Here is a 230,686-nt window from a genome sequence, read left to right on the forward strand (position 1 = left end):
AGAAACCACCGAGGGCAAGGTCATTGGGCGTCACCACGGCCTGATGTATCACACTATGGGACAGCGCCAAGGCCTGGGTATTGGCGGCCTTCAAGGTGCGAGTGACGACCCTTGGTACGTACTGGATAAGAACCTCGAGCGCAATGTGCTGATTGTCGGTCAAGGCAATGATCACCCTTGGTTGTTCTCCAGCGCGCTTGAATGCTCGAGCATCTATTGGGTCAATGAATTTAATATATCCACGCCACATCGCCTCACTGCCAAGGTTCGCTACCGTCAGCCGGACCAGGATTGCATTCTAGAGCTGGCAGAAGATGGTTACCTGATACGCTTTGACACTCCGCAACGTGCAGTAACCCCGGGGCAATCCGTGGTTCTTTATGACGGCGACGTCTGCCTTGGCGGTGGAGTCATCGAGGCGGCCATTCCCGCATTTAACAAGGACGCCGCATGACGAACGCCGAAGAACAGGTAGTCGCGCTAGGTGCGATTTTCGAGGCGGCCATTCAGGTCGACAAGCTGGCCCGTACCGGTCAGGTAAGCGAAGGTCCAGTTGGCTGCTTACTGGGGAGTATTCTGGAACGTTCCCCGGACGATGTGATGTCAATCTATGGCGGCTCACACCACAATATTCGCCAAGGCATCAAGGCATTGCAAGCCATGCTCCAACGCGATACTGCTGCCTTGCAACGGGACGCATTGCGCTACAGCATGAATCTGCTGACCCTTGAACGGCAGCTGAGCAAGCGTGATGACATGCTCAGCGTGCTTGGTCAACGGATCGAGCAGGCTGGCTCTCAGGTCGAGCATTTTGGCGTACAGCACGATAACGTCGCAGCCTCGCTTGGTAGCATCTACCAAGATACCCTGAGCACGCTGAAGATGCGCATTCAGGTCCATGGTGACATGCGCTACCTGCAACAACCCGACACAGCTAACCGCATCCGTGCGCTGCTACTCGCGGGGATCCGCTCGGCCAGGCTTTGGCGTCAACTCGACGGCCATCGCTGGCAGTTGTTGATTTCAAGAAAGAAGCTACTGGACGCCACCGGGTCAATACTGAATGGTTAAAGTGGTTCGGCTCGACCATCCACGCAAAGGTGCGGTTTTTCTTGCCTGCTCGGCGCTGTTGTTTGCGCTGATGGGGATCTTGATACGCGAAGTATCCGTCACAGTAAATAATGAAAACGTGGTGTTCTTTCGCAATCTGCTTGGCGTGTTGTTCTTCCTCCCGATGATCCTGGCCAAGGGTTTCGGGCCCTTTCGAACGCAACATCTGGGCAGCCATTTTCTACGCACGTTTTTTGGCCTCGGCGCCATGTATTGTTTCTTCTACGCCATCGCCCACCTGCCGCTGGCAGATGCCATGCTGTTCACCTACGCTGCGCCCGTTTTTACGCCTCTGCTTGCCTGGTGGTGGCTGCGTGAATCGCTTACCTTGCGCATGATCTTCATGGTGTTGCTGGGCTTTGCTGGCGTGTTGTTGGTTGCCAAGCCGACCGACGCCCTGTTCGACCCAAATGCTCTTGCAGGAGTTGGTGCCAGTCTTCTTGCAGCTTGCGCCTTCGTTTCCATTCGTGCAATGAGTAACACCGAACCAGCCACCCGTATCGTATTTTATTTCGCTTTGTTTTCATCCCTTCTTTCGGCAATACCGCTGCTCTGGGCCTGGCAGCCACTGAATCGAACTCAGCTGGGTATGTTGATCGCCATCGGCCTCATTGCGACTGTCAGTCAGTTGCTCATGTCACGCGCTTACAGCCTGGCCCCACCAGGCAAGATCGGCCCACTAAGTTATCTTGCTATCGTTTTTTCTGGTGTTTTTGCCTGGTTTATCTGGGGCGAGATCCCAGGTTTATCGTCGTGGATAGGTGCTGGTCTAATATTCGCTTCGACAATGATCAGCATCATACTGCCCGGCCCGAAGGCCAAAACCACCTGATCTGGTGTATCATCTTGCGTCTTTACGCTCCCTCTTTTTTTGACGAGAAAACCTATGCAACTCTCCTCCCTGACCGCCGTGTCTCCGGTTGATGGCCGCTACGGCAGCAAAACAGCCAGCCTGCGTACTATTTTCAGCGAATATGGTCTGATCCGCTTTCGCGTTCAGGTCGAAGTGAAATGGTTGCAATGCCTGGCTGCGCATCCTCAGATCCCGGAGATCGGTCCGTTTTCAGATGAAGCCAATGCATTGCTAAATCGACTGGTAGATGACTTTCAACTCTCCTATGCCGAACGTATCAAGGAAATAGAGCGCACCACCAATCACGACGTCAAAGCCGTCGAGTACCTGCTCAAAGAACAAGTAGATAGCCTGCCCGAGCTCAAAGCAGTCAATGAGTTCATTCACTTCGCCTGCACATCCGAGGACATCAACAACCTGTCTCACGCACTGATGCTGCGAACCGGTCGCGATGATGTGATGTTGCCGATGATGCAACGTATTGCAGATGATATTCGCGCGTTGGCCGTTGCTCACGCCGACGTCCCTCTGCTTTCCCGCACACACGGTCAACCCGCCTCCCCCACCACAATGGGCAAGGAAATGGCCAACGTAGTGCACCGTCTGGAACGCCAGATCAAACAGATAGCTGCAATACCTCTACTGGGCAAGATCAATGGCGCCGTGGGTAACTACAACGCGCATCTGTCCGCTTACCCAGAGATTGATTGGGAAACCAATGCTAAGAACTTTGTGGAAGGCACTCTCGGCCTCGATTTCAATCCCTACACGACTCAGATTGAGCCCCACGATTACATTGCTGAGCTCTATGATGCCACCGCACGTTTCAATACTATTCTGATCGACTTCGACCGTGATATATGGGGTTATATTTCCCTGGGATATTTCAAGCAGAAAACGATTGCTGGAGAAATTGGTTCTTCGACCATGCCACATAAGGTCAATCCAATCGATTTCGAGAACTCCGAAGGCAATCTGGGAATTGCCAACGCAATCCTTCAACACCTTGCCAGCAAGCTCCCCGTTTCTCGCTGGCAGCGGGATCTAACGGATTCAACCGTGCTGCGTAACCTGGGTGTTGGCTTCGCTCATAGCTTGATTGCGTATGAATCAACTCTCAAGGGAATCAGTAAGTTAGAGCTCAATGCTCAACGCATTGCTGATGACTTGAATGCTACCTGGGAAGTTTTGGCTGAGCCGATTCAGACGGTAATGCGCCGCTACGCAGTACCCGATGCCTACGAAAAACTTAAGGAACTGACCCGCGGCAAGGGCATTACACCCCAGGCGTTGCTGGAATTCGTCGACACTCTGGAGATTCCGGAGCAAGCCAAGGCAGAGCTTAAAAAGCTTACCCCAGCAAACTATATTGGTAGCGCCATAGCTCAGGCCAAACGGGTCTGATGTATTTTTTCCAGCAACCCAAGGTGAACCTGCATGACACTGCCACAACCCGACGTACTGCTTGGAGGCATCAGTCCTGAGGTATTCCTGCGTGATTACTGGCAAAAGAAGCCCTTGCTGATTCGTCATGCTTTTCCTGACCTGGAAAATCCTCTTTCGCCTGACGAATTGGCCGGGCTGGCACTGGAAGAAGAAGTTGATTCACGCATCGTTTTGACCGAGGGAGCGACCCCTTGGGAGTTGCGTCGCGGCCCGTTCACCGAGGACGATTTCAAGGCATTGCCCGAGCGCAATTGGACGCTTCTGGTTCAGGCGGTCGACCAGTTTGTGCCGGAAGTCGCTGATCTAATGAAAGCGTTCAGCTTTCTGCCTTCTTGGCGGATTGACGACGTCATGATCAGCTACGCCGCACCCGGAGGTAGCGTCGGGCCACACTATGATAATTACGATGTATTCCTCCTGCAAAGTCATGGCAGACGTCGCTGGATGATCGGCCAGCATTGCGACGACCAGAGTCCCCTGCTCACGCATACTGATCTGCGCATCCTCAGCCATTTCGAGGAGCAGCAACAGTGGGTGCTCGAGCCAGGTGATATGCTCTACATCCCGCCAGGTGTGGCGCACCACGGCATAGCCGAAGACGAGTGTATGACCTGCTCAATTGGCTTCAGAGCGCCCAGCCACCAGGAAATTTTGCTACATTTTACCGACTTTCTAAGTCAGTACTTGGGAGATCATCAACGCTACAGTGATAGCGGCATATTGCCTGCGCCGCAACCTGCCGCAATCGATGATCAGAGTATCGAACGGCTGCAGAGCATCGTGCTCGAGCTGGTCCAGGACAAAACAGCACTGGCGACCTGGTTTGGTCGACATATGACTGAACCGCGCTACCCTGAACTTATTCAGCCCCAGGAGCTACTTCCCGGAACACTGCTCGACGAACTACGCAATGGCTATGGATTGATACGCAATGCCAGCACCCGTCTCGCCTACCGGCTGGAAAGTAAGGATAGTTTGCTGCTCTTCGCAAGCGGCGAGCATTGCGTCCTACCCTCTACCCTGCTGTCTTTAGTTCAACTAATCTGTAATCACGACTATATAGATAGTGAAGCGTTGCTTGCATGGCAACATGATGACGAGGCTTACACATTGCTGGAGCAACTGCTGGCCAAAGGAGACCTCCTGCTGGAGGGAGATGATGAATGAGATCACGATTCGCGTAGCCGACTGGCAAAGCACTGAGGCACTGCGGGATATACGCAGACATGTCTTCATCGATGAACAGAAGATCCCTGAAGCCCTGGAATGGGATAGCGATGATCCGGTCTCTACGCATTTCCTGATGACCAGCGGCGCTGAACACATTGGTACTGCGCGATTGCTCGCTGATGGCCATATCGGCCGAGTTGCTATCTTGCCCGCATGGCGCGGTCAAAAGCTGGGCCAGCAACTGATGCTTGAAATAATGCGGTACGCAGAGGTGCGTGGTATGGATACCCTCTTGCTGTCAGCACAGAGCTACGCGCTGGATTTCTACCACCGTCTGGGCTTTGAGATCTGCTCGGAGGAGTACCTCGAAGCCGGTATAGCGCATTTCGCTATGCGCCGAAGCATCGGGCCAGCCACGCTGACAGAATCAAGTGCCCTGCCACCGATCGAATTCGAGTCGCCTGGCAGTTTCAGTATTTATAACCCTGAAGTTCAACGTGTTCCTCACATTCAAATCCATGAGATGTCCTGGCAGTTAGGGCGGGAACCCGATCTGATCGAGGTCGATGAATCCCAGACAAACGAACATCTGTGCTGGATGCTTGATCAGGCACGACGAAGCGTATTGATTTATGGCGCGGATCAGGCCGTCTGGCTGTTCAATCGCCGAGAGGTCATCCTCAGCCTGGAACGACTCATCGCCCGCCAGCCAAAGGCTCGGATTCGCATACTGCTGCATGAGGCAAGTAAAGTATTCCTGCAAGGTCACAGCCTCCTGAATCTGAGGCATCGATTTCCCAGTTTACTGGACATTCGCAAACAGCATCCCGAACGCACTAAAGCGCCGCATGTGTATATGTTAGTCGATGACAGCGGCATCTTGATGCTGCCCAAATCGACCAGGCGCGAAGGCTTCACCCGCTATAACAGCCCGGATCAGGTTCGACGCTGGAGTGGCACTTTCGACGATCTATGGTCGAGCAGCCAGAGCGACACCGCCATGAGGAGATTTCTGCTATGAGAACTGCTTTTCTATCCAGGATATATCCGCTCTACCTTGCTTTTGCTCTCCTGATGACTGCACACGTACATGCTGCTCCCCAGACTGAAATATTCACTCTCGGCTACAGCATGGCAGACAGTATGATCCTGGCGATCAAACCCATGCTCCAGGAAGACGAGCGTGTATCGGCTTACGGCAATCAACTTATTGTGCGTGCTGAACCTGAACGAATAGAGGAAATACGCGCCTTGCTCGTGGATCTGGATCGCCAACCCGCCCAGTTGCGTATCAGCGTTGCCAACAGCGGCAGCACTACCAGTAGCGGGAGTGGCTTTGAGATAAACAGTCACATCGAAACGGCGGCCGGAGATATCGTCGTCGGTGATCCAAATGGCGGTAATCAGACGCGTATTATTCGCCACGAAACACGAGGCCAAAATGATGGCGTGCGGCGCATAACAGCAAGTGAAGGTTACCCAGTACTGATTCAGTCTGGCCAAAGCGTACCACTGACAAAAACCACGACCGATGCTTACGGCCGCATGATCGAGCAAACCCAATATCGCAATGTAACGCAGGGGTTCTACGCCACAGTAAGACTGAACGGCAACCAGGCCACTATCACCCTCAGTGCGAATAACGACCGCTTGAACCGTAACGACAATCGTATAATCGATATCCAGCAGGCCGATACTGTGGTCACTGGACTCGTCGGTGAATGGATCACTATCGGCGGCCTGGGTGATACCGAGCGCAACAATGATCGGGATATTGGTCGACGTCTTGCTACCCGCAGTCAGAACGAAGGTAGTATCCGGCTTATGGTTGAACGTCTCTAGCAGGCGCTGACATCCTCTCTTTAGTCGTGTAGTAGGTTGAAAAAATCACTACACGCGATTGACTTATTGGCAATCAAGTCGCATCATTGCGTCGCTCCCGCTAGCCAGGGAATCCTTAAGGATTCTCCAGACCATGATCCTTAACCATCGGATCGGTCAGTGTCTCAACAGCCCACAAGGCAGTTCGACGAGGTTGCGACTGGAACGAAGTTGTCCTGAGGGACGGGGAAGCGATTTAACGTCAGTCTGAATGATTGTAATTCCACTGCCCTGCCTTGCGGATACATCATTATCCCCAGGCAAATGCGACCACGCTCGCAGTTGCAGTATCAATCGTTCACCTGCTCACACTCCCCCCTCTCGGCTCTATTTCTTTCAGTCCAGTTCAGACACGCAGCGGTGCGCCGCCCATGCAAGACCTTAAGCATGTGGGTTTTGGGTGAAATATTCGTGCTCAACCAAACGCTAACTTTGAAGGATTGACCATGTCAGCTTATGAAAACGACATCAAGGCCGTTGCCGCGCTGAAAGAATCTGCCGGTAACAGCTGGAGCGCCATCAACCCAGAATCAGTGGCCCGCATGCGCGCCCAGAACCGCTTCAAGACCGGCCTGGACATCGCCAAGTACACTGCAGCGATCATGCGCAAAGACATGGCCGAATACGACGCCGATACTTCTGTGTACACGCAGTCGCTGGGTTGCTGGCACGGTTTCATCGGACAGCAGAAGCTGATCTCGATCAAGAAGCACCTGAAGACCACCAATAAGCGCTATCTCTACCTTTCTGGCTGGATGGTTGCCGCCCTGCGCTCCGATTTTGGCCCGCTGCCTGACCAGTCAATGCACGAAAAGACAGCTGTATCCGGTCTAATCGAAGAACTGTATACCTTCCTGCGTCAGGCTGATGCTCGCGAACTGGACCTCTTGTTCATGGACCTAGATGCCGCACGTGATGCAGGTGACAAATCCAAGCAAGCCGAAGTTCAGGCCAAGATCGACAATTTCGAAACACACGTTGTGCCAATCATCGCCGACATCGATGCCGGTTTCGGAAATCCCGAAGCAACGTATCTGCTTTCCAAGAAAATGATCGAAGCAGGTGCTTGCTGCATCCAGATTGAAAACCAGGTTTCCGACGAGAAGCAGTGCGGTCACCAGGACGGCAAGGTAACCGTACCCCACGAAGACTTTTTGGCCAAGATTAACGCCGTACGTTACGCGTTCCTTGAGTTGGGCGTTGACGACGGTGTTATCGTTGCTCGTACTGACTCGCTGGGTGCCGGCCTTACCAAGCAAATCGCTGTAACCAAGGCGCCAGGTGATCTGGGCGACCAATACAACTCCTTCCTGGACTGCGAAGAAGTGTCAGCTGCCGACATGAAGAACGGTGATGTTGTTCTGAACCGCGATGGTAAGCTGCTGCGTCCAAAGCGTCTGCCGAGTAACTTGTTCCAGTTCCGCGCTGATACCGGCGAAGACCGTGTAATTCTTGATTGCATCACGTCCTTGCAGAACGGAGCTGACTTGTTGTGGATTGAGACCGAAAAGCCCCACGTCGGCCAGATCGCAAAGATGGTCAATCGTATTCGCGAGGTCATTCCTTCCGCCAAGCTGGTTTACAACAACAGCCCATCCTTCAACTGGACTTTGAACTTCCGCCAGCAAGTCTTTGACATCATGGCTGAAGAAGGCAAGGACGTTTCTTCTTACGATCGAGCCAAGCTGATGAGCGTCGAGTATGATGAGACAGAGCTGGCTCAAGTTGCTGACGAGAAGATCCGTACATTCCAGGCAGACGCCTCGCGTGAAGCCGGCATCTTCCACCACCTTATCACCCTGCCGACTTACCACACCGCTGCGTTGTCTACCGACAACTTGGCAAAAGGGTATTTCGCCGAGCAAGGTATGCTGGCATACGTGAAAGGTGTTCAGCGCGAGGAACTGCGCCAGGGCATCGCCTGCGTCAAGCACCAGAATATGGCTGGCTCCGATCTTGGCGACAACCATAAAGAGTACTTCGCTGGCGAAGCGGCTCTGAAAGCAGGTGGCAAAGACAACACGATGAACCAGTTCGGCTGATAGCTGACTGTTGGGCCTCGGTCCAAATGCAATGAAAAGGCCACCTCAGGGGGGCCTTTTTTGTTGCTGCGTGCCCTCCTCAGTGTCTTAGATAAAGTAACTTGAGTACAATGCGCGCTTGTTTTGTACCAGCCCCCTGACGTTAAAGGTTCTAACCGCATGGCTCGCCTTAATCTGGAATTCCCCGATAATCAGTTTTACTTCACTACTCAGCTGACCGTACGCATAACCGATATAAATGCTGGCAAGCATCTCGCTAATGACTCAATGGTGTCCATGATCTCCGAGGCTCGTGCGCGCTTCCTCTATCAGTTCGGCATAGAAGAGGTCAGCGATATAGATACTGGCATTATCGTCACCGATCTAGCCACTACCTATAAGCGCGAAGCCTTTGCCAGGGATGCGCTGATCTTTGAAGTCGGAATGATGGATCTCAACAAGTACGGCGGAGACATTATTTTTCGGATAACCAAGGCCATTGGTGGAGAACTAGTCGCTCTGGCTAAGTCGGGATTTGTGTTTTATGACTTCACGACATCAAAAGTCAGCCCGATGCCTGACGATTTTCGCTTGCGTTTTCCTGGCGTCAATTACATCTGAGCCGTCATTACCAGAATTGCAACAGCCTATAATTCAGGCATAAAAAACCCGGCCTGAGCCGGGTTTTTTTACCAAAGAATCAGTTCTTAACGAACTTCAACTTGAGTTTCAACATCAGCTTCGACGCGACGGTTCATCTGACGACCAGCATCAGTTGCGTTGTCGGCGATCGGACGCTCTTCACCGTAGCCCATTGCATCGATACGTGAAGCATCAACACCTTCGTTAACTAGAGCTTGACGGACTGAAGCAGCGCGACGCTGAGACAAATCCTTGTTATAAGCATCAGAACCGACTGAGTCAGTGTGACCTTCAACGGTGGTAGTAACTGAAGGATAAGTCTTCATGAAATCGGCCAAGCTGTTGATGTCGTCACGATACTCTGGACGAATGCTTGCCTTGTCGAAGTCAAACTTGACATCCAACTCTACGCGTACATTCTGCATTTCAGGAGCAGGAGTGGGCGCAGGAGCAGGTGCTGGTGCAGGTGCCTGGGCAACAGGAGCAGGAGCAACAGCGCCGCCAAAGTTCAGACCCATGCCAACGCCAGCCATCCATTCGGTGTTGCTGGTATCAAAACCGTACATACCGTCAACGCCAGCTTTCACGTAAAAGTTATCGCTCAGGTAGTTTTTCACGCCAACACCGACCAGAGCCATAGTGGTACGGTCATCTGAACTGCCGCCCAAACCGTCCAGCTCCTGGTGACCGAAACCACCGGATACATAAGGACGAATGGCGCCTTCACCGAAGTGATAGATCGCTTCCAGAGTCATTAAGCGACCATCGATATCTTCGCCGGTCAGGTCAGATTCGAGACTATCGCGGTAAGTACCCAAGTTAACGTTCAACAAAACGTCATCGGTAAGGAAGGTACCAATCCCGCCGCCCACCAGAGTGCCGTCGCTCATATCACGGTAGCTATCTGTGAAGTAGCGCTTGGCAAACGCTTCAACTTCAACTGAACCCGCGCCTTGAGCCATGACTGGCATGGTGGAAGCAGCGATTACGGCACCAACAACGATACCCAGAGTGTTTTTCAATTTCATTATTAAATCCCCATCGATCCGTTTAGGACGTTAACTTACGTAAAACGCACGCCGCAGTTTAACATAAATATTCAAAAGCAAATAAATTTAAAATCTCAAAAAGGATTGTCAAGATGTGATCTGAGTTTTTCTAATGCCCTTTTATATCGCATCTTTGTTGCACTAAGACCCATGCGCATGATGTCTGCTATTTCCTGGAACTCCAGCTCCGCAACAAAACGCAATACAAGTATCTCTCGATCCACCTGATTTACATTCACCAAACAACGATCAAGACTGGCACTATCCGTGATTTGATCGGCTTCTAGCTCTCCGGTCTCCTCTTCCTGTGGGTCCAGACTTAATGCATCAAACAACCGTCGCTTACGCTTTTCCTTCCGGTACTGCGTGATACATTCGTTGTAGGTGATGCTATACAACCACGTTTTGAACTTTGCCTTTCCTTCAAACTGACGCAACCCGTGTAAAACTTTGAGCATGACCTCCTGACAAACGTCGTCAGCGTCCCGCTCGTTTCCCAGATACCGTGCACACACATTAAACAATGTGCGCTGGTAACGTCGCATCAGCTCTTCATAGGCAACAGTAGTATGAAAAAGTTCAATATTAGCTCGCTGCACCAGCTCCTCGTCTGAAAGCTCCAGCGGATTGTAACGTGCAGTGTAATTCTGACTAGTCAAAATACAAGTTCATCACTGTTGGAATATCAGTCGGAAAATTCAGCGTGAGACTCGCTCATCGAGCAGAGAGCGGTTCGATACGGACACCAGTTGACCCTGGTCGTCCATAACTTGAGTTTTAACCGTGCCAATCTCCTCAACTACCCCCTCCAGACCTTCCATACGGATACGGTCACCCACCTGGTAAAGTTCGCGCACATAAATTCCCGCTATAATCTGACCCACCACGGCCCGACTACCCAGCCCCAGGGCCAGGGCGGCTGCCAGTCCAAAGGAAACCAGAACGATTGCAATGACTGTATTTAGTAGCTGAGTCTCGATTTGCAGTTGACCAATAGCCAGCGACACCGTAATGATCAGTAGCAAGCCCTGAGCAAACCGACCCAGCCCACTGGCATAATCCACGCCAATCCCCTGTGCAGCGCCACGTACCACGCCGTTACTTAGATGGGAGAGCAATAAGCCAGCCAGAAGGATTAGTGCTGCGCCGAACACCTTGGGCAAATACAGGGTAAATGCATCGAGCGTAGATGAAACCCGGGCTAATCCAAGTGTTTCCGATGCGGACACCACGAACATTAAAACAATAAACCAATAAAGAATTTTGCCGACCAGTGACGAAACCGGTAAGACAATACCGATACGGCCCAATAATTTGGTGACACCTGCCCCGCTCATCAACCGATCCAGTCCCAGCCTTGCGAGTCCTTTACTGGTTAACGTGTCGACTATTTTCGCGACGATGAAACCCAACAGGACAATGAACAGTGCAGCTATCAGATTAGGAATAAAAGAAGCGATGTTATTCCATAATGTTGCCATGCTGGCCACGAAACTCTGGCCCCAGGTTTCAAATTGCATGCTGATTTCTCTAGTCAATAAAGGAATTAGACCGGCTGGCTTTGACTTGGTCTTCGCGGTTGACGGGCCGAGCGTGCCGTAAACCCCGGGCACCCCCTTCGGACACAACCCAGCCCCAGCGTGCAAAAAGGCTGATCAAATCAAGCAGTCCGCCTTGCAGGTGCGCTTTGTGCAGGACACGCTCCAGTCTGGCGTCGTCAACCTCAACGCCATCATCTGCTTGAGAGCCACGCATCAGGGCACGTAAACGACTTTCGATCGGATCTTCCATGGCGTTACTCCGGTTAGCGGTGTCTTAAACAGACGCATGAAAATGAAAATCAGTCACGCGCTCAAGACCCGCTCGCAATCCTTTCAGGCTGGCATCTGCAAGGCTTGTGGAGAAACGATGATGCCGTTGTTGTCGGCATACACATATTCACCTGGCCTAAAAGTGACACCGGCGAAAGTAACCGACACATTCAGGTCACCGATACCACGTTTGTCGGTTTTCATCGGGTGGCTGGCCAAAGCCTGAATACCTAAAGGCGTCTGCGCCAGCACATCCACATCGCGCACGCAGCCGTACACGATAATACCTTCCCAACCATTTTTTGCCGCTTTTTCCGCAAGCATGTCGCCCAGCAGTGCTCGACGCATGGAACCACCACCGTCTATCACCATGACCTTACCCCGACCATCAAGATCTACCTGCTCCTTGACCACCGAGTTGTCTTCAAAACATTTGACGGTAACTATCTGGCCGCCGAAGGAATCGTGACCTCCGAAATTACTGAACATAGGCTCCAACACCAGCACATCGGGATAGGCATCACACAAATCCGGGGTTACATAGTGCATTGCTGTACTCCTTCAGTCGGTATAAGTCTTGGCTATAGCTCAAATCTGATTCTCAGCGAGGAAGAACCAGGTATCCATCACTGAGTCGGGATTAAGCGACACGCTTTCGATTTTCTGGTCCATCAGCCAGCGCGCAAGATCAGGATGATCGGAAGGGCCCTGCCCACAGATACCAATATACTTGTTGGCTGCGATGCAGGCCGAAATTGCCATACTGAGAAGCTTTTTCACTGCTGCATTTCGCTCGTCGAACAGATGCGCAATGATGCCGGAGTCACGATCCAGGCCCAATGTCAGCTGGGTCAGATCGTTGGAGCCAATCGAGAAACCGTCAAAGTGCTCAAGAAACTCCTCGGCCAGCAAGGCGTTTGCTGGTAATTCGCACATCATGATCAGCCGCAGGCCGTTCTCGCCGCGTTTGAGCCCATTTTCAGCAAGCAGTTCAACTACTTGCTGAGCTTCGCCGACTGTCCTGACGAAAGGCACCATTATTTCGACGTTGGTTAGACCCATTTCGTCGCGCACACGCTTCATTGCCCGGCATTCAAGTTCAAAGCAATCGCGGAACGACTCGCTGATATATCGCGAAGCGCCACGGAAACCCAACATCGGATTCTCTTCTTCCGGCTCGTAGAGCCTCCCACCGATCAGGTTGGCGTATTCGTTGGACTTGAAATCGGACAGCCGGACAATGACCTTTTTCGGCCAGAACGCAGCAGCCAGCGTGCTGACACCCTCAACCAGTTTGTCTATATAAAAGCTGATCGGATCAGCGTAACCGGCAATGCGCTTCTCGACACTGTCTTTCACATCCGATGGCAAGCTAGCAAAATTCAACAACGCCTTGGGATGCACTCCGATCATACGGTTGATAATGAACTCGAGTCGCGCCAGACCCACACCCTCGTTTGGCAGGTTGGCAAAATCGAAAGCACGATCGGGATTTCCAACGTTCATCATGATCTTGAACGGAATCTCTGGCATCGCATCAACGCTGTTAGTGCGGATATCAAAGGACAACTGGCCTTCGTAAATCATCCCGGTATCGCCCTCGGCGCAAGAAACCGTTACTTGCTGGCCTTCTTGCAGCAGCGTGGTCGCGTTACCCGTTCCGACTACAGCCGGGATGCCCAGCTCGCGTGCAATGATCGCCGCGTGGCATGTGCGTCCACCGCGGTTAGTCACAATCGCACTGGCGCGCTTCATGACCGGCTCCCAATCAGGATCGGTCATATCTGACACCAGAACATCGCCCGGCTGAACCTTGTCCATTTCCGAAACATTGTGAATGATCCGTACCCGTCCTGCACCAATGCGTTGACCGATCGCACGACCCTCGACCAGAACGGTACCCTTCTCTTTCAGAAGATACCGCTCCATCACATTGACGTTATTCCTGCTTTTGACTGTCTCGGGGCGAGCCTGAACGATATACAGCTGACCATCGTCGCCGTCCTTGGCCCATTCGATATCCATCGGACGGCCATAGTGTTTCTCGATTGTCAGCGCCTGCGTCGACAGATTGGTTACTTCCTCGTCGCTCAGGCAAAAACGCGCACGCTCGGCCTTGTCGACGTCTACAGTCTGCACCGAGCGGCCGGCGCTGGCGTCTGCACCGTAGATCATCTTGATCGCTTTGCTGCCCAGATTCCGGCGCAGAATTGCAGGGCGCCCTGCCTCAAGAGTAGGTTTGTGAACGTAGAACTCGTCGGGATTGACCGCTCCCTGAACCACGGTTTCGCCCAGACCGTATGCTCCGGTAATAAACACAACGTCACGGAAACCGGATTCGGTATCCAGCGTGAACATGACACCGGCAGTCCCGGTCTCGGAGCGCACCATGCGTTGAATACCAGCAGAAAGCGCCACTAGTTTGTGGTCGAAGCCCTGGTGCACGCGATAGGAAATGGCACGATCATTGAACAGGGAGGCAAAGACTTCTTTCGCCGCGTGGATCACGTTGTCTACGCCACGGATATTCAGGAAAGTTTCCTGCTGACCGGCGAAGGATGCATCGGGTAGATCCTCAGCCGTTGCCGAAGAGCGCACTGCTACCGCGAGGTTGTCATTGTCACCTGCCAGTTCGGCAAAAGCGCCACGAATGGCCGCGTCAAGGGCGTCAGGGAAAGGAGCATCCATGACCCATTGACGAATCTGCGAACCTACCCGAGCAAGCTCATTGACGTCCTCAACGTCCAACGCATCAAGCGAGGCGTTGATGCGATCATTCAGACCACTTTGTTCCAGAAAGTCGCGATAGGCCTGTGCGGTGGTGGCAAAACCGCCAGGGACGGAGACGCCGGCGTGAGCCAGGTTGCTGATCATTTCGCCCAGGGAAGCGTTTTTGCCGCCAACCCGCTCAACATCGTCAACACCCAATTGCTCGAAGGACACTACGTACTCTAACAAGGTGATCTCTCCGTAAATTAATCATTTGGCAGCGCTATGGCGCTGGTATCTGGCCGGACTCTCGCAAATGCGCCACAATGCGGCTACCGAGTGAGGGGATGGCATTACCATCCTCCATACTCAGACACCTACATCTTAAGGCCTCGCGCATGAAACGCACCGCTTTTTTCATTTCTGATGGTACCGGTATCACCGCCGAAACGCTTGGCCAAAGCTTGCTTTCACAGTTTGAGAACGTCGAGTTCATCAAGCTGCTTCGACCCTATGTAGACACAGTCGAAAAAGCGCGAGACATGGTACAACAAATCGATGCAGCTGCCGAGCGAGACGGTATCCGCCCCATCATTTTTGATACCGTAGTCAATAGTGATATTCGCAACGAATTGGCTGCATCAAATGGGTATCTGATCGATATTTTTTCCACTTTTCTGGCGCCGCTTGAGCAGGAAATTGGTGATGGTTCATCCTACTCCGTGGGTAAATCCCACTCGATGCAGCACAGTGGTTTATACAAGGATCGGATCGATGCGGTGCACTATGCAATGGACAATGATGACGGTGCACGAACGGAACATTACGATCGTGCCGACATCATTCTTGTCGGTGTTTCCCGGTGCGGCAAGACCCCGACTTCACTCTATCTCGCTCTGCAATCGGGCATCCGCGCGGCCAACTACCCTTTGACGGAGGAGGACATGGAGCGCTTGCAACTGCCCGCACCCCTCAAGGCTCATAAGCACAAACTATTCGGCCTGACCATCGACCCTGACCGGCTGACCAGTATTCGACATGAGCGTCGTCCAAACAGTCGTTATGCCAGTTTTGGTCAATGCGAGTTCGAAGTTCGCGAAGTGGAAAGCCTGTTCCGCCGAGAGAACATTCCGTTCGTTAATACGACCACTTTTTCCATTGAGGAAATTTCCGCAAAAATTCTGGTGGAAATGGGTATTGAGCGGCGTCTTAAATAACTAGCGTTAGCCTAGGCATGCTGGCGTCGTCAATCGGGCTATATACTCGGTTACATTTCGTGAATCGCACATGCCGTCGGTATTATTGCGCGGCGTTAACCTTTCGCTGACAATCAACTATCAGGTCCGTACTGTTAAATTTTCTGGAGGCTCCATGCTACGATTTCGTATCTCGTTTCTGCTTAGCTGCATGACGCTGGGTTCCGTGGCTTACGCAGCTGACTCGGTTGCGATTGATGTCTACCGAGACCCCAATTGCGGCTGCTGCTCAGCCTGGATCGAGCATCTGAAGGAAAATGGTTTTGCGGTGACAGATCACCTGGAAAACAATATGAGTCAAGTCAAACAGCGTCTGGGCGTACCCGGCGAACTAGTTTCATGTCACACCGGCGTCATTGACGGTCGCTTTGTGGAAGGGCATGTGCCGGCTGCAGATATCTTGCGTATGCAACAAAGGCCCGGAATACTTGGACTTGCTGTACCGGGAATGCCTGCGGGTTCACCCGGCATGGAAATGGGCGATCGCGTCGATGCCTACAAGGTTGTTGCGGTAGAAAAAGAGGGTGCTCAAGTAACCTTCAGCAATTATCCCTGAGCGATCAACGCCCAAAACGGGCGAACTTGCTGCACGACGTCAATGACGCCGTGCTTGTTTCGGAGTGGATTGGTGGTGACTTTCGATGTCGCTTAACGGGCAAATGACATGTTTGTTACGCCCCGCATCCTTCGCCTGATAAAGACACAGATCTGCCTCATGCATCCAAGCCTCCACACTGGAGTGATGGTTAAGCATGCTGCCACCAATCGACACCGTAACCGAGCCTCCAGGGCTTTTTAATTGCTCAGCTACTCTTGACCTCAGCTGATTAGCCGCCGTTTCCAACCCCTCACGGGAGAGCTTTGGAAGTAACAACACAAATTCTTCCCCGCCCATACGAAAGAAGCGATCTGACTGTCTGCAGTTCTCACGGATAATACGGGTGAAATCGATCAGAATCTGATCGCCGGCCTTGTGTCCGTATCGATCGTTCACATCCTTGAAACGATCAAGGTCCAGTACAAGCAGCCCATAGCGGGTTTCATCTCGATGATGCTCAGCGAACGCAATATCCAGTTCAGTATCCATTGCACGACGATTACCTACCCTGGTAAGGGGATCCAGGGCGGCCAGTTCGATTAACTGTTCGCGCTGACGCCGGCCTCTATAAGCGAAAACGGCAGCAAAAAAACTGGCTATCAGGGAAGTAACGAAGAACGAGGTCATCTGGTAATGACTCTCGAAAACAACGTCCGGGTTCAAATATCCATAAATACAGATAATAAAGAGCGCGGACAGCGTTGCCATGGCACTTTGCAAAGGGGGAACAACAAAAAAATTAAACAATATCAGGGTATAAAACCAGAACAACCCATTAACGCCCAGCTTGATCGTTACTAGACAGGCCCCGGCTGAATACACAATCGCCAGAAACTGACCCGGCCGCAGGGTATTGCCGGTTCGCCATGCGTAAAGTACTGCCAGCGCGGTACTGCCGACCATGAAAGCGTCCACTATTCCGACCAGCAGACTACCTTCCAACAGACGATATACAATATAAGGTGAGATTCCAATGAGGGCGCAAAGCCCAACAAGAGTGATGATGGATAACTGAAAATCATCTTTCAGACGCATCCAGAGATTGTGCATAGGACTTTTGCCTGCATATTTTTATTGTGCAATTGGACCAAAGTCCCGGATTCGTTCGCAATGCGAACAGTACATCCAGACACACTCTGCTACAAGAGGCGCACGCGGAGCTTTTTTAATTGTCTCGGGGCGAGACGATCATCAAGGATTAGGCGAGGACTGATACTTGACCCCCTCACCGGTGACGTCACGATTTATCGGGTGCGCTTTTCGGCGGTATCCTTAATACGTTTAACCATCGCTTTCAGGCCATTTCCACGAGTCATGCTCAAATGCTTGAGCAGGTTCAGTTCGGCAAAGTAGTGCTCGATGTCAAAGTCCAGAATGTCCTGGGGTGTCTTTCCATTATAAGCAGCCAAAACCACGGCCAAAAGACCTTTGACAATGAATGCATCGCTGTCGGCATCGAAAAACAAACGCCCTTCGCGTTCGTCACTCAACAGCCACACCTGGCTCTGACAACCGCGCACGATATGTTCGTCGGTGCGCTGCGAGTCATCCAGAGGCGGTAGTTCCCGTCCAAGGTCGATAATGTATTTGTAGCGATCTTCCCAGGTGTCAAAGAATGACAGCGTATCAATGATGTCGCCACTCGTGACTTCAGTGCCAAACTGACTCATGCGATGCGTTTCCTCAAAAAAACATACCGGTGGCGAGTTGCGCTTCTTCGCTCATCATCTCACGGGACCATGGTGGATCGAATACCAGATCGACTTTCACAGTCTCGACATTGGGTACCCTGCGTACACGGTATTCCACGTCGCCGACCAAGACTGGACCCATGCCACAAGCGGGAGCAGTCAGGGTCATGCGAATATCCACCTGATGCTGTTCCGGATCGATGACCACTTCGTAGATCAGCCCCAGGTTAACCAGATCCACCGGTATTTCAGGATCGTAGACCGTGCGCAACGCTTCCCATACCTGCTCTTCACAGATGCGATCGTCGGTCGCCTGGGGGAAACTCAAGAGCTCCGGCTCAAGACCCAGGTTAGCGGCATCAGTGCCATCAACCCGAACCATTTGACCATTGTAAGTAACGGTATAATTGCCCCCCAGAGCCTGGGTGATGGTTACAAATGTATCTTTGGGAATAGTCAGCGGTGTGCCATCCGGAACCCTGCGCGCCGGGCAATCAGCCTGCGCAACCACCATACGTCTTTCCATGTCCAGATCTGCCTTAATTCACGCTGAAGCTTTCGCCGCAACCACACTCGTCGACGACATTGGGATTAATAAACCGGATCTGGCGATTAATACCTTCCTTGACCAGATCGATCTGCGTCCCACTAATAACAGACAGGCTCTCAATATCGACAAACAGCTCTATCTGATCATCTAGCTGAAAATGCAGGTCATTCTCGACACCCTTCTCGACCATATCGATCACGTATCTAAAACCGGTACAGCCACTTTTTTTGACACTAAGCCGCACTGCACGCCCGGGTTGAGTTTGCAGCTGGCTGCGGAAATGCTCCAGCGCAGCGGGTGTAACTGTCACCACCTGACTGACCGGATCAAAGGATTCAACGCTCATGCATGACTCCTATAAGAACTGTCTAACCTTGGCCAATGCGTCGAACAAACGATCAACGTCGGCGAAGGTATTGTAAATACTGAAGCTGGCACGCACGGTGCCAGGAATACCGAACTGATCCATTATCGGCTGGGCACAGTGATTGCCCGTGCGAACCGCCACTCCCTGTTGATCGAGCAACATGCCCACGTCGTGAGGGTGCGCACCATCAAGCAAGAAACTCATCACTGCCGTCTTGTTCTTCGCTGTGCCGACCAAACGCATGCCTGGTGTGTCCAGCGCTCTCTGCTGCGCATAGGCAAGCAAAGCATCTTCGTGAGCCGCCGCCGCTTGACGATCCAGACCCAGCACATAATCTACTGCGGCCCCCAGAGCGATAACGCTGGCAATGTCGGGAGTACCCGCTTCAAACTTGTACGGAAGCTGATTATATGTCGTACCGTCAAAGCTGACTGACTCGATCATCTCGCCGCCGCCTTGGTATGGATTCATGCTTTCAAGCAACTCCCGACGGCCATACAGCACACCCAGACCAGTCGGCCCAAACAGCTTGTGGGCGGAAAAGACATAAAAATCACAATCCATCGCCTGCACGTCTATTGCCCAGTGGCTGATCGCCTGTGCTCCATCCACCAGGCAAAGAGCACCGTTCTCGTGGGCTAACTGCACAATATCGGCAATCGGATTGATGCTGCCGAAGGCGTTGGATACGTGCCCGCACGCCACCATGCGCACACGCTCATCAAGCATATCGGCGAAGGCCTTCATATCGATGGTACCTGTGGGGTCCACCGGAATCGCTTCTACCGTGGCGCCGGTCTCGCTGGCAACCATCTGCCAAGGAACGATATTGGAATGGTGCTCCATAGCCGAAACCAGTATCCGATCCCCCTTTTGCAGGTTCGCCCTACCCCAGCTCGCGGCAACCAGATTGATGCTTTCGGTAGTACCACGTGTCCAGATAACCTGACACGCCTCAGGTGCATTGATAAATTGCGCTACTTTGTTGCGAGCCGCTTCAAATTTTTCAGTCGCACGCTCAGCCAATGCGTGGGCACCACGGTGCACGTTACTATTGTCCTGCTGGTAATAGTCAACAATGGCCTGAATAACAGCCTGGGGCTTTTGCGTGGTCGCCGCGTTATCCAGATAAACCAGTGGATGCCCGTTAACCTCCTGATGCAAGATCGGGAAGTCTGCCCGTACCTGTTCGACATCGAACATGGCAGTTGTTTTCAGTGCCGTATCAGTCATAGGCCAGTTGTCCTATTTTGCTGCTCTCGCGACCAAATAATTCGGCCAGGCGCGGACGCAGGAAGCGCTGTATTGCAGGTTCCGGCACCTCGTTCAGCAGTTCGTTAATAAAGCCGAAGCTGAGCATACTCATAGCCTCGGCTTGTGATACGCCGCGACTCTGTAAGTAGAACAATGAGGTCTCGTTCAACTGACTGATAGTCGCACCGTGAGCGCAGCGCACATCATCGGCATAGATTTCGAGCTCGGGTTTGGTATTGATCTCGGCAGTACGCGAGGTCAGCAGGTTCTTGTTACTCAGCTCTGCCAATGTTTTCTGGGCGTGGGGGTGAATATGAATGCGCCCATTGAATACCGCCTTGGATGAGTCTCCAACAATTCCGCGAAAGACTTCATTCGTCGTGCAATGGGGTACGCAATGTTCGACATTGGTGTGGTAGTCGATCAACTGCTTGTTGCGCGGCAGATAAACACCGTGCAACTCCAGGTGGGCTCCTTCGCCACGATGGTTCACTTGATAATCGATACGCTTGAGACGACTACCTTGGGCAATGGTGAAGCCATAGAAGCGCGCCGAGCGGTGCAGATCAACATGCACTCCGCCCACGTGCAGCAAGTCTTCCTGTTCGAGATTGATACGGTAATGCTGGATCTGGGCATTGTCGCCCACGACAACCTCGGTCAGGCAGTTAACGAAACCATTTTGCTCTACTTCGCTAGATACGTAGTGCTCAATCACTTCAGCCTGGCTGTTCTCTTCGAGCACAACCAACACCCGCTGGTTGCTGATGAGCGGCTTGTTGCCCGGGGTTGAGACATTGATGATATACACCGGTTTGGCCAACTTTTCGCCGCGCGGCACGTGGACCAGCAAACCATCGGCAGCCCAGGCATTACTTAAGGCTGCAAACAAATGCCGACCGGCATCTACCACTGCACCCAAATGTTCCTGAACCAGTGCTTGCTGATCGGCATCGACATCTGCAAAACGCACGATACCCTTGGGCAGCTCGCTGGACTCGGCAGCCAAAAACTGACCATTAACAAAGATAAGTCTGGTCGCATCGAGATCGTCGATCAGCTCTATATCATGCGTCCAATCAACGCCCTCGGAAGAACCCCAGGAACCTTTCGCAGCACTCTGCAGCGGGGTCAATGGTGTGTACTTCCAATGCTCGGTCTTGCGACCAGGCCAAGGAGCAGCAGACCAGCTATCCGCGCCCTTGCGGCGCAGAGTGCCTAGCCACTCCGGGCTATTTTGCTGGGCAGCTAGTTCAAGCGCCCTGTTCTGAAAATCCGTCATGGTTATCAGGCCACCTCTTCTTCAAGCCAGGCATAACCCTTGGCTTCGAGCTCCAGAGCCAAGCTCTTGTCACCGGATTTAACAATCTTACCGCCGGCCAGTACGTGGACATGGTCAGGCACGATGTAATCCAGCAGACGCTGGTAATGGGTCACTACGATAAAACTGCGTTTACCGTCGCGCAGGCTGTTCACGCCATCGGCTACCAACTGCAGGGCATCGATATCCAGCCCGGAGTCGGTTTCGTCAAGAATGCACAGATCAGGCGCAAGCAACATCATCTGCATCAGCTCATTGCGCTTTTTCTCGCCACCAGAAAAGCCCTCGTTAACGCCGCGCTTGAGAAAGCTGGCAGGCAAGTCAACGCGCTTGCTGGTTTCCCGCGCTAGCTTCATGAAGTCAATCGCCGAAAGCTCAGGCTGGCCAGCATGTTTACGGCGGGCGTCCAACGCGACTTTCAGAAATTCCATATTGCTGACCCCAGGAATTTCCACCGGGTACTGAAAAGCCAGAAAGAGCCCTTCGCGGGCACGCTCTTCAGTTCCCATTTCGAGCAGATCCCTGCCCTTGTATACAATAGAACCGGCGGTTGCCTCGTAGCCCGGGCGACCTGCCAGCACGTTGCCAAGTGTACTTTTGCCAGACCCATTAGGACCCATGATTGCATGCACCTCACCCGGCTTGATCTCGATATTCAGGCCCTTGAGGATATCTATTTGCTCAACTTTAGCGTGCAACCCTTTGACTGATAACATATTTAACACCCGATAACTGTGAGAAATTAATACATCTGAAGCAAGCTGAATGTCGGGATTAGCCCACCGAACCTTCCAAACTGACTTCAAGCAATTTGCCTGCCTCAACCGCGAACTCCATCGGCAATTCTTTGAACACTTCTCGGCAAAAGCCGTTGACGATCATCGAGATTGCCTTTTCGGCGTCCAGTCCACGTTGCTGGCAGAGAAACATCTGGTCATCACTGACTTTTGACGTGGTTGCCTCATGCTCAACTACTGCGGTCGGATTGCGACTCTCAATATAGGGAAAGGTGTGCGCACCGCAGCGATCGCCAATCAATAACGAATCACACTGCGTAAAGTTGCGCGCACCATCAGCGCCCGGGTTAAAGCGCACCAGACCGCGATATGAACTGTTGCTCTGCCCCGCGGAAATACCTTTGGCGATGATCGTGGACTTGGTGTTCTTGCCTATATGAATCATTTTGGTGCCGGTATCGGCCTGCTGGAAGTTGTTGGTCAGCGCAACTGAATAGAACTCACCTACACTATTGTCGCCCTTGAGAATGCAGCTGGGGTACTTCCAGGTGACCGCCGAACCCGTTTCGACCTGCGTCCAGGAAATCTTGGCGTTGGTATGACAGATACCGCGCTTGGTAACAAAATTGTAGATTCCACCCTTGCCTTCTGCGTTCCCCGGATACCAGTTCTGCACAGTCGAATACTTGATGGTGGCGTCATCCAGAGCAACCAGCTCAACGACTGCGGCATGCAACTGATTTTCGTCACGCATGGGTGCCGTGCAGCCTTCAAGGTAACTTACGTGGGAACCTTCTTCGGCAATAATCAATGTGCGTTCAAACTGCCCAGTATTCATCTCATTAATGCGGAAATAGGTGGACAACTCCATCGGGCAACGAACACCCTTTGGAATGTAGACAAATGAGCCATCGGAGAAAACAGCACAGTTCAGCGCCGCATAGTAGTTATCCTTCTGCGGAACCACACTACCTAAATACTTCTTGACCAGTTCAGGGCAGCGATGAACCGCTTCACTGATCGGGCAGAAAATCACACCCGCTTCTTCCAGCTTTGCGCGAAAGGTAGTTACCACGGAAACAGAATCGAATACCGCATCGACTGCCACACCCGCGAGCATCTCTTGTTCATGGAGTGGAATACCCAGTTTTTCGTAGGTAGCAATCAACTCAGGATCTACCTCCGCAAGGCTCTTGGGTTTGTCCGCCATGCTCTTGGGGGAAGAAAAGTAGGAAATCGACTGGAAATCAATCTCAGGGTAATGCACATGAGCCCACGTGGGCTCCTCCATCTCCTGCCAGGCTCGGAACGCTTTAAGGCGCCATTCAAGCAACCACTCGGGCTCGCCCTTGGTTTCGGAAATGAAGCGCACTACGCTTTCATTAAGGCCAGGAGGCAGAGTGTCGGATTCGATGCTGGAGTGAAATCCAGCGGCGTAATCTTGCTTGATAAGGCTTTCGACTTGTTCAGTCACGGTATCACCTCAGTCAGGCAACGGATGGTCTAAGCCATCGGTTGCTGCTTGTTTCAGGCAGCAGCGCCTTGGCCGATGATGGCGGGCACTGCATGAATCGGACGGTTCTGATGACCGTTTTAAATAATGCGTTCCAGTGTTGAGGTTTTATGCATCGCAGCACTGATACCACTACTCTGGTCTTGACGTACCCGCACACGCTGGATGTCATCACGCGACACCAGGTCAGCCAGGCTTATATCGCTAAGAAAATCGTGTAACCTTTCGCTCAAATCAGACCAAAGATGATGAGTCAGGCAAATTTCACCCTGCTGGCAGTCACCGCGGCCCAAGCAGCGTGTGGCATCCATGGAGTCGTTCACCGCTTCAACAATCTGAGCGACACTAATAGCTGTTGGGCCACCAGCGAGGCGATAGCCACCACCTGGGCCCCGTACGCTCTCAACCAACTGGCAGCGACGTAGCTTGGCGAAAAGCTGCTCCAAGTATGAAATGGAGACGCCTTGGCGCTGTGAAATATCTGCCAGCGTGATCGGCCCCTGATTCTCATGCAGAGCCAAATCAAGCATTGCAGTTACCGCGTAGCGGCCTTTCGTTGTCAGTCGCATTAGCAATTCCGAGCTGGTTGGACATGCGGTAACTATGCAATAGCCAAGCGTTTTAGTCAAGTATTAGCTGCCCTTGATAATGCCCGCAAGCCGGCCATTGCAGGGCTTTTTCCCCTCATTTAGAAGGTATGACTCGTGCGCCCATTGCCCGCCGCAACAGGCTCTAAACCGTAGATTCCCATTAGCAATATCAGAACAAACGATGTTCTGTCATCAGCGGCGAATTGATTACACACAAAGTGGCTGATGAATCAGGGCTGACAATGCTATGGTCGCTGTGACATTCAAAGCGCACCCAAACATGTATAGGAGTCCATCAATGAGTCACCACCACGAATTCTTCATTAACGGCAAGTGGGTCCAGCCCAAGGGCGACAGAACAATCGATGTTATTAACCCAGCTACCGAGCAAGTTGCCGCCACCATTGCCTTGGGTAACAAGGAAGATGTTGATCTGGCTGTGGAAGCCGCTCGCAATGCCTTTGTAACCTACTCCCAGACCACCCGTGAAGAGCGCATTGCGCTGCTCGAGAGAGTGATGGAAGTCTTCATGAAGCGTCTGCCGGACATCGCAGAGGCTATTTCTATTGAAATGGGCGCGCCAGCCAAGCTTGCCAAGACCGCTCAAGCCCCCTCGGGCATTGGCCATTTTTCAGCTGCACTGGACGCCCTCAAGGAATTCAAGTTCGAAGAAGAAATCGGCACCACACTCGTCGTCAAGGAACCTATTGGAGTTTGCGGCCTGATCACTCCATGGAACTGGCCAATGAACCAGATGACCTGCAAGGTCGCCCCTGCTCTGGCGACCGGTTGCACCATGGTACTCAAGCCCTCCGAAGTAGCACCGTTGTCGGCTTTGATTCTAGCCGAAGTGCTTGAAGAAGCGGGTGTTCCTGCCGGTGTTTTCAACTTGGTCAATGGCGACGGTCCAACGGTTGGCGCGGCCATGTCCGCACACCCTGGTATCGACATGATGTCCTTCACCGGATCCACTGCCGCTGGCCGTATGGTTATGAAATCAGGCGCTGACACCATCAAGCGCGTCGCACTGGAGTTGGGTGGCAAGTCCGCAAACATTCTGCTTGATGATGTGGATTTCGAGAAAATGGTCGGCCACGCGGTGATGTCCTGTATGAATAATACCGGGCAGTCCTGTAACGCGCCGACCCGTCTGCTGGTACCCAAAAGCCGAATGGACGAAGTGGCTGCTATTGCTAATGGCGTGGCTGCCACGGTCGTAGCTGGTGATCCGAATGCCAGCGATACAGTAATCGGTCCGGTTGCTTCCCAGGCCCAGTGGAACAAGATACAGAGCCTGATTAAAGATGGCATCGAGGAAGGCGCTAAGCTAGTCACCGGTGGACCAGACCGCCCCCAGGGACTTGACACAGGTTTCTACGTCAAGCCCACTGTGTTCAGCCATGTCACTAACGAAATGACCATTGCCCGCGAAGAGATCTTTGGACCGGTACTCTCGATCATCGCCTATGAAGATGAGGAAGACGCTGTGCGTATCGCCAACGATACGGTTTATGGTCTTTCGGGTTATGTATCCTCTGCCAGTCTCGATCGCGCGCGCAACGTCGCTCGCCGTATTCGTACCGGCATGGTGCACCTTAACGGCGCAGCCCTGGATAACAAGGCGCCGTTCGGTGGCTACAAGGAGTCGGGTATTGGCCGCGAGTGGGGCCACTATGGCTTCGACGATTTCTTGGAAGTCAAGTCGATCTTTGGTTACAACGTCGCGGCTAAGTAATAGAGCGGCCGGGTAATTCCGGCCCGTTTTATTACGCGCGAGACAAAAGCCAGCCTGTGCTGGCTTTTTTGTGCTCACTGTTCAAACTTTCCGATCTGCTAACTTATCTGGAATAAGGTGTTCCGGCACCCAGCGCAGAAAAACGCTCATACCGAACAACTCAACCAGCGACTGCATCACGATCACTACCGCAGCTGCGCTCCAGCCCCCCGGCAACGCCAGCGCCAAGGGCAGCATCACAAAGGAGTTACGGGTAGCCAGACTGAAAACCAAGGTCCGACCCGTGCGTGGAGACAAGTTCAGCGCTCTACTGAGCAATAGACCAACCCCTGCAGCCGCCACAAGATAGACAATAAATACAAGCAACACGGGCCATAGAATAACTATTTCACTGGTCACGATACCGACCTGTGAGGCCGCAATCAGAAAAACGACTATGGCCAAAAGAGGGATTGGAAACCAGGCCAAAAACGGAAAAATCGGTTTGACCGCGAGCTTCTTTAGCGCAACACGCTGCAGGATCCAGGCAAGGAGCAGCGGCAGGATAATCAACCCGAAAAAGGCTGGCAGTAATCGATCGGCGTAAGCAATTTCAACAAGCGTATCGCCGAGCAATAACCACAAATAAAAAGGGAGCAGGATTAACTGCATGAGCAGCAGTATCGGCGTTGCAGCAACTGCATGACCAGTATCACCCCTACCCAGAGAAGTAAAAGTAATAAACCAGTCAGTACAAGGAACCAGAAGGACCAGTAGCACCCCTAGTTGAATGGCTGGTGCGTCCGGGGTTATATGCAGCAAAAGCCAGACGACTGCCGGCATAAAAATGAAGTTGCCGACCACTAGCGCAGCGATGAATCGTGCATCAACAAACGCCAAGCGGATATTTACCAAGGGGATCTGAGTAAAGGTCGCAAAGAGCAGAACGCCAATTAAAAACCACAGCGCTGAGTCCCAATTAACCGTCCATAGCGGTGCGCTCCAACCAGCCACTAAACCGAGGACAATAGCTGACAGATAGATCCAGACTTGATAACGCTCGAGGGTGTCACGCATCGGAAGTCCTTGGTGCGCCAGGGAGATTAAAGTGCCCTGAACGTTTCCAATTATGCAGGAACGTTCAGATTTTTCCCCGGCGTCCAAAAAACGCAAAAGCGTTCTTTTACCCCAGCGACTTGATGGCTTCAATCATCTGCGCCATCACCTTCTGCGCATCGCCGTAGACCATCGAGGTGTTATCGGCATAGAAAAGCTCGTTCTCAACACCGGAGTACCCCTTACCCTGGCCCCGTTTGACCACATACGCGGTTTGCGCCATGTCCACGTTGAGGATCGGCATGCCGTAGATTGGGCTCGACTTGTTGGTGCGCGCTGCAGGGTTCACTACGTCGTTGGCTCCCAACACAATGGCAACATCAGCCTGGGCGAAGTCCTCGTTGATTTCTTCCAGATCGAAGATGATGTCGTAGGGTACACCTGCTTCAGCCAGCAGCACGTTCATGTGCCCCGGCATGCGTCCCGCTACCGGGTGAATTGCGAAACGGACATCGACGCCCTGCTTCTGCAATAGCTTCACGAACTCGTATAGTTTGTGCTGGGCTTGCGCCACGGCTAAACCATAACCGGGAACAATGATCACCTTGTTAGCATAATACATCGCGATAGCCGCATCGGATGCTTCAGCGGCCTTCATACTACCTTCGATTTCAGAATCTCCACCATCACCCGTCTCGCCAAACTGGCTAAAGATGACATTGGACACTGGCCGATTCATGGCTTTGGCCATCATCAGGGTGAGCAGCGTACCCGCGGATCCGACGACAGTACCGGCGATAATCATGGCCGGGTTCTGCAATACAAAGCCCTCGAATGCTACCGCCAAACCGGTGAAGGCGTTGTAGAGAGAAATCACTACCGGCATATCCGCTCCGCCGATCGGATTGGTCAGCATGACGCCCAGCACCAGTGAAACGACGAAGAAGATCGCCACAAGCGTGATGGACACTTCACCGGCCAACCCTGCGGTAGTAATCGCAGCACCCATGGCCAGCGCAAGGAAGAACAATGTGGCGTTGATGACTTGCTGGCCGGGTAGACGAATGGTTTTGTTGATGCGGCCATCGAGCTTGGCCCAGGCGATCATGGAACCCGAAAGCGCCACAGCACCAATAAGACCGCCGAGAACAGCAAGTATCGTTACCACTACGCCATGGGATTGGGCATTTCCCGAAAACAACTCGATTGCGGCGATTGCTGCCGCGGCACCACCACCCATGCCGTTGTACAGCGCAACCATTTGCGGCATATCAGTCATTGCTACTTTCTTGCCGCTATACCATGCCCAACCAATACCTATAACCAGTGCAATGATAACCAGCGACAAGTTGACCCAGACATGCGGCTGGGCTTTCTCATTGACGTCCAGCCCGTAAAGAAAAGCAACGGCGACTGCCAGAACCATACCCCAACCGGCAACCATGATACCGGACCGGGCAGTCACCGGGCTCGCCATGCGCTTGAGACCGTAAATGAACAACAGGGCCGCGATAAAATAGGCCGCTTCAATAATCAGCGTTGTATCCATGACCTATTCCTTGTCCGTCGAAGTGGTTTTGTCCGCGCGCTTGTCACTCATTTTGAACATTTGCAACATCCGTTCAGTCACAACGTAGCCTCCCGCGGCATTACCTGCACCGAGCAGCACACCGAAAAAGCCAATGACCTGTTCAAGCGGTGTAGAGGCATTCAGCAGAGCCCACATCGCACCCACGACAACGATGCCATGGATGAAGTTGGAGCCGGACATCAGCGGCGTGTGCAGAATAGCCGGCACACGACCAATGATTTCATAGCCGGTAAAGGCTGCCAGCATGAATATGTACAGGGCAACAAACCCGGTAATCGTGGTTGTAGCGTCCATGGTCACTCCCCAGGTGTTGTGTCGGCTGCCTTTTTGGCAGCTTCATTGATGATATCGCCGTCATGGGTCAATACCGCGCCGGCAAGAATCTCGTCATCCCAATCGATGCTGAGTTCGCCGTCCTTGACCATCAGGCCGATCAAGGCGAGCAGATTGCGTGAATACAGTTCGGAGGCGTGTTCGGCCAGGTGGCTAGGGATGTTCAGTGGAGCCACGATGGTTACCGGTCCGACTTCGACTGTGTCACCCGGCTCAGTAAGTGGCGTGTTACCGCCCCCTTCCGCAGCGAGATCGATAATAACTGAGCCGGGCTTCATGCCGAGAATCTGGGCTTCACTGATAATTTTCGGGCTAGGTCGGCCAGGAATCGAAGCCGTGGTGATGACCGCGTCGGCGTTCTGGATGTGCCGGGTGAGCACTTCATCTACCTTGTTCTGCTCTTCGGAGGTCAGTTCGCGGGCATAACCGCCCTCACCACTAGCCGATACACCGGTATCAACGAACTTGCCGCCTACCGACTCCACCTGTTCCTTCACTTCGGGCCGAACGTCGTAGCCTTCCACTATGGCACCAAGGCGCTTGGCGGTAGCCAGGGCTTGCAAGCCAGCAACACCGGCTCCCATTACAAGAATGCGCGCAGGGCGCAGCGAGCCTACGGCGGTCGTCATCATCGGCAAAATACGGTTTAGGTTGGTCGCCGCCAGCAAGGCCGCATAATAACCGGCCAGAGCGGCCTGGGATGACAACGCGTCCATCGCCTGAGCCCGCGTGATACGTGGCACCAACTCCATCGCGAAACAGGTGATTTTGTTGTCGCGCAGCGCGCGTACAATTGGCATTTCACGATGAGCGTAGACGAAACAACAAAGCACGGTGCCCGGCTTCATCTGTTCAATTTCGGCAAGCGTTGGAGGTTGGACGCGAAAGATCAAATCCACATCGGCAGGTGGCTCAGCGACGTTAACGCCTGCTTTTTCATAAGCCAGGTCCGGAATACGCGCAGCCCCACCGGCACCCGGTTGCATATTGATTGCAATCCCCAGCTTGAGGAGCTTTTCGGCCACCGCTGGAACCAGGGCGACGCGTTTTTCATGCAGCCGGGTTTCCCCGGGGACGAACAACTGAACAGACATGGCAGGTCCTTCGCAACAAAAGATGGCCTATCATAGACCATCGTCTGGGTTATTAGCGATAGGCTGCACTGTTGTGCGGCAGAGACTGTGCTCAAGCAGGCTGAAGTTCGAACTCTTTAGCGACCTGCTCCATAAGCACGGCGTTATTATGTTGCCAAGGATGAAAATCATTCCGATAAAAATCACGGTACGCAGGGATCAGGCGGGTAAAGAATCCCTGACGACCCCATAGCCAGAGCATACCCTTGCACCATACCGAAAGCGTCAGCTTGCCATCTTTTTTAAGCATATGCAGAGTGCCCTTGGTCACGTCCTTGAGGAAAAAGAAAGTGGCCTGACGCATGGCCCTGCGCAAAATCTTGCGGTCGCCGCAGACCTGCATGTAAACATCGAAAGCAACCGCCTTATGCTCGGTTTCCTCTAGAGCGTGCCAGCGCCATAGTTTTTGCATTTCCGGGCTCGCTTGAGCCAACCATTGCGGCTCGCTGAGCAAGGCGTTGGCCAGAATCGCAGTGAAATGCTCCATCGCTACTGTGCCAGCGAGCTGGCGCTCTGCAGAAAATTGTTTCTGAACGAAACGTATCCGCCGTTTGACTGGCATTTCCAAACGATCGATGTTGTACCCCAACGCCCGCAGGCGGTTGTTGTAATCAATGTGCTCACGGCTGTGATGCCCTTCCTGGCCGATAAAGCCACTAATTTGCTCGAGCAGCACTGGATCCTTTATCTGGGCCCGGAACGGCCTGACCGAGTCGATGAAATAGCGTTCACCATCAGGAAACAGGACGGACATTGCATTGAAAAAATGCGTTTTGAACGGATCATTGCTGTGCCAGTGCCGAGGCAGCGGATCCGGCAAACCAAAATCCATGCGGCGTGGACGAATCTTGAGGTCGACGGGTGTGAGGCTCATGACAACTCCTAATGCAAGCTGGGCAGAGTGCCCTTCATTTTTATGGATAAAAACAATATAGGCTGACATAGTGTCAAAAGACAGGTCGGATACAGCCATTTGTAGCTGTGTTTGTGGCAATAATCGAAGAAATTCAGGGCCAAAATGGCACTTTGCACCAACCCATCTAGGGTTAAAAAGTATGTCTTGCGAACCGACCGACCAAGGATGAGCTATGACCGCCATAATCGATTTTCTCAACACCATTTTCTGGGGTTAGATCATCATTTACAGACTGCTGGCCGTTGGCGTGTTCTTCACGATCCGGCTGGGCTTCCTGTAATTCGTCAATTTTGGTGAGATGATCCGGGCCATCAAGTGATCACGCGAAAGTGACTCATCCGGGACTTCTCCCTTCCAAGCGCTGGCAACCAGTCTGGCATCACGAGTAGGCACGGGTAATCTGGCGGGCTTCACGGCTCTGCGCCTGGCTGCTCTGGGCATGGTTGTCTGGGAATCCATACAGGCAGTATGGACTGTGTTCAATGTAGCTGACGCCTTGATGAGGCTTATGGCAACCATCAATCTGATAGCCATCGTGCTGCTGTCTGGCACTGTTGCGAAACTGACCAAAGACTATCTGGCGCAACGTGAACAAGGTCTCGTGCCTACGTTCAAGGCAAAAGACTTCCCTGAGATGCACGATATATGGTGATAGCTACTCACGATTAGAGCATTGTTACAGTGGTAAGGGAGTTGCAGCCAGACAGCTGCAACTGGAATCGGCTCAGTCCTTTATTCGCCAGGTAGTGTCGCCCTTTCCATCTTCAAGGACCACGCCCATAGCATTCAAAACATCGCGTATGCGATCTGACTCAGCCCAGTTCTTTTCTTCTCGAGCCTGGAGCCTTGACTTGATCAACATTTCCACTTCCGCCGCATCCACTTTGTCGCTGGCACCAGCCTGCAGAAAGATATCGGGGGCGAGTTGTAGTAGCCCGAGATTGTGCGCCAACTCACGTAAGCGCCCTGCCAAACCAGCAGCAGCCTGAACGTCACTGTTTTTGAGTCGATTGATCTCACGCACCATGTCAAACAGCACCGCACAGGCTTCTGGGGTATTGAAGTCATCATCCATGGCGGCGCCAAAACGCTCAACAAATTCATTACCGCCGGCGGCCGGAACATCCGGCAGACTCTTGAGCGCATGATAGAAACGCTCCAGTGCACCCTTGGCTTCCTTGAGGTTGTCTTCAGAGTAATTGATCGCGCTGCGGTACTGACAGGACACCAGCAGATAGCGCACTACTTCTGGATGGTACTTTTCCAGGACTTCACGAATAGTAAAGAAGTTGCCCAGCGACTTGGACATCTTTTCGCCATCGACACGCACCGCACCGGCGTGCATCCAGACCATTGCGTAGGGCTTCTCGTTGGCTGCTTCGCTTTGCGCTATTTCGTTCTCATGGTGAGGAAACACCAGATCCGGACCGCCACCATGAATATCAAAGGTGTCACCCAAGCAGCAATTGGACATGACCGAGCACTCGATATGCCAGCCCGGACGACCTTCACCCCAGGGCGAAGGCCAACTTGGTTCGCCGGGCTTCACGCCCTTCCAGAGGACAAAGTCCAGAGGATCCTGCTTGGCTTCGTCTACTTCTACCCGTGCGCCGACCCTCAGGTCAGCAATTTTTTTCCGTGACAGCTTGCCGTACCCGACAAACTTACCCACACGATAGTAAACATCGCCATTACCGGGTGCGTAGGCATAACCCTTGTTTATCAGCGTCTGGATCATCGCATGCATACCCGGCACGTAATCACTGGCACGCGGCTCCATGTCCGGCCGCAGAACGTTCAGGCGGGCTTCGTCTTCATGCATTGCAGCAATCATGCGAGTGGTCAGCGTTTGAAAAGACTCACCATTCTCGTTGGCGCGGCGGATGATTTTGTCGTCAATATCGGTAATATTGCGAACGTACGTGAGTTTGTAGCCGCGAAAGCGCAGCCAGCGCGCCACCACATCAAAGGCCACCATGACGCGTGCGTGACCGATGTGGCAATAGTCATATACGGTCATGCCGCATACGTAAAGGCGCACATGGTTGTCTTCCAAAGGCTTTAACGGCGCCTTGGTCTTGGTCAACGTGTTGTAGATCGACAGCCCCATCATTGCCCCCAGGAGTCGCGCAAGGTCACGGTGCGATTAAACACCAGATGTCCCGGACGTGAATCGGTATTGTCTACACAGAAATAGCCTTCGCGTTCAAATTGGAAGCGCTCCTCCCCAATAGCCGAAGCCAGCGACGGCTCTGCACGGCATCCACTGAGCACAACCAAAGATTCTGGGTTGATGTTTTCCAGAAAAGTGCCGCCCTCATCGCTCTTGTCCGGATTAGGCGCCCGGAACAGGCGATCATACAGGCGCACCTCGCACTCCAGACTTTGCTCAGCAGGCACCCAGTGGACCACGCCTTTGACCTTGCGGCCTTCAGGATTCTTGCCTAAGGTCTCCGGGTCGTAGGAACACAGTAACTCGGTGATATTGCCCTCTGCGTCGGTTACTGCTTCATCGGCGCGAATCACGTAACTACCACGCAGACGAACTTCACCACCGGGCACAAGGCGTTTGTAACCCTTTGGCGGATCGATCATGTAATCATCCTGGTCGATATAGATTTCGCGGTTAAACGGCAATTCGCGAGTGCCCATATCCGCTTTAGGATGGCGCGGCAGGTGAAGCTGTTCGATCTGTTTTTCCGGGTAATTAGTAATGGTGACCTTCAGCGGGCGCAACACGCACATGGCTCGTGGCGCGTTAGCGTCAAGGTCATCACGAATACAGAATTCCAGCACACCCATGTCGACCACTGCATCAGAACGGGTAACTCCGATCCGCTCGCAGAAGTCACGAATCGATCCCGGCGTGAAGCCACGACGACGAAACGCACTCAAGGTTGACATACGCGGGTCATTCCAACCATTTACATGGCCTTCATCGACAAGTTGTTTGAGCTTGCGTTTGCTGGTGACCGTGTAGTTAAGGTTGAGGCGTGCAAATTCATACTGACGAGGCGCCGCCTGGACCGGCAGATTCTCCAGAAACCATTCGTACAACGGACGATGGTCCTCGAACTCTAGGGTACAGATAGAGTGGGTAACACCTTCGATCGCGTCAGACTGACCGTGAGTAAAGTCATAGCTGGGATACACACACCACTTGTCACCTGTCTGGTGATGATGCGCGTGACGAATACGGTAGAGAATCGGATCGCGCAGATTCATGTTAGGCGCTGCCATGTCGATCTTCGCTCTCAGGGCTTTTGCGCTATCCTGGAACTCTCCCGCGGTCATGCGTACGAATAGATCTAGGTTTTCCTCGACTCTGCGGTCGCGGAACGGGCTGTTCTTGCCTGCTTCAGTGAGATTGCCACGATACTCGCGAGCCTGCTCCGGCGTCAGATCACATACGTAAGCCTTGCCGGCGCGGATGAGCTCTATTGCCCATGCGTGCAACTGGTCGAAATAGTCCGACGCATAACGCACATTACCCTGCCACTGGAAACCCAACCATTCGACATCATGCTTGATGGCATCAATGTATTCCTGCTCTTCCTTGGCGGGATTTGTATCGTCGAACCTAAGGTGACAGTCGCCGCCGAATTCAGCTGCCAGGCCGAAATTCAGGCAGATCGATTTGGCATGACCAATATGCAGATAGCCGTTAGGCTCGGGTGGAAAGCGGGTGACGATCCTGTCATGTTTGCCGCTCTCCAGGTCGGCGCGTACCAGCTGGCGCAGAAAGTGTGCGGGTGCGGTGGTTTCCGATTTATTCATAGGGTTTGCAAGACTCGATACGGGTGAGGCCAACGGGGCGTCACGGATTTTGGCTAGGCCATGTCGGTCAAAACCCTTATCATACCGCAAAGTGTCAAGCGCCTGAACGCAGTATGCGTATCGACGTACGGCAATACTTAAATCAAGCCCGAGGACAGAGCACATGGTCAAGCTGCATACCAACTACGGCGTTATCACTTTGGAGCTGTTCGCAGACAAGGCGCCGCAAACGGTCGAGAACTTCAAGCAATATGTCCGCGATGGCCATTACGACAACACCATTTTTCATCGTGTCATTCCCAACTTTATGGTCCAGGGTGGCGGCTTTGAGCCCGGCATGAAGCAAAAAGACACCCGCGCGACGATCAAGAACGAAGCTAATAATGGCGTCAGCAACGGCGTTGGCACCGTTGCCATGGCGCGCACCATGGAACCGCATTCCGCCAGTGCTCAATTTTTCATCAACGTTGCCGACAACGACTTCCTCAATCACAGCGCCGAGACCGTTCAAGGCTGGGGCTATGCGGTATTCGGCAAGGTCAGTGACGGCATGGATGTGGTAGAGAAGATCAAAACAGTCGCTACCACCATGCGAGCTGGCCACCAGGATGTACCCGCCGATGACGTGGTCATTGAGCGTGCAGAACTGGTCGAGTAAAGCCTGACTATGCGTTATTTGTTTATATCTGACCTGCATTTGCAGCCCGAACGCCCGGACATTACCCGGGCGTTTCTGCATTGTCTGGAGACACGCGCCAAAGAAGCAGATGAGTTGTATATTCTCGGCGATTTTTTTGAAGTCTGGCTCGGCGACGACGCGCAAAGCCCATTGGCTACCGAGGTCATCGCCGCCCTTTCCCACCTGTCAGCTTCTGGCACTCGAATCTACCTGATGCACGGTAATCGGGATTTCCTGCTCGGCAAACGCTTCTGCCAAGCGGCAGGCTGCACCTTGCTACCTGATCCGCATATTGTCGAACTCAATGGTGAAAAGGTTCTACTGATGCACGGAGACAGCCTGTGTACTGATGACCTGGCCTATATGAAGATGCGTCGCTTGCTGCGTAACCCGCTGAGCCTATTTATTCTGCGCCATCTTCCGCTATCTCAAAGGCGCAAGATTGGCCGCAAACTGCGCGATGAAAGTAAAACACAGACACGTCAGAAACCCAGCGATATTACTGACGTCAATCTCGGACAAGTCGCCCAGACCATGCGTGATCAAGGCGTGCTCACATTGATCCATGGCCATACGCACCGCCCCGCCGTTCACCCGCTGATGATCGCTGAGGTACCTGCACAGCGCATTGTTCTGGGCGACTGGGATAACGCAGGCTGGGCGCTTGAGGTGGATGAGCGTGGTTACCGGCTGGAATCCTTCCCCCTTTCCTGATGCAAAGGTCGCATTGCATAACAGTCGCTGTTTCATTACGTATTTGGAGCAGATACAGCAGGCTGTTATACTTTTTGGCTAACCGATCACGGAAGATCACTCATATAATCGATTTCAGATCTGGCCTAGAGTAGGAGATACATAGTGGAACGCGAATTCATGGAGTTTGACGTTGTCATCGTGGGCGCCGGGCCCTCGGGTCTTGCCGCCGCTTGTCGCATCAAGCAGCAAGCAGCCGAAACCGGCCAGGAAGTCAGCGTCTGTGTGGTAGAAAAAGGGTCCGAAGTGGGTGCTCACATCCTCTCCGGCGCCGTATTCGAGCCGCGCGCCCTAAACGAACTTTTCCCTGACTGGAAAGAAATGGGCGCGCCACTGAACGTACCTGTTACCCGCGATGACATTTATATGCTCACGGGCAAAGACAAGTCGGTCAAGCTGCCCAACATGCTGGTGCCCAAGACAATGCACAACGAAGGGAACTACATCATTTCCCTTGCGAATTTGTGCCGCTGGATGGCAGAACAAGCCGAGAACCTTGGCGTTGAAGTGTATCCGGGCTTTGCTGCACAAGAAGCGCTGATTGATGAAAACGGGGTTGTCCACGGTATTCTGACCGGTGATCTGGGTGTTGATCGCGAAGGCAATCCCAAAGAAGGCTTCTACACCCCGGGCATGGAATTGCGTGCTAAATACACGCTGTTCGCCGAAGGGTGCCGCGGCCACATTGGCAAACAGCTGATCAAACGCTACAACCTCAGTTCAGAAGCAGATGCCCAGCATTATGGCATCGGCATCAAAGAAATATGGGACATCGATCCAGCCAAGCATGAAGAAGGTTTGGTCGTGCACACTGCCGGTTGGCCGTTGGAAGTCACCGGAACCGAGAATACCGGAGGCTCCTTCCTCTATCACACCGAAAACAACCAGGTGCTGGTCGGTTTGATTGTTGACCTGTCCTACAGCAACCCGCATCTTTCTCCCTTTGATGAATTCCAGCGCCTGAAGCACCATCCCGTGGTCAAGCAGTATCTGGAAGGCGGCAAGCGAGTGTCCTATGGTGCCCGTGCGCTATGCAAAGGCGGCTTGAATTCACTACCCAAGATGATCTTCCCCGGTGGCGCATTGATCGGTTGCGATCTGGGCACATTGAATTTCGCCAAGATCAAAGGTAACCACACCGCGATGAAGTCCGGCATGTTGGCTGCTGATGCCATTGTTGAGGCGCTCAAAGCCGGTAGCGAAGGGGGTGACGAGCTGACTGCTTATCCTGAAAAGTTCAAAGCCAGCTGGCTGTATGATGAACTCTTCGGCTCGCGTAACTTCGGCCCGGCGATTCACAAATTCGGGTCCTTTTTAGGCGGCGCGTTCAACTTCGTCGACCAGAATATTTTTGGCGGCAAGATTCCGGTCACTCTGCATGACAAGATCCCGGATTATGCCCAGATGAAAAAGGTGTCCGAAGCACCAAAAATCAACTATCCCAAGCCTGATGGTGTATTGAGCTTCGACAAGTTGTCTTCGGTGTTCATCTCCAACACCAATCACGAAGAAGATCAGCCGGTCCACCTTACTCTCAAGGACCCGAGCATTCCGATCGGCACTAACCTGCCGCTGTATGATGAACCCGCGCAGCGCTATTGCCCGGCCGGCGTCTACGAGATAGTCACCAAGGACGACGGAGAGAAACGATTCCAGATCAATGCTCAGAACTGTGTGCACTGCAAGACCTGTGACATCAAGGATCCTTCGCAGAACATTAACTGGGTAGCACCGGAAGGTACTGGCGGTCCGAACTACCCCAATATGTAGCGGGATAGAACTTACTGCTTGATTCAACTAAAATCCCGGCTCAGGCCGGGATTTTTTGTATTTGAGCTAATGCCTTCAGAAACCAGTTGCTTTCAATGCGGGCTCATCTTTCAGCGCGATCACATCAACGGCAACCGTAAGCTTGTGCTCACCACCTCCAGTCATGACGCCCTTGAGCGGGGTGACATCGGCAAAATCTCTACCCCAACCAAGGATGATATAACGCTCATCCGGAGTGCAGCCGTTAGTCGGGTCGATCTCCAACCAACCCCAACCGGGGATAAAAACAGACACCCAGGCATGCGTAGCATCAGCGCCGACCAGTTTTTCCTGACCGGGAGGCGGCAAAGTTTCCATGTACCCGCTCACGTACCGGGCGGCCAGTCCCAGTGAACGCAGGCAACCGATGGCCAGGTGGGCAAAGTCCTGGCAAACACCACTGCGGCTAGCCAGCACTTCGCTCAGGGGTGTAGCGATGGTGGTGGAGTCGGGATCGTAAGCAAACTCACTGAAAATGCGCTGATTAAGATCCAGCACAGCATCAAGCATATTCCGCCCCGGCTGAAAACTAACCAATCCGTAACGCAGCAGACTGTCCTGTTGATGCACGAACGGCGAATCCAGCAGGTACAGTCGCGCATCAAGGCATTCGCGGTTGCTGAAACGCACTTCAGCAGTCGTATCGCTGACCGCTTGCTCCCAGGAAATCATGGAAAAAAAGTCCTGGGTCGGACGCGGACGGGTATCAATATCGCTGGTAACACTGACCTGCAACTCGTCATGCAGGGCTTCAATAGAAAAGTAGACCACCCTATTCCCAAAAAAATCAGTGCGCTCGCGCATGCGCAATGGGGCCGGCGATATTTCCACTTGCGCGTTGGTGCAATGTTGCCAAGGCAAGTTGCGCGGCAGAATCCGCGCCTCGTTGTGGCTCAGGCTCGCAGAGTTACTGTATTCGTAACGCGTGGTGTGTCGCAGCTGGAATCTCATCTAACCGGTACTCTGTTCAGGTGTTGTTGCTGTTTTGCATAGTCACCAACTGGCGAGGCGCCTCAACGTGACTGAAGTGACTATGTGAGATGGCGCTGGACAGTTCGGACATGGGCTCGATCAACTGATCCAGCAATGTTTTCAGTGCCTCACGGGCACTCTCTGAATGTTCCAGGTTGGCCAGCATATCGATATCAACCAGATGCAATTGACTGGTTGCCTGAATAATAAGTCGCTTCTCTAGGTTACGGTACGGTGAGCTGTTAGCTGACGGCAATCGGTTTATCTGTCGCTCCAGACGTTTGAGCATATAACCAATCGATCTGGGATTGGCCTCGTCAAACAACAGTAGGTCCAGAATGGCAGAGGGGTGTAGCTGCGAACGATAGCGACGGCGGTATACCGTGAAATTATCGGTGGTAGCCAACACCACTTCCCACAGGGGAATTCCCGGTTGCGCCGCTGTAAGTAGTGCCAGCTTGAGTAGCTCGAGACTACTCAGCGTGCGTTCAATGAAACGCCCCATATCAAGAAAGCGCCAGCCGTAATGGTGCGGCATGGTCTCGTTGCAGAGGCCAAAAAATGCCGACAGATCCAGTACAGTGGCTTCCAGATGACGCTGGGCTGCGACGATACCACGGGCGCGTGACATGCCACCGAAGCGCTGCCGCATACTATTGATGGCACGCCAGCTATCGTCCCCCAAGTGGTCGCGCACTGCACGGCTGTTGCGCACAAAATGACCGAACAAGGCCGGCATACCCTCCGGTTGATCCTCGGCAAACAGCTGCATCAAGCGGTCTCTAGCAACGATGTAGTCCGCCGAAAAACGCTTATGCCCCGCCACCGCCGCCATTTCGGCCTCTTCGGTTTCCACATCAAGCCCGACACCCAGAGCAACAAGCAGATCCGGCAAGATGTTCGTACCATGCTCATGTCGGTCATTTTGCAACAAGCGCCCAAGGGACTCGCGCAGCAAGCGACCACGCACGTCAAGCCGCTCCCCATAGCGACCGAGCCAGAATAGACTTTCAGCTACTCGGCAGGGCAGATCCTTGCCGTCACGGGTGACCACGATAGGACCTTGTGCCTGACGCAACATGCTGATGTGCGGTTGCGGCACCGGCGCCAAAACCCAGACGTCCTTTACCGTGCGACTCTGCATCAGCGGTGAGCCAGGCTCACCAACCCAAGCCAGCCCCCCTGGCATAATGCGGTATTGGCGCTCGTAAACAGGTTTGTTCAGATCATCCGGTTCGACCAGACTGAAAAATCGCAAAGTTGTATGCTGACGCTCAACCATGCGCGTCTGCGGGTTGAAGCCCGGGGTTACACTCGACACAATCGGCTTTTGCGCGGTAAACAAATAAGGTCGACGATCGAGATCATGGCGCAAGGCCTGAACATCCTTGAGTGACATCTGGTCAACCCGCATCGTTTTGCCAGGATGGGTAACGTCACGCAGGATCCACTCATCCAGCGACTCTTTGACCTGTTGCAAATCCTGATTATCACCACACCAGAGCGTCTCACGACAGGGAAGCAACAGCGTTTCACCCAACAGCCGCTGACACAGGCTGGGCAAAAAAGCGGCTAGCGCCGGATGTTCCAGTACTCCAGCGCCAAGGGCATTGGCAATCCGCACTTCTCCGTTACGCGCAGCCTGGAGCAGGCCCGGCACACCTAATAATGAATCCGGACGTAGCTCCAGCGGATCACACCAGGGATCATTAATTTGGCGAACGATGACATCGACCTGTGTCAGACCGCCGAGGGTTCGAACAGAGACCTGACCGTCCCGAACGACGAGGTCATCACCCTCCACAAGTGAAAAATTCATGTAGTTGGCAAGCCAGGCATGCTCGAAATAACCTGCACTGCCCGGACCCGGAGACAACAACACAATATTGGGTTGTTCACGTTGGGCATTGGCCATACCGGCGAGACAACGATGCTGTGCCTGCAGAAAACCGGCCAGGCGCTTGATGGGCGCATCGCGATAGATGCTGGGTAACGCACGGCTCAAAGTTATACGATTTTCCAGCGCATAACCGGCACCCGCAGGCGACTGCGTAGAGTCACCCAGCACCTGCCAGCGACCTTGATCGTCGCGCACCACATCGGTGCCATGAAAAATCAACAGCGGACGGTCCAGATGAGTCGGTGTATCGGCGGCCGCGAACAGGTAGCCCGGATGAGTGAACACCAGTTCCGGGGGCAAGAGCCCTTCGTTGATAACCTTGCGTTCGCCGTACAAATCATCAAGCAGATGTTCAAGGAGGCGACTGCGTTGCTTCAGCCCGGCTTCCAAGGTCTCCCACTCTAGAGTATTGATCACCCAAGGTAGGCAATCGAGCTGCCAGGAGCGCAATTGACCCGGATCGTCCTCATAGGGGTTGAACGTAACGCCATTTTCATACAGCAGGTTTTGGGCTTCTTCGCTTCGCCCCACCAGAGTGTCGGTCCCCAATGCTGCAAACTCGTCCAGCAGGCCCTGCCAATGGGCGCGGGGTTGCTGCTCACGATCGAGTAGCTCGTCTTGTTCCGGATGGCCCGGATAGTCGCCGAGCAGCGATTTCAATGCATGGTCCACACTACCCGATAGCTGCATAACTACTTCCTGAAGGTAAGCCTCGAGCGAACTCCGTGTGTCGTCTTAGCAAAATCGCGCGCGAACATTGCCGCCCGCCTATAGAATTGTACGTGATCAACGCTGCCTTAAGCCGAAATCATAAGCCAGTAGCGGGCACACCGGCACGCCGGAGATCGAGAGTATGCGGGTATTCCTGACCTGGTGCCTGCACAATACGACCGAAGGCACCCTGCGTATGCCCGTGAGACCAGAACCGCGTCATTCGCCTCGCCTCGGCTTCGTTGGCATTCACTGGGAACGCCTCATAATTGCGACCCGCCGGATGCACAACATGATAAGTACAACCGCCAACCGAACGGTTGTTCCAGCTATCTACCAGATCGAAGACCAGCGGTGCATGCACTTGAATCAGCGGGTGCATTGCAGACGGTGGCTGCCATGCTCGATAGCGCACTGCCGCGACGGCCTCACCCGGCTTGTCGGTCGCCTGCAGAGGGACCTTATAGCCATTGCAGGTGAGTATATACCTTGCCGCATTAAAGTCTGACACCCGCACTTCCATGCGCTCAACCGATGAATCCACGTAGCGGGCTGTTCCACCACCGCTTACTTCCTCACCCAGTACATGCCAGGGCTCAATGGCCTGACGCAGCTCCATACCAACCCCTTGATATCGGACCTCGCCAACCCGCGGGAAACGAAATTCCAGAAAGGGCGCAAACCACTCCTGCTCAAAGGCAAACCCATGCTCATTAAGGTCTGCCAGAACCTCGCACAAATCCTCCCAGATGAAGTGAGGCATCATCCAGCGATCGTGCAGAGCGGTGCCCCAGCGTGAAAGAGGCTTACGGTAGGGTTTAGCCCAAAAGCGTGCGACCAGGGCCCGGATCAGCAATTGCTGCATCAGACTCATCTGTGGGTGTGGCGGCATTTCAAAACCGCGCAATTCCAATAACCCAAGCCGACCAGTCGAGCTATCAGGCGAATAAAGCTTGTCGATACAGAACTCGGCGCGATGGGTATTGCCGGTAATATCCGTTAACAGGTGACGCAGAAGCCGATCAACAATCCAAGGTTGTGGCACCTCACCCTCGGGCATCTGTGAGAGTGCAATTTCCAATTCATAAAGCGCCTCGTGCCGCGCTTCATCTACACGCGGCGCCTGACTAGTCGGTCCGATGAATAAACCGGAGAAAAGGTAGGACAGACTGGGATGGTGCTGCCAGAAAGTCAGCATGCTGGCCAGTAGATCAGGACGGCGCAAAAACGGCGAATCGGTAGGCGTTCGGCCGCCCAGTGTCACGTGATTCCCACCGCCAGTGCCCGTATGACGACCATCTAGCATGAACTTTTCGCTACCCAGCCGGGTAAGCCTGGCTTCTTCGTACAATACCTCGGTATTTTTTACCAACTCCGGCCAATAAGCCGCTGGCATGACGTTGACTTCAATCACCCCTGGATCCGGAGTAATCATGAATTTGTCGATACGCGAGTCCGAGGGTGGGGCATAGCCTTCAATACAGACGGGCAATTCGAGGTGCGCTGCCGTTTGTTCTATCGTGGCCAACAGCTCTAGATACTCTTCCAGATTCGCGAGCGGCGGTAGAAAGACAAACAGCTTGCCATCGCGGGGTTCCAAGCATAATGCGGTGCCAATGACGCCTTCTTCGGTCAACTCAGGCAATTGTTCCTGCCAGTCCTGCGCGAGACCTTCGTGGTGATGACCGTCGCTTTCGTTCAATGCGGCTTGGGACTCGCTATAGCGGCTGGCCACTTCGCCATGGATGTCGGCCAGCGCCGGCGGAGTCTCGAAAAGCGAGCGCGGCTGGGGCTCATCCAGCTTGCGCAGCGGTAAAGCCGACAATGGCAAACGCAGCCCCATGGGAGAGTCGCCTGGCACCAGATAAAGCTGTTCGCGGCGCACCGGCCATCTACTGCTCTGCCAGTTGTCTTCTTTGATGTTGCGCGCAAGAGGCAAAGTCAAACCGGTTATCTCATCCAGACCTCGCTCAAGCAGGCGAACCATCCGTGCACGCGTTTCGTCATCCTTGAGGTCGCTGTCGCCAAGGGCTACATCACTAGGTTGCTGCTGCTCCAGCCATAGGTAGTAGTAGGCATCTTCATAGCATGGAATCAAATAACGCGCATCCAGGCCAAGACGCTTGACCAGCTCACGGGCAAAGATCTGGGTCTTCGCCTGGTCTACTTTATAATCAGCGTTGATATCCGCCAGCCAACAGTCGTTATGCCACATCGGTTTGCCATCACGGCGCCAGTAACAGGCAAGGGCCCAGCGTGGCAGTGGCTCACCAGGATACCATTTCCCTTGTTGATAATGGATGAGCGACTTAGGCGCGTAATGGGGACGCAGGCGCATTAATAACTTTTCGGCCAGGCCCCGTTTAGTTGGACCTTGCGCAGCAATGGTCCATTCTGGTGCATCCATATCATCCACTGCCACAAAAGTGGGCTCGCCACCCATGGTCAAACGCACATCCTGATCCTTCAGGTGCTCATCGACCAGATCCCCAAGGGCTTCGATGCGCTGCCACTGATCTTCACTGTAGGGCTTAGTAACGCGTGGATCTTCGTGCACCCGCGTCACACTCATCTCGAAGTCAAAAGTGACCGTGCACGGCTCAGATGCACCGGTGATCGCTGCCGCGCTGGACGGTTCAGGGGTCGCCGCGAGAGGGATGTGCCCTTCCCCGGCAAACAAGCCGGAGGTGGGGTCTAGGCCTACCCAGCCAGCGCCGGGTATGAATACCTCGGTCCAGGCGTGCAGGTCGGTAAAGTCAATATCGGTTCCCGACGGACCCTCCAGTGCCTTCACGTCTGAAGTCAACTGAATCAGATAGCCTGAAACAAAACGGGCCGCCAGCCCCAGTTGCCGAAAGATCTCAACGAGTAACCACGCCGAGTCGCGGCATGAGCCACGTTTGAGCGTCAATGTCTGCTCCGAGGTTTGCACCCCCGGCTCCATGCGAATCAGGTATTCAATGTCCTGTGAAACCTGCTGATTGATCGCGACCAGAAAATCAGTGATCGGGCATTTTTCCAGTGGCAACTTGTTCATCCAGGCTTCTAGAAAGGGTCCTTTAGACTCTTTTTCCAAATAAGGACCAAGCTCTTTCTGCAATGAATCAGGATAACTGAAAGGAAAGTCTTCGGCGTACTCTTCGACAAAAAAATCGAATGGGTTAACGACGGTCATGGGTACGATCAGTTCGACATCCACGTACAGGTGATCGATTTTGTCTGGGAAAACGACCCTGGCTACGTGATTACCAAACGGGTCCTGCTGCCAATTAATAAAATGCTCACCACCACTGATATTCAAGCTGTAGGCATCAACAGGCGTGCGACAGTGGGGCGCAGGCATCAAGCGAATTTGGTGAGGGGCTACGGTAACAAACTTGTCAAAGTCGTAACGGGTTGAATGCTTCAATGCAACGCGGATAGTCATTTATCGCTTCCCGGATCAGAGATGGGTTCTCCTATCAAGCATAGCAACCCCTGTGCCAAATGCTCGACAAAAGCGCGTCGCGTTACAACAGGCCAACGCATGTTTAAATCTGGTGCTAGGCTAATATCAGTCAAGCGCACCATTAAGGTTGCTGCATAGGATGACCAACGTGAACGGTCTCACGCTGGTATAGCAATTGCATCGTCCTAACCAACATCACCCGAGCGGACAGAGTGGTTCAATGAGCAAAGTTAACTGGGAAGACTACGCCTCCAAAGGTTTTTTTGATGAATTGATTGCTTCGCCTGGCAAGCCTCGACCGGAAGCAGCAATGTTGTGCCAGTACTTGGCGGAACTGGACTCACGCGAAATCAACGAGCACAAGACTGCAGCCGAAGTTGCAATTCAGCTCATGGGTATTACCTTTACCGTTTATTCCGAAGGCGCCATGATTGATCGTGCCTGGCCTTTCGATATAGTGCCGCGCATTATCCCTCTCAGCGAGTGGCAAAAAACCGAGGCCGGTCTCAAGCAACGGGTTCAGGCCCTGAACATGTTCATTGATGATTTATACCATGACCAAAAGATCATCAAGGACAAAGTTTTTCCGGCGGAGATACTCGAGAAATCGGTGAATTTCAGACCGCAGTGCGTTGGGGTTCATCCACCGCACAATGTCTGGGCGCATATTTGCGGCTCGGATCTGGTACGTGACAACGACGGCACACTCTATGTCCTCGAAGACAACCTGCGCGTCCCATCGGGTGTCTCCTACATGCTGGAGAATCGAAACGTGACCAAACGGGTCATGCCAGACCTGTTCGCCACCGGCCGAATACAACCTGTGGATGATTACACCTCCCAGCTCTACGACATGCTAGCGTCCATGTCCCCGCGCCCCGGAGATGATCCATGCATAGTGATACTTACACCTGGCATCTATAACTCCGCCTATTACGAGCACGCCTACCTGGCTCAGCAAATGGGCATCGAGGTAGTCGAGGGGCCGGACCTAGTAGTAGGCGACGACGATTGTGTATACATGCGCCGCATTGACGGGCTAAGCCGAGTTGATGTGATCTACCGACGGGTCGACGACATGTTCATTGATCCTGAAGTATTCAATCCCGAATCCATGCTTGGCGTACGCGGATTGATGCGTGCCTGGCGCAAGGGCAATGTCGCATTGGCCAATGCACCGGGGGCCGGGGTTGCAGATGACAAGGTTGTCTACGCCTTTGTGCCGGCCATTATCAAATATTACCTGAATCAAGAGCCGCTACTGCCCAACGTGCCCAGTTATCTTTGCATGTTCGACAAGGACCGCGAGTACGTGCTGGCCAATCTGGACAAACTGGTGGTCAAGCCTGCCAACGAATCCGGCGGTTACGGCATGCTGATCGGTCCGCACTCGACAAAGAAGGAGCGCGAAAAATTTGCCGAACTGATCAAGGCTGACCCGCGCAACTACATGGCCCAGCCCACCTTAAACCTTTCGACTTCGCCAACGCTTTGCGCCGGGGGCATGGAGCCAAGGCACGTTGACCTTCGACCCTTCATCCTCTCAGGCGAAAGACCATGGGTCACCACCGGCGGCCTGACACGGGTCGCACTGACCAAGGGCTCGCTGGTGGTGAATTCATCCCAGGGCGGTGGTAGCAAGGACACCTGGATCGTCGACCTGGAGAGGAGCTGATTATGCTGTCTAGAGTCGCTGAAAACATCTACTGGCTGGCGCGCTACATCGAGCGCACTGAAGACACCGCCCGCTTGCTCAGCGTGAATAGTCACCTGTTGCTTGATTTACCTCACCCGACCAAACTCGGCTGGAACGAAATCATCGCCATAACCGGAAATGACGAACTGTTCGACGAACTGTACGACAGTCGCGACGAAGCCAACGTGCTGTCCTTCATGTGTGGCGATGTGCGCTACTCCGGATCGATACTCAGTTCTCTGAGCGCTGCGCGCGAGAATCTGCGCACCACTCGCGAGATCATCCCTAGGGAAATATGGGAAGAGATCAATCAGCTCTACCTGAATGTAAAGGAACAGGTGGAAGCCGGTATTACGCCCAGGCGCCGGGATGCATTTCTAAGCCGTGTTATCCGCAGCTGCCAGACAGTAAACGGCCTGATCGAAGGCATGCTTAGTTATACCCCAGCACGTACTTTCTTGATGCTCGGCCGTCAACTCGAGCGCGCCGACATGACCACCCGAATAATTGATGTGCGGTCGGCCAATCTATTGCCCCGCAGTCCGGAAGACCTCACCCCTTTTGAAAGCTTGCAGTGGATGAGCGTGCTCAAGTCACTCAGCGGATTCCAGATGTATCGTCAGCATGTACGCCTGCGCATACGTGGCCCGGACGTTTTGCAGTTCCTGCTCCAAGATCGACGCTTCCCGCGTGCCGTGGCTTGCAGCCTTGAACGGCTAGCGATAGCACTGAAAAGCCTGCCTATGCATGAAGCAGCCCTGAATGAAGTCGAAACCTGCCGAACCCATATCGCCAACGCGGAAATTATTCGCATGGCCGCAGAGCCCGATTTGTTGCACGCATTTGTCGACGAAATACAGATCGATTTCACTGAACTGCATGACGCCATCCGAAAAACCTATTTTGCACAGGATGACGAGGCGGTCCCGACCCAGAACCAAAGTCAGAGTCAGAGTCAGTCGAAAAAATGAGCTACTTTGATCAGTTGGTCAGCCGTAGCGAGGGGCACCAACTCTTCGATTACCACCCCAATGGCCACGTGCAGCATTGTCAGTGTGGCCAGCCGATTTTTTTCGATAACACCCACTGTCTGGGCTGTGGATCAGAGCTGGGGTATCACCCTGATCACGGCCTGCTTTGCAGCCTGAAGGCAGAAGATGACGGCTCGCGCTGGCGAGTCAAATCCGACGGCCCGCTCAAAAATAAATCATTTATTCGCTGCCAGAACCTTAACAGCGCAGCCCAGTGCAACTGGTTGATCAGTGACGCACAAACAACACCCTATTGCACCGCCTGCGCACTCAATCTGGTAATCCCTGATCTCAATTTGCTGGAAAACACCGAATATTGGCACCGCACCGAAGAGGCCAAGCGGCGCTTGATCGCGCAACTGATCATGCTTGGCTTGCCGACTATCTCCAAAGAACTTGATCCACAGCAGGGCCTAGGGTTCAAGCTGTTACGCCAGCAGCAAGGCAAACCGCCTGTCATGACCGGCCACATGGATGGCGTGATTACCCTCGACGTCATCGAAGCGGACCCTGCCCACCGCGAACGCGTTCGGCAAAACATGCACGAACCTTATCGCACTTTGCTGGGTCATTTTCGCCATGAATCAGGTCATTACTACTGGGACCGCCTGGTTCGCGATAGCCGATGGATCGAGACCTTCCGCAATCTGTTCGGTGACGAGCGCCAGGACTACAAAAAAGCACTAGAAAAGCACTACATGGAAGGTCCCCCGACAAACTGGAACAGCACCTTCATAAGCAGCTATGCAGCCTCCCACCCCTGGGAAGACTGGGCAGAGACTTGGGCGCACTACCTGCATATGACCAGTACGCTGAACGTGGCGCTGGACTTTGGCATCAAGCTCGACAAGCTGGAACTCAAACCTGATCAGTTCAAAACCAACCAACTGGACGGCTGCGCTGTAGGCAACGGCGACCAGACCACATTCCTACTGTTCATCAACCGCTGGATCCAGCTCAGTAGCGTACTCAATGTGCTGGCGCGCAGTATGGGCCAACCAGATATCTATCCATTCGTCTTGACCGTACCCAGCCTGCGGAAACTGTATATGGTTCACAGTATCGTCGCCGATTATACCAACCCACTCTGATCAGGCAGCAATGACCGGAATGCGCTCCGGTGCCAGCGGCGCATCAGGCAAAGGCGCCATTCCATGTCGAGCGCGAGCGCGCTGACAATCCAGGTTAGCAGCACCATTTTCACCATGCCAGGCAAAGTCCCTGCAGCTGGTGGAACGGCTCTCATAGATATTGCATCGCACGCCCTCACCCACACTACCCATCAGCGCAGTACAACGCGGTTCGGGTTGATTGGTGCCCTGCATGCAACTGAGGTGTGGAGAAATCTGTTCAGTAAGATCTTTGGGTACCAGGCCGCCCTCGCAAGCGTCGGTTTCTCCCCAGTAAAAGGAAACTCTGAAAGTGGCACAGCAGGCACCGCAATTCAGGCAGGGCGAAGGGGTGTTCATGGCATTGCATTACTCATATTGCTTGGGTTTAACATTCTTACAGGGTCTCACCCTTCTCGCACAAGAGGCCTGGAGAACGGTTACAAAGTATATTTCAGCACTGGGCTCGTCAGCGGATCACGCAATTATCTGGCAAGGCATTCGCGACGATACCAAAGCCCCAAAAAGCACCGATACAAGGTAGTATCTATTCTTCTTTTTCATCTGACCTAACGGATACCCACATGTCTGAGTCTGTTGTTATCGCTGGTATGTGCACCGACCGTCTTAGCCGTATCGCCACCCATATCGACCAAGCCTATATCCAACCAGGCAAACTGCCGGGCGCACTGACCTTGGTGGCGCGCCACGGCAAGATCTGCTGGTTGCACGCCCAGGGCCAGATGGATGTGGAACGCAACAAGCCGATACAGCGTGACACGCTATTTCGCATCTACTCGATGACCAAACCGATAACCTCCATTGCGATGATGCAGCTCTACGAGCAAGGTCGCTTTCTCCTCGATGAGCCGGTTCACAAATACATACCCTCATGGCAAAACCTGCGCGTATACAAGGCAGGCCTTCATCCACAGTACCTTACAACTCCGACCACTCGGCCAATGACCATACGCGACTTGCTAACGCACCAGTCAGGACTGACGTATGGCTTCATGAACCGCACCAATGTAGACGCTGCCTACCGCTCATTGAAGCTGGATGGAGGTGCCGGACTGACTCTCGAACGCCTAGTTGATGAACTATCACATTTGCCCTTGGAATTCTCGCCCGGGACCGCATGGAACTATTCCGTGGCTACTGATGTGGTCGGTTATTTGGTCCAGGTACTCTCGGGCATGAGCCTGGGAGATTATTTTGCCAAACATATTTTCGCGCCACTGAGCATGCAGGACACTTTTTTTACCGTTCCCCAAGACAAGCTCAGTCGTTTTGCCGCCTGCTATCAGTATCAACCGGGCGATCGTTTCAGCTTGCAAGATGACCCACAGGACTCGTCCTTTGCCAAAGCTCATGGCTACCTCTCCGGCGGCGGCGGCCTGATATCGACCATCGATGACTACTATCGGTTTGCTCAGGCCCTGGCCAACGGTGGCGCGTATCAGGGCGCGCGCATCATCGGGCGCAAGACTCTGGAGTTCATGCGCCTGAATCACCTGCCAGGTAATCAAGATCTGCCTGGCGTATCAGTAGGCGCATTCAGCGAAACACCCTATGAGGGCTCAGGCTTTGGGCTGGGCTTTTCGGTTAAAACCGACGTTGCCAAATCACATACCAATGGCTCGATTGGGGAATACGGCTGGGGCGGCATGGCCAGTACCAACTTCTTCATCGATCCGGTGGAGGATGTAATAATGATATTCATGACACAGCTGATACCCTCTTCCAGCTATCAGATTCGTCAGGAACTACGAGCCATTATCAATGGTGCCTTGGTGGACTGATATCTGGCTGTCATCTGTCTGCAACGCATCAATGTCACGCTGCGGTCAACATTAGCAGCGGTGCCCTCCTTCATGCCCAGACACTCCCCGGAGTCGGTTCAACAGCAGATTCATCGTCATCTTCCCGAACATCTGCAACTGGAGGAACTGCTGCACTTAGGCGCGCGCCACCTGCGCTGGCAAACCGTCCATCGGGTAGATATTCAGGGCATCGACATTCCGATCAAGGTAATTGAAATGGGCAGCCGATCACCGTTGGTGCCGGTCATTGCATTTTTTGGGGGTGTACACGGTGTCGAACGTATCGGCACCCAGGTGTTATTGTCCTGGCTGCACAGCCTGATTCACCGGCTGGACTGGGACGATCAATTACGCCGGCAGCTTGAGCGCATACGCCTGGTCTTTATGCCCATGATCAATCCCGGTGGTATCTGGCACCAGCAACGCAGCAACCTCAACGGTGTGGACCTGATGCGCAATGCACCCATCGACGCCATGGGAAGTCCCCCCTGGCTGGTCAGCGGTCACCGGATAAGCCCCCGATTACCTTGGTATCGAGGCAAATTGGGTGAGCCCATGGAAGCTGAATCCGCCGCGCTGGTCGCAACTGTACGCGATCGGCTACTCAGCGCGCCCTTCTCCATGAGTATCGATTGTCACAGTGGCTTCGGCCGCCAGGACCGTTTGTGGTGCAGCTATGCGCGCAGCCACCGGCCCATCCAGCACATTGCCGAAGTGCTTGCGCTCAAGCGCCTGTATCAGAACACCTATCCGAATCACCATCCGTACATTATCGAGCCGCAGTCGGTTCATTACACCACCCACGGCGACTTGTGGGACTACCTGTACGACGAATCAGTCGAGCAACACCCTGACAACATATTCCTGCCGTTTACCCTGGAAATGGGCTCCTGGCTTTGGGTACGCAAGAACCCCCGTCAAATGCTTGACTATTTTGGTTACTTTAACCCGGTAATCACACATCGCAAGCGCCGCGTGCTGCGCCAACATTTGCCATTATTCGAGTTTCTGTTGAGTGCTGGCCAATCCTGGCGCAATTGGGCACCCAGGCCCGCTCAGCGGGACGCCATAACACAGGCGGCAATTGCCGAATGGTTTGTTTAAGTCACCGCTAAAGTACCCATAGACCGTCTATTTGAGGTATAAGGGCGCTATGAAAATCCCAAAACGCTTAGAACCCCTGGTTGAAGACGGCTTGATTGACGAAGTGCTCCGTCCGCTGATGAGCGGAAAGGAGGCGGCTGTCTTTCTGGTGCGCTGCGGTTCGGAGATCCGCTGCGCAAAAGTGTACAAGGAAGCCGCCAAACGCAGCTTCAAACAGGCGGTGCTCTACCAGGAAGGCCGCAAGGTCAGAAACTCCAGACGCTCACGCGCCATGGAAAAAGGCTCCAAATTCGGTCGCGGGCAACAGGAAGAAGCCTGGCAGAACGCTGAGGTGGACGCACTCTACCGGTTGGACGCTGCAGGCGTACGGGTACCCAAACCCTATGGCTGTTTCGAAGGCGTACTGCTGATGGAGCTGGTCACTGATGACGAGGGCGGCGTAGCCCCGCGTCTGAATGACGTATCGATGGACGCTGAGCAGGCCCGAGAGGACCACTCGGTGGTCATGCACTACGTCAAATTGATGCTCTGCGCCGGTCTGGTACACGGCGATTTATCGGAATTCAACGTACTGGTCGACGCCTACGGCCCGGTCATTATCGACCTGCCCCAGGCCGTGGATGCGGCGGCGAACAATAACGCCCGTTCGATGCTCGATCGTGACATCAACAATATGACTCAATACTACGGTCAATATGCCCCCGACCTGCTTGCCACGAAATATGCAAAGGAAATGTGGGCCCTTTACGAAGAAGGTGAACTGACGCCCGATACCGAGCTGACCGGCCACTTTGAAGAAAGTGACGAAGCAGCTGACGTCGACTCTGTGGTTCAGGAGATCAAGGCGGTTATGGAAGAAGAGCGCGAGCGGCGCGAGCGCATGAGCGAGGCCGACGAAGAGGATTAAGATGGAGGCATGTTGTAACAGCCCGCTACATGTCTACCTTACCACGCAATGCCTTGTGCTGGCCGCGTTTGGTTTTGCTGTCCATACGCCTAGCCTGTGAGCCCTTGGTGGGCTTGGTGGGACGCCTGCGCTTCTGCACGGTCACGGCTCCATTGATCAGTTCCTGCAGACGCTTTACTGCATCTTCTCGGTTCATTTCCTGGGTTCGGTAAGACTGCGCCTTGATGATGATCACTCCTTCCTTGGTAATCCGTTGATCAGACAGCGCAAGCAACCGCTCTTTGAAAAAAGGCGGCAGGCTGGAGGCATTGATATTAAAGCGAAGGTGGATTGCGCTGGAAACCTTATTTACATTCTGGCCACCCGCACCCTGGGAGCGGATAGCCGTTATCTCCACTTCCCAGTCACCCAGTTGCACGTCATGGCTTAAATTGATCATAAGCCAAGTTTAACGACTGATCGCCGTATGCCAAGTCATTTCATCCCGACATGTCCGTACGCGACGCCTGAGCTAGAAAGTTGAACATCCAGCGCATCATCACATCGGCATCCACCGCTGCGCTCAACGATGCCTGGCCTTCGCGCAGGCGAGCGTCCGGTATTGCACCATTGCGCAGATCCATTAGAGCGCGTGAATAGTCTTTGCAGAACTCCGGGTGACCCTGCACACTCATGAAATGCTGGCCGTACTGCACCACGTAATAGGGACAGAAGATGCTACTGATCAAGACATCGGCATGGGCAGGCAAGCGGATGACTTGATCCTGATGGCTAACGATCAGATCGAGCTTTTCCTGCCACGGATCCATCCAGTTCTTACGCATCACAACCTGATTGAATGAAACTCCGACACCCCAACCCTTGACTGACTTGCCGACCTCCCCTCCGAGCGCCTTGGCCATGAGTTGATGACCGAAACAGATACCCACCAGCGGCATACGGTGTTCCCACAACTGACGAATGAAGTCCTCGAGGACGTCAACCCAGGGTAGCCCATCATTCACCCCGAATTTGCTCCCCGTGATCAAATAGGCATCGCACTCACCCGCACGTGCCGGGTACTCGCCATCCATGCAGCGATAAACCACCATTTCAAGATCCGGTACCTGAGCGCGCAATAAATCATCAAACATTTGCGGATAGTTGCCATGCTCGAACTGCAACGTTTGCATTACATCGTCACATTGTAAAAGACCTATTTTCATGTAGTTACAACTGACCTCTCACTGCGTTTATAAAGATTTTACGGTATGTGGATTGCTCAAACACGATGGGGTTGGTACCTGCAGCGCCATCGATCACAGCCATCTGTGAAATCAGGTCGGCACGCGCCTCATCCATACCGAGTTCCGCAAGAGTATGAACAATGCCTATATCTCTGCGCAACGCCAGCACCCACTCCAGCACCCCATCAAATCCGGGCGTAGGGAGCCGCAGATACCGTGCCAACACGTCCATTCGATCTTCTATGCTGGTCCGGTTAGCCTCGAGCACATACTGCATAAGCACGGCATTCAGCGTGCCGTGGTGCGCATCGTAGAGCGCCCTGAGTGGATGCGCCAGCGCATGCATAGCGTCCAACCCACGTTGAAACGCAGTGGCGCCCATGCTCGACGCCACCAGCATCTTCAATCGCGCTTCCAGGTCGTTACCATTGGCTACGGCCCGCGGCAGATACGCCTTGATCTTTCACATCCCAACCCAGCACAACATCGCAAAATGCGAAACCATGATCCAGCAAGGAGAAAAACTTTTCATGGTTCATGTATTTGCCACGCTCCTCGACAATACGCTGGGCATCGTCAATGGTCTCCACTTCCCGCGGCTTGAGCATTTCAGTCTCCAGCAGACACTCCTATTGTTAACCAGCCGGCAAGAGCAGCGTGAGCCAGCCCAGAAAGAACTTTAATACCTGCAGGAGCCGCGGCTTCGACGCGGAGGATTTAGCACTTTCACTGAAGTTCACTTCGCATCCGCAGCAGAACTTCTCCACAAGGATTATCTCCTTCAGCCCTTATCTACCAAGCAGCGCCAACAGCGGGACCGCAAAAGCACAGGTCTTAGGAGGAGCGATGAACTCTTGAGACCTAAAGGGTGTCAAACTTGAAAGCCCATCGGTCTAGAGATGTTGATCATCCTTTAGAGAGCGCGCAAAACGCGTAAACATTCCGGCCATCCCGGCCCACTTAACAACCCCAGCGTGCTTGGGACGGAGCCCGATGACCTTGCGTAACCGATGGTTTCTTGTCTGTATTACGACAACATTTTGCTTGCTGACTACAGCCTGTAGCTCCTTACCCGAACTCACCCCGGATATGGCCCGTGGCAGAACTGCACCCGCGCAACTCGACGGCCCGCACGGCCCCCTATCAGCCACACAAAGCAAAGCTATACTCAAGAATTTAGAGGTCAACGGCACCGAAACCGATATTTTTGATCTGCACCTTGCAGTAGAAGCATCCATTGCCGGCAGCCCACTGACCACGGGCAATAAAATCGAATTACTGCAGGATGGCCCCGACACCTATAAAGCGATGCTAGAAGCCATCGCTAACGCACGCGATCATATTAATCTGGAGACTTACATACTTGAAGACGACGCAATAGGTCAGCGTTTCGCCGACGCACTTATTGCCAAGCAGCGCACTGGCGTGCAAGTCAATCTGATCTACGACAGTGTCGGAACCCTCTACACTCCCGCAGCATTTTTCGAGCGTCTGACGCAAGCTGGTGTGCACATACGTGAGTTCAACCCGGTCAATCCGCTTACGGCCAAAGCCGGCTGGACTGTGAACCAAAGGGACCACCGCAAGCTTCTGGTCGTCGACGGGCGCATTGCCTTTCTTGGCGGCGTCAATATCAGCAGTGTTTATTCAGGCAGTTCGGTCATCGGTGCAAGCCATGCGCCGCACAATAGTGAACTGCCCTGGCGAGACACGCACCTGCAAATCGAAGGTCCAGTAGTCGCTGATCTGCAAAAGCTGTTCATTCAAACCTGGAATAAACAGGACGGCGACGGGCTGATCCCACTCGACTATTTCCCCGGCACAGAGCACCGAGGTGACGCCATCGTGCGTGCTATCGGCAGCTCACCGGACGATCAGTACAGCTTGATATACGTCACTCTGATCTCTGCCTTGCGCAGCGCGCAAAGCGAGATATGGCTCTCCAATGCCTATTTCGTTCCTGATCCGCAGTTACTCTCTGCACTAAAAAACGCCGCAACTCGCGGTGTCGATGTACGTCTACTGTTGCCCAGCAGCACGGACTCCTGGCTGGTATTCCATGCTGGGCGGGCCTTTTACCACGAATTATTGGAGGCCGGAGTCAAAATCTACGAGCGTCGCGGCGCCCTGCTACATACCAAAACAGCCGTCATAGACGGCGTCTGGTCGACCATAGGTTCAACCAACCTCGATTGGCGTAGTTTTTTGCACAATCAAGAGGTGAATGCAGTGATTCTGGGCGGCGACTTCGGCACCGAGATGCGCGCAGCCTTTCTCGGCGACATAGAGCAATCCGATAGCATCACCCTGGACGCCTGGCGCAGCCGACCCCTGCGCAATCGGGGTAAGGAACAGTTTGCGCGCTTGTGGGCCTATTGGTTGTGACAGGCGTTCGCTGGTTAGCCTTGTTTATGGCGCTATCAATGCTGTCGGCCTATGCCCAGGACCCCGCAATGGCGCTGCGGGCGATGCACCAGCAACTTGCGCCGCAACTGGCCAGTAATCCCTTCCAGCGCCCCCTGCACCTGCAATCACAACAGACTGAAGAACGCCTGCAAGGTGATATCTATGCGGTACTGGACCAACCTTTTAGCCTGGTGGGTGCAGCGCTGCAAGATGGCAACAACTGGTGCGACATTCTGATTCTGCATCTCAACGTTAAGCGCTGTCTCGCCTCATCCGACCAGCCGGAGCAAGTGCTGAACATCCACATCGGGCGCAAAATTGAACAGCCGCTGGCTGAAGCAGCTCTGTTCCAATTCGATTACAGGGCAGTGTCAGCTACCGCTGATTACCTCAAGGTGCAACTCAATGCCGACGAAGGACCGCTGGGCACCAGTCTCTACAACATAGATCTTCAGGTAGTAGCGCTTGATGCCGAGCGCAGCTTTCTGCACCTTTCCTATTCCTATACGTATGGATTAGCGGCGAACCTGGCCATGCGCGGCTATCTGACCAGCCTGGGTCGAGACAAGCGCGGCTTCAGCGTTACCGGCCATAACGAAAACGACAAACCGATCTATATAGACGGTATGCGCGGCGTCATTGAGCGCAATACCATGCGTTACTACCTGGCAGTGGAAGCTTACCTGAGCGCCTTGGGAACTCCACCGGCCGGGCAGTTGGAACAGCGTTTGGCCCATTGGCAGAGTGCGGTCGAACATTACCCGCAGCTGCGTGAGCTCGAACCCGAAGAGTACCTGAGTATGAAACGCGAAGAGATCCGGCGACAGGAAAGTGCGCAAAGCCGACTCTATAACACGCCAAAGACACGCTCATTAAACTGCCAGGCGGCAGCGTGCCAATGATTTAGCCGTCCTCGCCTATGTCCTCGCTCCACAACTGAGGCTGGGCAGCAATGAAGTCACGCATCAACGCAATACACTCGGCGTCCTGCAACACGTCTACTTCCACACCGCGCGAACGCAACAACTGCTCCTCACCCATGAAGGTCTGATTCTCACCTATCACCACCTTCGCAATGCCGTACAGTAGAATCGCCCCCGAACACATCGCACAGGGCGAAAGAGTGGTGTAAAGCGTGGATTGGGCATACACCGCAGCAGGAAGTCGCCCGGCATTCTCTAGTGCATCCATCTCCCCATGCAGAATCGCACTGCCCTGCTGCACCCGCCGATTATGCCCTCGGCCAATGATCTTGCCATCGTGAACCAGCACCGAACCAATGGGAATGCCGCCCTCGGCCAGACCGGTACGGGCTTCGTTAATGGTGGCGCGCATGTGGGAATCCATAGATTTGTCCATTAAAAGGCTCCAAAAATTTGTGTTTATCTGATCGGTCGATGGCAGTATCTAATTTATGGATCGTAAAATATCGACAATGACATTTCGTTACTTTTTGCTCTGCTTGTTCTGCACCAGCATTTTGCTCCCCCGCTCTACAGTCACGCCCCATTTCCCACTATGATGGCGCCATTGCAGGCTGCGGTCAGGCCCGCGTTACTCATTTTTGCTTCCATTGACAGGGTTCACCATGCAATCCCCGATACAAGCCAATACCCGCTCCTACTCCACCGCTCTGCAGTGGCTGCTTAGTGCTGCAGCGCTGGTCATCGTGCTGGGCGGCTTGAAGGCGATCAGTCATATTCTCACGCCTTTTCTGCTAGCGGCATTTCTGGCGATTATATGCGCGCCACCACTCACTGGCATGCAGCGCCGGGGCGTGCCAGGACCGCTGTCTGTTCTTGTGTTGTTTTCAGTGGTGGGACTGACTTTTTTCTTGTTGTTTCTCGCGCTCAAGGGTGCAGCTGAAAGTATGGCAACCCAGGCACCAGCCTATCAGGCACGCTTTGCCGGTTGGATGGTCGAACTGCGTGAGTTGATTGCGGCCCGAGGGCTGCCGGCGGAACTGCTACCAGCTACGATGCCGCTTCCTGCGACGGCAACCATCACCGGTATTGCACGTGAGTTGGCCGGGGGGTTGGGGCAGTTTACAGCGAGTACTTTATTGGTATTGCTGGCCTTCATGTTCCTCCTTTTAGAAGAACGTACTTTTGCCGGCAAACTTAACGCAGCCTTCCCCGGCAGGCGTCGTGCACGGGTGCGTGGGAGACGATTTTTACGTTCGGTATATCGCTACCTAGTTATCAAAACCGCCGCAAGCACCGCTACTGGGGCTATTGTCGGTTTGGGGCTGGCTTTCCTGGGTGTGGATTTTGCTGTGCTCTGGGCGATTGTTGCGGGATTACTCAACTTCATTCCCACCATTGGATCGATCATCGCTGCCATTCCCGCCGTGCTGATTGCGTTCATGGGTATAGGCTTTGTAGAGGGTTTTTTGGTACTAGCGCTCTATGTGGCCGTGAATACGATCATCGGCAGCATTGTGGAGCCCCGTCTGATGGGCCGTAGTCTGGGTTTATCGCCGCTGGTGGTACTCATTTCACTGCTGCTGTGGGGCTATGTATTCGGTCCGATCGGCATGCTCCTAGCGGTACCCTTGACCATGATTGCCAAACTGGCATTGGACTCATCGCCGCAAACCCGTTGGGCCGGAATTATGATGAGCGACACAGTCAGACGAGCACGCAGCTAAAGCCTAATGGGCTGGGCTCCAGTCACTGATAATGCGGCGGCGCTTTCGGCCAGCACCAAAGCCTCATCGACTGCGCGCCACTCTGCCGCCTCAGCAGCCTCCGCGGCCAGTCTTGCCGCTTCACCATTGTGTGGAGCACTGCGCAACAACGCTGCGGCAACCCGCAGTTGGTCGGCCACATGAGAGAAGCCCCGCTTCAGTTCGATAGCGGCCCGCGACTAGAGCAGCTTGATTGAGCGATCAATGCGCTCTGGGGAATACTGGTCAGCGCCAGCCGGGCACACCCTGACGAATGACCATAGAAAAGTCATCGTTGCGTCCCGCTTGCTGGGCCCGCTGGGTAATCCGCCCCGCTTCGCGTAGCTCTTGTAACGGATAGCCCGGCTCGAGCCCACCCATCTTCTGAACATAAGACGGAAGGTATCCGGAAAGCAGGAGCCGATAATCGAGGGGTAGCCCGTCGACGATCGATTGCATCATGGTAAATACCAACGTGGTGCAGTTAGCCGTGACGGTCTGATAGAAGCGTGGATTACTCGCCAGGCTGTTCGCTTCCTTTACGTAGGCAAGTAAAAGTGAACGCATAGCCGTTTTGGAGAGGCCTACCCGGTAAAGGTAGGCATCTTCACCTCGTATATTAGTGCGCACATGCACCACATCACGCTCGTCGCTAGCAATGATGGCCAGTTCGAACTGTTTGAAAAAACCCCCAACCTCGGAAAACTCTTCCGCCACTTCCCGCCTGACTTCAACCGTAAAGGTGACAAATTTACCATCGGTAAAACCAAACGAAACCAAAACGTGAGCAATAGCCGGCATACCCCAGTACGACGTAACCATATCAACCGACTCAAGCTGGGTCAGGTCGTACTCTCGGGTTTCCCATGCGGCCGTATAGTCCTGTTCGCCATACCAGGTAAAATTGCGCACATTATGTAATGTAACCAGATTGCCATGCACTTCCCCAGTGGTGATATGCGCGAGATCGTCCGCCCATTGCCGCTCGTGGCTCGGTGTGAGCGTGCCCCACCATCCAAGTAGGCCAGCAAAGGCGAGCGCATAACCGGCAATGCCTAGCCAGGCCGAGCCACTACACAAAAGCCAAAAGACCAGTAGCGTCCACGCCAACCACAAGGCAACCAAGCCGTAACGACCAAGCATGCCCCAGGGCGCCTGGAACCACAGTGCCAATACCGACCACACACTGAACACAATAATTAACAAGGTCACCAGAGCTAACACCATACGCAATGCACACCTCGTCATGATGAATTCGCAGACCATACGAGCTCTCTGTATGGATAATACGCACTGTACTCCATTTCATTGCAGCGGTGCCCCAAACCCGCCGGCTGGGCGCCAACAGGATATCGTTACACAGGGCAGACTACTGGATAGATAGCTAGTAGAATACAAGCATGCCAACTACTACTATGCCCGATGTCCCACCGCTGTATTATCTGGACAACTTCCGCACTGTCCTCGCCTGGGTAAATGAACGTTATGCTGACTTGCTCGATGGGCAAGAACGTACATTCATTCGTCAATTTGGTGAGTTAGCAACGCCCAGTCAGGCGCTTCTGGTGCGGCTGATCATGCGCAAAGGTGTGCATTTTCGTAAAGGCAAGCTGATCTATGCGGAAATCGGCGATATAGCCCTGGCCGCCAGCCCGTTGCGCGCACTGGGCTGGTTGCGTACTGAAGAAGCAATCGATCTCCAGACCTTGTTCAGCCTGTTGCGCAGGGATGAAATTCTGGCACAACTCCCCCTAACGCAGTCTCTCCGTGCGAGTAGTAAGGGCGTCATACTTGAAGCATTGGGCGCCGTTCATATCGAGGCCCACCCTTTCAACTGCTGGTGCCCGGATATGCAGGAAGAACTCTACAGCCTGACGATCAACGGACTGTGCGATCGGCTGCGCCTAATGTTCTTCGGTAACCTGAGCCAAACATGGGCCGAATTCGTCCTCGCCGATCTGGGTATCTTTCGCTACGAATCGGTCAGTATCTCTCCTGAATCCCGGGGGTTTCGCAGCCGTGAGGATGTGGACCAGTATCTGCACCTGCGTGAGTGCCGAGAAGCATTTGAGGGGGGAGAGTCGATAACAAAAGTACTGCAGAGGGTTGGTGATTTCACCAGTGCCAATGCCTATCTGCAACAGCGCCATGGCAAGTTGCTGTTCAGCCTGGCCCGTCAACTTGAGCGCGAAGGCCTACTCGAATCGGCGCTGGCGGTGCACCAGCAATGCAGCTATGCCGGCGCACGGCAACGCTGCATTCGCATTCTGGAAAAGCTCGAGCGTTATCAGGACGCGTATGTCCTTGCATCATTGGCCAGCAATCAGCCGGAGAGCGACGCTGAGCAGCAGCTGGTAGAACGGGCACTGATCAGACTCCAGCGCAAACTCGGTCAGCCTGCCAGAACACCTCAGGTCAAATTTGAAGCAAACACACTACTCCTGTCACTGCCCCGGCCCGAACACGGGTCGGTTGAACGGGCCGTGTGCGAGCATATCTCCACCCCGGAGGCGCCTGTGCATTATGTGGAGAATGCGTTGATCAGCAGTCTGTTTGGACTGCTCTGCTGGGATGCGATATTTGCACCGCTTTCCGGGGCTTTTTTCCATCCGTTCCAGACTGGACCGCAGGATCTGCACACAGCCGACTTTTACCCGCGGCGTGCGGCTCTATTCAATCGCTCCCTGGCCTGTTTACAGACAGGCACCTATCAACAGGTCATCCGCGATACCTACGCGGCCAAATTCGGTATCCAGTCACCCTTTGTATTCTGGGGCATCAGCATGACACTGCTGGAACAGGCCCTGTCCTGCTTGCCCGCAGCACATCTGGAGCGATGGTTCCAGCGCATGCTGGTGGATCTGCGCGCAAACCGCACGGGCATGCCAGATCTGATCCAGTTCTGGCCGGACGAAAAGCGCTATCGGATGATCGAAGTGAAAGGCCCGGGTGATCGGCTGCAGGACAATCAGCGCCGCTGGATAGCCTTTTGCAATCAACATGGCATGCCGGTAGATGTCTGCCACGTGCAATGGCTAGAGGCATGAATTATCGGGTTGCCGTACGCAGTCTGTGTGAGTTCACCGCCAAGGAAGGTGATCTGGATTTGCGCTTCACCCCTGCCCCCACAGCGCAAGAAGGCATGGCCGGACATCGCACTGTTGCATCGCGACGGGGCGCCAGCTACCAGTGCGAGGTAACACTGAGCGGAAGCTATCATGCCTTGCAAGTCAGTGGCCGTGCCGATGGCTATGACCCGGATCAGAATCTGCTGGAGGAGGTGAAAACCCACCGCGGTGACGTGAGCCGTATACCGGACAATCATCGCCTGCTGCACTGGGCGCAGGTCAAGGTGTATGGCTGGCTCCTCTGCCAGGAAATGGGCCTGCCGGAAGTAGATCTTGCCGTGGTGTACTTCAATGTCATCAGCCAGAAGGAGACGGTCCTGCGCGAGCGTTTCAGTGCCGATACCCTGCGGATTTTTTTCGAGCTTCAGTGCCAGCGATTTCTGGCCTGGGCTAAGCAAGAGGCTGCGCACCGCATCGAGCGCGACCACAGTCTGGCGCGCTTGCGCTTCCCACACGCCAGTTATCGTCGAGGTCAGCGGCATCTGGCCGAATCCGTCTATCGCGCAGCCAGAGATGGCAAAACCTTGATGGCGCAAGCTACAACCGGGATAGGCAAGACGCTGGCTACGCTCTTCCCTCAACTCAAGGCCTTCCCTGGCAAACAGCTTGATCGTCTGTTCTTTCTTACCGCAAAGACGCCAGGGCGGCGACTCGGCCTGGATGCTTTGGCGACGTTACGCAGTCAGGAGACGAATATGCCGCTGCGAGTCCTTGAGCATATTGCACGGGACAAGGCCTGCGAGTATCCGGATCGCGCCTGCCACGGTGAATCCTGTCCCCTGGCACAGGGCTTTTATGACCGCTTACCAGCGGCTCGCAAGGCTGCTTTGCAGCTGAACTGGCTCGATCAACAAGCGGTACGCAAGGTCGCCCTGGCGCATCAGGTCTGTCCGTATTATCTCAGTCAGGAACTGTGCCGCTGGTCTGACGTTGTGGTGTGCGATTACAACTATTACTTCGACATGACAGCCCTACTCTTCGGTCTGACGGTCCTTAACGGGTGGCGGGTTACCCTGTTAGTGGACGAGGCACACAATTTGATAGAGCGTGGCCGGGGCATGTATACCGCAGAGCTTGATCAGAATCGTTTCAATGAGTTACGCAAGGTTTCTAAAATAGGACTGAGGAGTGTGCTGGATCGCGTTGGGCGTCATTGGAATCAGCTGCACAAGGATCAGGAACTGCCGTATCAGGTGTATCCGGCCATTGCGGATCTATTTATTATCAGTCTGCAAAAAGCTGTCAGTGCCATAACGGATCATTTGACGGATCAGCCAACGGGCAATGACGGTGCGTTATTACGCTTCTATTTGGATGCGATGCTGTTTTGCCGCCTAGCCGAAGCCTACGGACCCCATTCGCTATTTGATATAACGCGGCTACCCTCTGGGGGCACACCTAAAGTTTCTACGTTGTGCTTGCGCAATGTGGTACCCGCTCCTTTTCTCGCTCCCCGTTTTGCCATTGCCCATAGCAGCACGCTGTTTTCCGCCACATTAAGTCCGCCGGCTTATTATGCGGACTTATTAGGCCTGCCTGCGGAGCGCCAATGGCTGGATGTGGAGTCACCGTTCGAGGCGCAGCAACTCGATGTACGCATTGCGGCCAACCTGTCCACCCGGTACCAGCATCGAGCAACGAGTCTGGAGCCGATCAGCCAGTTGATGGCCGATCAATTTGCGGCGCAGCCCGGCAATTATCTGGCCTTTTTCAGCAGTTATGCCTATCTGCAACAGGTGATGGAATGTTTTGTGCGGGCCCATCCCGGCATACCCGTGTGGGTGCAGTCGCGCAGCATGAACGAAACCGAACGCGAGGGTTTTCTGCAACGCTTTACCTTGCATTCACGAGGCATTGGCTTTGCGGTGCTCGGTGGCGCCTTCAGCGAAGGTATCGACCTACCAGGCGACAGACTGATCGGCGCCTTCATTGCCACGCTGGGACTGCCCCAGGTGAATCCGATCAACGAGGAAATAAAAGACCGTATGCAAAGGATGTTCGGCGACGCTAACGGTTACGCCTATACCTATTTGTTTCCGGGTATTCAGAAGGTGGTCCAGGCCGCTGGTAGGGTGATTCGTACGCCAGAAGACACAGGCGTGATTGTGTTGCTTGATGATCGTTTCGGGCAACGTCAGGTTCGCAATCTGCTCCCACAATGGTGGCGGCCAGAGATGCATCAGGTACCTGATGGAGTCATTGGTGAGGTTTGAAGGTAATCGGTAGTTTATGGGTCGCACACCGGGAGGAGAGGTACTGGTTAACGAAGCCTGATCGTACATGCGATCGAATTTCACCGATCACGTGGAAGCTGGAAATCAGGTTGTGCCCACCCACGCCAAAAAATATGCGTGCGTCGTCGTTAACCTTAGCTTCCATCTTGTGAGTGGAGATCAGTGCGTCCATTGAACCGTTGAACCGTTGAACATCATGTGGTCTGGGTTTTCATCAAGCATTTTATCGAGTAAACACTCCTGCAGACCGCTTGAAACATGTCGTTGCGCCGTATACAGCTCGCCTTGCATGACATAAAACTCTTTATCCACCGGATCCAGTCCGCCTTCAGGTTCGACCAGTAGCATGCCGTACATGCCATTGGTAATGTGCTGTGCGACCATAGGCGTAGCACAGTGATAATCGTAAAGTCCCGGCGTCAGGGCTTTGAACGAGAAGCTTTTGGATTGGCACGGTGCAGCCTGGGTTGCCGCAGCACCACCGCCGGGACCGTTAGCCGCATGGAAGTCTACCAAGTGGATATGAGCACTATCGATCGAGTTCTTCATGGTGACATTGGCAGTATCGCCAACCCGAACACGAATCATCGGATCCAGTACGGTATTGTTAAATGTCGAAAATTTATAGCTGCTGCCATTACCCAGACGACCCACTACCTTTGTGGTTTCCAGTTCGAAATTGATCACTTTTCGGACCTCTTTTGCCCACCGGCTCACCAACCTTATTAGGGTCCATCGAAAGATCGGGGTACTCATTCGCGGGCTCCTCCTCGGGATTACCCACAATCAATTTGCCAAGCATGCCCGCAGCTTTGTGCCCCGGCAAGATACGGAAATGTTCGAATGCCCCGCTTTTGGTCGCTCGGAGCACAATCGCCGTTGACACATTAATCTGCACGACGGCTCCCTCGGCCACTCTCAGGTCGGAATGGCCCTGCCTCGCTGATACAAACGAACTTGCCGCCGGCAATATCGGTTCGCAAGGTAAAGGTGACATCGGGCACATAGGCTAAATAGGCGCTATCGCGTGGATGTCCGGCCTGGGCGGGTTTGGGTATTACCGTGTTCGATATTCTTCGAGTACCTGGCCGCAGCCGGCACCCTTCCCTTCACCTAACCCCGGATTGAGCCAGGGCAGAATCACCAATGGAGGTGCCACGATCAGGCCGATGACACTGACTACGCCACGTGCCAGGAGCTCCGGACTGGTCATCGACACCACGGGTTGGCCAAGCGTACCTGTCAGCTGAACCGGAGAATTGCCAGAAAAAAAACCCATATCCTTAGAGTGGCTTTCCATTTCGACGTCTATCCGCTCTGTGCGCAGATCGATAGTGCCGCCTCCGGTAAAGTTACTGTCATCGGTGTCGATGAAAAGCTGCTCAAGACTGGCTTGACCTTGAACACTTTCAAAGCGCAAGTAAGCGCAGCGGATCGGTACCTGATCGGCTTTCGCCAAGTATGCCACCAGTGCTTCGCCTGCATCCATGCCCAGAACCTCAACTGCCAGCATGTCCAAATGCCCACCGGACATAGCCAGCTCCACCTGGCCGTCCGCCCCTGCCATAAAGTCCGCCATGGAAAGACCCGAGAAACTCAAATCCACTTTTCCACCGAGCACACCCGCAGAATCACTTGCGACATCGGGGAAGTTTACCCGCAATAAGGGCTTGAGATTGACCCCCCTGGCAGAGGCATCAAGCATGCCGCTTACCTGCGACTGCTGGGTATCAATGCGGATAGCGCTCTTTACCGTCCCACCGCCAAGACCGAACTGCAGCGGTAGTAGCGTCAGACGACCATTGTGTAGCTCAAGCTCTAGCGCCAGCTCTTGAAGCGGCAGGCCTTTGGCGTTGACATGGTCCGCGGAAAAGTTGACAACAGCGTCCATTCGATTCAGGCCGTCCAGGCTCCACGACGTATCCGGGAAAAAACGTCCTGACTGCGCCCGCTCCCGAGCCATGCGCTCCTGCCGGGATGACGCCACCTCGCCTGGTCCGATATCGGGCGGGCTGCCCCACAGTAATCGCAAGTCATCGTAATTTAGGTTGCGTGAGTGCAGCGTCGCCCATATTTTAGGTCGATCACCCGGGCGTAGCCGCAGGTCTCCTGCCAAGTCGCTTTCACCGAAACCGCCAGTAAAGTTTGTCAGTCTCAAGATATCGTCCTGCCAGCGCAGTCTGCCCTCTATACGGTAAGGCGGCAAAGACGGCAGGCTTAACTGGGTTAGCTTGTTGATACGCGCGGGATTAGGGCCCTCAAGGGTAAATTGGGCATCGACGGCCACCAGTTGTAAGGGACCGGTAACCGTGCCATCAACCTTCAGGTGACTATCGCGAGATGCCAGCGTACCTTTGATCGGGTAGGATTTGGCCGGCGCAGTCATATCCAAGAGCGGTCCCATCAGCAGATCAAAGCGGAAAGGTTCGCCAAAACGCATGCCGCTGCCTTCGACATGCACCCCAGGGGCATCTGTGCTGGAGATATACGCTATGTCGGCATTGAGCTCCACACTGAGCTCCTGGGCTGGCGCATCGTAGGCCAGGGTACTGTTACGCAGGGTGAGCACGCCATCAACAAAGTGCGCCTGCAAATCGCCCTGAAGCGTGCCGAGTGAGCCATGACCGAATGCCGCGAGGGCCTGGCCGAGGTGCCATTGTTCGAAGCGAACATCTATACGCCCTTGTACTGCTTTATCCGCGAAATCAACCTCACCACTGAGGCGCACGGACCCGTCCCCTTGGACTGCCTGCAGCTGCTGAATTTCGATTCGATTGTTGTTCAGGCTACCCTGCAGCTCGACATTGCTCAGAGTCTCGTCGGCATAGTTCAGCTGCTCGACAGACAGGTCAAGCTTTCCTTGAAAACCACGAAATCCGCGCAGCGCCGCCAGCTGCTCAGCTAGGCCCTCGGCCAGCGGTATCTCTTGCACCCCTTCTGCCTGCTTGCCGTTCTTGTCGTTCTTGTCGTTCTTGTCGTTCAGGTACTCAACCACGTCCCAGCGGTTCAAATCCAACTGATCAACCCGCAGCCGAGCTTCGTATCGTGGCGTCTTACCGCCTTGGCGCATCAGTTCGCCAGTCAAATGATTATCAGCTACCTGCAAATCAATCTCCTTAAGCGTCCAACGCTGGCCGTCCCGGGCGATTAGACCTTGCAGTGTGAACTCGGGAACTCTGAGGTCCGGGCGTCCCAGTAGACCAGCGATATCCGCCGAGGCCGGAGCCGAAGCGGTCAGAGTGCCGCTCAGATTGCGCGGTTGCAGCGGGTCCTGGGCAACGCCGGAAAAGGCCAGCTGCAGATCGCCCAATTGCCCTTCGAGCTCCAGCGGGTAGGTAGCGTCGTCATCAAAAATCTGCAGGGGCGCCGCACCCGAGGTCTGGAACTGCAACGGTCGATCCTGCCAGTAGCCCTCTGCGCTAACGACAAGCTGACGGTCGCCGGCGGAATCAACGGTGGTGTTAAAGTCGAGCGTGATCGAGGTATCGAGCAGAGCATCTTGATAGGTCAGCAGTCCTTCCTTAATGGTCAATATCTGCGGTAACAGCGTCGGCTCCTCTGCGCTACTTTCGGGCATCAGCGGAGCCCAGTTGCTGCTACCGTCTTCGCGGCGCGCCAGATGTACCTGAAGTCGCTGCAGGTCAATCTTGCGAAGACCAAGCTTGCCGCGCATCAGTGCGCCCATCTGCGGCGTGATCGTCACTTCGTCCAGCACGAGCATGCTGTCGTGGCTGGCCCAGGGCGGATTGGCTATGGTGATATCCTGTGCACGGATGACCGGCGGCCACCCCCAGTCAATCGAATGGCTGCCGATGACAACGTCCCGACCCTCCAAGCGCTCGCTGAGTTGCTGCTCCACTACACCCCGAGCCCATTTCGACTCGAGAGTGAAGACGCCCAGTATCAATGCCAGCAAGAGCAACAACAAAAGCACTGCAATCGTGATCAGAATACGCCGGGGTGTTTGCGTCACAAAAGACCTCCTGTCTGATTTTTTCTGTTCAACAATTTACGCCTACAGAGCCCGCTCAGGAGCGCGCTTTGCCAGACAGACCGCGACTCTTTGGAGCGATCGTTCTTATTGAGATACTTTAAACGGCAGGTGGTTCACTACTATTTCGGGTGTCCCTGATCGGTAACCGCGGGAGGTGAACTGGCCATCGCCATTGCACGGGAAATGGAGTTCGATTGGACACAGATAGGTTGAAGGGTCATTATCCCGCTTTTTTTCCAACCGATTGACCCTAAGGAACGACATGAGCGATTTACCGCCCTGCCCTGAATGTAATTCCGAATTCACCTATCAAGACGCAGCCATGATGGTCTGTCCGGAATGTGGCTATGAGTGGTCTGCCGGCGCTGCTGAAGTTGCTATGGAAAAAAGCGCGTTGATCAACGATGCCAATGGGAACCCGTTGACTGACGGCGACTCGATTACCGTCATCAAGGATCTGAAGGTCAAGGGCACATCCCTTGTGGTCAAGGTCGGCACCAAGGTGAAAAATATCCGTCTGGTCGACGGCGACCACGATATCGATTGCAAAATAGACGGTATTGGCCCGATGAAACTCAAATCGGAGTTCGTCAAGAAGTCCTGAGCGGGTGACTATCTGTTTACCCAGGTCGCCAGCCAGGCGATCAACAGCGACGCAACTACCACGACACTCAATGGCTTGCGTAACGCCGGATACCAGACCGGCGCCAAACCGTGATTGACCGCCCAGATGTCTGCAAAATATAGCCCGCCAAACGCTACAAAGAAAACCGGTAACGCTAGATCAAGCGGCAGACTCAATGCGACCCAGCCAAGCAGCGGCGGAATAACCGACAGCCCAAGTTGCACGGGTGCCTGGGCACTTGTTTCATCCGCCCGCATTGCCAGCCCCCAATGGATCGCACCCATAAAAGCCAGAATGACGGCCGCATAGTTGAGCAACTCATTCATGACCAGTTCGCGCCATGCATCAGGGGTCACCCAAAGCCCAAGCGCCGCACTGATAAATGGAATAAGCCCGGCGATGCCGAGACCTACAGCCAACGGAGGCGGTTTAATTGCACTAAAAGGATGCATGATTGCTCCATTGCCTGATAGAGAGGCCTTGAAGGCCGTAGAATGCATTATAAGCAGGAGTAAAGCCCCCCGCACACAACCCATTTATATTGGCTCGATAGCACCGAGCGGAGTTTTGCGTGGCAAACTGCGCCGCAATGCCTGCTCACGCTCACGAAGACGTGCCTGCATGACGCGATCCGGCTTCGCGCTGCCAGTAGCATAGCTCTGATGCACATACTCATCAAAAAAAGCATCAATTTCAGTACTACAGCCCGGCAACGCGCTTTTCAGCCGAGCTTGCCAGGCACGAGGCCCTTCGCCACGACGGGTTTGCAGGCGCAAACGGTTTAGCCGTCGATCCAGGCGGGCCCAGGCTCTGCGTCGAGAATCCTGAGGCAATCGTTCTGGACGCAGGATCCAGAGGGCCAGCGGTATCATGACCAAAGCTGCGCTAGCCAGCAAAATGACGCCTACGCGCTGCCAATCAGTGGTACCCAGCCAGCGTTGAAAAAAACCTTTTTGCGTGTCGGACTGAAATCCAAGCACCCTCAATTGCCATTGAAAATTGATATCATCCCAACCTAGCCTTACTGAATTGATCCAGTTGATGTTGCGATAGCGGGCACCAGAGAGGAGCGAATCTTCAAGAAAGCTTCCCTCACCCTCAAGCGCCGCCTGGATACCACGCTCGATCCGTTCCGGGGCTACCTGAAAGGTCGGGTCGACCGACACCCAACCCCGACCGGGCAGCCATGCTTCAACCCAGGCATGAGCATCAAACTGATGCACCAGTACATAATTGCCAGCCGGATTGACCTCGCCTCCCTGATAGCCCGCCACGATTCTTGCCGGAATACCCGCTGCACGAAGCACAAAGGTCATAGCTCCAGCAAAATGCGCACAAAAACCACGACGCGAGTCAAATAGAAACTCGTCATTGGTATGTAACCCAAGGGTGTCGGGGCGCAAAGTGTAGTAGAACGGCTCTTGATTGAAAAAGCGAAGCAAGGCCTGAACCAGCTCGCCGTCTTCCGCGTACTCACGACGCAGCTGCGCGGCAAATGCACGGCTGCGCGGGTCAGATTCCTCTGGCAACAGCGTGTATAGACGTTGCTGCATAGGTGTCAGTCCCGCTGGCTCAAGCAAGCTCTGCTGTCGGGAGGTAGCTTGGTAGCTGGTGGTCTCAGCAATTGGCCGGCGGGCACGCAGCAAATAGTCCCGGGTCAGCTGCAGCCTCTCGTCCTCACTGGTAGCCCCGCGCAGACTAAATACCCAGGGCTGCTGAGTCGCACGGGTGGTGACCTGATAGGTAATTGGCTCCCCTTGCGGCTCCCATGCCTGGGGCTCCGGTCGCGATGCAAAGTCCAGATGACTCCAGCTGCGCCCATCGAAGCTGGACAGCGTCAGCGCCCGCCAGTAGAGCGTTTTATGAGCGGGAATTTCCCCCTCGAATTGAACCCGAAAAGCCAGTTCACCGGAACGGGCAAGGTCGGCAATATCCCCCGGCGACATGCTCTCCGCCAGACCGGTGATCGCACTTTGCCCAGGCGCATTGACCGCCCAAAGAGGTCCCAAGCGAGGAAAGAACAGAAACAACACAATCATCAACGGCACAGCCTGGAGCAACAGGACTGACCCCGTGCGCAAGGCGCGAGATGGGTCGTTGCGACCAGCTGTTTGCTGCAGACCAACCAAAGACGCAATTAGAACCAACAGCGAAAAGAGCTGATATACCGTCAGGACAATAGACTGGTTAAACAGAAACGCAGTGGCAATAATGAAAAAGCCCAGGTAGATCACCACTATCGCGTCACGCGGAGTGCGCATTTCCAGCAACTTGAACATGAAGAGCAACAGTAGCAGCATCACTGCCGCATCCAGGCCTATCAGGGTTCCTTCGGTCAGCCATACACCCAATGTTATCAGTACGATGCCAGCAGTTTTGAATATCGACCCTGGATAATTCCAGCGCATCCGTTGAATCTGTATACGCCAGAGCGCACAACCGATCCAGAGGGCAGAGACCCAAAGGGGCAGACGCGGCAGGTGGGGCAAGAGTACAACGATCTGCGCCGTCAGCAACCACGCCAGGCTATTGCGTGGAATCAGTGCATTCGCCTTACCCGTTAATCGTTTCATAGCTTACTTCCATACAGCGCTAGCGCACGTAGGCACTGATCACGGTGCCGTTCGCCCGAGCCAGGCGCGATATGCAAGGTGTCCAGCTGGAGTCCGTAGGGTTGGCCCGTAAGCTCCAACTGCGTGACCCAGCCAGCAAGATGGCTCAGGCATTGCTCGAGATTGGCTCCAGGGGTATTGGCCAGGTCCAGTAACTGGGTGCTCTGCAGCGGTTCGGCGAACACCTTCGTGTGAAGTCCCTGGCCGCGCGAGTAGGCCCGCCAATCTAGACGACGACGGGAATCCCCCGGCTGATAATCGCGCAGACCCTGAAAATCATCAGTGCCCTCGACCATCTGATTTTCCGTATCCCCTTCTCCTCCGGCTGCGAGAGCTGGCAAGGGGATCGGAATGACTCTGGGGTAGACCAATACTTTCCAATCAAGGTCAACCAGACTCCAGGCAACAAACCAACCTAGCGGATAACGGGTTTCGATGCGCAGCCGACCGGGCCTGAACCAGCCCCGAGAATGGGTTGGATGGTACAGGGTGAGGCGTGTCTCGCTACCGTTGGCCACATCAACTTGGCGCCGCTGGGCTGCAGGCCAACTGAACACCAGCGCCTGATGTTCGCGGCGTGGCGCGATCACATTCATGTCAAGCGGCGCCATTTCACCGGCGAACACGGGCATGCCGCCAGCGGTATGCACTTCCAGACTGGCCAGATTGCGATAGGTATGATGCAGCGAGACCCAAAACAGACTACCCAGCAAAAAAGTGACGGCATACACCAGACTATTCTGATAGTTGATAGCGCCGATCAGCATAATAACTAACAACAACAACAGAGCCAGGCCAGAACGTGTCGGCACGATGAATATCTGTCGATGCGATAGTTTTATCTGCGGAGCTGACGGAATACGACGCTTGAGCCATTTATCGAACAGACCTCGCGCGCGTCGACCCAGGGAGATCAAACGACCTCCACCTCGTTCAGTAGCCACTGGGCCAACCCTCCGCCGCCGTGACCCGTAGGGTCTTCACTGGCGCGCAGACGGTGGCCCACCACCGCAGGCAAAATTGCCTGAACGTCCTCGGGTATAACATAACTGCGATGTTCAAGCATCGCCCAGGCTCTGGATGCCGCCAACAAACCCAGGCTCGCTCGAGGGGATAGCCCCCATGCACATGCCTGGCTTTCCCGGGTGCGATTAACCAGACGCAGAATATAATCGATGATCGCCGGGCTCGCGGTTATAGCCGGAAGGCTATCCTGCAACGTCTTCAGCGTAGCGCGATCAAGCACGGCCTCGACTCGATCCAATCTGGCGTTACGATCCTCACCCAAAAGTAGGGTTTTTTCGGCGCTAGGCGTCGGGTAGCCCAAAGACAGCCGCATCAGAAAGCGGTCAAGCTGCGATTCAGGCAATGCATAGGTGCCCATCTGGGAGACAGGGTTCTGCGTGGCGATCACAAAAAAGGGATCCGGCAGCTTTCTGGTAGCGCCGTCCACAGTCACCTGATGCTCTTCCATGGCCTCGAGCAGTGCGCTCTGACTTTTCGGTGTCGCACGATTGATCTCATCAGCCAAAACCAACTCGGCAAATATAGGACCGGGATGAAAAACGAATTGGGCTGTATTGCGATCAAATACTGAAGTCCCAAGAATGTCACCGGGCAACAAATCACTGGTGAACTGAATGCGCTGGTAGCTCATACCCATCACGCGCGCCAGAGCTTGGGACAATGTGGTCTTGCCCATGCCAGGCAAATCCTCGATCAGCAGATGGCCCTTCGCCAGGATGCATGCAATGGCGAGTTTCACTGCGTGCTCCTTGCCCATTACTACCTGATCGACTGCGGCCAACGCACGGTTCAGCACATCCTTCATGGTCCATCCTTTTTGGTTTTGTATTGACTGCAGCACGTGGCATCTTAGGGTCCCTATGCATACCATGAAAGCGATGTGCAACGGTTTGTAACAGCTTGCCGATTGCTCTCGGGCGAGTCTAGGCCATGCTCAAGTCACATCATGTTATGAGAATCCGTTCAATGCCCAGACCCGCAGTACCATTTTTTCTGGCTGTACTAATCGTTATCATCATGGGTTGCTCACCCCTGGCTCCGGTAAACGCTGTCATTGGAGAGGATACCTACAGACTTCTTGCCGATCAGCCCTATGGTGATAATGAACGACAAATGCTCGATGTGTATTTGCCTGTCGTTGGGTTGGACGAAGCACCCGTCGTCGTATTTTTTTACGGCGGCAGTTGGCGCAGTGGTGATCGCGCAGATTATGCCTTTGTCGGGGAAGCGTTGGCCTCGCGCGGCATCATTACTGTTGTAGCCGATTACCGTGTGTACCCTGAGGTCACTTATCCCGCTTTTGTACAGGACAGCGCGGCAGCAACAGCCTGGACTCGAACACACCAGCAAGACTGGCAAGCGCAGCCGCAATCTCTGTTTGTGATGGGTCACAGCGCGGGAGCCTACAATGCTGCGATGATTGCACTGGACAAGCGCTGGCTTGCAGCGCACGACCTTGATCCCGGCATGCTAGCGGGCTGGATCGGACTGTCGGGGCCCTATGAATTTCTGCCGATCATCAACCCCGACGTCAAACCCATTTTTCACCATCCCCGTACGCCGAAGCAGTCACAGCCCTTTTATCACGTCAGCCCGCAAAGCCCACCCGCTCTGCTAATGGCGGCAACCCCGGACAAGCTGGTGGATCCCGAGCGCAACACCCGCCAGCTCGCCGAGGCACTGCACAAGGCCGACGTCAGTGTCGAGACTCACTATTATGAGTCTCTCCATCACCTGACCATTATTCTGGTCATGGCAAAACCCTTCCAATGGTGGGAGCCGGTTGTAGACGAAGTGCACGACTTCGTCATGCATCAGTCAGCCAACGCATCACCCTGAGGGGTTAGATTGCCGGCACGCATGGCTTCCAGGCGGTTGATCATATAGCGCACATGCAAATGCAGACTGTATAGCTCGTGGGCATAGGAGAGAGATACATCAACTTGGGTCAGCTCGTCCTGGAGACGATGCAGGCGCTCGATAACATCTGCCAGTTACCGCCATCCAGTTCCTCAAACTGTGCCGGGGTGTCCTGTGTCTGGAACAGACTACGAACAACCGCATAGGTGCCGCTGCCTTTATCGCGGCGCGGCGCGGGATCTAAAAAACAAAAAAACATCCAAACAAGAACCGCTATCAGAGGGACTATCCATAGATTCGCGCGGACAAACAACGCGCTCTGTTTTAGTACGTCCATGTGTGCTTCCCGCGACTCATGTGATCCTCAGTCTATACGCCGCTAAGGATCAGGGCGAGCTGAGAGGGCTGGTCAGCGCGGGGCTACGGGAGCGTCGTGACCCAGCTCAAGATCTGCTTTGTCGCGCCATGTCTCGCTCAATTCTGTTTTAACAGAAACACCTAACTCTTTGAAATCATTAACCTGCTTTACCAGATTTCCACGCCCATCAACCAGCTGATCGCAGGCTTTCTGATAGGCCTCGGTGGCTCTTTCCAAGCTCTTGCCGATGCCGTCCATACTGCCCAGGAAAGTACGCAACTTGTCGTGCACCTTAGCAGCGCGTTCAGCAAGTTCGGCTGTATGGCGGTTCTGATCTTCGAAACGCCAGAGCTGACGCACGATGTTCAGACTGGTCAGCAATGTAGTTGGCGTCGCGACCAGCACATTCTGCTCAATCGCTTTTTGAAATAAACTTTCGTCTGCCTTAAGGGCTTCGACAAAGGCCGACTCTATCGGGATGAACATGAAAACCATCTCCGGTGCATTAAGTCCTGGCAGGTCGAAGTAGTTACGGTCAGCCAGTTCTCGGATGCGCTGACCGACAGCCTGTACATGCTCTGCCAGCGCGATACGCCGCTCGTTATCGTCTTCACTATTTATATAGCGTGTATAGGCGTTAAGCGACACCTTGGCGTCGATAATCAGGTGTTTTCTCTGGGGCAGATAAACCAACACATCCGGACGCTGCCGCTGGCCGTCGCTGTTAACCATGCTCACTTCGCGCTTGAAATCCTTGCCGGCAATCAGGCCGGAGCGCTCCAGCACGTTCTCCAGAATAAGCTCGCCCCAGTTCCCCTGGGTTTTCTTCTGGCCTCTCAGGGCAGTGCTTAGATCGTGGGCTTCCTGAGTGATCTGTCGGTTGAGCTCTTTGAGATGATTAAGCTCGCTGGCCAACGTGGCCTGCTGCTGAGTGTCTTTATGATGAATATCTTCTACCTTGAGGCGGAACTGATCGATCTGCTCGCGAAAGGGTTTGAGTAGGTTATCCAGTGATTGCTGGCTTTGCTTGGAAAAGGCCTGGCCCTTGGCTTCGAATATCCGACTGGCCAATTGCTCGAATTCCATTTTCAGCTGATCTCGACTGTCCTTGAGCAGTTGCTGTTGCTCGGTAAAGTGTTGCTGACGATGTTCAAGGGTGTTTTTCAACGTCGAGTGCTCAATACCCAATGCTTCATGATTAACCTGTAAAAACTGCAGGCGGGTATTGAGTACATCACGCTCACTGCGACCCTCCTCCAATTGACGGGCCTGCTCCTCGCAGCGGGTCTGGGCTTTCTCAGACCGTACCTGCCAGTCATGGGCCTGGCGCTCAGCCTCAGCCTGCCTGAGCTGCTGGCTTGCGTGCTGGTCGCGCAAGGCGGCACTACTCGCCTGCAAATGCTCAAGGCGCACCTCCAGCCCCGTGCGCTCATTCTCGTGCTGGTGAACATCCAGCTGCAGCCTTCGATACGCATCCCGTTGCACCTCCGCCTGCCGCTGTGCTTCATCAAGCTCCCGCTTCAGCAATCCCTGGCGACGCATCTGCAGCCAGACAGTGATACCCCAGACCAGCAGAAGAGTAACGCTGACACCGGCAAGCTGGATCTGTGTATCGGTTAGAGCCATGAATAGTTCTCCTTGTGTAATGAACTCATTATCCGGGTTCAAACCCAGTTTGTAACCCGCAGTCCACACCGCAACGTATCTATTACGGCCTTTATCTAGCCCTCTCCCCCCAGGCATACCCCCCATTAGGGGGGTACATCACGATCATGCAGGCGACTAGTGTCGTATGCAGTGCGGTGGCCTGCATGGCAGACCATCAGGAAGGCAACTTATAGCCAGCATGCACTTGCCAAGGGTTCCAAATAACAACAAGCGCCCGGCGCGAGGAATACCATGACTAGAACAACAAAAACGCAATCTTTCTCTGCTTTGCTCAAGCCATTAACCGTGGCTGTAGCGGTAGCCATCTCTCTCCCAGCCCATGCTGTACGTTTTGATATGGGTGAAATTCAGGGTCAATTTGATTCGCAGATGTCAGTGGGCACCAGCATAGGTACCAGCGACATCGATGATGATCTGATCTGGGCAGGCAACGGTGGCAATGCTAACGCAGCCAACTCGGACGACGGCCGACTTAATTTCAAAAAGGGTGAACCCTTCTCGACCATTTTCAAAGCAAACCATGACCTGTCATTTCAATACGACAGTACCGGTGTGTTTGTACGTGGCAAATACTGGTATGACTTCGAAACCAAGGATGGCAGTCGCGAGTTGTACGACATCAATGACAGCGGCAAGCGACAAGCAGCAAAATCTTCTGGCGGTCAAATTCTCGATGCATTTATTTATCACAACTACAACATTGGCAATCTGCCAGGGTCAGTACGCGTCGGCAAGCAAGTAGTCAGCTGGGGTGAAAGTACCTTTATTCAGAATAGCATAAACAGCATCAACCCAATCGACGTGGCTGCGTTCCGGCGCCCGGGTGCCGAAATTAAGGAAGGTCTGATTCCGGTCAGCATGCTCTTTGTGTCGCAAAGTCTGACCGACAACCTCGGTATGGAAGCTTTTTACCAGCTCGAATGGGACCCAACCGTTCTAGATAACTGTGGAACGTTTTTCTCGTTCACAGACTCGGTAGCAAAAGGGTGTAACCAGGTTGGCGCAGCTGGATCTCAAGCCGATGCAAACTCACCCTCCAATCCTTTTGTTTATGTACCACGTACAGAAAATCGCGAAGCGCGAGACAGCGGTCAATTTGGTGCTGCCTTTCGTTACTACGTAGAAGAACTCAACCAGACCGAGTTTGGCTTGTTCGCGATGAACTTCCATAGTCGCCTCCCTATTTTCAGCAGCACTGCTGGTACAGGAGCGCCTAACGCTGGTGGGTTTGGTTTCAATAATGATACCAATGCCTGGGAAATACCATTAGATGCTGCTTACTATGTTGAGTACCCTGAAGATATTCGCCTTTATGGTGTCAGCTTCCAGACCAACGTTGCAGGGGTAGCGGTATCTGGCGAAGTAAGCTACCGACCAAACCAGCCGCTACAAATCAGCAGCAACGATCTTGTTGGGGCGTCAGCAGGCAACCCTGTAACACCAGTTAACTCCCAGGGAGTGGGCGGAACTACTTTTGGCGTAGCCGCGACGCCAGGTACAGATTTGCCAGGGTATAAGCGGATGCCTGTTACCCAAGCTCAGATGACATTGATCAGCTTTGTCGAGAACATCTGGGGTGCTGATCGTCTAACCCTGGTAGGCGAAGTCGGTTACAACCACATTGGTGGCATCAAAAGCAGTCCAACCGAACTGCGCTTTGGCAGGGATTCAATCTTTGGCTCAGGCGAACTGCCCATTGCTGGTGTATGCCAGGGTTTAAACACCGCTCAACCCCAGTATTGTGACGGTGATGGCTTCTACACCCAGCATTCTTGGGGCCTGCGCACTGTGGCATCACTTGATTATCGGGGTTTTGCTGGTGTTCAGTTGACGCCAAACGCTGCTTTTTCTTGGGACGTGGAAGGCTATGGTCCTAACTTTAACGAAGGTTCCAAAGCGGCAAGCATTGGTTTGAACGCTCTATACAACAACAAATACAACGCCAGCATCAACTACACGAACTTCTTCGGCGGTGATTACAGCGCCATGGGTGATCGTGACTTCGTTGCCATGAGCGTTGGCGTGAACTTCTGACCTGGATGGAGAATAATATGAGATCAATCAAGAACCTGGGTCGCCAAACCTTTGCTGTACTGGCTCTGAGCAGCCTGGCACTGGCGGTATCGGCGGCTGTTTCCCCTGAGGAGGCAGCAACCCTGCAAACCACGCTGACACCCATGGGTGCCGAGCGTGCAGGTAACGCTGAAGGTACTATTCCGGAGTGGACCGGCGGATTGCCGACCGATGCTGCACCCGTAACTGAAAACGGCTTTTTCTCGGACCCCTATGCGAGTGACCAGGAACTATTCACCGTAACGGCCGATAACATGGAGCAGTACGCCGACCAGATCAGCCCAGGCCAGAAAGCGATGTTTACCCGCTATCCGGAAACCTACCGTATGCATGTATATCCATCACGACGCAGTAATACTGTGCCTGATGAGGTATTTGCTGCCGTCGCACGCAATGCTGTGAACACGGTTACCGTCGAAGGTGGTAATGGTCTACAGAATTTTGATACGGCATACCCCTTCCCGATCCCGAAAACTGGCGTAGAGGCCGTTTGGAATCACATTACCCGTTACCGCGGTGGCAGCTTCAGCCGCACCATTGCCCAAGCCACACCGCAGGCCAACGGCTCCAACACCATGGTCGTGTTCAAGGACGAGTTTACCTTCGCAACGGCGTTGACTGACTACGGCCCGGAAACCAGTGACAACTTGATGTTCTACTTTACCCAGCGCGTGCTATCGCCATCGCGTTTGGCCGGTGACGTACTGCTGGTTCACGAGTTCATCAACCAGGTCAAGGAACCTCGTCTGGCATGGATCTATAATGCTGGCCAACGCCGCGTACGCCGGGCACCTCAGGTAGCTTATGACGGCCCAGCATTTGGCTCCGACGGTACCCGCACCTCCGACAACTATGACTTCTATAACGGTTCACCAGACCGTTACAACTGGAAGCTCATTGGCAAGCGTGAGATGTTGATTCCGTACAACAACTACAAGATTGGCTCACCGGATATCAAGTACGACCAGATTATCCAACCGGGTCACATCAACCAGGATCTGGTGCGCTACGAGAAACACCGGGTGTGGGAAGTTGAAGCTACACTACGAGAAGGTCAGCGCCACGTGTATGCCAAGCGTCACTTCTTCATCAACGAAGATAACTGGCAGGTTGCATCCCTGGATCACTACGATGGCCGTGGCGGTTTGTGGCGTGTTGCCGAGGCAATCGCACTTCAGCGTTATGACGAGAAAATCCCCAGCTATGCTGTCGAGACCCTATATGACCTGCAGAACGGTCGCTACGTAGCTCTGGGTATGACAAACGAAGAACGTGAGAACTACGACACCAACTTCGAAGCGGCTTCGGCCGACTACACCCCTAACGCATTACGCGCCTCGGGTATTCGCTAACCTGCTTGCCCGCCGCCCTGCTCATGCAAGGCGGCGGTTTTTTCTCTGCTCCTCTTCTTTAGCTAACTTTTCAACTTCATCCAGCTTGCAACATGACTGCTGCCTGGGCGCGGCTGTCTACCTTGAGCTTGGCAAAAATGCTTTTCATGTGTGACTTGATTGTCTCTGGTGTGACATTAAGGTCGCGGGCGATCTGTTTGTTCGACTTCCCCTCCGCTACCAGATGCATCACCTGCCGCTCCTTAACGGTCAATTCGAGCAGCGCTGCGTTGCATACATCCACTGCGCACTCCTCAGCCAGATTATTCCTGAACAAAGCGCCTGCACCCACCCACCACTGATCAGATACCTTGCCAACCAGCAAACTGCACAGATCCTGTACGGGCAGATCCTGCAACACACTGACAGCGCCAGTCTCGCAGGTCAGAGCGAGCACCTCATTCAGCAACTTTTCGCCCCGGTCGCGATTGCCCTGTATGCAATGCACAACACCGAGGGCCAGAGCCAGCTCCGCATACATGACTTGCAGCTGTCTTGATTCAAGCTGCTGGAGCAGAGTTTCACTGGCATCAAGTAGCCCGGAACGTAACTCCAACCCGTTCATTGCCAGCCAGAGAGCACCAAGCTGCGCGTATACTCGGCGGTCTAGGCTGACATCATCGTCAGGCACCAGCGCATGCTCTGACAGATAATGGCTGCAGGCAATAGCTTCACGCGACTTTCCGTCGCGCAAACTCAACCAGATGCGTTCGAGCAAAACCTTAGCGCGCAGTCGTGTCCAGTTACGCTGCGCTGCCAGCACATCAAGCTGTTCCAAGGTGCGCCGGGCACGCGCCGCAAATCCCTGACGCCACTGCAAGCGCGCACTGGTGCAATAGGCGGCGGACATACAGTCTAGAAAGCCACCCATGGCAATGAAGTCCATACATTCGGCTAGATGGGATTCAGCCAGCTGGCGATCTCCGCGCAAATAGGCCAACTGCGCGAGCATTGCATGCGGCAAGGACACCAATGCAGGGTTTGGTCTGTTTCCACTGAGACTGAATGTTTTTTTAATACGCGCCAGCAAACTATGCAGACACTCCTCAGCCGGGGCTAGCCTGCCCTGAGCTGACTCTGCCAAAGCACGAATAGACTGCCTGTAGCAATCGTGAAACAGGAGATTAGATACCTGACGGCTGTCCTGCAAATTAGGCGGTAAGGTATAAAAGGCGTCCCACCGGCTGGCATGGTAGTGACTGCAGCTCATCAGGTTGAGCAACACATTGGTCACCCAGCTTCGATGGGGTATCGCTTCAAAACAAACGCTGGCCAGAATGCCTGACTGTTCATTGTGATCGGCCAAACCCAACAGCATGGCATGAAGCGCCTGCATTTCCCAATAAATAGGTGTCTTTTCCGAGGAGCCATCAATAGCCATTTCGGTTTGAATGTCGATGAGCAATGTTTGCGCGGCGTCAACCTCCAACGCTAACCCCATGGCCCAGGCGCGAGCCATCTTCAACTGAATCGGCGCATCAAATGCCTGCAAATTCCAGCGCTTCTCAAGCATAACCAGAGTTGTAAAATCGCCTTGCTCGAGCAGGTCCATGGCGCAGCGGTTGATCCAGTCGCGCACCTGCTCGGTGTGCCCGCTTTCAAGGCCCAGACGAATCGCATCCAGCCACTGTTCCTGTTCGGCGAACCAACACGCCGCCCGCAACAGCAGATCCCGGGCGGCCATATCATCTTGCTCTATACACTCTTTTCTCAGATAGCTGCGAAAAAGCGGATGCAAGTCGAACCAACTCTCCCGGGTATCCAGCGCACTGATAAACAACTGCCGCTGCTGCAGGAGTGTCAGCATCTGCCGAGCTCTTGCCGCACCAAAAAGCTCGATCAACAAGGCGCTGTTGAATTTATCCAGAAGACCGAGCTTGAACAGGTGCTCACGACTGGTGGCGTCCAACGATTGGATGACCTCATCAAACAGCATGCAAATGCTGCGGGTAGCCAAACGCGGACGGCCTTCGGGGCTGATCTGCGGGGCCAGTAAAAAAGCACGAAGGGGTGCAATCCAGCCGCCCGTACCTTGCTGAATTGCACTCAAATCAGTGGCCTGCTCCAGCTCCAGACCGGCTTTCTTCAGCAAATCCCGGGTTTCGTCCAGGGTGAAGCGAAGCTCGTTGGCACCCACCTCAAGCAGATCATCGGCATAGACATGTTCCAGAAGCGCATTGGGCAGCTCGCGACGACCGATAAATACTACATTGAGTAGATCGGGCGCGCGCTGCAGAAAAAACCGTAATGCGCCAACGAGTACTGTGTCGCTGATCCGGTGGAAGTCATCTATAAACAACACAACCGGGCGACCGTAACGACTCAATTCGTTAATCAGCAGACTGGCGAGCGTCTCCATGCTGAAGAAGGTGAGCTCACCGCGCAAACTGAGGCAGGCCCGACCCACTTCGGGGGCAACGTGACTAAGGGCTGCAGCCAGATAGAACAACACACGCTGGATTGACTCGTCTTCCTCGTCGAGCGACAACCAGGCTACAGTATGACCCCGTGACCCCAGTCGGTCAGCCCATATGGTGGCCAGTGTTGTTTTGCCAAATCCCGGCGGCCCTTTCAGGAGCGACAGGCGCCGTTCAGCTACCTGGTCGGCCATGCCTTCTAGCCTGGATCTGGGCAGAATGCCCCGGCCCAGGCGTGGCGGGTTGAGTTTAGTGGAAAGCAGAAGTGGAACATCATTACCCGGCTGCGCAGTATCTCCAGCCATTTCACTGGCTGCGATAGGGATAATGGCACCGCCTTTCATATTCATAAGGTCAGTCATCCTGATTCGCCCGGGCCGGGTGTCACCGGCCTCTTGTTATTCGCTGAAGAGCCGCTCGTGGACGAGCTGTTGGCCTGAACAGAGAATAACAGCGATCAGGCTCGAAGAAAGCATCAAAGCTTTAATCGAGCCTATCATAAGGATGACTGATATTAGAGTAATTACTCTTCCACTGTAGTTCAGTCTGTCGCAGGCTCCTTATTGGCCTGCATTGCCTGCATGTAGGTCTCATACTCGCGCTGCAATACATACAGACGTACCTGTTCCACCTCTTCAAGGCTCAGACTAGCGGCAAAATTGGGCATTCCCAAGGGCTCAAGCATGCCTTCCAGAAGAATCGCCGGGTAAGCCTCGCGAATTGCGTCACTGGAATGACGCAGATCGGGCAACACGCCACCCCCGATAACGCCAGCTCCATGGCAGACGACACAGTACTGGGAATATATCGTTAAGCCGGCATCTATATCAGCCTTTGAAGCGACGACAGGTTCCGGTACCCGCTCAGACATCGGCGGCTCGGCCAGCACTGGCAAGACCGCCTGACCGCCCACTTTGAATACCAGCATGCGACTGACGTTGCGCACACCCGTTGCCACGGCGGCATCACCACCAAATAAAGCGGCCGCTCCACCCCAACCTGCCATCAGGGCAACATACTGATCTTCTCCATGTTTGAATGTCATGGGCGCGGCAATGATTCCAGTCTGAGCATCAAAGTTCCAGAGTTTCTCACCCTTGTCTGCGGTGTAGGCGACCAACTGGCCAGCTGCAGTGCCTTGAAACACCAGGTTGCCCGCAGTGGTCAAGGTGCCGCCATTCCAATGGTTGGGATGCTCAACGCGCCATGCGGCTTCCTGCTTCACCGGATCCCAGGCGAGTAGCGCCCCGGAAGTGAAGTCACGGGGTAATTCTGTGATTTCAGACGAGCCCGCACCGGTATTGAACGCCTCACGCTTAACGAAACCCTTGCCTTCGTTGCTATAAGAGCCTGGTATTTCCTGATAAGGAATGTAAACCAGACCCGTTTGCGGATTGAACGACATCGGGTGCCAGTTGTGTGCGCCGAACGGGCTTGGCCACATCACAATAGGCTCTTTCTCGTAGCGGGCGCCAGCCACTTCTACTGGTCGGCCCGTTGCGATATCAATGCGTTCAGCCCAGGTAACCTTGCCAATCTTTTCTGCTGACAGAAGCTCACCTGTGGCGCGATCAAGCACATAGAAGAATCCGTTCTTGGGTGCCTGCATCAATACCTGACGCTGTTTGCCATCGATTTCCAGGTTGGCCAGCGTCATCTGTTGAGTAGCCGTGAAGTCCCAGGTATCGCCCGGGTTGACCTGATAGTGCCAGACCAGCTTGCCGGTTTCCGGCTTCAAGGCCAAAATCGACGACAAAAACAGATTGTCGCCGCCACCCGGACTGCGAATTTCGCGGTTCCAGGGTGAGCCGTTACCCGTTCCGACATAGAGCAGATCTAAGTCGGGATCGTAGACCATGCTATCCCAGGCGGTACCACCACCACCCAGCGACCAATCGGTATCTTTACTCCAGGTCTTGGCGGCGTCTACCAGTTCCGGATGCTCTACTGGCTTGGACGGGTCTGCCGGTACAGTGTAGAAACGCCATTTCATTTCACCCGTTTCGGCATCATAAGCAGAGAAGTAACCGCGCACCCCAAATTCAGCACCGCCGTTGCCAATCATGATCATACCTTTGACCACCCGCGGCGCCGCTGTGATGGTATAAGGCTGGGTATTATCAGTAGTCTGCTGGCTCCAGACTTCGTTACCCGTCTTGGCATCCAATGCAATCAGGCGGCCATCAAGGGTGCCCACGTACACTTTGCCTTTCCACATAGCCACACCGCGGTTGACCGCGTCACAACAGGCGTGGCGACCCTTGGCCTTGTTTACGCCGGGATCGAAGCTCCAGAGAATATTCCCCGTAACGGCATCAACAGCCATCACCCGGCTCCAGGATAGGGAAGTATAAAGCACGCCATCGCTGTACAGCGGCGTCGCTTCCAGCCCCCGATTGTTGTCCAGATCGATTGACCATGCCAGGCCCAACTTACCAACAGTCTTCTCGTTCAGATCAGTCAGTGGGCTGAAGCGTTGCCCCGCTAGCGTGCGGTCATAACTCAACCACTCTCCGCTGGCCATTTCCGGCGTATGGGCAACCGGGTTGATGATGTCCTGCGCATGGGTGCTGGTCCAGGCCAGCATCCCTAACGTGATCGCAGTGGCGACACCGGTAAAGGAGGAATTTAAATTTATTATTCTTTTCATTTTGTTCTCTCAATAGGTGAAGACAGTTTTCTCGGCGCCTCTCAAACGCCGGCAAAATCGCGGATCAACCGTGCTACCAATGGGGGTGCTTCGAGTGCAACGGAATGCCCGACGCCGGGCACAACATGCATATCACCATGACCGCTGGCATCGACAATTTGTTGCGACAGCTCAACGGTGTAAGCGTGATCCTGCTCACCCGCCAACACCAGTAGAGGCACTTCGAGCAGAGCGATTTCTGCTAATACACTCTGACGATGAATAACCCCGCGGGCGGCAATCCCGATATTACGATCGAGCTGCAGCATGCTGGCGCGCCAATGTGCAAGCATGGGTTCGCTGGCTGGATCATCCAGAGTCTTATCGCCAAACATGATGTGCATCAGGGTATCGATGTGACTTGCCGGGCCGCTGCGCACTAGGTCCTCGACCAGCGGTTCAAAGGCAGCCAGCTGATGTTCAAGATCACCACTGCTGCCCATCGGTATACAACCCGTTACCAGATGGGGATATCTCGCTGCCAGCCGCAGCACGACAAAGCCACCCATCGAGTTTCCAGCCACATAGCATTTGCCAAAATCCAGCGCCTCGATCAGGGCAGCGGCGTCCCGGGTAAGGCTATCCATATCCAGATCACCTTCCCTGCCGCTGTCGCCTTGGCCGCGATGATCGTAGGCAACCACATCAAAGCTGTCCTCCAGCAGGTTGATCAAAGGATCAAACATACTGTTATCAAAGAATAGCGAATGGCTTAACAGCAGGCGCGGACCACCTAACTTGCCCCTGCGCTGATAGTGAATATCTGTACCGTTGACATGAATACTGGGCATATCGACTCCGAACACTGCTACCGCAAATGTACGATGGCTCATTTAATCCTAGGCAGACTCGGGCGATACTTTCACCCCCCTGTTGGGGGAGAAGAGTGTGCATTCTTGCAAACAAAACATCAGATTGTTTAAATTTTTGTACTAGTCTAGAGGAACTGGCTCCACTGCTACATGTCACATGGTCGTAACCTAGGGAGACCGTATGTCAACCAAAGTAGAACAAGAAAAGACACGCCCCCTGTTAGTCGTGGACTCCTGCCAAAAATGTGAAGACCTGCTTCCGGCCCTGAAAGCCTGTGGTTGGCGCATCCAAGCCAGCAGTATCGACAACGCAACTCACGGTCAGGCCGACGTTGGGCTGGTACGGCTGAGCAGTCACGATCCGCTTTATCTCCAACAGTTGAAGCAACTGATAGTACACAGCAAAATGGAGTGGATTGCGGTAGTGGTCCCCGAGATGCTTCTCAAACCCGAGATTGCCAATTTCATCAGTGAATGGTTCTTTGACTTTCACACCCTGCCATTCGACAGAAATAGGGTTGAGATAGCATTGGGCAGGGCCTTTGGAATGGCTCGCCTACGCAACCAGACCCATTACACCGACCATACGGTTGACCTGGATTTTCTCGGTAGTAGTCCTCAAGCAGTCAATTTACGCCAGCTGATCGATAAAATGGCTCCGACCGAACCACCGGTTCTTATCCGCGGCGAGAGCGGTACGGGTAAAGAACTGGTAGCCCGGGCTCTGCATAAAAAATCCCCCCGCGCAAAAGCCCCGTTCGTCGCGATCAATTGTGGCGCTATACCCGTACACCTCATTCAGTCAGAGCTCTTCGGTCATGAAAAGGGGGCATTCACAGGTGCCCATCAGCGCAAGATCGGTCGTATCGAGTCAGCACAGGGCGGCACATTGTTTCTCGATGAGATAGGAGACTTGCCCCTTGAGCTGCAGGCCAATCTGCTCAGATTTCTTCAGGAACGAAAAATTGATCGCGTCGGAGGGAGTGAGCCTGTCCCGGTGGATGTGCGCATCCTGGCTGCCACCCATGTGGATCTTGACGAGGCTATCTCGCGAGGCCAGTTTCGCGAAGACCTGTACTACCGGCTGAATGTGCTGGAGGTCCGCACGGCTCCATTACGCGAACGCAAAAGTGACATCATTACCCTGGCCAAACACTTTGCCAGGCTCTACGCCAGCGAAGCAGGACGCAAGCCACGGCGCTTCAGCGCAGAAGCCTTTGCAGTGATGAACCGCTATCGCTGGCCAGGCAATGTGCGGGAGCTGGCCAACCGAGTCCGGCGTGGAATGGTCATGGCAGAGGGCAGGCAGATCGAACCACAAAATCTGGGTCTCACCATGGCAGCAGAGACTGCCAACACGTCGCTTACCCTGCGTGAACAGATAATGGCGATCGAAAAAATCGCACTTGAGCAAGCCCTTGCCGGACATCCGCACAACATGAAACAGGTTGCCGAAAGTCTGGACGTGTCACGACCCACCCTCTACAGACTGCTACACAAGCACCAGATGATAGGTGCCGATGCAGCCGTCGACTGAGCCTCTGATGGCTCAAAAGTAGTAAGGCATCTTCAGGCTGAAGCTGAAATCAGGAGCGTCAGGCGTCAAACCCATAGACATATTGGGCACGAATGTGAGCTTGTCAGTGGCTGCAAAGGTCATACCCAGATTGAAATAGGCGGCATTGGCATCGCTGCCATTAACCGTTTGCCAGCTTCCTCCATCGGGCTTGATGCGACTGCTGCGACTGATCAGCTCAGAAAAGGACATCGACAAACTCATGCGCTCATTGAGCGCAAATGCCACCCCTACCCCAAACTGTATATAATCTCCAAGCTTGACATCTCCAGGCAGCTTGACTCCCCGTTGAGGGCTGATATCAGAGAAACTCTCTTCAAAGTAATGGGTGTAGGAAAGATTACCGAAAAGCACTGCCGGGTCGACTGTCTTGACCAGGGATATACCTGGCGAAATGGACCAGACGCCGTTGCCGGTCGGTAGATCCTCAGGAACCGTCAAATTGTTATTCCCGGGCACCTGATTAAGCTTGATACCATAGGGATGCTTACCCGTCGGTACCTTCATCCGCAGACTCAATACCGCATCCGGTCGACCCGGGGCTTCATCCAGAAACTTGTATGAAACGCCCAGACTGATATCCCCCAGCCGTGGATCACCCGTGACCGTTTCTTCGCTGAAAGCCGAGGTTGCACCCCCCGCCCCTGCAGACTGATAAGTGGTTTCGCGATAGATAAAGGGGAGATTGGCATCAAACTGCCAACGTTGGCGCCAGTTGTAGCGGCCCGTCAGATCGAAGGTCAAGGTATCAGCGTTGATCTCGTCAATACCGAGATTGCCAAGGAAAATGGCATCCAGAGCCAGAAAACCATTGAGGAACAGTTGTCGCGTGTCGTAATGCGTGTAGGTCAGGCCGGGCTCCAGACTAAAGGTCCCTCCACCAAAGAAGCCCGTTGCTTCCTGGTACAATGCCTCAACGCTGGGAGCCGACTCCGAGTTGCTTTGCAAGTCTCGACCGTAGCCCGCATTCGAGCCGGCTGTCGAGGCCTGTGCCCGAGCTGGATTCTGTTGAGAGGGCGCAACGCCCGGCGCACGTCTCGACGCAGTGGCTGGCGCACTCCGCCCCTCGAGCTCACGTAAACGTTGTTCGAGAACCATCAACGCATTTTGCTGCGCCTCATAACGTTGCTGTAATGTTTCCAGCTCCGACCGGAGGTCTGTGGTGTCGCTCTGGGCCATGGCTGGCGACACCGTCACCGCTAATAGCAATAAGGCAAAACTGCTTTTATTTTGCATGCTGACTTTCCTTGTGACGATAAACCGATTAACTCAGTATCCGGTAGGGCGCAAAGCATGCATCTGCTCCCAGGTACAGTTGGCCAGATCCAATCCCATTGGCCGATCGCGTAATGCAACGGTCAAGGCAGCTATGTTGCGCACCGTATTCAGGCTGCCATTGATGCTGGTTTGTTGTGATATGCCGGTGCTGCCTATCTGCTGAAGTGCAGCTCCCTGCCCTGCTGCCTGCAGTGCAATCTGCAACCCGCCTGCCTGGCTGCTCACCGTAACGTCGCCTGCAGCATTGGAAAACGCTCCTGTACCGCTCCACGACACGCCTGCGGCTGCCGGCAATGCACTGTCACCGTTTGTGACGACAATGCTAAGGTCATTTAAACCGTCGTTATAATCACCTGCACTGCGCACACTCTGGACAATGCCATCGACATTACTCAGTCCCGCCCCACCGAGTACCTGCCCGGTACCCGCGGCGATTGAGGTGCCGTTACCCGGCTGGTCAGTAAAACTGACATGCAAGCTGGGCTCGGCCACGCCGTCTACCCTCAATGAAACCAGGGCACCCACCGTCTGGCCCGCGCTGTTCTGCCAGATCGTGTTCATCGTCACACCAAAGTGGATAACCCGGTCGGGCAGCACGTAACGGCCGCGTAACTGCGCCAACTCTTTGTCACTGAGTTCCACAGGCTGAAAAAGATTGCCGGCACTTACCGGCATACTGAGACTGATCAGACCCGCAATCAGCCAGGTTCTAGTTTTCATATTTGACTCCTGGAGCACTAGGCTCCGAAAATCCTATGCTAGAAAAAATCGCTTTGAATGAATCCAAACTCCATCAATTCCGCGTCCTGGACCAGTTGAAAACGATCCAGCCGATGCTTTGCAGTCAGCGGCTCTGGTGGCGTCAAAAGCGCGTTGTTTCGATCGTAACCTGGGCCAATGACGGCAAAGACAATACCGTTCCAACCCGTGGCAAATTCGTCCATGGAGACTCGCTTGTGACCCAGTACAGGGTCGCCGATATAGACCCAGCCATCAACGCTATGCTGGATCACAACAAAATGCTTGTAGCCACGGATATCAACCAGGACGATCGCCGGCACTTTTACCTGCTCCAGTTGCTCCACCGGTATCCGGTACCCGCGGGCGCGCAGACCGATGGTCTGGGCGTAGCGTTTCATATCGAGCATCGAGAAACCCTGCACCCGTACTTGCTCCAGATCGGCTTCCGCCAGCATCCCGTGAATAACGTCAGCCTCGGAGAGGTCCCAGCCATAAGCCTCATTAAGAATGGTAGCCATCGCCGCCGCCCCACAACTAAAATCGGTTTCCTGCTCTACCAGATTGATAAAACGACGCTCGCGTACGCTGGTTACTTCCTTGTAGGCCACGCCACCACCCGGCAGCACAGCAAAGGGTTTAGGTTGAGCGGCAACCTGAGATACCAACAGATTGCTGCATAACGCTATGGATACCAGGGACAAGAGAATAGGTTTCATATCAACCCTCGTAAGATAAAACAGGGCCCAGGTAAACCTGGACCCTGTCTCGGTCCGCAACAGCGATTACTCGCCGCCGACAACGGGACCGGAGGCTACACAGGCATTACAACCGGCTGCGATTGCCAGCGAATTGCTCTGCTGGTTACCGCCACCTGCAGCAATGTTGACGCCAACATTACCCGACACGCCACCGAGTGAATTGCTCAGTGAAGCGTTGTTGGCCACCGCCTGATTGAAGCCAACGACAACAGGCAAGAAGCCGCTGACGGTTCCATCAAGGTCAAGCGAACCTGCCTCGTTGAAAGCGAGCGCGCCGCCATCGCCGTTCAGGTCAGACCCGCCCTGGGTGGCCGTATCCAGATCGAAATGGCCATCAGGACTACCAGCTGGATGTGGAGCGTCAGTCCAGATATCGGGATAGACATTACCAATCTGGTCAGACTGTCCCGAATAGGAGCCGTCAGCACTAAGAGACAGCGTGACTTGCTGGCCGCCGTACTCAAGCGTCGCATAGTTATCAGTCTCGTTACCCTTTGATACCTGGCTAACGGTGACGCTGGCACCAGCGCTGACTGCTTCTTCAGACGAAGCCACAGCCATATCATTTTTCTGCTGGTTGTAGTCACCTGCAGCGATATTGATGCCTACGTTACCCGAAGCGCCGCCGGCAGAGTCGGAGAGACTGGCGTTATTCGGGGTGCTGTAGTTGGACAGGCTGTTTCCCTGAGACCGCTGCGTCACGTTGATGGTCGCATCAGCTGTGGCATGAACCGGCACACCGAATACAAAGAACGCATCGGCGGTTGAAATTGCAGCCGCGTTGGCCTGCTGGTTGTTATCCCCTGCCGCCACGTTGACACCCACATTACCCGAAGCGCCGCCCAGCGAGCCGGTCACTGCAGCATCGTTGTCGGTAGCCTCGTTCAGCACGTTATTATTACGGCTGATCTGAGTGTCGTCGATGGTTGCAGACGAAGCTGCAAAGGTACCAGCTGAAACACTGGCCAAAATGGCGAATGCGATGGGTGTCAATAATCTTTGAGTTTTCATGGTCAATCCTCGTTCGATTTTTGCGTTTAAACACATTTTTTGGATCAGTTTGTGATCCGGATACCGAGGTTGTTCACCGTACGATTGCCAACCCCGGCACTCTGGTTCAGCTGCACCACACCCTTACTGCCGGAAAACGCCTGGTCATCTATTGCGACCTGCCGATCTCCACTTTGCGGCACTACCACCCCCGAGTTCACGGACACCAGTGCGGCGCTCTGCGCCAGACCACTGTCGTCCAGGCCTTCCGGCATCGAGCTCATCTCGATCCGAAAAGCATTGATATGTTGATTACCAACACCCGCGCTCTGATTCACGCCCAGAACGCCGTTGCCGCTGCTAAAAGCGTTGCCCTGAATGTTTGCCAGGGCATCGATTTGTCCGGCGTTGGCAGGTAATACATCCCGCGTTTGCGAAACACTGGTACGTGCAGTCGGGACATTGCCCACCGCAATTGCCCGTACGTTGGATTGTTGCTGACCCGATCCGGCGGCCTGATTGATCATGATCACGCCGGTATAGCCGGCGCCGCTGGCGTCGATATCCGCCCTGGCCGACGCGTCGGCAAAGACGATGGCTGGCATCAAAAGCGCGGATAAAGTCAGGGCAATATGGGAATTTTTCATAGGTTCACCTTTGCAAAATCTGTAGTGGACGCAGACCCTGCTGAACGCTGCGATTGACTTGTCCACCGACGTTCCCCAAAGCGCCATTTCCGCTGTGTCCTACTGGGTTATGCCCGGCAACGCCGGCTTGTCGAGCGGCATCGGCTGAAGGCTGGAGCGCAAGCGGCATCTGATTACCCAGCAACTGCGAAGGTAACTGAGTACCGCTGTGGACGGCCGCAAATTCACTATCATTGAGCTCACCCACGGCTCGATTTTCGCGCAGGCCAATATTGATCGCGTTATTGGGCTGGGGATTAACCAGCTGGGGGTTAGGATCTGGTACCAGTGCTTGCCGAGTCGCTGCGCGTGGCTGCACATCGCGACTGATAATGATGTCGCCATTGGCAGCAGAAGCAGGCAGTGCAACCAGGACAATGGTCAGTAAAGAAAACGCGGCAATGAAATAGCCGGCTGTGGGTAGTGTTTTTGCCTGGTACATGCGACCTCTTACCTACGTCAAAACGCTCCGTGCTCATGATGGTGCACATGGGCGGGATTCAAGGTAGTTAGAGCAGGTTCCGTGCCATGGTTTTAAAAATCAAGCAATACAGTGGCTTGAGTACTGAAGGCGGATTCCGTGCAAACGATGTGTAATATTATTGAGACACCACATAATGCGAAAGATGCTGTAACACCCATACTAGAGGCTGTTCTCGCTATTTTTGATCTGTATCAGATGTGATACACCTGGTTTTTGGACCCCTAACAATGCCGATTCAGCGAGGAATATGTGTCAGTAATGAAACACTTCGATCGCACAGGATAGACAAAACGCCACTAGCGCCCACAAAAAAGCCCCTGAACAGGGGCTTTCTATTTTCCATTAACAAACACAGATTCGATTTAACTGCGGGGTAAACTCAACCACATTTGCTCTCGCCACAATTGAGGCAGGTCATGCAGCCATCCATCTGTACTGCGGCTTGGGTATGGCACTTGCCACACATTTGCGCGCCTGGCGGATAAGACTCAGTGCTGTCATCACAATCAGCCGCTGTCTGCTCCTGCGGTTTCAGGCTGACAAATTCAGCGCGTTTTTGCTCTAGATAAGCACGCTGGTGATCGTCCATCTCGTTAGTCATCATGCCGATACGCGTGAGATGTTGCTCAAGCACATCGCCAATTTCGGCAACCAACGATGGCATCCAACGACCACCGCGTTTCATGTAGCCGCCCTTGGGGTCGAATACGCTGCGCAGCTCTTCCACCAGAAAAGTGCAATCACCCCCTTTGCGAAACACCGCGGAGATAATCAGCGTCAGCGCAGAGATCCACTGGTAGTGCTCCATATTCTTGGAGTTGATGAATATCTCGAAGGGCCGCCGTATCTCGTGGTCGCTACCATGATTAAGAATGACGTCATTGATCGTCACGTAGATCGCATGCTCGGAGGTAGGCGTTTTGATCTTGTAGGTAGAACCTTCAAGGAACTCAGGGCGCTTGATTTTCTCATGCATCTCTTCCAGCTGTTCCTTAGGGACCACTACCTCGGCCAGTGTCACTGGCTCGTCGGCTTTGACTACGGAGTAGTCGACAATCTTGCTGCTGATCTTCAGTGCCATTTCTCGATCCTCACCCGGCCGAAGCCAGGCTCTGTACTGTTCGTATGCGGTCAGACCGTGTCAGACACGGCCATCCGGGGTATCAGAACTTGCCGTAGTAACCTTCTTTCAGCGCATCGTAGAGATTGGCCGCGCTGTGCATTTCCCCATCGTACTCAATCTCGTCGCCACCTTGGGCTTCGACGAAGCTGCCGTCTTCGAGCTTGAAGCGATAGGTGGTATTGGCCAGATCCTGCTCCTTGACCAGCACGCCCTGAAAGGCTTCGGGATTGAAGCGGAATGTGGTGCAGCCCTTCAGTCCCTTCTCGAACGCATAACGGTAGATATCCTTGAAATCTTCGTAGGGATAATCAGTCGGTACGTTAGCGGTCTTGGAGATAGATGAATCGACCCAAATCTGCGCGGCAGCCTGCACATCTACATGCTCGGTCGGCTTGACGTCGTCTGCCGCGATGAAGTAATCCGGCAGATTGCGGGAAACTGCGTCCATGTTCGGTAATGCCTCGGCATTGACGAAATGCCGATAGGCCAGAAGCTCAAAGCTGAACACATCAACCTTTTCCTTGGACTTCTTGTTGGCGCGGATCACGTTACGGAAGTAGTGATGAGCGAAACTTGGCTCGATGCCGTTGGACGCATTGTTCGCCAGGGAAAGCGAAATGGTGCCGGTGGGCGCAATAGAACTGTGATGCGTGAAGCGCGCACCTTTCTCGGCCAAGGCTTCAACTAGCGCGGCGTCTTCGCCCGCCACCTGCTGCATATAACGACTGTATTTTGCCCACAGGACCTTGCCCTTGATGCTGTCGCCTGCCTTGATGCCATCTGCGCGCATCTCAGGCCGCTTGACCAGCATTGCTTCGGTGACGCTGAAGTCTTCATCCATGATGGGCGCTGCGCCTTTCTCCTCGCTCAACTGCAGCGCGGTGCGCCATCCCTGGACAGCCATTTCTTTCGAAACCTGCTCGGTAAACGCCAGCGACTTCTGCTCGCCATAGCGCATGCACAGCATGGTCATGGTCGATCCCAGTCCCAGAAAGCCCATACCATGGCGGCGCTTGCGATAGATTTCTGCCCGCTGCTCAGGCAGCGGCAAGCCATTGATCTCGACCACGTTGTCGAGCATGCGAGTAAAGATGTCGACAACCTTGCGGTACTCTTCCCAGTCAAAGCGGGCTTTTTCGGTGAACGGATCGCGTACAAACAGGGTCAGGTTGATCGATCCCAGCAAGCAGGCACCGTGCGGCGGCAAAGGCTGCTCACCACAGGGGTTGGTAGCGCGGATCTCTTCACAGAACCAGTTATTGTTCATCTGGTTCACGCGATCAATCAGGATGAAGCCTGGCTCGGCAAAGTCATAGGTCGAGGTCATGATCATGTCCCAGATCCGACGCGCCTTGAGTACCTTGGAGACCCGGCATGCGACCCGGCCGTCTTCACGCGTCAGATAACGCTGGGTAGCCGGCAGTTCACGCCAGATCACCTGGTCATCGTTGGCTACATCCAGGCCATCAGCATCAATTTCGGACTGGGTTAAGGGGAATGACAGTTTCCAGTCGGCATCGGCGGTAACCGCCTGCATGAAGTCTTCGGTGATCAGCAGCGACAGGTTGAATTGACGCAACCGACCGCCCTCCCGCTTGGCGCGAATGAAATCCATGACATCCGGATGCCCGACATCGAATGTCGCCATCTGGGCACCACGACGGCCACCGGCAGAGGATACGGTGAAGCACATCTTGTCGTAGATATCCATGAACGACAGTGGGCCGGAGGTGTAGGCACCCGCACCGGAAACGTATGCACCCTTAGGGCGCAAGGTGGAAAATTCGTAACCGATACCGCAGCCCGCCTTGAGTGTCAGGCCCGCTTCATGGAGCTTGGACAAAATATCGTCCATGGAATCGCCAATCGTGGCAGATACAGTACAGTTGATAGTGGACGTCGCAGGCTTGTGCTCCAACGCTCCGGCATTGGAGGTAATGCGGCCAGCGGGGATCGCACCATGGCGTAAGGCCCAGAGAAACTCCGCGTACCAGTGTTCACGTACTGACGGCTCTTCTACATCGGCGATAGCCCGGGCAACGCGCTGGTAAGTCTCATCGACAGTATTGTCAATAGCGACCCCATCCTTGGTTTTCAACCGGTACTTGGTATCCCAGATATCTTCCGAAGCAGGTTGCATCGGGATGTCAGTGACCGTGTTGTGCAAGCGCTGCACCTTGGCTGTCTGGTTCATTATTATCTCCTGAAAAACTCGGCTACACCCCGCAAAACCAGGCTAGGAGAGCAAAGCGTCGCCTAGGGGGGTTCCGGGAAAGAAACACTACTTGTTGTGCATAGTAGGCAATGCTAGACCCAGATATGGTAAAGATCAATATCCGAAGTGTGACAAAAACCAGGTTTTTCTACTTGACTTGAGCGGAGCCAGAAAAGACGGGGCTGGGGAACGCCGACCTGAACGGTCGGCGTGGAATGTGCAGAAATATCAGGCGCGATTGCCGTCTATCGGAAAAAACACGCCATCGCTCCACACACCCAAGCATACGTTACCCAAGTATTCATCTTCGACAGCCAGTTCAACCATTTGATAAAACACATTGCGGCCAATCAGCGCTTCAAGATTGGCGCGCACAAGCACATATGGCGACGGCTCCTGAGTGGCTGGATCGAGTTCGACACGAATTGGATGCTCAGCCCCCACTGCTACGGTGTCTTCAAGATTAGTGGTAAATATCAGCTTCTGGCTCTCGCCCTCGCCTTCCACCTTGAGCTGGGTCGCCACGAAAGGTGCATCATCGACTTGGATGGCCCACCGTTCGACAGGCGTTACCAGATAATACCGCTCATCGGCATCACGCCTCAGAATACTGGCGAACAGTTGCACCAGTGCCTTGCGTTTGATCGGATCACCTTCGTGATACCAGGTTCCATCGCGGACAATCTGCATATCCATCTCGCCGCTGACCGGTGGGTCCCATTGGTCCACCGGCGCGGGCGCAGGACGTCGCGTAGAGGCGACGCCGGGAATGCTGTCCATCAATGACTGGTGTGGGGGTTGACGTCGAGTCATATTGTTACCTCTTTAACGGCCGAGCAATCGCCGGGTGTAATCTTCCAGCGGCGAACGCAAGAGGTCCGCAGGCTCGGATTGGTAAAATTGCAAAAAGCCACCGCGCGTCTCCACAACGGCGTAGTCGACCACGCGGCGGGTAGCTGTTTCCATCAGAATAAGATGCAGAACGGCTCGATCCACTCCGACATCCCCTACTCGACGCGAATCCTCCCAGTGCTCGCGATCTCCGATCTGATCCTCAGCACGTGCGAAGCGGGTATACAAAAGATAATCCATGCCATGGATATATGCCTGATCCAGCGCCTGCTCCAGGCCCATGGGACTATCCGCTCGGCGCAATAGAGGAAAGACCTGTACCGCCGCAGCAAAGGCTTCTTCGGCCACCACGTTGGGCCTGGTATAGGGATGACCTACCGGCACGAAGTGACCCTGAGCAATGAACAGACTGGAATCAGATTGCAGGCTCCAGTTGGCCTGGCGGGTAATGGTGTAGTGATCCATCAATCCGGCATCACCCAGATAGTAACGCGCACTCTGCTGCATATCAGAAGGCTTGACGCAGCCGGCCAGACCTACGAAGGCGCAGAATATTAAGACAAGTGCAGTCCAGCGCATTGCAAGATCCTCAGCAGATTACTTATAAACCGCGCATCCATTCCGGCCGCAAGCGGGCCGCCTCGGGTCGCTCGATTGCACTCTGGACCTGAGCTAGAAGCCGCTCCTTGTCCGTCCCAAGAGTGCCCTTGAGTACCAAAGCGTTCGAGGCATGATCGCTGCGAAACACAGAGTTTTTCAACTCAAGGGTCTCCATGAATTGTTTCAATTCACTAAACAGGCTCTCTTGGTCAAGGGGTTCGAAATCAGGAAAACGCGCTCGGTAGCGTTCCATACCCTGCGGGAAACTGACCACCAGAGTAGACACAAATTCCGGCTGGGTCGCATTCATCAGTCGTGCAGAATTGAGTGCATGCTGCTCGCTCAAACTTTTGCCACCCAAGCCGTTGAGAATCATCACCGAACGTTGCATGCCGGCATCACCCGCCTTGGTTAGCGCCTGCTCGGTGGACTCGAAGGTCTCGCCTTTGTTGACTCGCTCAAGTACCTGGTCATCCCCTGATTCTGCTCCGACATAGAGCATGGCCAGACCCGCCTCGCGGAGCTCCTTGAGCTCTGTTACCGATTTACGCTTGAGATTGCGCGGCAAACAATAAGAGGTCACCCGCTCGACAGTCGGCATGTGTTCGCGGATAGCTTCAAGAATAGTCAGCAACCTGCGCGTGGGTAACACCATGGCATCACCATCAGCCAGGAATATACGCTGGACGATCAGTTGTTCACCGCTGCGACGAATTTCATCCAATACCTGAGCCTCGTCACGGGCGCGGAATTTCTTCTGCTCGTCGGTATACATCTCGCAAAAGGTGCATTGATTCCAAGAGCAGCCGTTGGTGACTGGCAGAATCAGCGAGTGGGCCTCGCTGGGAGGACGAAAAACGGGATCGATGTAACTGATGGGGAACTGCTGTGCGGGCATGGATATCTCCGGAGCTCCAAGTTGCTTCATCCATGCAGTCTACAGGATAAAGTGCAGAGCCAAAGTATAGGACCCTTCTCGCTTAAAGGGTGCTGATTGCCAGCGGGTTTATCAGGCTGATGTTTTGAGCGTCTGTTCGTCTCTGCGCCGCTTGGACTTGTTACCCATACGTACACCGATATCCATCAGAAACTGCATATAGCCTTCCTTATCTTCGATTACATCCTGCCAGAACGGCGAGTGATACATCGCCATAGCGCCGTGCACCAACGCCCAGGCTGCACAGTAATGAAAATAGGCTGGCACGTTCTCCAATTTGCCATCGTCTATACGTTCCTGGATTACGCCGGTCAGATGATTGAAATTGGAGGCGCGGATCTGGTGTAATTGCTCCACCAGTTCGGGAAGCTGGTTGGATTTGACCAGTTTTTCTTCCAACCGGTCGAACAATCGGTAGCGCTCCGGATCACTCATGCGAAACGCGAAGTAATCCCGCGACAGAGCTTCGCGGTCTCTCTCTATGCATTCGGAGTGAAGCAGACTGGCTAGGTCGCCCTCATAATCGAGCATCAAGCGTAAATAGATCTCGGCTTTGGACTTGAAATGCTTGTAAATGGTGCCCTTACCAATGCCCACTTCGTCGGCAATCATTTCCACGGTTACACTGTCCTCGCCCTGCTCTAGAAAAAGGCGCAGGGAGGTGTCGAGAATTTCCTGTTCTCGGCGACGGAACTCGCGGACCTTTCGTGATTCTTTCTGCATGATGACTCCGCAATCCATACCGGCAATGATGGGCATTATGCCCAGTTTGTGACCCGTTTCCCATGGCTGATTGAACGCTGACTGTCAGGCCTTTTTTTGAACACGAACGGCTATCAATGCAACCCCCATTGATCCGAGCATATGCATCAGGGAGACCGCATTGAGTACCGGGGTAGCGCCTTCGCGCAGTCGGCTGTGACGCGCCCAAATTACGCGCCGCCGCCTCCAGCTGCAAGTCAAAGGTGCGCAATCGCACCGAGATGACCAAGGTGGCAATGGTACCCAAAAACGCAAACTGACCCAGCACCACAAGCAGCAAACCAGGTCGCAGCATCTCCAGCGAAATGTCGTGATTAAAATCAAAATAGTTAGCGATCCGACTGGCAAATATCAGGATCGAGATACCCAGTATGACACCCGGTATAACTAGCGGTAGCTAGCATGAGGATGAACAGCAGATTCTTGCCAGGAAAACGGTAGCGTTCAAACAGGAAAGCGTGGAGTGTCGCCAGGCTGACTGCCAGAATCGTTACACAACTGGCCACCAGTGCGCTAATCCCCAGGCTGCGCAAGATCGCGCGGCCATGAAACAGATCGGTGTTTTCTGCATCATTGGCAACAAACCAGTCAAGGGTAAAGCCCTGCCAGGTAAATGAAGAACATCAGTACATACACGGCGTAGGCTCAACGAAAACCTCTGCTCAGCGGCAGCGAGGCGATCATCGCATGGTCTCCACGAAGGATTAGCCGCTCAGCTTAAGCGCCGCCCAAACGATCAGCGATGACAAGACCAGGAGCAGCACTCCGAACGCGGCCCCCTGCTCCCAGTTGAAACGGGTGATGAACTGGGTAAAGATCTGCTCGGTGAACCACAGACTGTCCTTGCCGCCAAGCAGCACAGGCGTGAGGTAGTTGCCCAACGAGAGCATAAAAAAGACGATGGATCCGGATACGATGCCCGGCATGGTGTGGGGTATGACGATGTCGCGCAGCACACTCAGGTAACTGCCGCCTAGATCGTAGGCGGCTTCCACCAGGCTGTTGTCCAGACAGCGGGCGATTGCAATGCGCTGTTTCTGACCGCCTGATAGTTGATCCGGCTTGCGCTGGCCAACGTCGGGCAGCCCGACACGTTCAAGCATGTCCGCCACGCGTCTGTTGATATCGGCCTTGGCTGTGCCGCGGCGCTTGAGACCTTGTGCTATGTTGTCCACGACGCTCATCATCGAAAAAAGAGCTAGGTGCTAAAACACCATGTTGAGCGGTCGCTTGTTCGGCGGCGTACCCAGCATGGATCAGCCCTTGATGCGAATGTCGCCCCGATCGGGTTCTACGAAGCCCGCCAACATACGCAAAATCGTTGTCTTTCCGCACCCTGATGGGCCGAGGATAGAGAAGAACGAATCGGCCGGAATACCCAAGGAGATATCGTCAACCGCAGCCTTGCCGTCAAAGTCCTTGTACAGTCGATCGCACTCCAGATCGAGAACAGTGCCGGAAATCAAAGGCATGGTATTTGCGTTGCAATATCCGTTGCAATAATTTCGCATCCGCCCGCAATAATGCCAGTCGGAGTAATCAGGACCCCTCTCAGTTCGCTGCGCTTACGCGATCCAGAATACGCCCTTCGATTGCTTCCAGACCGGCTGGTACGGGTGGATACCACTTGATGTTATCCAGTGCCGCCGCATCGAAGCTGCTTTCAAAGTTCGCTTTGAGCTTCTCGTCAACAAAAGCTTCAGCGCCCAAGGATGCAGTGCAATTCCCAGTGGACTGGGTAATCAACGCCGCCATTTCTGGCTGCATGTCAAAATTGATCCATTTGTAGGCAACCTCGTCATTGGCTCCACGGCGCGGCAGCGCAAAGGTATCGATCCAACCCAGTGCGCCGCTGTCAGGTGCAATGAAACTGATCTTCGGATTTTCCGCTTGGAGTTTCCAGCCACCGGCATCCCGGCCCTTTGCAGCCAACTCTTCACCGGAAGCGACCAGGTTGATCAGCTCGTCTCCGCCCGTCCAGTAGGTTTTTACATTGGTCTTGCAGGCGATCAGCTTTTTCTGAACGCGAGTCATCATCACTTCATAGGCTACAGGGTCATCGTAGGCCGCAAAAGGATCCTCACCCATGGAGAACGCCATCCAGCTCGCTATTGTCTTTGGTCGCGGCCAGCATGGAAGGGATGAATCACGACGAGTCGATTTTGCTGATATCGATCGGTTTATACATCCGATATTCCTGTTGGGCACTGGTAATGCGGTCCTAACTGAACTGGGCAAGGGCAAGGTCAAAGCCGGACCCGCCGGTAGCACGTAGCACGTTGTACGTAGTACGTAGCTTGGAGATCATGTCTTCGTTATTGGACAACGTCACCTGCACGACGATGCCGGTTTCCTTTTCAAACAGGCTCACTACTTCTTCCGGGGCATAGCCGCCCCAGGTCAGGAGGCGCAACTCTTCAGCAATCGCCGAGAATGAAATTGCAACAAGGGTCATTATCGCGGGTACAAGCAATTGCTTTAAACGCACGATGTACTTCCCTTTATCGTCGTTGGTTCCCGAAAACCAAGCCATAACCTTGACAGTATAGTTACAGTTATTAAAACTGCCTGAGCGACTACCTAACAACAGTTGACGATAAAATACGGTCCGCGTATTCCAAATCGGTTTATCAAATACCACTACGAGACTGGCAAGTTCGAGGATTTAGACAATACTCACAGTATCAGGCGAAACGTTCCCCCAAGCGCCAAGCCTGAATGGCCGGGCATGTCCCGTCCTTGCAACACTCCTAATGGTCTTGACCCGAATACTTCCCCCAGTATTCGGGTTTTTTTTGCCTTTCAAGGCAAGCGGATCATTCAGCGAGAGGAAATAACCGATGGAAGTTATCCGTAGTGGATTGCCATAGGGCGTCCAGAGGCTCATTGCGTAACTGGGCCAGAAAGGCAGCTACGTCACAGACAAATTGCGGCTCATTCGGCTTGCCGCGATAGGGCACAGGTGCCAGATAGGGAGAATCGGTTTCGACCAGCAGACGATCCGCCGGAACCTGGCGCGCAACGTCGCGCAGAGCTTGCGCATTGCGAAAGGTGACGATACCCGAGAGCGATATGTAGTAACCGAGATCAAGGGCTTGACGCGCCATATCCCAATCTTCCGTGAAACAATGCAACACACCGGCATGGACAAGGTCGGCCTCACGCAATAGATCCAGTGTGTCGCTGCGCGCTTCCCGGGTATGGATGATTACCGGCTTACCAGTACGTGCGGCAGCGGCCAGATGACACTGGAAAGAGCGCTTTTGCTGCTCGGCCATCTCCGGCTGATAATGATAATCCAGACCGGTCTCGCCAATGGCGACAACCCGAGGGTGATCCAACTCCCTGAGTAGCCATTCCAGTTCAGTCGTCTGATCGTCGACGAGATCCAGCGGGTGAACACCCACGCTGCAATAGACGTCCGGATAACACTCAGCGAGACGTTTCACAACTGGTGCATTGGCAGCATCAACCCCGATACAGAGAAATTTCCCCACACCCCTGGCGCGTGCCGCATCGAGTGCGCGATCGAGTGAGCCGTCATAGGGGGTGAGATCCAAACGGTCAAGATGACAATGGGAGTCGATCAGCATAAAGGCGCCACTTACATCGTATGGGTGGGCCGATCCGACTTCAGGGCACCGGCGAGGTAGGTTTCGATCTTGCTACGTGCGGTATTGTCCTGATCACTGAACTGCACACCGATGCCCGCCGCGCGGTTGCCCTGAGCGCCCTTCGGAGTGATCCAGATGACCTTGCCCGCTACCGGAATTTTTTCGGGCTCGTCCATCAAATTGAGCAACATGAATACTTCATCGCTGAGGCGATAGCTCTTGTTAGTCGGAATGAACAGGCCACCATGCTTCACAAAGGGCATATAGGCGGCGTAAAGCACCGACTTGTCCTTGATGGTGAGCGATAGAATACCGTTGCGGGGACCGGGGGCGGTCGGATTACTCATGCTTTTCTCATCCTGATCAATGATAACTGCAGATTAACGCTTTTTGAGTAGCTGTTTCCACTCTAGTAACAAGCTCTCCAGAAACAAGCCTCTATTCAAGTTGGCCTTGCCCAGCGTCATCGAGCGGTGGGCCAGCAGCCAATCCTGCCATTCCATCAACTGCTGCGCACTCACATGTTTAGCCATGTAGCCCAGCACAACATCCATGTCGCTGTTTGCCGCATGCTGGATCGCGCCGGTCTGGAGTTTGAGAAGATCAAGCGTCCAACTACAAAACCAGTCAATCAATACGTCGAGGGGAATCTTTGACCAGCTTTCCGCGACCTGGCTGGCCGACTGCTTGTCCTTGAGCAACGCCTTGATGTTGCCGACCACCCGCTCCCGTAGCTGCACGGCATCCAGTTCGTGCAGTGCAGCAGCACGCAGTGGCGCGCCGCCGGCCATCTGCAATAAATTCAATCGTTGCGCGTTATCCAGCTCGGGCACAGTATTGGCGAGCCAGGCCAATGCAGCATCATGCGATGGCGTCGGCAAGCGCTGGATCCGGCAGCGACTGCGAACTGTGGCAAGCAAGCGCCCTGGCTGGTCGGTCACTAAAAGAAGATAGGTATCGGCAGTGGGCTCTTCAAGGGATTTGAGCAACGCGTTAGCAGCGTTCTGGTTCATTGCCTCAGCTGGATGCAACACGATGACCTTGCTGCCCCCCTGTTGCGCTGTCTGCCCCAAAAAATCAACCAGTTGTCGAATCGCATCAACCCGAATGGCCTTGCCCTCTTCTTCGGGCCTAATCAACATCAAATCGGGATGATTGCCGGCCTCACGCAGTAAACAACTACGACAGCGACCGCAACCCATTCCGTGAGACGGCGAAGTACATAGCAGGAATGCCGCAAATGCATCGGCAAAACGTCGTTTGCCTACTCCCGGCAGGCCGCTGAATAGATAAGCGTGAGCATGCTGCGCCTGCTCAGTCAGCTGGGTCCAGACGGTATCATGCCAGGGAAATGCAACTTCAGGCATGCCAGCGCTCCAACACCAGAGCAATTAAGGGATGCATCGCTGCGGCAACCTGTTCAAGACTTCCACTGGCATCGATTACCCGGTAACGATCTGGCTCTGCTGCGGCGCGATCGAGGTAACAGCGGCGCACCGACTCGAAAAAAGACTGCTGTTCGACCTCGAAACGATCCAGTTCACTACGCGCTCGCGCTCGTTGCATGCCAATGTCTACCGGCACGTCGAACACAACGGTGAGATCAGGTCGCAATGAGCCCTGCACCCATTCTTCCAATACGGCGATACGCTGTGTCGGTATCCCCCGGCCAGCGCCCTGATATGCATAGGTCGCATCGGTAAACCGATCACTGATAACGACCTGGCCTTGCGCCAACGCCGGGCGTATCAGCCGATCAATGTGCTGTGCCCGCGCAGCGAACATCAATAACAGCTCTGCATCAGAGCACATGGGTTCGTCGTGATGGCTAAGCAACACCTCACGGATCGATTCGGCAATTGGCGTGCCCCCTGGCTCACGGGTCAACAGTGGATCACAACCGGCTTCACGCAGCGCGGCGGCAAAGAGTTGCAGATTGGTCGATTTACCTGCGCCCTCCGGGCCCTCGAAAGTGATAAACAATCCGCTCACTGGCCACCCTCTTGGGTTTCATTATTGCTAGCCGGGCTGGAGCGATAGCGCTCAGCACGCTGACGTATCTGATACTGCTGAACGGCTCTGTTATGGTCGACCAGTGAATCAGAAAAGATATGACTGCCATCACCCCGGGCCACAAAATACAGGCTGGTGCCAGACTGCGGGCTAACCGCCGCTTCCAATGCTCGACGTCCGGGCATCGCAATCGGCGTCGGCGGCAGTCCGTCGATCGTATAGGTATTGTATGCAGTGTGCTCACGCAGGTCGCGGCGGCGTATATTCCCCTCATAGGCCTCACCCATACCGTAGATCACTGTGGGGTCAGTCTGCAGACGCATACCGATATTCAGCCTGCGCGTGAATACCCCGGCAATCTGGCCGCGCTCATGTGGCACGCCCGTCTCTTTCTCAACGATGGACGCAAGAATCAGCGCCTCATAGGGAGTGTCAATGGGCAGGTTATCGGCGCGCTGCTCCCAGACCTCTTCCAACACCTCCTCCATGCGTTGATAGGATCTGAGCAGAACATCCCGGTCGCTCATGCCAAAGGTGTACTGGTAGGTATCAGGGAAGAAGCGACCCTCCGGATGGATGTCCTCAAGCCCCAGATCAATCATAACCTGCTCGTTGCTCACTCCCAGGTCCAGCGTCTGCTGCAAGCGCTCGGCACGCGCTAGTTGATGGCGCACCTGATTGAAGGTCCAGCCCTCAACGAGAGTAACACTGCGGCGCGTCACTTCCCCAGCATCCAGCCGCCGCAAAAGATCAGCCGCAGACATGCCTGGCTCAAGCTGGTACTCACCCACGTGAAGAACCGCATCAGGCATCAGCCATTGCCAATATCGGCGCAGCCAGTGAGCACGCTCGATGATGCCGTCTCGTTCCAGCTGCTCCAGTACTCGGGCCGGAGTGCTACCTGGGGCGACGTCCATGCTGGCTGGCTCGACTACCTGCAGCGGCTGACTTAACGCGCTTTGCAAAGTAAAATAGCCCCATACGCCACATGTGAAAATAAATAGTATGGAAATAACAACAACTAAACGAATTAACCTGAGAATCAACTTCACTTAATTACCTGTTCTGCAAGCGCTTGCGCATGGCGTGTTTGGGGGCCAACGGGCCAGCTAATGTCCGCAAGACCAACTATTGGCCAGACGCCATAGAGGCTATTGCAGCAGAAGATTTCGGTGCTCTGCAGCACAGTGGCGTAATCGATTGAGCGAACAACGACCGGCTGACCGGATTCACCCAACCGGTCAATCAGATAGTCACGCATGACGCCCTGAACACCACATCCGCTCAGATCCGGCGTAATCCAGCGACCATCGTGGCGGATGAACAGATTGCTCATGGTGCACTCGATCACGTCGCCTCCGATGTCTCTGACCAACCCTTCAGCATAAGCCGGATCGGTCCATTCGCTCCGGGCAAGCACCTGCTCCAGTCGGTTCAGGTGCTTGATACCGGCGAGCAGGGGTTGAACCGCCAGGCGAGTCTGGCACTCAAACAACGTGATCCCGGCGCTGAACCGCTCAGCCGGGTAAGCTGCAGGGGGAAGACTCAGACAAATTCGCGTGGGCTGAGCCGTATTTGGCATGGCATAGCCGCGCGGTCCTGTACCGCGCGTCAACGTCAATTTGATAATACCATTGCGTAGTCGCTGGGCGACCGCATTCAATTCGCTCGTGATCTCAACGAGGTCTACCGTCAACCGCAGTGCGCAGAGCCCACGACGCAAGCGAGCCATATGGTATTCGAGTAGCCCAATATGCCCCTGGGCTACCCGTAGGGTTTCGAACACCCCATCTCCGTAAGACAATCCCCGGTCCAATACCGAGAGAGTGACAGCAGGCTGGCCATCAACCAGGCATTCCAGTGCGGATGCATTGTCGAAAGAAGAGTCCACCATCAGAGACGACGAAACACCAAGCTACCGTTGGTCCCACCAAAGCCGAACGAGTTGGAAACGACCACGTCGAGCTGGCGGGCCTGAGCTTCATGGGCCACGTAGTTCAGATCACAACCCTCATCAGGGTTATCCAGGTTGATGGTCGGTGGTGCCACTTGATCACGCAGTGCCAGGATACTGAAAATGGCCTCAACCGCACCAGCAGCACCTAAAAGATGACCTGTCATGGACTTGGTCGAACTGATAGCCAATTTTTTTGCGTGATCGGCAAAAACCGTCTTCACAGCGCTGGTCTCGGCGAGATCGCCGGCGGAGGTCGAGGTTCCATGAGCGTTTATATAACCTACCTGAGAGGGCTCCACCCCGGCGTCACGCAACGCGTTGATCATGCACTTGGCACCACCGCGTCCATCCTCCGGGGGGGCTGTCATGTGGTACGCATCACCACTCATACCGAAACCGATCAGCTCTGCATACAGGGTCGCACCACGCGCTTTAGCGTGTTCGTACTCCTCAAGCACAAGGGCCCCGGAACCGTCTGAAAGCACAAACCCATCCCGATCCCGATCCCAGGGCCGGCTTGCTGCAGTCGGGTCGTCATTCCGGGTGGACAGGGCCCGGGCCGCACTGAACCCGCCAAGCCCCAGTCCGCTGGTGGCCATCTCGGAACCACCCGTGATCATGACGTCTGCCTCGCCATAGGCAATATTGCGAGCAGCCATGCCAATGCTGTGCGTGCCGGTAGTGCAAGCCGTCGTCAATGCATAGTTGGGCCCTTGCAGACCGTACTGTATCGAGAAATAACCAGCCACCATATTAATGATCGAACCGGGCACGAAAAATGGAGAAATGCGCCGAGGTCCACTGGCCAGGAGCAGCTCATAATTCTTTTCGATATTAGTCAAACCACCGATACCCGAGCCCATGGAGACACCAATACGGTCACGGTTGGCATCAGTGACCTCCAGACCGGAATCTGTGAGCGCCTGAATGCAAGCAGCAATACCGTACTGAATAAACAGGTCGAGCTTGCGCGCCTCTTTCGCCGTCATGTAGGGCTCGATATCGAAATTTCGAATAGAACCACCAAAGCGTGTACCAAAGGCACTGACGTCCATATGCTCGATTGGGCCAATTCCACTGTTGCCCGCTAGGGCTGCCTGCCAACTGCTATCCACCGTGTTACCCAGGGGGGTCAACATGCCAAGGCCAGTTACCACGACGCGTCTGCGCGACACAGGATGCTCCTTATTCAACTCTCAGGGATGCCGATAGATTACCTGTCCGACGGCAGTCGAGAGGTATTGTCCGCATAAATAGATGCTTGGGCAATATCAGTGACCCAAGTAAACGGGCTAGCCAGGTGCCAGAGACGCAAAAAGGCCGCAGTTCGAATCCGAACTGCGGCCTTTTTGTGTTCATTCAGCAGACTGCGTGATTACTTCGGGTGCGAGTTCACGTAGTCAATAGCTTCCTGAACGGTGGTGATCTTCTCGGCATCTTCATCCGGAATCTCGGTCTCGAATTCTTCCTCGAGAGCCATGACCAGCTCAACGGTATCAAGCGAGTCAGCGCCAAGGTCTTCAACAAAAGAAGCGCTGTTGGTCACTTCTTCTTCTTTGACGCCGAGCTGCTCGGCAACGATTTTCTTGACGCGTTCTTCGATGGTACTCATACCTTGTTCTCACTCCTGGTTGCAGTTCCGGAAAGCCGGACTGCACGTAGTTTATAGAAACAATTTACGTCATTTCAAGCATGAATCGTTTCTATCTCAAAGAGGTCAAGGCCATGAGGCCCCCACCGCGTAAAATTGTTCTGACCAGACCGGCTAAAAAGCCCGCGCCAGAGGGGTTACGGCTTAGCTCATAAACATGCCGCCATTCACCGGAATAACTGCGCCAGTAATATACCCAGCAGACTCACCAGCCAAAAACTCGACTACAGAAGCAATTTCATCAGCCTGTCCCAGGCGTCCGAGGGGAATCTGTTCGAGCATGGCCGACCGCTGCCCATCATTCAAGGCCTTGGTCATGTCCGTATCGATAAAGCCCGGCGCTACTGCATTTACGGTAATTGACCTGGAGCCTACTTCGCGCGCCAGAGCGCGAGTAAAGCCTTCCATGCCAGCCTTAGACGCAGCGTAGTTCGATTGCCCGGCATTACCCATACCCGCGACCACCGAACTGATGTTAATGATACGCCCCCAACGAGCCTTGGTCATGCCCCTTAGCACCGCTTTGGACAGACGATAGACAGAACCGAGGTTGGTACCAACCACGTCTTCCCATTCATCATCCTTCATTCGCATGAGCAAATTGTCACTGGTAATGCCTGCATTGTTAACCAGTATTGCCGGCGCAGAAAACTCTTTTTTAATTCGCTCGATTACCTCAGCCACAGATTCAAGGTCACGAACATCCAGCTTCATACCAGTACCTGCGTAACCAGCTGCCGCGAGTTTCTCACCTATTGCTGCGGCACCGGCATCACTGGTGGCCGTACCGATGACTATCGCTCCCTTTGCCGCCAAAGCATGGGCAATCGCCTGGCCGATCCCCCGACTGGCACCGGTTACCAGTGCTACTTTCCCGTCAATACTCATATTCAGGCTCCTTGCGTTAACACATCACGAACAGCGGCAAAGCCGTCTGCCGAGTCTAAATTGTAGGTGTTTATGCCTTTCACACAACGCTTGTTCAAACCAGAAAGCACGCGCCCTGGACCGCACTCCACCAGATCCGTTACGCCATGCTCCGCCATCCACTCGATACTTTCTACCCAGCGCACAGGGTTGTAGAGCTGCTCAACCAATTGCTTGCGCAGGCTACCCAGATCGGGAGCGGGACGAGCAGAGACGTTCTGGACCAGCGTTATCGCCGGAGATTGCCACTTCAGAGCGTCCAGATCGGTGCTCAGCTGCTCTGCTGCGGGCTTCATCAACGCACAATGGGATGGCACGCTGACCGGCAAGGCGATGGCGCGCTTGGCACCCGCTGCCTTGCACTGTTCAATGGCGCGCCGGACAGCACTGGCCTGGCCAGCAATCACTACCTGACCGGGGGCATTGAAATTCACGGCACTAACCACTTCACCTTCGGCGGCCTGAGCACAAATATCGATTATCTGCGCATCTACCAGCCCTAGGATCGCAGCCATGCCACCCTGCCCCTCAGGCACCGCCTGCTGCATTAACTGCCCTCGACGCTCGACCAACCGCAACGCATCCGCGAAGCTAATCACGTTAGCGGCAACCAACGCGGAATATTCACCTAGACTGTGGCCTGCTACGAACCCAGGCCGGACCGCGTTGTCCGCGCACCAAACACGCCACAAAGCAATCGATGCAGCAAGGATGGCTGGCTGCGTCCTGTCGGTTCGGTTCAGATCGGCTTCCGGCCCCTGCTGGCACAAAGCCCAAAGGTCGTAACCAAGAATGCCGGATGCTTCGGCAAAGGTATCAGAAATGAGGCTATGCTCATCAGCAAGACCAGCCAACATACCAACCGCCTGTGAGCCCTGGCCGGGAAAAACAAATGCAAGGGTTTGAGACATTCCGTATTCCTCGTTTATTGTTTGGATGACCACAAAACACTGCAGGTCACTTAGTGTCGCGTGTCATGGTGACTGACTGATAGCGCCAAGCGCTTCAAGCCGTCGGGCTATACGCTGGGGGAGATTACTCCGGCTGGCCTGGGCTGCACGAACGATTGCCGCCACAAACGCATCCTCATCGGCACCGCCGTGGCTTTTCACCACCACACCCTTTAAACCCAGCAAGCTAGCTCCATTGTAACAGCCCGGATTATGCCGCCTAATCATCGGTTGCAGCACCATACGCAACATCGGCGCCAGGCAGCGCAACAACAGGGTGCCTGTCAGCGCTTGGCGCAGTTCGGACTGTAAATAGCTGGCAAGGCCTTCACTCGCCTTGAGCACAACGTTGCCAACAAATCCATCGCAAACAACGACATCGGCCACACCGCGGAACAGTCCGTCACCTTCTACATTGCCGACGTAGTTCAGTGCCTCACTTTGACGCAGCAACTCCCCCGCCTCGCGCACTCGCTGACTGCCCTTGTTGACCTCGCTACCAATATTAAGCAACCCAACGCGCGGCTGCTTCAGCCCCGATAGTTCACTTACAGCCTCCGACCCCATCAGCGCAAACTGAAAGAGCTGAACAGCGGTGCAGTCGACGTTTGCACCAATGTCTAGTAGATAACAGATTTTTCCGGCAACCGGGAGAGCAGCCATGATCGCGGGCCTTTCAATCGAATCGAGCGTACCAAGGATCGAGCGCGACAAGACCATTAAAGCGCCCGTATTCCCCGCGCTCAGGCACCCATCAGCTTGACCGTCGCGCACCTGCTCGATGGCCACGCGCATGGAAGCGTCGTGTTTTCCACGAAGAACGCTGGAAGGCGAATCGTCGGCGAGTATCGTCTGAGAAGTGGGGATACATCGAATACGTGCAGAAGGAAGCTTGTGCTTCTTGCATAAAGATTTTATCTGCTCAGTATCACCGACCAGAAGGACGTGCAGATCGGGAATCTGCAAAAGACTGCGGGCTACCGCAGGGATAATGCAACGGGGACCGAAGTCCCCGCCCATCACATCAATCGCAAGGCGAATTGACGTGGACAAGACTTACTCTTCGCTATCCTTGTTGACAATCTGACGACCGCGATAGAAGCCATCGGGAGTCACATGGTGGCGAAGATGAGTCTCACCGGTGGTGCTGTCTACGGACAGGGCCGCTGAGGTCAATGCATCGTGTGAACGACGCATGCCGCGTGCTGAACGAGACTTTTTGTTCTGCTGTACTGCCATGACGATAAGCTCCTAAGCTTTTCAGGTATCACGTTTTAACGATGCCAGCACACTGAAGGGGTTGGGCTTTTCAGCCGGCTCCTCAGCGGCCGCCGGGGCGGGACGATAGCCCGACGGATGCTCGCATGTTTCCATTGGATGCATTGGAACTGTTGGCAAAGCCAGTAACAGCTCATCCTCGATCAGCGCGTGCAGATCCAGGGGTTCATCATCCACAATAACCGGTTCGTAGTGCTTCGGCAGATTCTTCGCTGCCTCGTCACTTGCGACAAAACCCACGTCACACTGACTATCGAGCGGTACCACGACCTGCTCGAGACAACGCTGACAAATCAACGCAACCTCAGCCTGGTAGTGCCCGTGCAGGGTAGGTATACCCTGCTCGTCCCGTGCGAAAGCGAGCTTGACCTGAACGTCCCCAGCCGGGGCGTTCAATAGCGCGCTCAATCTGGGCATTTTGGCCGCTGCCACCGTTCCTTCCAGAACAATTTCACGGTCAACCAGCTTGCGCGGCTCTATGTGTGCGGGTATGGGTCCAGACATAAGCGCGCAATTCTAGGGGTCACGCGCCGCGCTGTCAAAACTATTTGCATAATTTCACCTGCACCGGCGACACCCACTAAGATGGAAGGGAATTTTTCAACCTACAGGAACCTCACATGCTGCCATTGGTACTCGCCTCCGGATCCCCTTACCGCCGGGAATTGCTCAAACGCCTGGGACTTCCCTTCTCATGTGTCGCACCAGATACAGACGAAACACCGCTCTATGGGGAGAACGCAGTGGACCTTACCCAGCGCCTCGCCCTGGCCAAGGCACAAGCGCTGGCAACCACCTGGTCAAATCACCTGATTATCGGCTCAGATCAGGTATTGATGCTCAACGGCCATCCAGTCAGCAAACCCGGAGATCATGCCGCCGCGTTCGCACAATTGCGCAGCACGAGCGGTAACACAGTGCAATTTTTCACTGCTTTGTGCCTGCTCAACAGCCATAGCGGACGCTATCAGGTGGCAGTAGAACCATTCGAAGTGGTCTTCAGGGATCTAACCGATGAACAAATTGAGCGCTACTTGCTACACGAAAAGCCCTATGACTGTGCAGGCAGCTTCAAAGCCGAAGGTCTAGGCATCACGCTGTTTCATGCATTGCGCGGAGAGGACCCCAACAGCCTGATAGGGTTACCCCTGATCAGGCTGTGCGACATGCTTGTTCGGGAGGGCATCACCCTGCCCTGAGAAGATTAACGCAGCAAGGGTGCACTCAAGCCGATATGCGTAGCCAACGTACTACCCATGCTCGCACCTATCTGCCGTGCAAAACGCTCGAAGGCTGATTCATGGTGTGTAAAATCAACCAATTCTTCGGCTCCGACGATATCCCGGGCTACCTCTGAGGTACTGGCAAAACCGTCGATCAATCCCAGATCAAGCGCCTGCTCACCCGACCAGATCAGGCCGCTGAACATACCCGGATGCTCCTTAAGACGATCGCCCCGCCCCGCCTTGACCTGATCAATGAACTGCTGATGCACCGTACTCAGCACACCCTGCCAGAACTCAACCTCTTCGGGTTTTTCTGGCTGAAACGGATCAAGAAAGGTCTTGTGCTCGCCGGATGCATATATCCGCCTCTCCACGCCCAACTTGTCGAGCGTCTCGACAAAACCGAAGCTGGCGGCAGTCACACCGATCGAACCGACCAAACTCGCCTTGTCGGCGTAAATCTCGTCTGCGGCGGCCGCTATATAATAGGCGCCCGACGCACCCAGATCCGTAATTACCGCATACAGCTTGGTATCCGGGTAAAGACCGCGCAAACGGACAATTTCATCGTACACATAACCAGACTGCACCGGACTACCCCCCGGGCTGTTGATTCGCAGGACAACGGCACGAGTGCCTTCATTTTCGAAGGCCTCACGCAGGCTGGTAATCAGATTATCTGCACTGGCTTCTTGCTGATCGGCGATTGGCCCGCGTAGCTCGATGACGGCTGTATGCGGTTCAAGCGAGGCACTCGCACCGACGGACAGCAATGGCGAAAACAGCGCAATAGCACCAAACAGGTAGACAAACACTAAAATCTTGAAAAATATACCCCACCGACGTGCCCGGCGCTGCTCCTGGATCGAAGCAAGCATAGTCCTCTCAATCAGCGCCCATGCCTTTCCATTATCCGCGTCTTTCTGAGCTTGCTCGCTACCGAGCAAAGACCCCTCGGTCCATTTATCCGATGACATTATCTATCCTTTGCTGCTGCGCAGCACCTGATGAAGGCAAAATCCAACCCTGAAATTCGACGAAAGCATCAATACAATGCTCTGGACGGCTTTGCAATAAATGCGCCCGGGACTGCGCCCCATAGCTAGCAGCTACAGCCCGCACGCGGGCGCCGTGAGCCATACGTATATCAAACTCGCTATCACCCAGCATCAATGCACAACTGGCCGGCGTTTCCAGCCGATTGAGAATTTCTTCCAACATCCTCGGATGCGGCTTGCTAAGCGTCTCATCCGCGCAGCGGGTCATATCAAAAAAATCAATCAGCCCATGAGTTGCCAGGACCCGATCCAGCCCCCTGCGACTCTTACCGGTTGCGACAGCCAGCTTGAAGCCCGCAGAACGAAAAGTATCGAGCGTCTCGATTACGCCGGGAAACAGGCTGGCAGGCTGCTGCTCAAGCGTCAGATACTGCTCGCTGTAAAGTGTGCGCAGATTCTCGACAAACCCAGGCTCATCTATATCAGGAAACAGAGTAGCTATCGCCTCCGGCAAGCCCAGACCAATAATATCGCGTACCGCCTGATCAGACGATGCTGCCAGGCCCATCAGCTTGGCAGCGCCGTGCATAGCCTCCACGATATGAGTGATGGAATCGCACAAAGTACCATCCCAATCAAATATAAGTGTTTTAAGTTCAGACATGGGCAAGTCTGCGCAGCGTGTCGTCCCACATCCGGCCTGGCTCTGCAACGACGTCGAGCTGAGTACCATCAGGCAGCTCTACATGCAGTGATGCGGCATGCAGGAACAGTCGTTTCCCGCCGAGTTCCTTTATTTGCTGAGAAAACTCATCACTGCCGTATTTCGGATCACCCGCAATAACATGACCAGCGTGCCGGGCATGTACTCTGATTTGATGCGTCCGACCCGTTATAGGCCGAGCCTCGACGAGCGTAGCCATATCGCCAAACCGCTGGACAACGCTGAATTCGGTCAGCGATTCCTTGCCTTCGGCGTTGACCTCCACCATCCGTTCTCCAGAGCGCAGGTTATTTTTCTGTAATGGCGCATGCACCTTGCGAATAGTCGCCGGCCAATGACCTTTTACCAGCGCCAGATAGCACTTGCGAACACCCGTGCCACGCAAGGCAGCGTGCAGGTGTCGAAGCATGCTGCGCTTCTTGGCGATCATCAAACATCCGGAGGTATCCCGGTCCAGGCGATGCACCAGCTCCATCTGCGGGACATCGGGACGCAGCTGACGCATCGCTTCGATCACGCCAAAATTCAAACCGCTACCACCATGCACGGCCAGTCCCGCAGGCTTGTTGATGACGATAAGCGCTTTGTCTTCGTAAAGGATATTACTCTCAAGCGCCTGCAGAATGCCCTGACCCACCAGAACCGGCTCATCGGGCTCAGGCAGCCGTACTGGCGGAATTCGGATGCTGTCCCCGGCCTGCAGCCGGTAATCGGGTTTCACGCGTCCTTTATTTACGCGTACCTCGCCTTTGCGCAAAATCCGGTATACCAGCGTGCGCGGCGCACCTTTGAGACGAGTGATCAGATAATTGTCGATGCGTTGCCCAGCCTGGTCTTCGGCAATCAGGTCAAACTGGACGCTTGGGGCGGGAGAAGGTGTACTTTCGGTCATCCGCGCATGATACATTTTTTCCTGCAATTGAAGCACTTAAAAAATGCTGTTATATTTGCTGAAGTTGCGTAACTAGCAGCCGGGGAAACAGCAGGCGCTTTATAATCGCGCAGCCCCCAGAAACAACGACATACAAGGTCATGCCAGGCGCTTTTATTACACAGTCGGCCGGTATATCTTGTTGATCGACACGCTGGTTGCCAGGTGGCAGCCAGAATATTAACCCGCTCCCAGCAAAACGATGAGCGGCACCCGATCAAGATGGGTAAGTGTCAGGTGGAGATGCACAGCTTCAGGATCATGTGACGAGCGCTGACAGTTGCCCAGCAATATGTCCCCGTTCCCAGTCCGGCTGATTCCTCCCGAAGGTAATTTTTGAGCAGGCCCCGCGATGACAAGGTCACCGGTGACCTCAAACGCGACCCTCAGCATGCAGTCAATTGCGTGGGTCAGGCGTCTGGCGCTGTTGTGACATGGTCACACAGGTCTTTTCAAGAATTGCCCGAAACGGTTTATCTGTACTCGCCGTATACAGACTGTATTGCGCCGCCTGAGGGCAGCGACATGAAATCTGAACAAGGGCAAGGTTGGCCCAAGCAGAAACACCCCTGACACCTGACATACGAGTCGCAGGTGCCATCATTGTGTAGTCCGGGTAGCACTGGAAACACAACGGTACTTCATGAAAAGAATGCTGATCAACGCAACTCAACCCGAAGAGTTGCGAGTCGCCCTGGTAGATGGCCAGCGCCTGTACGATCTGGACATTGAATCCGGAGCCCGAGAGCAGAAGAAAGCCAATATCTATAAAGGCAAGATCACCCGCGTCGAACCCAGCCTAGAAGCCGCGTTCGTCGATTTTGGTTCTGATCGCCACGGCTTTCTGCCGCTAAAGGAAATATCCCGCGAATACTTTTCCAAGCAGCCTGAAGGCCGCGTTAATATCAAGGAAGTATTGCGCGAAGGACAGGAAGTCATCGTCCAAGTCGATAAGGAAGAACGCGGCAATAAAGGCGCGGCACTTACTACCTTCATCAGCCTGGCTGGCCGCTACCTAGTATTAATGCCAAACAATCCCCGCGCCGGTGGTATTTCTCGCCGCATCGAAGGTGAAGAACGTAACGATTTGCGCGAAGCTATTAACAGCCTGAACGTGCCTGCCGACATGGGCATGATCGTGCGCACCGCCGGCCTGGGCCGCAGTGCTGAAGAGCTGCAATGGGATCTTGATTATCTGCTGCAACTCTGGACCGCGATCAAAGGCGCATCCGAGGAGCGCCCTTCCCCATTTCTGATCTACCAGGAAAGCAACGTCATCATTCGCGCCATCCGCGACTATCTGCGTCAGGATATCGGCGAAGTACTGATCGATAGCGAGACCGTCAAAGAAGAAGCACTGAGCTTCATCAGCCAGGTCATGCCGCAGTATGCCAGTAAGGTTAAACTGTACGAAGACACCGTACCGCTATTCAATCGATTCCAGATCGAAAGCCAGATCGAGACCGCTTTCGAGCGCGAAGTAAAACTGCCTTCCGGTGGCTCCATCGTCATCGATCACACCGAAGCCCTGGTATCAGTAGACATCAACTCTTCGCGCGCCACCAAAGGCGCCGATATCGAAGAAACAGCCCTTCAGACCAATCTTGAAGCAGCCGAAGAAATCGCACGTCAGTTGCGCCTGCGTGACATCGGCGGCCTTATCGTGATTGACTTCATCGACATGTCACCTGCCAAGAACCAGCGCGCCGTCGAAGAGCGCGTCAAGGAAAGTCTAGAAGCTGACCGCGCCCGGGTTCAGGTAGGTCGCATCTCGCGCTTTGGTTTGCTGGAAATGTCCCGCCAGCGTCTGCGTCCATCACTGGGTGAAACCAGTGGCATCGTGTGCCCGCGCTGTAATGGTCGCGGCACCATCCGTGATGTGGAATCACTGTCGCTTTCCGTGCTGCGTCTGATCGAGGAAGAAGCGCTCAAGGAGCGCACAGCTGAGGTCCGTGCACACGTGCCGATCGCAGTTGCTACCTTCCTGCTCAACGAGAAGCGTGAAGCACTGGCCAAGACCGAAGAGCGCACCAAGGTACGCCTGCTTATTCTGCCCAGTGAACACATGCAAACGCCGCATTTTGAAGTACAGCGCCTGCGTGATGATCACGAAGCTGTTCTCAATGGTGAAACCAGTTACACCATGAGCAGCGAGATCGTTGCCGAAGAGCCGACGCCGGTCAGCCAGACTAAGGCGATCGTACGTCAGGAAGCAGCAGTCAAAACGCTGGCGCCCTCACGCCCGGCTCCGACCCCTGCAGCCGCCGCACCAATAGCCACGACCAAAGCAATCCATGATTCGCAGCCTGGATTATTCAAGGGATTGATTAAATCATTGGTGAGCCTGTTCGCTACCGAGCAAGAGCAATCTCGTGAGGCGCCCGCAAAGCCCGCATCAACGACTACAAATAAGTCGGATTCACGTGATAGCAAACGCGATGATGACCGCCGTGGTGGCCGTGGTCGACGTCCACGCACAGAACGCAGTGAGCGTCCCGAGCGCAAAGCCCAGACGCCACGGACTGAAGCACCGGCACCAACACCCACCGAGAAACGCGAAACCCCGGTTGCTACCGAGACCAAGTCCGGCGAAACCCCCACCCGGCGTCGGCGTCGTGGCACTCCGGATACACCCACTGAAGCAAAACAGGCTATCAATGGAGAGAATCAGGATCAAAGTATTGCTGAGGCGCCAGCAGAACGTCGTCTGCGCCGCAGTGAAGCAAAGCCAGTCGAAGAAGAGCAAGTAGCGCTTTCTGATGATCAATCGATCACAGATACCGCCGAAGAAGGTACCGAGGGTGATCGTCCCAAGCGCCGATCACGTAACAGTCAGCGCCGTCGCAACAACCGTCGTACTCGAGTCAATCAGGAAGAGGGAGCCGTAGCCACTGAGAGTGAGGAAAGCGCTGCGTCAGACGCTGCTAACTCAGAGCCAGCAAATGCAGAACAGCCGTCAACGGTACAGGACACAGCCGTCGCGATCGCCGCTACTGCCGCTGCCTCTGTAGCCCAAGTCGATGAGCCAATACAGGAGCGAAGCGCCAGTCTGAGCGATGTAACCGAATCGGTCGAAGCAGGCCTTAAGCAGGCTGCTGCCGAACTGGAAACCTCAATAGAGGATGCAGTTCAGGCATTTAGTCAGTCTCAACCCAAGGCGCTTGAAGAGGCACCCGTTGAAGAGACTATTACTCCTGCACAGGACGCGCCTGCTGCGGCCGAACCGACAGCGACTGTCATCGATGCGCAAGCCGATGTCGTTGAACCTGTCAGCACAGAAGCACACCAGCCGGTAATGACCATCACTGCCGCTGCTTCTGATGTGCCTGAGCAGCCCGAAGTAGTCATTCATACGGAGCCAGCAACGCCTGCACCCGCTCCGGAAGAGACCGTTAGCGCGCAATCTGAGCAAGCCGAGGTTCAACCTGAACCAGAGAAGCCCGTTGAGCCAGCAATGCCAACTACCGAAAACGGTCGTGCCTATAATGATCCGCGGGAAATTCGTCGACGCCAGCAGGCGGCTAAGCACTTGGCTGAACAGCAGGCAGCAAGCGAGCAGATCGAGGCAGCAACACCGGTTCAGGACGTTACATCTTTGCCTGGGCACCCGAAAGCAGTCGTAGATCCTGTCGCTCAACAGCCTGTAGCTGACAATACGATCGAAGAGTCCTCACCGGAAGCCATCGTTGAGCAGGCCTCGGCTGACACAATCGACCGCACTGTCACGACTCAACAAACGCAAGCTGATCTGCCGATCGATACGGCTGATTCGCCTGCCTCGTCGGATGCTACGGGTGATCAAGACCACCCTGATACGCATGATCTGCGCCAGCAACAAGAGGAAGAGCCCAAGCCCTGAACAGGCTGGGTAAATAAAAAGGGGGATGCTAATGCATCCCCCTTTTTTTGTGAGTTGAAATCGGCCCGAACTTACCCCAGCCGCTGCGGCTCCATTTCCAGATGCAATCCGAAGTTACGCTGTACATCTTCAATGATACGCTCGGCCAGTCGCAAAATATCGTCGCCGCGGGCTCCCCCATAATTCACCAACACCAAAGCCTGTTGGACATGGACACCCACATTCCCCTCCCGCATGCCCTTCCATCCAGCTTGTTCGATGAGCCAACCTGCTGCGACTTTATAACGCCCATCAGATTGCTGATAATGCGGGATCTTCGGGTATCGGGCTTTGAGATATTCGAGTTGACTGGAATCAACCAGGGGATTCTTGAAAAAGCTACCCGCATTGCCCAGCTCCGCTGGATCGGGCAGTTTCGAACGACGGATCTGGCATACCAGTTCAGCTACGACTCTTGCGTTCGGACGGTGCAAACCCGTTGCTTCCCAGGCGCTGTCCAGCGGCGCATAATCAACTCGAATCGAATAGTAATGGCGTAACAACATCCGCACGCGCAGGATGATATAGCGTCCTGGAACCTGCTTGAATATTGAATCGCGATAGGCAAATCGGCACTCAGAGCGATCAAACTGCCGGATCCGCCCAGTGGTACGGTCAAGCGCATCCAGGCTATGGAATACGTCCTGCAGCTCGACGCCGTATGCACCGATATTCTGCACTGGAGCGGCCCCCAGCGTGCCGGGGATCAGCGACAGATTCTCCAGACCACCCAGTCCCAGATCCAGCGTCCAGTTCACCAGATCGTGCCAGTTCTCGCCAGCCTCACCTTCGATCAGTACTCCTTCCGCACCCCGTGCAAGCACCTTTCTACCCCGACTTCGCATGGCGATGACTAGGCCAGATAGCGGGCCGGCAACCACGACATTGCTACCTCCACCGAGAACCGTAATCGGCCAGGATTTCTCGTGGGCCATACTCAAAGCGTCACCCAACTGGGCTTCACTGGAGACTTCAACCAGTAACGCAGCCTCTTCGCTTATGCCAAGAGAGTTATAGCCACGCAGATTGGCGTGTTCGCGCACGCACAACATCAGTGTTCAGCCAGCATGGTCCGCACCCGCTCCAGGTCGGCCTGAGTATCAATACCAGCAGCAGGCACTTCGCAAGCATCGGCTACCTGGATTTTGCAGCCAAACCATAGTGCGCGCAGCTGCTCCAGAGACTCGGCAGCCTCAAGCGAACTAGCTGGCCATTGGACATAGTCATGAAGAAAGCTCACTTTGTAAGCGTATAACCCGATATGGCGCCGAAAGACCATGCCCTGTGGAATCGTGTTGTGGTCGATCGCGAAAGCATCGCGGCACCATGGAATTGGAGCTCGACTGAAATACAATGCATAGCCCTCATGATCGGTCACCAGCTTCACCACATTTGGATTAAATACCGCTTCAGGATCCGTCAGAAGTTCGGATAGTGTGGCAATACTTGCCTGAGGATGGGCGATCAGATTCCCTGCCACCTGATCAATCAAGGCCGGCGGAATCATCGGCTCGTCACCCTGGACGTTTACCACACAATCCTCGGCGTCGAGCCCCAACTGCGTCACAACTTCCTGTAATCGGTCGGTACCCGATGGATGATCCGTTCGGGTCATTACTACTTGCGCGCCAAACCCAGCACAAGCATCGGCAATGCGCACATCGTCGGTGGCGACTGTCACACTCAACGCGTGGCTTTTCTGCGCCTGCTCCCAGACATGTTGGATCATTGGTTTGCCGCCAATATCAAGCAAGGGTTTTCCCGGCAGACGGGTCGATGCATAGCGGGCTGGAATGATGACGTGAAACATAATCAGGTATCCAGCCTCTCGTCTGCATCCAGTGCGCGAGCCTCGCTTTCCAGCATCACCGGAATCCCATCACGAATCGGATAGGCCAGGCCATCGACCCGGCACCATAGCTCAGTCTTGTCGGTATTCTGTGACAGCGGGCCCTTGCAGACGGGGCAGGCCAGAATATCAAGCAGTTTGGAATCCATCGAACAACTCCTGAAAGAAAACAAATACGTGGGCGGCTCAGATCTCGCGCAGACACACGCGGTCGAGCCGGGACTGCAACGCTACAATGAAGGCGTCACTCAGGGACGCCTCTATACTCAGATACCACCAATTGGACCGAGCAAAACTCGCACACTTTATCGCGTCTTTCTCGGTCATGATCAGGGGCTTGTGCGGGTCGCAGGCAGCAAAACTGTCGGCATGATACTCAGCGTGATCAGTATAAGCATGTCGTTTAAGCTGGAAAGATAAGCGCTCAAGCGTGTTAAAGAAACGTTCCGGATTACCGATACCAGCCACAGCGTTAGCCAGGCGACTCCCTTCCCAATCCTGGGGCGCAATACGTTCACCGCTGCACAGATTAACCAGCGCCACCGGCTCCAGGATCATCCCGAAACCCAATTCGCTATCTGCTGGCGCACCGTTGCGTACAAAAAAATCCACCGCCTTAGCTCTGCTTACAGGCTCACGCAGCGGGCCTTCGGGCAGACAGCGCCGATTACCCAGCTCTCGCACTGCATCGACCATCAGTATCTCCAGATCACGCCCAAGAGCGTAATGCTGCAAGCCATCGTCGCTGATAATTACATCGACTTCAGCACTGGCCAGAAGATGCCGCGCCGCGCGAGGACGGTCGGGGTCGATGACGACCGGCACGCCACAGCGACTAGCGATCAACAAGGGTTCATCACCTGCCTGAAACGGATTGTCGCGCGCGGGATCAATCAACCACGGCGTTGAGGGTGGTACGGCACCATAACCGCGACTGATCAAACCGGGGCGCAGCCCTTGGTTGCGAAAGTAATCAATCAACCAGATGCACATTGGCGTTTTACCGGTGCCACCCAGGGTAATATTACCGACCACTATCAGTGGTACGGGCGACTGCCATACACGCGAGGCGTCTGCTAGATAACGGCGGCGACGGCGCGTAACCACATAGCTGTATAACGAAGAAAGAGGCCTGAGCAAGACCAGCCAGCGCTGCTGACCGTACCAGGCGCGCAGCATGAACTGCTCTAGGGAGAAACCCTTCACTGGTCCTCGCCCGCCTCCAGTTGCGTCGTCGTGAGCCGCAGACGAGTAAAGCCCAGTTGACCAGCGGCATCCATCGCCATGATCACCGATTGATGCGGCGTTTGCGCATCGGCAGTGATAATCAGCGGCAATGCAAGATCGCCCGCCGACTCACGCTTGAGCGCAAGCTTCAGCGTAGTGAAACTAGGGGCAATAAGCGCTTTGTCATTGATCGCGATGTCGCCGTTAGCCGAAATGGTCATTTCAATCTGCTTCTCTTCCCGTAAATCTACCTGCTCACCCGATGCAGCTTCCGGCAAGTCGAGCTTAAGCTGAGTTTCACGGGTAAATGTGGTCGAAACCATAAAAAAAATAAGGAGCAGAAATACCACATCGATCAGGGGCGTGAGATTGACACTCGCCTCTTCCTGTCTTTGCCGCCTGAAGTTCACTTCCTGACTCCCTTGCGGGTACTACCAACCTGGGAAACAGGCTCTTTAACTGCAGCTGGAGTAAACGGCCCTTCAACCTCACGATTACCCTGCATCACCTCCACCAATTTGGTTGCCTCCTGCTCCATAGCGACGACCAGCTCATCGACCCGCCGGACAAAAAAACGATGAAAAAAAAGTGCTGGAATCGCCACCGTCAAGCCTGCTGCGGTGGTAATCAATGCCTTGGAGATGCCTCCGGCAAGAACACCGGTGTTACCTGTACCTTGAATCATGATGGCGCTGAACACATCAATCATGCCAATGACCGTGCCGAGCAAACCAAGCAAGGGAGTGATCGCAGCGATCGTTCCCAGCGTATTCAGATAGCGCTCGAGCTCATGAATGACTTTTCCGGCAGCTTCCTGAATGCTCTCTTTCATGATCTCGCGGCCATGCTTTGAGTTACTCAATCCTGCCGCCATGATTTCACCCAGCGGTGAGTCCCCACGTATACTTTTCAGCCGCGCGGTATCAAGCTGCTTATCGCGCACCCATTGCCAGACCTGGCCTAGCAGTGCGGGCGGCGCCACGCGACTGCTACGCAGTGCCCACAGGCGTTCAATAACGATGGCAGCGGCAATAACCGAAGACAATACTATCGGCAGCATCAGCCAGCCGCCTGCACTGATCAATTCCCACACAAGCGATCCCTCCCCAAATGTCTGCATACTCTAGCACAGGGCCAACTGCTCCCTGCGAGCTCTTGTTATTCATGCCAGAAACGCCTGGTGCTATCCCGCCAGCCCCATTTCTGCTGGCCGCCAGCATGCCCGTCAAAGGTGAAGCGCAGTGCGCCGGCGAGGCTAGTATAAACAGGTTCCACCGCCAATTCCCGGTAGCGTGCTACAACATTTGGATGCGGATGATTGAATCTGTTGTTATGGCCGGCGCTGAACACAACCCATCTCGGCTCAACCGCACGCACAAACGCGTAAGAAGATGATGTGCGACTGCCGTGATGGGGCGCCAACAACAGATCGGCGGACAGCTCCCGCCCCAACATCTGATACTCGCCCCGGATGCCGATATCGCCGGTCAGCAAAACCCCGCTCTCTCCGCTGGAAACCCGCAGCACGCAAGAGCGTTCGTTAGCGGGCGCCGGGTGTGGGGCGCTGTAAACAATGTTGAACTTGACGCCATTCCAACTCCATGTTTCTCCTGGTCGGCATGCAATCGCATGCAGCGAGGGCTGCTGATCCTCCTGCTGACCGGCAATCACGCGATCCACCGGCATATGCCGGACAATAGCCTGAGCGCCCCCGGCATGGTCATTGTCGGCATGACTCAGTAACAGCACATCCAGCCGAGGCACGCCCAGGGTAACCAGAGCCGGGTGCACCACTGCCTCGCCAAGATCAAAACCACTGGAAAGACGCGCGCCCGAATCATACAGAAGTGCGTGTTCACGGGTCTGTACCAGCACAGACAGTCCCTGACCCACATCAAAAACAGTAACCCAGAACTCACCTTCATCCGGCCTTGGCTGGGGCGACGCTAGCAGGACAGGCAAACAGGCAAGAGCAGGCACCCAAAGCAATCGAGCCAGAGGACTCAAAAAGGCCAGAATGCCGGTCAGGCCTAGCCCCCAGTTCAACCAGCCAGGAAAGGCAAGATAGCTCGGAAAATGCCATTGCGCCGCCCAATCAAGTGCTCGAAACAACATGTTCAGCGCCTCAGCTGCACCCCACAACAGCCAGGGCACCCCCGCAATAAGCTCAAGCAACGTCCCCAGTAGCGCAGCAGGCACTACCAGCAAACTGACCCAGGGTATGGCCAGTATATTAATCGCCGGCGCTATCAGGCTGCCAGGCATCCCCCACAACAATAACCACGGCCAGAGACCAATGAATATGACCCATTGCGACCTACCCCAGCGCCACCAGAGGCCACTTTGCCGCAACCTGCCAGCCATCCCGAATATCAACAATCCGACAGCCATGAACGACAACCAGAACCCGGCTAACAGAGGCGCAGCGGGATCGAGCATGACAACCAGACACAGAGCTGATAACCAGAAAAACCAGGGCCCGGGTTGGCGATAAAGCAAACGCGCGAACAAGACCAGCGTCACCATCAGCAGCGCTCGCTGGGTAGGTACGGCAAAGCCGGCCAAAGCTGCATAAATGGCAGCCGCCAGAATCGCCAACGGGGCCGCGAGCCAAACTCGCGGAAACGGAAGTCGCAGCAATCCAAGACGTCCGGCCAGCGTGACCAAGCTAAATACAGCCGCAGCAAGCAAACCAACATGCAGTCCGGATATAACCATGAGATGGCTGGTACCCGTCGCCTGGAGCGTGCTCCAGTCTTCGCGACTCAACACACTACGATCGCCCACAACCAATGCCAGCAGACGTTCCCTGCCCGGCTCATGCTCCAAGCTGCTCAGTAATCGACCACGCACATGGCTGCGTATGTCGTTAATGCCAACAGACGACTGGCTATCGATGCGTCGACCGCTGCGAATACTCGCCAGTGCACCGATCTTTTGGGCGTAGAGCCAGGCCTCGTAATCAAAAGCACCGGGATTGGACATGCCGCGAGGTCGGCGCAGTCGCGCTTCGAACTGCCAATGTTCGCCCGTTATCACCGGCTCACCGGCAAACCAATGTGCGCGCATGAACGGCAACTTTACTCCCGTGTCGACTACCCTCGCGTCGGACAACTGGAAGCGCCAGCCGGTGGCAGTCGCTTCCGGTAGCCCGGTTATTCGACCTTCTATAAACAGCGTCTCCTGGTCGAGCGCCGAAGGCAAACGATCCTGTAATGCCAAATGATGAGCCGACAGTGACCACACCAGACCTGCGAGCAGCACCGCCAACAGACGCAACCGTGCGCCACGACCCCAAAGCCAGATCGCCAACAGACTCCCACAAACAATGAACCACACAGGTGGCAGTTGAACAAACACCAGAGGGCTAAGCAGACCGAGAAGCAACGCCGGTAGAAAGCGGATCAGGTGTAACGAGCGGGATACATCCACTGTACCTCCTTCCATTGCCGCCAAGCAGTAGTCTACGCCTGACATTCCATGCATAATCGAAAGACATTTCTCTGGCCACTATTCCGAAATGCCACGTCGGTTCCTGAAACGTCACATGCCCAGCCCAGAACGCATCAAGCAAACCAAATCGCTGCGCTTTATGGGTAGCATGCTGCACGACCCCAATCTGTGGCATCTCAACCGTCACAGTGTTGCACGGGCGATGGCAATCGGGCTCTTTGTGGCGTTATTACCGTTACCCATGCAGATGCTTATCTCCGCCAGCATCGCCGTACCAGCGCGCGCCAATCTGCCGATTTCGGTCGGCCTGGTATGGCTGACCAACCCCGTCACCATGCCAATGATTTTTTTTGCCGAGTACAAGTTTGGTACCCTGCTGATGGGTGCCTCAGAGCGCATCATGCCGATGGAGTTCTCGATGGGTTGGTTAATGAACGAAATCCATCACATCTGGCAGCCGCTAATGCTCGGTTCGGTACTACTCGGCGCAATAACCGGCATAGCAGGCTATGCCGGTACCATGTTGTATTGGCGAATATGGGTCGGGCGCAACTGGCAAAAGCGCAAACTGAGACGTCGTAGGCAAAACTGATCCCTACGTGTGCATCGCTGCCAGGTGCCCTTCGGTCAAAGTGAGGATTCGATCCATCTGGGAAGCCAGAGCCATATCATGCGTTACCACCATAAAGGCTGTATTCAGACTCTGACTCAGTTCCAGCATAAGCTGCTGAATACTGCGCGCGGTGTGCTGATCCAGATTACCCGTGGGTTCATCCAACAAGACACAGGCTGGCTCGTTAATCAGCGCCCGGGCAATCGCTACACGCTGGCGCTCGCCACCGGATAACTCACCTGGCTTGTGGCCAACGCGCTGAGCCAACCCCACCCGCTCAAGCATCTGTTCACCGCGGCGCCGCGCCTCAGCCACCGGCGTATTGCCAATCAGCAGTGGCATGCATACGTTTTCCAGCGCGCTGAACTCGGCCAGCAGGTGATGAAACTGATAAACAAATCCCAACCCGCTGTTACGTAACTTGCCCCGTTCAGATTCACGCAAAGCCGATATTTGCCGCCCCGCCAACCAGACTTCTCCCTCGGTCGGCGTGTCCAACCCACCCAGCAGGTTGAGCAGCGTTGTCTTGCCGGACCCCGAACTGCCGACAATAGCGATCCGCTCACCGGCCACCAGTTGCATATTGATGCTATCAAGCACACGCAAACGCTGCGGACCAATAGCATATTCCATACTCAGGTTCCGGCATTCGAGAACTATCTCAGTCATAACGCAAAGCCTCCGCGGGCTCGGTGCGCGAAGCGCTCCAGGCCGGATACAAGGTAGCCATGAAGCTCATGCCCAAAGCGGCCGTGCAGATCAACACCACGTCACCCCAGATCAGCTCAGAGGGCAAATAGCTGATGAAATACACATCGGAGCTTAGAAACTGCACACCGAATAGCTGCTCTAGGCCTGCGACCATCGCAGAGACATTCAAAGCCGCCAGCACCCCGAGAATACAACCCATTAGCGTGCCCACTACACCGATAACAGACCCCTGGACCATGAAGATGCCCATGATGGTGCCAGGCGAAGCACCCAGCGTGCGCAAGATAGCTATATCGGATTTCTTGTCGGTAACTACCATCACCAGTGTAGAAATAATATTGAAGGCAGCTACGGCAACGATCAGCAACAGTAATAAACCGATCATGGTTTTTTCCATGCGGATCGCAGCGAATAAATTGCCATGGGTACGTGTCCAGTCCTGGGCGTAGTAGTCACCCGGCAACAACGAAGCCAGTTCCCAGGCTACCCGAGGTGCTTGAAACAAATCGCCCAACCTGACCCGCAGCCCTTGAACCTGACCTGGCTGCCAACGGGAAAGACGGGCTGCGTCGCCGGCATGAATCAACGCAAGGGAACCGTCAAGTTCAGCACCGACTTTAAATGTACCCACGACATGAAAACGTTTGAGCCGAGGAAAAACCCCGCCCGGAGTTATGGATGCTTCCGGCAGCACAAAAGTCAGCTTGTCGCCGACACCTACACCAAACCGACTGGCTATCTGTTCACCAACGATGATGCCAAACTCGCCATCCTTGAGATCACTTAGTGCGCCACGGGTCATATGTTGGTCGACAATGGAGACTTCACGCTCTTCTTCCGGCAATACGCCGTTAACCAGCACAGGAGCTACACTGCCATCATGCGTAAGCATCCCCTGCAACTGGACAAAGGGTGCGACCGCTTCCACATCGGGATGTTCAAGCAGGGTACGGGCCAGGCTTGGCCAGTCATCGATCGGTTGTTGCGAGCTGACCGTGGCATGCGGAACCATGCCGAGAATACGCGTGCGCAACTCGCGGTCGAAACCGTTCATCACCGAGAGCACGAGTATCATCACCAGCACACCCAAGGTGAGGCCGAGCATCGAGATCAGTGATATAAACGAAATGAAATGATTACGGCGTTTGGCGCGCGTATAGCGCAAACCGATAAAAAATGGCAAAGGTCTGAACATGAGTACCGGTTACCTGAAGGGCCGTGCCCGTTGAATAGCAGTTCGGATTCGCATGTTACACTGAATCGATTATATGTTCAGCGCTTCGCTGAGGCTCAGGCGGGTCATATGACACACAAAAATAGTGATGCCGAAAACGACAAACGAAATTTTTTTAGAATCAGCGACAGCCTGTCGTTGGATGTCCGAAAAGTCCCTAATGCCGATCTGGAAAATAGCATCTTCAATGAAGAATCTCCGTTATTCAGTTTACTAAGCGATCTGCATACACTCGATTTCGAATCTCAGCACCTGCTGCGTCAAATCGCTGAACGTGACCGGGCATTGGCCCACTACCTCAAGATCATCAATAAGCGTGTCGACCTCGTCAGCAAAGCACTGGCGATCCAGCTTATGGATGATATCGGCGAACCCCAAGAGGTAACGCTGAGCGAGAGTGGCATGTCTTTCGATGTCGCAGAGCCATTCGAGATTGAGTCCTGGCTCGCTGTGCGCATGATATTGCTGCCCTCACCGCTCGGCCTGGTAGTACCCGCCCAAGTGATACGCTGCGACTCAGGCAGCCGACCCGGTACATGGTCCATCGCAGTGAGCTTCCATGCGCTGGCTGATAACCAGCGTCAATTACTGGCCCGGCATATTCTGCAGAAACAGGCACAGGAAATCCGCGCCACCAAAACTGACGCTACAACCAAGGAAAGGACCGCCCAATGAAACCTATCACCTCGTCTCTGTTGGCTGCGACACTGGCTGTAAGCATGCTGTGCGCGGTAACAGTCGCACACGCCGACACTCTGGTCATTCCACTCGGCCACCAAGTCTCTGACCAAGCCACTGCGATGCCCCAGCGCGGGCTTGGCAAGAACACAGTGTCCCAGCGCTTCGGCGAACCCAGCAAGCGCCACACCGCTGTCGGCCAGCCGCCTATCACTCGCTGGGATTACCCCGGGTTCAGCGTGTATTTCGAGTATGACCGGGTCATTGACAGCGTGCGTCAGCGTCGTCCGGGTAGTGCATCAACACCATGACACTGATCTATGGGCACCGGGGCGCCCGGGGAGAAGCGCCGGAAAACACACTGCCCAGTTTTCGCCGAGCACTTGCAGCAGGGATCAGGCGTGTTGAGCTCGACCTGCACCTATCCTCCGATCAACAGCTGATGGTGATTCACGACCCGACACTCAAACGAACGACCGGTCTGGGCGGGAGGGTCAACCAGCACAGTGCGGCGGAATTGATGCGCCTGGATGCGCGACGTAACGGCCCAGAATGGCCGGAGAACTGTCCCATTCCGAGTCTGGAGCAACTTTTTCAGTACTGTCCGGAATTTGAGCACTACCAGCTTGAGGTCAAGAGTGGATCGAGCGGACAATCGCGGATCGTCCTCAACGCAGTGAGCACGCTAGTAGAACGCTTCGGCCTGCAGGACAAGGTTGTGCTGACATCCAGTAGTCGCACTCTCTTAAAAACAGCCAGAGATACCGCTTATTCACTACCCATCGGTCTGGTCGAAGAGTATGGCCTGATCGATCCTTTGAAAAGTGCTGTGCGTTACGGCTGTCGGTATCTGATTCTGAACTGGAAACTGTGCAAACCGGCTCGCATTCGTAAAGCTCAGGCACTGGGGCTGCATGTATCAGTCTGGACAGTGAATGATCCTACTACCATGATCAGGCTGGCTGATATGGGAGTCGACAGCATCATTACCGACTTTCCGCACTTGGCGATAGAGACTCTACACACAGCCCAATAAGCAAAAGCCCCGCACGGCGGGGCTCAGTCTCGACTGATGATATGGCCCAGCGCTTAAAACAGCCGGTTTAAGCCATCCAGTGCGGCCACTCGATAGGCCTCGGCCATCGTAGGATAGTTAAAGGTAGTATTGACGAAATACTTGATCGAATTAGCCTCCCCCTTCTGATTCATCACCGCCTGACCGATGTGAACAATTTCTGATGCCTGGTCGCCAAAGCAGTGAATCCCCAACACCTCAAGAGTGTCACGATGAAACAGCAATTTGAGCATGCCAACCTGCTCGCTGGTTATCTGCGCTCGAGCCATGCTTTTGAAAAAGGCTTGGCCCACTTCATAGGGTACGCAGGCGTCCGTGAGCTCGCGTTCTGTCTTGCCCAGCGAGCTGATCTCCGGGATCGTGTAAATACCGGTGGGGACATCATCCACAAACCGCCACGCATCATGGTCGACGATATTACCCGCCGCTGAACGACCCTGATCGAAAGCGGCACTAGCCAGACTCGGCCAGCCGATAACATCACCTACTGCATAGATATTCGAGATGTCAGTACGATAGTTCTCATCTACTGTCAGTTGTCCGCGGCTGTTTGCACGCAGACCGATATTCTCAAGTCCGAGCCCATCGGTATTACCAGTACGGCCGTTACACCAGAGCAGTGCGTCAGCCTTCAACTTCTTGCCCGACTTGAGATGCAATATGACACCGCGGCTGTCGAGCCCCTCGATCTTGTCATATTCTTCGTTGTGCCGAATCAGGACACTGTTATGCCGTAGGTGATAACTCAGGGCGTCTGAGATTTCATCATCCAGAAAACTCAGCAACCGATCCCGGTTGTTGACCAGGTCGACCTTGACTCCTAGGCCACAGAAAATAGACGCGTATTCGCAACCGATAACCCCTGCACCGTAGATAATAAGGGTACGCGGGGTATGGTTGAGTTTGAGGATGGTGTCGCTGTCATAAATACGCGGATGACTGAAATTGACGTCTGCAGGTCGATAGGGCCTTGAGCCCGTAGCAATAATCACTTCCTTGGCTATCAGCTTTTCGACCACACCAGCATGATTAACCAGCTCGATCGTATTGTCGTCGGCAAAGCTGCCCTTGCCAAAAAACACATCGACACGATTACGTGCGTAATAGCTGGTACGCGAGGTGACCTGTTTGGCCATGACCTTCTCAGCGCTTTTCAATACATCAGGAAACGGAAACCAACGAGGCTCCCCGATAGTTCGGAACATCGGATTGGTGTTGAAATGAATGATCTGTTTAACCGAGTACCGTAAAGCTTTGGAGGGAATGGTGCCAAGGTGAGTGCAATTACCACCGACCTGACCGCGCTCCTCAACTACCGCCACCTTGCGACCATGCTTGGCGGCATTCATCGCTGCACCTTCACCTGCAGGGCCAGAACCCAGGACTACTACGTCATAGTTGTATACAGCCATTCACTGAATTCCTTGTTGTGCTAAAGAAGATGCTCTCATTCGCGACGAGCAGACTCTAGTCGACCTTGGTAGCGTCATAACCAAGTTCAGCACCTTGGCGCACACTGCGCGGAGCTATTCCTGCAGTCTCTCCAGCCTCTTCGCACTTGGTGACGTCGCCACCACAGATACCACATGACTTGTCCAGACCGGTCGCTCCAATGCCGCCACAGGAGCCTGCGATCGGCTTACGACCCATCATCACGCCTACAGACATGCCAACTACGACCAATGTCATTACCAGAAATGCCAACAACCAAACCATATTTTACTCCTCACTCTGTATCAGAGCCTCGAAAGGGGGTGTTTGCCGGGATATGAACCCGTCCCCTTCGCGCAGCACAAACAGCGCTGCAACATTGTTTTCCTGTGCGTATTCCCACCCTTTATCCGGGCCAAGAACCATTAACAACGTCGAAAGACCATCGGCCATCAAAGCCGAAGGATCCATGACCGTTACCGAAGCAAGATCATGCATAACCGGCCACCCAGTCAGCGGATCAACCGTATGCGAATAACGTTTACCTTCATATTCAAAATAATTGCGATAGTCACCTGACGTAGAGACTCCGTACCCGTCGAGCTCCACGATCAGCCTAACTGTTCGCTCCTCGTCCCGAGGCTCCTCTATGGCAATCCGCCATGGACGGCCACCGGGTTTGGTTCCGGCTGCCTTGAGCTCACCTGTCATCTCGACCATGTAACTGCTGATACCCAGCGACAGGAGCTGTTTCGTCACCTGATCAACCATGTAGCCGGCGGCGAGACTGCTGAAATCAATTTTGAGACCGCGCTCCTTGCACAACTCATTGCCATCAATGCGCAGATGCTGCTGACCGACGTCCAGCAGTGCGGCATCGATATCCGTTTGTAGCGGAACCACCTGCATACCGTCTCCGTGGGTAAAGCCCCAAATGTCCAGCAAAGGCGCCACAGTCACATCAAAACCGCCGTTGCTGGCGGTGTTCAATGTGTCGGCAAGCCTGACCATGTCCAGCACTGATTGCGGCATGGACTGACACGAGCCGGATGGCAATGCGTTGAAGCGCGCGAGATCGGAGTCATCACGCCAGGTCGATACCTGCGCATCGAATAAGGCCAGCGACTCATCAAGAATGGCTTGCAATATTTCTGGCTCAGGCGCGCCATCAACAGCCACCCATTTGACCGAATAGGTGCTGCCCATGGTGCTTCCCGAGATTTCGGAAACCGGTACTGCGGAATTGAAACAGCCCGCTATCGCTGTTGCAAAAGCAACAACCATAGCGGGCCGCAGGATGCGATAGAGCACTCTAGCCGCCGAAATCATCAAGCATGATATTTTCCGGCTCGACGCCCATATCCTGCAGCATCTTAATCACCGACGCGTTCATCATCGGCGGACCGCACATGTAGTACTCGCAATCTTCAGGTGCCGGATGGCTCTTGAGGTAATTATCAAGTAGCACGTTATGGATAAAGCCAGTAGGGCCCTCCCAGTTGTCCTCAGGCAAGGCATCGGACAATGCCAGGTGCCACTTGAAGTTATCGTGTTCCTCCTGCAACTTGTCGAACTCTTCAACATAGAAAGCTTCACGCAACGAGCGGGCACCGTACCAAAAGCTGATCTTGCGGTCGGTCTTGATGCGGCCCAACTGGTCAAAGATGTGCGAACGCATAGGTGCCATGCCGGCACCACCACCGATGAAGACCATTTCGGCCTCTGTTTCCTTGGCGAAAAACTCACCGAACGGACCGAATACTGTCACCTTGTCGCCCGGTTTGAGGGCGAAGCACCAGGATGACATCTTGCCGGGTGGTAAGTCATCGCGGCCAGGCGGCGGAGATGCTACCCGCAGGTTGAACTTTACGACGCCGCGCTCTTCGGGGTAGTTGGCCATGGAGTAGGCACGAATAACCGTTTCATCGACCTTGGACACAAAGCGCCACATGTTGAACTTGTCCCAGTCGCCCCGAAATTCGGGCTGAATATCGAAGTCCTTATAATTCACCGTATGCGGCGGGCATTCAAGCTGCACATAACCACCGGCACGGAAATCAACATTCTCGCCCTCGGGCAATTTGAGAATCAGCTCCTTGATAAAGGTCGCGACGTTGGGATTGGCCTCAACTGTGCATTCCCATTTCTTCACACCAAAGACTTCTTCAGGCACTTCGATCTTCATATCCTGCTTGACCGGGGCCTGACAGGACAGACGCCAGCCTTCATTGGCTTCGCGCTTGGTGAAGTGCGACTCCTCGGTCGGCAGCATAGATCCACCGCCTTCCTCGACAATGCACTTGCATTGAGCACAGGTCCCACCGCCGCCACAGGCAGAGGATAGAAAAATACCGTTGGCAGACAACGTATTAAGCAATTTTCCGCCAGCAGGCACTGTGATCGTACGCTCGCCATTGATCTCAATGGTGATATCACCGCTAGTGACCAGTTTGGAACGGGCAATCAGAATCACGGCAACCAGAGACAGCACAATCGCGGTGAACATACCCACGCCCAGAAAGATTTCCATGTTCATCAGTTACAGCTCCTGTTTACAGTTGCACGCCGGAAAACGACATGAACCCCAGGGACATGAGTCCCACGGTGATGAAGGTAATACCCAGCCCACGCAGGCCGTCGGGAACATCGCTGTACTTGAGCTTTTCCCGAATACCCGCCAACGCGACAATAGCCAGCGCCCAGCCGACACCCGCGCCAAACCCGTAAACAACGCTCTCACCGAGGGCGTAGTCCCGTTCGACCATAAACAACGACGCACCTAGAATGGCGCAGTTCACTGTGATGAGCGGTAAAAACACACCCAGCGCGTTGTAGAGCGAGGGTACAAACTTGTCCAGCAGCATCTCAAGGATCTGTACCAGCGCGGCAATAACCCCGATGTAGCTGAGCAGCCCGAGGAAGCTGAGGTCCACGTTGGGCAGCCCGGCCCAAGCTAGGGCACCATCACGCAACAGATAGGTATAGATCAGGTTGTTCGCCGGCACGGTGATAGTCAACACCACCACAACAGCGATACCCAGACCTAATGAGGTCTGTACCTTTTTTGAAATGGCAATAAAGGTACACATCCCAAGAAAGAATGCCAACGCCATGTTCTCGACGAAAATAGCCCGAACCAGCAGGCTTAGATAGTGTTCAATCATGACTTACATAGCCTCCTTGAGGGTACGGCTTTGCGGCGCCATCTTGAACTCTGCCTCTTCAACCTGTTCAGTCTTCCACGAACGCAGTGCCCAGATGATCAAACCAATAATAAAAAATGCAGAGGGCGGCAACAGCAGCAAGCCATTAGGCTGATACCAACCACCGGCATTGACCAGCGGCAGAATTTCGAAGCCGAGCAACTTGCCCGCCCCAAACAGTTCGCGCACGGTCGCTACCATGATGAGAATGACGCTGTAGCCAAGACCATTGCCGACGCCGTCAAGGAAACTCATGTGCGGCGGATTTTGCATTGCAAAAGCTTCTGCGCGGCCCATCACGATACAGTTAGTGATAATCAGACCAACAAACACCGATAACTGCTTGCTGATGTTGTAGGCATAAGCCTTGAGGAGCTGATCGACCACGATAACTAGCGAAGCAATGATCACCATTTGCACGATCATACGGATCGAACCGGGTATGTAGGTACGGATACTCGATATGAAAAAGTTGGAAAAAGCCGTCACCGACGTCAGAGCCAGACACATGACCAACGTGACGTTCAAGCTGGTAGTGACGGCTAGGGCCGAACAGATCCCGAGGATCTGCAAGGCGATCGGGTTATTACTAAAAATCGGTTCGAGGAGCACCTGTCTGGCGCTTGCTTTGGCCATGATTATGCCTCTCCTGATCGGAGGTTATTGAGGAACGGACGGAAACCGCTTTCGCCCATCCAGAACTGCACCAGTTTTTCCACGCCACGGCTGGTTAGAGTAGCGCCCGCAAGGCCATCAATCTTGTGCTCAGCGTCAGCCATGCTCGGATCGACGCTGCCTTTGATAACCTGGACTGCAACCTGACCTTCCTCGTCATAGACGACTTTGCCAGTCCATTGCGCTTTCCAGTTTGGATTATCTACTTCACCGCCAAGACCAGGGGTTTCGGCATGTTGGTAGAAGCCCAAGCCCACGACCGTCTTGAGATCCCCTTCCAGAGCAACAAAACCATACAGTGTCGACCACAAACCATAGCCATGGATCGGCAGAATCATGGTTTCTATACCACCCTCTTTTTCGACCATGTAGACAGTCGCATAATCAGCACGACGACGAATGCTCGCTATATCGACGGATGCATCCAGCCTCTTCGACATATCAGGCTCCTTTGAAGCCTTTTGCTGATCGTAGGTCAAAGGGTCCACTGCATCACTAAACTCTCCAGTGCGCAGGTCAACCAAACGCGCCGTGACTTTTTTGAATTGCTCTTCGACACTGACGCCTTCTTCCAGCAAACCGGCAATCGAAAGAATGTTGCGCTTCTTATCCAGTAGCTGGTTAGTGATCTGCACCGGCTTGAGCGACACCGCTGCAACCGAAACCACTACCGAACAAACCAGACAGACCAGCAACGCAACCGTGATGGTGCGGCTAACGGATTCTCTATTACTGGACATTGCGCACAAGCCTCCGCTTTATATTGGCCTGGACGACAAAATGGTCGATCAGGGGAGCAAACAGGTTGGCAAACAGAATCGCCAGCATGATTCCCTCCGGGAAAGCAGGGTTGACCACCCGGATCAACACAACCATTACACCGATCAAGCCGCCATAGATCCACTTGCCCTGATTCGTCATCGATGCCGAAACGGGGTCGGTCGCCATGAAAATCATGCCAAAGGCAAAGCCACCAACCACCATGTGCCAATACCAGGGTACCGAGAACATCGGATTAGTCGTGGATCCCAGCATGTTGAACAACAGACTCAAGCCGACCATGCCAAGCATCACGCCTGCAACGATACGCCAGTTAGCAATCTTGGTTGACAGCAGTACCGCGCCACCAATAAAGATCGCCAGGGTGGAGGTTTCACCGATCGAGCCATGAATATTGCCGACAAAGGCATCAAACCAGCTAATGCCCTGAGACATGATTGCCTCTACACCGCCAGAAGCCGCTAGGCTCAAGGATGTTGCGCCAGCGTAACCATCAACAACGGTCCAGACTGCGTCCCCGGACGAGGATGCCGGATAGGCAAAATACAGGAACGCCCTGCCGGTCAGCGCCGGATTCAGGAAATTCTTGCCAGTGCCGCCGAAGACTTCCTTGCCGATCACAATACCGAAGCTGATACCCAGTGCGACCTGCCACAGTGGAATACTGGGAGGCAGAATCAGCGCGAACAGAATGGAGGTTACGAAAAACCCTTCATTGACCTCATGTTTGCGAATGGAAGCGAACAGCACTTCCCAAAAGCCACCGACCAGAAAGGTCACTGCATACACCGGGAGAAAATAAGCCGCACCGTGTATCACATTGTCCCAGAGACTTGCCGAGTTGAAACCGGCCAACATACCGATCAAGCTAAACCGCCAGCCTTCCTGCGCTGCAAGCAGCTCGGGGTTGGCGGCAAAGATGATATTGGCCTGATAGCCTATGTTGTACATGCCGTAGAACATCGCGGGGAATGTACAGAGCCAAACGGTAATCATCATGCGCTTGAGGTCCAGACCGTCGCGCACATGCGCTGTGGTCCGGGTCACGCTACCAGGGCGATAGAAAAAAGTATCTACAGCCTCGTAAAGGGCATAGAACTTCTCGTGCTTGCCACCCTTTTCGAAGTTGTGCTCGATCTTGTCGAAAAATGCACGCAAACCCATGGCTTATCCCTCCTTCTCGATTAACGTGAGATTGTCACGCAAAATCGGGCCATATTCATATTTGCCGGCGCAAACGTAACTGCACAGGGCCAGATCTTCTTCATCCAGCTCCAGACAGCCCAGTTTCTGGGCCATATCCGTGTCGCCGACGATCAGGTAGCGCAAGAGTTGCGTTGGCAGGATGTCCAGCGGCATGACCATCTCGTAGTTACCGAGCGGGACCATAGCGCGGGGGCTACCATTAGTTGTTGTAGTAAAATCGAATTGCTTGTTGGCTTTTAACTTGGAAACAAAAATATTGAGCACTGAGTGCTTGTTCACACCCGGCCGCAGGTAGTGAATCATCTCACGGTCATCGCCTTCGGCGAGCACCGATATTTGCTGATGATAACGCCCCAGGTAGGCTACCGGACCCAGTGCAACACGACCGCCGAACACAGAGCCGGAGATGACCCGGTTGTTGCCCGGCTGCAGCTCGCCCGCAGTAAGTTCGTCCAGGTTAGCGCCCAGACGCGTTTTTAGCAGCCGGGGTCGCTCGACCATGGGTCCGCCCAGAGCAACGACACGTTCTGTCCATAACTTTCCGTCGGTGAAAAGGTGGCCAATCGCGATGACGTCCTGGTAATTGATCTGCCAGACCGTCTTGCCAATGCTGACCGGATCAAGCATGTGTATGTGTGTACCAGGCAGACCTGCCGGATGCGGCCCAGCAAAGCTTTCGCAACGCACCCCATCCAGATTTTCGCCCGGGACGCTGGCGTCTTCAGCGCGGCACAACCAGATACGGCCCAAGCGAGCCAATACTTTGAGACCGTTTTCAAATGCGCCGGCGTATTCCTTCAACACTAATGCCGGGTCGGCTGCCAACGGATTGGTATCCATCGCAGTCACAAAAATCGAATGAGGCTCACTCTCCACCGCCGGAACACGACTGTAGGGCCGCGTGCGCAGCGCTGTCCACATACCTGACTCAATGAGCTGCTCGCGAACTTGCTTCGGATCGAGACCAGACAGGGATGCCTCTTCGTGGGCAGCAAAGCTCACAGACTCGTCGCCATCCACGTCGATCACCACAGACTGCAGGACGCGTCTGTCGCCCCGATTGATCGCACTGACCACGCCTGCTGCAGGTGCGGTATAGATAACGCCGGGGCTCTTCTTGTCACTGAAGAGAATCTGGCCTAACTTGACCCGGTCACCCTCTTGAACTTCCATGGTCGGTTTCATACCGTGGTAATCGAAACCGACCAGGGCAACGCTGCGCACCGGGCGGGCGTCGTCTACAAGTTGCTCGGGGGAGCCGGTGATTGGCAAATCCAAGCCCCGTTTGATTTTTATCATACGTATAGCCTAATCACTGGTTAGAATCATCAAGGGCGGATCGAACATCCGGCTAAAAGCGCCGCCGAGCACTGCTGGAGGCAGAGAAAAGTTAACCAGACAGGATCGCAAACCCTCATCTAAAATCCAGTCAAGTATAAAGATCATGGCCTGCCAATACTACTCAAGGCCTTGGTTTTTTCAGGTTTCTTGCTGTTACACAATCTGCGTCAGGACGAATTGACCATGCCCAGCCTGAAGTACTTACTAATGATTAAACCACTCAATCGTGAGGGACAATAGATGATTAAACGATTCCTTTTTTTGGCTCTTGTTGCTTTGCCTTTGAGCTTGGCGGCCAACGAGGAAAGACTGGCTCAGGCCGGTTTCCCGGAGCGCTTGGAAGTCGTAGGGCAGGAACTGGTGCTGCGCAATGCCAGCGTGCTCAAGTATCTTTTTATCGATATTTACAGCGCCGCTCTACTCACCCCGCCGGGGCAACCATTGGCAAATCCAATCGTGCCCGGTGAGCCTTTGCAGCTGGAGCTGTATTACTATCGTAATATTGATCGCGAAGATGTGATCAAGGCTGCCTGGGTGGCACTTGAACGACAATACGACGAGCGGACGCTCACACGGTTGCGTCCAGGTGTTGACGCTTTGCATGATACCTTTACCGACATCAAAGCAGGTGACCGTTACGCCTTAACGCTGGACGCTCAGCATCGGCTGACTCTCCAGTACAACGGCGTAATGTCCTTCCGTTCTGACGACAGCGAACTGGCCCAGGCCTACGTAGGCATATGGCTGAAGGAAGACGGACTTTCCGATAACCTGCGCGAAAAACTGACCGCAGAGAGATAATTCTATTACGGACAAATCCTGAACAAAAAGAAAGGCGCTTTTGCGCCTTTCTCATTTCTTACCCGTCACAATAGCTGCAACTTGACTACGCGTTAGACTGGGAAAGCCGGGGGGTTGACGTTACCGAGATCTTCAAGGATCCGAACAACTTGGCAGCTGTAACCGAACTCGTTGTCGTACCAAACATAGAGAATCAGACGGTTGTCATTACAGATTGTCGCTTCTGCATCGATCACACCTGCGTGCCTCGAACCGACAAAATCACTGGAAACAACTTCCTGAGAATTGGTGAAATCAATCTGCTTGTGCAGGTCAGAGTGCAGCGCCATGTAGCGCAGGTACTCGTTGACCTCATCACGATCTGTCGCCTTTTCCAGATTCAGATTGAGGATCGCCATCGATACATTGGGTGTGGGTACCCGAATCGCGTTACCACTCAACTTGCCGCCCAGCTCCGGCAGCGCCTTGGCCACAGCCTTGGCAGCGCCCGTCTCGGTGATTACCATATTGAGTGCTGCACTACGACCACGCCGGTTGCCCTTGTGGAAGTTATCGATAAGGTTCTGGTCGTTGGTATAGGAGTGCACGGTTTCGACATGGCCATTAACGATGCCGTACTTATCGTTGATCGCCTTGAGCACTGGCACGATGGCATTAGTCGTACAGGACGCCGCGGAAATGATCTTGTCATCCGGGGTGATAGTCGCGTGATTGATTCCATGCACAATGTTCTTCAGATCGCCCTTGCCGGGCGCAGTCAGAACGACTTGGGTGGCGCCGGGACACTTCAGGTGCTGGGACAGACCCTCAGCATCGCGCCACACCCCGGTGTTATCCACAACAATGGCGTTTTCGATACCGTATTGCGAGTAATTAACGCCGCTCGGATCGCTGGCGTAGATCACCTGAATAATCATGCCGTTGGCGGTCAAGGTGTTATTCTCTTCATCCACCTTGATTGTGCCCTGAAAAGACCCGTGCACCGAATCACGGCGCAGCAAACTGGCGCGCTTGACCAGGTCATTGGTCGCACCCTTGCGCACGACGATAGCGCGTAGACGCAAACCGTCACCCACACCGATTTTTTCGACCATGATGCGTGCCAGAAGACGACCAATACGACCAAATCCATAAAGCACGACGTCCCGACCCTGGCGGCGCTCACCTTTGTGCCCGATCACATCAACCAGTTCCTTGCGCAGGAAAGCGTCCAGATCATCGCCACCTTCACTACGAAACTTCTCAACCAGACGAGCCAGATCAATCGAGGCAGGACCCAGATTCAGATCTAGCAGAGCCTTGATCAATGGAAAGGTGTCATGCACCGACAGCTCGGTATCGTCAATCTGGCGGGCGAAGCGGTGGGACTTGAGGATACTGATCACTGACCGGTTAACCAGCCCCCGACCATAGATCGAAGTGACCACATTGTGCTCACGGTAAAGGCGACCGATCAGCGGAATCATCGCTTCAGCGGTAGATTCGCGATCCGTCCAGTTTTCCAGGCATTGGTCATATTGGGCTTGAGTCACGGCTTTTCCTTCCAGGTCATGGGCTCTAAAGGGCCGATATTATGCTTTTGTTCTGGCAGCGAGGCAATCATCCCGGAAAAACCGCTGCAACCGCGGCACAGTCGCCCAGACAAAGGTACACTTGACGTTTTTATAGATGGACCGCTAACGCATGCCTGCCAATACAACCATACTCGCTTCTGCCGACGCGATTGCCGTCCATGGCAAAACGGCCTGGGGCAACCTCAGCGGTGCTGCCAGGGCACTGGCTATTGCCGAGGGCGCTCTGCTGCACAAAGGCTTGAGCCTGGTCATAACACCCGACACAGCAATGGCTGGTCAGCTCGAACAGGAGCTGCGGTTTTTTGCTCCTGATCTGCCGGTGCTCGCCTTTCCAGACTGGGAGACACTCCCATACGATCGCTTTTCACCGCATCAGGACATCATCTCCCAGCGCCTGAAAACGCTTTATCAGCTGCCGTCCGTTACCCAGGGCATCATTGTTGTACCCATGACCACCCTGCTCCACCGCATTGCGCCCCGCTCGTTCCTTGGCGGCTCGGTGTTGATGCTCGAACTGGGCCAGCAACTTGATATCGACAATATGCGCATGAATCTGGACGCAGCCGGATATCGCTGCGTTGATACGGTCTACGAGCATGGCGATTACGCCGTACGTGGCGCTCTGCTAGACCTGTATCCGATGGGTAGCCGGCTACCCTTGCGTATCGATTTGTTCGACGATGAGATCGAAACGCTGCGTACCTTCGACCCGGAAACCCAGCGCTCGATCGATAAGGTTGAGCGTGTGCACCTGTTGCCTGCCAAGGAATTTCCGCTGGACAAGACGGCCCTGACGGGTTTTCGCGCCCGATTCCGTGAAAGATTCGATGTCGACTACCGACGCTGCCCCGTCTATCAGGACCTCAGCGAGGGTCTGGTGCCCGCAGGGGTGGAGTATTACCTGCCGCTGTTCTTCGAGGAGCTGCACAGTCTCTTCGACTACTTGCCGGCCAATACGCTCCTGTTTAGCCTCCCCGGCATTGAAGCCAGCGCCGAGCATTTCTGGACAGATGTACGTAATCGTTATCAGGAGCAGGGTGTCGACCGTACCCGCCCACTGCTTTCTCCGGCAGAGCTGTTCATGGCTGTCGAGGACTGCTTCGCGCTAATTAAAGACTTCCCGCGCATCGTCTGCCATCAGGACAACATCGGACCGGCCGCCGGCAACCTGCATTTCAGCTGCCAGCCACCCCCAGAACTGCCAATCGATAACCGGCTGGACAAACCGCTGGCGGCACTTGAATCCTTTGCTGACGCTTTTGAAGGGCGCATTCTTTATGTAGTAGAAAGCGCCGGCCGCCGCGAAGCCATGCTCGAATTGCTTGCCCGTATCGACGTTAAGCCAGAAAGTGTTGAGACCTGGCCAGAGTTTCTCGCCGCCCGCGCAGCGCAGGCGATCATCATCGCACCCATCGACCAGGGCATGCTGTGCGGCTCTCCCGTCATCGCGCTGATTGCCGAGAACCAGCTGTTTGGTCAGCGGGTCATGCAGCGCCGCCGCCGCGGCAAAGCCACGGACCTAGGCGATGCGGTCATCCGCAACCTGACCGAACTGCGCGAAGGCTCGCCCGTTGTGCATATCGACCACGGCGTCGGCCGCTTTCTCGGCCTGGTCAACCTGACGGTGGAAGATCAACAGGCAGAGTTTCTCACGCTGCTCTATGCCGATGAGGCAACGCTTTACGTCCCGGTCGCTAATCTGCATCTGATCGCCCGCTACACCGGTGGCGAAGACGACAGTGCGCCGTTGCATCGTCTGGGCTCCGAACAGTGGCAGAAAGCCAAACGCAAGGCTGCCGAAAAGGTCCGCGATGTTGCCGCAGAGCTGTTGGATGTATACGCCCGCCGTGGCGCGCGCAAGGGCTTCAGTTTCAGCGCGCCCGAGCGCGACTACCAGGTGTTCGCCGATGCCTTCCCGTTCGAAGAAACTGCGGACCAGGAAGCGGCAATTGAAGCCGTAATTAGCGACATGATCAAATCGCAGCCCATGGATCGTCTGGTCTGCGGCGATGTCGGATTCGGCAAGACCGAAGTGGCCATGCGCGCAGCCTTCCTGGCTGTGCACGGCGGCAAACAGGTTGCCGTGCTAGTACCCACCACCCTGCTCGCGCAACAGCATTACAACAGTTTCCGCGACCGCTTTGCAGACTGGCCGGTCAAGGTCGAGGTCATGTCCCGTTTCAAATCAGCCAAGGAAATCAAGGCAGCCGCGGCGGATCTGGCCGAAGGCAAGGTCGATATCATGATCGGCACACACAAGCTCTTGCAAGGCGACATCCAGTTCAAGGATCTGGGCCTGATGATCATCGATGAAGAACACCGCTTCGGAGTGCGCCAGAAAGAACAGCTCAAAGCACTGCGCAGTGAAGTCGATGTACTGACGCTTACTGCCACGCCGATTCCACGTACTTTGAATATGGCCATGTCGGGCATGCGCGAGCTGTCGATCATTGCCACGCCACCGGCGCGCCGTCTGTCGGTGCGCACCTTTGTCATGCAGCAGCAAGCACCGGTACTCAAGGAGGCCATCCTCCGCGAATTGCTCCGCGGCGGGCAGGTCTATTATCTGCACAACGAAGTCCAGACCATCGAAAAATGCGCAGCAGACCTGGCCGAACTGGTGCCTGAAGCCCGCATCGGCATCAGTCACGGGCAGATGCCCGAACGCGCACTGGAACAGGTGATGGGCGACTTCTATCATCGGCGCTTCAATGTGCTGGTGACGACCACCATCATCGAGACCGGCATCGACGTGCCTAATGCCAATACTATCATTATCGAACGGGCAGACAAGTTCGGTCTGGCGCAGCTGCACCAGTTACGCGGACGCGTTGGCCGCAGTCACCACCAGGCCTACGCCTACCTGCTCACCCCCCATGGCAAGAAACTCACCAGTGATGCGGAGAAACGGTTGGAAGCCATTGCTGCCGCTCAGGAACTGGGAGCCGGCTTCACCCTGGCGACCCATGACCTGGAGATCCGCGGTGCCGGGGAGCTTCTGGGCGATGGCCAGAGCGGACAGATACAGGCAATCGGCTTTACCCTGTACATGGATATGCTCGACCGCGCGATAAAAGCGATCAAGTCTGGTAACACGCCGTCGCTGGACCAGCCGCTGGGCGGCGGGCCGGACATCAATCTACGTTTGCCCGCACTGATCCCCGACGACTACCTACCAGACGTGCACAGCCGCCTGATCCTGTACAAACGCATAGCCAATGCAGTCGATGATGAGGCCCTTAAGGATTTGCAGGTAGAGATGATCGACCGCTTCGGGTTATTACCCGAGCCGGCGAAAACCCTATTCAGGGTCACTTCGTTGAAATTGCGCTGCGGACCGCTGGGGATAAACAAAGTCGATGTCGGCCCAGAGCATGGTCGTCTCGAGTTTGCCGCCGATACTCAGGTGGACCCGATGACGCTGGTCAAGCTGATTCAGGATCAGCCCAACCGGTATAAGCTTGAAGGGGCCACGCTATTTCGTTTCAGTGCGCCAATGGGTGCTACCGACTTGCGTATGAATACGATCGAAGCTTTGATCAGTCGCCTGGAATCACCCCAGCCAAGCCAACAAGGGAAAGGAAAACGCCCATGATCCGTGCCATCCGTATGACGCAATCATTATTGCTGCTGAGCCTCATCTCTCTGACAGCAGTGACCCAAGCCCAGAGTGAGAGTGCCTACCAGATAGAAGCAATACTCTTCGCTCAGCCCTCGGGGCAGATCAGCGGTGAACGTACGCCTGATAGCGACTGGGCGAATGGGGCGATCATGCTCGAAGAGACGGCGCGCAGCGATGTGCGCAAGCTGGACAGCACCCAGCATCGCCTGGACCGTGAGGCCGACAAGCTGACTGCCCAGGGCTATCAGATACTCATGCATAACGCCTGGATTCAACCGACTGATAGCCGGCTGAAAGTAGCCGTTCATCAAGGAGAACGTCTCGGCGATCATTTTCCTGTCGAAGCCGTTGTCGGTCTACAACGCAATCAGGATTCGCTCGCGCTGGACGTCAAAGCGTGGCGGCACATGGCAGCACGTGACCAGACTGATCAGAACGGCACGCTGGTCAGCGAGCAATTGCATCAAATCCGTCGACTCAGACTGGACGAAGTCCATTACCTGGATCACCAGAGCATGGGCATGCTGGTTAAGGTAAGCCGCCGTTAAACAGCAAACACTCAGGCGCCGGCAATCAGTGAGTTAATGATGGCCCGCGCCTGTTCCATACCGCTGTCCATTACTTTTTCGATATCGGCCATGGTAATCACACCCTGGCCCTTCCCCGCTGCCGGATTAACCACTAGCGAGAGACTGGCGTAAGGCATCTCCAGCTCACGCGCCAGAGACGCCTCCGGCATACCGGTCATACCCACGATGTCACAACCGTCGCGCTCGAGCAGGCTGATCTCCGCTGCTGTTTCCAGGCGCGGCCCCTGCGTAGCAGCATAAACGCCATACGCGCTGTGAGCTATCCCAGCGCGAGCCAGCACGCCGATCAGGCGCTGTCGCAGAGCCTGATCGTAGGGATGCGTGAAATCGATATGGGTGACAGCCTGCAGGTCATCCTCGAAGTACGTGCCCGCACGTCCCCAGGTATAATCGATCAACTGGTGAGGCACACAAAAATGACCTACACCCATTGCTGGATGAATACCTCCTACTGCGTTGATTGCCAGTATTCCGTCAGCTCCAGCCTCTTTCAATGCCCAGAGGTTAGCCCGGTAATTCACCCGATGGGGTGGAATACGGTGCGGATCACCGTGGCGGGCCATAAAAAACACCTCGCGCCCGGCCATTAACCCCTTCACGACCGGAGCCGAAGTCTGGCCCCAGGGCGTGTCAGTAATACCTTCTCCGATACGCTGCAGACCGGCCAGGCGAGTCAAACCGGTACCGCCAATGATCGCCAGGGCGCTCATGATGCCACCCCCTTTTCGCCCTGGGCTTGCGGCCTAGGGGCAGAGAAATCTGGCTCTCCGGTGCGCAGCGCCAACCCATCGGGAACATGCAGAGTCGAGGTAGGAAAGGCAACCTGCGCCTCATGCTCAACAACAATAGCGAGTATCTTCAACAGTACGTCCTCCTTGATACGATGGTATTCGGCCCATACCGGAGTAGTGAAACAATAGATGAAAAAATCCACGGATGAAGCGGCGCAACGATCAAAATAGACCATCTGGGTCTGATCCTGAGCAATATCAGGATGATTCTTGAGCATCTCGCGCACCGCTTTAACGATCGGTTCCATGTGCTGAATGTCGTCATAACGAATACCGATGTGTTCAAAAATTCGGCGATGAGACATACGCGAAGGATTCTGCAGTACCACGTTGGTAAATATAGCGTTAGGTACGTAAATCGGGCGTTTATCGAAAGTGCGTATTCGCGTCAAACGCCATCCAATGTGCTCCACAGTCCCCTCGATCTCCTTGTCAGGAGAGCGCACCCACTCGCCCACAGAGAAGGGCCTGTCCAGATAGACCATCAATCCACCAAAAAAGTTTGCTAATAAATCCTTTGCAGCAAATCCCACCGCAATACCGCCGATACCACCAAAAGCTAGGACGCCGGAAACGCTGTACCCCAGCGTTTGCAGTATCACCAGGCCACAGGTGATGACCACGGATATTCTCAACAGCTTACCTATTGCGCTGACCGTAGTCTGGTCCATAGGTTTCTGCAGATAGCGTGGATCAACCAGTCTCTCTTCTATCCGGGACGCCAGTCGCAGCAAAAACCAGGCAAGCAGCCCTATCAGCAGAACGCTCTGCATGGTCTCGAGGACATCGGCAACATCCTCGTCCATCTTCAGCGCCGTAATCCGGGCCGCCCAAAATAACCCCATGCTCCAAATCAACACCCAGAGGGGCTTGCGCACGGCAATGACAAGCGCATCGTCCCAGACGCTTTTGGTCGCAAGCGCTCGCGCTTCGATGCGATCCAATATCAACTTCCCCAGGTAGGCGATTACCAAAGAAGCGAATACGATAGCGAAAACCTTGTATACCCAAAGCTGACCGGCAAGTGGCAAGTTTTCCAGCGGCAAACTGTCGATCAGTTCATTCATGCAATCTCCCCAAGCAGATCGAATTTACGCAGCACGCCAATGGCGGCTTGCCAGTGCGGATCAGACTTGTAATCGATACCCGGCTGTCTGCGCGCAAGCATCGTATGCAGATGATTCGGCGATGTCAGGCCTGTTTGCTGCACGTGTACCAATGCCTCCTCTGCGGCACCCCGATCATTACACACAAGCAGCATATCGCAACCGGATGACAGCGCCGCATCCACACGTTGACAGATACCACCGACCGCATGCGCACCTGCCATCGTCAGGTCGTCGCTGAAGATCACGCCCTTGAAGCCCATTTCACCGCGCAGAATGTTCTGTAACCAGCGCCGGGAAAACCCTGCCGGTTGCTCATCAATAGCCGGGTATACAACGTGTGCCGGCATAATGCCGTCCAACAGTGATGCCAGAACGGCGAACGGCACCAGGTCCATAGCCCGTATCTGAACTTCAGTGCGCTCATCAATCGGCAGATCCGTGTGGGAGTCCGCTTCGGCCCAGCCGTGCCCCGGAAAATGCTTTCCGGTAGCGGCCATGCCCGCCGCATGAAGACCTTCTATATAAGCGCGGCCGAGGGTAACAACACGCAGAGGGTCTCCACCCAGGGAGCGATCGCCGATGACTTCGCTGCGCCCATGATCCAGATCCAATACCGGAGCAAAACTGATGTCGATACCGCAAGCGAGCATCTCGGTGGCCATGACCCATGCCGCGCTTCTGGCTGCTACTGCTCCATCCGAGGATGGCAGTAGCGCAATCCGACCCAGACTTGGCAGACGTTCAACGCCGTTGCGCAGTCGCTGAACACGCCCTCCTTCCTGGTCTATTGCAATCAGCATCTCAGGACGTATCGCTCTGATTGACTTCACCAGCTCGCGTACCTGAGCCGGCGATTCAGTGTTGCGCGCGAACAAGATCATACCGCCCACCTCAGGTTGCCTGAGCATGTGGCGATCAGCAGCATTCAGCCAAGGGCCTGCCACATCCAGCATCAAGGTGCCTTGTTTCAACAGTTTTACTCCGTATGAATTTTTGAGGGCATGAGCGACTCGATTACCTGCTCGATAATATCAACGCAGCAGCCAGGGGGCGTCAGATGAAAAAGTGCAAGCATATCGGTATTGCGTAAACGAATGCAGCCGTGGGATAAGGCCACACCCATGGGCTGGTCGTCCGGAGTACCGTGCAAATAAATATATCGACGCTGGGAGTCGTGATCGCCCCCGCGATTGAGTCCGGGTTCTTCACCGCAAAGCCAGAGAATACGGGTCAATATCCAGTCGCGCTGGGGATGTTGCCCCGCGAGTCCAGGTGACCAAACTTCTCCCGTCGGACGCCGGCCAATATAGACCGCGCCCAACGGCTGGCCTTCTCCAATACGCGCGCGTACCCGATGCTTCCCGCGGGGTGTGCAGCCCGAATTATCTTGCTCGCCAGCACCGTTAAGCGCCGTGGATACCGGATAAGCACATACCAGCTCACCGTTACTCAAGCCAATAAGACGCTGAGATGCGAGGGATATTTGGATAAGATCCAGCAGCATGATCAACTCCGCAATAAAGTGCACACGATAGCGGATCAGACTGCGCGAGGAAACATGCAGAGGTAACCAGAGGGTCCAGAGAGGAGTTGACTGCCTGGCGGATTACACCGGCACGAGATTAGCCGACGGCGCTGTAGACGTAGCCGCCAAAGGCATAGCGCTCTCCGCCCGCATTCCCGCAGCTAGAAAGGGCACCATCAATTTAAGCACCTGGTCGATCCCAGTCTGTACATCAAACTCAGCTTCGGCAATCGCCCGCAGGGCGCGCATGCTCGACATGGTAAAGGCAGCACTTCCGAGCATGAAGTGCACACGCCAGAAAAGCTCAGTAGGCGGTAACTGCGGAGCTGCTGCGTAGACCTGCTGCATATAGCGCTGGAACACCTTGCCATACACCTCCGCCAGGTATTTGCGCAGATGGCCCTGACTCTGACTAAAAGCCAGACCCAGCAGCCGCATGAAGATCGCCAGATCATTACCACTGCGCGGCTTAACCGTCAGCGCCTGCCTGACCAGCATTTCCAGGAGTTGCTCCAGGGTCAGCTGCGCATTACCGCCCTGTTGTTGGTACCGCTCTAGCTCCTGATCGAGACTGCTAACAAACGGATTCAAAAAGCGAACGAAAACCGCCTGTATCAGCGCCTTCTTGGAACCGAAGTGGTAATTGACCGCCGCCAGGTTCACACCCGCTTTGCTGGTGATCAGGCGCAGAGACGTTTCGGCAAAGCCCTTTTCTGCGAAAAGTTGCTCTGCCGCGTCCAAGATGCGCTCGACAGTGTCAGATTGGGCCATAACATTTCCCGGCAATAAACAATTGTTTCAAACATACGTTTCAAACGCTATGAGTGTCAAGTAAACGTATCACCTCGAGGCAAAAAGCCGAAGACCGCACTAAGCCGAATCGCGAAGCTTGCCCTAAGCCAACAACTGTATATAATCACAGTTACTGTATAAAAACACAGGTAAAGACAGATGCAAAAACTCACTGCCAGACAACAACAGATCCTTGCCTTCATCAAGGAATACATGGACGCAAATGGCTACCCGCCAACACGGGTCGACATTGCACGGGTACTGGGTTTCAAGTCACCTAATGCTGCTGAAGATCATCTTCGTGCCCTCGCTCGCAAGGGCGCCATTGAAATGATACCCGGTGCCTCAAGGGGCATTCGACTGCCAGATCATGATCTGGATACACCCGAAGATCGTCTGCCCGTTATCGGCAGAGTGGCCGCCGGTGCGCCGGTGCTGGCCCTAGAGAATATCGAGGATCATTGCCAGATCGACCCAAGCTTTTTCCGACCCCGGGCTGACTATCTGTTGCGGGTACAGGGTTTGAGTATGCGCGATATTGGTATTCTTGATGGTGACCTGCTCGCCGTCCACAGCACCTCCGTCGCCCGCAATGGCCAGATTGTAGTGGCCCGAATCGGCGATGAAGTGACCGTTAAGCGCTTTCAGAAGCAAGGCCGAAAAGTACTTTTGCACGCAGAAAATCCTGATTTCGCGCCGATTGCAATCGATCTGAGCGAACAGGAACTGACCATCGAAGGCTTGAGTGTCGGCGTTATACGCCGCTAGAGGGGTAAATCATGATGTATTCCCGTGACCATCAACGATCTATCGGCACCATGAACCAGACAGAGCTATTTCATAACGCTCTCATGGCTTCTCGCCATGCTACACCGACTAAATCAACTGCCGGCAAACGCATCACCAGCCTGCCCGAAGTAGAGGATGGTTTTAGTGAGATCAAACTCAACGGCGCGCCTAAACAGTGCTTGCAATGGCTAGCCCCGGTATTGAGGGACCTCAGCCAAGCAGAGGCTCCGCGCTGGCTGACACTGCTCGATCCGCCGGCAACAGTTAGCCATAAATGGCTGCGTTCTGCTGGGCTGGACCCCGAGCGCATATTGATTGTGAGAGGTAAGCCGGGAATGGACAGTTTGGAGTTATGCTGCGATTTATTGCGCCTTGGCTGCAGCCATACCGTCGTTAGCTGGTTGGCGACCGACGGTAATGAAGGGAGATCCTGTCATCTGTTGCGCCAAGCGGCGGGCGAAGGTCATTGCCAGAGTCTCAACGTCTATCTGGAAACCTGTCTTGCCGCCTGATCAGTTTAGAGCGGCGGGAAGCGAATCAATGAACACTGTGCAAATTCGTATATGCAGCTGGGAACATTAAATCAGGAAGGCCGAACCACCAACGGGCTAGTGCAGAATACGATCTTCTGCGTAGGGTTCGCCTTCCTCCATCACCTGACCAGCCACTTGCATGCCAGCACTGATCATGGCCTTGGCAACCTCGATATAGTGACCCTGCAGAAAGTCGCGGGCATCGGCGGAAAACTCGATGACCAACAGCGGCTCAGCTTCTTCGTTGGAGCGCCGTAGGGCAACCTTGCCGTTTTCCAATTCCACTATTTCCAGAAATGGTGAAGAAGGCATCGTCGGGACTCCTGTAAATTGGCCAACCAGCTTACCACAATGGTGCAATCAAACGCAGTTGCCCCTACCATTCCACCATCCCTTCTCTGTAACAGTTGAGCCGCTCGGTCAGCGCCGCATGCGCTTCCCGTGCATCCTCCAGAGACCAGTCACGCGCCGTCGTTGCCGCGCTTACCGCAATCAGATCATCAGCCGGTGCCTTGCCCTCTTCGGGCTTTGGCGGCAGGTGCAGAACGTCCCAACCTTTCAGCAGGCGTCCCAACCAACTATCTGCAGAGCGCGCAAGCTCGGTCAGCTCGGCCAGTTCCGGGCCAGGAAAGCGGTCCGTCGTCTGCGGATCAAGCATCTGCTCCAATGAACGCACCTCCAGCAACGGCCAGCGATAGCGATCAGCCACCTCGTGAGCAACCGCAAGCACCGTTCGATGCAGATGAAATAGCGCGTGCTCACGGTGGTAACGCGTCATGGTAAACGCCGACAGGGCATCTGAGGCCTCAGCCTCGGACCAGGCCTCAATCGACAGACGCGTAAAATACAAAGCCTGATTGGTACGGGTATACACTTCATTAGCCATGGGTCGGCTCTCAGCTCTTTGGTTTCGGTCGCTTGTCGTCCTCGACCCAGCGTTTGCCGTCATGGTAAGCGCGCCATCCTGTGGGCTTGCCGTCGACTTCACTCTGCACGTACTGCTCTTTGGTCTTGCGACTGTAGCGTATAACGGTAGCAACCTTCGCAGGGTCGGCTACTGGGGCTTCAAGCAGAAAATGATACTTGGGATCAATCTCCTTGCGATGCGGCAGCAATTCCTTGACCAATGGCGCGCGTGTTTCGCGGTTCTTTGGAAACTGACTGGCAGCGAGGAACATACCCGACGCGCCATCGCGTAACACATACACGTCATCAACCTTTTCGCAGGCCAGCTCAGGCATGGGTACAGGATCCATTTTCGGCGGTGCAGCTTCTCCGCTCCTCAACAGCTTGCGGGTATTCTTGCATTCCCCGTTGGTGCAACCAAAATATTTACCGAAACGGCCCGTCTTGAGCTGCATTTCACTGCCACACTTGTCACATTCCAGACGCGGACCGTCATAACCCTTGATTTTGAACGCGCCCTCTTCAATTTCAAATCCGGTACAGTCTGGATTGTTACCACACACATGCAGTTTGTGCTGCTCATCGACCAGATAACTATCCATTGCCGTGCTGCAAATGGGGCAGCGGCGCTTGTTACGCAGTACGCGGGACTCGCCTTCTTCATCGTCGGCAGCGACTTCGTTACCTGGCACCAGATTGACCGTTTCCTTGCAGCGCTCCTTGGGGGGCAACGCATAGCCTGAGCAACCTAGAAAAACACCGGTTGAGGCCGTGCGAATCATCATCGGGCGGCCACATTCCTTGCACGCGATACTGGTCAGCGTCGGCTCGTTGGCCCGCATGCCCTTGCCTTCTTCTGCCGACTCGGCAGCACTCAGCTTGAGACTGAAATCGGCATAAAAGTCATCCAGTACCTGTTTCCAGACCACACCGCCTTGGGCAACTTCATCCAACGACTCTTCCATCGTTGCGGTGAAACTGTAGTCCATCAGATTAGGAAAGCTTTCAGCCAGACGTTCAGTGACAATATCACCCATCTTTTCCGCATAGAAACGACGGTTATTCTGCGACACATACCCGCGATCCTGAATCGTCGAGATAATGGAGGCATAGGTCGAGGGTCGACCAATCCCCCGCTTCTCCAACTCTTTAACCAGGTTGGCTTCCGAGTAACGGGCAGGCGGTTTAGTGAAGTGCTGCTTGGGATCGAGTTTCTCCAGCGCAAGGTTGTCCTTGACCTTCATGTCGGGGAGTACTTCATCCTCACCGCCCTTGCCCTGCTGCGGCATTACCTTGGTATAACCATCAAATTTGAGGATGCGGCCCTTGGCTCTCAGTTCGTAATCGCCGGCATTAACGGTAATCAGCGTTGAAAGATACTGCGCCGGCATCATCTGGCAGGCCAGAAACTGACGCCAGATCAGCTCATAGAGCCGCTCAGCATCTTTTTCCATGCCTTTGAGGTCGCCGGTCTTCAACTTGACGTCCGACGGCCTGATCGCTTCGTGCGCTTCCTGCGCACCTTCCTTGCTGCTATATACGTTGGGCTTTTCGGGCAGATACTTTTCGCCGAAGTTCTTCTCGATGTAGCCACGCGCCATGGCAATAGCATCGGCTGAGAGATTAGTCGAGTCGGTACGCATGTAGGTGATGTAGCCAGCTTCGTAGAGCCGCTGGGCCATCATCATGGTCTTCTTCACGCCGAAGCCTAGACGGGTACTGGCGGCCTGCTGCAGGGTAGAGGTAATAAACGGAGCGTTCGGCTTCGAGCTGGTCGGCTTGTCCTCGCGCTTGGCAACAGTGTAGGCAGCATCCTTGAGAACTTTGAGTGCAGCGTCGGTGTCGGCCTTATTGACCGGCCGGAAGGCGCTGCCATTATGTTTAGCAACTTCAAAACGCACGGACTGGCTCTGCGGTGTACCCAGCAGCGCGTGGATTTCCCAAAACTCCTCAGGAATAAAGGCACGAATTTCCCGCTCACGGTCGACAATGAGCTTCACTGAGACCGACTGCACACGGCCGGCTGACAGACCACGGGCGACTTTCTGCCACAATAACGGCGACACCATATAGCCAACGACCCGATCGAGGAAGCGGCGGGCCTGCTGGGCATTGACGCGGTTGATATCCAGCTCACCCGGTTTTGCAAACGCGCCCTGAATCGCTTTTTTGGTTATTTCGTTAAATACGACCCGCTTGTAACGACTTTCATCGCCACCGATGGACTCGCGCAGGTGCCAGGCAATGGCTTCCCCTTCGCGGTCCAAATCCGTCGCGAGATAGATGGTATCGGCATCCTTGGCCAGGCGCCGAAGCTCTTCGACAACCTTTTCCTTGCCCGGAAGGATCTCATAATGCGCCTTCCAGCCATTATCAGGATCAACACCCATGCGCTTGACAAGCTGCATACGAGCTTTGGTTTTCTTGTCCAGTTCGGGAGCAGCAGAAGCTGCCTTGCGGCCGCCCTTGGCTTTGCTGTCGGTCTTGCCACTGCCACTGGTGGGCAGATCGCGAATGTGGCCGATGCTCGATTTCACGATGAAATCGTTGCCAAGATACTTGTTGATCGTCTTCGCCTTGGCGGGAGACTCAACAATGACCAGTGCTTTTCCCATGGGTAACTGTATTCCTAGCTCTATCGAATCTGGATGCCCTGTCGGACAAGAAATAGTACACCGCAGCGTCTGGAAGTGCGCACAGACCCACGGAGGGCCAGAGCCTACACGTCTTCGCTGATAAAGGTAAAGCGTGGCGTAGGCTCGCCGTCAAGCGCGACGTTGCTTGTAAACATATCCAGTGGCCGCACCCACAGATCAAAATTACCATACAGCGTGCGATACACCACTAGGGATTCTTCCGTTTCGGAGTGTGTCGCTATTCCCACGACTTCATAATCCTTTCCTTTATAGTGACGGTAACGGCCGGGGCGTATTGGCATGCTTGGCTCCTTCTTGTGTTTAGCTGAAATTTATAATTAAATCATTTAGATAGCGTACTTTCTAAAAACTTTATCGCAGTTCAATCAAGCCTGTTCTGCATCTTCGGTATTAGGCGTAATGTCCCATTTCAAACAATTCCAGCACTCAGCTAGACCACAAAAAAAACCGGAGCACAAGGCTCCGGTTTCTGGTCACACCACAACCGTATCAGACACGCTCGAATACGGTAGTGATGCCCTGGCCCAGACCAATACACATGGTCGAGACACCTACGTTACCGCCATTCTGCTTCATCACGTTCAGCAGAGTGCCGGAGATACGTGCACCGGAGCAACCGAACGGGTGACCCAGAGCGATCGCGCCGCCGTGCGGGTTGACCTTGGCTTCCATCTTGTCCAGCAATTTGAGGTCTTTAAGCACAGGCAGGGCCTGGGCTGCAAAGGCTTCATTCAGCTCGACAAAATCGACGTTATCCATGGTCATACCAGCGCGCTTGAGTGCCTTGTGGGTCGCCGGGACCGGACCGTAGCCCATGATAGCCGGATCAACACCCGCCACGGCCATGGAGCGAATGACTGCCATTGGCTCAAGACCCAAGGCCTTGGCGCGCTCGGCAGACATCACGATCATGCAGGAAGCACCGTCAGTGATCTGCGAAGAGGAACCCGCAGTCACGGTACCGCCCTTGGGATTGAAGGCAGGCTTCAAAGCACCCAGACTTTCCATGGTGGTCTCAGGACGGATAGTTTCGTCTTGCGTAAAGACACGCAGGAAACCATCAGCATCGTGGCCGTGCATCGGGATGATTTCATCCTTGAAGTTGCCTTCAACAGTCGCCTTGTGGGCCAACTGGTGCGAACGCAGGGCAAACTGATCCTGCTGTTCACGGCTAATACCATGCATCTTGCCTAGCATTTCTGCGGTCAGACCCATCATACCGGACGCCTTGGCAGCGTACAGGGACAGACTTGGGTTCGGATCCACACCGTGCATCATGCTCAGATGGCCCATATGCTCAACACCACCAATCACAAACACATCGCCGTTACCGGTTTGGATCGCCTGAGCAGCGGTGTGCAGCGCACTCATGGACGAACCACACAGGCGGCTCACGGTTTGTGCTGCGCTGGTGTGCGGGATCGGCGTCAGCAGGGAGATCATGCGGGCAACGTTCCAGCCCTGCTCCAGGGTCTGGTTAACGCAGCCCCAGATAACATCTTCCACTTCTGCGGGATCAATTTTCGGGTTACGTGCCAATAGACCGGTGATCAGGTCGGCGGACAGGTTCTCGGCACGAACATTACGGTACATGCCACCCTTGGAACGGCCCATCGGGGTGCGGCCGAAGTCGACAATAACGACGTCTCTCGGATTCAGGCTCATAGATTTACTCTCGCTCTGTGCGTTCCGCGGTTAACCGAAGAATGTCTTGCCGTTCTTGGCCATCTCACGCAACTTTTCAGTCGGCGCGTACATGGGACCAAACTCGGCATACTTGTCTGCAATGGCCACAAACTCAGCCACACCCAGGGTGTCGATATAGCGCAGCGCACCACCACGGAAGGGCGGGAAGCCGATACCGTAGATCAGACCCATATCGGCGTCGGCAGCACTTTCAACGATGCCATCTTCCAGGCAGCGAACAGTCTCAAGACACAATGGAACCATCATTATTTCGACGATTTCTTCGTCAGTGAACTCGCGGTTCTCCTGAACGACCGACTTGATCAGGTCGTAGGACTGGGGATCGACAACCTTCTTCGGCTTGCCTTTCTTGTCAGTTTCGTATGAGTAGAAACCCTTACCAGTTTTCTGACCCAGACGGCCTTCGTCATACATCACGTCTGCTGCGGTGCGGACGTTGTCGGCCATACGATCCGGATAACCTTCCGCCATCACATCACGGCCGTGGTGACCGGTATCCAGACCCACTACATCGAGCAGATAAGCCGGACCCATAGGCCAGCCAAACTTCTCCATGATCTTGTCGACGCGCTGGAAGTCGGCGCCCATGTTGACCAAGCGAGCAAAGCCTCCGAAGTACGGGAACAACACGCGGTTAACCAGGAAGCCAGGGCAGTCATTGACCACAACCGGAGTCTTACCCATTTTCTTGGCGTATGCCACGGTGGTAGCAATCGCTGTCACGCTGGACTTCTCGCCACGGATAACTTCGACCAGGGGCATCATGTGCACCGGGTTGAAGAAGTGCATGCCGCAGAAGTTTTCTGGACGCTTGAGCGCCTGCGCCAGATAAGTAATGGAGATGGTTGAGGTGTTGGAAGCGATGATCGCATCCTCACGCACGTGACCTTCCACTTCAGCCAGCACGGCCTGCTTCACCTTGGGATTTTCCACAACGGCTTCGACGACGATATCAACATTGCCGAAATCACCGTAGGACATGGTCGGGCGAATAGCATTCAGTGCCTGGGCCATCTGATCAGGTTTCATACGACCTTTGGCAACCCGGCTACCCAGCAACTTGGACGCTTCGTCCAGGCCCATCTGAATGCCCTCTTCGCGGATATCCTTCATCAGGATAGGCGTGCCCTTGGAAGCAGACTGGAAGGCAATACCGCCGCCCATGATGCCAGCACCCAGAACGGCAGCCAGCTTTACGTCTGCCGCCTTCTTGTCGTACTGCTTGGCTTTGGCTTTCAGCGCCTGATCATTCAGGAACAGACCCACCAGTGCCTGGGCAACAGAGGTCTTGGCCAGCTTGGCAAAACCAGCGGCTTCGATTTCCAGCGCCTTTTCACGGCCATGGGCCGCGGCTTTCTGAATGGTCTTGATGGCTTCAACCGGGGCCGGGTAGTTTGGACCGGCCTGACCGGCAACAAAACCCTTGGCCGTTTCAAACGCCATCATCTGTTCGATGGTGTTGAGCTTGATCTTTTCCAGCTTGGGCTGACGCTTGGCCATAAAGTCCAGTTCGCCACTGATGGCGCGCTTGACCAGGTCGAGTGCTGCTGCGTGCAGCTTGGCGTCTTCAACAACCGCGTCAACAGCGCCCATTTTCAGGGCCTTGTCGGCACGATTTTCGGTGCCGCCGCAGATCCACTCGATGGCATTATCCACGCCAATCAGACGCGGCATACGGACGGTGCCGCCAAAGCCCGGGTAGATACCCAGTTTGACTTCGGGCAGACCGACCTTGGCGCTAGCGGCCATGACACGGTAATCACAGGCCAGACACATTTCAAAACCACCGCCCAGTGCCATGCCATTAATGGCAGCAACAGTGGGCACCTTGAGATCTTCAAAGGCGTTGAAGATCTGGTTGGCTTCGAGATTACCCGCTACCAGGTCAGCTTCAGGTAGCTGGAAGGTGTTGACGAATTCGTTGATGTCCGCGCCGACAATGAATACATCCTTGCCGCTGCTGACGATGACGCCTTTAACGCCTTTATCGGACTGAATGGCCTCGACGGCTACTTTAAGCTCCGCCAGGGTCGCACGATTGAACTTGTTGACAGACTCGCCCTGCAGATCGAACTTGAGCTCGACGATGCCGTCTTCAAGGGCTTGAACCGTGATGGCTTTACCTTCGTAAATCATCAACTGATCTCCACGCTGTATAAGCACTTGAGAAAAAGCAGCTCCGGCAGTGTCCACAGCGCAGGCTGCGACAGCTCATCGGAAGATGCCATGATAGTTCCCGGGGGCGCTTGTTCGGATCGAGAATCCAAACAATTCATACGCTCGTTTGATTCGGGTGCGCACACAATCATGCAAATCCTCTCCGTTGTCAATCGGGAGCACAGATACCCTAACCTAGGAAATTTGAAGAAAAATACTTTTTATTGATATTTTATTAATAAAAAACAACGCACTGCAGCAAACTTAGAGAAATCATCGAGGACGCTACCGTCGATCAGCCCGCGCTGGACTGACGCAATGGCGCCAACGCCTGATCCAGCTCAAGCAGCGTATCGATTGAATCCGGCTCGATCCAGTACACCAGCACGGAAAAGGACTGACGATCTATGCGCTTGATCCCGCCGGGCAAGGCGTCCAGCACTGATTGAACCCGCGCCACGTCCGGGTCACCCAGCAGCCACCGCCACTCCAGACCATCGCGCTCACAACTGAACTCCTTCGGCACGGGGCAACGCTCCAGTGAGTGCCGGTACCCGACGCAATGCTCGAGCAACGATTCGGCTTCCTCTTCGGGCTGTCGCTCCACACGATAACCGAGCTTGCGGGCTTCTTCGCGCAAGCGCTGAATATGCAGCATACGCCCCCTGGGCAGTAGCTTGAACAGATTAGCGACCAATATCGCGGCAACGATTGCGACAATCGCCCAGGTCACAGGTAGCACGCCGCGAATGACATAACGACAACGGCTATCTCATCGTCGACAGAGGGGCTTGCAGAAGGATGGACTGCTTTAAAAAGACTGTTACTATCGGATGGAAAAACTGGAGAAACCTGCATGCTCTATTCCCACGTATTGGTTGCAGTCGACCTGATCGACGAATGCCGTTCTGTTGCTGACCATGCAATGGCTCTGGCCAAAGCACTCGACGCCAAATTGACTCTGCTTCATGTAGTAGAGCCACTGGCTATGGCGTATGGCGGCGATGTACCGATGGATCTGTCGATGCTGCAACAGCAACAATTCGATCAAGCCAGAGAACGGATGAAGGCATTCGCGGGCGATTACGACTTGCCCGAAGAGCATCTGCAGATTGCCTTCGGCCATCCTCGGCACGAGATCCATCGGGTATCGACGGAACAAAATTGCGACCTGATCGTCGTAGGCAGTCACGGCCGTCATGGTCTGGCCTTACTGTTAGGCTCCACGGCTAATGACGTGCTGCACGGCGCGCCCTGCGATGTAATCGCCGTCCGCCTGGGCAAAAAAGGCAAGAAGTGAAAGCGGGCTGAATGCACAGCCCGCTGAATGTTCAGCTCTGGGTATCTTCCAGCTCGGCCCAGCGCTCCATGGCTTGATCCAGTTCGACCTGTTTTGCCGCCATTTTATCCAGTACCTCTGTCGTTTTTTCGATCGACTGCTGATAGAAGGATGCATCATTAACTTTGGCCTGCAAGGTTGCAAGTTCAAGCTCGAGCTTCTCCATCAGCGCCGGCAGCCCATCCAGTTCCCGTTGCAGCTTGTACGTCAGCTTGACCTTTGGCTGGGCTTGAATAAGAGCGCTCGCCGGAGCCACCACTGCAGGCTCGCTTGCAACCGGCGCAGGTGCTTCCTGCGTGTCCGGCGCCATAGCCCCTGAATCCCATTCGGCGAGCGACTCTACCTTGCCGCCCTGACGCAGCCAGTCAGCGTAACCACCCACATATTCTCTAACCTTGCCATGCCCTTCGAATACCAGCGAACTGGTCACCACGTTATCCAGGAACGCCCGGTCGTGACTGACCAGCAGAACGGTGCCATCGAAACCTGCCAGCACCTCTTCCAATAGCTCGAGGGTTTCCACGTCCAGATCGTTGGTCGGTTCGTCGAGCACCAGCATGTTGGCAGGTTTACTGAATAACCGTGCCAGCAGCAAACGTGCCCTCTCACCACCAGAAAGGGCCTTGACTGGGGTTCGGGCCCGTTCGGGGGAGAACAGGAAATCACCCAGGTAACTGATGATGTGTCGGCGCTCGCCATTGATCTCGATAAAATCTCGACCTTCAGAGATATTATCGATAACCGTTTGCTCCAGGTTCAATTGGGCACGTAGCTGATCAAAATAGGCCACCTCCAGCTTGGTCCCGTGCTTCACCGAACCGCTGGTGGGCTCCAACTGACCCAACAGCAACTTGAGCAAGGTACTCTTGCCCGAACCGTTGTTACCGATCAGGCCGATCCGATCACCGCGCATCACGTTCAATTCAAGATGACGGACCAGCGGCACATGTCCTGGCCAAGCAAAACTGACGTTATCCAGCTCAATAACGCGCTTACCGGAGGAATCGGCAGTCTCCAGCTGAAAACTGGCCTTACCCTGACGCTCCAGGCGCTGGGCCCGCTCATTGCGCATTTCTTTCAGGGCGCGAACGCGACCCTCGTTGCGTGTGCGACGCGCTTTGATGCCCTGGCGAATCCAGACCTCTTCCTGGGCAAGACGCTTGTCAAACAAGGCATTGGCAGTAGCCTCCGCAGCCAGTTGCTGCTCCTTATGCTCAAGGAAGCTCACGTAGTTGCCCTGCCAGTCGATCAACTGACCGCGATCCAGCTCCATGATGCGGGTGGCCAGCGCCTGCAAAAATTGGCGATCGTGGGTAATAAAAAGCACCGCGCCACGAAAATCGAGCAGGACCTGTTCCAGCCAGGCAATGGTGTGGATATCCAAATGGTTGGTCGGCTCGTCAAGCAGCAGCACATCGGGCTCGGCAACCAACGCCTGAGCCAGCAATACGCGCCGGCGCCAACCACCGGACAATTCAGACATGGCCTTGTCCGCAGGCAGGCCTAGCCGCGTCAACGTGGTTTCGACCAACTGATCAAGCCGCCAGCCATCCTTTGCTTCGAGTCGTTCCTGAACCTTTTCCAGACGCTGCAGTTCAGCATCTCCCATGTGTCCGGTTATCAGATGGTGGTATTCCGCCAACAGATCGCCCACTCCAAGCAGGCCGGCCGCCACCACGTCATACACCTTGCTGTCATCTGCTTTCGGCAGTTCCTGGGGCAGCTGACCGATCTTCAGGCCTGGCGCGTACCAGATTTCCCCTTCGTCGCTGGGTTGCTCGCCGTTGAGCAGCTTGAACAAGCTCGACTTACCGGCCCCGTTGCGCCCGATCAGGCACACGCGCTCGCCGCGGTCGAGCTGAAAGCCTACCTTGGATAGCAGCGGATTGAGCCCGTAGGCCAGAGAAACATCGGTAAAGGAAAGCAGCGCCATATAACACCTTTTGATTATGCAGGGCGGCATTCTACCTGCTGTAGCTTGGCACTGCATGCCATAGTTGAACACTTTATCCGCACACCCTATGACGCCGCCCGACAAACGGCTAAGCTTGGATCTCGTTGCGCGAAATCAATCGGCAGCACAGTCCCTTTCCACTCTTGTTCGCCCCTTTCTGTTCAGGACTCATGATGCAGCTCTATGTCACCGCGCTAATAAAAGCTCTACCTGCCATTCTACTGGCCGCGACCCTCAGTCTCAGCCTTGGCGCACAGGCAGACATCAAGCAGCAACGCCTGGCTTATGACCAAGCCATGACAGCCCTCAAAGCCGGTCAGCAGCAACGTTATGAGAGCCTATTGCCAGGGTTGAGAGATTACCCTCTCTACCCGTACCTCCTTCTGGAGTCGTTACAGCAGCGAGTCAGAACAGCGCCCAACCGGGAAATTGAAGACTTTCTGGCGTCCCATGGCGATCTGCCATTCGCCCAACGGCTCAAGAATGACTGGTTGCGCCGCCTGGTGCGAGAACGCGAATGGAGTCAACTGCGCGCAAAATATGATGCCAACAGCCAGGCCGCCGAATTCGACTGCCACCTGGCACTGCAGAGTTGGCGCGAGGGCAATCAGAGCGCCGCCATGAAACAGGCCGCAGCGCTTTGGACCGTCGGACGATCGCAACCCAGCGGCTGTGATGCCCTGTTTGATCGCTGGCGCGCTTCCGGCGGACTGACTGAAGACGTCGCCTGGGCGCGCATTCGCGAAGCCTTGCTCTATCGCGAGGATGCCCTCGCCCGGTATCTGGTGCGGTATGTGCCAGGCCAGAGCGCCCTTGCGGAGCTATTTGTCGACACCGCGATCAAGCCGTCAATCCTCAGCCAGAGCGAACGCTATCGACCCGGCCCGGGCAAGCCGACCGACAAGCTGGCAGACATTGCCACCGTGTCACTGCGCCGATTGAGCCGCGATGACCCTGCCAAAGCCCTGTCCCTATGGCCGTATTATCGCGACCTGCCATTCACCCAGGAAGATCGTCTGGCGATTACCCGGGATATCGGCACTCGCATGGCCAGGCGGCACGCGCCCGAAGCGCTACCGTTCATGGCCGCTAACGACCCGAAAATGCTCGATGATCAGATCACCGAGTGGCGCGTGCGACTGGCCCTGCGTACCGGTCAGTGGCAAACCGCACAAAACCTCACCAGCAATTTGCCCGCCAGCCTGGCCGAGCAGAGCCGCTGGCGCTACTGGCGACTGCGCAGTGCTCAACTGGCCCGCCCCGAAGTAGGCGAACTGCGCGATGGCTACGGCGAACTGGCAAACGAACGCGATTTCTATGGATTTCTGGCTGCCGAGCGCAGCAACCAGCCTTATGCCTTGCGCCATAAACCTGCCCAGGTGGAACCTGCTGTCTTTGCCCGAGTAAGTAATGCCGCAGGAACCCAGCGCGCCAGAGAATTCTTTGCTCGCGGCCAAATAGTCGATGCCCGCCGCGAGTGGTACCACGTGGGCAAGGTATTCAGCCGCGAGGAACTGATCGCCCAGGCAATGATGGCGAAGGATATGGAATGGTATTTCCCGGCGATACGCGGCATCAGTCTGGCTCAACACTGGGATGACCTGGATATCCGCTTCCCCATGGCCTATCAGGAACCTATTCGTGCCCAGGCCGCAGTACGGCAGCTAAACTCTACCTGGGTGTATGCCATCACCCGTCAGGAAAGCGCCTTCATGGCTGATGCACGATCCCATGCCGGCGCCATGGGTCTGATGCAGCTGATGCCGGCAACCGCAAAGGAAACCGCCAGACGCTATGACATCACCCTGAACAACCCCAATGACGTATTAATACCCGAACGCAACATTGCTCTGGGCACCGCCTATCTCTCGCAACTGAACGGCATGTTCAAGGGCAATCGGGTGTTGGCTTCAGCCGCGTACAACGCCGGCCCGGGGCGCGTACGTCAATGGACACGTGAAATGCCTACCCTGCCGGCGGACATCTGGATCGAAACCATTCCGTTCGACGAAACGCGCACCTACGTGCAAAGCGTATTGAGCTATGCCGTTATCTATGGACAGAAAATGGGCATCCGCCAACCGGTCATCGAGCAGAACGAGCGTTATCTGGAAGCCTACTGATCGGGACGAGTACCCTCAGGCATTGATGAGTCTGAGGCGCTCTCTGACTACTTCAACCAGTTGATCTGGCTGAAACTTGGACAAAAATCCGTCGCATCCGACCTTTTCAACCATGGCCTTGTTGAAATTGCCTGACAATGAGGTATGCAGCACTACGTAAAGGTCCCGTAGACGTGGATCCTTGCGGATCTCGGAGGTGAGACGATAGCCATCCATTTCTGGCATTTCCGCGTCGGTAATCACCATCAACAAACGCTGGGCTATATTTGGATCTTCATCGGCCCAGGCCTGTAACTGTTTCAACCCGCGCAAACCATCCGTCGCCACATGCAATGTCAGATCCAGTTGCGAAAGAGTATCCTTGAGCTGAGCGATACCCGTTGGGGAATCATCCACCAACAGCACCTCTCGCCCACGCGCCTTGTCGAGCAATGCCGCATCAAGCAGGCCGTCACTGACTCGCGCGTTAAACGGTACTATCTCGGCCAGCACCTTCTCCACATCAATGATTTCGACCAGTCGCTGATCATCCAGACGGGTAATGGCCGTGAGGTAGTGGGAGCGACCCGCGCCGCGCGGCGGCGGTAACACGGCATCCCAGTTCAGGTTCATGATGCGGTCGACGCTGCCGACCAGAAAACCCTGCACCGAGCGATTGTATTCCGTGATGATAATAGTGCTCTCAGGCGTAACCGCCTGTGGACGCATACCAATGGCACCGGACAAATCGATGACCGGAATGGTCTGTCCGCGCAGGTGAATAACACCCACCACGTGGGGTGCACGCTGAGGTATCTGGGTCAGCCGTGGCAGCTGCATGACTTCGCGGATCTTGAATACATTGAGGGCAAACAACTGCTGGCCGGCAAGCCTGAACAGCAGTATTTCAAGGCGATTTTCGCCGACCAGTCGTGTGCGCTGATCAACGGTATCCAAAACTCCGGCCATGACGCGCCTCACTGGTGGGATGGCAATTCGATATACATAGCAGTATATCTATTATCGGCCCCCCCGGTTATTTCTGAAGCTTAGTAGAAGGCATTTTCCTTGACGGTGTGATCCGTCACGTCACGCACTGCAGTAATTTCCGGAATGCGCGCAATCATGGTTTTTTCGATACCTTCCTTGAGCGTCACATCGACCATACCGCAACCTTGGCAACCGCCACCAAACTGCAGAACAGCAACGCCGTCCTCCACTACATCGATCAATTTGACTTCGCCGCCGTGGCTGGCCAGCCCAGGGTTGATCTCGGTCTGCAGCAAATAATTGATGCGTTCGTTCAGTGGGCTCGCGTCGTTCACCATAGGCACCTTGGCATTGGGCGCTTTAATAGTCAGCTGGCCACCCATACGATCAGTCGCATAATCGACAACCGCATCTTCAAGGAAAGGCTCACTGACCGAGTCGATCCAGACATCAAAAGAATCGAGCTTGATCGTGCGGTCCTCTGGCTTTTCTTCACCGGGCTTGCAATAGGCGATACAGGTCTCGGCATAGGGCGTACCTGGCTGGGTAATGAATACCCGGATGCCGATGCCCGTAGTGTCCTGCTTGGACAGCAAGTCCGCCAGATACGCTTCAGCTGCCCCGGTGAGATTAATGCCTGCCATGTAATGCCTCGTGTTCAATGACTGTATTGCGACATTGTACGGGATCACAGCGCGCGGATAAAGACATACCTTTTTGGTAGGGTATTAGCGCTTAACCAGAACAAAGCACCGCAATGCTCGCCATTACGCTGCCGGGCAACACGTTGCCACTATAATAAGAACTGCGCCTGTATTCGTCCGTTGACTTGATCAGTACAAACACCTGCTTACAACCTACCCCGCGCATATCTGTTAAACTTGCCTGCTTTTAGTACACCTTCGGAGCCACCATGTCTGAGCGTTCTGCCCGCCTCCAAGCACTTCATTCTGCCCTGAGCCAACGAATACTGATCCTCGATGGCGGTATGGGTACGATGATCCAGAGCTACAAGTTCGAGGAGTCGGATTTTCGCGGCGACCGTTTCGCCGACTGGCCTTCTGACCTGAAAGGCAACAACGACCTGCTCGTACTGAGCCAGCCAGATTCGATAGCGGCGATGGAAAAGGCCTATCTGGATGCCGGTGCCGACATCATCGAAACCAACACCTTCAACTCGACCCGTGTCTCCCAGGGCGACTATGGGATGCAGGAACTGGCGTACGAACTGAACGTCGAAGGTGCCCGCCTGGCACGCCGGGTCTGTGACGAAAAAACCGCAGAAACACCTGATCGCCCGCGCTTTGTGGCCGGCGTGCTGGGGCCGACCAGCCGCACCTGCTCGATTTCCCCGGACGTCAACAACCCTGGCTTTCGTAACGTCAGCTTCGACGAACTGGTAGCTGATTACATCGAGTCAACCAAGGGATTGATTGAAGGTGGCGCCGATCTGATTCTGATCGAAACAATCTTCGACACACTTAACGCCAAGGCGGCCATTTTTGCTGTGCAGGAAGTCTTTGAACAACTCGGTTTCGAGTTGCCAATCATGATTTCCGGCACCATCACCGACGCCTCAGGCCGCACTCTGTCGGGGCAGACGACCGAAGCCTTCTGGAACTCCATTTCCCATGCCAAGCCGATCTCGGTCGGCCTGAACTGCGCGCTGGGTGCCAAGGAATTGCGGCCCTACCTCGAAGAACTGTCAAACAAAGCCAACACACATATCTCGGCACACCCCAACGCGGGTCTGCCCAACGAATTTGGTGAATACGATGAAACGCCCGAGCAAACGGCCGCCGTCATTGCCGAATTTGCTGAATCCGGCTTTCTTAATATAGTCGGTGGCTGCTGCGGCACCACGCCTGAGCACATTCGCGCTATCGCCGATGCGGTTGCCAGCTTCCCGCCGCGGACGATACCGGACATCCCCAAGGCCTGCCGTCTCTCAGGTCTTGAACCCTTCACCATCGACCGCAGTTCGTTGTTCGTAAACGTCGGCGAGCGGACCAACATCACCGGTTCTGCTCGCTTCGCCCGGCTGATCCGCGAAGACAACTACACCGAAGCCCTCGAAGTTGCCCTGCAGCAGGTTGAGTCCGGCGCGCAGATCATCGACATCAATATGGACGAGGGTATGCTCGACTCGAAGGCGGCCATGGTCACCTTCCTCAACCTGATTGCCGGCGAGCCCGACATTTCCCGCGTACCGATCATGATCGACTCCTCCAAATGGGAAGTCATCGAAGCGGGTCTCAAGTGCATCCAGGGCAAAGGCATTGTCAACTCCATCTCGATGAAGGAGGGCGTTGAACAGTTCAAGCAACAGGCACGCCTGTGCAGGCGCTACGGCGCCGCAGTGGTGGTCATGGCCTTTGACGAACAAGGCCAGGCCGATACCGCCGCGCGCAAACGGGAAATCTGCAAGCGCTCCTACGACATTCTTGTCGATGAGGTTGGTTTTCCACCGGAAGATATCATTTTTGATCCGAACGTTTTTGCCATCGCTACAGGTATCGAAGAGCATAACAACTATGCCGTGGACTATATCGAGGCCTGTGCCTACATCCGCGACGAGCTGCCCCACGCGCTGACCTCCGGCGGCGTCTCCAACGTATCCTTTTCCTTCCGCGGCAATAACCCGGTGCGCGAAGCGATCCACTCGGCGTTTCTGCTGCATGCCATCCGCAACGGCCTCAGCATGGGTATCGTCAACGCCGGTCAACTGGAAATCTACGATGAGATCCCGAAGAAGCTGCGCGATATCGTCGAAGACGTCGTCCTCAACCGCACTCCGGGCGGCACCGAAGCACTGCTGGCGATAGCCGATGACTACAAGGGTGATGGCACCGTCAGAGAGGCCGAAACAGAAGAGTGGCGCAATTTGGACGTCAACAAGCGCCTGGAGCACTCGCTGGTCAAGGGCATAACCGCCTGGATCGTCGAAGATACCGAAGAGGCCCGCCAGCAATGCGCCCGACCGATCGAAGTGATCGAGGGCCCACTGATGGCGGGCATGAATATCGTTGGTGACCTCTTCGGCGCCGGCAAGATGTTCTTGCCCCAGGTGGTCAAGTCGGCGCGCGTCATGAAGCAGGCGGTTGCCCACCTGATTCCCTTCATCGAAGAGGAAAAAGGTGATAAACCAGTAGCTAAGGGCAAGATCCTGATGGCCACAGTCAAGGGCGACGTGCATGACATCGGCAAGAATATTGTTGGCGTGGTACTGGGCTGTAACGGCTACGATATTGTCGACATGGGCGTCATGGTGCCCGCGGATAAGATTCTCAAGACCGCCATCGCCGAGAAATGCGACATCATCGGGCTCTCCGGATTGATTACACCGTCCCTCGACGAGATGGTGCATGTCGCCAAGGAAATGCAGCGTCAGGGCATCACTTTGCCGCTGATGATCGGCGGCGCCACTACCTCCAAGGCGCATACCGCTGTCAAAATCGAGCCACACTACAAGAATGACGCGGTTATCTATGTCACCGACGCCTCTCGCGCCGTAGGCGTAGCGACCAGCCTGCTGTCGAAGGAAATCAAACCCGACTACATTGCCAAGATCCGCGCTGAATACGAAGTAGTCCGTGAGCGCACCGCAAACCGCCGGGCTCGCACCGAGTACCTGAGCTATGAACAGGCCCGAGCGAACAAGATACAACTGGATTGGGACAGCTATCAGCCCCCTGTTCCCTCGTTCACCGGAACACGCACGCTGGAGAATATAGATCTGGCTGCGATTGCCGAGTTCATCGACTGGACCCCCTTCTTTATTTCCTGGGATCTGGCCGGCAAGTACCCGCGTATTCTCGGCGACGAAGTAGTCGGCGAAGCAGCCCGCTCGCTATTCGCCGATGGGCAGGAAATGCTTAAGAACATGATCGACAATAAATTGATCAGCGCCAAAGCGGTAGTCGGCTTCTGGCCTGCCAACCAGATCAATGACGACGACATCGAACTGCAGACCAGCAAGGGCAAGCCTATGGCGCTGCTGCACCACTTGCGTCAGCAGAACGTCACGCCGGACAAGAAGCCCAGCCTGTGCCTAGCCGACTACGTCGCCCCCAAGACATCCGGCAAGCAGGATTATATTGGCGGCTTTATCGCTACCGCCGGTATCGGTGCAGAGGAACTGGCCAAACAATACGAACAGAAGGACGACGATTACAACGCAATCATGGTCAAAGCCCTGGCTGACCGCTTGGCCGAAGCCTGCACTGAGTGGCTGCATCGCAAGGTGCGTACTGAGATGTGGGGCTACATCGAACAGGAAGACCTGGATAACGATTCACTGATTCGCGAGAAATATCAGGGTATCCGTCCTGCCCCAGGCTACCCAGCCTGTCCTGATCATACAGAGAAGGGCACCTTGTTCAGCCTGCTAGATCCAGAAAAAAACTGCGGAGTAACCTTGACCGAAAGCTACGCGATGTTCCCCACGGCCGCCGTCAGCGGCTGGTATTTCTCGCACCCTCAGGCCAAGTATTTTGCTGTAGGCAAGATCACCAAGGATCAGGTGGAGTCGTACAGCGAACGCAAAAACGCACCACTGGGCATAACTGAACGCTGGCTCTCGCCCAACCTGTCCTACGACAACTGATTGATTTGATGTCGATTCTGCCAGGCCGCGACAAACTCAGAACCATTACCTTTCTGGGTTTGCCCATTATGGGGGGCATGCTCAGCCAGAGCCTGCTCAACCTGGTAGACGCGGCGATGGTGGGCAGCCTTGGCAGCGCTGCATTGGCTGGGGTGGGTCTGGGCAGTTACCTCAATTTCATGGCTGTGGCTCTGGTCATGGGCCTGGGCGCAGGCGTGCAGGCCATGGTCGCCCGGCGGCGCGGCGAGGGTAATACCGATCAACTGGCGCGGCCACTCAACGAAGGTCTGCTGATCGCCGTCGTGCTGGCCGTCCCGCTGACACTCATCGGCTGGTTTCAGGCAGCCAATATCATGGCCTTCCTGACCGACGATGCAGCCGTTCAGGAGATTGGCACGGGCTACTTTCAATGGCGCACATTGGCCATCGTTGCCGTTGGCGCCAACTTCGCGTTTCGTGGCTACTGGAACGGCATACGCCGTACCGGCATGTATTTGCAGATTCTCATTATCATGCATCTGCTCAACGTGCTGATCAGTTACGGACTGATCTTCGGACGCTTCGGCTTACCAGAACTTGGCGCCACCGGCTCCGGACTCGGCACCTGCATCGCGCTATTTATTGGTACGGTTATGTACGTAACCATGACCTGGCGCAGCGGACGCTCCCACGGCTTTCTCGCTACACGACCGCGCAGCCGGGAGCTACGCGCAATGTTGCGCTTGTCCGTGCCCAACTCCCTGCAGCAATTTTTCTTTGCTACCGGCATCACAACGCTATTTTGGATCGTCGCTCAAATCGGCACCTCCGAATTGGCCATCGCCCATGTACTGGTCAACCTGTCTTTATTTCTCATATTGCCCGGCGTTGGTCTGGGCATGGCCGCGACCACACTGGTCTCCCATAGCCTGGGCGACCAGAAACCCGACGAAGCTTATCGTTGGGGCTGGGATGTGGCGCGCGTGGGTGTCTGCGTCTTGTTCGTGATGGGCATGCCCTTCTGGCTCGCACCCCACCTGGTTCTCAGCCTGTTCACCCAAGATCCGGAATTATTGGCGTTGGGCGAGTGGCCGCTGCGGGTCACCGGCATAGGTATGGCACTGGATGCCACGGCGCTGGTACTGACCCAGGCATTGCTGGGTGCCGGCGCAAGCCGCACGGTGATGGCGGTGAATCTAGGTAGCCAATGGCTGGTTTTTTTGCCCTGTGCCTATCTGGCTGGCCCTGTGCTGGGCGGCGGCCTGCTGACAATATGGATTTTGCAAAGCTGTTACCGCGCATCCACCTCGGTGATTTTTGCCCTGGTGTGGCGGCGTCGACGTTGGGCAGAGATTCGCATATGACCCTTGATGTGCGATGATCGATAAAACACAGGCCGGAGGCATTATGGATAAAAGCAAACAACACGAACCTCATCAAGAAGGCGACGGAATGACCTTCGGGCAGATGTTCATGAGTGTGTTGGCAGCCGCCCTGGGAGTGCAGAGCAGCAAAGCACGACAGCGTGATTTCACCAAAGGCAAACCAAGTCACTTCATCATGCTGGGGATCGCCTTTACGCTGACATTTGTATTGGTCATCGCGGGCGTAGTCAATCTGGTGTTATATCTAGCAGGCCTGTAAACAGGGAAAACTCGATAATCCGACGGAGATAGACTCAGCGCTGCGATAGCCAGAAAACTGCAGTCAAAACCGCGATAAAAATGAGCGCCACAGCGGCAAAGGCATCTAGGTTGCTGTCACCGTTGGTACCGGATTCCTGAATTTCTTGCTCGTTCATGGCGTTTTCCTTTTTCTTTTTGTAAACGGACTTTGGGTGTTTGCAGAGCGTACGTTAAGCTGGAGACGTCCCCGCTGTCAAACGTGCCTAGCGGCGAGCCCTGCAATGTCGGCCAAGGCCCTGTAGAACCTGCAGTTTCGATCTAAACATATAGATAAACATTCCTTTTGTGCATATCGAAAATTTGCTATCTTGCCGCCTCACGTTTCAGCCGATCGGGTAGAGCCAGTTAACAACAGCGCTCCCCAACCTTATTATCAACAGGTTGTCAGAATGTATATCTACGACGAGTATGACCAACGGATTGTCGAGGAACGTGTAGCCCAGTTCCGCGACCAGACCCGCCGCTATCTGGCCGGCAAGTTGACCGATCCCGAATTCCTGCCGCTGCGCCTGCAGAACGGCCTGTACGTCCAGCGTTATGCACCCATGCTGCGCATCGCCATCCCTTATGGCCTGATATCATCCAAGCAAGTGCGCAAGCTGGCGTTTATCGCCCGTGAATACGACAAGGGTTACGCCCACTTCAGTACCCGCCAAAACGTGCAATTCAACTGGCCGGCGCTGGAAGATGTGCCCGATATTCTGGCGCACCTGGCTGAAGTACAGATGCACGCCATCCAGACCAGCGGCAACTGTATCCGTAATACCACTACCGACCAGTTTGCCGGCGTCGCCGCCGACGAGATTGTCGATCCGCGCCCCTGGTGTGAAATTATCCGTCAGTGGTCAACCTTCCACCCGGAATTCGCCTATCTGCCGCGCAAATTCAAGATCGCCGTCAACGGTGCCACTGAAGACCGCGCCGCTATAAGTGTGCATGACATTGGCCTGAACGTGATCAAGAACGAAGCCGGCGAAATCGGCTTTAGCGTGCTGGTCGGTGGTGGCCAGGGCCGCACGCCCATGATCGGCAGCGAAATAAACGACTTCCTGCCCTGGCATCACCTGCTCACGTACCTCGATGCCATCCTGCGTGTATACAACCGCTATGGCCGTCGAGACAACAAGTACAAGGCGCGCATCAAGATTCTGGTCAAGGCTCTGACGCCCAGCGTCTTTGCCGAGAAGGTCAACGCCGAATGGGCACACACTCAGGATGGCCCCGCCACCCTGACCCAGGAAGAAGTGACCCGCGTCGCTGGTCACTTCAGCGCCCCCGCCTATGAAAGTTTCAGCGGTGATGATGCCGACTATCTGGCCAAGCGCACCAGTGAAAAAGGCTTCAACAACTGGGCAATGCGTAACATTCAGCCTCACCAGGTCCCAGGCTACGCTGCCGTGACCCTGTCCCTGAAGCCCACTGCCGTCGCACCCGGCGATGCCACCGACACGCAAATGGATGCCGCCGCCGATCTGGCCGACCGCTTCAGCTTTAGTGAGCTGCGTGTGACTCACCAGCAAAACCTGGTGCTTGCCGATGTACGCCAGTCTGACCTGCACGCCCTATGGGAAGCCGCCAAGGAACACGGGTTTGCCACGCCAAATATCGGCTTACTGACCGACGTCATCTGCTGCCCCGGTGGTGACTTCTGCTCGCTGGCCAACGCCAAGTCCATTCCAATTGCCGAAGCCATCCAGCGCACTTTTGATGATTTGGATTACCTGCATGACGTTGGGGAGCTAGACCTGAACATCTCCGGCTGCATGAACGCATGCGGCCACCACCATGTGGGCCACATCGGTATTCTGGGTGTGGACAAGAAAGGCGCCGAGTTCTATCAGGTCTCCCTGGGTGGCGACAGCGGTCGCAACGCCGCCATTGGCAAAATCCTCGGACCCTCCTTCGCCGCCGAAGACATGCCCGCCGTGGTCACCAAGATCGTTGCCGTGTACTTGGAAAGCCGCACACCGGAAGAGCACTTTATCGACACCTTCAAGCGTATCGGCATGGCCCCCTTCAAGGAGCGTGTATATGCAGCAACTCATTAAGGACAACGCACTGGTCAAGGAAACCTGGCACCTGCTGCCAACCGACACTACGCTGGATGGCCTGTCCAACTGCGACGACCTGATCGTGCCCCTGAACCTGTGGCTCGAACACGCCCACGCCCTGAAAGCCCGTGACGGCGGACTGGGTGTATGGCTGGAAAGCAACGAAGAAGCAGAAATCATTGCCGATGACCTGGAGCACTTTCAAGTCATCGCCCTGAACTTCCCGGTGTTCAGCGACGGCCGTAGCTACTCCAACGCCCGCCTGCTGCGTGACCGCTACGCCTACAAGGGCGAAGTACGCGCCATAGGCGACGTACTGCGCGACCAGCTATTCCTCATGAAGCGCTGCGGCTTTGACGCCTACGTGATTCGCGAAGACCGCAACGCTGAAGAAGCACTGCAAAGTCTCAAGGACTTCTCTGAGGTTTATCAGGCGGCTACAGATCAGCCACAGCCGTTGTTTCGTCGGCGGGGTTGATACCTCTGAGTTAAGGCCGGGGCGTTCTGCTCCGGTTGGTTTACCCCTCTCCTCTCTAAATAAAACGCGACCGTCCCACAGATAGCTGTGGGCGCTTGTTGACTGTGGGCGGGGAGAATCTCGTTGCCAATGGCTATCAAACCGTAGCAGTATGGTGATAACTGTTGACGCGCAGTCCCCTCTTTGGTGGCATGGATGCCTGTTTTTTTTCTTTCTACAGGCATCTACTGAGCTCCATGATCGGTGGCGGTGCGAAATATTCGACATCACGAACATACAATCGTAGGTTGCCGCGTCCCGGCAACTCGGCCAAGGAGAACTGTGTGTCCCACAATATCCCGTACATGACTTCACAAGTCAGATTAAAGACTTGTTTGGATAAAATCAAAGAGGCAAGCACCCCTGAGCTGTTTAACGAAAAATTCTTAAATGAAAAACTGGATATGAAGGGCGGATCAGCAAGAACATTACCTCCATATCTAAAAAGAATTAACTTCGTGGCCACTGACGGCACCCCAACTGACTGGTACAGAGAATTTAGAAACCCTGCACTTGCTGGGTCGGCAGCCTTTAAAGCACTTAAACACGCTTATGCAGAACTTTTCGACGTAAACGAAAACGTTCACAAAAAGGGTGACGCTGAAGTAAAAGGTATCGTCGCTCAAGTTACAGGCCTAGACCATGACAACCCCATTATTACTTACATAGTAGCAACTTTTAAAACACTGAAAAGTTACGCAGACTTCGAACAGCCAGTAGTAAATGCAGTCACTATGAGGAAGGCCGACTCTAAAGAAGAAAGCACAACGAACCCTCCGCGCCAGGCCAGCCCAAACGAGAGCATCGGTTTAAATATCGGATATAACATAAACCTTAATCTACCAGCGACTTCCGATATTGCCGTTTTTGATGCAATATTCAAAAGTCTAAGAGAGAATTTATTGAAGGGATGAGTATGGACACTTCAAGCAATCTTTTAAAGCTATTCGGAATGTCCAACCAACTAATCCTACATGAACTGGACAAGATTGAGACCGAAAAGGATATAGTTCTCGACCATAAAATTGATAAAGCAGCTGAGAAGGATGAAAAATATTATCCCCAATTTGAAGCAGAAGTTAGATTAAAAGCGAGGGAAATGGCGCAGCACTACGAGACATTTTATTGCCTAGAAGTATCAATACGAACCTTGATCACGGAAATGCTTCAGGAGAAAGCGGGACCCACTTGGTGGAAGAATGAGGAAATAGTCCCAAAGGTTGTCCAGGACGGTGTGCAAAATCGAGTGAGAAGAGAGCTAGACTCTGGTATCAGCCGAAGATCAGATGACCCAATCGATTACACAAATTTTGGAGAGCTGGGCGAAATAATTAAAAGAAATTGGGATACTTTTGGTTCTATTTTCAATAGCCCAAAAGGAGTAGAGCGGGTTCTTTCTAGCTTGAACACATTACGTGGTCCGATAGCGCACTGCAGCCAACTGGCCGAAGACGAGGTACTCCGTTTAACGCTAAGTGTGAGAGATTGGTTTCGACTGATGAGCTAATATTTATACTTTTAAATTAGCTGCTTAGATCGACGAGAAAAACTGGGGTCAAGTCTTGCCTTTTGCCCAGGTGCAAAAGGCAAGACTTGACCCTGATTATTTTGATTATGATTATGCGAGTCATTCTATCCATACCAACTAGTCAAAAGAAGCAACCACATCAGGCATCTAAATTTTAGAAGCCTCGTAACTTGCTTGTCTTTCCAGTCAACATATCTTATCTTACGCAACTCCAAAGCCTTAACAGTATAATTATAGATTAAAAAATATTTGCATCCGAGAAGATTCATAAAACTTATAGGAATTCAGATGACCGAGATAATTGAACACAGGGATAGCGGTAATGGCGACAACCAAGGTGACGTCATCTCAATAGGCAACGAGCAAGCATCTATTTCCTTAAAAGTTTATCAAGACATTTACCACCAAATCACAGGACGAACCGAGCAGATCCGACAAAGGTACACTGACAACATTCTTTTAGATTTTTCCGAGATAGAACAGCTGCATTTTAAGGTTATGCAGCTTTGCGAAGTTCACACCGTTATTGCTAAAAACGAGGTGATCTCGGTTTTTCATGAAAAAGAGAGGAAAGAGCAATTCACTTCGTTTGAGCGGTTTAAAACCTACAATTCCAATACCACCAAGCCAACTGTAAACATAGTATTAAGATACAATTTTTCAATCTTACTTCCAGACCGAAGACAGCCTCAGGAATACATTGTTACCGTCAGATTGACATCACGCGTAGCCATGTTACACGCGATGGAAGACGAAGTTCCATCGTTCATGAGGGGTCGCTTCTTAGGGCTCGCCACTATGCATACTGCGGAGGTATCAGTAGAGTATGCAGATTATGTCGTTGCTCGTAGCTTCCTTGAGGCTTTTGATGAGTGGATCGAAGGGTGTCAATCCACACCAAAAAACAAGCTATTGGAATTCGCTCAAGAGTACTCACATTTAATTCCTAAAACGCTGCAGCTCGGGCTTGCAGCGATTGTTATTTACTTTTGCATCCAAGAGTCCCCCGCTTTTCTTTCTAGCGGCGCACCAGAAGACTGGGGTCGTTTTTTTATAGTTTTTGGAGCTGCTTTTTACTTTGTGACGTCGCTCTCAAGCAGCGCAGGCCGGATAATTGAGAAAGCACTGGACAACATCCAACAAATATCCTACCTAAAATTAAATAAGGGCGATGAAAAACTAATATTAAAGTTCTCAGATCGAAACCGAACGACGCTTTGGAAATTTGCATCAGGTTGCGTACTAACAATTATTTTAGGCGTTGTATCTTCGAAATTGGCGGGATTAATATAGAAAAACAGTGGAAATTAATTGGGGTCAGATGAACATTAATTCGAGCAGTTCAAGCCAAAGTGTGCTGCCAATTTAAATCAAGAGCTTCATCAACATAGCGCAGCCATCTAAACCAGGGAAAATATAAAAGGGGAGGTAATTGGGGTCAGATGAGCATTTATCGAAAATCTTTATCTGACCCCAATTTCTCTCCTATCGTCCTTTTGGAGGGTTGCTTGGAAAAGGGGACAGATTTATTTAATCGCTTCCTAGCAGCGATATCGGGTAATTTTGATTCATCCTCAGGAGAAGCAATGGACTGCCCGAAGCTATTAAGTGACGTCATGGCTGTGCAAGCACGGTTATCGCAGGTCCACGATGCACACATGGCTCAACTCACGAGCTTCGTTCATCGTCTTCGCTCAAGCATGGGACCTGAAGCAGCCATTCCGTATATGGATCCATGGGACGCTGGCGTTGATGCTGAGGTCTTGTTTTTGCTAGAAGCACCAGGGCCCAAAGCCAGAAATTCCGGGTTTGTCTCGATGAACAACCCGGATGAAACAGCGAAGAATATCTTCATTACTGCTCAAGACGCAGGAGTGGTACGCAAGCGAATCCTTCTGTGGAATACGGTGCCTTGGTATATAGGCTCAGGCCGAAAAATCCGCCCTGCCAATTCAGCCGACATTGCCGCAGGCATTCCGTCCCTCAACGAACTGCTCCAGCTTCTCCCGCAGTTGCGCGCCATCGTACTGATCGGTAGCAAGGCGCAGAAAGCTCTCACGCATATCCAAAATAACGCGCCGCACCTTAAAATATTCTTGAGCCCGCATCCAAGCCCGATGTTCGTTAATCGAAAGCCTGAAAACCGCGAAAATCTGCTCGGGTGCTGGCGCGACGTGGGGGCCTTTCTGCGACATAGTGACAGCCAGGTCTGATGACACCCCACTTCACCCCAGCCGAGCCGTAAACCTCAATGATTGATCACAACAAACTCCAGAGCCTGGTCAAACAGCTTTATGCAGCCGTCCATGAGCTGGAGGCGATGTTTCCTGGCAGGCACTTCACGCCTGATGGCCATATGGTGGGCAGCCTGGGTGAGTGTCTGGTGGCCGATGCTTACTGCCTGCAGCTTAGGGGGGCTTCGAACAAAGGCTATGACGCTGTAGCCGAGGATGACCGGCAAGTGGAAATCAAAGCGACGCTAGGTAAGTCAGTGGCGTTCCGAAGCAAGCCCGAGCATGCCATTATCATCAAGATTCTGCCCGACGGCACATTTGAAGAGATTTACAACGGGCCAGGGGCAAGAGTCTGGGAGCAGTTCAAAGGCAAGCGTTTGCCTAGCAATGGGCAGTTTCAGGTTTCACTGACGGTACTCCGCCGGCTGTATCAACTGGTGGCTGAGCCAGACCGCGTACCCCGCGTTGCCAAACCGGATGCAGCGCCTTACTCCGATTGAGCAGCAGGGCACCAGGGTCAGATACCCTAGCCCGGCTGCTGTGTGCTGCTTGCCTGCGCCGCCCGCAGCGCTTGCTTCAACTCGGTCTCGCACGTGATCAGCTGCTTCTCAGCCTCGACCCGCTGAAGTCGGCCGTCGTTGGCGATGCGCAGCGCGTCGTCGATGGTGGCGATGAGTGCGTCGTTGGCCTGCTTCACAGACTCGATGTCGACCACGCCGCGCTCGACCTGGGTGCGAATGACTTCACTGGAGGTTCGCAGCGCGTCGGCATTCGACGTCAGCAACTCGTTGGTGAGGTCGGTGGCCTGCTTCAAGGTGGTGCCGGCTTCCATCGAGCGCGCGATGGTCACGGCCATGGCCAGCTGCTGGCGCCACAGCGGAATGGTGTTGGCCATGGTTGAGCCGATCTTGCTCACCAGAGCCTTGTCGTTCTCCTGCACCAGACGGATGGACGGCAGGCTCTGCATGGTCACCTGGCGGGTGAGTTTCAGGTCGTGGACGCGGCGTTCCAGATCGTCGCGCTTGGCGCGCAGATCACGCAGCGCCTGAGCCTGCAGCATTTCGCCGCTGCTCTCAGCGTCGCTGGCAAGAGCCGGCAGGGTCTCTTCGTCAAGGCGGCGCAGCGCTTCCTCTCCGGCGGCGATGTACACCGCCAGCGTCTGGAAGTACGCCAGCGTTTTATCATAGAGCCGATCGAGCATGCCGATGTCCTTCATCAGCGCGCTGGTGTGGTCATCGAGGCGATTGCTGATGGCGTCGATGTGGCCGCGCACCTCTTCGTACTGCTGCAGGATGCGGGCGATGGGCCGGGCCCGGCCAAGCAGGCGCGCCAGAAAGCCGCGCTTGCGTTTCGGATCGAGCTCCTCCAACGGAAAGCCGCGCAAGGTCGAACGGAACCAGGGTCAGGTCTTGCCTTTTGCTCTCCCCCGCATCGGTGATTGCCCGGAGCTGAAATTTTAGGCAATCTCGTTCCCTTTCCTACCAAAGGAGCCAAGGAATGGCCCGACCCCTTCGACTGGAATTTGCCGGAGCGCTTTATCACATCACGGCGCGGGGCGACCGGCGTGAACCGATTTACGAAGATGACCAAGATCGTATTGGGTTCCTTGGATTGCTTGGCGAAGTCAGCCAGCAGCACAACTGGCTGTGTCATGCTTATTGCTTGATGGGCAATCATTATCACCTTCTGGTTGAGACACCAGACGGTAATCTCTCCCGTGGTATGCGACAACTGAACGGTGTCTATACCCAAAAGCACAATCGACAGCACGGCCGGGTGGGCCATGTCTTTCAGGGTCGCTACAAAGCCATCCTGGTCGAAAAGGAAAGCTACTTGCTAGAGCTGGCCAGGTACATTGTCTTGAACCCGGTACGAGCCCAGATGGTACATACTGCCGTCGAGTGGCCGTGGAGTAGTTATCGCGTGACGGTGGGGCTCGAGTCAGCGCTGGCTGGTGTTTATGTAGATTGGATACTCGCCGCTTTTGGCGATGATCGCGGTAAGGCTATTGACGAGTACAAACGGTTCGTCGCCACTGGGAAGGGATTGCCAAGCCCTTGGCAGGAACTGAAAAATCAGATCTACATGGGCAGCGAGCAGTTTGTCGCCGATATGCAACAGGGAATCGATTTAGCACAAAGGCTGGATGAGTTTCCAGCCAGTCAACATAGACCTCCGCCACTGCCCCTTGCTCACTACGCTTCGGCAGCGGCGGATCGAGACGAAGCGATCTTGCAGGCTTATCAGAGTGGTGGCTACACCTTGCAAGCTATCGGCAACCACTTTGGCTTGCACTATTCCAGGGTAAGCCGGATTGTCAGCAGGGCAAGAAGCAAGACCTGACCCTTGTCACGATACTAAAATCAAAACACCATCAGGAGATATACACCATGTCCGTTTATATAATTGCTAGATTTAAAATTCATGATCGTAGCGAATATGATAAATATGAAGCTGGCTTCTCAGAGGTCTTCAAAAAATTCGACGGCAAGCTGTTGAGTGTTGACGAAGATCCGACGGTATTAATGGGCGAATGGGATGATACCCGGTCGGTGATTATTGAGTTCCCATCAAAAAAGTCGGCTTTAGCTTGGATGACATCTGCTGAGTATCAAGCTATAGCGAAACACCGTAATGCCGGAAGTACAGCGAACTCTATATTAGTGAAGGGATTAGAATAATTACAGTAACTGGGGTCAGATGAGCATTTATGGAAAATCTTTATCTGACCCCAATTTCTCCGACCTCCGCCACGGCCCCTTGCTCACTACGCTTCGGCAGCGGCGGATCGAGAGGAAGCGATCTTGCAGGCTGATCAGAGTGGTGGCTACACCTTGCAAGTTATTGGCAACCACTTTGGCTTGCACTATTCCAGGATAAGCCGGGTTTTCAGCAGGGCAATAAGCAAGACCTGACCCCATTTTTTCCAGGGCAATAATCAAGACCTGACCCCAGTTTTTTGCCGCCAGTTTTTTGCCAGTTTTTCGGTTTTGGCCAAAGCGGCGATGGACTGCTGCCGGTTTCCCGGACACTTCTCGCCTCTCCAGATAGAGCACCTGCCAGGATCGCCTCGGCTTATATGACTCGACTTATATGAAGAGTGCCTTGTACAAATTGAATACAGATATACCGCTAATCAGTAATCCTACCAAAAACAACAATGTTCTGGTCGAGAACCTTTTGCACGCGTAAGCGGCAAAGGGTGCGGCGAACAAACCACCCACTATCAAGCCTGCGACCACATGCCAGATGGTTTCATCGACCAAGATATACAGCGATGCTGCGCTGGTCAGTGTCAGGAAAAATTCGGCGAAGTTCACTGATCCAATCGTCGTGCGTGGATCATGGCCTGTACCGACCAGTGTGGTGGTAACCACGGGGCCCCAACCGCCACCGCCCGAGGTATCTACAAATCCGCCCAGCAGCGCGAGTTTAGCCACATGTTTTGGTTCACCTGTCCGCTTTGCTATGTGTTTCCGGAAGGCTTTGCTCAAAACATAAGCACCCATCAACAACAGATAGGCGGTGATAAAGGGTTTCAGTGTGCTGCCATCAATTTGCGTAACAAGCACCGCGCCAAGTACACCGCCGACAATGCCGGGACCTAGCAGGCGAACAAATAATTTTTTATCGACGTTGCCGAATTTGGCGTGCGATACACCCGATACGCCGGTAGTGAAGACTTCAGCCATGTGTACTGATGCCGTAGCTAGCGCCGGCGATGCGCCGGTCGCGAGTAAAAAGCTGGTAGAAGTGAGTCCATAAGCCATACCGAGTGCGCCATCGACCACCTGCGCAAGCAGACCAACCAGCAATGCGTTCCAGAACATAGGGTCGTGCAAGGCAGTTTTAATGGTCGCGACACCCTCGCCCCAACTGCCACCAAACACCTGTGCTGCTCCAAGAGCGACAAGTCCAAGCAGTGTCAGTATTGCAAACCAGACTGCGGTCCGAATAACGGGATGCAGGGGGATTTGTTCTATCGGAGGTATTCCGAGCGCCTCGTGTTCCTGGTTAATGGGGTTGTCGGATAAATCGAGATCACGAATTTTCATTGTGGCGCATGTCCGTGCGAATCTTAGGTCAGCGTATGCTATTGAAACCGAAGGATTCTGAGAAATACCATTGAGCTATCAGCATATAACTAAATATATCAGTATATTTATTTTTTTATAACTATATAGAGCTGATGTCAGGTCTTGCCTTTTGCCCTCCCCCGCATCGGTGATTGCCCGGCGTTGTGGTTAAACAGTAACTGGGTGCAAGTGGCCCGGCAGAGAGTCAAAAGATTTAATGCCCATATGATCCCAACTACCCTATTCCTGCCAGATTTAAACTTCCTTGTGGCTACATATTAGCTCGGTAGTGACATGAGATTCAGCACAGCCAGTCTGTGATAAAGTTCCGCTCCGTCGAATTCGCCCTCCCATTGGCACGAGACCTTGACTCTATGAACGAACCGAAACGGAAGACCCTGCTGTCCGATCTGCTGGTCGTAGACCAGATCGACGAGACCCGATTCATTGGGCATCGCCGTGAGGGCGATCACGGCCGCATCTTCGGCGGCGAGGTACTGGCCCAGGCGCTGATAGCGGCTTCCAACACTGTGGCTCCTGAAAAACAGGTGCATTCGGCCCACAACTATTTCATGCGCCCCGGCGACAGCGACCTGCCGATCCATTATGAAGTCTTCGCCGACCTGGACGGTCGTAGCTTCAGCAACCGCCGAGTCGTCGCCCGGCAGAACGACAAGCCGGTCTTCAGCTTGACGGCTTCGTTTCAGGCTCTCGAATCAGGACTGGCCCATCAGCAACCGCGGCCAGATGCGCAGGGCCCGGAGGGCTTGCCCAATGAGCAGGATCTCGCCCGGACCCATGCCGACCAGCTTCCTGAAAAGCTCTACAAGGCTCTGATCCGGGAACGCCCCTTCGAGGTACGCCCGGTTAATGGTGAGGCGAGCTTTATGACCGTCGAACCAACAGACCAGCAGAAGACGTGGTTTCGCTGTCGCGAGTCAATAGGGAGCCACGCGGCATTGCAGCGTGCCATTCTGGCCTACGCATCGGATCTATCCCTGCTCAGCACCTGCTTGCGGCCCCATGGAATGACCTGGCGCCATTCTCAAATACGTTCTGCGAGCATCGATCACGCAGTCTGGTTCCACGCCGCCGAGATTCGAACAGAGGACTGGATGCTGTATGTTATGGAGAGCCCCTGGTCCGGTGCCTCGCGCGGACTCAACCGAGGCAGTATCTTTACCCAGGATGGGCAGCTGGTCGCTTCGGTGGCGCAGGAAGGCCTGATCAGAATGGTGGAGTGAGCTCCATAGGTGGCCAATCACAATGGCAGTCTCAGCATTAATAGGATCAGGGAATTAATTGGGGTCAGATGAACATTTCCCATTGTTACGCTCGATTTCTCTGACCCCAATGTCTGTAACTGCCGTCAGCCCACCATGCGCTTGAACGCAGCGCTATGCTTGTCCACAAAGTGATGTTTTAAAGCGCCCAGGATATGCGCACCTAAAATGAGATACAGCAAGTAAGGCAGCAGGTACTTATGCAGGGTGCCCCAAATGAGGGTCGCGGTATCGCTGGGCGCCCATAGCGGCTCCAATTCCCAGATAAAAAAGAAAGTGGGATAACCATGGAAGCTGGTCATAACGAATCCGGTGACCGGTATCGCAATCATCATGCCGTACAGAGCGATATGCACCCCGTGCGCGAGTTTACGCTCGTAGGGCTTGAGCGATGGATCCAATTCAGGGCGTTTCGACATCCGGTTCCATAATAAGCGGATGAGCAGCAAAGCAAAGACAACGACGCCCAGGGTTTTATGCACCACATAGTAGGCATTTCGATACTCGGTGCCTTCGGGAATAATAGAAGCGAAAATCCCCATCGGTATAAGCGCCAGAAAGAGTATTGCTATCGTCCAGTGCAGGAAGCGAGATACACGTCCGTAGCGCTGCTTCTCATTGTCTACTGATAAAACCAGTGTCTTGTTACTGGCAAACTGCCTGCGGGCAACAAACAGTAAAAACAATCCAGCCAGCAAGGCAATACTGCCTTGCATCCAGAGCAAAGCGGGTTTGGCTGAGTCTAGAGGTGTTTGGTTCGGTTTGGGGTTTTCCAAGAACCCTGAGCCAATCACAAACCAAAAAAACCAGCAAGCTACAGCCAGACAACCGGATGCAGCCAAGACGCTCCCAAACCCTCGCACGATTGGTGCTTTATAATTAAATGCCCAGGCGGTGGTAATCGATAGCAGAAGAATCGCCAGGGCCGTCCAACTGTCAATATCTCCGGCTATTCGTGGCGAAGGTCCATTGCCACCTACCGCCAAATTGATAGCATTCTCGGCATGGCCGATAGTCGGCCACACCAGAGTCGTAAACAATACGAGGGAAGCCATAACGTAAGGCGTGAGCTTTTTCAGCAATTCAGGTACCTGGACCAGGTGATCTGGCATCGCAAAACCGTCAATATTGACGCGCTTCTTGATCAACGGTACGAACAGATCTGGCTTGATAGCGTCGCCATAAGGACGGGCAACGAGTTGGATGCTTATAACGGTGCTCATGGGCGTCTCCGATTTTTATCTCGAGCGTGAGGTAGGCATTATTCCTGACCTATTCACCTATAAAAACGGCTAATTATGAGTAATACTATTGCTATAAAAACAATAGCAACGATATGACGGATCAAACCCAGGAAGCCTCATGGATCAGCTCAAAGCGCTGCGCTACTTCTGCAAGGTAGTGGAAACCAGCAGTTTCACCCAAGCCGCAAAGGCCTTCTCAGTCCCACCGTCGTCGTTGTCGAGGCGTGTTGCCGACTTGGAGGGTAGCCTCGGGGCAAACCTGTTAAAGCGGACGACTCGCGTGGTGCAGCCTACCGAGATCGGCAAGGTGTACTACGCGCAAGTGCAGGACATACTGCATCAGCTAGACCAGAGTGACGAAGCCGTGCGTAGCTACCAGGCAAGGCCAATGGGCCAGCTGCGCATTAGCGCGATGGCCGGCTTTGGTGAAAGCAAGGTGCTTCCCTTACTCGACGAATTCAAGACCCTGTTTCCGGAGATCATCCTGGATGTAAGTCTCACCGATGAACTGATGACGCTGGGCAGGGATGAGGTCGACATCGCCATCCGCGGTGGGTACGCGCCGAATGAGCGCGTACAGGCAATCCGACTCATGGACAATGAATTCATTCCGGTTGCGTCGCCCTCCTATATACAGAAGATGGGAGTCCCAGAGTCCGTATTGGAACTACGCAACCATAAAGGCCTGTATTTTCGTACGCCGACTGGCCCAAACCCCTGGCTTTGTAAGATCGAAGACGAGTGGCGCGATGTTTCGGCGCCAGCATTCGCGATTTCCAACAATGGCCAGTGGCTAGGACAACAAGCGGTTGCCGGGAAAGGGATCATGATGGCGCCGCGCTGGTCGCTAGCCCCCTTCCTGGAAGACGGATCGCTGTGTGAAGTGATTCTCGATCACCCCTTGCATGTGACGCAGAATCCCCGACTGGCAATTTTCCTTCTTTATCAGAAGCACCGTTATCATGTGCCGAAGGTCAAAGTGGCAGTTGATTTTTTGGTTGCGCGGTTACGCCGTATTGATCTGCCAACCGGTGGCGTCCATTCGCGGTTAAATGGGGTCAGATGAACATTAATTCCCAAGCGGAGCGCCAATCCTCCCATCGCACGTTGTTCAAGAGAGTGTTTCCTGACGATCAGGTCGAGGCGATACGCACCACCACGCTCAGCGGCTTGGCTCTGGGTAACGAGAGGTTCAAGCGTGAAATAGAAGCCCTGTGCGCGCGATCAGTAAGCGCGGGGAAACCATGAAGTCGGTAGGGGGCGACGTATCTTTTAACGTGTGCTCGTATTCAGGATAATGTATAGCCTTGAAAACCATTAAAGGCCATGGTGATGATTGATATCCAGCAAATGGGTGCTGTTCTAGATGCCTTGCCGGATCCTGTTTTTATATTGTCTCGCAGTGGCAAATACGTTGCGGTGTTTGGCGGCAGCGATGCCCGTTATTACCATGACGGCAGCGGGCTGGTCGGGAAATATATTTCTGATTTGGTCAAAACCGACAAAGCCGATTGGTTCCTCGCACAGATAGAACGGGCGCTCGAATCCAGAACGCTCTTGATTGTAGAGTACGAGCTCGGCAATAAAGACGTCAAGGGTTTGCCCGATGAGGGGCCTGATCAGCCGATCTGGTTTGAGGGTCGCATTCAGGCGCTTGAATTTCTGATCGATGATGAGCCTGTGGTTCTCTGGGTCGCAAGTAATATTTCTGAACGGCACGAGATGGAAATCAGGTTGCGGGAGCTGAGCGACACAGACCAGCTGACGAGCCTTTTCAACCGCCGGAAGCTGGAGCGTGACCTAGCGCTCCACTATGAAACCTTTACGCGCCATGCTGTACCGTCCTCCATCCTGATGTTTGATTTGGACAACCTTAAAAGCATCAATGACTCTAAGGGGCATCATGTTGGCGATGAAATGATTCTGGTAGTGGCCAACACCTGCCTTTCAGAACAGCGTAAAGCCGACATTGTTTACCGCTTAGGGGGCGATGAGTTTGTTATCTGTCTTCCCAATACCGAATCAGATCGGGCATTGCAGTTTGCGGAGCGCCTGCAGACGGTCTTCAGACAAGAATTGAAGCGTTTTTCGGTGGGTAACATCGTTGCAACAGTTAGCCTGGGTGTTGCAACCATGCTGCCTGAAGACCACTCCTATGAGGACACCCTCAAACGAGCCGATGGCGCTCTTTACCAGGCCAAAGCGCTGGGTAAAGACAAAATCGTGTCGGTATGAACAAGCCTGCGGGTAATGGGGGTCAAAGAAATAAATATCCATTTGACTCCAATTAACTCCCTTTCATGCAGGCGCTGGAGCCAGTCTGACTCCAGCGCTCTACAACGGCCTTGCGGCCACACGCCAAACCTTAGCTCTGGGGCTTGATCAGGAATTTCTCACCGGTTGCCTGTTTGCCGTAAACCGCCATCGATTCCAATTTTAACGCACCGGCCAAGGATACTTCGTGAGTATAGTGACTGGCGAATGTGGTTTTGATCTCGGCGGCTATGCGTTTGCGCATGGCGGTGGTGGTTTCGTTACCCAGTTTTCCTAACGCATTAAACAATAAGAAACCGTTCACACCCCAGGCAAAACCAAAGGTGCGGTTTAGCGTAACGGGGCCGCGATCAAGGCCGCCATAGATATACACCTGTTTGAAGATGGTGGATCCATACACGCTGTATTCAGTGATGTCGCGCGAGACGGCGGCTTCCATACAGGTGAGAATATCGCTAGCCAACTTACCGCCACCAATAGGGTCGAACGCAATAGTGGCGCCGGTTTCGATCAATGCTTGGGTCAGGTCTGCCATAAAGCTGTCGCTACTGGAGTTGACCACGTATTTGGCACCGATGCCGCGCAGCAATGCTTCCTGTTCCGGCTTGCGGACGATATTGACCAGGTCGATGCCGTCGGCGATACAGATGCGGTTGAGCATTTGTCCGAGGTTGGAGGCGGCGGCAGCGTGAACGATAGCCTTGTGGCCTTCGGCGCGCATGGTTTCTACCATGGCCAATGCAGTAAGCGGATTAACAAAGCTGGAAGCGGCTTCGACTGGAGTGGTACCCGGCTCCAGTTCCAGACAGCTTTGCACATTGGCACAGAGGTATTTGCGGTAACTACCACCGCCAATGAACGCAACGGTTTTACCCATCAGGCTTTGCGCAGCGGCTGATGAGCCGGCAGCGACGACGGTTCCGGCACCTTCGTTGCCTACGGGTATGGCCTTGCCAACCCGCTTTTTAACAGCGCCCATGAATTTGGCGGGGACGTCGGCACTGATGACCGGACGATCGGCGCTACCGGATTGGCTGGCAGTCGTCATATCCGCCGCGCTGAACATCACACCCAGGTCAGACGGGTTGATAGGCGCGGCTTCGATGCGGATGACCACTTCGTTTTCGCCGGGCTGGGGGACTGCGATCTCGCGCAGGGCCAGTTCCAGTGTGTTGTTTTCGCTAATAGTGGAAATGAGTTCGATGTTGGTATCTGACATTTTGTGCTCCTGAAAAAGTTAAATGGTCTGGTACTTCGCTAAGCGGTGACACTGGATAAAATAAGGGGCTGGCCCCTAGTGCCTTGCTGATACGCGTCGCAGGACTATCTAATCATAGCGCTGATTGGTGCTAATCAAGGCTAAAACATAGCCATAGCGACCGATCACCATCGTTTATACCCCCCCAAAAATCCCTTTAAGGTCTACCAGCCCCCCTCAGATAGACCCACAAAAATAAACCGGGGTCAGTTAAAAAAATGAGTCGTATTTTCTGCGGAAAGTTTTCATCTGACCCCGATCAACCCGTCACCGTCTTCTGGACGTTTTGCGCGGCTGTAACTGATCCAGGGCGGTCGAATTATCCCTTGCCCAGTCGTAGATCATCTCGATGGGCTGAACCATAAGCTTGCCGAGTGGCGACAGGGCGTAGGTCACGGCGGGCGGGACGGTCTCCTCGACATGCCGCTCGACTAGCCCACTGGCTTCCAGCTCACGGAGTGTCTGAATCAGCATCTTCTTGGAGATGCCCGGTAAGGATCGGTGCAGTGATCCAGTGCGGGCTGCCCCATCATGGCGTGCATGGAGCGTATGAATAATCATGCTGGTCCACTTCGTGGAGAAGAGCTCGAGTACGCGTCGCGGTGCGCAATCTTCCAGCCATTTTTCTTCGTCTGATCCAGTCTGCATAGGGGTAGTTACCATTTGGTGCCGACTAGGATCGGCGTTCGAGAGCGTTTAAGGTGGCCACCTTTACCGTTTTGGGGGTTGGCGCATGAAAAAATCAAGCGTTGGTTGTCGGAGCCAGTGGCTTCATAGGTAGCGCAATGTCGCACCTGCTGGCAAAAGAAAACTGGGCAGTCGCGGGCCTTGCTCGCCGTCCAAACGCAATGGCAGGTGTTACCCCGGTCTGCGCCGATTTGCTGGACAAGGACGGCCTGGCAACGGCGTTGCAGGGACTTGAGCCGACCCATGTGTACCTGACGACCTGGGCTCGTCAGGCAAGCGAAGCAGAGAATATCAGGGTCAACGCCGAAATGGTTCGCAACCTGCTGGATGTCCTTCGCCCGGCAGGTTGCGTCCGCCATGTTGCCCTCTCCACCGGCCTCAAGCACTATCTGGGGCCGTTCGAGGCCTACGGTCAGGGCACTCTGCCGCAAACGCCGTTTCGTGAAGAGCAGGGCCGGCTGGATGTCGCCAACTTCTATTACGCCCAGGAGGATGAACTCTTCGCCGCTGCCGAGCGTGATGGCTTCACCTGGAGCGTCCATAGGCCGCACACTGTCACCGGCGTCGCTGTAGGTAACGCGATGAATATGGCGACCACACTGGCGGTGTACGCGGCTATCTGTCGCTTTACGGGTCGCCCCTTTCGCTTTCCCGGATCCGAAGTGCAATGGCGAAGCCTCACGGATATGACCGACGCCGCACAACTCTCACGGCATATGCTTTGGGCCTCCACCACGCCCGACGCGTCCAATGAAGCCTTCAATGTGGTGAACGGAGACGTGTTTCGCTGGCAGTGGATGTGGGCGCATATCGCGGACTGGTTCGGCATCGAGGCCGCGCCCTTCGACGGTACAATACTGCCCCTGGAGCAGCAGATGGCGGATGACGCGCAGATCTGGAAAAAGATGGTTGAGCAGTATGGTCTAGCCGAGTCGGATATCAATAAGTTGATTTCACCCTGGCATACCGATGCGGACCTGGGGCGCCCGATTGAAGTCGTGACTGACACGTCGAAAAGCCGGAAGCTGGGTTTTCTGGATTATCAGGCAAGCGATGAAGCGTTCTTCGACGTTTTCGAGCGCTTGCGTGCGGGCAAGCTCATTCCCTGAGGGGAGGCCATAGTGCCGGCCGGGCCTCATGTGTCGATTCTCCTGAATGACCGGTACGGTTATATGAGGTAATTGGGGGCAGATGACATTAAGTTTAGTAGCAAACGTTCATCTGACCCCATTTTTATCTAAATATATATATGGCTATCGGCTTCCCGTTATCTGCACGAGCCGACCATCGATAAATCTCAATTCGTAATTCATACCCGTGTCTTTATATGTCCAATACTCAATCAGTGCGGCACCTTTGACAATATGGCCATATTCATCGACAGACGGATTGGCTTTGTTGCTCGATACAGGTTCACCGCATTTTGTGAGGACATCTTGGGAGAGATCCCCTGTCGAGATTATTCCGTTACTGCAGCGCATCGTCGCGCCATGGGCAGCCATTGACAAAAACAGCAGCAGAGTAGCGAGGAAATACGTAAAACGATTCATACTATGACTCCGTTCTATATAAAACGTGGGACTCTGTTCTCGCTTTGTGTTCTAGCCCATCCTATCGCACAGGCCTTCTGCTACAAATCCAAATATTCCGCGATCAAAAAGGCTTCACCTGGGCCTTCCTGTTTACCGAAATAACTGACAGGCTCGCGGGTATCGTCCTCGATGTAACCCACTTCGCAATCAATGTCATATTTCCTGGCAAGACTGTTAAACAGGTTCACTGGAAAATTGAGGTGAATATTCTTCTTCACCGGCTGACTGATACCCAGCTGCCAGTCCTCGCAATTGTCACTTTCGCAGTCATTGATCAGGGTGACATTGTTGGCTTGGTTGCCATCAACGTACGCCTGCAAGGCTGCTTGAAGCTCCGGCAGGTTCTGTCTTAGTTTCTTCTCCCGCTTTTCTTCAAGGCGGTCACAGGAGACGAGAAGGTATATAAGCATCTGAATTACTCAGGTTAAATTCGTTAACTACTCTACCACAGAGGCATTGGTTTGCTTGGTCGCTCAGGCAGCGAGAAAAAGCTACCTGCAGTTCTTTCGCGCGGTGCTTTACCTGTAAGCCATGCGCGCTTACTTTCTCGGCTCTCCCCTTCTCCGTTGTGGGCTATGTGTTTTCGGTAATGGCTGCGGTAGCGGTATATAGGTATCTGGCGCCTCGCAAACAAGGCGCTACACTACTTGCATGCTAGTAACCGTTTCCCGATACAGCTTCCCCTACGAGGCGCACATAGCCAAATCGCGTCTGGACACAGAGGGTATACCTGCGTTTATCGCCGATGAACACACGATCAATATGCAGTGGCTGTATTCGAATGCATTAGGTGGCGTCAGGCTCCAGGTGCCGGAGCCGTTCGCTGAGAAGGCACTGCAGGTCCTCGACGAGGATCGCGAAAAAGACCTAATTGAAGCGGTCGAAGTCGACGTGCAAATCTGTCCGCATTGCGGCAGCGACGACACCGAATTCCATCAGCTCGGACGACGCTGGGCCTTTTTGATGTTTCTGGGTTTAAATTTCCCGTTGTTCCCCGTCAGGGACGGCGGCAAATGCAACGCCTGCGGTACAATTTGGAAAACATAGCGACCAGCAGCGGAGAGTCTCCGGCGCACGCCGGTTGCGTCTGTCTCCGTCGATTCAGATCCTGCCCTTTGCCTGACCTGCAGAACCAACACTGTACGCCGTGGTCTACTTAGGCACGTTACTTGGACGGCATGTGACATATCCCAGCGACCCGTTTAGCCTCAATAAGGAATCTTATGACCACCACACAGGGCTTTGCTTTAGTCAAAAACCTGATTGCCAAGCTATTTACTATTTTGTTTTTGGGCCTGGCCGTTGCCATTCTGTATTCGCTATTCAGTAATGTGGTGCGGGGTATTGTGAGTGGCGAAGACATCATGGAAATGTTTTTGTCTAGCATCAATACCGGGATTATTGCATTGGCGGTATTTGAGCTGGCGCTGGTCATCAATAAAGAGCATTCCGGCCAAGAGATTAAAAACGATGAAGATGCCATCGCCGGCCTGAGACGAACCGTACCGCGGTTTATAGGAACGGTATGCGTGGCATTATCACTGGAGGGGTTGATTATGGTTATCAAGTACAGCCAGCTGGAGTTGGCTGGTAATTTGATCTATCCAGTGGCCATTATTTCGAGCACTGCCCTACTCTTGACTGCGCTGGGTCTGTTTATCTTTTTGACCAAAGCGCATGAAAAAGACGCTTAAGCCTGCCATATTTGGAACCTCTTACATCAGGCCAATCAACAGCGTCCGAGTGTCTATTTACGTCCGACACAATGGTCATAGCTATCCCGATCGAAACATAGCAAGATGCTCACAACTGCTGATACGCAGTCCTCTCTCTGGCGGCATGGACCTCCATGCTTTTCTCAATGCTGGCTTCTTACCTCACATGACAAGGCGCCATGTGGCGTGAACAGCTGCGTTGACTGGCCATACAGGAGCGAAGCGCAAGAAGCGGTCATGTTCGTAGGCGTTTGATGCTTTATCCACTCAGTTAGAGGAAAAAACCATGTCTAAAGGCCAGGATTCAAAAAAAGCGACCAAAAAGAAACCGGAAAAAACGCTGAAAGAAAAACGCGATGACAAGAAGGAAAAAAAGGCCAGCAAGCAGTAATGTGATACGTCAGTGAATGACCTCTGCTTACCAGCGCGCGAAGCAACTCAAGGGCTTTGTGTTGCCATCGCGCTTGCACCGGATCAGTCACTGACCCTACTGAGGAGATCTTTTAATGGCTCATTCTGGACAGTGTTTGTGCGGCGCCATTCGTTATCGGCTTTCTGGCAACCCACAGTTGGTAGCCTTGTGTCATTGCCGTGACTGCCAGCGCAGCGCCGGTGCCCCCATGGTCGCCTGGGCGATGTTCCCCGAGACCGCCTTGACCCTGACCCAAGGTCAGCCGAAAACGATTAACTCATCCGGCACGGCGATGCGCAGCTTCTGCTCCGATTGTGGCGGTGGTTTGTTCTATCGCAATGCAGAGGTACTACCTGGCATCGTTGACGTGCAAACGGCGACACTCGATGATCCGGACGCCTTACCTCCTGAAGTGCAGATACAGACAGCCGAGCGTTTGGGTTGGATGCAAAATGTGCACGAACTCCCCGAATTCAAGCGATTTCCTGAATAGTAAACGCAGCACATCAATGACGCGCGACCCGAGCGTTAAACAACTTTGACTGCATTGTCATCGGAATATCATCTGAGTAGCTCATCCTCGCCGGGGCTATACCCTGCCCGTCAGATTATATTGAGGTTACCGATGCAGTCAGTTTGCCGTCGAATAATGCACCGCCTGATGTTTGCTCTGGCTTTTGTCCCGGGAGTGACGCCCGGTCTGGCGTTCGCCCACGATCTGGAAATCCATGGTTCCAATACCATTGGTGCCACACTCGCACCCTTGCTGATAACCGGTTTCCTGGAACAGCTGACCGGAGCGCCCGCAACTGCGACCGCCACGGGGACTGAAAACGAGACGGTACTCACAACCATGCGCGGCAGTAAGCCACTGACCGTGTTGGTAGCTGCTCACGGCTCCAGCACCGGCTTTACCGCAATGATGGCCAGCAAGGCTGATATCTGGGCTGCCTCGCGACGCATCAAGGATACGGAAGTCAACGCAATGGCAGGACAGGCTGACATGACCACTGCCGATAGCGAACACATCATTGCCATTGATGGCCTGGCGATTCTGGTTCATCCATCTAACCCGGTCGATCAGCTCAGCATAGAGACTCTGGCGAAGATTTTCGCCGGCGAGATTACCAACTGGTCCGCTTTTGGCGGTCCCGACCTGACGATTCGGGTGTACGCCCGCGATGATCGGTCAGGGACCTGGGACACGTTCAAGGATCTGGTTCTAGCCGGCAAGTACAGGCTGACTGACAAAGCTTTGCGCTACGAGTCCAACGACCAGCTGTCAGATGACATCAGTGGAGATCCGGCAGGCATCGGCTTTACCGGGTTCGCCTCGGTGCGCAGCAGTAAACTACTGGCTATCGCCGACGGAAATGCGCCAGCCCTCAGGCCCAGTGAACTCTCGGTTGCTACTGAAGACTACCCGCTGTCTCGCCGGTTGTATCTGTACACACCGGGGGCATCCAGCAAGCCTTTGGCTCAGGCCTTTATCGACTTCGCCCAGAGCCAAACAGGCCAAGATATTGTGGCCGAGACCGGTTTTTTCTCCCAGAACCCGTTTGCGGTTGATCCGGTGCAGGACGACAGCGTCCCGGACACCTTCAAGCGCCTGACCGAGCCTTATCAGCGCCTGTCCGTGAATGTTCGTTTCACTGAAGGTCGCACACTACTGGACAATAAAGCACAGCGAGACTTACTACGCATCCAGCATTACCTCGGAGAAACCGGCAGGACCGGGAAAGACCTGATGCTGATTGGCTTTGCGGACGAGCAAAGCGACGAGCTTCGTGCCCAGATGATCTCTGAGCTGCGTGCGCTCACAGTCAGCAAGGCCCTGCGAGAACGTGGCACCCTCGTACCGGGACATACTGGCTATGGCCATTCCATGCGAGTGGGCGCGGCTGGTGGAGACAACGGAGCAACGCGCAATGGCCGCGTGGAGGTATGGGTCCGCCGCTGATCGGGATCAGATCAATGACCATAGTGCGCTGAATTCGTGCACGTCCATGTTCGCCAGCCTGTCAGCATCTCCCATAATTTCGATGATTGCCGCAGCTTGGCGGGCGCCAAAATGACCTTTAACAGCCTGCTTGAACTTAGCTTCAAGCAGCGGTATACCTTCATCTCTACGGCGCTGGTGGCCCAATGGATAGTCGATGCTGACCTTGTCGGTCTTGCTTCCATCACTGAAGAACACCTGCACAGCGTTTCCAATGGCCCGCTTGTCGGGGTCGAAGTACTCCTCGGTAAAACGTGGATTCTCCTTGACCACCATCTTGTCGCGTAACGCGTCGATGCGCGGGTCGGCCGCAACCTCGTTCGAGTAAGACTCCGCGGTTAGTTCACCGAAGATCATTGGCACCGCAACCATATATTGAATGCAGTGATCGCGGTCAGCGTAGTTATCCAGCGGACCGGTTTTGTCGATGATGCGCATAGCAGCGGCCTGCGTCTCGATTTCGATTCGATCCACATCGGCCAGTCGGTCGTGCACCTCGGGGTGCAATTTCAACGCGCACTCCAGTGCAGTTTGGGCGTGGAACTCGGCCGGGAAGGCAACTTTGAAAAGCACGTTTTCCATCACGTAGCTGCCGAGCTGGCGTTCCAGCTCCAGCGTCTTGCCTTTGAACAGCACATCCTGAAACCCCCAGCCTTTGGCCGTGAGCACCGACGGATATCCATTCTCGCCCTGGAGTGTCAAGAGTGCGAGCTGCACGGCGCGTCGGCAAGCGTCGCCGGCGGCCCAACTCTTACGCGGACCGGTATTCGGCGCATGGCGATAGGTTCGGAGCGCGCCACCGTCGATCCAGGCCTGACTGACAGCGTTAACTACATCATCGCGCGAGCCGCCCAGCATACGTGTTACCACCGCAGTTGAGGCCACTCGGACCAGCAGTACGTGATCCAGCCCCACGCGGTTAAACGAATTCTTCAGCGCCAGTACACCCTGAATCTCGTGCGCCTTGATCATCGCGACGAGTATGTCACGGACGGTCGGCGGGTTAAGTCCCCTGGGCACGTCCCGGAGGGCAATGTAATCGGCCACTGCCAGAATCGCTCCCAGGTTGTCAGACGGATGACCCCACTCGGCGGCCAGCCAGGTATCGTTGAAATCAAGATAACGTATCAGTACGCCAATGTTGAACGCGCCCTGCACCGGATCAAGCTCGAAGTGCGTACCCGGCACCCGCGCGCCACCCGGCAGATCGGCACCGGGCACCACGGGCCCCAGCAGCTTGCTGCATTCTGGAAAACGTAGGGCTAGCGCCGCGCACGCCAGCGAGTCCTTGAGACAGTAATGTGCAGTTTCCAGCGCCGTGTCGGATTTGATCTCTGTATAGCAGACGTAATCAGCAATCAGCTGGATCAGTGCATCGGGTTCGGGACGTTTCGCGGCGCGAATATCGGTTACGGACATAGTCGGGCTTCCTGTCGAGTTCGGAATCCGGGAGACCCCGTAGTGGATTGGTGCGGCGCCCCAAGAGCCGGCTGCTAGATTGCAGAGTCAAAGGAGTTCTTCCAGTCTATACCGCTTTAGCTGACAACCACAAAGGAGCCCAGACTGAACGTTATGCTTACTGACAACGCGCCATAAGTGCGTTAACGCACAGACCGCGCTTAGCAAAAAAAATGTTAATAACCTATGTTGAGTTTAGAGGTGCCGGATCAAACGGCTCATAGCATGCCTCTGAACTCTATTTGGGAGTAACAAAAAAATGCTACGTCAGGATGCAAGCAAAACGGCCACTGAAGCGTCATCGGGTACAAAAGATATTTACAGCACTATCGTAAACCAGATGGGCTGGGTGGTGTTTTCCGTTGGTGCATTGGTATTACTGTCGTGGTTTTTTGACATCGAAGCGGGAAAAAGGCTTTTGCCTGCCTTTGAGTCGATGAAGTTCAATTCGGCGCTTTGCTTCTGCGCCTGCGGCTTCATTATGCGGCGTAAATCGCAGCCTGCGTCGGCCTCGCCGAGCGATCCAGTCACCATGTTGCTGGCTGTATTCGTATTGGGGATAGCCAGCCTGACGTTGCTTGAGTATGCGTCTGGCTGGCAGCTTGGTATCGACAATCTTATTATTATGGATAAAGTTACGCCTTTAGAAAACTTGCCAGGGCGTATGCCATCAGGCACGGCCCTATGTTTCACCATGATCAGTGCAGGTTGGTTGATCACTGCCCTGCCGATACGCCATACCACTACGATAATGCAAGTACTCGCCCTTGCAGTAATCCTGGTCGGTGGCACTGCGCTGATTGGTTACGTATTCGGCATACAGCACTTCAAACCTCTTATGCTTTCCAAAATAGCTCTGCACACAGCGGCGCTATTTGTGCTCAGCGGCACCGCCATGCTGTTAGCGAGACCGGAAGAGGGGTTAGTGCGCTCCGCTGCCAGCCCCTACGCGGGAGGAAGGTCTCTACGAAGACTGCTCCCTTACATCATTATGACGCCTATATTGACGAACTAGCTAAGCCTCCAGGGAGTGAGTGCCGGGTTCTATACCGAGGCTTTCGGCTTTGCGCTGAGCAGTCTTTCCAGCTTTTTAGTACTGGGTTGCTTAGTCTGGCTGGGCGCAGAAGCTCTCAATCGTGAAGAGGAACGTTACCGCCGTAGCATTGATTCATCTCCTGTAGCAACCATCATGATCGACAAAATGGGCATTATCCGTACGGCCAACCGGCTCGCACACTCGTTGTTTCGGTATCAGGCCAGTCAGATGTTGGGCCAATCACTGGAAAGCCTCATACCTGATCGATTTCGCATGAATTATGCAGGATACCAATACGACTATAAGCTTCAGCCGGAACCACGCATGATCGGCGAAGGGAGAGAGCTTTTTGCCTTGCGTCGAGACGGTACCGAGTTCCGCGCTGAGATCGTCCTGAGCCCGGTACAAAACGCGGATAGCTACTATTTCATGGCGGTCATTGTAGACATCACTGAGCGTGTAGAAGCGCAACAGCAAATCCTGCGCCTCAATCGCATGCATAAAGTGCTGAGCAGCATCAACTCACTGATCATACGGCTGCCGAGCCGTGAAACTTTGTGCTCTGAGACCTCTCGTATCGCTGTGGAAGAAGGTAATCTGTCTGCCGCGGTGTTTGTTGAGCACGACATTAAAACCGGCCAGCTGAAGATGTTTAGTGCCTATGCCGGAGGCAGGATAATTGAGGCTAAACAGCTCTCGGGAACCGAGACGGATGCCATTCGCGAATGCCTACGCACCCACCGCACCGTATTACGTGATGATAAAGCGAATCCGCTTTCAAACGGCAAACCCCTGAGCTTGATATCGACTGGAGTGCAAGCGCTGGCGGCCTTCCCTCTGACATCGCCGGAGCATTCTTTGGAAACGGCCATGGTGCTCTATCAAGGCGAGCCCTTTCTGTTCGATCAACCTGATATGAAACTGTTGCACGAGTTGGCGGGTGATGTCGCATTCGCTATCGCCAATCTGGACAGGCGCCAGCAGTTTGAATATATGATGTACTTCGACAGCGTCACGCAGCTGCCGAATCGATTGCTGTTGGCTGATCGCTTGCAGCAGGCTTTGCTCCAGGCAGATAACAATCAGGGCGTCGTCAGTATTGTGTACATGGACATTGACCGGTTCAAACAGGTCAACGACAGCCTTGGTCATACCCACGGCGATACTGTGCTTCGCACCGTAGCGCAGCGAATCAATGCGTGCGTGGGCAAGGCAGACACGGTCTCACGCTGGGGCGGTGATGAATTCGTTATTCTACTCCCCGGTCAGAACGCCGCTGAGGCATCTTTAGTGGCTACCTGTATAATCGGTGCCCTGCTTTCAGTAATAGAACTGGTTGACGGGCAAGAGCTGTTCGTTGCCTGCAGTATGGGTATTGCAGAATACCCGCGTAACGGCCGGGACATGGATACCCTGATCAATAGCGCCGCCACGGCGATGAGCCATATAAAGGAACAAGGGGGCAATGATTGCCAGCCTTCAAAAGTAGACACCAATGACATATTGAACGATGGCCTGGCACTGGAAACATCATTAAGGCATGCATTAAGGCTCGAGCAATTTCAGCTCTACTTTCAACCTCAAATCAATATTACTTCTCATCAGATAGTCGGTATGGAAGCACTGGTACGCTGGCAGCATCCGACACAAGGTGTCATCTCTCCGGACCGCTTTATTCCCATAGCTGAAAAGACGGGGTTAATCATTCCCCTGGGGGAATGGGTACTCAGGGAAGCCTGTCGTCTCGGCGCGACCATGCCGACACTGACAGTGGCCGTCAATCTGTCCGCCCGACAGTTTCATCAGGAAAATCTTGTCGATGTTATCCGACAGATTCTGAACGAAACCGCTATGCCGGCGCACAACCTGGAGCTGGAGATTACCGAAAGTGCCCTGATGTACGACGTAGAATCTGCAATCGCCAAAATGGAACAGTTGATCGCTCTGGGCGCACGTATTTCTCTAGACGACTTTGGTACTGGATACTCCAGTCTGAGCTACCTGAAGCGCTTCCCCATTCACACACTCAAGATCGACAAGTCATTTATCACCCAGTTGACCACGGATGCTGGTAGCGAAGTAATCGTCAATACAGTCATCGCTATGGCCCACGGCTTAGGACTCAATGTCATCGCCGAAGGGGTAGAAACGGAGGCCCAGCTAGCGATACTCCGCGCACGCGGCTGCGATCAGGCACAGGGTTATCTTTTTGCACGCCCAATGCCCTATCAGGAAGTTGTAGATAAAGTGCGATTAATCACGTGAACCACCGCGAACGCTGATGCTTGAGCCACGGTAATGATCGACAAAAAAACCGGAACGGAACTGGTCAAACAACGGGACATGGACGCACTATTTATAGTGTGTAACGTCGTTATTCACGGATACGTCAGCTGTTCACCGATATTTCGACGATACTCATCCTACGATCCAGAGATGGGTGGCCGTCGCTGCTGACTTTGGTGTGTTTATTGTCCAGCAAGGGCTGGGATAGAACACGCAGGCGCCCGATAATCCAGGCGTCGCCCAAGAGCGCTCACCGAGCAACCGTCTATGCAGCAGTATTGGCCGCTCTGTGGGCGTGGTTGGTCCTGACCTGGCTTCCTGATGCATCACGTACCCAACAAATGGCCATCGCCACCATTGTTACCGGCATGATAAGTGCTGATAGCTTTGTCCGAGCCCGCTGCCCTATGCCCTATGCCAGCATAAGTTATACCTTGATTTACACCTTCGCCGCAGAAGGAGCCCTTTGGCTAACGGGGCAACGGGCTTCCTTGGGCGTGGCATTGCTCGTGTGCATTTATTTACCTATGGTGTTAATCAGCTCCTTGTCCGCTTGGCGCAAGACGACTGAACTGATCGCGGCCAGAGCCAGGTCTGAACGCCAGGAACAATTTCTAGCCATGCGGCTGGGTGGCGATGAGTTTGCAATCGCACTCGGGTCATCCGAAGGGGTTGCAGCGATCGCTGCACTGGCACGCGAGGTAGTCAGTTCCTTGTCGGATCCAAGCATCATTGCCGATCGGCAGTTTCGCGTCAGCGCCAGCGTGGGTTTCACCATGCGCGGCGAAACCCGCTGTAGGCTCGACGACCGACATCTCCACGTACGCCGCCAAGGGGTGAACGTTTCTGCCTCCCAACTGCGGTTTGGTGACTATCTCAAGTCCCTCAAAGACGTGCTGCGTGAATCGGGAACGCAACCAGGCAAGCTTGAACTCGAGCTGACCGAATCCGTCTTGATCGAGGATGCAGAAAAAGCAGTGATTATTCTCAAAAACATTCACAGCACAGGCGTGAGACTGGCACTGGATGACATTGGCACGGGCTACTCGTCCCTGTCTTACCTGCGCCGCTTCCCCTTCGATACGCTAAATAGACCGTTCTTTCGTCACAGAGTTACTGACCAAGATCGATGCCAGAGCCATCGTCAAAATGATTACTGATCTGGCCATCAGGTAATGTGCAGGCGCGCATGAGTACGCGCCTGACTGATGCCTGGAAAGTACTTAAGCCAGATTGACCACCACGCGACCCGTCATGTTACCGCCGAGAATCGTCTGTATCTCTTGTGGCAACTGATCCAGGGTGACCTCACGCTCTAGGTTGTGCAGGTCGGTCTTCCACTGGAAAGACAGCCGATCCCACATGGACGCCTTGACCACCAGTGGCTGCTCGACCGAGTCGACACCCAGCAAGTTCACGTTGCGTAGAATAAACGGCATTACACTGCCCTGAAACTGGGTGCCCGCGGTCAAACCACAGGTAACCACACTGGCTCCGTAACGTAATGACTTCACCACATTGAACAGGATATCGCCGCCTACCGTGTCTACCGCCCCGGCCCACTGCTCCTTGAGCATGGGTTTTTCCTTGCCGGCCTCAAGCTGACTACGCTCGATAATCTGACTGGCGCCCAACCCCTTGAGAAAACCACCTTGGGTTGCTTTACCCGTCGCTGCAGCAACCTGATAGCCGAGACTGGCGAGCATGGCAACGGCGATACTGCCTACGCCGCCGGTTGCACCGGTGACCAGCACTGGCCCTTGGTCAGGCGAAAGGCCTGCCTGTTCCAGTTTGTCGATACACAGCGCAGCAGTCAGACCTGCAGTACCCAGCACCATGCTGTCTCGTAGACTGAGACCCTCGGGCCGTTTCAGCACCCAGGCAGCCGGCACACGAATATATTGACCATAGCCGCCAGCGGTGTTCATGCCTAGATCATAGCCGGTGACGATCACCTCATCTCCAACACTCAGCTCGGGAACCGACGATACTTCAATCACACCCGCGGCATCGATGCCGGGAGTATGCGGAAATGTGCGGGTCACACCCTTGTTACCGGACGCCGACAGCGCGTCCTTGAAGTTCAACGAGGAGTAACGCACACGAATCAATACTTCGCCCGCTGGGAGTTCATCGATGTGCCGCGTAGACACCCGGGAAATGTACTTGCCGTCTTCTTCGCTGACGACCAAGGCCTTGAATTCAGACATGTTTTACTCCTACCAGAAACGCTGATTGTGAAAGCGTGAAATCCAGGTCAACAGCAGACGGTCGATTGTGACCGAGACACCCGCCGACAGCTTGTCCTGAAGCCGCTTGCGCAGCACATAATGCACCTCAAATACGTCGGCTTCATGGACCATACGACTAATGTACTGGTCGCTGGTGGTAATTTCATCCGCCAACGCCATCTCCACAGCTTCGTTACCAAACCATATTTCACCTGTCGCGACTGCGGCGACGTCCAATTGGGGTCGATACTGACCGACGAAGGATTTGAATAGCCGGTGAATGTTCTCCAGATCCTCTTGAAACTTTTCACGGCCTTTCTCGGTGTTCTCGCCGAACAGGGTCAAGGTCCGCTTATACTCTCCCGCTGTGAGCATTTCGTAGTCAACATCATGCTTTTTCAGTAACCGGTTAAAGTTAGGCATTTGCGCCACAACACCAATCGAGCCCAGGATCGCAAATGGTGCGGCCAGTATCCGGGTACCGATACAAGCCATCATGTACCCCCCGCTGGCAGCCACCTTGTCGATACAGACAGTGAGCGGGACACCGGCCTCACGGATCCGCACTAACTGCGAGGCGGCCAAGCCGTATGCATGCACCATGCCTCCACCACTTTCCAGCTTGACGACAATTTCGTCCTTGTCCGTGGCCAGCTCCAGCACCGCGGTCACCTCATGGCGCAAATGATCAAGTGCACTGGCTTTGATATCGCCGTCAAAATTCAAAACGAAAACACGTTTACCGGTTTCGGTCGATTTTTCCCGCGCTTTGGCCTTGGCCTTGCGCGACTTGATCAGGGACTTCAATACCGGTTTGCTGAGCACCGAGTGTTCGAGCTTTTCTGTCATACGCAACAACTGGTCGTTCAAACGGACCACGGTTAGAGTCCCCTCCTCCCGTTTGTTACGCGCCTTGATCGATGCGACCAGTGCAACAATTAAAAATACCACCACAACAAAGGTAAACGCCTTCGCAAGAAACATTGTGTATTCAGCAACCCATTCCACAAGCGCACTCCAGATAGTCACAAATTAGGTGAGGAAATTCAGTCTTCAAGCATACAGGATCAACCAGGAGCTTGGGCGAGGTCGACAGAAAGTTGATTCAAACAAGCGTATGGTTTCTTGTTGACAGCACTGACAGAGGCCCATACCCTCAGGTCTTGTTTTCAAGGCAGGTGACTTCGTGGGCAGCATCTATTTGATCAGGCACGGCCAGGCTTCCCTGGGTGCAAAAAACTATGACGTATTGTCCGATCTGGGCATCAAACAATCAGAACTGCTCGGCCAGTTCGCCCATTCAAACGGGCTGAAATTTGATCGTTCGTATTCAGGTGAAATGCAACGTCAGATAGATACCGGTCGTCACTCGCTGGCTCACATGCCCGGCTCGGGAAGCGAGATCTTGATCGAGCCCGCTTTCAATGAGTATGCGGCAGACGAGGTGATGCGTGTGTACCTTCCGCACCTGGAACAAACTGAGCCACAGGCACGCTACTTCGTCGAGAATGCCGGCCAGTACCGTAAAGAGTTCCAACATGTGTTCAGCAAGGTGATCACGATGTGGATTACCGAGAAGAACGAAGTTCCGGGCTGCGAGCCTTGGTCTGCTTTCGTAGAGCGCGTGAAGCGGGGCCTGGCAAGAGTCACGGAGCAAGCTGGACGTGGCGAAAATATCGCCATTTTTACTTCGGGGGGCACCATTACCGCCGCCCTGCAATTGATCACCGGAATGCCGGCGACCAGCGCGTTCGAGCTGAACTGGCAGATAGTGAATACCTCTGTAAGCCGTCTACAATATGGTAGAAGCAAGATCAGCCTGGCCTCGTTCAACGGCCAGTCGCACCTTGACGTACACCAGCAGCCAGACTCGATAACTTACAGATAACCCACTGCAACAGGCATCTGCCTGTCGCTTTAAAATATCGGAAACAAGGACTTAGACATGAGCAACGTTGCAGAAATCACCAAGACTATGGAAGAAAAGTTCAACCCTGCTGCCGCTGCAGGTCTGGACCTGGTATTCCAGTTCAATATCGAAGACGACAACAACTTCAACGTCACCATCAAGGACGGCGCCTGCGCTATCGCACAAGGCGATGCGTCTGCTCCTAACGTGACCCTGATCATGGACAGCGAGACCCTGCAGGGCGTTATGAACGGCGAAACCGATGGCATGCAGGCATTCATGGCCGGCAAGTTGCGCGCCGAAGGTGACATGATGTTGGCGCTGAAGCTGGGCGAACTGTTCCCCGCGTAAAGCAAAAGCTGCACAAAAGACCGGAGCCATTGCTCCGGTTTTTTTATAAAAAAAACCAGTTCCAGTCTGTTTTGCTTTTGCTTTCGGGACAGCAAACTAGAACTCAAACAGAAATAAGCGAAGCGTTTCGGCTGGAGCGTATCCGATTTAGAGCGAATCCCTATCCTTGCCTTTAAGGGATACAAGCTCTTATCCAGTGCAGAGTCAGCGGTAATCGCCAGGCCATGCCGACGCGCACAAGTACATCCCTGTAGATCAGCGATTGCTTAAGCTAAAATAGCCTCAACCAATCCCCCACCAACACGAAGCCTGATAAACCCATTCAAACGAGCGTTTGAGCTTGTTACAAACATCCAGCTGCATTAGATTAGCTGATTATCCATGACCACCATCATAAGGAAAGCCATGAGCGCTACAGACCAGGCTACCCAGATCCGCGAAGGCGAAGAACTCGACGTGCAAGCGGTCGATACCTACCTTAAGAGCCAGATTCCCGGACTGGAAGGCACACCGACTATCACCCAGTTTCCGGGTGGCGCCTCAAACCTGACCTATCTGGTTTCATACACCGGCCAGGACTTCGTGCTCCGCCGTCCCCCGTTTGGCAAAAAAGCCAAATCGGCCCACGACATGGGTCGTGAATACCGGATTCTCAAGCAGCTGGGTGAAGGCTTCCCCTACTGCCCCAAGGTCTACGCCCACTGCACAGATGAAAGCGTCCTGGGTGCTGAGTTCTACGTCATGGAGCGCATCGAAGGCATTATTCTGCGCGCCGAATTACCCGATGATCTAGGCCTGGATGAAACCAGAACTCGTGAACTGTGCAAAAGCTTTATCGATAAATTCGTCGATCTGCACACTCTCGATTACGCTGCCTGCGGGCTGGCCGATCTGGGCAAGCCCGAGGGCTATGTAAAACGCCAGATCGAAGGCTGGATCGACCGCTATCAGAAAGCCTCCACGCCCGATGCACCTGATTGGCAGACGGTGATGAACTGGCTACGCGAGAAAATGCCTGCAGATCACTCCAAGCCAGGCCTCGTGCATAACGACTATCGATTCGACAATGTGATTCTTGATCCCAAGAACCCGATGGAAATCATCGGCGTGCTGGATTGGGAAATGACCACTATTGGCGATCCACTGATGGACCTCGGCAATACGCTCGCCTACTGGATTCAGGCAGACGATCCTCAAGCGATTCAATTGATGCGCCGCCAACCAAGCCATGCGCCTGGCATGCTTACCCGCCAGGAATTTGCAGATTACTATGCAGAAAAGGCTGGCATCGAGATCCCGAATCTCGACTACTACTACACCTATGGCCTGTTTCGCCTGGCCGGCATCATGCAACAAATCTATTATCGCTTTTATCACGGCCAGACTCAGGATAAGCGCTTCGGCAGCTTTATTCATATGAACACACTGCTCGAGCAGACAAGCCTCAAAGTGATTGGCCAATCCGCTCTCTAACCCATTGAAGAGGACAACAACATGCAAAAGACTCAATTGTTTGATCTGGACGGAAAGGTAGCACTAGTCACCGGCGCCAGCCGTGGCATCGGGGAATCAATCGCCCGCCTCCTGGCCCAACAGGGTGCCCATGTTATTGTTACCAGTCGCAAGATCGAGGGCTGTCAGGAAGTTGCTGATTCGATTATCGCCACGGGCGGCAAAGCAACGGCCATGGCTTGTCATATCGGTGAAATGGCGCAAATCAGCGCCGCCGTTGACAAAATCCGCAGTGACTTCGGCAAGCTGGACATTCTGGTCAATAATGCGGCCACCAACCCCTACTTTGGCAATGTGCTGGACACTGACCTGTCTGCGTTCCAAAAGACTGTGGATGTAAACATCCGTGGTTACTTCTTCATGTCTGTGGAAGCCGGCAAGTTGATGCGCGAAAACGGCGGCGGTGCGATTCTCAACGTAGCATCAGTAAACGGTATGGTTCCTGGACAGATGCAAGGAATCTACTCGATCACTAAAGCCGCGGTAATCAACATGACCAAGGTGTTTGCAAAGGAGTGCGCGCAGTTTGGCATCCGTTGCAACGCGCTGCTACCGGGCCTGACCGATACCAAATTTGCTTCGGCATTGACCACCAACGACACTATCCTGAAGACGGCGCTGCAGAGCATCCCACTGCGTCGTGCGGCTGATCCGAGCGAAATGGCCGGTACCGTGCTGTATCTGGTTAGCGAAGCGTCGAGCTACACCACAGGTGCAGCCATCAACGTGGACGGCGGCATGCTCGCCTGATAAATAGCCCGGTCCGACATTCGTCAGACCGGGCGTTCTTTACTCCGAACGCTGCATCGCGTTCATCGCCTGTCGATTCATCGGCACTGGCGTCAAGCCTGTTTCACCAATCTCGATTCCAAACCGGGCACCTTCTGCGATCGGCATGAATCGAAGTAAGAATGCATCGGCCTCCAGAATAGCCCCACCCTCCAGACGATCAAGCCAACGCCAAGCATCGCGCCATGCGGGGGTTTGGTGTAATACGCCTCTCTGCTCGTCGGACAAAAGTCCCCGCTGTTGCTCCAGCGTCAGATAGCGCCCAGTGAGTCGATGCAGTCGATAGCCATCCCTCAGCCCAACCGCCAACCCAATACCCTGCCAGCGCAGGACTTGAGCGTCGAGCTGCCACAGATCGCCTTTCAGCGGAATCGACTGAGGCTCAGCACCCGCCGTATAAATAACCTCATACTGCTGGGGCCCTAGCTTGCGGAACTCAAGAGTAGCGACATTGGCGCCCGTCTCCAGCACCTTGAACTGTTGCAGCTCCCAGGCGGATATCGTTAATCCTGCGGCAAAAAACACGGCCAACAACAAGAGATTGCCTTTCAACCAGGGCAATAGCCAGGACAGTCGCCAGCCGGCACGGAGCACGGTCAGCAGGATCAGTGCAACAACGACCAGCACTAAGCCGGCAAGACCGTAATATTGCATGGTATCTCCTGTAGGTTATCAGGCAGGGACAGACGGGAGTGGATGACCGCCAAGACGGGCGAGATGGCAATCAATCAGCCAGCGCGAGATAGTGCCTTGAGGTGGAATGCCAGGCAATTGATCGACCGGCCACCAGTCAGCCTCCTCAATCTCGCCAGGTTGCGGAACTATGTCACCGCTCACATAGCGCGCATGGAAACCCATCATCAACGAGTTGGGGAATGGCCAATTTTGACTACCCAAGTATTCCAGTTGGTCCACCTCCAGACCTACCTCCTCCATCACCTCACGATGCAGGCATTCTTCGACAGATTCACCTGGCTCGATAAAACCGGCCAGAGTGCTGAAGAAGCCCGAACGGAAATGCGGGGCACGTGCCAGCAGGACCTCGTTGCCCCGGGTTATGAGCACGATAATGCAAGGCGCAAGCTTGGGATATTGGCGTAGATCGCACTCAGCACATTCCATCGCACGTTCCTCGCCCCGCGGCTGCATGGGAGCAGAGCAGCGACCACAGAAGCGATGACTGTCGTACCAAGCATCGAGCTGTTGGGCCAGACCGAGCAACCGAAAAAGGTCATCATCAATTTGACCTATCAAACCCCTGAGGGGATGCCAGGTAAGCCCGGGTAAAGATGCTGTATCGCTTAAACGCAAGAGGTGACAGGGCTTTTCATCCAGGTGTCCAAGTAGCAACTGATGTTCTACATTCCCCAGAAAACGAACGGTGTCGGGCTCATGCAGAAAGCGGCCCTGCAGCATGCCGAACTGCTCTTCCTGGTAGATGACTACCCAGTCCTTATCTTCGATTCGCGCGGTACGCGTAGCCGGAACAAAACGTCTATTGCTTGTACTCATTAAACGCCTACCACCTGGTAACCGAGTTGGGCCAGACTTTCTTCGGCCAGCTTCAATACATCAACGTTCGCCACAGCAGAGCGCTCGGCTGACTCAAGATAGAACTCAATCCCGGTCAACGCATCTGCAAGCACTTCAAGCTGTTGCGCCTCCGGCGGCGTTTGACGCTCGAGCATGTTTTCCTGAATAAACCGGGCGGACTGCTGAATAATATGCCCAGCGCGGGTCATACCAAGGAAGATAAGACCGCCACGGACTGTCTCCAGCGTCGAGGGCACGTTCATCAGGTGCATGATGTCGCTCCCTGACTCCATGTAAGCGGTAATGGCGCGCTTGGCCAGCGAAAGACCAGCCTGCGACTCTTCGATCAACACGATCCGGGCTTCCTTGAGCTCGACCGGCTCGTTACTGTCAACTGGTCCCGCGCCCGGAACAGGCCCTACATCGCTGCCCTTCTCGTCCAACCGATTAACGGCAGTTTCTGCCTGCAGTACGGCGTCGGCGATCTTTTCTAGCAAAGGCATGTCGTTCGCTTTCCAGTACCTCAGCTGTCCCGCCGCCTCTTCAATGGCGCCGGCAACCGTATTCAGTTCGAGCATGGCCAGAGTTTTCCATAGCCGCTCGAGCGCAGCGGCAAGGGTAGCCAACGATTGCTCGGCGTCTCCCGCGTTACGTGCAAGCAGATCCAGCAGATCCTTGATCGCCGTTATTTCCTCTCGCAAGGCCTCGGCCACCGAGCGCATGACATCCACACCCGGCCCGCGCAAACGCAGGAAGGCCGCCTGCAATTCAATTTCGGTATAACCCGGATCGGGAAGGTTGAAAGCGCTTTTGACCTGAATGCACCGCTCGCAGGTATCGTCGGCCAGAGCGCTCAGATAAACAAATTCTCGGAGCAGTTGCGGATGCGATCGGGGAGATTCATTCTGGTCGCGCACGTCAGACTGCTTGATGACCCGATCGAGCTGGGCGAATAATTTCTTGCGCGCGGGTGTGAGCTGCAAGGGTGTCCGTTCCAAGGCCTCCAGCGCTGCCGCGGCTGCCCAACATAACGTAGCCGCCTGGGCATCCAGATGCGTCTCCCAGCGCTGCAGCGCGCGCAGCATTAGTGGCGCAGATCCGGCAAACCCATCACCCCGAATAATACCCAACAGGCCAAGCTGATACATTTGACGCAGCCGGTTGAACGTACGTTTATCCAGCGGCTCAGCAACTGAACCGTTGGAACGTAAATCAAGCGGCAGCTCCGTGGCATTCAAGGCGTAGAAATGACTTTCCGGATAGGGGGCTGCTTCGGCGCGATGGGAGCGCAATTGATTAATCGCTGGCAACAGCAATTCGGGACGCTCGAAACCCTGATGCCGACACTGCTGCAGATAACGCTCCAGCAGGAACAGTCCATCGCACAAGGCTGACAGGGGCTCGTTGCGGTCAGTCCCATCGTGTTCCGGAATATCCGTCGCCAACTCCATCATTTCAGTCAGCAACAGTGCTGCGCCGCGCAGCTCGATCAGCGTCAAGGTGCCACGGAGCTGGTGAAGTCCTTCGATTGCCTGTTGCAGCAGGGTACCGTTGTGCCGATCTTCGAGGAACTGCTGCAACAAATCTTCCACTTCACCCATGCTGGCGAAGAGTTCTTCCCTGATAAGATCCAGTGATGTGGCGCCCGTTAGCATCGCGTTTTCTCCTCACTTCCCTGCCGTCAGCGTGACGCGCTATCAATCGGCGTATTCAGCAACTTTCTTGGCCATATGCGCTGTCATTGCCAGCTTTAGATCTTCGGACTGGAGCATTGCCGCATTCCAGGTAGCAATGTAATTAAGACCGTCCTCGACACTGTGATCACGACTATAGCGAATCATTTCCTTGGTACCACGAATAGCCAGGGGTGATTTACTGGCTATATCACGGGCAATGCCCATTACCGAGCTCAACAACGCGCCATGGTCTGCGTGAGTTCGATTGACCAAACCCATCGCTGCCGCTTCCTTGCCGTCGAAAGAGCGCCCTGTATATGCGAGCTCACGCATCATGCCATCACCGATAAGGTGCGGCAATCTCTGCAATGTGCCGACATCCGCCGCCATTCCCATATCGATTTCCTTGATCGAAAAATGGGCATCGGCAGTCGAATAACGCATGTCGCAGGCCGTAATCAAATCGATAGCCCCACCAATACAGTAGCCGTGAATGGCGGCAATCACTGGCTTACGGCACTGATCTACTGCGTTAAATGATCTCTGCAGGCGCAGCACATTGCGGCGAATGATATCCGCATTACGGCCGATATCCGAACCCATGCCGCTCGCAGCTTGAGCCAGCATCATCAAGTCGATACCGGCTGAAAAATGTTGTCCGGCACCCGAGATGATCACCACACGCACGCTGTCAGTCTGATCTATCCAGTCAAAAGCGGCGATGATCTCTTCCCAGAACTTGACGTTCATCGCATTGATCTTTTCCGGACGATTGATCTTGACGTGGGCGACGCTGTCCAGCTGTTCTACCAGCAGCGTTTGATACTCGGGCATGGATATGTACTCCAACAATAGTATTGCGGATCGGGAATAACGCCTATTGACTCAAGATTGTTACAAAAGACCGAATATAACAAGTATAGGGATCAATGGCATAGGGAATGCTGTTGGCTAACGAGGTTACCACCTGACCGACCTCACCGCCTGCTGTATGATCGCAAGCGGAAAATCCGCAGCTGAGCGCCGCCGGAGCGGCGAAAACCCTGAACGCTGGCGTCACAAGATCGAGGAACACTCTGAATGCCGTCTTGGCAGGCTAGTCAAGACAGCATTCAGAGCACTCTTCCCCTCCCCTATAACAGGATTTCCCAATGACCACCTCCGTGTTGCCCGCACTGGCAAACAACTTCCTGGGGCAAGCCCCCGGGTGGTACAAGCGTACTATCGTCGCCTTTCTGCTGCTGAACCCGCTGCTCCTGTGGCTGGCCGGCCCTTACATAACAGGCTGGATTCTGGTCATTGAGTTTATTTTTACCCTGGCAATGGCCTTAAAATGCTACCCGCTGCTACCCGGCGGCTTGTTGGCAATACAAGCATTATTGATAGGAATGACCTCGCCGGAGGCACTATATGCGGAAGTATTGACTAACTTTCCGGTCATTCTGTTGCTGATCTTCATGGTTGCCGGCATCTATTTCATGAAAGAGCTGCTGCTAGTTACCTTTACTCAATTGATACTAGGAATACGATCTAAATCCCTGATGGGTTTGTCTTTTTGCCTGGTGGCCGCCGTTCTGTCAGCATTCCTTGATGCGCTCACAGTGACCGCCGTCATCATCAGTGTTGCGGTGGGCTTTTACGGTGTTTATCACAAGGTGGCATCAGCCAGTTCAAGCCAGGAGGGCACTGGGGCTTCCAACTCTGAAGAAAATGAACCCTTGCACCGCGAACATCTCGAAGAGTTCCGGGCCTTTCTGCGCAGCTTACTGATGCACGGTGCAGTCGGCACGGCACTTGGGGGTGTCTGCACCATGGTAGGCGAGCCACAAAACCTGTTGATTGCCCGCGTCGCAGGGTGGGACTTTGTGGAATTCTTTATGCTTATGGCGCCCGTCAGTATGCCCGTACTCGCGGCGGGACTGGCCACCTGTCTGCTCCTGGAAAAGACTGGCTGGTTTGGCTACGGAGCCCGCCTGCCAAGGCCGGTACGACGAGTGCTTGAAGACTTTGCCCGGGAAGAAAAAGCCAAGCGAATGATGCCACAAAAAGTAGCGCTGGCTGTGCAGGCGCTAGCGGCGGTTTTACTTGTAGCGGGTCTTGCACTGCACGTTGCCGAAGTTGGTTTCATTGGTTTGATGGTCATCATCTTGATCGCATCATTCAACGGCATCATCGACGAACACCAGATAGGCAAGGCTTTTCAGGAAGCACTCCCCTTTACCTCCTTATTGGTCGTGTTTTTCGCCATCGTCGCGGTCATTCATGAACAACACCTGTTCAGTCCGATCATTCATGCGGTACTGGCGATGCCTCCAGAGTCGCAACCAAGCATGTTCTTTATCGCTAACGGATTACTCTCGATGATCAGCGACAACGTGTTCGTCGCCACCGTCTATATCAGCGAAATCAAGCAGAGTCTTGAAAGTGGTGCGATCAGTCGTGAGCAGTTCGAACGCCTGGCCGTTGCAATCAACACGGGTACCAACCTACCGAGCGTTGCAACGCCTAACGGACAGGCGGCGTTTCTGTTCTTGCTAACCTCGGCTGTCGCACCACTGGTACGGCTGTCTTACGGGCGAATGGTATACATGGCCTTGCCCTATACCCTGGTGCTAGGTGGCGTCGGTCTGCTGGCCGTCAATCTTTGGATCTGAATGCAACTGACCGGTCATTCGACCGGTCGTCCCTCCCACAAAGCGAATCCGGCGGCTTTCTTGATCGCTGCGAGTCGTTCGGTATGGGCTTGCAATTCTGCGTCGCTGGCAACCACCACGCGCAACGCTGGACGACTGGCCGGATCGAGTCGCCGAATGGCGCTAACGCCATTGCTGTTCTGCTCCTGATCACCCGTGCCCTGGCCTGCAAGGGACAGCGCAGTCTGGCCGCCGGTCATGATCAGGTAAACGTCAGCCAGTATCTCCGCATCCAGCAATGCACCGTGCAAGTCGCGCTGAGAGTTATCTACCATGTAGCGCTTGCACAGCGCGTCTAAACTGTTGCGCTGCCCGGGATGCTTTTCCCGTGCCATTTTCAGGGTATCAACCACCCCGCAGTGATCGGCCATGCACCCATGGGGGGATGCCATAAGTTGCAGTTCGGTGTCCAGAAAGCCGATGTCGAACGGGGCATTATGGATGACCAGCCGGGCATCCTTAACGAACTGCATGAACCCTTCAACCACGTCAGCGAACAGGGGTTTGTCAGCAAGAAAGGCGTCGGTTATGCCGTGCACTGCCAGCGCTCCCTCCTCGACCTCGCGCTGGGGATTGATGTAGACATGATAGTGGCGACCGGTCAGACGACGATCGATCAGCTCCACACAGCCAATTTCGATAATACGGTGTCCGCTGCGTGGATCGATACCCGTCGTTTCGGTGTCGAGAATGACTTCACGCATGAGTATTACCCCTATTGCTCAGCACTTGCTGTACGCCCATGTTGGCGAGGTCGTCAGCAATCTCATTTTCGCGATGACCACTGTGACCCTTAACCCAACGCCATTCGACCTCGTGCTGATTAACCTGTTCGTCGAGCAATTGCCATAGATCAGCGTTCTTCACCGGCTGCCGGCTGGCGGTTTTCCAACCACGCTTTTTCCAGTTAGGCATCCACTCACCAATACCTTTCATCACGTACTCCGAATCGGTGGTCAGGATCACTTTTGCCGTACGCTTTAACGCTCGCAACCCCATGATCGCAGCCATCAACTCCATGCGATTGTTGGTAGTAAGCAGCTCACCGCCATGCAAGGACTTCTCGTTTTCGCCAAGGCGTATCAACACGCCCCAGCCTCCGGGCCCGGGATTACCCTTGCAGGCGCCGTCGGTAAATATCTCAATGGTGTGGGTCATTTCGTGTTCCGTTTATGCGTTCGTCTGCTGCCAGCAGCCAGCGGTGGCGATGCCAACGCAGGAAAAGCTCTGACGCTTTGTTTGCGCGGCGCGGCACCCAGCATCTGTCGGCGGGCTATCAAGCAATAGAACCCACCACAGGGCAGTCCGTGACGAGCAGCCCATTGCTCAATGCGTGACAGGCGGTCAAGGCCTCGCTGGGTTTTCAGCGGCGGACGATAGCATCCATCAATACGTTTCTCTACTGCGAAACCCAGCACCTCGAGCCAGTCAGACAGCCGAGCGGGACTAACGAATCCTGCTTCACTGAGCCAGCTGCGACCAGCAAAGTGATTCCAGCCCCAGCTGCTCCATGGGTTGAATCCGAAAACCAGTATATGTCCGCCCGCACGTACGGCCTGCCCAGCTTCACGCAAGAGGGTTCTGGGTGCCAAACAAAAATCCAGACCATGATGCAACAGGACGACGTCGAGGGACTGGGGAGCGAAGGGCCATTGGCTTTCATCGAGAGGCATTGTCGGCGGATCGCCGATCAAGTCAAAATGCCACCGATTTTGCAGCATCGACTGACTACCGTCCATCAGCTCAGGTGCCAGTCCATACTGCACCATGTGCTGGCCAAAACAGCGCTCCAGAACTTCCTGCGCAACCAACCGCTGTTGACCCAGAAGCATCTGGCCTGCGGGCGTCTCTAGCCAGTGGCGCGCTTCACGCATCAAACGCACGAGATCTGCCTGGCTTATGGAGCCTGCGCTGGCGTCATTGTGTATATCCACCATTGCCTCGCTGGCTGGATGATCGTTAAGTTTCGCTAACTGCGTTCAAGCCTGCTTTATATTGATGCACCTAGTCCTATAAGATAAGGACTCATTCTGTTGAAGGCATCAGCTATATGCTCGAATTCATAGCATTACCGGCTTTTCAGGATAACTATATATGGCTAATCCTGGATTCCAAGCGGCAAGAGGCTGCGGTAGTGGATCCAGGTGATGCCCTACCGGTCATCGCCTGGCTGGGCCGGCACCCGGAATACCAGCTGCGGCACATACTCGTTACCCACCACCACCGCGATCATACCGGAGGTCTGGCGACGCTCAAGGCAGCTACCGACTGCCGGATCTGGGGGCCTGCCCACGGGTCAATTGCCAGTCTCGATCGACGCCTCAACGATGACGACGAAATCACCGTTCTGGGCAAGACATTACAGGTGATAGCGGTACCCGGCCACACCCTTGATCATATTGCTTTCTACTGCGATGACCACGAAGACTCCTGGCTGCTGAGCGGCGACACTCTGTTCGCCGGGGGATGTGGTCGGCTATTTGAGGGAACTGCCGTGCAGATGCATGCGTCACTGGAGCGGTTAAAAGCCCTACCCGATTCCACCCGTGTGTACTGTGCCCATGAATACACCCAGGCCAATCTGAGATTCGCCCGCGCAGTCGAGCCCGCCAACAACGATATCAAAGTACGCATGGAGGTGGTTGACGACCTAAGGTCGGCGGGCAGAATTACCCTGCCCAGCAGCATAGGGCTGGAGAAGCGCACCAACCCGTTCATGCGTGCACAGGAGCCAGATGTGGTCGCAGCTGCCGCTCAGCGACAAGATGCATCGGTCAACCCGGGCGCCGAGACCTTGGCCGTGATACGGGCATGGAAAGACCAGTTCTGAATGACACGCCGAATGTTTCCTTGACCCTCCGAGGTTGAGTTTCTAAACTCGGTCAAATTTTTCCGGAACTGCCAATGCCTTTTTCTATCTCAAACACGCTTATTACCAGTAAGGCCCTGCTCCTTGTTGCAGGGTTCGCATTTATCGCTGGCTGCCAAACATCGCCGTCGCAACAGGCGCACAGGGGTGATACCGGCAGCGAAAACCGTCCTGAGCAAACAACATACGAGCGAAACCGCGGTATTACATTACTGAAAAACGCAAAGGGTTCTCGCTCTGAAGTAGAGACAATCACTGCCCGCACTTTGTGGGGCAGAATCCGCCAAGGTTTTTTACTGGAACCAACGTCGATCGACAACCCCCGTATTGACCGGCAGCTACGCGTTTTTTCCAACCAGCCTCGCTATTTCGAATTGACCAGCAAACGTTCTGAGCGTTATCTGCACTACGTTGTAGAGCAACTTGACGCGCGGGAAATGCCACTGGAGCTGGCCCTATTGCCCTTTGTAGAAAGCGGCTACAACCCTATGGCACTGTCACGCTCACAAGCAGCGGGGATCTGGCAGTTTATTCCGTCAACCGGCAAGGTGTTTTCCCTCCGTCAGGACTCCTGGTATGACGGCCGGCGCGACATTACGGCGTCGACTCAGGCTGCCCTGGATTACCTGACAAAGCTCAATCAGATGTTCGACGGCGACTGGTTGCTCGCGATGGCCGCGTATAATTGCGGTGAAGGTTGTGTTGGCAGGGCGATTGAAGCGAATCGTGCGCGCGGCTTGCCTACAGACTACTGGAGCTTGCGCTTACCTCAGGAGACGATGAATTACGTGCCCAAGCTGCTGGCTTTATCTCAAATCATTGACAGTCCACAACTGCATGGAACTGTGTTGCCAGAGCTCGCTGACTCGCCCTATTTCGCCGCAGTCACTATCGATCGTCAATTGGATATGCACAAGGCCGCTGAACTGGCGGACATGACAACAGACGACTTCATCAAGCTGAATCCTGCGTTCAAACAACGGGTGACCGCGCCGGGCGCCTTTCAACTGCTGGTCCCTATTGATCGATTGGAACAATTCAGCACAGCCCTTGCCGAGCTCCCGGATGACCAGCACGTTAGCTATACCCGTTATCAGGTACGTTCCGGAGACAATCTGTCGCAAATCGCCAGTCGTCATCAGGTTAATGTTTCCGCACTACGAGAAATCAACGAGCTCGACAGCAATTTCTTACGGGTAGGTCAGGAACTGATGTTGCCGTATTCGGCTCAAACACCCTTGTCAGCGCCGCGAGCCACTCCATCCGCCATAGCTACCAGCTACCAGGTTCGATCCGGCGACAATCTCTGGGAAATCGCCCGCAAGCACGACATCAGCGTGGCCTCATTGAAGCAGCGAAATCTGCTCGATACGCACGCTTTACAGGTTGGCCAAACGCTGAAGATCCCTGGGCAGAGCACTGCTGAGCGCACCGCCATTGCTTCAGAAAAGGCGACGGTCTATACCGTTAAGCCGGGTGATTCGCTGTACAGTATCGCTCGTGAGTTCAATATTGCAGTCGACCGCATACGCGAACACAATCGCGTGGGTACACATCTGCAGCCGGGGCAACAATTGACTCTCAAATTCCCCTGAACCGCATTGCACCAAACCACCATTTCCCAGTATCCACGCGCACCGTGGACGCAAGGAGAGTTGTAAAACAGATCATGCGCTCCGCGATCCTGCTTTTATTGATTATGATCTGCTTTGACGCCACAGCCGGCGTCTATCGTCAGCATGCCTATTCGCTTTACGGTCAACCGCGCTATGCCGAGAATTTCGAGCACCTGGAGTATGTGAACCCCAATGCGCCCAAGGGGGGCATCCTGCGCGTTATGGGATCAGGCACATTTGATACCGTCAATCCGTATACCCTCAAAGGCACAAGCCCGGTAAACACGGGCAACTTCGCGCATTACGGCATCACTGAACTCAACGAAACACTGATGGTCGGCACAGGGCTGTATGACCCCTCTGGAGATGAGCCCTACTCGGCCTACGGTCTGATAGCCCAGAGTCTGGAATTTGCCGATGACCGCAGCTGGGTCGTTTTTAACCTGCACAAGAAAGCTCGTTTTCATGACGGCCGTCCTATCACTGCCAGGGATGTAGCGTTCAGCTATCGCACACTGCGCGAGCAAGGCCATCCCAATTACCGATCTATGCTGCAGGAAGTCGAACGGGTCGATATTTTGGGTGATAAACGCATCCGTTTCGTCTTCAGTCGTAGCGACAACCCACTGCTGATTCTTCGTCTGGGCGAACTGCCAGTGCTGCCCCAGCACTACTGGCAGGGCCGCGAATTTGCTCAGACCAGCTTCGAGCCTGGTCTCAATAGCGGCCCATACCGTATTGTTTCAGTTGAGCCGGGCCGGCGCATGGCCTTTGAGCGGGTAGCCGACTACTGGGGACAAGACCTGCCTATCAACCGCGGCAAATATAATTTTGACCGCATGGAGGTTGAATTCTATCGGGATAACAACGTCGCTTTTGAGGCGTTCAAAGCGGGTGAGTTCGACATTTACTTCGATCACAAGGCCAGCAACTGGGCCAATGCCTACGACTTTCCCGCAGTACGCGACGGCGCCGTGCTCAAACGGGCGATTCCCCACTCGATCCCTAGCGCCACCCAAGCACTGTTTTTCAATAGTCGCCGAAGCCCTTTCGACCAACGCGGGGTACGCAAGGCACTGGGTATGCTGTTTGACTTCGAGTGGTCCAATCGTGTTCTCTTCTACGACGCCTATCGGCGTTCACTGAGTTATTATCCCAATAGTCCCTTCAGCGCTACAAGGCTGCCGGCCGGGCAAGAGTTTCTCTATCTGCAGCCGCACCGCGACAAACTGGCGCCGGCGTTGTTCGTCGAGCCATTCCGTCTGCCCGTCACCCGCGGCAAGGGCATACCTCGCAACGCACTGCGCGAAGCCGTCCAGCTGCTCGACAATGCAGGCTGGACCCTGCACAACGGGCGACTTGAGAATGCCGATGGCAAGCAATTGATCTTCGAGGTGCTGCTGGTCAATCCCAGTCTGGAACGCATTATGCAGCCCTATCGTTCCAACCTTGCCCGGCTCGGCATCGACATGCGCATTCGTACGGTCGATCGCGCCCAGTACAAGGCCCGTCTTGACCAGTTTGACTATGACATGATCCTCGCCACCCTACCCCAGGGACTCTCTCCCGGCCTGGAACAGCACGGCTATTTCCATTCAAGTCAGCGCGATGTCAAAGGCGGCCGTAATTACGCTGGCATTGCTAACCCGGTAGTTGACGATCTGGTCGAACACCTGCTCGCAGCAACCAATCGCAATGAACAAATTGCTGCGGCCAAGGCGCTGGATCGTGTGCTACTTTGGGAACACTATACAATCCCGAACTGGTATATTGACTACCATCGTATAGCCCATCGCGCCTGGCTGAAATCACCCGAGGCACCGCCCTTTTCGCTCGCTATCCGCAGCTGGTGGATGGACCCGGACTCGCAATAGAACAACAAGGTTATCTGATGCCTTCAATAATAAAGCTACTTTGCGGATGCACCCTGCTGACTTTGGCTGCTGTGACAGCTGTCGCTGCACCAGGAACACATGCACTGACCTTGTACGGCGAGCCACCCGCCTATGCTGAAGATTTCAGTCATTTTGCTTATGTCAATCCGCACGCGCCAAAAGGGGGAACATTACGCTTATCCGGATTTGGTAGTTTCGACTCACTGAACGGATTCATCAGTAGAGGTGCGAGCGCCGACCAGTTATCGCTCATTTACGACACCCTTACCTTCCACGCTCTTGATGAACCCTTTACCGAGTACGGACTGGTAGCCGAACGCATCGAGCGGGCTGACGACAACACCTGGGTACGCTTTCACCTGCGGCCCGAGGCCCGTTTTCATGATGGCTCTCCCATAACCGCAGCTGACGTAGTCTTCACGTTCAACACCCTGGTCGAGCAAGGTGCTCCCTTCTACAAGGCCTATTATGGAGGCGTAAAGGAAGTCGTCGCAGATGACGAACGGAGCGTCACCTTTCATTTCCATAATGGTAATAATCGCGAGCTGGCTCTGGTACTCGGTCAGCTACCCGTTCTGCCCGCGCATTACTGGGCAGACAAGGATTTTGGTAAAACAACCCTTCAGCCGCCGTTAGGCAGCGGACCCTACAAGATCCTCAACGTTAACAGCGGCCGCAACATCAGCTACGAGCGCGTAAAAGACTACTGGGCAGCGGACTTGCCGGTGCAGCGCGGTTTTTATAATTTTGACCGTATCGTCATCGACTATTACCGCGACACCGGCGTTGCACTGGAGGCTTTCAAAGCAGGTCAGTTCGATCTCAATCAGGAGGTAAGTGCAAAGAACTGGGCGACAGGATACGACAGCCCCCCCCTACGCGAAGGCGCGATCGTCAAGGAAGAGATACCCAATCTCAACGTTCAAGGTATGCAGGGATTTATCTTCAACTTGCGCAGACCGGTATTTCAGGATGTGCGGGTACGCAAGGCGATCAGCCTGCTGTTCGACTTTGAATGGTCCAACTCAGCCCTCTTCCACAATGCTTACACGCGCAGCGTCAGTTATTTTGATAACTCCGAGCTGGGTGCCAGCGGCTTGCCTGACGCAGACGAGCTCGCATTACTCGAGCCCTTGCGCGAGAACCTGCCTGCCGAAGCATTCGGCGAGGCATACACTCCGCCAGAGACCGACGGCTCGGGCATCATCCGTGAACAGATGCGTGAAGCCTACGCCCTCCTGCAGGACGCCGGCTGGAATATCGTTGAAGACCGCCTGGTGAACGCTCAAGGCGAGCATCTGAGCTTCGAGTTCCTTATTGCCCAGGCGGATTTCGAGCGTGTTCTGCTGCCTTTCAAGCGCAACCTGGCATCCCTTGGGATAGAGTTAGTACTGCGACGCGTGGATGTATCGCAATATATCAACCGTCTGCGCTCCCGCGATTTCGATATGGTGGTCAGCGGTTACGGCCAGTCAAACTCCCCAGGAAACGAACAACGGGAATATTGGCATTCTTCCAGCGCAGACAACCCTGGCAGCAGAAATCTGATGGGGCTGCAGAACCCGGCTGTGGATGCCCTTGTCGAAGGATTGATCCGCGCCGACTCCAGAGAATCGCTGATTACCCACACCCGTGCGCTGGACAGAGCGCTGCTGGCAGGTCATTACCTGGTCCCCAATTTCCATACCAAAGCCTACAGGGTGGCGCACTGGAATAAATTCAGTCGCCCGGAGATCTCGCCGCGGTATGACCTGGGTTTATATACCTGGTGGGTAGACGCCAACAAAGCCGCTGCACTGAAAGGCATATCCGTTCCCATTACAGTCCAGGAAGACTAAGCATGCTGGCTTACATTGTCCGCCGACTATTGCTAATCATTCCGACGCTGTTCGGCATTTTGCTGATTAACTTTCTGATCATCCAGGCCGCCCCCGGGGGCCCGGTAGAGCAGATGATTGCCAATCTAGAAGGCTTTGAAGGCGCCACCAGCCGCATCTCCGGCAGCATGCAAGGTGAGGTGGCAAGTGGTAGCAGCTATCGCGGCGCCCAAGGCCTGGATCCGGACATTATTGCCGAAATCGAACGCATGTACGGCTTTGACAAGCCAGCGCCGGAGCGTTTCTGGCTGATGATCAAGGGGTATGCCACCCTTGATTTTGGCGACAGCTTCTTTCGCGACGCCAGCGTGATCGACCTGATCATCGAGAAGATGCCCGTCTCCATCTCTCTGGGGCTCTGGACCACTCTGATCACCTATTTGATCTCGATACCCATGGGCATTCGCAAGGCGGTTCGACATGGCTCTACCTTTGACATATGGACCAGTTCGCTGATTATCGTCGGTTACGCAATACCTGGATTTTTGCTGGCCATCATGCTGATAGTGATATTTGCCGGTGGCAGCTATTTCGACTGGTTCCCACTGCGCGGCCTGACTTCCAACAACTGGGAAGAGCTAAGCGCCTGGGAGCAGATCAAAGATTACGCATGGCACCTGGTCCTACCCATTACGGCAATGGTGATTGGCAGTTTTGCCACTCTAACAATGCTGACCAAGAACTGCTTTCTCGATGAGATCGGTAAGCAGTATGTGGTCACCGCCAAGGCCAAGGGCCTGTCAGCTGGTCGGGTGCTCTACGGTCATGTATTTCGCAACGCCATGCTGCTGATCATTGCCGGCTTTCCCTCGGCGCTAATCAGTGTGTTCTTTACCGGCGCACTGCTGGTAGAGGTCATCTTTTCCCTCGACGGCCTCGGTCTCCTGGGCTTTGAGGCGGCAATCAACCGCGATTACCCCGTCATGTTTGGTACCCTCTTCATATTTACGCTGCTTGGCTTGGTGGTAAAACTGATCGGTGATATCACCTATACCTTGGTCGATCCGCGCATCGACTTCGAAAGCAGGGAGGGTTGAGCATGGCTTTCGGATTGTCGCTCTCCCCACTCAACCGACGCCGATTCGGTCTGTTCAAGGCTAATCGCCGCGGCTGGTGGTCGCTACACATATTTCTGGTACTGTTTGTACTGAGCCTGGGTGCCGAGCTCATCTCTAACGACAAGCCTCTGCTCGTCAGTTATCAGGACGCGCTCTATATCCCGGTGCTCAATCGTTATGCCGAGACGGAATTTGGAGGCGAATTTCCGATCACCGCCGACTACCGCAGCCCCTACATCCGTAACCTGATAGAAGAAGAAGGTGACGGCTGGATGCTCTGGCCGCCCATCCCATTCAGCTACGATACCATCAACTATGATCTTCAGGTACCGGCCCCAGCGCCGCCCTCATGGGATAACTGGCTGGGCACCGACGATCAGGCACGGGACGTGGCTGCACGGGTGATATACGGCTTTCGCATCTCGGTGCTCTTTGCGCTGACGCTGACTATTTTCAGCTCAATTATCGGCGTCGTCGTGGGCGCGATTCAGGGTTTCTATGGTGGCCGAGTGGATCTTGTTGGCCAACGTTTCATCGAGGTGTGGTCCGGACTGCCCGTTCTGTACCTGCTGATTATCCTGGCCAGCTTCGTACAACCAAACTTCTGGTGGTTGCTGGGGATCATGCTACTGTTTTCCTGGATGGCACTGGTTGACGTTGTACGTGCCGAGTTCCTCCGCGGACGCAATCTGGAGTACGTGCGTGCCGCCCGGGCTTTGGGTGCAAGCAACCGCATCATCATGTTCCGGCATATTCTGCCCAATGCGATGGTCGCAACCCTGACTTTTTTCCCGTTTATTCTCACCGGCGGCGTTATTACCTTAACGTCTCTGGACTTTCTGGGCTTCGGCCTGCCAGCCGGCTCGCCGTCACTAGGCGAGCTCATAGCCCAAGGCAAGGCGAACCTTCAGGCACCCTGGCTAGGCATAACAGCCTTTGTGGTGCTATCTCTAATGCTAAGCCTGCTGGTATTTATCGGCGAGGCCTTGCGCGATGCCTTCGACCCCAGGAAATGACATGTCAGATCAGCCATTGATTCGGATCGAAAATCTCAGTGTCGCTTTTGCCAGTGAACATGAGCAGGTGATGGCCGTGCGTGATGTCAGCTTTGACATTCGCCCCGGCGAAACCCTCGCTCTAGTGGGCGAAAGCGGCTCAGGCAAGTCCGTCACAGCTCACTCTATTCTGCGCCTGCTGCCCTACCCCCAGGCACATCATCCCAGCGGCCGGATACTTTACAAGGGCGAAGACCTTCTACAGGCCAGTGAGAAGCGGCTGCGTCAGGTACGCGGCAATCGCATCTCGATGATCTTTCAGGAGCCCATGAGCTCACTGAACCCCCTACACACGGTTGAGCGGCAAATAAACGAAGTACTGGTGCTGCATAAAGGGCTGAATAAACCCGCTGCGCGCGCTCGCACCCTTGAGCTACTTGACTTAGTGGGTATTCCTAACCCTGTCAGCCGGCTAGGTGCCTACCCACACGAACTGTCCGGTGGTCAACGTCAACGCGTGATGATTGCAATGGCTCTGGCCAACGAGCCGGAGCTGCTGATAGCCGACGAACCCACCACCGCGCTGGATGTCACCGTCCAGCTGAAAATACTCGAGCTGCTCAAATCGCTACAGCAAAAACTCGGCATGGCGCTTTTACTTATTAGCCACGATCTGAACCTAGTGCGCAGAATTGCCCACCGGGTATGTGTCATGTATCAGGGTTGCGTCGTCGAAGAAAATGAATGCGCAAGACTCTTCGCCGACCCGCGGCATGAGTACACCCAGCGTTTGATCGCAGCCGATCCGACGGGCGATCCGGTTGCGGTTAAGCCAGACGCACCGATCATACTGCGGACTGAGCAGCTCAGGGTCTGGTTTCCGATTCGCAAAGGCGTGCTGCGCCGAACAGTCGATCATGTCAAAGCGGTTACTGATGTCTCTTTCACACTCAAAGCCGGCCATACGCTGGGTATCGTTGGTGAAAGCGGATCGGGCAAGACGACGCTCGGGATGGCTTTGCTACGCCTGGTCGAGAGCCAGGGCCTAATAGAATGTAATGGCATGCGCTTGGACGGTTTGAGCCAGAATGCAGTGAGACCGATGCGTAGACAATTTCAGGTTGTCTTTCAGGATCCCTTTGGCAGTCTGAGCCCGCGTATGTCGATCGCACAGATCATCAGCGAAGGACTGGAGATTCATCGCATCGGCACGGTTGCGGAGCGTGAGCAGATGGTTATTCAGGCGCTTGAGGAGGTGGGACTGGAGCCCACCAGCCGACATCGCTACCCGCACGAATTTTCCGGAGGGCAGCGACAACGGGTGGCCATTGCCCGGGCACTGGTACTGAAGCCATCGCTGATCCTGCTGGACGAACCGACCTCCGCATTGGATCGAACAGTACAAGGGCAGGTCGTCGAGTTACTCCGCGACCTTCAGTACAGGCACAATCTGAGTTATTTATTTATCAGCCACGACCTGGCTGTCGTCAGAGCCCTCAGTCACGAACTGATGGTTATACGCCAGGGTGAAATCGTCGAACAGGGTTCGGCCAGGGAGATATTTGCTTCACCGCAGCATGAATATACTCATCAGCTGCTCGAAGCCGCCTTCGCCAAACCGGTATCCATCAACATGGCCCCCTATTCACCGGCCTAGTAGAAAAACAGGAAACAAGCATGGGATTTTTAAGCGGTAAGCGTGTACTAATCGTTGGCGTCGCCAGCAAATTATCCATCGCCTCGGGCATCGCTGCGGCAATGCACCGTGAAGGTGCCGAGCTGGCATTCACTTATCAAAACGAAAAACTAAAAGCTCGCGTAGAAGGTTTTGCCGCCGAATGGGGCTCCGGGCCAGAGTTGTGCTTTCCATGCGATGTGGCCGACGATACCCAGATCGAAGGGGCCTTTGCCCAATTGGCGCAAAAATGGGACGGGCTGGACTGTATCGTGCACTCGGTAGGCTTTGCACCCGGCGACCAATTGGATGGTGACTTTACCGAGGTAACCACACGCGAAGGCTTTCGCATCGCACACGATATCAGCGCATACAGCTTTATTGCCTTGGGCAAGGCCGGCCGCGAACTGATGAAAGACCGCAATGGTAGCCTGCTAACACTGTCCTATCTGGGCGCAGAGCGCACCATGCCCAACTACAATGTGATGGGCATGGCAAAGGCCAGTCTTGAAGCCGGCGTGCGCTACCTGGCTACCAGCCTAGGTCCTGAAGGCACACGGGTAAACGCGATATCTGCGGGCCCTATCCGGACACTCGCCGCGTCCGGCATTAAGAGTTTCCGCAAAATGCTCTCGCATAACCAGAAACAGACTCCGATGCGCCGCAACGTCACGATTGACGAAGTCGGCAATGCCGGTGCGTTTCTTTGCTCAGATCTGGCTTCGGGGGTGTCAGGAGAAATTATGTACGTTGACGGCGGCTTCAACATCACCGCTATGGGCAACCTGGAAGACTGATCAGCGACTATTTTCAGCTTCAAGCAGTTGGCAAAAAAAGCCGCAGTTTAAATAAACTGCGGCTTTTTTGTCAGAAGCGCTCTATATCCGCGCGTTCTTTCAGGCTTTCCTGTAACGCGGTGAAATCCTGCTCCCCTGTCTGCCCAGAAATATAGCGCTGGTAGAGATCACTCTGCGCGGCAGCTTCAAGCGATTGAGGCGTTGCCACACCGCGTAATTCAACAACCCACTGACTGCCGTCGGGCTGACGAACATGGCCATATACAGGCTTGTCGTCTGTTGGTCTGGGCATGGCAAAGACCTCTCTCAATAACGTCTGTGGCATCTCGTTATTGGACCGACTTATTGCTTCATGTCGCTCCCATGACTTTCCCAGTTCTTCAGCTAGCTGGGCAGGCTCTGTACGGCCTTCCCGAAGGGCAGAGACCCTCTCGCTTGCCTGCTCACGGGCCTGATCAACTGCCTTCTGAAACTGCAGGGTATCCGCTATGTCGAGCGATACTTCCTCCAGAGGGCGCTGCTGGGCACGCATGTGTTGCTTCACTCTAACGACCACGGAGGTATCCGCGTCGAGTTCCAGCAGCTGGCTATTAAGACCATCCTTTAGCACATCTTCTTCAAAGGCAGCGGCCATTACCCGGGTATTGGAGGTCAACCCCTCAACACCCTGACGCCCGATGGGCCCGATTGTCTCAACTTCCAGACCCAACGCCCGAGCGGGTTCTTCAAGGTCCGGCGACTCGTAGGCCAGGTTTGCCAATTCGCGGGAAGCCTCCACATACTGACGCTCAACCTGTTCAGTCTTCAGGTCCTGAACCAGACTTTCACGCATGGACTCCAAGCTCGGCAGCTCAGGCGCCGTCACGTCAGTCAATTTAATCAGATGGTAACCAAAACTGGTAAGTACCGGCTTCGATACCTCCCCGTCTTGCAGTGCAAACAGGGCTTCATCAAAGGCGGGATCGAAGCTGCCACGTACCGAATAACCCAGATCACCACCCATTCCGGCAGTTCCAAGGTCATCGGAGACTTCTTCGGCCAACTGAGCGAACTCCTCGCCCTGTGCAAGACGCGCAGCGATCGCTTCTGCTTCCTTCTGTGCTTGCTCCTCACTCACCTCGCCAGACACTTCAATAAGGATGTGCGAAGCGCGACGCTGCTCGGTCAAATTACCTATCTCGCGTTCATACAGAGATTGCAAGGCGAGCTCGTCGATTTGGACCTGATAAAAGAAGGTATCGCGCGACAAGGTAAGCGCTTCCAGTACAACCTGTTCTTCGGTCATGAACTGTTCGGCATTGGCACTATAGTAGGTTTCGATCTCTTCGTCGGTGACGGTCGTTTCGTCACGCTGGATGAACAATTCGATCGCCGCAAAATCGCGGGTTTGTTCTTCCAATCGAGCCAATTGCAAACGCTCACCGGGTGTTGCGAATGCAGTCGCTTCAAACCCGTTGCGTAGCTGGGCCAACAACAACTCCTGGCGAACCAGATCACGGAAAGCCAGACGCGAACCCAGGCCCATGTTACGGATAACGATGTCAAAACGATTGGCGTCAAACTGACCGTCTACTTGAAAATCAGGTGTGGCGAGCATAAGTTGATCAATCATGATTTCGGAGATGCGCAGATCAAAATCCCGGGCGCCTTCAACCAGCACCGCGCGCTCAATCAATCCGTCGAGTACCGATTTGCGCAGGAGGGCATCATCTATAAGGTTCGGGTCAAAACTATCGTTAAGTTGCTGGAGTTGCTCGACCAGTTGGCGACGTTGCAGCGCAACAGCCTGTTCCAGCTCAATCTTGCTAATAAGCGTGCCGTTCACTTCTGCAGCGGTTTGCTCGTTGCTCGAAAAACGGCTGATGGATTCCCAACCGGTCAAAGCGAAAATCAGCACAATGACACCTACGATCACCTTAGCGACCCAACTTTGTGCATTGTCCCTCATTTGTTGCAGCATCTTGCCCCCGAAACCCTAGTCATTGCAGCCGCTCTGCGGCGCTGCATGGTCCGTCGATCATCGACCGCCGGCCTCTTATTCTGTCTTAAACAAAAAAGGCGCATCAGGTGTGATGCGCCTTTCTGGAAACTGACCGAACCACATTAAGTGCTAGCTAGCCACAACAGCTTTGATGGCTACGTCTAGCTATGGTTCGAAGTAGATACTAGGGTTTGCACCCCAACAAACACAATCAGTTACTGGACGCGCTTAGTTAACTGCGTCCTTCAATGCCTTACCAGCTTTAAAACCCGGGATCTTGGCGGCGCTGATCTCAATCGGCTTACCAGTCTGTGGGTTTCGACCGGTACGGGCTGCACGATCCTTCACGGCGAAAGTACCAAAACCAACCAGCACAACCGAATCACCAGCCTTCAGGGCATCAGTGATGGACTCAATGACGGCGTCAAGAGCACGGCCGGCAGCAGCTTTAGGAATATCGGCGGAAGCAGCAATGGCATCAATCAATTCTGACTTGTTCACTCTAAGTCCCCTTATTAATTTTTAAATGAGTTATTGGTCGTTATGTAAGCTTGTGGTCTTAGCAAAGCTGTGGCCAGTCAGCATACCCGCAAAGGTCGAAGCACGCTTTATAGCAAGCGGTCAAAAACCGTGTCAAGGAATGCCTGTGGTATCACCGGTCCGCTCGCGAACAGATTACCCTGTTGGATACCTGTTCGGAAGCGGACCGCTGCTACCTCAGTGAGTACTGATACGCTTCTTCGTATCGGTAGCCTGATTGTCATCCTTTGCAACCATCTCTTCAACCCCTTCTTGCAAGGGCTCCGGCATGTATTGCAGCGCAATCTGCAGCACTTCGTCAATCCATTTTACCGGCTTTATCTCAATATCTTGTTTGATGTTGTCCGGGATCTCCTTGAGATCGCGGATATTATCGTAAGGAATGATCACCGTCTTGATACCGCCGCGGTGAGCGGCGAGCAGCTTTTCCTTCAAGCCGCCGATCGGTAGAACCTGGCCGCGCAAGGTAATTTCGCCGGTCATCGCGACATCTGCACGCACGGGAATACGGGTCAATGCCGAGACCAAAGCGGTACACATGCCCACGCCTGCACTGGGTCCATCCTTGGGTGTAGCGCCTTCGGGGACGTGGATGTGGATATCATTTTTCTCATGGAAGTCAGCACTCAAACCCAGGCTGCTGGCTCGACTACGCACCACGGTCAGGGCCGCACTGATCGACTCCTGCATGACGTCACCCAGTGAGCCCGTCTTGATCTGACGGCCCTTACCCGGCACTACAGCGGCTTCGAGGCTGAGTAGTTCGCCACCCACCTGGGTCCACGCCAAGCCGGTGACTTGCCCGATTTGATCCGATTCTTCGGCCAGACCGTACTTGAACTTGTGCACACCAAGCAACTCTTCCAGCAATTCCCCATCAACCAGCACAGTGTTCATACTTTTGCTGCCAACCTGGGTCCTGACAACCTTTCGGCACAGCTTGGCAATCTGCCTTTCCAGGCCCCGAACACCGGCTTCGCGGGTGTAATACCGCACAATGTCGCGCAGTGACTCGCGCGTGAAGGTCAACTCACCTTTTTTCAGACCGTTGTTCTTGATCTGCTTGGCAACCAGATAACGCTCAGCAATGTTGATCTTCTCGTCTTCGGTGTAGCCCGGGATACGGATCACCTCCATGCGATCAAGCAATGCAGCGGGAATATTCATTGAGTTAGCGGTACAGATAAACATCACATCCGAAAGATCATAATCCACTTCCAGATAGTGATCGTTGAAGTTGTGATTCTGTTCGGGATCAAGCACTTCCAACAACGCTGACGAGGGATCGCCACGCATGTCAGTACCCATCTTGTCGATCTCGTCCAGAAGGAACAGCGGATTCTTCACACCAGCCTTGGACATCTTCTGAATCACTTTGCCCGGCAAGGATCCGATGTAGGTACGCCTGTGACCGCGGATTTCGGCTTCATCACGCACTCCGCCCAGGGCCATACGCACAAACTTGCGATTGGTCGCACGCGCCAGGGATTCGCCCAGCGACGTCTTACCCACACCAGGAGGGCCTACCAGACAGAGCACAGGGCCTTTGAGCTTACGAACACGCTTCTGTACTGCCAGGTACTCGAGAATCCGCTCCTTGACCTCGTCAAGGCCGTAATGATCGGCATCCAGGACACCTTCGGCACGTTCGGGGTCGTAACGTACCTTGCTGGCCGTCTTCCACGGCACATTGCTTAACCATTCAATGTAGGAGCGGACCACGCTCGCCTCTGCGGACATCGGCGACATCATTTTAAGCTTGTTCAGCTCAGCCGTAGCCTTTGCATGTGCCTCTTTGCTCATACCGGCGGCTTCGACCTTGGCTTTGAGCTCATCCAGCTCGTTATTACCGTCCTCGCCGCTACCCATCTCTTTCTGGATCGCTTTCATCTGCTCGTTCAGATAGTACTCGCGCTGGCTGCGCTCCATCTGCTTCTTGACCCGACCACGAATGCGCTTCTCAACCTGCAACAGATCGATTTCATTATCGAGCACACCCAGAACGTGCTCTACCCGATCACGCAGGGGAAGAATTTCAAGGATTTCCTGTTTCTGATCGAGCTTGAGCGTGAGATGTGCGGCCATGGTGTCCACCAGGCGACCCGCATCCTCAATACTTGAGAGCGAAGACAGTACTTCGGCCGGCACTTTTTTACCCAGCTGCACGAACTGTTCGAACTGACTCATCAGGCTGCGAATCAGGACTTCTGCTTCGCGCTCGTCGAGCAGACTTTCTTCCAGAAGCACTGCGCGGGCCATCTGGTAGGTGCCTAATTCATCAATCTGTTCGATACGCGCGCGCTGTTCACCTTCAACCAGGACCTTGACGGTGCCGTCAGGTAACTTCAACAACTGCAGAATAGTTGCGACTATGCCCAAGCTGTAGACCCCGTCCTGGCCCGGGTCGTCTTCACTCGGGTCGCGCTGCGCGACCAGCAGGATCTGCTTGTCACCGGCCATTGCCGCTTCCAGAGCCTCGATGGATTTATCGCGTCCCACAAACAGCGGGATCACCATGTGGGGATAAACCACTACGTCACGCAATGGCAGAAGCGGATATTCGCTAGGTGTCGTCATGAATGAGACTCGCTCGCTGGGGGGCGCAAATTGACCGCACCCGTAATAAATGTGTCCATGGTTTCAAAGATGGGGGCACCGAGCGTAAAAAACAAGCCGCAGAACATACTGCAATACAAGAGATCGTCTAGCCAAAAGGTTCAGACAAAAAAACGCCCAGCGTCCTATCGGGCGCCGGGCGTCTGTTGCCACCCGTATTACTCTTCAGGCATGGCCTTTGGCGGGTTTTCGCTGGAGTCATAGATCAGCAATGGCTTGGCATCGCCACTGATCACATTCTCGTCGATCACTACCTTACTCACGTGCTCTGCAGAAGGAATATCATACATGGTATCCAACAGCACATTCTCAAGGATCGACCGCAAACCACGTGCACCGGTCTTGCGTTCCAGAGCGCGGCCGGCAATGGCCTTGAGCGCTTCGGTACGAAACTCGAGATCGACACCTTCCATCTCGAACAAGCGCGAATACTGCTTGGTGAGGGCGTTTTTCGGCTCGGTGAGGATCTGAATAAGCGCCGCTTCATCCAGCTCGTCCAGTGTTGCGATGACCGGTAGACGGCCTACGAACTCAGGAATCAGACCAAAACGTACCAGGTCTTCCGGCTCGACACCCTTGAGTGTCTGACCCACTTTCTTGCCGACGTCCTGACTGCGAACTTTGGCGCTGAAACCGATACCACTTTTCTCGGAGCGGTCACGAATAACCTTTTCCAGACCCGAAAACGCACCACCGCAGATAAACAGAATATTACGCGTATCAACCTGCAGAAACTCCTGCTGAGGGTGCTTGCGCCCACCCTGAGGCGGAACCGAGGCCACGGTTCCCTCAATTAGCTTGAGTAGTGCCTGCTGGACGCCCTCGCCCGATACATCGCGAGTAATAGAAGGGTTATCAGACTTGCGTGAAATTTTGTCGATTTCGTCAATGTAGACAATTCCCATCTGGGCCTTTTCGACATCGTAATCACATTTCTGCAGCAACTTCTGAATGATGTTTTCAACATCCTCACCCACATAGCCGGCTTCCGTCAGCGTAGTGGCATCGGCGATGGTGAAAGGAACGTTGAGCAATCGCGCCAGCGTCTCCGCCAGTAGCGTCTTGCCCGAGCCAGTGGGCCCTATCATCAGAATGTTGCTTTTGCCCAGTTCGACGTCGTCTTTGCCTTCGCGCTGATTAAGCCGCTTGTAATGGTTGTACACCGCGACGGACAACACTTTTTTAGCGCGTTCCTGGCCGATCACGTACTGATCGAGAATGCCACAAATTTCCCGCGGAGAAGGCAGCTTGGCGCCACTGCTCTCAGCTTGGCTCTCCTGTACTTCCTCACGGATGATGTCATTGCACAAATCCACGCATTCATCACAGATGAATACGGAGGGGCCGGCAAT

General features: G+C 54.4%; 213 protein-coding genes and 2 pseudogenes (2 of these 215 cut by a window edge). 82 read left to right on the forward strand and 133 right to left on the reverse strand.

Annotation, left to right across the window (positions count from 1 at the left end; genetic code table 11):
- The 9 genes and pseudogenes from mnmA to ACJAXR_RS04885 form a co-directional block, all read left to right on the forward strand.
- A protein-coding gene (gene mnmA / locus ACJAXR_RS04845) for a tRNA 2-thiouridine(34) synthase MnmA (protein WP_415057124.1) crosses the window boundary here: on the forward strand, positions 1–454 show its 3' end. The gene continues 677 nt to the left of window position 1, outside the view; only the last 454 of its 1,131 coding nucleotides appear in the window; its start codon lies off the left edge, out of view; its stop codon occupies positions 452–454.
- A complete protein-coding gene (hflD, locus tag ACJAXR_RS04850; RefSeq protein WP_415057125.1) occupies positions 451–1,071 on the forward strand; it encodes a high frequency lysogenization protein HflD in 621 nt (206 codons plus the stop codon). The genes mnmA and hflD overlap by 4 nt, the downstream gene beginning before the upstream one ends.
- Positions 1,064–1,942: a DMT family transporter gene (locus ACJAXR_RS04855; protein ID WP_415057126.1), complete on the forward strand. Its 879-nt coding sequence runs from the start codon at positions 1,064–1,066 to the stop codon at positions 1,940–1,942. Before hflD ends, ACJAXR_RS04855 begins: the two co-directional genes overlap by 8 nt.
- Before the next feature lie 54 nt (positions 1,943–1,996).
- Positions 1,997–3,367, forward strand: coding sequence for an adenylosuccinate lyase (purB, locus tag ACJAXR_RS04860; RefSeq protein ID WP_415057127.1), 1,371 nt, complete (start codon positions 1,997–1,999; stop codon positions 3,365–3,367).
- Between the two features lie 33 nt (positions 3,368–3,400).
- A complete protein-coding gene (locus ACJAXR_RS04865) occupies positions 3,401–4,576 on the forward strand; it encodes a JmjC domain-containing protein (protein WP_415057128.1) in 1,176 nt (391 codons plus the stop codon).
- Positions 4,569–4,979 (forward strand): annotated as a pseudogene (locus ACJAXR_RS04870) (GNAT family N-acetyltransferase); the annotation flags it as partial. The gene ACJAXR_RS04865 and the pseudogene ACJAXR_RS04870, both read left to right, overlap by 8 nt.
- 617 nt (positions 4,980–5,596) lie before the next feature.
- Positions 5,597–6,421: a secretin N-terminal domain-containing protein gene (locus ACJAXR_RS04875; RefSeq protein WP_415057129.1), complete on the forward strand. Its 825-nt coding sequence runs from the start codon at positions 5,597–5,599 to the stop codon at positions 6,419–6,421.
- Between the two features lie 485 nt (positions 6,422–6,906).
- Entirely contained in the window at positions 6,907–8,502 is a 1,596-nt protein-coding gene (locus tag ACJAXR_RS04880) for an isocitrate lyase (RefSeq protein WP_415057130.1), read from the forward strand.
- A gap of 159 nt (positions 8,503–8,661) precedes the next feature.
- Positions 8,662–9,102, forward strand: a complete 441-nt coding sequence (locus ACJAXR_RS04885; protein WP_415057131.1) for a thioesterase family protein — start codon at positions 8,662–8,664, stop codon at positions 9,100–9,102.
- 86 nt (positions 9,103–9,188) lie between these two features.
- Here the strand turns inward: ACJAXR_RS04885 and ACJAXR_RS04890 are convergent, their stop codons facing one another.
- From ACJAXR_RS04890 to ppsA, 6 genes are all read right to left on the reverse strand, one after another.
- A complete protein-coding gene (locus ACJAXR_RS04890) occupies positions 9,189–10,151 on the reverse strand; it encodes an OmpA family protein (RefSeq protein ID WP_415057132.1) in 963 nt (320 codons plus the stop codon).
- Positions 10,152–10,246: 95 nt separating this feature from the next.
- Entirely contained in the window at positions 10,247–10,831 is a 585-nt protein-coding gene (sigX, locus tag ACJAXR_RS04895; protein WP_415057133.1) for an RNA polymerase sigma factor SigX, read from the reverse strand.
- Between the two features lie 39 nt (positions 10,832–10,870).
- Positions 10,871–11,692, reverse strand: a complete 822-nt coding sequence (locus ACJAXR_RS04900; protein ID WP_415057134.1) for a mechanosensitive ion channel family protein — start codon at positions 11,690–11,692, stop codon at positions 10,871–10,873.
- A gap of 10 nt (positions 11,693–11,702) precedes the next feature.
- Positions 11,703–11,963 carry a hypothetical protein gene (locus tag ACJAXR_RS04905; RefSeq protein WP_415057135.1) on the reverse strand — a complete coding sequence of 87 codons (261 nt, stop codon included), beginning with the start codon at positions 11,961–11,963 and terminating at the stop codon, positions 11,703–11,705.
- Between the two features lie 83 nt (positions 11,964–12,046).
- The gene (rraA, locus tag ACJAXR_RS04910; RefSeq protein ID WP_415057136.1) at positions 12,047–12,532 is read right to left on the reverse strand and encodes a ribonuclease E activity regulator RraA; all 486 of its coding nucleotides are present in this window, start codon (positions 12,530–12,532) and stop codon (positions 12,047–12,049) included.
- 39 nt (positions 12,533–12,571) lie between these two features.
- The gene (gene ppsA / locus ACJAXR_RS04915; protein ID WP_415057137.1) at positions 12,572–14,941 is read right to left on the reverse strand and encodes a phosphoenolpyruvate synthase; all 2,370 of its coding nucleotides are present in this window, start codon (positions 14,939–14,941) and stop codon (positions 12,572–12,574) included.
- 149 nt (positions 14,942–15,090) lie between these two features.
- Between ppsA and ACJAXR_RS04920 the strand changes: the two genes are divergently transcribed.
- Both ACJAXR_RS04920 and ACJAXR_RS04925 read left to right on the forward strand, forming a co-directional pair.
- Positions 15,091–15,909: a pyruvate, water dikinase regulatory protein gene (locus ACJAXR_RS04920; protein WP_415057138.1), complete on the forward strand. Its 819-nt coding sequence runs from the start codon at positions 15,091–15,093 to the stop codon at positions 15,907–15,909.
- 154 nt (positions 15,910–16,063) lie between these two features.
- Positions 16,064–16,504: a DUF411 domain-containing protein gene (locus ACJAXR_RS04925; protein ID WP_415057139.1), complete on the forward strand. Its 441-nt coding sequence runs from the start codon at positions 16,064–16,066 to the stop codon at positions 16,502–16,504.
- A 39-nt stretch (positions 16,505–16,543) separates the two neighbouring features.
- Here ACJAXR_RS04925 and ACJAXR_RS04930 read toward each other — a convergent pair whose 3' ends face one another.
- The 9 genes from ACJAXR_RS04930 to ACJAXR_RS04970 all read right to left on the reverse strand — a co-directional run bounded on the left by ACJAXR_RS04930 (position 16,544) and on the right by ACJAXR_RS04970 (position 24,548).
- Positions 16,544–17,596 carry a GGDEF domain-containing protein gene (locus tag ACJAXR_RS04930; protein WP_415057140.1) on the reverse strand — a complete coding sequence of 351 codons (1,053 nt, stop codon included), beginning with the start codon at positions 17,594–17,596 and terminating at the stop codon, positions 16,544–16,546.
- Positions 17,597–17,790: 194 nt separating this feature from the next.
- On the reverse strand, positions 17,791–18,216 hold the full coding sequence (locus tag ACJAXR_RS04935; protein WP_415057141.1) for a SufE family protein: 426 nt from the start codon (positions 18,214–18,216) through the stop codon (positions 17,791–17,793).
- A 13-nt stretch (positions 18,217–18,229) separates the two neighbouring features.
- On the reverse strand, positions 18,230–18,763 hold the full coding sequence (gene sufT, locus ACJAXR_RS04940) for a putative Fe-S cluster assembly protein SufT (protein ID WP_415057142.1): 534 nt from the start codon (positions 18,761–18,763) through the stop codon (positions 18,230–18,232).
- A 13-nt stretch (positions 18,764–18,776) separates the two neighbouring features.
- A complete protein-coding gene (locus ACJAXR_RS04945; RefSeq protein ID WP_415057143.1) occupies positions 18,777–19,133 on the reverse strand; it encodes a HesB/IscA family protein in 357 nt (118 codons plus the stop codon).
- A gap of 9 nt (positions 19,134–19,142) precedes the next feature.
- Positions 19,143–20,387, reverse strand: coding sequence for an aminotransferase class V-fold PLP-dependent enzyme (locus ACJAXR_RS04950; RefSeq protein ID WP_415057144.1), 1,245 nt, complete (start codon positions 20,385–20,387; stop codon positions 19,143–19,145).
- Positions 20,380–21,690: a Fe-S cluster assembly protein SufD gene (sufD, locus tag ACJAXR_RS04955; RefSeq protein WP_415057145.1), complete on the reverse strand. Its 1,311-nt coding sequence runs from the start codon at positions 21,688–21,690 to the stop codon at positions 20,380–20,382. Before sufD ends, ACJAXR_RS04950 begins: the two co-directional genes overlap by 8 nt.
- A 5-nt stretch (positions 21,691–21,695) precedes the next feature.
- A complete protein-coding gene (gene sufC / locus ACJAXR_RS04960) occupies positions 21,696–22,445 on the reverse strand; it encodes a Fe-S cluster assembly ATPase SufC (RefSeq protein WP_415057146.1) in 750 nt (249 codons plus the stop codon).
- A gap of 58 nt (positions 22,446–22,503) precedes the next feature.
- Positions 22,504–23,940 (reverse strand): Fe-S cluster assembly protein SufB, encoded by a 1,437-nt coding sequence (sufB, locus tag ACJAXR_RS04965; protein WP_415057147.1) that lies wholly within the window; start codon positions 23,938–23,940, stop codon positions 22,504–22,506.
- Between the two features lie 119 nt (positions 23,941–24,059).
- On the reverse strand, positions 24,060–24,548 hold the full coding sequence (locus tag ACJAXR_RS04970) for an Rrf2 family transcriptional regulator (RefSeq protein WP_415057148.1): 489 nt from the start codon (positions 24,546–24,548) through the stop codon (positions 24,060–24,062).
- 319 nt (positions 24,549–24,867) lie between these two features.
- On the opposite strand from ACJAXR_RS04970, the gene ACJAXR_RS04975 reads away from it, so the two are divergent.
- Positions 24,868–26,304, forward strand: a complete 1,437-nt coding sequence (locus tag ACJAXR_RS04975) for an aldehyde dehydrogenase family protein (RefSeq protein ID WP_415057149.1) — start codon at positions 24,868–24,870, stop codon at positions 26,302–26,304.
- Between the two features lie 81 nt (positions 26,305–26,385).
- On the opposite strand, the gene ACJAXR_RS04980 is transcribed toward ACJAXR_RS04975, so the two are convergent.
- The 5 genes from ACJAXR_RS04980 to ACJAXR_RS05000 all read right to left on the reverse strand — a co-directional run bounded on the left by ACJAXR_RS04980 (position 26,386) and on the right by ACJAXR_RS05000 (position 31,270).
- A complete protein-coding gene (locus tag ACJAXR_RS04980; RefSeq protein ID WP_415057150.1) occupies positions 26,386–27,360 on the reverse strand; it encodes an arsenic resistance protein in 975 nt (324 codons plus the stop codon).
- Positions 27,361–27,466: 106 nt separating this feature from the next.
- Positions 27,467–28,888 (reverse strand): NAD(P)(+) transhydrogenase (Re/Si-specific) subunit beta, encoded by a 1,422-nt coding sequence (locus tag ACJAXR_RS04985; RefSeq protein ID WP_415057151.1) that lies wholly within the window; start codon positions 28,886–28,888, stop codon positions 27,467–27,469.
- 3 nt (positions 28,889–28,891) lie between these two features.
- Positions 28,892–29,224, reverse strand: coding sequence for an NAD(P) transhydrogenase subunit alpha (locus ACJAXR_RS04990; protein WP_415057152.1), 333 nt, complete (start codon positions 29,222–29,224; stop codon positions 28,892–28,894).
- 2 nt (positions 29,225–29,226) lie between these two features.
- Complete coding sequence (locus tag ACJAXR_RS04995) at positions 29,227–30,357, reverse strand: NAD(P) transhydrogenase subunit alpha (RefSeq protein WP_415057153.1); 1,131 nt, start codon at positions 30,355–30,357, stop codon at positions 29,227–29,229.
- Positions 30,358–30,448: 91 nt separating this feature from the next.
- Entirely contained in the window at positions 30,449–31,270 is an 822-nt protein-coding gene (locus tag ACJAXR_RS05000) for a metal-dependent hydrolase (protein WP_415057154.1), read from the reverse strand.
- Between the two features lie 403 nt (positions 31,271–31,673).
- Between ACJAXR_RS05000 and ACJAXR_RS05005 the strand changes: the two genes are divergently transcribed.
- On the forward strand, positions 31,674–31,964 hold the full coding sequence (locus ACJAXR_RS05005; protein WP_415057472.1) for an alanine:cation symporter family protein: 291 nt from the start codon (positions 31,674–31,676) through the stop codon (positions 31,962–31,964).
- Between the two features lie 72 nt (positions 31,965–32,036).
- On the opposite strand, the gene cysS is transcribed toward ACJAXR_RS05005, so the two are convergent.
- Together cysS and ACJAXR_RS05015 are read right to left on the reverse strand one after the other, a co-directional pair.
- Positions 32,037–33,422, reverse strand: a complete 1,386-nt coding sequence (cysS, locus tag ACJAXR_RS05010) for a cysteine--tRNA ligase (RefSeq protein WP_415057155.1) — start codon at positions 33,420–33,422, stop codon at positions 32,037–32,039.
- Positions 33,422–35,089, reverse strand: coding sequence for a glutamine--tRNA ligase/YqeY domain fusion protein (locus ACJAXR_RS05015; RefSeq protein ID WP_415057156.1), 1,668 nt, complete (start codon positions 35,087–35,089; stop codon positions 33,422–33,424). The genes cysS and ACJAXR_RS05015 overlap by 1 nt, the downstream gene beginning before the upstream one ends.
- A gap of 163 nt (positions 35,090–35,252) precedes the next feature.
- Here ACJAXR_RS05015 and ACJAXR_RS05020 point away from each other — a divergent pair, with 163 nt between their 5' ends.
- The 3 genes from ACJAXR_RS05020 (at position 35,253) to ACJAXR_RS05030 (ending at position 38,291) form a co-directional block, all read left to right on the forward strand.
- Complete coding sequence (locus ACJAXR_RS05020) at positions 35,253–35,747, forward strand: peptidylprolyl isomerase (protein ID WP_415057157.1); 495 nt, start codon at positions 35,253–35,255, stop codon at positions 35,745–35,747.
- Between the two features lie 9 nt (positions 35,748–35,756).
- Positions 35,757–36,482: a UDP-2,3-diacylglucosamine diphosphatase gene (locus ACJAXR_RS05025; protein WP_415057158.1), complete on the forward strand. Its 726-nt coding sequence runs from the start codon at positions 35,757–35,759 to the stop codon at positions 36,480–36,482.
- Between the two features lie 144 nt (positions 36,483–36,626).
- Positions 36,627–38,291 carry an electron transfer flavoprotein-ubiquinone oxidoreductase gene (locus ACJAXR_RS05030; protein ID WP_415057159.1) on the forward strand — a complete coding sequence of 555 codons (1,665 nt, stop codon included), beginning with the start codon at positions 36,627–36,629 and terminating at the stop codon, positions 38,289–38,291.
- 75 nt (positions 38,292–38,366) lie between these two features.
- On the opposite strand, the gene ACJAXR_RS05035 is transcribed toward ACJAXR_RS05030, so the two are convergent.
- The 3 genes from ACJAXR_RS05035 to ACJAXR_RS05045 form a co-directional block, all read right to left on the reverse strand.
- On the reverse strand, positions 38,367–39,281 hold the full coding sequence (locus tag ACJAXR_RS05035) for a transglutaminase family protein (RefSeq protein WP_415057160.1): 915 nt from the start codon (positions 39,279–39,281) through the stop codon (positions 38,367–38,369).
- A gap of 16 nt (positions 39,282–39,297) precedes the next feature.
- Positions 39,298–41,892, reverse strand: a complete 2,595-nt coding sequence (locus ACJAXR_RS05040; protein ID WP_415057161.1) for a circularly permuted type 2 ATP-grasp protein — start codon at positions 41,890–41,892, stop codon at positions 39,298–39,300.
- A 118-nt stretch (positions 41,893–42,010) separates the two neighbouring features.
- Positions 42,011–45,340, reverse strand: coding sequence for a DUF2126 domain-containing protein (locus ACJAXR_RS05045; protein ID WP_415057162.1), 3,330 nt, complete (start codon positions 45,338–45,340; stop codon positions 42,011–42,013).
- Positions 45,341–45,581: 241 nt separating this feature from the next.
- Here ACJAXR_RS05045 and ACJAXR_RS05050 point away from each other — a divergent pair, with 241 nt between their 5' ends.
- Genes ACJAXR_RS05050 through ACJAXR_RS05060 form a run of 3 tightly spaced genes read left to right on the forward strand, consistent with a single transcriptional unit; the run spans position 45,582 to position 49,179 of the window.
- Positions 45,582–47,036, forward strand: a complete 1,455-nt coding sequence (locus tag ACJAXR_RS05050) for a circularly permuted type 2 ATP-grasp protein (protein WP_415057163.1) — start codon at positions 45,582–45,584, stop codon at positions 47,034–47,036.
- Positions 47,037–47,038: 2 nt separating this feature from the next.
- Positions 47,039–48,028, forward strand: coding sequence for an alpha-E domain-containing protein (locus ACJAXR_RS05055; protein WP_415057164.1), 990 nt, complete (start codon positions 47,039–47,041; stop codon positions 48,026–48,028).
- Positions 48,025–49,179, forward strand: a complete 1,155-nt coding sequence (locus ACJAXR_RS05060; protein ID WP_415057165.1) for a putative zinc-binding metallopeptidase — start codon at positions 48,025–48,027, stop codon at positions 49,177–49,179. Before ACJAXR_RS05055 ends, ACJAXR_RS05060 begins: the two co-directional genes overlap by 4 nt.
- Here the strand turns inward: ACJAXR_RS05060 and ACJAXR_RS05065 are convergent, their stop codons facing one another.
- A complete protein-coding gene (locus ACJAXR_RS05065; RefSeq protein WP_415057166.1) occupies positions 49,180–49,557 on the reverse strand; it encodes a YkgJ family cysteine cluster protein in 378 nt (125 codons plus the stop codon).
- Between the two features lie 224 nt (positions 49,558–49,781).
- Between ACJAXR_RS05065 and ACJAXR_RS05070 the strand changes: the two genes are divergently transcribed.
- The 3 genes from ACJAXR_RS05070 to ACJAXR_RS05080 all read left to right on the forward strand — a co-directional run bounded on the left by ACJAXR_RS05070 (position 49,782) and on the right by ACJAXR_RS05080 (position 53,031).
- A complete protein-coding gene (locus tag ACJAXR_RS05070) occupies positions 49,782–50,999 on the forward strand; it encodes a serine hydrolase domain-containing protein (protein WP_415057167.1) in 1,218 nt (405 codons plus the stop codon).
- Between the two features lie 72 nt (positions 51,000–51,071).
- On the forward strand, positions 51,072–52,124 hold the full coding sequence (locus tag ACJAXR_RS05075; RefSeq protein WP_415057168.1) for a M14 family zinc carboxypeptidase: 1,053 nt from the start codon (positions 51,072–51,074) through the stop codon (positions 52,122–52,124).
- A 49-nt stretch (positions 52,125–52,173) separates the two neighbouring features.
- On the forward strand, positions 52,174–53,031 hold the full coding sequence (locus tag ACJAXR_RS05080; protein ID WP_415057169.1) for a PA4780 family RIO1-like protein kinase: 858 nt from the start codon (positions 52,174–52,176) through the stop codon (positions 53,029–53,031).
- Between the two features lie 25 nt (positions 53,032–53,056).
- On the opposite strand, the gene arfB is transcribed toward ACJAXR_RS05080, so the two are convergent.
- From arfB to ACJAXR_RS05100, 4 genes are read right to left on the reverse strand one after another with little or no spacing between them, the layout of a single operon-like run.
- The gene (arfB, locus tag ACJAXR_RS05085; protein ID WP_415057170.1) at positions 53,057–53,470 is read right to left on the reverse strand and encodes an alternative ribosome rescue aminoacyl-tRNA hydrolase ArfB; all 414 of its coding nucleotides are present in this window, start codon (positions 53,468–53,470) and stop codon (positions 53,057–53,059) included.
- Positions 53,471–53,510: 40 nt separating this feature from the next.
- Positions 53,511–54,203, reverse strand: a complete 693-nt coding sequence (locus ACJAXR_RS05090) for a glutamine amidotransferase-related protein (protein WP_415057171.1) — start codon at positions 54,201–54,203, stop codon at positions 53,511–53,513.
- 37 nt (positions 54,204–54,240) lie between these two features.
- A complete protein-coding gene (locus ACJAXR_RS05095) occupies positions 54,241–54,657 on the reverse strand; it encodes an iron-containing alcohol dehydrogenase (protein WP_415057473.1) in 417 nt (138 codons plus the stop codon).
- Positions 54,658–54,679: 22 nt separating this feature from the next.
- Positions 54,680–54,865, reverse strand: a complete 186-nt coding sequence (locus ACJAXR_RS05100) for a hypothetical protein (protein ID WP_415057172.1) — start codon at positions 54,863–54,865, stop codon at positions 54,680–54,682.
- A 385-nt stretch (positions 54,866–55,250) separates the two neighbouring features.
- Between ACJAXR_RS05100 and cls the strand changes: the two genes are divergently transcribed.
- Both cls and ACJAXR_RS05110 read left to right on the forward strand, forming a co-directional pair.
- Positions 55,251–56,642, forward strand: coding sequence for a cardiolipin synthase (gene cls, locus ACJAXR_RS05105; protein ID WP_415057173.1), 1,392 nt, complete (start codon positions 55,251–55,253; stop codon positions 56,640–56,642).
- Between the two features lie 26 nt (positions 56,643–56,668).
- Positions 56,669–57,565 (forward strand): hypothetical protein, encoded by an 897-nt coding sequence (locus tag ACJAXR_RS05110; RefSeq protein WP_415057174.1) that lies wholly within the window; start codon positions 56,669–56,671, stop codon positions 57,563–57,565.
- A gap of 1 nt (position 57,566) precedes the next feature.
- Here the strand turns inward: ACJAXR_RS05110 and ACJAXR_RS05115 are convergent, their stop codons facing one another.
- Positions 57,567–58,010 carry a nucleoside deaminase gene (locus ACJAXR_RS05115; protein ID WP_415057175.1) on the reverse strand — a complete coding sequence of 148 codons (444 nt, stop codon included), beginning with the start codon at positions 58,008–58,010 and terminating at the stop codon, positions 57,567–57,569.
- Positions 58,011–58,251: 241 nt separating this feature from the next.
- Between ACJAXR_RS05115 and ACJAXR_RS05120 the strand changes: the two genes are divergently transcribed.
- Positions 58,252–59,313 carry an AI-2E family transporter gene (locus ACJAXR_RS05120; RefSeq protein ID WP_415057176.1) on the forward strand — a complete coding sequence of 354 codons (1,062 nt, stop codon included), beginning with the start codon at positions 58,252–58,254 and terminating at the stop codon, positions 59,311–59,313.
- Here ACJAXR_RS05120 and ACJAXR_RS05125 read toward each other — a convergent pair.
- Both ACJAXR_RS05125 and ACJAXR_RS05130 read right to left on the reverse strand, forming a co-directional pair.
- A complete protein-coding gene (locus ACJAXR_RS05125; protein ID WP_415057177.1) occupies positions 59,310–59,492 on the reverse strand; it encodes a hypothetical protein in 183 nt (60 codons plus the stop codon). The genes ACJAXR_RS05120 and ACJAXR_RS05125 overlap by 4 nt on opposite strands.
- Positions 59,493–59,577: 85 nt before the next feature.
- On the reverse strand, positions 59,578–60,558 hold the full coding sequence (locus ACJAXR_RS05130) for a DUF4105 domain-containing protein (RefSeq protein WP_415057178.1): 981 nt from the start codon (positions 60,556–60,558) through the stop codon (positions 59,578–59,580).
- A 173-nt stretch (positions 60,559–60,731) separates the two neighbouring features.
- Here ACJAXR_RS05130 and ACJAXR_RS05135 point away from each other — a divergent pair, with 173 nt between their 5' ends.
- Positions 60,732–62,378 carry a VRR-NUC domain-containing protein gene (locus ACJAXR_RS05135; RefSeq protein ID WP_415057179.1) on the forward strand — a complete coding sequence of 549 codons (1,647 nt, stop codon included), beginning with the start codon at positions 60,732–60,734 and terminating at the stop codon, positions 62,376–62,378.
- Positions 62,375–64,672, forward strand: coding sequence for an ATP-dependent DNA helicase (locus ACJAXR_RS05140; RefSeq protein ID WP_415057180.1), 2,298 nt, complete (start codon positions 62,375–62,377; stop codon positions 64,670–64,672). Before ACJAXR_RS05135 ends, ACJAXR_RS05140 begins: the two co-directional genes overlap by 4 nt.
- 180 nt (positions 64,673–64,852) lie before the next feature.
- On the opposite strand, the gene ACJAXR_RS05145 is transcribed toward ACJAXR_RS05140, so the two are convergent.
- Together ACJAXR_RS05145 and ACJAXR_RS05150 are read right to left on the reverse strand one after the other, a co-directional pair.
- Positions 64,853–65,380, reverse strand: a complete 528-nt coding sequence (locus ACJAXR_RS05145) for a multicopper oxidase domain-containing protein (RefSeq protein WP_415057181.1) — start codon at positions 65,378–65,380, stop codon at positions 64,853–64,855.
- A 370-nt stretch (positions 65,381–65,750) separates the two neighbouring features.
- Positions 65,751–68,666 (reverse strand): AsmA family protein, encoded by a 2,916-nt coding sequence (locus ACJAXR_RS05150; protein WP_415057182.1) that lies wholly within the window; start codon positions 68,664–68,666, stop codon positions 65,751–65,753.
- Positions 68,667–68,949: 283 nt separating this feature from the next.
- Between ACJAXR_RS05150 and ACJAXR_RS05155 the strand changes: the two genes are divergently transcribed.
- Entirely contained in the window at positions 68,950–69,291 is a 342-nt protein-coding gene (locus tag ACJAXR_RS05155; RefSeq protein ID WP_415057183.1) for a zinc ribbon domain-containing protein YjdM, read from the forward strand.
- An 8-nt stretch (positions 69,292–69,299) separates the two neighbouring features.
- Here ACJAXR_RS05155 and ACJAXR_RS05160 read toward each other — a convergent pair whose 3' ends face one another.
- The 4 genes from ACJAXR_RS05160 to ACJAXR_RS05175 all read right to left on the reverse strand — a co-directional run bounded on the left by ACJAXR_RS05160 (position 69,300) and on the right by ACJAXR_RS05175 (position 73,755).
- Positions 69,300–69,764, reverse strand: coding sequence for a DUF3429 domain-containing protein (locus ACJAXR_RS05160; protein ID WP_415057184.1), 465 nt, complete (start codon positions 69,762–69,764; stop codon positions 69,300–69,302).
- 84 nt (positions 69,765–69,848) lie between these two features.
- On the reverse strand, positions 69,849–71,885 hold the full coding sequence (locus ACJAXR_RS05165) for a transglutaminaseTgpA domain-containing protein (RefSeq protein ID WP_415057185.1): 2,037 nt from the start codon (positions 71,883–71,885) through the stop codon (positions 69,849–69,851).
- A complete protein-coding gene (locus ACJAXR_RS05170; protein WP_415057186.1) occupies positions 71,882–72,868 on the reverse strand; it encodes a DUF58 domain-containing protein in 987 nt (328 codons plus the stop codon). The genes ACJAXR_RS05165 and ACJAXR_RS05170 overlap by 4 nt, the downstream gene beginning before the upstream one ends.
- Positions 72,838–73,755 carry an AAA family ATPase gene (locus ACJAXR_RS05175; protein ID WP_415057187.1) on the reverse strand — a complete coding sequence of 306 codons (918 nt, stop codon included), beginning with the start codon at positions 73,753–73,755 and terminating at the stop codon, positions 72,838–72,840. Before ACJAXR_RS05175 ends, ACJAXR_RS05170 begins: the two co-directional genes overlap by 31 nt.
- 161 nt (positions 73,756–73,916) lie before the next feature.
- Here ACJAXR_RS05175 and ACJAXR_RS05180 point away from each other — a divergent pair, with 161 nt between their 5' ends.
- Positions 73,917–74,789 (forward strand): alpha/beta hydrolase, encoded by an 873-nt coding sequence (locus ACJAXR_RS05180; protein ID WP_415057188.1) that lies wholly within the window; start codon positions 73,917–73,919, stop codon positions 74,787–74,789.
- A gap of 109 nt (positions 74,790–74,898) precedes the next feature.
- Here ACJAXR_RS05180 and ACJAXR_RS05185 read toward each other — a convergent pair whose 3' ends face one another.
- Together ACJAXR_RS05185 and rmuC are read right to left on the reverse strand one after the other, a co-directional pair.
- A complete protein-coding gene (locus ACJAXR_RS05185; protein ID WP_415057189.1) occupies positions 74,899–75,147 on the reverse strand; it encodes a hypothetical protein in 249 nt (82 codons plus the stop codon).
- Positions 75,148–75,219: 72 nt separating this feature from the next.
- Positions 75,220–76,794 carry a DNA recombination protein RmuC gene (gene rmuC, locus ACJAXR_RS05190; protein WP_415057190.1) on the reverse strand — a complete coding sequence of 525 codons (1,575 nt, stop codon included), beginning with the start codon at positions 76,792–76,794 and terminating at the stop codon, positions 75,220–75,222.
- Positions 76,795–77,067: 273 nt separating this feature from the next.
- On the opposite strand from rmuC, the gene ACJAXR_RS05195 reads away from it, so the two are divergent.
- Together ACJAXR_RS05195 and ACJAXR_RS05200 are read left to right on the forward strand one after the other, a co-directional pair.
- Positions 77,068–78,870, forward strand: a complete 1,803-nt coding sequence (locus ACJAXR_RS05195; protein ID WP_415057191.1) for a DUF1302 domain-containing protein — start codon at positions 77,068–77,070, stop codon at positions 78,868–78,870.
- 17 nt (positions 78,871–78,887) lie between these two features.
- Positions 78,888–80,261 carry a DUF1329 domain-containing protein gene (locus ACJAXR_RS05200; protein WP_415057192.1) on the forward strand — a complete coding sequence of 458 codons (1,374 nt, stop codon included), beginning with the start codon at positions 78,888–78,890 and terminating at the stop codon, positions 80,259–80,261.
- Between the two features lie 76 nt (positions 80,262–80,337).
- Here ACJAXR_RS05200 and ACJAXR_RS05205 read toward each other — a convergent pair whose 3' ends face one another.
- The 3 genes from ACJAXR_RS05205 to ACJAXR_RS05215 all read right to left on the reverse strand — a co-directional run bounded on the left by ACJAXR_RS05205 (position 80,338) and on the right by ACJAXR_RS05215 (position 86,239).
- The gene (locus ACJAXR_RS05205; RefSeq protein WP_415057193.1) at positions 80,338–83,067 is read right to left on the reverse strand and encodes a LuxR C-terminal-related transcriptional regulator; all 2,730 of its coding nucleotides are present in this window, start codon (positions 83,065–83,067) and stop codon (positions 80,338–80,340) included.
- A gap of 191 nt (positions 83,068–83,258) precedes the next feature.
- A complete protein-coding gene (locus ACJAXR_RS05210; RefSeq protein WP_415057194.1) occupies positions 83,259–85,367 on the reverse strand; it encodes a PQQ-dependent dehydrogenase, methanol/ethanol family in 2,109 nt (702 codons plus the stop codon).
- Positions 85,368–85,408: 41 nt separating this feature from the next.
- Entirely contained in the window at positions 85,409–86,239 is an 831-nt protein-coding gene (locus ACJAXR_RS05215; RefSeq protein WP_415057195.1) for an alpha/beta fold hydrolase, read from the reverse strand.
- Positions 86,240–86,399: 160 nt separating this feature from the next.
- On the opposite strand from ACJAXR_RS05215, the gene ACJAXR_RS05220 reads away from it, so the two are divergent.
- A complete protein-coding gene (locus ACJAXR_RS05220; protein ID WP_415057196.1) occupies positions 86,400–87,755 on the forward strand; it encodes a sigma 54-interacting transcriptional regulator in 1,356 nt (451 codons plus the stop codon).
- A gap of 12 nt (positions 87,756–87,767) precedes the next feature.
- On the opposite strand, the gene ACJAXR_RS05225 is transcribed toward ACJAXR_RS05220, so the two are convergent.
- The 29 genes and pseudogenes from ACJAXR_RS05225 to ACJAXR_RS05365 all read right to left on the reverse strand — a co-directional run bounded on the left by ACJAXR_RS05225 (position 87,768) and on the right by ACJAXR_RS05365 (position 112,114).
- Entirely contained in the window at positions 87,768–89,030 is a 1,263-nt protein-coding gene (locus ACJAXR_RS05225) for a hypothetical protein (RefSeq protein ID WP_415057197.1), read from the reverse strand.
- Between the two features lie 33 nt (positions 89,031–89,063).
- Positions 89,064–89,792, reverse strand: coding sequence for a hypothetical protein (locus tag ACJAXR_RS05230; protein WP_415057198.1), 729 nt, complete (start codon positions 89,790–89,792; stop codon positions 89,064–89,066).
- A gap of 38 nt (positions 89,793–89,830) precedes the next feature.
- On the reverse strand, positions 89,831–90,529 hold the full coding sequence (locus tag ACJAXR_RS05235; protein ID WP_415057199.1) for a C39 family peptidase: 699 nt from the start codon (positions 90,527–90,529) through the stop codon (positions 89,831–89,833).
- 66 nt (positions 90,530–90,595) lie between these two features.
- Positions 90,596–91,582 (reverse strand): hypothetical protein, encoded by a 987-nt coding sequence (locus ACJAXR_RS05240; protein WP_415057200.1) that lies wholly within the window; start codon positions 91,580–91,582, stop codon positions 90,596–90,598.
- Positions 91,583–91,626: 44 nt separating this feature from the next.
- The gene (locus ACJAXR_RS05245; RefSeq protein WP_415057201.1) at positions 91,627–92,208 is read right to left on the reverse strand and encodes an adhesin; all 582 of its coding nucleotides are present in this window, start codon (positions 92,206–92,208) and stop codon (positions 91,627–91,629) included.
- 4 nt (positions 92,209–92,212) lie between these two features.
- Positions 92,213–92,689, reverse strand: coding sequence for a hypothetical protein (locus tag ACJAXR_RS05250; RefSeq protein WP_415057202.1), 477 nt, complete (start codon positions 92,687–92,689; stop codon positions 92,213–92,215).
- Positions 92,690–93,110: 421 nt separating this feature from the next.
- Positions 93,111–93,812: an NrdJb gene (locus ACJAXR_RS05255; protein ID WP_415057203.1), complete on the reverse strand. Its 702-nt coding sequence runs from the start codon at positions 93,810–93,812 to the stop codon at positions 93,111–93,113.
- Positions 93,813–93,894: 82 nt separating this feature from the next.
- Positions 93,895–96,048: an adenosylcobalamin-dependent ribonucleoside-diphosphate reductase gene (locus ACJAXR_RS05260; protein WP_415057204.1), complete on the reverse strand. Its 2,154-nt coding sequence runs from the start codon at positions 96,046–96,048 to the stop codon at positions 93,895–93,897.
- Positions 96,049–96,297: 249 nt separating this feature from the next.
- On the reverse strand, positions 96,298–96,849 hold the full coding sequence (locus ACJAXR_RS05265; protein ID WP_415057474.1) for a DUF1285 domain-containing protein: 552 nt from the start codon (positions 96,847–96,849) through the stop codon (positions 96,298–96,300).
- Between the two features lie 45 nt (positions 96,850–96,894).
- On the reverse strand, positions 96,895–97,500 hold the full coding sequence (locus ACJAXR_RS05270; protein WP_415057205.1) for a DUF4823 domain-containing protein: 606 nt from the start codon (positions 97,498–97,500) through the stop codon (positions 96,895–96,897).
- Between the two features lie 22 nt (positions 97,501–97,522).
- Positions 97,523–98,419, reverse strand: coding sequence for a radical SAM protein (locus tag ACJAXR_RS05275; protein ID WP_415057206.1), 897 nt, complete (start codon positions 98,417–98,419; stop codon positions 97,523–97,525).
- A 111-nt stretch (positions 98,420–98,530) separates the two neighbouring features.
- A complete protein-coding gene (locus ACJAXR_RS05280; protein WP_415057207.1) occupies positions 98,531–99,181 on the reverse strand; it encodes a TetR/AcrR family transcriptional regulator in 651 nt (216 codons plus the stop codon).
- 368 nt (positions 99,182–99,549) lie between these two features.
- Positions 99,550–99,753 carry a hypothetical protein gene (locus tag ACJAXR_RS05285; protein ID WP_415057208.1) on the reverse strand — a complete coding sequence of 68 codons (204 nt, stop codon included), beginning with the start codon at positions 99,751–99,753 and terminating at the stop codon, positions 99,550–99,552.
- Positions 99,754–99,924: 171 nt separating this feature from the next.
- Positions 99,925–100,692, reverse strand: a pseudogene (locus tag ACJAXR_RS05290) (ATP-binding cassette domain-containing protein).
- A gap of 79 nt (positions 100,693–100,771) precedes the next feature.
- Complete coding sequence (locus ACJAXR_RS05295; protein ID WP_415057209.1) at positions 100,772–101,308, reverse strand: ABC transporter substrate-binding protein; 537 nt, start codon at positions 101,306–101,308, stop codon at positions 100,772–100,774.
- Between the two features lie 133 nt (positions 101,309–101,441).
- Positions 101,442–101,708 carry a hypothetical protein gene (locus ACJAXR_RS05300; RefSeq protein WP_415057210.1) on the reverse strand — a complete coding sequence of 89 codons (267 nt, stop codon included), beginning with the start codon at positions 101,706–101,708 and terminating at the stop codon, positions 101,442–101,444.
- A 328-nt stretch (positions 101,709–102,036) separates the two neighbouring features.
- Entirely contained in the window at positions 102,037–102,813 is a 777-nt protein-coding gene (locus tag ACJAXR_RS05305) for a TatD family hydrolase (RefSeq protein ID WP_415057211.1), read from the reverse strand.
- An 11-nt stretch (positions 102,814–102,824) separates the two neighbouring features.
- Positions 102,825–103,181, reverse strand: a complete 357-nt coding sequence (locus tag ACJAXR_RS05310; RefSeq protein WP_150276793.1) for a PilZ domain-containing protein — start codon at positions 103,179–103,181, stop codon at positions 102,825–102,827.
- A 33-nt stretch (positions 103,182–103,214) separates the two neighbouring features.
- Positions 103,215–104,201, reverse strand: coding sequence for a DNA polymerase III subunit delta' (locus ACJAXR_RS05315; RefSeq protein WP_415057212.1), 987 nt, complete (start codon positions 104,199–104,201; stop codon positions 103,215–103,217).
- Positions 104,194–104,826: a dTMP kinase gene (gene tmk, locus ACJAXR_RS05320; protein ID WP_415057213.1), complete on the reverse strand. Its 633-nt coding sequence runs from the start codon at positions 104,824–104,826 to the stop codon at positions 104,194–104,196. Before tmk ends, ACJAXR_RS05315 begins: the two co-directional genes overlap by 8 nt.
- Complete coding sequence (gene mltG, locus ACJAXR_RS05325) at positions 104,823–105,893, reverse strand: endolytic transglycosylase MltG (RefSeq protein WP_415057475.1); 1,071 nt, start codon at positions 105,891–105,893, stop codon at positions 104,823–104,825. The genes tmk and mltG overlap by 4 nt, the downstream gene beginning before the upstream one ends.
- Positions 105,894–105,895: 2 nt before the next feature.
- Entirely contained in the window at positions 105,896–106,741 is an 846-nt protein-coding gene (pabC, locus tag ACJAXR_RS05330; RefSeq protein WP_415057214.1) for an aminodeoxychorismate lyase, read from the reverse strand.
- The gene (gene fabF / locus ACJAXR_RS05335; protein ID WP_415057215.1) at positions 106,741–107,979 is read right to left on the reverse strand and encodes a beta-ketoacyl-ACP synthase II; all 1,239 of its coding nucleotides are present in this window, start codon (positions 107,977–107,979) and stop codon (positions 106,741–106,743) included. Before fabF ends, pabC begins: the two co-directional genes overlap by 1 nt.
- A 200-nt stretch (positions 107,980–108,179) precedes the next feature.
- The gene (gene acpP, locus ACJAXR_RS05340; RefSeq protein ID WP_415057216.1) at positions 108,180–108,416 is read right to left on the reverse strand and encodes an acyl carrier protein; all 237 of its coding nucleotides are present in this window, start codon (positions 108,414–108,416) and stop codon (positions 108,180–108,182) included.
- A 183-nt stretch (positions 108,417–108,599) separates the two neighbouring features.
- Complete coding sequence (gene fabG, locus ACJAXR_RS05345) at positions 108,600–109,343, reverse strand: 3-oxoacyl-ACP reductase FabG (protein WP_415057217.1); 744 nt, start codon at positions 109,341–109,343, stop codon at positions 108,600–108,602.
- 2 nt (positions 109,344–109,345) lie between these two features.
- Positions 109,346–110,293, reverse strand: coding sequence for an ACP S-malonyltransferase (gene fabD, locus ACJAXR_RS05350; RefSeq protein WP_415057218.1), 948 nt, complete (start codon positions 110,291–110,293; stop codon positions 109,346–109,348).
- A gap of 63 nt (positions 110,294–110,356) precedes the next feature.
- Complete coding sequence (plsX, locus tag ACJAXR_RS05355) at positions 110,357–111,385, reverse strand: phosphate acyltransferase PlsX (protein ID WP_415057219.1); 1,029 nt, start codon at positions 111,383–111,385, stop codon at positions 110,357–110,359.
- Positions 111,386–111,388: 3 nt separating this feature from the next.
- Positions 111,389–111,571: a 50S ribosomal protein L32 gene (rpmF, locus tag ACJAXR_RS05360; protein WP_415057220.1), complete on the reverse strand. Its 183-nt coding sequence runs from the start codon at positions 111,569–111,571 to the stop codon at positions 111,389–111,391.
- A 21-nt stretch (positions 111,572–111,592) separates the two neighbouring features.
- Positions 111,593–112,114, reverse strand: a complete 522-nt coding sequence (locus tag ACJAXR_RS05365) for a YceD family protein (protein ID WP_415057221.1) — start codon at positions 112,112–112,114, stop codon at positions 111,593–111,595.
- A gap of 116 nt (positions 112,115–112,230) precedes the next feature.
- On the opposite strand from ACJAXR_RS05365, the gene ACJAXR_RS05370 reads away from it, so the two are divergent.
- Positions 112,231–112,809: a Maf family protein gene (locus ACJAXR_RS05370; protein WP_415057222.1), complete on the forward strand. Its 579-nt coding sequence runs from the start codon at positions 112,231–112,233 to the stop codon at positions 112,807–112,809.
- A 5-nt stretch (positions 112,810–112,814) separates the two neighbouring features.
- Here the strand turns inward: ACJAXR_RS05370 and ACJAXR_RS05375 are convergent, their stop codons facing one another.
- From ACJAXR_RS05375 to rluC, 3 genes are read right to left on the reverse strand one after another with little or no spacing between them, the layout of a single operon-like run.
- Entirely contained in the window at positions 112,815–113,813 is a 999-nt protein-coding gene (locus ACJAXR_RS05375) for a S49 family peptidase (RefSeq protein ID WP_415057223.1), read from the reverse strand.
- On the reverse strand, positions 113,800–114,498 hold the full coding sequence (locus tag ACJAXR_RS05380; RefSeq protein WP_415057224.1) for an HAD-IA family hydrolase: 699 nt from the start codon (positions 114,496–114,498) through the stop codon (positions 113,800–113,802). Before ACJAXR_RS05380 ends, ACJAXR_RS05375 begins: the two co-directional genes overlap by 14 nt.
- A complete protein-coding gene (gene rluC / locus ACJAXR_RS05385) occupies positions 114,491–115,450 on the reverse strand; it encodes a 23S rRNA pseudouridine(955/2504/2580) synthase RluC (RefSeq protein WP_415057225.1) in 960 nt (319 codons plus the stop codon). The genes ACJAXR_RS05380 and rluC overlap by 8 nt, the downstream gene beginning before the upstream one ends.
- A gap of 682 nt (positions 115,451–116,132) precedes the next feature.
- Between rluC and rne the strand changes: the two genes are divergently transcribed.
- Positions 116,133–119,348 carry a ribonuclease E gene (rne, locus tag ACJAXR_RS05390; protein WP_415057226.1) on the forward strand — a complete coding sequence of 1,072 codons (3,216 nt, stop codon included), beginning with the start codon at positions 116,133–116,135 and terminating at the stop codon, positions 119,346–119,348.
- 71 nt (positions 119,349–119,419) lie between these two features.
- Here rne and murB read toward each other — a convergent pair whose 3' ends face one another.
- The 7 genes from murB to ACJAXR_RS05425 all read right to left on the reverse strand — a co-directional run bounded on the left by murB (position 119,420) and on the right by ACJAXR_RS05425 (position 125,895).
- Positions 119,420–120,442, reverse strand: coding sequence for a UDP-N-acetylmuramate dehydrogenase (gene murB, locus ACJAXR_RS05395; protein ID WP_415057476.1), 1,023 nt, complete (start codon positions 120,440–120,442; stop codon positions 119,420–119,422).
- Positions 120,439–121,197, reverse strand: a complete 759-nt coding sequence (kdsB, locus tag ACJAXR_RS05400; RefSeq protein ID WP_415057227.1) for a 3-deoxy-manno-octulosonate cytidylyltransferase — start codon at positions 121,195–121,197, stop codon at positions 120,439–120,441. The genes murB and kdsB overlap by 4 nt, the downstream gene beginning before the upstream one ends.
- Before the next feature lie 2 nt (positions 121,198–121,199).
- Complete coding sequence (locus ACJAXR_RS05405; protein ID WP_415057228.1) at positions 121,200–121,385, reverse strand: Trm112 family protein; 186 nt, start codon at positions 121,383–121,385, stop codon at positions 121,200–121,202.
- 37 nt (positions 121,386–121,422) lie between these two features.
- Positions 121,423–122,415 carry a tetraacyldisaccharide 4'-kinase gene (gene lpxK / locus ACJAXR_RS05410; RefSeq protein ID WP_415057477.1) on the reverse strand — a complete coding sequence of 331 codons (993 nt, stop codon included), beginning with the start codon at positions 122,413–122,415 and terminating at the stop codon, positions 121,423–121,425.
- Positions 122,416–122,438: 23 nt separating this feature from the next.
- The gene (locus ACJAXR_RS05415) at positions 122,439–122,873 is read right to left on the reverse strand and encodes an ExbD/TolR family protein (RefSeq protein WP_415057229.1); all 435 of its coding nucleotides are present in this window, start codon (positions 122,871–122,873) and stop codon (positions 122,439–122,441) included.
- Positions 122,870–123,556 carry a MotA/TolQ/ExbB proton channel family protein gene (locus ACJAXR_RS05420; protein WP_415057230.1) on the reverse strand — a complete coding sequence of 229 codons (687 nt, stop codon included), beginning with the start codon at positions 123,554–123,556 and terminating at the stop codon, positions 122,870–122,872. The genes ACJAXR_RS05415 and ACJAXR_RS05420 overlap by 4 nt, the downstream gene beginning before the upstream one ends.
- A 65-nt stretch (positions 123,557–123,621) precedes the next feature.
- The gene (locus tag ACJAXR_RS05425; protein ID WP_415057231.1) at positions 123,622–125,895 is read right to left on the reverse strand and encodes a DNA internalization-related competence protein ComEC/Rec2; all 2,274 of its coding nucleotides are present in this window, start codon (positions 125,893–125,895) and stop codon (positions 123,622–123,624) included.
- A gap of 88 nt (positions 125,896–125,983) precedes the next feature.
- Here ACJAXR_RS05425 and ACJAXR_RS05430 point away from each other — a divergent pair, with 88 nt between their 5' ends.
- Positions 125,984–126,508 carry a DUF2062 domain-containing protein gene (locus ACJAXR_RS05430; protein ID WP_415057232.1) on the forward strand — a complete coding sequence of 175 codons (525 nt, stop codon included), beginning with the start codon at positions 125,984–125,986 and terminating at the stop codon, positions 126,506–126,508.
- 3 nt (positions 126,509–126,511) lie between these two features.
- Here ACJAXR_RS05430 and lolD read toward each other — a convergent pair whose 3' ends face one another.
- Together lolD and ACJAXR_RS05440 are read right to left on the reverse strand one after the other, a co-directional pair.
- A complete protein-coding gene (lolD, locus tag ACJAXR_RS05435; protein WP_415057233.1) occupies positions 126,512–127,198 on the reverse strand; it encodes a lipoprotein-releasing ABC transporter ATP-binding protein LolD in 687 nt (228 codons plus the stop codon).
- Positions 127,191–128,435 carry a lipoprotein-releasing ABC transporter permease subunit gene (locus tag ACJAXR_RS05440; protein ID WP_415057234.1) on the reverse strand — a complete coding sequence of 415 codons (1,245 nt, stop codon included), beginning with the start codon at positions 128,433–128,435 and terminating at the stop codon, positions 127,191–127,193. The genes lolD and ACJAXR_RS05440 overlap by 8 nt, the downstream gene beginning before the upstream one ends.
- A gap of 108 nt (positions 128,436–128,543) precedes the next feature.
- Here ACJAXR_RS05440 and ACJAXR_RS05445 point away from each other — a divergent pair, with 108 nt between their 5' ends.
- Genes ACJAXR_RS05445 through ACJAXR_RS05455 form a run of 3 tightly spaced genes read left to right on the forward strand, consistent with a single transcriptional unit; the run spans position 128,544 to position 130,188 of the window.
- A complete protein-coding gene (locus ACJAXR_RS05445) occupies positions 128,544–129,149 on the forward strand; it encodes a PilZ domain-containing protein (protein WP_415057235.1) in 606 nt (201 codons plus the stop codon).
- Positions 129,146–129,463, forward strand: coding sequence for a phosphodiesterase (locus ACJAXR_RS05450; RefSeq protein ID WP_415057236.1), 318 nt, complete (start codon positions 129,146–129,148; stop codon positions 129,461–129,463). The genes ACJAXR_RS05445 and ACJAXR_RS05450 overlap by 4 nt, the downstream gene beginning before the upstream one ends.
- Positions 129,460–130,188 carry a glycerophosphodiester phosphodiesterase gene (locus tag ACJAXR_RS05455; RefSeq protein WP_415057237.1) on the forward strand — a complete coding sequence of 243 codons (729 nt, stop codon included), beginning with the start codon at positions 129,460–129,462 and terminating at the stop codon, positions 130,186–130,188. The genes ACJAXR_RS05450 and ACJAXR_RS05455 overlap by 4 nt, the downstream gene beginning before the upstream one ends.
- 53 nt (positions 130,189–130,241) lie before the next feature.
- On the opposite strand, the gene sthA is transcribed toward ACJAXR_RS05455, so the two are convergent.
- The 9 genes from sthA to ACJAXR_RS05500 all read right to left on the reverse strand — a co-directional run bounded on the left by sthA (position 130,242) and on the right by ACJAXR_RS05500 (position 138,821).
- A complete protein-coding gene (gene sthA / locus ACJAXR_RS05460) occupies positions 130,242–131,639 on the reverse strand; it encodes a Si-specific NAD(P)(+) transhydrogenase (protein ID WP_415057238.1) in 1,398 nt (465 codons plus the stop codon).
- A 55-nt stretch (positions 131,640–131,694) separates the two neighbouring features.
- The gene (gene nqrM, locus ACJAXR_RS05465; RefSeq protein ID WP_415057239.1) at positions 131,695–131,943 is read right to left on the reverse strand and encodes a (Na+)-NQR maturation NqrM; all 249 of its coding nucleotides are present in this window, start codon (positions 131,941–131,943) and stop codon (positions 131,695–131,697) included.
- Between the two features lie 3 nt (positions 131,944–131,946).
- A complete protein-coding gene (locus ACJAXR_RS05470) occupies positions 131,947–132,864 on the reverse strand; it encodes an FAD:protein FMN transferase (protein ID WP_415057240.1) in 918 nt (305 codons plus the stop codon).
- 106 nt (positions 132,865–132,970) lie between these two features.
- On the reverse strand, positions 132,971–134,197 hold the full coding sequence (gene nqrF, locus ACJAXR_RS05475; protein ID WP_415057478.1) for an NADH:ubiquinone reductase (Na(+)-transporting) subunit F: 1,227 nt from the start codon (positions 134,195–134,197) through the stop codon (positions 132,971–132,973).
- Between the two features lie 13 nt (positions 134,198–134,210).
- A complete protein-coding gene (gene nqrE, locus ACJAXR_RS05480; protein ID WP_415057479.1) occupies positions 134,211–134,819 on the reverse strand; it encodes an NADH:ubiquinone reductase (Na(+)-transporting) subunit E in 609 nt (202 codons plus the stop codon).
- 6 nt (positions 134,820–134,825) lie between these two features.
- Complete coding sequence (locus ACJAXR_RS05485) at positions 134,826–135,497, reverse strand: NADH:ubiquinone reductase (Na(+)-transporting) subunit D (protein WP_415057241.1); 672 nt, start codon at positions 135,495–135,497, stop codon at positions 134,826–134,828.
- 2 nt (positions 135,498–135,499) lie between these two features.
- Positions 135,500–136,276 carry a Na(+)-translocating NADH-quinone reductase subunit C gene (locus ACJAXR_RS05490; RefSeq protein ID WP_415057242.1) on the reverse strand — a complete coding sequence of 259 codons (777 nt, stop codon included), beginning with the start codon at positions 136,274–136,276 and terminating at the stop codon, positions 135,500–135,502.
- Positions 136,266–137,480 (reverse strand): NADH:ubiquinone reductase (Na(+)-transporting) subunit B, encoded by a 1,215-nt coding sequence (locus tag ACJAXR_RS05495; RefSeq protein ID WP_415057243.1) that lies wholly within the window; start codon positions 137,478–137,480, stop codon positions 136,266–136,268. The genes ACJAXR_RS05490 and ACJAXR_RS05495 overlap by 11 nt, the downstream gene beginning before the upstream one ends.
- Positions 137,481–137,483: 3 nt before the next feature.
- Complete coding sequence (locus tag ACJAXR_RS05500; protein ID WP_415057244.1) at positions 137,484–138,821, reverse strand: Na(+)-translocating NADH-quinone reductase subunit A; 1,338 nt, start codon at positions 138,819–138,821, stop codon at positions 137,484–137,486.
- A gap of 282 nt (positions 138,822–139,103) precedes the next feature.
- On the opposite strand from ACJAXR_RS05500, the gene ACJAXR_RS05505 reads away from it, so the two are divergent.
- The gene (locus tag ACJAXR_RS05505; RefSeq protein WP_415057245.1) at positions 139,104–139,664 is read left to right on the forward strand and encodes a chalcone isomerase family protein; all 561 of its coding nucleotides are present in this window, start codon (positions 139,104–139,106) and stop codon (positions 139,662–139,664) included.
- Between the two features lie 92 nt (positions 139,665–139,756).
- Here the strand turns inward: ACJAXR_RS05505 and ACJAXR_RS05510 are convergent, their stop codons facing one another.
- Positions 139,757–141,196 carry a glyceraldehyde-3-phosphate dehydrogenase gene (locus ACJAXR_RS05510; protein ID WP_415057246.1) on the reverse strand — a complete coding sequence of 480 codons (1,440 nt, stop codon included), beginning with the start codon at positions 141,194–141,196 and terminating at the stop codon, positions 139,757–139,759.
- A 151-nt stretch (positions 141,197–141,347) separates the two neighbouring features.
- On the opposite strand from ACJAXR_RS05510, the gene mfd reads away from it, so the two are divergent.
- Positions 141,348–144,833 (forward strand): transcription-repair coupling factor, encoded by a 3,486-nt coding sequence (mfd, locus tag ACJAXR_RS05515; RefSeq protein ID WP_415057247.1) that lies wholly within the window; start codon positions 141,348–141,350, stop codon positions 144,831–144,833.
- A complete protein-coding gene (locus tag ACJAXR_RS05520; protein ID WP_415057248.1) occupies positions 144,830–145,408 on the forward strand; it encodes a CsiV family protein in 579 nt (192 codons plus the stop codon). Before mfd ends, ACJAXR_RS05520 begins: the two co-directional genes overlap by 4 nt.
- An 11-nt stretch (positions 145,409–145,419) precedes the next feature.
- Here ACJAXR_RS05520 and ACJAXR_RS05525 read toward each other — a convergent pair whose 3' ends face one another.
- The 5 genes from ACJAXR_RS05525 to ACJAXR_RS05545 all read right to left on the reverse strand — a co-directional run bounded on the left by ACJAXR_RS05525 (position 145,420) and on the right by ACJAXR_RS05545 (position 149,646).
- On the reverse strand, positions 145,420–146,160 hold the full coding sequence (locus ACJAXR_RS05525) for an S-methyl-5'-thioinosine phosphorylase (protein ID WP_415057249.1): 741 nt from the start codon (positions 146,158–146,160) through the stop codon (positions 145,420–145,422).
- The gene (locus tag ACJAXR_RS05530) at positions 146,157–147,308 is read right to left on the reverse strand and encodes a mechanosensitive ion channel family protein (RefSeq protein WP_415057250.1); all 1,152 of its coding nucleotides are present in this window, start codon (positions 147,306–147,308) and stop codon (positions 146,157–146,159) included. Before ACJAXR_RS05530 ends, ACJAXR_RS05525 begins: the two co-directional genes overlap by 4 nt.
- Positions 147,305–148,303, reverse strand: a complete 999-nt coding sequence (gene nagZ, locus ACJAXR_RS05535; protein ID WP_415057480.1) for a beta-N-acetylhexosaminidase — start codon at positions 148,301–148,303, stop codon at positions 147,305–147,307. Before nagZ ends, ACJAXR_RS05530 begins: the two co-directional genes overlap by 4 nt.
- A gap of 23 nt (positions 148,304–148,326) precedes the next feature.
- Complete coding sequence (locus ACJAXR_RS05540; RefSeq protein WP_415057251.1) at positions 148,327–148,854, reverse strand: L,D-transpeptidase family protein; 528 nt, start codon at positions 148,852–148,854, stop codon at positions 148,327–148,329.
- A gap of 102 nt (positions 148,855–148,956) precedes the next feature.
- Entirely contained in the window at positions 148,957–149,646 is a 690-nt protein-coding gene (locus ACJAXR_RS05545) for a TetR family transcriptional regulator (protein WP_415057252.1), read from the reverse strand.
- A 180-nt stretch (positions 149,647–149,826) separates the two neighbouring features.
- On the opposite strand from ACJAXR_RS05545, the gene lexA reads away from it, so the two are divergent.
- The gene (gene lexA / locus ACJAXR_RS05550; RefSeq protein ID WP_415057253.1) at positions 149,827–150,435 is read left to right on the forward strand and encodes a transcriptional repressor LexA; all 609 of its coding nucleotides are present in this window, start codon (positions 149,827–149,829) and stop codon (positions 150,433–150,435) included.
- 11 nt (positions 150,436–150,446) lie between these two features.
- The gene (gene sulA / locus ACJAXR_RS05555) at positions 150,447–150,968 is read left to right on the forward strand and encodes an SOS-induced cell division inhibitor SulA (protein ID WP_415057254.1); all 522 of its coding nucleotides are present in this window, start codon (positions 150,447–150,449) and stop codon (positions 150,966–150,968) included.
- A 96-nt stretch (positions 150,969–151,064) separates the two neighbouring features.
- Here the strand turns inward: sulA and ACJAXR_RS05560 are convergent, their stop codons facing one another.
- From ACJAXR_RS05560 to ACJAXR_RS05590, 7 genes are all read right to left on the reverse strand, one after another.
- Entirely contained in the window at positions 151,065–151,301 is a 237-nt protein-coding gene (locus ACJAXR_RS05560) for a hypothetical protein (protein ID WP_415057255.1), read from the reverse strand.
- Between the two features lie 64 nt (positions 151,302–151,365).
- Positions 151,366–151,875 carry a DUF6586 family protein gene (locus tag ACJAXR_RS05565; protein WP_415057256.1) on the reverse strand — a complete coding sequence of 170 codons (510 nt, stop codon included), beginning with the start codon at positions 151,873–151,875 and terminating at the stop codon, positions 151,366–151,368.
- Positions 151,876–151,885: 10 nt separating this feature from the next.
- On the reverse strand, positions 151,886–154,510 hold the full coding sequence (gene topA / locus ACJAXR_RS05570) for a type I DNA topoisomerase (RefSeq protein WP_415057257.1): 2,625 nt from the start codon (positions 154,508–154,510) through the stop codon (positions 151,886–151,888).
- Between the two features lie 104 nt (positions 154,511–154,614).
- A complete protein-coding gene (locus ACJAXR_RS05575) occupies positions 154,615–154,833 on the reverse strand; it encodes a DUF1653 domain-containing protein (protein ID WP_415057258.1) in 219 nt (72 codons plus the stop codon).
- Between the two features lie 208 nt (positions 154,834–155,041).
- Entirely contained in the window at positions 155,042–156,217 is a 1,176-nt protein-coding gene (gene fadA, locus ACJAXR_RS05580) for an acetyl-CoA C-acyltransferase FadA (RefSeq protein ID WP_415057259.1), read from the reverse strand.
- A gap of 30 nt (positions 156,218–156,247) precedes the next feature.
- Positions 156,248–158,395, reverse strand: coding sequence for a fatty acid oxidation complex subunit alpha FadB (gene fadB / locus ACJAXR_RS05585; RefSeq protein ID WP_415057260.1), 2,148 nt, complete (start codon positions 158,393–158,395; stop codon positions 156,248–156,250).
- Positions 158,396–158,711: 316 nt separating this feature from the next.
- Positions 158,712–159,149 carry a hypothetical protein gene (locus ACJAXR_RS05590; RefSeq protein ID WP_415057261.1) on the reverse strand — a complete coding sequence of 146 codons (438 nt, stop codon included), beginning with the start codon at positions 159,147–159,149 and terminating at the stop codon, positions 158,712–158,714.
- 123 nt (positions 159,150–159,272) lie between these two features.
- Between ACJAXR_RS05590 and ACJAXR_RS05595 the strand changes: the two genes are divergently transcribed.
- Entirely contained in the window at positions 159,273–159,716 is a 444-nt protein-coding gene (locus ACJAXR_RS05595; protein WP_415057262.1) for a universal stress protein, read from the forward strand.
- 31 nt (positions 159,717–159,747) lie between these two features.
- Here the strand turns inward: ACJAXR_RS05595 and ACJAXR_RS05600 are convergent, their stop codons facing one another.
- Positions 159,748–161,688 (reverse strand): ATP-binding cassette domain-containing protein, encoded by a 1,941-nt coding sequence (locus ACJAXR_RS05600; RefSeq protein ID WP_415057263.1) that lies wholly within the window; start codon positions 161,686–161,688, stop codon positions 159,748–159,750.
- Positions 161,689–161,882: 194 nt separating this feature from the next.
- Between ACJAXR_RS05600 and ACJAXR_RS05605 the strand changes: the two genes are divergently transcribed.
- Positions 161,883–163,832, forward strand: a complete 1,950-nt coding sequence (locus ACJAXR_RS05605; protein WP_415057264.1) for a transglycosylase SLT domain-containing protein — start codon at positions 161,883–161,885, stop codon at positions 163,830–163,832.
- A gap of 15 nt (positions 163,833–163,847) precedes the next feature.
- Here ACJAXR_RS05605 and ACJAXR_RS05610 read toward each other — a convergent pair whose 3' ends face one another.
- Positions 163,848–164,780, reverse strand: a complete 933-nt coding sequence (locus tag ACJAXR_RS05610; protein ID WP_415057265.1) for a chemotaxis protein CheV — start codon at positions 164,778–164,780, stop codon at positions 163,848–163,850.
- A gap of 80 nt (positions 164,781–164,860) precedes the next feature.
- Positions 164,861–165,445 carry a Fe-S biogenesis protein NfuA gene (nfuA, locus tag ACJAXR_RS05615; protein ID WP_415057266.1) on the reverse strand — a complete coding sequence of 195 codons (585 nt, stop codon included), beginning with the start codon at positions 165,443–165,445 and terminating at the stop codon, positions 164,861–164,863.
- A 269-nt stretch (positions 165,446–165,714) separates the two neighbouring features.
- Here nfuA and metH point away from each other — a divergent pair, with 269 nt between their 5' ends.
- The 3 genes from metH to ACJAXR_RS05630 are packed head-to-tail and all read left to right on the forward strand — an operon-like array spanning position 165,715 to position 171,030.
- Entirely contained in the window at positions 165,715–169,407 is a 3,693-nt protein-coding gene (gene metH, locus ACJAXR_RS05620) for a methionine synthase (RefSeq protein WP_415057267.1), read from the forward strand.
- A gap of 8 nt (positions 169,408–169,415) precedes the next feature.
- Complete coding sequence (locus tag ACJAXR_RS05625; protein WP_415057268.1) at positions 169,416–170,750, forward strand: MATE family efflux transporter; 1,335 nt, start codon at positions 169,416–169,418, stop codon at positions 170,748–170,750.
- A 43-nt stretch (positions 170,751–170,793) separates the two neighbouring features.
- Complete coding sequence (locus ACJAXR_RS05630) at positions 170,794–171,030, forward strand: DUF2970 domain-containing protein (protein ID WP_415057269.1); 237 nt, start codon at positions 170,794–170,796, stop codon at positions 171,028–171,030.
- A gap of 34 nt (positions 171,031–171,064) precedes the next feature.
- On the opposite strand, the gene ACJAXR_RS05635 is transcribed toward ACJAXR_RS05630, so the two are convergent.
- The gene (locus ACJAXR_RS05635) at positions 171,065–171,187 is read right to left on the reverse strand and encodes a hypothetical protein (protein WP_415057270.1); all 123 of its coding nucleotides are present in this window, start codon (positions 171,185–171,187) and stop codon (positions 171,065–171,067) included.
- Between the two features lie 273 nt (positions 171,188–171,460).
- On the opposite strand from ACJAXR_RS05635, the gene ACJAXR_RS05640 reads away from it, so the two are divergent.
- From ACJAXR_RS05640 to ACJAXR_RS05670, 7 genes are all read left to right on the forward strand, one after another.
- Positions 171,461–173,119, forward strand: a complete 1,659-nt coding sequence (locus ACJAXR_RS05640) for a nitrite/sulfite reductase (protein ID WP_415057271.1) — start codon at positions 171,461–171,463, stop codon at positions 173,117–173,119.
- Complete coding sequence (locus tag ACJAXR_RS05645) at positions 173,103–173,600, forward strand: DUF934 domain-containing protein (protein WP_415057272.1); 498 nt, start codon at positions 173,103–173,105, stop codon at positions 173,598–173,600. Before ACJAXR_RS05640 ends, ACJAXR_RS05645 begins: the two co-directional genes overlap by 17 nt.
- Before the next feature lie 323 nt (positions 173,601–173,923).
- Entirely contained in the window at positions 173,924–174,553 is a 630-nt protein-coding gene (locus ACJAXR_RS05650; RefSeq protein ID WP_415057273.1) for a DUF5343 domain-containing protein, read from the forward strand.
- 2 nt (positions 174,554–174,555) lie between these two features.
- Positions 174,556–175,146 (forward strand): Swt1 family HEPN domain-containing protein, encoded by a 591-nt coding sequence (locus tag ACJAXR_RS05655; RefSeq protein ID WP_415057274.1) that lies wholly within the window; start codon positions 174,556–174,558, stop codon positions 175,144–175,146.
- Between the two features lie 309 nt (positions 175,147–175,455).
- Positions 175,456–176,460 carry a hypothetical protein gene (locus ACJAXR_RS05660; RefSeq protein ID WP_415057275.1) on the forward strand — a complete coding sequence of 335 codons (1,005 nt, stop codon included), beginning with the start codon at positions 175,456–175,458 and terminating at the stop codon, positions 176,458–176,460.
- A gap of 149 nt (positions 176,461–176,609) precedes the next feature.
- Entirely contained in the window at positions 176,610–177,380 is a 771-nt protein-coding gene (locus ACJAXR_RS05665) for a uracil-DNA glycosylase (protein ID WP_415057276.1), read from the forward strand.
- Positions 177,381–177,418: 38 nt separating this feature from the next.
- Complete coding sequence (locus ACJAXR_RS05670) at positions 177,419–177,901, forward strand: DUF6998 domain-containing protein (RefSeq protein WP_415057277.1); 483 nt, start codon at positions 177,419–177,421, stop codon at positions 177,899–177,901.
- Positions 177,902–177,927: 26 nt separating this feature from the next.
- Here the strand turns inward: ACJAXR_RS05670 and ACJAXR_RS05675 are convergent, their stop codons facing one another.
- Entirely contained in the window at positions 177,928–178,785 is an 858-nt protein-coding gene (locus ACJAXR_RS05675) for a toxic anion resistance protein (RefSeq protein WP_415057278.1), read from the reverse strand.
- Between the two features lie 113 nt (positions 178,786–178,898).
- Between ACJAXR_RS05675 and ACJAXR_RS05680 the strand changes: the two genes are divergently transcribed.
- Positions 178,899–179,744: an REP-associated tyrosine transposase gene (locus ACJAXR_RS05680; protein WP_415057279.1), complete on the forward strand. Its 846-nt coding sequence runs from the start codon at positions 178,899–178,901 to the stop codon at positions 179,742–179,744.
- A gap of 47 nt (positions 179,745–179,791) precedes the next feature.
- Positions 179,792–180,082, forward strand: a complete 291-nt coding sequence (locus ACJAXR_RS05685) for a DUF1330 domain-containing protein (protein WP_415057280.1) — start codon at positions 179,792–179,794, stop codon at positions 180,080–180,082.
- A 27-nt stretch (positions 180,083–180,109) separates the two neighbouring features.
- Here ACJAXR_RS05685 and ACJAXR_RS05690 read toward each other — a convergent pair whose 3' ends face one another.
- Positions 180,110–180,433 carry a hypothetical protein gene (locus ACJAXR_RS05690; RefSeq protein WP_415057281.1) on the reverse strand — a complete coding sequence of 108 codons (324 nt, stop codon included), beginning with the start codon at positions 180,431–180,433 and terminating at the stop codon, positions 180,110–180,112.
- A 57-nt stretch (positions 180,434–180,490) separates the two neighbouring features.
- Positions 180,491–181,456 carry a sulfite exporter TauE/SafE family protein gene (locus ACJAXR_RS05695; RefSeq protein ID WP_415057282.1) on the reverse strand — a complete coding sequence of 322 codons (966 nt, stop codon included), beginning with the start codon at positions 181,454–181,456 and terminating at the stop codon, positions 180,491–180,493.
- 395 nt (positions 181,457–181,851) lie between these two features.
- Between ACJAXR_RS05695 and ACJAXR_RS05700 the strand changes: the two genes are divergently transcribed.
- Positions 181,852–182,721, forward strand: coding sequence for an acyl-CoA thioesterase (locus ACJAXR_RS05700; RefSeq protein ID WP_415057283.1), 870 nt, complete (start codon positions 181,852–181,854; stop codon positions 182,719–182,721).
- 125 nt (positions 182,722–182,846) lie between these two features.
- On the opposite strand, the gene ACJAXR_RS05705 is transcribed toward ACJAXR_RS05700, so the two are convergent.
- Complete coding sequence (locus ACJAXR_RS05705) at positions 182,847–183,908, reverse strand: cytochrome b (protein WP_415057284.1); 1,062 nt, start codon at positions 183,906–183,908, stop codon at positions 182,847–182,849.
- 214 nt (positions 183,909–184,122) lie between these two features.
- Between ACJAXR_RS05705 and ACJAXR_RS05710 the strand changes: the two genes are divergently transcribed.
- From ACJAXR_RS05710 to ACJAXR_RS05720, 3 genes are all read left to right on the forward strand, one after another.
- Positions 184,123–185,070: a LysR family transcriptional regulator gene (locus ACJAXR_RS05710; RefSeq protein WP_415057285.1), complete on the forward strand. Its 948-nt coding sequence runs from the start codon at positions 184,123–184,125 to the stop codon at positions 185,068–185,070.
- Positions 185,067–185,252, forward strand: a complete 186-nt coding sequence (locus tag ACJAXR_RS05715; RefSeq protein ID WP_415057286.1) for a hypothetical protein — start codon at positions 185,067–185,069, stop codon at positions 185,250–185,252. Before ACJAXR_RS05710 ends, ACJAXR_RS05715 begins: the two co-directional genes overlap by 4 nt.
- A gap of 84 nt (positions 185,253–185,336) precedes the next feature.
- Positions 185,337–186,239 (forward strand): GGDEF domain-containing protein, encoded by a 903-nt coding sequence (locus ACJAXR_RS05720; RefSeq protein WP_415057287.1) that lies wholly within the window; start codon positions 185,337–185,339, stop codon positions 186,237–186,239.
- A gap of 130 nt (positions 186,240–186,369) precedes the next feature.
- Here the strand turns inward: ACJAXR_RS05720 and ACJAXR_RS05725 are convergent, their stop codons facing one another.
- Positions 186,370–187,497, reverse strand: coding sequence for a zinc-binding dehydrogenase (locus ACJAXR_RS05725; protein ID WP_415057288.1), 1,128 nt, complete (start codon positions 187,495–187,497; stop codon positions 186,370–186,372).
- A gap of 306 nt (positions 187,498–187,803) precedes the next feature.
- Positions 187,804–188,184, reverse strand: a complete 381-nt coding sequence (locus tag ACJAXR_RS05730) for a winged helix-turn-helix transcriptional regulator (RefSeq protein ID WP_415057289.1) — start codon at positions 188,182–188,184, stop codon at positions 187,804–187,806.
- Between the two features lie 101 nt (positions 188,185–188,285).
- On the opposite strand from ACJAXR_RS05730, the gene ACJAXR_RS05735 reads away from it, so the two are divergent.
- Entirely contained in the window at positions 188,286–189,332 is a 1,047-nt protein-coding gene (locus ACJAXR_RS05735; protein ID WP_415057290.1) for an SDR family oxidoreductase, read from the forward strand.
- 144 nt (positions 189,333–189,476) lie between these two features.
- Here ACJAXR_RS05735 and ACJAXR_RS05740 read toward each other — a convergent pair whose 3' ends face one another.
- A complete protein-coding gene (locus ACJAXR_RS05740; protein WP_415057291.1) occupies positions 189,477–189,773 on the reverse strand; it encodes a DUF2845 domain-containing protein in 297 nt (98 codons plus the stop codon).
- An 80-nt stretch (positions 189,774–189,853) separates the two neighbouring features.
- Positions 189,854–190,225, reverse strand: a complete 372-nt coding sequence (locus tag ACJAXR_RS05745) for a hypothetical protein (RefSeq protein ID WP_415057292.1) — start codon at positions 190,223–190,225, stop codon at positions 189,854–189,856.
- A 241-nt stretch (positions 190,226–190,466) separates the two neighbouring features.
- On the opposite strand from ACJAXR_RS05745, the gene ACJAXR_RS05750 reads away from it, so the two are divergent.
- The 4 genes from ACJAXR_RS05750 (at position 190,467) to ACJAXR_RS05765 (ending at position 193,902) form a co-directional block, all read left to right on the forward strand.
- Positions 190,467–190,862, forward strand: coding sequence for a putative signal transducing protein (locus tag ACJAXR_RS05750; protein WP_415057293.1), 396 nt, complete (start codon positions 190,467–190,469; stop codon positions 190,860–190,862).
- A gap of 176 nt (positions 190,863–191,038) precedes the next feature.
- A complete protein-coding gene (locus ACJAXR_RS05755; protein ID WP_415057294.1) occupies positions 191,039–191,509 on the forward strand; it encodes a hypothetical protein in 471 nt (156 codons plus the stop codon).
- 527 nt (positions 191,510–192,036) lie between these two features.
- Positions 192,037–192,435, forward strand: a complete 399-nt coding sequence (locus ACJAXR_RS05760; protein WP_415057295.1) for a GFA family protein — start codon at positions 192,037–192,039, stop codon at positions 192,433–192,435.
- A gap of 132 nt (positions 192,436–192,567) precedes the next feature.
- Positions 192,568–193,902 carry a substrate-binding domain-containing protein gene (locus tag ACJAXR_RS05765; RefSeq protein ID WP_415057296.1) on the forward strand — a complete coding sequence of 445 codons (1,335 nt, stop codon included), beginning with the start codon at positions 192,568–192,570 and terminating at the stop codon, positions 193,900–193,902.
- A 6-nt stretch (positions 193,903–193,908) separates the two neighbouring features.
- On the opposite strand, the gene ACJAXR_RS05770 is transcribed toward ACJAXR_RS05765, so the two are convergent.
- Complete coding sequence (locus ACJAXR_RS05770) at positions 193,909–195,360, reverse strand: bifunctional 2-methylcitrate dehydratase/aconitate hydratase (RefSeq protein ID WP_415057297.1); 1,452 nt, start codon at positions 195,358–195,360, stop codon at positions 193,909–193,911.
- Positions 195,361–195,739: 379 nt separating this feature from the next.
- Here ACJAXR_RS05770 and ACJAXR_RS05775 point away from each other — a divergent pair, with 379 nt between their 5' ends.
- From ACJAXR_RS05775 to ACJAXR_RS05785, 3 genes are all read left to right on the forward strand, one after another.
- On the forward strand, positions 195,740–196,414 hold the full coding sequence (locus ACJAXR_RS05775; RefSeq protein ID WP_415057298.1) for a hypothetical protein: 675 nt from the start codon (positions 195,740–195,742) through the stop codon (positions 196,412–196,414).
- A 15-nt stretch (positions 196,415–196,429) separates the two neighbouring features.
- Positions 196,430–198,700 (forward strand): EAL domain-containing protein, encoded by a 2,271-nt coding sequence (locus tag ACJAXR_RS05780; protein ID WP_415057299.1) that lies wholly within the window; start codon positions 196,430–196,432, stop codon positions 198,698–198,700.
- A 299-nt stretch (positions 198,701–198,999) separates the two neighbouring features.
- Positions 199,000–199,881 carry an EAL domain-containing protein gene (locus ACJAXR_RS05785; RefSeq protein WP_415057300.1) on the forward strand — a complete coding sequence of 294 codons (882 nt, stop codon included), beginning with the start codon at positions 199,000–199,002 and terminating at the stop codon, positions 199,879–199,881.
- Between the two features lie 63 nt (positions 199,882–199,944).
- Here the strand turns inward: ACJAXR_RS05785 and ACJAXR_RS05790 are convergent, their stop codons facing one another.
- Positions 199,945–200,931: a YhdH/YhfP family quinone oxidoreductase gene (locus tag ACJAXR_RS05790; protein WP_415057301.1), complete on the reverse strand. Its 987-nt coding sequence runs from the start codon at positions 200,929–200,931 to the stop codon at positions 199,945–199,947.
- Positions 200,932–200,940: 9 nt separating this feature from the next.
- Positions 200,941–201,960, reverse strand: coding sequence for a protease SohB (sohB, locus tag ACJAXR_RS05795; RefSeq protein ID WP_415057302.1), 1,020 nt, complete (start codon positions 201,958–201,960; stop codon positions 200,941–200,943).
- A gap of 178 nt (positions 201,961–202,138) precedes the next feature.
- Between sohB and ACJAXR_RS05800 the strand changes: the two genes are divergently transcribed.
- From ACJAXR_RS05800 to ACJAXR_RS05815, 4 genes are all read left to right on the forward strand, one after another.
- The gene (locus tag ACJAXR_RS05800; protein ID WP_415057303.1) at positions 202,139–202,840 is read left to right on the forward strand and encodes a histidine phosphatase family protein; all 702 of its coding nucleotides are present in this window, start codon (positions 202,139–202,141) and stop codon (positions 202,838–202,840) included.
- A 57-nt stretch (positions 202,841–202,897) separates the two neighbouring features.
- Positions 202,898–203,212, forward strand: a complete 315-nt coding sequence (locus tag ACJAXR_RS05805) for an SCP2 sterol-binding domain-containing protein (protein WP_415057304.1) — start codon at positions 202,898–202,900, stop codon at positions 203,210–203,212.
- A 405-nt stretch (positions 203,213–203,617) separates the two neighbouring features.
- Positions 203,618–204,685 (forward strand): phosphotransferase family protein, encoded by a 1,068-nt coding sequence (locus ACJAXR_RS05810; RefSeq protein ID WP_415057305.1) that lies wholly within the window; start codon positions 203,618–203,620, stop codon positions 204,683–204,685.
- Positions 204,686–204,706: 21 nt separating this feature from the next.
- Complete coding sequence (locus tag ACJAXR_RS05815; protein ID WP_415057306.1) at positions 204,707–205,474, forward strand: SDR family oxidoreductase; 768 nt, start codon at positions 204,707–204,709, stop codon at positions 205,472–205,474.
- A gap of 39 nt (positions 205,475–205,513) precedes the next feature.
- Here the strand turns inward: ACJAXR_RS05815 and ACJAXR_RS05820 are convergent, their stop codons facing one another.
- The 4 genes from ACJAXR_RS05820 to ACJAXR_RS05835 are packed head-to-tail and all read right to left on the reverse strand — an operon-like array spanning position 205,514 to position 209,556.
- Positions 205,514–206,167: a hypothetical protein gene (locus tag ACJAXR_RS05820; RefSeq protein WP_415057307.1), complete on the reverse strand. Its 654-nt coding sequence runs from the start codon at positions 206,165–206,167 to the stop codon at positions 205,514–205,516.
- 18 nt (positions 206,168–206,185) lie between these two features.
- Positions 206,186–207,025, reverse strand: a complete 840-nt coding sequence (gene nudC, locus ACJAXR_RS05825; RefSeq protein WP_415057308.1) for an NAD(+) diphosphatase — start codon at positions 207,023–207,025, stop codon at positions 206,186–206,188.
- Positions 207,025–208,701: a ferrous iron transporter B gene (locus ACJAXR_RS05830; RefSeq protein ID WP_415057309.1), complete on the reverse strand. Its 1,677-nt coding sequence runs from the start codon at positions 208,699–208,701 to the stop codon at positions 207,025–207,027. Before ACJAXR_RS05830 ends, nudC begins: the two co-directional genes overlap by 1 nt.
- 42 nt (positions 208,702–208,743) lie before the next feature.
- Positions 208,744–209,556 carry a crotonase/enoyl-CoA hydratase family protein gene (locus ACJAXR_RS05835; RefSeq protein ID WP_415057310.1) on the reverse strand — a complete coding sequence of 271 codons (813 nt, stop codon included), beginning with the start codon at positions 209,554–209,556 and terminating at the stop codon, positions 208,744–208,746.
- Between the two features lie 317 nt (positions 209,557–209,873).
- On the opposite strand from ACJAXR_RS05835, the gene nhaB reads away from it, so the two are divergent.
- A complete protein-coding gene (nhaB, locus tag ACJAXR_RS05840; protein WP_415057311.1) occupies positions 209,874–211,376 on the forward strand; it encodes a sodium/proton antiporter NhaB in 1,503 nt (500 codons plus the stop codon).
- Between the two features lie 14 nt (positions 211,377–211,390).
- Here the strand turns inward: nhaB and dnaQ are convergent, their stop codons facing one another.
- Genes dnaQ through ACJAXR_RS05855 form a run of 3 tightly spaced genes read right to left on the reverse strand, consistent with a single transcriptional unit; the run spans position 211,391 to position 213,352 of the window.
- The gene (gene dnaQ, locus ACJAXR_RS05845; RefSeq protein WP_415057312.1) at positions 211,391–212,119 is read right to left on the reverse strand and encodes a DNA polymerase III subunit epsilon; all 729 of its coding nucleotides are present in this window, start codon (positions 212,117–212,119) and stop codon (positions 211,391–211,393) included.
- Complete coding sequence (rnhA, locus tag ACJAXR_RS05850; protein WP_415057313.1) at positions 212,112–212,573, reverse strand: ribonuclease HI; 462 nt, start codon at positions 212,571–212,573, stop codon at positions 212,112–212,114. The genes dnaQ and rnhA overlap by 8 nt, the downstream gene beginning before the upstream one ends.
- On the reverse strand, positions 212,570–213,352 hold the full coding sequence (locus tag ACJAXR_RS05855; RefSeq protein WP_415057314.1) for a class I SAM-dependent methyltransferase: 783 nt from the start codon (positions 213,350–213,352) through the stop codon (positions 212,570–212,572). The genes rnhA and ACJAXR_RS05855 overlap by 4 nt, the downstream gene beginning before the upstream one ends.
- Before the next feature lie 113 nt (positions 213,353–213,465).
- On the opposite strand from ACJAXR_RS05855, the gene gloB reads away from it, so the two are divergent.
- The 8 genes from gloB to fabI all read left to right on the forward strand — a co-directional run bounded on the left by gloB (position 213,466) and on the right by fabI (position 224,197).
- Positions 213,466–214,245, forward strand: coding sequence for a hydroxyacylglutathione hydrolase (gene gloB, locus ACJAXR_RS05860; protein ID WP_415057315.1), 780 nt, complete (start codon positions 213,466–213,468; stop codon positions 214,243–214,245).
- Positions 214,246–214,319: 74 nt separating this feature from the next.
- On the forward strand, positions 214,320–215,879 hold the full coding sequence (locus ACJAXR_RS05865) for a LysM peptidoglycan-binding domain-containing protein (RefSeq protein WP_415057316.1): 1,560 nt from the start codon (positions 214,320–214,322) through the stop codon (positions 215,877–215,879).
- Positions 215,880–215,953: 74 nt separating this feature from the next.
- Positions 215,954–217,774, forward strand: a complete 1,821-nt coding sequence (locus tag ACJAXR_RS05870; RefSeq protein ID WP_415057317.1) for an extracellular solute-binding protein — start codon at positions 215,954–215,956, stop codon at positions 217,772–217,774.
- Between the two features lie 17 nt (positions 217,775–217,791).
- Positions 217,792–219,633 (forward strand): extracellular solute-binding protein, encoded by a 1,842-nt coding sequence (locus ACJAXR_RS05875; protein WP_415057318.1) that lies wholly within the window; start codon positions 217,792–217,794, stop codon positions 219,631–219,633.
- Positions 219,634–219,635: 2 nt separating this feature from the next.
- Positions 219,636–220,709 (forward strand): microcin C ABC transporter permease YejB, encoded by a 1,074-nt coding sequence (locus ACJAXR_RS05880; protein WP_415057319.1) that lies wholly within the window; start codon positions 219,636–219,638, stop codon positions 220,707–220,709.
- 14 nt (positions 220,710–220,723) lie between these two features.
- Positions 220,724–221,746 (forward strand): ABC transporter permease, encoded by a 1,023-nt coding sequence (locus ACJAXR_RS05885; protein ID WP_415057481.1) that lies wholly within the window; start codon positions 220,724–220,726, stop codon positions 221,744–221,746.
- Position 221,747: 1 nt separating this feature from the next.
- Positions 221,748–223,382 (forward strand): ABC transporter ATP-binding protein, encoded by a 1,635-nt coding sequence (locus ACJAXR_RS05890; protein ID WP_415057320.1) that lies wholly within the window; start codon positions 221,748–221,750, stop codon positions 223,380–223,382.
- Positions 223,383–223,402: 20 nt separating this feature from the next.
- A complete protein-coding gene (gene fabI / locus ACJAXR_RS05895; RefSeq protein WP_415057321.1) occupies positions 223,403–224,197 on the forward strand; it encodes an enoyl-ACP reductase FabI in 795 nt (264 codons plus the stop codon).
- Positions 224,198–224,267: 70 nt separating this feature from the next.
- Here fabI and ACJAXR_RS05900 read toward each other — a convergent pair whose 3' ends face one another.
- The 4 genes from ACJAXR_RS05900 to clpX all read right to left on the reverse strand — a co-directional run.
- Complete coding sequence (locus tag ACJAXR_RS05900) at positions 224,268–226,157, reverse strand: SurA N-terminal domain-containing protein (RefSeq protein ID WP_415057322.1); 1,890 nt, start codon at positions 226,155–226,157, stop codon at positions 224,268–224,270.
- A 249-nt stretch (positions 226,158–226,406) separates the two neighbouring features.
- Positions 226,407–226,679 (reverse strand): nucleoid-associated protein HU-beta, encoded by a 273-nt coding sequence (gene hupB / locus ACJAXR_RS05905; protein WP_150279074.1) that lies wholly within the window; start codon positions 226,677–226,679, stop codon positions 226,407–226,409.
- Between the two features lie 216 nt (positions 226,680–226,895).
- Positions 226,896–229,295, reverse strand: a complete 2,400-nt coding sequence (lon, locus tag ACJAXR_RS05910; protein ID WP_415057323.1) for an endopeptidase La — start codon at positions 229,293–229,295, stop codon at positions 226,896–226,898.
- A gap of 197 nt (positions 229,296–229,492) precedes the next feature.
- A protein-coding gene (gene clpX, locus ACJAXR_RS05915; RefSeq protein ID WP_415057324.1) for an ATP-dependent Clp protease ATP-binding subunit ClpX crosses the window boundary here: on the reverse strand, positions 229,493–230,686 show its 3' portion. It continues 90 nt past the right edge of the window; the window shows 1,194 of its 1,284 coding nt (coding positions 91–1,284); the start codon falls outside the window, past its right edge; its stop codon occupies positions 229,493–229,495.

This window comes from Halopseudomonas sp. (assembly GCF_047631575.1).
Taxonomy (GTDB): Bacteria; Pseudomonadota; Gammaproteobacteria; order Pseudomonadales; family Pseudomonadaceae; genus Halopseudomonas.

Coding starts and splice junctions, on each gene's coding strand:
- hflD (WP_415057125.1), top strand. CDS start 451: ATGACGAACGCCGAAGAACAGGTAGTCGCGCTAGGTGCGATTTTCGAG.
- ACJAXR_RS04855 (WP_415057126.1), top strand. CDS start 1,064: ATGGTTAAAGTGGTTCGGCTCGACCATCCACGCAAAGGTGCGGTTTTT.
- purB (WP_415057127.1), top strand. CDS start 1,997: ATGCAACTCTCCTCCCTGACCGCCGTGTCTCCGGTTGATGGCCGCTAC.
- ACJAXR_RS04865 (WP_415057128.1), top strand. CDS start 3,401: ATGACACTGCCACAACCCGACGTACTGCTTGGAGGCATCAGTCCTGAG.
- ACJAXR_RS04875 (WP_415057129.1), top strand. CDS start 5,597: ATGAGAACTGCTTTTCTATCCAGGATATATCCGCTCTACCTTGCTTTT.
- ACJAXR_RS04880 (WP_415057130.1), top strand. CDS start 6,907: ATGTCAGCTTATGAAAACGACATCAAGGCCGTTGCCGCGCTGAAAGAA.
- ACJAXR_RS04885 (WP_415057131.1), top strand. CDS start 8,662: ATGGCTCGCCTTAATCTGGAATTCCCCGATAATCAGTTTTACTTCACT.
- ACJAXR_RS04890 (WP_415057132.1), bottom strand. CDS start 10,151: ATGAAATTGAAAAACACTCTGGGTATCGTTGTTGGTGCCGTAATCGCT.
- ACJAXR_RS04900 (WP_415057134.1), bottom strand. CDS start 11,692: ATGCAATTTGAAACCTGGGGCCAGAGTTTCGTGGCCAGCATGGCAACA.
- ACJAXR_RS04905 (WP_415057135.1), bottom strand. CDS start 11,963: ATGGAAGATCCGATCGAAAGTCGTTTACGTGCCCTGATGCGTGGCTCT.
- rraA (WP_415057136.1), bottom strand. CDS start 12,532: ATGCACTATGTAACCCCGGATTTGTGTGATGCCTATCCCGATGTGCTG.
- ACJAXR_RS04920 (WP_415057138.1), top strand. CDS start 15,091: ATGAAACGCACCGCTTTTTTCATTTCTGATGGTACCGGTATCACCGCC.
- ACJAXR_RS04925 (WP_415057139.1), top strand. CDS start 16,064: ATGCTACGATTTCGTATCTCGTTTCTGCTTAGCTGCATGACGCTGGGT.
- ACJAXR_RS04930 (WP_415057140.1), bottom strand. CDS start 17,596: ATGCACAATCTCTGGATGCGTCTGAAAGATGATTTTCAGTTATCCATC.
- ACJAXR_RS04935 (WP_415057141.1), bottom strand. CDS start 18,216: ATGAGTCAGTTTGGCACTGAAGTCACGAGTGGCGACATCATTGATACG.
- sufT (WP_415057142.1), bottom strand. CDS start 18,763: ATGGAAAGACGTATGGTGGTTGCGCAGGCTGATTGCCCGGCGCGCAGG.
- ACJAXR_RS04945 (WP_415057143.1), bottom strand. CDS start 19,133: ATGAGCGTTGAATCCTTTGATCCGGTCAGTCAGGTGGTGACAGTTACA.
- ACJAXR_RS04950 (WP_415057144.1), bottom strand. CDS start 20,387: ATGACTGATACGGCACTGAAAACAACTGCCATGTTCGATGTCGAACAG.
- sufD (WP_415057145.1), bottom strand. CDS start 21,690: ATGACGGATTTTCAGAACAGGGCGCTTGAACTAGCTGCCCAGCAAAAT.
- sufC (WP_415057146.1), bottom strand. CDS start 22,445: ATGTTATCAGTCAAAGGGTTGCACGCTAAAGTTGAGCAAATAGATATC.
- ACJAXR_RS04970 (WP_415057148.1), bottom strand. CDS start 24,548: ATGCGACTGACAACGAAAGGCCGCTACGCGGTAACTGCAATGCTTGAT.
- ACJAXR_RS04975 (WP_415057149.1), top strand. CDS start 24,868: ATGAGTCACCACCACGAATTCTTCATTAACGGCAAGTGGGTCCAGCCC.
- ACJAXR_RS04980 (WP_415057150.1), bottom strand. CDS start 27,360: ATGCGTGACACCCTCGAGCGTTATCAAGTCTGGATCTATCTGTCAGCT.
- ACJAXR_RS04985 (WP_415057151.1), bottom strand. CDS start 28,888: ATGGATACAACGCTGATTATTGAAGCGGCCTATTTTATCGCGGCCCTG.
- ACJAXR_RS04990 (WP_415057152.1), bottom strand. CDS start 29,224: ATGGACGCTACAACCACGATTACCGGGTTTGTTGCCCTGTACATATTC.
- ACJAXR_RS04995 (WP_415057153.1), bottom strand. CDS start 30,357: ATGTCTGTTCAGTTGTTCGTCCCCGGGGAAACCCGGCTGCATGAAAAA.
- ACJAXR_RS05000 (WP_415057154.1), bottom strand. CDS start 31,270: ATGAGCCTCACACCCGTCGACCTCAAGATTCGTCCACGCCGCATGGAT.
- cysS (WP_415057155.1), bottom strand. CDS start 33,422: ATGGGGCTGTCGATCTACAACACGTTGACCAAGACCAAGGCGCCGTTA.
- ACJAXR_RS05015 (WP_415057156.1), bottom strand. CDS start 35,089: ATGAATAAATCGGAAACCACCGCACCCGCACACTTTCTGCGCCAGCTG.
- ACJAXR_RS05020 (WP_415057157.1), top strand. CDS start 35,253: ATGGTCAAGCTGCATACCAACTACGGCGTTATCACTTTGGAGCTGTTC.
- ACJAXR_RS05025 (WP_415057158.1), top strand. CDS start 35,757: ATGCGTTATTTGTTTATATCTGACCTGCATTTGCAGCCCGAACGCCCG.
- ACJAXR_RS05035 (WP_415057160.1), bottom strand. CDS start 39,281: ATGAGATTCCAGCTGCGACACACCACGCGTTACGAATACAGTAACTCT.
- ACJAXR_RS05040 (WP_415057161.1), bottom strand. CDS start 41,892: ATGCAGCTATCGGGTAGTGTGGACCATGCATTGAAATCGCTGCTCGGC.
- ACJAXR_RS05045 (WP_415057162.1), bottom strand. CDS start 45,340: ATGACTATCCGCGTTGCATTGAAGCATTCAACCCGTTACGACTTTGAC.
- ACJAXR_RS05050 (WP_415057163.1), top strand. CDS start 45,582: ATGAGCAAAGTTAACTGGGAAGACTACGCCTCCAAAGGTTTTTTTGAT.
- ACJAXR_RS05055 (WP_415057164.1), top strand. CDS start 47,039: ATGCTGTCTAGAGTCGCTGAAAACATCTACTGGCTGGCGCGCTACATC.
- ACJAXR_RS05060 (WP_415057165.1), top strand. CDS start 48,025: ATGAGCTACTTTGATCAGTTGGTCAGCCGTAGCGAGGGGCACCAACTC.
- ACJAXR_RS05065 (WP_415057166.1), bottom strand. CDS start 49,557: ATGAACACCCCTTCGCCCTGCCTGAATTGCGGTGCCTGCTGTGCCACT.
- ACJAXR_RS05070 (WP_415057167.1), top strand. CDS start 49,782: ATGTCTGAGTCTGTTGTTATCGCTGGTATGTGCACCGACCGTCTTAGC.
- ACJAXR_RS05075 (WP_415057168.1), top strand. CDS start 51,072: ATGCCCAGACACTCCCCGGAGTCGGTTCAACAGCAGATTCATCGTCAT.
- ACJAXR_RS05080 (WP_415057169.1), top strand. CDS start 52,174: ATGAAAATCCCAAAACGCTTAGAACCCCTGGTTGAAGACGGCTTGATT.
- arfB (WP_415057170.1), bottom strand. CDS start 53,470: ATGATCAATTTAAGCCATGACGTGCAACTGGGTGACTGGGAAGTGGAG.
- ACJAXR_RS05090 (WP_415057171.1), bottom strand. CDS start 54,203: ATGCAAACGTTGCAGTTCGAGCATGGCAACTATCCGCAAATGTTTGAT.
- ACJAXR_RS05095 (WP_415057473.1), bottom strand. CDS start 54,657: ATGCTGGTGGCGTCGAGCATGGGCGCCACTGCGTTTCAACGTGGGTTG.
- ACJAXR_RS05100 (WP_415057172.1), bottom strand. CDS start 54,865: ATGCTCAAGCCGCGGGAAGTGGAGACCATTGACGATGCCCAGCGTATT.
- cls (WP_415057173.1), top strand. CDS start 55,251: ATGACCTTGCGTAACCGATGGTTTCTTGTCTGTATTACGACAACATTT.
- ACJAXR_RS05110 (WP_415057174.1), top strand. CDS start 56,669: ATGGCGCTATCAATGCTGTCGGCCTATGCCCAGGACCCCGCAATGGCG.
- ACJAXR_RS05115 (WP_415057175.1), bottom strand. CDS start 58,010: ATGGATTCCCACATGCGCGCCACCATTAACGAAGCCCGTACCGGTCTG.
- ACJAXR_RS05120 (WP_415057176.1), top strand. CDS start 58,252: ATGCAATCCCCGATACAAGCCAATACCCGCTCCTACTCCACCGCTCTG.
- ACJAXR_RS05130 (WP_415057178.1), bottom strand. CDS start 60,558: ATGGTGTTAGCTCTGGTGACCTTGTTAATTATTGTGTTCAGTGTGTGG.
- ACJAXR_RS05135 (WP_415057179.1), top strand. CDS start 60,732: ATGCCAACTACTACTATGCCCGATGTCCCACCGCTGTATTATCTGGAC.
- ACJAXR_RS05140 (WP_415057180.1), top strand. CDS start 62,375: ATGAATTATCGGGTTGCCGTACGCAGTCTGTGTGAGTTCACCGCCAAG.
- ACJAXR_RS05155 (WP_415057183.1), top strand. CDS start 68,950: ATGAGCGATTTACCGCCCTGCCCTGAATGTAATTCCGAATTCACCTAT.
- ACJAXR_RS05160 (WP_415057184.1), bottom strand. CDS start 69,764: ATGCATCCTTTTAGTGCAATTAAACCGCCTCCGTTGGCTGTAGGTCTC.
- ACJAXR_RS05165 (WP_415057185.1), bottom strand. CDS start 71,885: ATGAAACGATTAACGGGTAAGGCGAATGCACTGATTCCACGCAATAGC.
- ACJAXR_RS05175 (WP_415057187.1), bottom strand. CDS start 73,755: ATGAAGGATGTGCTGAACCGTGCGTTGGCCGCAGTCGATCAGGTAGTA.
- ACJAXR_RS05180 (WP_415057188.1), top strand. CDS start 73,917: ATGCCCAGACCCGCAGTACCATTTTTTCTGGCTGTACTAATCGTTATC.
- ACJAXR_RS05185 (WP_415057189.1), bottom strand. CDS start 75,147: ATGGACGTACTAAAACAGAGCGCGTTGTTTGTCCGCGCGAATCTATGG.
- rmuC (WP_415057190.1), bottom strand. CDS start 76,794: ATGGCTCTAACCGATACACAGATCCAGCTTGCCGGTGTCAGCGTTACT.
- ACJAXR_RS05195 (WP_415057191.1), top strand. CDS start 77,068: ATGACTAGAACAACAAAAACGCAATCTTTCTCTGCTTTGCTCAAGCCA.
- ACJAXR_RS05200 (WP_415057192.1), top strand. CDS start 78,888: ATGAGATCAATCAAGAACCTGGGTCGCCAAACCTTTGCTGTACTGGCT.
- ACJAXR_RS05205 (WP_415057193.1), bottom strand. CDS start 83,067: ATGAATATGAAAGGCGGTGCCATTATCCCTATCGCAGCCAGTGAAATG.
- ACJAXR_RS05210 (WP_415057194.1), bottom strand. CDS start 85,367: ATGAAAAGAATAATAAATTTAAATTCCTCCTTTACCGGTGTCGCCACT.
- ACJAXR_RS05215 (WP_415057195.1), bottom strand. CDS start 86,239: ATGAGCCATCGTACATTTGCGGTAGCAGTGTTCGGAGTCGATATGCCC.
- ACJAXR_RS05220 (WP_415057196.1), top strand. CDS start 86,400: ATGTCAACCAAAGTAGAACAAGAAAAGACACGCCCCCTGTTAGTCGTG.
- ACJAXR_RS05225 (WP_415057197.1), bottom strand. CDS start 89,030: ATGCAAAATAAAAGCAGTTTTGCCTTATTGCTATTAGCGGTGACGGTG.
- ACJAXR_RS05230 (WP_415057198.1), bottom strand. CDS start 89,792: ATGAAAACTAGAACCTGGCTGATTGCGGGTCTGATCAGTCTCAGTATG.
- ACJAXR_RS05235 (WP_415057199.1), bottom strand. CDS start 90,529: ATGAAACCTATTCTCTTGTCCCTGGTATCCATAGCGTTATGCAGCAAT.
- ACJAXR_RS05240 (WP_415057200.1), bottom strand. CDS start 91,582: ATGAAAACTCAAAGATTATTGACACCCATCGCATTCGCCATTTTGGCC.
- ACJAXR_RS05245 (WP_415057201.1), bottom strand. CDS start 92,208: ATGAAAAATTCCCATATTGCCCTGACTTTATCCGCGCTTTTGATGCCA.
- ACJAXR_RS05250 (WP_415057202.1), bottom strand. CDS start 92,689: ATGTACCAGGCAAAAACACTACCCACAGCCGGCTATTTCATTGCCGCG.
- ACJAXR_RS05255 (WP_415057203.1), bottom strand. CDS start 93,812: ATGGCACTGAAGATCAGCAGCAAGATTGTCGACTACTCCGTAGTCAAA.
- ACJAXR_RS05260 (WP_415057204.1), bottom strand. CDS start 96,048: ATGAACCAGACAGCCAAGGTGCAGCGCTTGCACAACACGGTCACTGAC.
- ACJAXR_RS05265 (WP_415057474.1), bottom strand. CDS start 96,849: ATGGACAGCATTCCCGGCGTCGCCTCTACGCGACGTCCTGCGCCCGCG.
- ACJAXR_RS05270 (WP_415057205.1), bottom strand. CDS start 97,500: ATGCGCTGGACTGCACTTGTCTTAATATTCTGCGCCTTCGTAGGTCTG.
- ACJAXR_RS05275 (WP_415057206.1), bottom strand. CDS start 98,419: ATGCCCGCACAGCAGTTCCCCATCAGTTACATCGATCCCGTTTTTCGT.
- ACJAXR_RS05280 (WP_415057207.1), bottom strand. CDS start 99,181: ATGCAGAAAGAATCACGAAAGGTCCGCGAGTTCCGTCGCCGAGAACAG.
- ACJAXR_RS05295 (WP_415057209.1), bottom strand. CDS start 101,308: ATGGGTGAGGATCCTTTTGCGGCCTACGATGACCCTGTAGCCTATGAA.
- ACJAXR_RS05305 (WP_415057211.1), bottom strand. CDS start 102,813: ATGCTGATCGACTCCCATTGTCATCTTGACCGTTTGGATCTCACCCCC.
- ACJAXR_RS05310 (WP_150276793.1), bottom strand. CDS start 103,181: ATGAGTAATCCGACCGCCCCCGGTCCCCGCAACGGTATTCTATCGCTC.
- ACJAXR_RS05315 (WP_415057212.1), bottom strand. CDS start 104,201: ATGCCTGAAGTTGCATTTCCCTGGCATGATACCGTCTGGACCCAGCTG.
- pabC (WP_415057214.1), bottom strand. CDS start 106,741: ATGGTGGACTCTTCTTTCGACAATGCATCCGCACTGGAATGCCTGGTT.
- acpP (WP_415057216.1), bottom strand. CDS start 108,416: ATGAGTACCATCGAAGAACGCGTCAAGAAAATCGTTGCCGAGCAGCTC.
- fabG (WP_415057217.1), bottom strand. CDS start 109,343: ATGAGTATTGACGGGAAAGTAGCACTGGTAACCGGTGCCAGTCGGGGG.
- fabD (WP_415057218.1), bottom strand. CDS start 110,293: ATGTCTCAAACCCTTGCATTTGTTTTTCCCGGCCAGGGCTCACAGGCG.
- rpmF (WP_415057220.1), bottom strand. CDS start 111,571: ATGGCAGTACAGCAGAACAAAAAGTCTCGTTCAGCACGCGGCATGCGT.
- ACJAXR_RS05365 (WP_415057221.1), bottom strand. CDS start 112,114: ATGTCTGGACCCATACCCGCACACATAGAGCCGCGCAAGCTGGTTGAC.
- ACJAXR_RS05370 (WP_415057222.1), top strand. CDS start 112,231: ATGCTGCCATTGGTACTCGCCTCCGGATCCCCTTACCGCCGGGAATTG.
- ACJAXR_RS05375 (WP_415057223.1), bottom strand. CDS start 113,813: ATGTCATCGGATAAATGGACCGAGGGGTCTTTGCTCGGTAGCGAGCAA.
- ACJAXR_RS05380 (WP_415057224.1), bottom strand. CDS start 114,498: ATGTCTGAACTTAAAACACTTATATTTGATTGGGATGGTACTTTGTGC.
- rluC (WP_415057225.1), bottom strand. CDS start 115,450: ATGACCGAAAGTACACCTTCTCCCGCCCCAAGCGTCCAGTTTGACCTG.
- rne (WP_415057226.1), top strand. CDS start 116,133: ATGAAAAGAATGCTGATCAACGCAACTCAACCCGAAGAGTTGCGAGTC.
- kdsB (WP_415057227.1), bottom strand. CDS start 121,197: ATGTTTCACGTCATCATTCCAGCCCGCTATGCATCGACCCGTCTGCCG.
- ACJAXR_RS05405 (WP_415057228.1), bottom strand. CDS start 121,385: ATGGATTCCAAACTGCTTGATATTCTGGCCTGCCCCGTCTGCAAGGGC.
- lpxK (WP_415057477.1), bottom strand. CDS start 122,415: ATGCTGCGCGCCTGGTACGGTCAGCAGCGCTGGCTGGTCTTGCTCAGG.
- ACJAXR_RS05430 (WP_415057232.1), top strand. CDS start 125,984: ATGCCACGTCGGTTCCTGAAACGTCACATGCCCAGCCCAGAACGCATC.
- lolD (WP_415057233.1), bottom strand. CDS start 127,198: ATGACTGAGATAGTTCTCGAATGCCGGAACCTGAGTATGGAATATGCT.
- ACJAXR_RS05440 (WP_415057234.1), bottom strand. CDS start 128,435: ATGTTCAGACCTTTGCCATTTTTTATCGGTTTGCGCTATACGCGCGCC.
- ACJAXR_RS05445 (WP_415057235.1), top strand. CDS start 128,544: ATGACACACAAAAATAGTGATGCCGAAAACGACAAACGAAATTTTTTT.
- ACJAXR_RS05450 (WP_415057236.1), top strand. CDS start 129,146: ATGAAACCTATCACCTCGTCTCTGTTGGCTGCGACACTGGCTGTAAGC.
- ACJAXR_RS05455 (WP_415057237.1), top strand. CDS start 129,460: ATGACACTGATCTATGGGCACCGGGGCGCCCGGGGAGAAGCGCCGGAA.
- sthA (WP_415057238.1), bottom strand. CDS start 131,639: ATGGCTGTATACAACTATGACGTAGTAGTCCTGGGTTCTGGCCCTGCA.
- nqrM (WP_415057239.1), bottom strand. CDS start 131,943: ATGGTTTGGTTGTTGGCATTTCTGGTAATGACATTGGTCGTAGTTGGC.
- ACJAXR_RS05470 (WP_415057240.1), bottom strand. CDS start 132,864: ATGGGCAGCACCTATTCGGTCAAATGGGTGGCTGTTGATGGCGCGCCT.
- ACJAXR_RS05485 (WP_415057241.1), bottom strand. CDS start 135,497: ATGGCCAAAGCAAGCGCCAGACAGGTGCTCCTCGAACCGATTTTTAGT.
- ACJAXR_RS05490 (WP_415057242.1), bottom strand. CDS start 136,276: ATGTCCAGTAATAGAGAATCCGTTAGCCGCACCATCACGGTTGCGTTG.
- ACJAXR_RS05495 (WP_415057243.1), bottom strand. CDS start 137,480: ATGGGTTTGCGTGCATTTTTCGACAAGATCGAGCACAACTTCGAAAAG.
- ACJAXR_RS05500 (WP_415057244.1), bottom strand. CDS start 138,821: ATGATAAAAATCAAACGGGGCTTGGATTTGCCAATCACCGGCTCCCCC.
- ACJAXR_RS05505 (WP_415057245.1), top strand. CDS start 139,104: ATGATTAAACGATTCCTTTTTTTGGCTCTTGTTGCTTTGCCTTTGAGC.
- mfd (WP_415057247.1), top strand. CDS start 141,348: ATGCCTGCCAATACAACCATACTCGCTTCTGCCGACGCGATTGCCGTC.
- ACJAXR_RS05520 (WP_415057248.1), top strand. CDS start 144,830: ATGATCCGTGCCATCCGTATGACGCAATCATTATTGCTGCTGAGCCTC.
- ACJAXR_RS05525 (WP_415057249.1), bottom strand. CDS start 146,160: ATGAGCGCCCTGGCGATCATTGGCGGTACCGGTTTGACTCGCCTGGCC.
- ACJAXR_RS05530 (WP_415057250.1), bottom strand. CDS start 147,308: ATGAATGAACTGATCGACAGTTTGCCGCTGGAAAACTTGCCACTTGCC.
- nagZ (WP_415057480.1), bottom strand. CDS start 148,303: ATGCTGGATGTGGCAGGCCCTTGGCTGAATGCTGCTGATCGCCACATG.
- ACJAXR_RS05540 (WP_415057251.1), bottom strand. CDS start 148,854: ATGCTGCTGGATCTTATCCAAATATCCCTCGCATCTCAGCGTCTTATT.
- ACJAXR_RS05545 (WP_415057252.1), bottom strand. CDS start 149,646: ATGGCCCAATCTGACACTGTCGAGCGCATCTTGGACGCGGCAGAGCAA.
- lexA (WP_415057253.1), top strand. CDS start 149,827: ATGCAAAAACTCACTGCCAGACAACAACAGATCCTTGCCTTCATCAAG.
- sulA (WP_415057254.1), top strand. CDS start 150,447: ATGATGTATTCCCGTGACCATCAACGATCTATCGGCACCATGAACCAG.
- ACJAXR_RS05560 (WP_415057255.1), bottom strand. CDS start 151,301: ATGCCTTCTTCACCATTTCTGGAAATAGTGGAATTGGAAAACGGCAAG.
- ACJAXR_RS05565 (WP_415057256.1), bottom strand. CDS start 151,875: ATGGCTAATGAAGTGTATACCCGTACCAATCAGGCTTTGTATTTTACG.
- topA (WP_415057257.1), bottom strand. CDS start 154,510: ATGGGAAAAGCACTGGTCATTGTTGAGTCTCCCGCCAAGGCGAAGACG.
- ACJAXR_RS05575 (WP_415057258.1), bottom strand. CDS start 154,833: ATGCCAATACGCCCCGGCCGTTACCGTCACTATAAAGGAAAGGATTAT.
- fadA (WP_415057259.1), bottom strand. CDS start 156,217: ATGAGCCTGAATCCGAGAGACGTCGTTATTGTCGACTTCGGCCGCACC.
- fadB (WP_415057260.1), bottom strand. CDS start 158,395: ATGATTTACGAAGGTAAAGCCATCACGGTTCAAGCCCTTGAAGACGGC.
- ACJAXR_RS05595 (WP_415057262.1), top strand. CDS start 159,273: ATGCTCTATTCCCACGTATTGGTTGCAGTCGACCTGATCGACGAATGC.
- ACJAXR_RS05600 (WP_415057263.1), bottom strand. CDS start 161,688: ATGGCGCTGCTTTCCTTTACCGATGTTTCTCTGGCCTACGGGCTCAAT.
- ACJAXR_RS05605 (WP_415057264.1), top strand. CDS start 161,883: ATGCAGCTCTATGTCACCGCGCTAATAAAAGCTCTACCTGCCATTCTA.
- ACJAXR_RS05610 (WP_415057265.1), bottom strand. CDS start 164,780: ATGGCCGGAGTTTTGGATACCGTTGATCAGCGCACACGACTGGTCGGC.
- nfuA (WP_415057266.1), bottom strand. CDS start 165,445: ATGGCAGGCATTAATCTCACCGGGGCAGCTGAAGCGTATCTGGCGGAC.
- metH (WP_415057267.1), top strand. CDS start 165,715: ATGTCTGAGCGTTCTGCCCGCCTCCAAGCACTTCATTCTGCCCTGAGC.
- ACJAXR_RS05625 (WP_415057268.1), top strand. CDS start 169,416: ATGTCGATTCTGCCAGGCCGCGACAAACTCAGAACCATTACCTTTCTG.
- ACJAXR_RS05630 (WP_415057269.1), top strand. CDS start 170,794: ATGGATAAAAGCAAACAACACGAACCTCATCAAGAAGGCGACGGAATG.
- ACJAXR_RS05635 (WP_415057270.1), bottom strand. CDS start 171,187: ATGAACGAGCAAGAAATTCAGGAATCCGGTACCAACGGTGACAGCAAC.
- ACJAXR_RS05640 (WP_415057271.1), top strand. CDS start 171,461: ATGTATATCTACGACGAGTATGACCAACGGATTGTCGAGGAACGTGTA.
- ACJAXR_RS05645 (WP_415057272.1), top strand. CDS start 173,103: ATGCAGCAACTCATTAAGGACAACGCACTGGTCAAGGAAACCTGGCAC.
- ACJAXR_RS05655 (WP_415057274.1), top strand. CDS start 174,556: ATGGACACTTCAAGCAATCTTTTAAAGCTATTCGGAATGTCCAACCAA.
- ACJAXR_RS05660 (WP_415057275.1), top strand. CDS start 175,456: ATGACCGAGATAATTGAACACAGGGATAGCGGTAATGGCGACAACCAA.
- ACJAXR_RS05665 (WP_415057276.1), top strand. CDS start 176,610: ATGAGCATTTATCGAAAATCTTTATCTGACCCCAATTTCTCTCCTATC.
- ACJAXR_RS05670 (WP_415057277.1), top strand. CDS start 177,419: ATGATTGATCACAACAAACTCCAGAGCCTGGTCAAACAGCTTTATGCA.
- ACJAXR_RS05680 (WP_415057279.1), top strand. CDS start 178,899: ATGGCCCGACCCCTTCGACTGGAATTTGCCGGAGCGCTTTATCACATC.
- ACJAXR_RS05685 (WP_415057280.1), top strand. CDS start 179,792: ATGTCCGTTTATATAATTGCTAGATTTAAAATTCATGATCGTAGCGAA.
- ACJAXR_RS05695 (WP_415057282.1), bottom strand. CDS start 181,456: ATGAAAATTCGTGATCTCGATTTATCCGACAACCCCATTAACCAGGAA.
- ACJAXR_RS05700 (WP_415057283.1), top strand. CDS start 181,852: ATGAACGAACCGAAACGGAAGACCCTGCTGTCCGATCTGCTGGTCGTA.
- ACJAXR_RS05710 (WP_415057285.1), top strand. CDS start 184,123: ATGGATCAGCTCAAAGCGCTGCGCTACTTCTGCAAGGTAGTGGAAACC.
- ACJAXR_RS05715 (WP_415057286.1), top strand. CDS start 185,067: ATGAACATTAATTCCCAAGCGGAGCGCCAATCCTCCCATCGCACGTTG.
- ACJAXR_RS05720 (WP_415057287.1), top strand. CDS start 185,337: ATGATTGATATCCAGCAAATGGGTGCTGTTCTAGATGCCTTGCCGGAT.
- ACJAXR_RS05725 (WP_415057288.1), bottom strand. CDS start 187,497: ATGTCAGATACCAACATCGAACTCATTTCCACTATTAGCGAAAACAAC.
- ACJAXR_RS05730 (WP_415057289.1), bottom strand. CDS start 188,184: ATGCAGACTGGATCAGACGAAGAAAAATGGCTGGAAGATTGCGCACCG.
- ACJAXR_RS05740 (WP_415057291.1), bottom strand. CDS start 189,773: ATGAATCGTTTTACGTATTTCCTCGCTACTCTGCTGCTGTTTTTGTCA.
- ACJAXR_RS05745 (WP_415057292.1), bottom strand. CDS start 190,225: ATGCTTATATACCTTCTCGTCTCCTGTGACCGCCTTGAAGAAAAGCGG.
- ACJAXR_RS05750 (WP_415057293.1), top strand. CDS start 190,467: ATGCTAGTAACCGTTTCCCGATACAGCTTCCCCTACGAGGCGCACATA.
- ACJAXR_RS05755 (WP_415057294.1), top strand. CDS start 191,039: ATGACCACCACACAGGGCTTTGCTTTAGTCAAAAACCTGATTGCCAAG.
- ACJAXR_RS05760 (WP_415057295.1), top strand. CDS start 192,037: ATGGCTCATTCTGGACAGTGTTTGTGCGGCGCCATTCGTTATCGGCTT.
- ACJAXR_RS05765 (WP_415057296.1), top strand. CDS start 192,568: ATGCAGTCAGTTTGCCGTCGAATAATGCACCGCCTGATGTTTGCTCTG.
- ACJAXR_RS05770 (WP_415057297.1), bottom strand. CDS start 195,360: ATGTCCGTAACCGATATTCGCGCCGCGAAACGTCCCGAACCCGATGCA.
- ACJAXR_RS05775 (WP_415057298.1), top strand. CDS start 195,740: ATGGGCTGGGTGGTGTTTTCCGTTGGTGCATTGGTATTACTGTCGTGG.
- ACJAXR_RS05790 (WP_415057301.1), bottom strand. CDS start 200,931: ATGTCTGAATTCAAGGCCTTGGTCGTCAGCGAAGAAGACGGCAAGTAC.
- ACJAXR_RS05805 (WP_415057304.1), top strand. CDS start 202,898: ATGAGCAACGTTGCAGAAATCACCAAGACTATGGAAGAAAAGTTCAAC.
- ACJAXR_RS05810 (WP_415057305.1), top strand. CDS start 203,618: ATGAGCGCTACAGACCAGGCTACCCAGATCCGCGAAGGCGAAGAACTC.
- ACJAXR_RS05815 (WP_415057306.1), top strand. CDS start 204,707: ATGCAAAAGACTCAATTGTTTGATCTGGACGGAAAGGTAGCACTAGTC.
- ACJAXR_RS05820 (WP_415057307.1), bottom strand. CDS start 206,167: ATGCAATATTACGGTCTTGCCGGCTTAGTGCTGGTCGTTGTTGCACTG.
- nudC (WP_415057308.1), bottom strand. CDS start 207,025: ATGAGTACAAGCAATAGACGTTTTGTTCCGGCTACGCGTACCGCGCGA.
- ACJAXR_RS05830 (WP_415057309.1), bottom strand. CDS start 208,701: ATGCTAACGGGCGCCACATCACTGGATCTTATCAGGGAAGAACTCTTC.
- ACJAXR_RS05835 (WP_415057310.1), bottom strand. CDS start 209,556: ATGCCCGAGTATCAAACGCTGCTGGTAGAACAGCTGGACAGCGTCGCC.
- nhaB (WP_415057311.1), top strand. CDS start 209,874: ATGACCACCTCCGTGTTGCCCGCACTGGCAAACAACTTCCTGGGGCAA.
- dnaQ (WP_415057312.1), bottom strand. CDS start 212,119: ATGCGTGAAGTCATTCTCGACACCGAAACGACGGGTATCGATCCACGC.
- rnhA (WP_415057313.1), bottom strand. CDS start 212,573: ATGACCCACACCATTGAGATATTTACCGACGGCGCCTGCAAGGGTAAT.
- ACJAXR_RS05855 (WP_415057314.1), bottom strand. CDS start 213,352: ATGGTGGATATACACAATGACGCCAGCGCAGGCTCCATAAGCCAGGCA.
- gloB (WP_415057315.1), top strand. CDS start 213,466: ATGCTCGAATTCATAGCATTACCGGCTTTTCAGGATAACTATATATGG.
- ACJAXR_RS05865 (WP_415057316.1), top strand. CDS start 214,320: ATGCCTTTTTCTATCTCAAACACGCTTATTACCAGTAAGGCCCTGCTC.
- ACJAXR_RS05870 (WP_415057317.1), top strand. CDS start 215,954: ATGCGCTCCGCGATCCTGCTTTTATTGATTATGATCTGCTTTGACGCC.
- ACJAXR_RS05875 (WP_415057318.1), top strand. CDS start 217,792: ATGCCTTCAATAATAAAGCTACTTTGCGGATGCACCCTGCTGACTTTG.
- ACJAXR_RS05880 (WP_415057319.1), top strand. CDS start 219,636: ATGCTGGCTTACATTGTCCGCCGACTATTGCTAATCATTCCGACGCTG.
- ACJAXR_RS05890 (WP_415057320.1), top strand. CDS start 221,748: ATGTCAGATCAGCCATTGATTCGGATCGAAAATCTCAGTGTCGCTTTT.
- fabI (WP_415057321.1), top strand. CDS start 223,403: ATGGGATTTTTAAGCGGTAAGCGTGTACTAATCGTTGGCGTCGCCAGC.
- ACJAXR_RS05900 (WP_415057322.1), bottom strand. CDS start 226,157: ATGCTGCAACAAATGAGGGACAATGCACAAAGTTGGGTCGCTAAGGTG.
- lon (WP_415057323.1), bottom strand. CDS start 229,295: ATGACGACACCTAGCGAATATCCGCTTCTGCCATTGCGTGACGTAGTG.